Raw genomic sequence first — 224,789 nt, 5'->3', positions numbered from 1 at the left:
TGCGCAGGGCCTCCCGCGCCTCGTACGGGCGCGGCGTCAACACCACCGCCTTCTCCCACCCGGAGTCCGGCGCCAGCGTGAGCCCGCGCCCCGGCAGCGTGTCCGTGCGCCCGGAGCCCGCCACCCGGTCGGTGTCCACGTACAGGTCCACGTTGAATGTGTAGAAGCCGTGCCGCGCGCGCTCCGCGACCGTGGCGCCCTCCAGGTCCAACGCCTGCGCGCGCGACGGCCTCGCGATGGGGTGGGCGAACGTCACCTCGAAGCGCGTCGCCTCTCCATCCGCGAACGCCGCCACCGACACCATGTCCAGGTCGCCCCGCCCCAGGTCCGTCCGGCGCGGATACACCAGCTCCCCGTCGCCGTGGTCATCCCCCACCGGATCCGTCAGCCGGAACAGCAGCGCGTCCTCGCGCGTCTTGCCGCCGGAACACGCGGCCAGGGAGGAGGCGAGCAGGAGCGCGGACAGGCGGCGGCGCGGGAGCACGGGAGGACACCTCGAGCACGAAGAGAGGGAACGGCCCTGGAGGTGTATCGCGCGGGGCCCCAAACGCAAGGAGCCCGGAGTGCCTTCACAGGCGCCCCGGGCTCCCACTGCGTCAACCGCATGCCCCGCTGGATGCAGGGCGCGCGGAGACTAGAACTGCGCCTTCATGAACGCCTTGACGCGCACGTGCTCGAAGTGGCGCTCTTCCAGGCTGTTCCAGCCGCCGTTGCGGTTGGTGAAGCCGCGCGAACCCACCGCCACGCCATGGTCGGCCGAGATGGTGTCGTCCGCGTACTGCACCACGAAGCCGTCGCCGAAGTCGGGACGGAAGGTGCCGAACGCGTACTGGCCCTCCAGGCCGAACTCCACGCCGGACAGGATGTAGCGCGCCTTCACCAGCAGCTGGTTCTTGTTGTGCTTGCCGGACGCCATCTCCTGGTTGTTGTACGCCTGGAACGCCGTGTTGCCGTCCAGCAGGTCCGCGAAGAACTTGGAGTAGCTGGCGGACACGTACAGGTCATCCGTGAACTGGTAGCCCGCGCCCGCGGTGAACGTCGTGTAGTCCAGCAGGCGGTCGTCGTCCGCGATGTTGTCGAACGGCTTGAACTGGTAGCCCGTGTCACCCTCGCTGTTCGTGATGACCGCCGGGTTGCCGTACAGGCCGGAGGTGCTGTTGCCAGCGCTGTACTCGTTGACGAGCGAGTTGTCGCACGCCACCGCGCCGCCCGGGCACGCGCCCTGCTGGAACGGCAGGAAGCGCGGGTCGTTCATGCGCTTGTCCGACTCGTGGATGTACTTGAACTTGCCGAACACATCGATGCCCTTCAGCACGTCCACCACGTACTTGGCGCGCAGCGCGATCAGGTGCGTCTTCTTGTCCTGGAAGGGCTGGTAGGCGGTGCGGAAGTTGTGGCCCACGCCCGAATCCAGCTCCGTGCCGGGGTACGTGGTGTTGTTCAGCGACTGCTGGTCATTGCCGTACGCCTGCCAGTTGGTGTTGTAGGTGATGAAGGAATACTCACCGCCCACCTCCAGCGCGCCGTTGGTGTAGACCGGGTTCGCCGTCACGCCCTTCCAACCGATGGCCGTCTCCGCCATGGGCTCGTCGAAGTCCGTGAAGTCGTTGTCCACGTTGATGGTGGCGACCTGCTGGGCCTCGCTCGTCCAGCCGCCGTAACCGATGCGGGTGGGGTTGCCCTTGTAGACGCCGTAGGACGCGTTGGACGGACCGGGGAACGCGAAGCTGCCGTCGTGACCTTCGGTGAGCAGCACGTCCGCCTCGCGGCGGCTGGCCATCACCGCCACGTAGTCCGCGCCAATGCTGAACAGCTGGAAGTTCAGCGACAGGCCCACGTCCAGCGGGTCGTTGAGGGACGCGTTCAGCATGTACGTCTGGTCGGTGTGGCGGCCCGCCAGCACCGCGCTGTAGCCGCCAATGCCGCCGAAGTTCGCCGGCGACAGCACCGGGTCCGCGTTGGAGTACGACGTGTACGCGGCGCCGCGCACGTCCAGCCACGAGCCCATGTGCAGGCCCGCCTTCAGGCCGCCCACGCCGTTGCGGTAGCGCGGCGTGAGGTCGCGGCCGTTGTCGAAGTCGTTGTCCTCGGCGTTGATCTCCTGGTCGTTGGCGTACTGGAAGATGCCGCCCACGTCGAAGAGCTCGGAGGGGGTGTACTTCGCCTGGAAGCCGTAGGAGGCGTCACGCGCGTGGAAGACGCCCGTGTTGAAGCTCGGGCCCGCCCAGAGCCGGGGGAGCGCGATGCGCGCCGCGTCCCACGTGAGCTTCCGGTCGAAGTTGGAGCCCTGCAGCATGATGGCCGACGCGTTGTCGCGGTCGATATAGCGGACGCGGCCGATGACGAACGGGTCGAACTGGCCCAGGTCCGTCGAGCCGATGAGCGCCGAGTCGATGAGGTAGCCCGGACGCAGCGTCACCGCCATGCCGCGCAGCTTGATGTACTGGTTGGAGCGCGGGTCGAACTCGCCGCAGTCGCCCGCGACACAGGGCTTGGACGGGTCACCGCCGAAGCCACCGAAGTTCGTCCAGAAGTTCTGGTTGAAGCGGCTGTGGATGCGGCCGTTGACCTCCACCTGCGGGGAGATCTTCGCGTTCAGCAGGAGCTCCAGCTCCGTGCCGATACCGTTGTCGCCGTAGCCCTCACCGGGAACTGTCGTGAAGTTGTACATCGCGCCCTGGTCGCGCTGATTGCCCCAGAGGTATTTGGTATAGGTCGTGCCACCAATGGTGAGCTTGGGGCCGCTGTCCTGCGCCATGGCCGCCCCAGGAATCAGGCCGGCCGCCACGGTGAGCGCACACGCTCCCCGCACCACGTTCTTGCGATTCTTCATGATGTTCGGAAAACCCTTCTCGAAGACTTGATTCAGAGGGGGGTCATCCCCTCTCCCGGGGCCGCCGCGGGTTCACCGCGGCAGCCCTCCCCATGTTGCATCAAACCTTGAAACAGACTGTTTTGAACAGTCCGCCGACGACTACTTCGTCGGCGTGGCCGTGGTCGGCGCCGGAGCGTCCGTCGTTCCAGCCGGAGCGGGCGCCGGAGCCGGAGCCTCGGGGGCCGCCGGAGCGGGAGCAGGAGTCGCCGCGCCCGCCTGCGCCGCGGGGCGGTTCGGGCCCGCCACCATCTTCAGCGTGGCCTTCTTCGTTGCGGAACCGTCACTCGCGCACTCGTAGGCGAGCATGTCGTACTGCGCCTTGACCTCGGAGCTGTCGCCCTTGCCCTGGCCGGCCAGCACGTCAATCACATGCGGGTCGCAGTTGAAGTCAGAGCCGCCGCCAAAGCGGTGCTGGCCCTCGTATTCATTCACGCGGCGCGTGAGCAGGTCATTGTCCGCCGGGAAGCCCTCGTTGGACTGCATCACGACCTGGTAGCCCCACTTCGTCGGGTCGCCCTCGCCCAGGTCGGAGTTCAGCACCGTGGCGGTGATCTTGTTGCCGGAGGCGCGCACCTTGGTGGGCACCACGACGGCGCCCTTCATCGCGCCCGCCTTGTTGTTGGCCTCCGCGCGCACGCGCGAGGAGCCCTGCGGGGAGATGATGATGACCTTGTCCCAGGCGTCCTCCGGGGCGAAGGCGATGTTGAGGCCCGGGGGGCTGTCCGTGAAGCCGCTGCCCACCTTGTGGTCCGTGTCGATGAAGACGAAGACCTCCTGCACGGAGAAGCCGTCCGCCATCTTCCAGGGGTTCTCCAGCGACGCCTTCAGCTGGATGGTGATGTCGGTCTTGTTGCCGCCCTGGTCCAGCGTGAAGCCCGTCAGGTCGAACGAGCCCGGCTTGTACACGGGGTCCGTCGGGTAGGTGTACTTGCCCGGGCCCTTGTCATCACCGGTGGGGTCCTTGAACGACACCTTGTCGGCCAGGGCCGGCGCCGCGGACAGCGAGGCGGCCAACGTCAGGACTGCGATGCGGGGGTTGATCATGGGATGCGGCTCCTTGCAACGACAGACGGGGGGACTGCGAAGAACGGCGCGACTAACCCTTCACGCCACCGGCGGTGAGCCCGGAGACGAGGTACTTCTGGAGGAAGAGGAAGAGGAACACGACGGGCACGGACACGATGATGGAGCCCGCGGCGAAGTAGCCCCACTGCTGGCTGAAGCCACCCACGAAGAAGCGCAGGCCCACCGGCGCCGTGTACATGGCTTCCTGGTCCATGAACGTCGCCGCGAGGATGAACTCGTTCCACGCGGTCATGAAGCTGAAGAGCGCCGTCACCGCCACCGCGGGCTTCGCCAGGGGCAGGATGACGCTCCAGAAGATGCGCCCCACGGACGCGCCCTCAATCAGCGCCGCCTCCTCCAGGTCCTTGGGGATGGTGTCGAAGTAGCCCTTGAGCATCCACACGCTGAACGGGATGGACGTGGTGGCGTACACGATGATGAGGCCCAGCCGGCTGCTGCCCAGGCCCAGCCACTGCACCAGGATGATGTAGAGCGGGATGAGCATCAGCGTGCCCGGGAACATCTGGGACACGAGGAACGCCATCATGCCCGCGCGCTGGCCGGGGAACTTGAAGCGGCTGAAGGCATACGCCGCGGTGCACGCCAGGAACACGCCCAGCACCGTGGTGCCAATGGCCACGATGGCGCTGTTGAGCATCCACTTCGCGAACGGCTGGTCCGTCATCACCGACGCGAAGTTGGACGTGGAGAAGGTCTCCGGCCACGGCGTCACCGCGCGCAGCCGGTCCCAGAAGGTGGGGTTCTCCGGCAACGTGGAGATGGCCAGGCTCTGCTTGCCGGAGAAGGCCAGGCTCACCACCCAGAGGATGGGGTAGAGGGTGAAGAGGGTGAAGGCCACCAGCACCGCGTGCAGCGGCAGGTGGGAGAAGCCTTCGCGACGTTCCGAGAAGAGCGCCATGGGTTACGCGGCCTCCGTTGCGCGGCTCATGCGGTTCTGCACCAGGCTGTAGAGCAGCAGGATGCCGAAGATGACGGTGGAGTACGCCGCCGCGTAGCCGTGGCGGTAGCGCTCGAAGGCGAACTTGTACGCCTGGGTGACCAGGATTTCGGTGGAGCCGCCCGGGTCGCCGCCCGTCACCAGGAAGATGATGTTGAACATGTTGAAGGTCCACACCACCGACAGGATGACCGCCGGCACCAGCGCGGGCTTCAGCGCGGGCAGCGTGATGGCGGTGAACTGCTGCCACCGGTTGGCCCCGTCCACGCGCGCCGCTTCGTACAGCTCCCCGGGGATGGACTGGAGCGCGCCCAGCGACACCACCATCATGAAGGGGAAGGACAGCCAGCCGTTCGTCGCCAGCGCGGTGAGGAATGACGTGACGGGCGAGTCGAACCACGCCAGGCCCTCGCCGCCGAACATCCGGATGACGTGGTTCACCACGCCGAACTGCTGGTGGAACATGCCCTTCCAGATGAGCGCGGTGATGTAGTTGGGCATGGCCCACGGCAGGATAAGCAGCACGCGGTACACCGGCCGCATCCGCAGGTTGGGCACGTTGAGCGCCAGCGCCAGCAGCAGGCCCACCGTCACGCCGATGGTCACGTTCGTCACCGTCCAGAGGATGGTGAAGAGCAGCGTGTAGTAGAAGTTCAGGTAGTTGAAGACCAGCGAGCCGTCCGCCGCCGTCTTCGCGAAGCTGAAGTCGCCCAGGATGTCCGTGTAGTTACGCAGGCCAATCCACAGCTCCGACAGCGGCTGGCTGCTGTTGTAGAGGTTGGCGTCGGTGAACGACAGCGTGATGCCGTAGGCGAAGGGGAAGAAGACCAGCAGCACCATCCCCACCATCGCCGGCGCCACGTAGACATACGCCTGCCGGTGCTCCACCGCCGTCGCCACCATCCGGTGCAGCGCGCCCAGCCCGATGAAGAGCAGCACCGCCAGCCCCAGCGCGCCCAGCGCGCCCAGCGCCTTGCCCGCGTCACCGCGCACCTGGGCGCCGCGCGCCGCGAGCTTGTCCGCGTCCGGCGCGCCGGAGTCCGTCAGCCGGCCCAGCGGGCGGCGCATCGCGTCCGCGTCCCACGCGCCCGGCTTCAGCGCGGGGTCCTCCTTCAAGTGGTTCGCGGCCACCAGGGTCCGCGCCAGCTCGCCGCGCGTGCGCAGCTCCGCGCTCACGGCGTCTTCGGTCTCGCGCAGCTCCGCGTCCAGCGCGCGCAGCGAATAGACGGTGTAGCCGCCCAGGCCCGCCAGGAAGAGCGCCGCCGCCACCGCCACGCGCGCGCCCTGACGCGACAGCGCGTACACCGCGCCCGCGCACGCCGCCAGCGGCAGCAGCAGGGCCAGCAGCACCGGCGTCCACGACGGCGCCTCCGCCTCCGTCAGCACCGGCGTGAAGTACTCCACCGAGCCCACCACCTGCCCGTCCACCTCCACCGGCGCGGCCAGCAGCTGGCCCCCGGTGGGGAGCATCTCCGACTCCACCTCCGCCTTGCGCGCGCCCTCTTCCTCGCGGTTCGTCTCCACCGCGGCGCGCAGGCGCTGGCCGCGGTCGTACAGCGGCTTCTCCTCGCGCGACAGCCGGCGCGGCGCGGCCTTGTCCCCGGTGTCGTCCGGGAAGGTGGACGCCTCCAGGCGGATGCCGCTGAAGGCGATGACGCGCGCGGCGCTCCCCGGCGTCCCGGGCCAGGCGGAGACCACCGCCTTCACGGCGTCGCCGTGGCCCTCCGCGCGCTGGACCAGGTCCGCCAGGCCCAGCAGGGCCACGGCGGACTTGCGCTGCGCGCGCTCCTGGCCGCGCTCGGCCTGGGCGCGGACCAGGAGCCCGTGCGCCAGGAACAGGGACGCGCCCAGCGCCAGCGCGAGCCCCACCAGGACGCGCCCCCTCATGCCTCCCGCGCGGCCCGAGGGCCCCGAAGTGGCGGGGTCCGTCGCGGCGTTGTTCGGGGAGCCGCGGCCTGGCGCCTGGGAGGCACCGGCCGGGGAAGAGGACTCCTGGGGGGCGTTCTGGCTCACTTCGGCTCCTCGCTTACTTCTTGCGCAGACCGGCGACGTCCTTCGCCACGCTCTTCTGGGCCGCGTCCAGCGCCGCCTTGGGCGTGGCGGTGTTCTTGAACACGGTGTTCATGGCGCTGGTCGCGGGGGTCCAGACCATGGACATCTCCGGCAGGTTGGGCATGGGCACGGCCACGTCCACCTGGTCCTTCATCGCCTTGAGCAGCGGATCCGCGGCCACCTTCGCGTCCTGGTACACCGCCTGGTTCGCGGGGCTCTGGCGGCCCTCCAGGGCCAGCGTCCTGCCAGGGGCCGCGTCGGTGAGGAACTTCGCGAAGTCGTACGCCGCTTCCTTGTTCTTCGACGGGGCGGCCACGTACACGCCCTCCACCGTCATCCACGGCTTCATCGGCGTGCCCTTGTTCTCATCCAGCGTGGGCAGCCGCGCGAGGCCGTAGTCCACGTCCTTGGAGACCTCGCCCAGGAACCACGGGCCGGAGAACACCATCGCGGCCTTGCCCTCGTTGAAGAGGGACGTGATGAGCGCGCTGGAGGGCTCCGCGGGCAGGATGCCGTCCTTGTTCTTCCACTTGAGCACCTGCTCCACCGACTTCACGTTGGCGGGCGAGTTCATCGTGGGGGCGTTCTTCGCGTCGAACACGCCGCCGCCGAAGCCGTTCATCACCGCCGCGTGGTAGTAGAAGTCGTTGTACGCGTACGCGAGGCCGAAGCGGCCCGCCTTCGCGTCGGTGAGCTTCTTCGCCATCGTCACCAGCTCGCCGGACGTCTTGGGCGGCGTGGGGACCAGCTTCTTGTTGTAGATGAGCGTGATGACCTTGTAGTTCAGCGGCAGGCCGTACGCGGTCCCGCGGTAGGTCATCGCCTCCATCGTCGTGGGGATGAAGCGCTTCTTCGTCGCGTCATCCAGGAAGAAGTCGATGGGCTCCACCGTGTTGCCCGCTTCAATCCAGCCGCCCAGGCGGTCCTGCGCGAAGATGAAGAGGTCCGGGCCCTTGCCGCGCGGCACCGTGGCGGAGATCTTGTCCGCGTAGGCGTCGTAGGGCACCGCCAGCGTGGTGACCTTGACCTTGCCCTCGTTGGCCTTGTTGTACTCGGCGACCACCTTCTCCAGGGCGGCCTTCTCCTCCGCGCGGTAGGCGTGCCAGAGCACCAGCTCCGTGGCGGCGAAGGACGGGACGGGCAACAGGCCGACTGCGCACAGACAGAGGGCCGCGAGCAACGTTCGCAGGTGGGTCATGGGGGAAAGCCTCCGGGAAATCAAACGGACAGCCGCAGCTCGGAATCAGCGTCGAAGAGGTGCAAGGACTCCAGCTCCACCGTCACGGGCACGGAGGCGCCCGGCTCCGGGGTGGCCTGGGGTGGCAGGCGGAAGACCAGCGGGTTGTCTCCCAACCGGGCGTGCACGATGAGCTCGTTGCCCAGGGGCTCCACCAGCTCCACGCGCGCCTCCGTGGGCGCGGACTCGCCGCGCGCGGACGCGCCCTGGGGCAGGATGTTGTCCGGGCGCAGGCCCACCTTCAGCTTGCGTCCGCCCTTGCCCGCCGTCGCCGCGCGCAGCGTCTGGGGCACCGGCAGCGTGAAGCCGTCGCCGGACAGCGACGTGCCGTCCGCGTCCAGCGTGGCGCCGAGCATGTTGATGGGCGGCGTGCCGATGAACTGCGCCACGAACACGTTGACCGGCTTCTCGTAGACCTCCAGCGGCGTGCCCAGCTGCTGGAGCTTGCCGTCCTTCATCACCGCGATGCGGTGGCCCATGGTCATCGCTTCAATCTGGTCGTGCGTGACGTAGACGGACGTGACCTGGAGCCGGTTCTGGAGCTTCTTGATCTCCGAGCGCATCTGCACGCGCAGCTTCGCGTCCAGGTTGGAGAGCGGCTCGTCGAAGAGGAACACCGCGGGCTTGCGCACGATGGCGCGGCCCAGGGCCACGCGCTGGCGCTGACCGCCGGACAGCTGCTTGGGCTTGCGGTCCAGCAGGTGCGAGATGCCCAGGATCTCCGCCGCCTCGTCCACCAGCTTGTCCATCTCCGGCTTGGGCGTCTTGCGAATCTTGAGGCCGAACTCCAGGTTCTGCCGCACCGTCATGTGCGGATAGAGCGCGTAGTTCTGGAACACCATGGAGACGTCCCGGTCCTTCGGCGGCAGCGCGTTCACCGCGCGCGGACCGATGGAGATGGTGCCTCCGGAGATCTCTTCCAGGCCGGCGATCATCCGGAGCGCCGTGGACTTGCCGCAACCGGACGGCCCCACGAGGACCATGAACTCATGGTCGCGGATATCGAGGTTGAGCCCCTCGATGACCGACACGTCTCCGTACCGCTTCGCCACGTCCTTGAACGACACGCCGGCCATCAGGCCCTCCAGCAAGAGCCCCGCCCGCGCCGGTGACAACAGCACGTCCGGGTCAGGTTCTGCGCGTCCTCCGGGTGCCTCACTTCACGCGCCCGAGGATGCGCGCGGACTGCGGCGGAAGCGCCAGCTCCAGCGTGGCGCCAGCCTTCGTCCGCCCTCCGTTCAGCAGGTCCTCCACCTCCGCGACGCCCGTCCAACCGTCCGGCCACGGCACCGACGCCGCGCCCTTCGTCTTGCCGCGGTTCACCGCGACCACCACCGTGTCGCCCGACCCCGCGTCCTTGCGCTGGAAGACATACACATCGCCTTCCGTGGAGAGCGGTTCGTGCGTGCCGCGCGACAGCGCCGGGTGCTCACGGCGGATGGAGATGAGGCGCTTGTAGTACTCGCGCAGGGCCTCGTCGCGCTTCTTTCCGGCCCCGGGCCTCACCGCCTGCTTGCCCCACGGCATGTCACTTCGGTTCTGCGGCCAGTCCCCGCCCGCGCGGCCCACTTCCTCGCCGTAGTAGATGACCGGGATGCCGCTCGTCGTCAGTTGCAGCGTGGCGGCCAGACGGAAGAGCGTCACGTTGCCCTGCAGCTGGTGCAGCGCCCCGTCCACGTCGTGCGACGACAGGAAGTGCGCCAGGTGGTGCCCCGGCGTCACCTTTGCGCGCGACTGGAGGTAGCGGTCGAACGCCACCGTGCGGCCACGGCCCTGGAGGAAGCCCAGCGTGTTGCCCTGGAAGGCGAAGTCGAACCCGGCGTCCATCTCATCCGGGGTGAAGTAGGGCTCCAGCACCTGCACGTCGCCGCCCCACACCTCGCCCAGCAGGAAGAAGTCCGGGGACACCTCCGCGCGCGTGCGGCGGCGGTGCTCCTTCCAGAAGTCGTGGGACACGTGCTTCACGGTGTCCAGCCGGAAGCCGTCCACGCCGGAGCGCTTCGCCCAGTCCAGCTGCGCGTCCAGCAGGTACTTGGCCACCTCCGGCACTTCCGTCTTGAAGTCCGGCAGGCCCGCCACGCACGACGTCAGGTCGTCCTGGCCGCAGGTGCCCTGGTCCTCTGAGCGCAGCCAGTCCGGGTGGTCCTTCAGGTAGCGCGAGTTGTAGCCCGGGTGGTTGTAGACGACGTCCAGCAGCACGCGGATGCCGCGCGCGTGCGCCGCGTCCACCAGCGCCTTGAAGTCCGCCTCCGTGCCGAAGCGCGGATCCAACGCGTGGAAGTCATCCGCCCAGTAGCCGTGGTAGCCCCAGTCCGGAAAGCCAGAGCCGGTGACGAAGCCGGGGATCTGCTTCAAGAGCGGCGTCACCCACAGCGCCGTCACGCCCAGCGAGGACAGCTCCTCCAGCTTCGCGGTGAGCCCCTTCAGGTCGCCGCCGTGGAAGGTGCCCGGCGCCTTCAGGTCGCCCGGCTCGTTGTTCGTGGGGTCGCCGTCCGCGAAGCGATCCACCACCACGAAGTACAGCACCTCGTCGCCCCAAGGCCGCGCGGGTTCCTTGTTCTCCGGGACCTGGACGACCGGCGCCGTGGGCACCGGAGGGGCCGGAGCGGCCTCCGTCACGGGCGCGGCGGGCTGCGTCGCGACGGCCTCCGTCGCGGGTCGGGTCGGCGTCTCCGGCGCCGTGGCGCACCCCGCCAGACACAAAACGGCAAGTCCCTGGAACCACGGGTGCCACCGACCACGGTGGGGGACGGCGTTCGATTGTCGGCGGGGGGCACGGAAGGACATCTGGGCGGGGCACTGTATCCAACAGTCTGAGAATGGGTGAAGGGTCGTCGGAACAATCGGCTGATGTCGCAACGCGGCATGACCCGGATGTCTTCCTCTGCACACCCGCGTGACGCAGAGCGTGAGCGGCTTCGACGGAGCGCGTGGTTCCTGCCGCACCGCATCTCGCCCGCGGGCCCCTCCCCACCCGACGTGACAGGGGGGTTCCCCCAGGCCCAACCCGCGCCATCCAACAGGTCCAGCAATCCTGGAAAAACCTCCGAAGGCCACTTATGGCGGAGCTGGCTGCTACCCTGCCCGGAGATTTCCACACCTGGAGGCTTCTCCTGAGCGTTCCATTCCGAGTTCCCCGCGCGGCGCGCGCGCTCGCGTTCAGCGGGCTGTTCGCCGCGCTGATTCCCCTCTCGTCGCTGGCGGCGCCCACGTCCGTGACGGTCATTGGCGACCTGCAGTCCGAAGCGGGCTGCGCGGCGGACAACGACCCGACCTGCGCGCAGACGGCGCTGGCGTACGACGCGGCGGACGACAAGTGGCAGGGCTCGTTCAACGTGCCGGTGGGCACGTGGCACTTCAAGGTCGCGCTGGACGGCTCCCTGGCCCAGACGCACGGCGGCCCCGGCGGCGCGGACGTGGTGCTGAAGCAGACGACGGCGGGGGCGGTGAAGTTCTACTTCGACGCCACGACGCTGTACGTGACGAGCAACCGCTCCAGCACCATCGCGACGGTGGCGGGCACGCTCCAGGCGCAGCTGGGCTGTCCGGGTGACTGGTCGCCGGACTGCCTGCGCACGATGATGCAGGACCCGGACGGCGACGGCATCTACACCTTCACCACGAAGGCGCTGACGAAGGGCAACTACGAGTGCAAGGTCGCGCTCGACGAGAACTGGACCACGGCCTACCCGAGCAGCAACGCCACGTTCACCGTGGAGGAGGACGGCCAGGAGATGGTGTTCACCTTCGACTCCGGCGAATCCAAGAAGGTGACCATCCGGGCCGCGGGCGCTCCCGCGGGCAACCTGCTGCTGGCGCGGGCGCATTGGATCGCGCGCGACACGGTGGTGTGGAGCCCGGAGGTCGCGGTGCCCGAGGGCACGGAGTTCAAGCTGCACACGGCCCCCACGGGGGGCATGACGCTCGACAGCACCGGCGTGCAGGGTGGCAGCGCCGTGACGCTGACGCTGGACGCCGCGGGCCTCAGCGCGGCGCAGGCGGCGCGCTTCCCGAACCTCGTGGGCCGCAAGGTGCTCAAGCTCTCGCAGGCGGACGTGGCGAACGCGGCCACGTGGCTCAAGGGTCAGGTGGCCCTGTCCGCGACGAACGCGGCGGGCGTGTTGCTGGACGCCACCAGCGCGCAGCTGGCGGGAGCGCTGGACGACCTGGACACGTATGACGGCGCGCTGGGCGTGACGTTCGCGGCCGGCGTCCCCACGCTGCGCGTCTGGGCGCCCACCGCGAAGAGCGTGAACGTGCTCCTGTTCGACGGGGCCAACCCCGCGGGGACCTTCTCCCGCGTGGCCATGACGGCCGGGGCCAAGGGCGTGTGGAGCGCGGCGGGCGACGCGACGTGGAAGAACCGCTTCTACCTGTACGAGGTGGAGGTCTACGCCCGCAAGGAAGGCCGCGTGGTCACCAACCGCGTCACCGACCCGTACTCGGTGGCCCTGTCCATCAACAGCGAGCTCAGCCAGGTGGTGGACCTGGCGGACCCCACGCTCGCGCCGCAGGGCTGGAGCGCGCTGGCCAAGCCGAAGCTGGAGGCCCCGGAGGACATCGTCCTCTATGAGCTGCACGCGCGCGACTTCAGCATCAACGACCTGACGGTGCCGGAGAGCGAGCGCGGCACGTTCAAGGCGTTCACGCGGGACTCGGACGGCATGAAGCACCTGACGCGGCTGGCGAAGGCGGGCCTGACGCACGTGCACCTGCTGCCGGTGTTCGACATCGCGACCATCAACGAGGACCGCGCGCAGCAGCAGAAGCCCGCGGGCGACCTGGTGTCGCTGCCGCCGGACTCCGACCAGCAGCAGGCCGCGGTGAAGGCCGTGGCGGACCTGGACGGCTTCAACTGGGGCTACGACCCGTACCACTACACGGTGCCGGAGGGCAGCTACTCCACGAACGCGCAGGGCCCCACGCGCACGGTGGAGTTCCGGGAGATGGTCCAGTCGCTCAACCAGCACGGCCTGCGCGTGGTGATGGACGTGGTCTACAACCACACCAACTCCTCCGGGCAGGACGCCAAGAGCGTGCTGGACCGCATCGTGCCGGGCTACTACCACCGCCTCAGCGACGACGGGAACGTGGAGACGAGCACCTGCTGCCAGAACACCGCGTCCGAGAACGCGATGATGGAGAAGCTGCTCATCGACTCCGTGGTGACGTGGGCCACGGCCTACAAGGTGGACGGCTTCCGCTTCGACCTGATGGGTCACCACATGAAGTCCAACCTGGTGAAGCTGCGCGCCACGCTGGACGCGCTCACCGTGGAGAAGGACGGCGTGGACGGCAAGGCCATCTACGTCTACGGCGAGGGCTGGGACTTCGGTGAGATGCTCGGCAACGCGCGAGGCATCAACGCCACGCAGGCCAACATGGCGGGCACGGGCATTGGCACGTTCAACGACCGCCTGCGCGACGCGGCCCGCGGCGGCGGCCCCTTCAGCGGGCTCCAGGACCAGGGCTTCATCAGCGGCCTGCTCTCCGCCCCGAACAACACGAACCAGGGCGCGGAGGCGGCGCAGAAGGAGCGGCTGCTCGTCTACGGGGATTGGATCCGCGTGGGCCTGACGGGCAACCTGAAGGACTACCCGCTGGTGGACCGCACCGGCAAGACCGTGACGGGCGAAGGCGTGGACTACAACGGCGCCAAGGCCGGCTACACGCTGGACCCGCAGGAGGTCATCACCTACGTCTCCGCGCACGACAACGAGACGCTGTTCGACGCCATCCAGCTGAAGGCGCCGCGCGACCTGGCCATGGCCGAGCGCGTGCGGATGCAGAACCTGGGGCTGTCGCTGGTGGCGCTGAGCCAGGGCATCCCGTTCTTCCACGCGGGCGACGAGCTGCTGCGCTCCAAGTCGCTGGACCGCAACAGCTACAACTCCGGTGACTGGTTCAACAAGCTGGACTGGACGTACCAGTCCAACAACTGGGGCGTGGGCCTGCCGCCGGCGGCGGACAACGAGGGCAACTGGCAGCTCTTCAAGCCGATGCTGGCGGACGCGGCGCTGAAGCCGTCGCCCGCGGACATCCTCCGGGCGCGCGACCACTTCGAGGAGCTGCTGGCCATCCGCAAGAGCTCGCGGCTGTTCCGCCTGCGCACGGGCGCGGAGGTGACGCAGCTGGTGCACTTCGAGAACACCGGCCCGAACCAGATCCCCGGCCTCATCGTGATGGCGATGCAGGACCACGGCACGAGCGAGGAAGGCAAGCGCGCCATCGTGCTGTTCAACGGCACGAACGCGGCCCAGACGTTCAAGGCGGACGGCTACAAGTCGCTGAAGCTGAAGCTGCACCCGGTGCAGCAGGCGTCCACGGACCCGGTGGTGCGCACCTCCGCGTACGACGCGGCCACCGGAGGCTTCACGGTGCCCGCGCGCACCACCGCGGTGTTCGTCTCCGAGGACAAGGTGGTGGACCCGGACCCGCAGGACCCGCAGGACCCGCAGGACCCGGACAAGTCCGACGGCTGCGGCTGCCAGAGCACGGTGCCCGGCCCGCTGGGCGCCGTCAGCCTGCTGATGCTGTGCGGACTGGCGCTGAAGCTGCGCCGCCGCCGGGCGTAGTCACCGCCTGGAAATGAAGCGGGCCCCGGAGGCGGCAGGTGCGCGCGTCCAGGGCCCGAGCTGTTTCAGGGGCGAGGGGGCCTCACGGCAGGGTGAGGATCTCCGCGCCCGTGTCGGTGACGAGCAGGGTGTGCTCGAACTGGGCGCTGCGCATCCCGTCCGCGGTGACGACGGTCCAGTCGTCGTTCCAGGTGCGGTGGTCCCAGTGGCCCTGGTTGATCATCGGCTCGACGGTGAAGATCATCCCCGGCTGCATCACCGTGTCGGCCTCCGGCTCGTAGTAGTGCGGGACCTGGAGCGAGGTGTGGAAGGTCTCCCCGATGCCGTGGCCGCAGTAGGCGCGCACGACGCTGGTGCCGTTCTTGACGGCGTGGGCCTCCACCGCGCGGCCAATGTCGCTGATGGGGCGGCCGGGCTTCACGGCCGCGATGCCGATGTCCAGGCACTCCCTGGCGATCTGCACCAGCCGCTGGTGCTGCGGCTCCACGTTGCCGACCAGGTACGTGGCCGAGCAGTCGCCGTGGACGCCATCCAGGTAGATGGTGATGTCCAGGTTGACGATGTCCCCGTCCTCCAGGGCGCGGCTGTCCGGGATGCCGTGACAGATGACCTCGTTGACGGAGGTGCAGAGCGACTTGGGGAAGCGGTGGTAGTTGAGCGTGCTGGGGTAGCCGCCGCGCTTGAGGTAGGCCTCGTGGGCGATGGCGTCCAGCTCGTCGGTGGTGATGCCCACGCGCACGTGCTGGGCGGTCTCCACCAGCACCTGGGCGGCGGCCTGACAGGCGCGGCGCATGCGGGCGATGACGTCCGGAGACTTCACGTCCGGTTCGTTCCGCGAGCGCGAGGGCCGGCCGCTGACGGAGTCCGCGTAGTCCGGCCGGCCAATGGTCAGCGGCACGACGCGGCGCGGGCTGACGAGCCCGGGGCGGACGCCCTTGCGGGCGGCGGTGTCCGTGCCCTTCTTGCGGGCCTCCACGGTGTCGGCGCCGCGGTGGCACTTCTTGTACTTGGAGCCACTGCCGCACCAGCAGGCGTCATTGGGCCCGGGAAGGACGGCGGGGGCGGTTCGAGGGGTAGCGGTGGTCATCGGGAGCCTCCGGAGCGGATTTCGGTGGTGGCGGCCTGGCGGGCGCGGGCCCAGCGGAGCATCTGGGGTTTGAGCCAGAGGCGCGGACGCCCGGCGCCCAGGTCGAGCACCGGACGGGGCATGTCCGGGTAGCGGCGCAGGTACGTGCTGACGCTGTTGGGGTGGCGCAGGCGCAGCAGGCCCGCCACCTCCTGGGCATCAATCAGGTCCTTCGTATTCACCAGGGGGCACATGGGCGGTGTCTATACCCGTAGACACGCGCGGATGCACGGATTCCTTCCCCGGCGCGGGCGGGCGGCCAGGGGCCTGTCCGCTCCTGGAAACGACGAAGCCCCGGGAGCCTGTGGCACCCGGGGCTTCAGACCGCGGCGACGTCAGCCGGGGACTACTCCGCCCACCAGGTCTCGGCCAGCACGCTGAAGCCGGTCGTGGTGTCCACGAAGATGGAGACGTTGTGACGGCTCCACGGGTCATCCCCGTAGCTGAGGATGCAGCCCTTGAAGGAGCGGCCCGCGGTCAGCTCCGCCAGGTTGTCGCGGCCCGCCTTCAGCACCTGCGGGGAGATCGTGACGTCACCGTTGACGCCGGTGATGGAGCGCTCCACCGCGGCGATGACCTCGGCGGAGTCGGCCAGGTTCGGACGGACCTTGGCGTAGCGGGGGACGCTGCTCGGCTCCAGGCCGAAGCACACCTTCTCATTTTCATAGTAGTGAGAGGCGGTCGCGATCTTCCACCAGTCGAAGTGGCGCAGGGTGGTGACGCCAGCGGAGCCATTGCTGGGGATGGCATTCACCGCGGCGAAGAGCGCCTCCAGGGGGCGGCTCAGCGTGGCCGAGTTCCGGATGTTGCGGAAGCTCACGTCACCGATGCCGGTCGTGTCCGCGATCTGCTGCGCGGTGGTGAAGGGACGGTGGCCCAGCAGGTTCACGGCGCCGTTCCACGCGTTCGGCAGGACGTCGTGCAGCTCCGAGTCGTCGATGCTGTTCACCAGCGCCACGATGGCGGTCTGGTCGTCGCGGGAGATGGCGAGCCCATCCATGATGCCGACACAGTCCGCGTCGATGTAGTCCAGCGTGCGGGCGCCACCCTCGAGCTGCTTCAGCCGGGTCGGGCCCACCAGCGTCACGGAGGACAGGTCCGCCAGCGAGGTGAACTGCGCCGTCGCGCGGCGGTTCACGATGTTCGTGACCACGTTGCTGGGCAGGAAGCGATCCAGGATCTGGTACGACGCCTTGTTCGCGAACTCGAGGATGCCCGTGCACTCCTGGGCCACGTCGACGTTCGTCTGCGTGAGGATGGGCGCCTGCTGCTGCGCGGTGGACGGCGCGGACTCGGGGGCGGTTTCGGCTTCGATACCGCCACAACCGGCGAACACGCTCAAGGCGAGAAGAGTTGAACCAAGGCGACGCATCAGGAACTCCTGATTAGGGGGAGAAACAGCGATGTGACGCGGCTCAATACACCAAATCCGTCTGACACACCCCGCCCGTTCCACCGCCTGTGCGTGTCACGTTTCAGCAACCCCCGACTCGTTCCGCTGTGAGCGTCCCTCCTCCAGGACGCAGGGTGAGGATTCCTGACGTCGGAGCACATGGCCCCTGGGGCGGGGCTCCGGCGATGGGACCTTCCAGGTTGAATTGGGTTCGTGGGACTCTCAGGGTCCATGGCTCCTGAGACGTCACAAGTCTTTCCCGCGGCGCTCCAGCCGGGTGTGCTGGTGGGGCGCTGGCGGGTGCTGGGGGCGCTGGGGGTGGGCGGGTACGGAGCGGTCTACCGGGTGGAGCCGCTGGAGGAGCCAGGGAGGACGTTCGCGCTCAAGCTCTCGCTGCATCCGGAGCCCGCGCGGGCGTTGAGGGAGATGGCGCTGCTGCTGGACCGGGCATGGCATCCGAACGTCGTGCGGGTGCATGCGGTGGGGCGGTGGCCTGACCCGGTGGAGGGACTGCCCTACTTCGTCATGGACTGCGTGGAGGGGCTGGCGCTCCACGCCTGGGCGGAGGCGGAGAACCCCACCTTCCGGCAGCTGGCGCTGGTGGGGGGCTCGGTGGCGATGACGCTGGGCGTGTTGCACGCCCGGGGCGTGCTGCACCGCGACCTGAAGCCGGAGCACATCCTGGTGCGCGCGCGGGGCAACGTGCCGGTGTTGATCGACTTCGGCGCGGGGGACCAGGCGGGGGCCACCACGCTCACGACCACCACCCTGCCCCCGGGCACGCTGCTCCTGCGCAGCCCGGAGGCCATCCGCTTCCAGCAGCTCCACTGGCGGCAGCCAGGGCTGCGCTATCCGTCCTCCGCGGCGGATGACCTGTATGCCCTGGGCGTGTGCCTGTATCGCGCGGCCACGGGGCACTATCCGTTCTCACCGGAGCTGACGCCGGAGCTGCTCATGGTGGCCATCACGGAGCGGCTGCCGCCCTCTCCCCGGGACATCAACCCGCGGGTGCCGGAGCCGCTGGCCCGGGCCATCCTGCGGCTGTTGGAGAAGGAGCCCGAGGAGCGGCCCCGCACGGGGGAGGCCGCGCATTCGGAGCTCATGCGGGGGCTGCTCTCCAGCGGGGCGGAGGCGTTCGAGGCGCGCCTGTTCGATGAAGTCCCCGGCACGCCCAACCAGATCCAGCGTCCAGCCTGGCCCACGCGGCCCTACGTGAAGTCAGCGCCCCGGCCGCGGACAACTCCTGTGCCCCCCGCGCGGGGCCGGTGGCCGGCGTGGGGTTGGGTGGGATTGGCGGTGTGCCTGGGGCTGCTGGTCGCGGGGCCGAGGACCTGGGAGGTCCTGCTGCGCGGCTGGACTCGCCATCCAACCCCACAGGTCATTGAGAGTGAATCCTCCTCCATTGGTCATAAACTGGCCAGCGCGCCGGACCGCCCGCACAGTGTTCCTGTCGCCGCCCCGCAGCCTCCGGGGCCTCCACCGGCGACCGTCGCCTCCGTGGCGGCGCCTCCCGAGGAACACGCCACCGTGACCCCCAAGCCCCCTGCTCCGTCTTCCCCGAAGCCCAGCCGTCCCCTCAAGGCCGCCGCGCTCGCGTCGTGCATGGGCGTGGCGTGCGCCAGCGGCGCGCCCTACGTGGATCGCCCCACGCCCCCAGCCGAGGACTGCCCCGAGGTCGCCATCGCGACCATGCGGAAGCTGAACATCTATGACTTCCAGTGGGGTGGGCGGTTCATCTACAAATCCGACGACGAATTCGTGACGGTTCGCGAGGGACGGGCCAACGTCTATTCGACGAACAGCCAGGGGTTGGCGAGGCGGGCCTCCATGTTCAGCGGGAACATCTACGTCGGCGCCCAGCGGGTCTACGGCCGCTTCACCCAGCTCCGCATGAAGGATGACGATGAGATCTATCCGGTCTGCATCGAGCTCTGGACCCTGGAGGACCGTCAGCGCGGTGTGCCTCGGAGCAAGGGAGGAGACGAGAACACCGCCGTCGTCCCCAATGACGTCTCCATCCAGGCCGTGACTCGGTTTGAATGATTCAAGGGGAAGCGAGTGCTCCTTTTCCTTCTCCCGCTCCTCGCGCTCACGGGCGACGGGACTCCCGAGACCTCCACGGCGCGGCCACGCCTCACGTGTGACACTCCCGCGGAGCTGACCGCACTGCTGGCCAACGGGGTGTTGGATCAACGCGGGCTCGTGGGCCTGCGCCTCCATCTCCCAGGCCTTCCCGGGCACGCCGCGGAGTCCCTGGCGGCGTGGAGCTTCCGCGGCAAGAGCCGGGTCGCCCTGCTCATCCAACTTCCCGAGGCGGTGTTGCCCGCGAGCAGGATGGTCCGTGCCACCCTCCGCGCCTCGAGCCCGCGGTCCGAGCTGAAGGTCCTCGGCGTCCTTCAGCTGGCGCCGACGCCCACGGAGCCCGACACACGCGTCGTGGTGGAAGCGGAAGCGGAGTTCCGAGACGCCCATGGCGTCTACACCCTGGAGCTGCTGGACGCGGAGGGCCAACGCATCCTGGTGCTCACCCGGGTGCGGTTTCCGCCGCTTTGAGCCGCCGCGCGCGTACGGAGTGAAGCGTCACGGGAGGCCCCGGCCCCTACTTCGCGGCGGACTCCACGGACAGCGACTTCGCCCGCTTCTCCACCGCGCGCAGCGTCTCCACCACCGCGTCCTTCTGCCCCACGTTGGCCAGGAACCCCGGGATGGACCCCGCGGGATCCACCGTGAACCGGTAGACCGCCCAGGAGGCGCCCTCGCCCTTCGGCTCCACCTTCCAGCTGCCCTCGTTCAACCGCAGGCGCACCACGTCGCGCCGCGCCGGGAACGCGTCCGGCTCCGCCTGCCAGCGCTGCTGGTAGACGCCCGTGCCATCCGGCGCGACCTTCGACTCCGTGACCACGCGCGAGATGTAGTCGCGCGAGGACACCACCGGCAGGTCCAGGCGCGTGTAGGTGAGCCGCCCGCCGTCGTCCGTCGGCCGCACCACCCGCGACTCCTTCACGTAGGGCATCCACAGCCGGTAGGACTCCGCGTCCTCCAGCGCCGCCTGCACCTGCGCGGCGCTGGCCTTCAGCTCGCCTTCCGCCCACACGTCCTTCGCCTTGGTCCCCGGCCGGGGGCGCACCTTCACCACGAACGGCGTCGTGGCCACCGTCTCCCATTCCTCCGCCCCCGCCACGCCCGACACCCACAGCGCCGCCACCGCCATGGCCCAGCTCCACCGCCGCGTCATTCCCGACATGCGCCTGCCCCTCGGTCCCGCGCGCTTCCGGCGTTTCGCGTCGCGCGCGTCATCCATATCCCATCTTTCCGACACCCGGATGACCCGCGCCCGCCCATGAAACGACGCGGGTGCACGGGCCGCTCGACATTGTCCGCCGGCCTTGGCAAGCCTTGCTCCCATGAGTCCTCACCTCTTCGGTCCTCCGCCCGAGCGCGGCCTGTTCTGCAACCGCACCCTCAACATGCGCGCCATCAAGGCCGTGGGCTACGACATGGACTACACGCTCATCCACTACCGCGTGGAGGCGTGGGAACGCCGCGCCTACGAATACATTCGCGACCGCCTGGTGGAGCAGGGCTGGCCCGTGGCCGACCTGACGTTCGACCCGATGCTCGCCATCCGCGGCCTCATCATCGACACGGCCAAGGGCAACCTGCTCAAGGCCAATCGCTTCGGCTTCGTGAAGAAGGCGCTCCACGGCAGCAAGGCCATGGGCTTCGACGCGCAGCGCGACGCCTACAACCGCACCGTCATCGACCTGGCGGACCGCCGCTGGGTGTTCCTCAACACGCTCTTCTCCCTCTCCGAGGCCTGCATCTACGCGCAGCTCGTGGACCGCCTGGACGCGGGCCAGCTCCCGGGCCCCATGGGCTACGCGGACCTCTATGAGCACGTCCGCAAGAACCTGGACGCCACGCACATGCAGGGGCGCCTCAAGGCGGAGATCATCGCGGACCCCGAGCGCTACGTGCTGGACGACCCGGAGACGCCGCTCGCGCTGCTGGACCAGAAGAACGCCGGCAAGAAGCTGCTGCTCATCACCAACAGCGAGTGGGCCTACACCGAGCCCATGATGCACTTCGCCTTCGACCGGCACCTGCCCGACGGCATGACCTGGCGCCAGCTCTTCGACGTCGTCATCGTCAGCGCGCGCAAGCCGGAGTTCTTCACCACCCGCTCCACCCTCTTCGAGGTCGTGGAGGCCAATGGCGAGGCGCTGCTGCGTCCGCACTCCGGACCGCTCGACAAGAACACGCCCTACTTCGGCGGCAGCGCGCTGGAGCTGGAGCGCCACCTGGGCCTGTCCGGCGATGAAATCCTCTACGTGGGCGACCACATGTTCGGCGACGTGCACGTCTCCAAGAACGTGCTGCGCTGGCGCACCGCGCTCATCCTGCGCGAGCTGGAGGACGAGGTGCGCGCCATCGCCGCCTTCCGCGCCACCGAGGTGCGCATCGGCGAGCGCATGCTCCAGAAGGAGCAGCTGGAGGCGGAGAGCTGCCAGGTCCGCCTGGAGCTGCAGCGCCGCCGCCACCAGTACGGCCCGCGCACCGACGCCACGGAGGGCGAGCTGGTGACGCGCCTCACCGAGCTGCGCGCCGCGCAGGAGGCGCTGGACGCGGAGCTGGGCCCCATGGCGCGGGCCGCCAGCGAGCTGTCCAACCCGCACTGGGGCCTGCTCACCCGCGCCGGCAACGACAAGAGCCACCTGGCGCGGCAGGTGGAGCGCTACGCGGACATCTACACGTCGCGCGTGAGCAACTTCCTCTTCGCGACCCCGTTCGTCTACCTGCGCAGCCCGCGCGGCAGCCTCCCGCACGACCCCAGCCTCCCGGGCGGCACCCCGGTGTTCACCACCGGCGACGGCGCGGGCGCCGGCCCCCAGGAGTAGCGGGCCTCCCCTCTGGCGCCTACTGCGTGAGGCGCCAGAGGGCCTGCAGGTCCGCCGGGAGGTTGCTGGCCACCTTGTCGGCCTCGCCCTCGGAAATCTGGTCCTGGAACGCGCGCAGCACCGAGCGCACCACCAGCTCCGCCCGGTCCACCGGCATCTGGAGATCCTCCGCCACCGACTCCACCAGCGCCTCGCGGCCGAAGCGCCGGGGGCGCGGGGGGCGCTCCTCCGCAGGGGGCAGGAAGGCCACCAGCAGGCGCGGCAGCTGCGACTCCAGGTTGCGCGCCCCGTCCGGCATGAGGCGGCGCTCCAGCGCGCCCAGCACGGACACGGCGGCGCACTCCGCCAGGGCGGGGGGCAGCGCGCTCAGCTCGCACAGGTGGCGGATGAACGCCGCGTAGGTGGCGCGCACGTGGGCATCGTGCCGTCGCTCGTGCCGCTCCTGCTTCTCGGTTTCGTTCTCGTGGGCCTGGGCCATGGGAGGCACCTCTTGGGGGAAAGGGGGACGGGAGCAGCCTCAAGGTGCGCACCGGGCAGCCGGGCCGCGCCCGGCGGGCAGGCAGGCCCCGGCCCCCGGCGCCCCACCTCCGCCCGGGAACCCCGGGGAATCGCTCCTAAGCGCCCGGAGTTACTGAACATGTGTCCAGACCTGCGAAGGGAGGGCGACCTGGCGACCCGGCGCGTGAACCGGCCATGTCAGACCCCTCTCGTATGAATGATCGCGTGAGCCACTCGACCCCGCCATCGTCTCCGTCGCGAGTCCTGGAGCAGCGCAACCTGCTGGGAGGCCTGGACCTCCTGCCCGTGCTGGGCCGGGGCAACCGCAAGCGCGCACGCCAGTTCCATGTCGCCGCGGAGCGGAAGCTGGGGTTCGCCGCCGCGCTGGCGCTGGTGGTGGAGCACGGGCGCGAGAAGGCGAAGGAGACGGGCACCACGTCGATGACGCGCTGCCCGCGCTGCGGCCACGTGGGGCCCACGGCGCAGGACTTCGGCTTCCGCATCATGAGCCAGGGCCAGCGCCGCCCGCAGTCCTGGTGCCGCGGCTGCCGCGGGCAGCACGTGGAGCCGGTGAGCGCCGCCGCGCCCCGTCCCGAGGACGGCTGGCTGTTCCCGCTGGAGGCCATGAGCCAGCAGAAGGCCCGTCCGGCGGGCAAGTCCGGCAAGCCCAAGGCGAAGAAGCGCGCCCGCCGCGACAACGAAGACCTCACCTGAAGCGGCCGGGTCCTCCGGCGGGGAGGAGCGGCGTCCTCGCCACCGAGCGCTCGCGTCCCGCATGCACCCGGAGCGGCCCCTGTCCCGCCCGTCGCCAGGGATGGCACCGCCCCCCTGGGGTTCCTACCTCTTCCTCAAGGAGGACCTCCATGTCCGTGCGGACCCGAATGGCAGGGATCAAGAACAAGCGACGCGTGGATGCCCATGCGGCGCAGGCCAGTGTGCAGGCCAGCCATGGGCGCAAGACGCTGCCCCACGACGATGCAGCGGCGCTCTTGCGACAGAAGGAACTGAAGCGCGTGACGCTGGGCCCCGCCGCCAGCGACCACGGCCCCAAGCGCAACAACCGGGGCACGGGCCTGCGGGGGCGCAAGAAGGCTCCCAGCCAAATCCATATCAAGCGCGCGGGGGGCCCCCGCGACCGCTCCCGGCTGCACGGAGGCTGAAGGCGCCACGGCCGGCGGTCCGCGGCCCCAGGAAACGACGACGCCCCGCGTGGCGGACGGAAACCCCTTTCCTGCGAAGGGCCGTCCTCCACCGCGGGGCGCGGTACCACCGGGGGGGTGGTGCGAGAGCGCCGGTCAGTAACCGACGTAGCCGCTGCCGTTGTTCAGGCCCTGGATGCCGGGGACGTTGGACGTGGAGCCGTAGCGCTCGATGGAGTAGCGGACGCCCGCGATGATGTTGTCCACCGGGTTGCGGATGTTGTCGTGGCCGGGGAGCTTGTACGAGTCGAACGTCGGCTGGATGGTCTGCATCAGGCCGATGGAGGGCGTGCCCTGCTGCGCGTTGGAGTCCCAGAGGTTGATGGCGTTCGGGTTGCCGCTGGACTCGTGCTCGATGATCTTCGCGATGTCCTGCGCGTTCATCTTGTCCGTGGGGACGCCGTTGGCCTTGAGGATGTCCATGGCCTGCTTGATCCAATCACCGACCTGGCCCGGGGGCACGTCGCCCACGGACTGCGCGCCCTGGGCCTGGTCCGTGCCGCCCGTCAGGTTCGGGCCGTTGCGGACGCCCTGCGCCTGGAACTCATCCTTGCTGCCCGGGATGTTGAGGTTCGCATCCGCGTAGATGAGGTCCTTGTTGGTGATGTTGGGGTTCGCCTTCATCAGCGAATCCACATCCGTGTTGAAGCGCTTCGCGAGCCCGCTCAGCGTGTCACCCGACTTGATCCGGTAGTCACCCATCTGAAGAACCCTCGCGATTGCAGAAAACGTGGATGCCAGATTCTCGGAAGAAGGTTCACGGAGTTTCGCCTACATTTGCGGTTTTGTAGGCGCTTTCACCCGGAGTCATGAGCTGAACCGACGTCCTGGAATCCTCCGCTGGGGCTGTCTCAAGAGAAGCCCCAGCAGGGCGGCGAGTGTAGCGCCCAGGGCCCCCGGGCCACTGGCGCACCCACCTCTTCCGCCGGGGTTCGGGTCCCCAGGTGTTGACGGGTCCACTGTCGCCTCGCAGGGGGTGAAGCAGCGGCAGGCGTCATCACCCTCCGCCTCCAGCCGGGCGCACACGCCCTGGGCGCCGCACGCGGCGTCCTCCGCGCATGCCGCCCCGAAGGTCCCCGCCTGGAGCGAGGGCAGGAGGCACCGGGCGGGGTCGTCCCCGGCGGCGACGCAGAGCAGGCCCGAGGGGCAGTCCGCGTCGTTGACGCAGCCCTCCCGACAGAGGGCGTCCAGGGGCAGCGGCGAGGCGCGAGCGGGCGGCGTCTCTTCCAGGAAGGGGCCCAGGAAGTCCGCCAGGGCATCCACCCGGACCTGGACCGCCTCCGCGCGGCAGGCCACGTCCCCGCTCACGGTCAGGCCCCACAGCCGTTCGTTCCCCGCCGGCCCCCCCAGCACCGGGCCCCCGCTGTCGCCCACGCAGCTCATGGCCGGGGCGGGGCCCGCCTGGAAGGCGTTGCCGGTGACAGCCGTCACCCGGAGGTGCCCCTGCCGCCGCTGCCCCGAAGCGCGGTCGGCGTCCTTCGTGTCCCCGTAGCCCACCGCCCGCACGGTGTCGCCCGGGGCCACCGGGGCGTCGCCTCCGCCGGGCAACCGGAACGGCGCGACGTCCGTCACCGGCACCGCCAGCCGCAGGAGGGCCGCGTCCCAGGCGTGCGTGGCCGGGACATAGCCGGGGTGGGCCCGCGCGCGGGTGACGCGCACGAACCGCCCTCCGGGCCCTGGCTCCGGGAGCAGGGTGGGCCCCAGGAAGACCTCGTAGGGGCCCGCATCCCCGAAGGCGGCCAGGCAGTGCGCCGCCGTCAGCACCACGTCCGGGGCGATGAGGGCCCCGGAGCACAGGAGCACCGGGGCCTCCCCCCCGCAGCGCGCACGGCGGGCCACCAGCGCCACGGCCGCCGCGTCCCCGGGCGCGTCCGTCCCCTGGACGATGCCCCATGCCCGGGAGCCCCCCGGTGGGGCGGCGTCCGCCGGGCTGGCGGAGGGCAGGCAGGCAGGCAGGAGGAGGGCGGCGAGCGCAACCCCCCTCGGGGGGCGGCATCCTGTCGGGTCCCGGGCGGACGTGGTGGACCGTTTCGCCATGGGGCGCATCATAGGCAACAGGGGGTCATGGGAATGGGGGGTGCCCCGCGTTACCTTGCCCCCGGGGGACGTGAACCGGATAGAGTCCGTTGCACGTCTCCCTGCCCCGAGGGGCGGAAGGCCTGCCTGCCTGCCGTCTCCGCCGTAGGGGCCTGCCACATCGAACGGCGCACCACATCTTCACGGGTGGTGGGTCCGTAAACCCTTTTTGGAGGATGTTCACATCATTCGCGAACAGAGAAACAACAGCCGGGGTCCCAACAGGGACCAGAGAACCAACCGCCGCATCCGCGCGCGGGAAGTCCGTGTCGTGGGCTCCGATGGTTCGCAGCTCGGGGTCATGACCATCGAGGCCGCGCTGGAGCGGGCTCGCACCGAAGGGCTCGACCTGGTTGAAGTCAGCCCCATGGCCAAGCCGCCAGTCTGCAAGATCATGGACTACGGCAAGTTCAAGTACGAGGAGAAGAAGAAGGCCTCGGACGCGAAGCGCACGCAGGTGGTCATCCAGCTCAAGGAAGTGAAGCTCCGTCCCAAGACGGAGGAGCACGACTACGAGTTCAAGGTGCGCAACACCCGCCGGTTCATCGAAGAGGGCAACAAGGCCAAGGTCGTCATCCAGTTCCGCGGGCGTGAAATCACGCACAAGGAGTTGGGCAGCGCCATCCTCGATGACGTCATCAAGGACCTGAAGGACGTGGCCGTGGCGGAGCAGCTTCCGCGCATGGAAGGCCGTCAGATGTTCATGATCCTCGCCCCCACGGCGAAGGTCGCGCAGAAGGCGCGCGAGCAGGCGCGGCAGGCCGCCGCGGCCGCCCGCAAGTCCCCGCCCCCGGGCGCGGGCAAGAAGCCCCAGGCGGCCAGCGGTGCCCCGAACGCGGACGGTGCCAACACGGCCCCGGTCGAGTCCGATGGCGCCAGCGACGCGGACGACACCGACGGCGACGAGCAGGACGCCGCGCCCGCGACGACGTAGCCGTCTGGACGGCGCTCGCGTCTCCCCTCACCGGGAGACGCGCTCACGGGCGGTGCCCCTCGGGATGCGTCCCGGGGAGCCGCCCACGTCCACCGCGTGACGCAAGCCCTGGGGAACCCTGCCCCCGCGAGCCGGGCAGGACCCGGGTGCGCCGGCGGTGGCCCCACGCCCCCCTCGCGAACCACGGACGCGGCCTCAGCCGCGCGCCACGGTCCTGCCGCCAATGTGCGCGCCCGCGTCGGGCGGGAGCCGGCGGAAGAGGGGCCCGGCCAGCGACGACACGACGCCAATGGCGATGAAGGGCAGCAGGAAGCGGTCCGGCGTGAGGCGCACGTCCCCGCCGCCGCGCGCCACGTGCAGCATCAGGCCGCCGAAGCTGATGCCCACGCTCAGCGCCATCTGCTGCGTCACCACCGCCATCGTGGAGGCGTTGCTCACCGCCTCCCGGGGGATGTCCGCGTACGCCACCGTGTTGGTGGCGGTGAACTGCAACGAGCGCATGAAGCCGCTGCTCACGAGCATGCCGATGATGAGCGGGATGGGCGTGCCCGCGCGGAAGAAGGCGGGCACGGCCGTCAGCGCGGCGGTGAGCAGGTTGGACGCGATGAGCGTCTGGCGGAAGCCCACGCGCCGGATGAGCGCGGGCGCCACCGGCTTGCACGCGAAGGCCCCCAGCCCCGTCCCGATGGTGACGAGCCCCGCCTCCAGCGGTCCCCAGCCCAGGCCCACCTGGAAGAGCAGCGGCAGCAGGAAGGGCGTCGCGCCCAGGCCAATGCGCACCAGCGCGCCGCCCACCATGCTGGCGCGGAAGGTGGGCACCCGGAGCAGGCGCACGTCGAGCACGGGGCGCGGCGTGCGCAGCGCATGGCGCACGTAGGCGACGAGCGCCCCCGCCGCCACCAGCGCGATGCCGGCCTGCACGCCCCCCGGAACGAGCCCGATGCCCACCGTCTCCGCCGTGCCCATCAGCGCCGTGATGGCGACGACGGCCAGGGCGAAGCCCTTCGTGTCGAACGGGCCGGGGTCTGGCTGGTGCAGCGGGGGCACGAAGCGCGCCACGGCCCACATGCCCAGCACGCCCACCGGCACGTTGATGAAGAAGATCCACGGCCAGTCCGCGACGCCCAGGATGAAGCCCGCGAGCGGCGGCCCCAGCAGCGGGCCCACCAGCGCGGGCATGGTGAACCAGCTCATCGCGGCCACCAGCTTCTCGCGCGGCGCCGAGTTGACGACGATGAGCCGGCCCACCGGCGTCATCAGCGCGCCGCCCAGGCCCTGCAGGGTGCGGAACACCACGAGCTGCGCGAGCGACCGGGAGAGGCCACACAGCATGGAGCCCACGAGGAAGACGACCATCGCGGTCATGAAGACGCGGCGAGGGCCGAAGCGGTCGGCGATCCACCCGCTCGCGGGCGCCAGCACCGCCAGGGCCAGGATGTACGACGTCAGCGCGAGCTTGAGGTGGACGGGGTCCGTCCCGAACGCCACCGACAGCGTGGGCAGCGCGGTGGACAACGCCGTGGAGTCCAGGAACTCCATGAACAGCGCGCTGGCCACCGCGATGGATGCCAGCCGGGAGCCTCGGGAGGAGGTGGCTCCGGAGGTCCCGGCGGAGTCTGTCGCGGTGGAGGAAACGGACACGTCTTGTTCTATGCGCATGACGCGCCGTGCCTGTCACGCGGGCCTGACAGGTGGGTGGCGCGAAGCAGAAGCGAGCGTACTCAGAGCGCGAAGCGTCCGGGCTCCACGTGCCGCGAGCGACGGACCGCCGCCTGGGAGGCAGGCGGGCGGGCGGTGTCCTCCTCCCGACAAGGAGGCGGGCGCGCGAGGCGGCGCTTCACGGGCGCGGGCCCGCGGAGGCTCACGGCTCGGGCGGTTCGTTCCGGGCGGCCTCGGTCAGGACGCGGGCCTCCTCACGCAGCTCATCCAGCCGGACGCGGTGACGCCGCAGGAGCGCGTCCACCTGTTCGACGCGGGCCTTGTCGCCGCGCGTGCGCGCCTCCTGGCGCTCCCCTTCCAACCGCGTCACGTCCCGCCCCAGCAGCGTGGTGATGTGCTCCGTCTTCTCCAGCTTCCAGCGCGCCGTCTGGGGCAGCTCCTCCGCGATGGGGTCGTTCTGCTGAGGCGGCGCGTTGGCCACCTCCGGCTCCGGCGGCACGTCCCCGGGGCTCGGCGGCGCCACCGTCGCGGCGGGCTGCCCGGGTTCGGGCGTCCGCGCCGGCACCGCGCGCTTCGGCGCGACCGCCGCCGCGGGCACCGGAGCCGCGGCCGGCGCGACCGCTCCAGGGGCGGCGGGCCGGGCCCGCTCTTCCCGGGCCGGCCACGGCGCCACGGCGAGCAGCGCGGCCACCAGCACGCCCGCGCCGCCCAGCATCACCCGCTCACGGTTCCGCATCGTCCGCACCCCTCACAGCCGAAGGCGCCAGCCTTCGCCCTGGCGCTCCACCCGGAAGAGGAACGGCTCCGAGCGCTCCGCGCCTCCCTGCGACACGCGCGCCCGCACGAGCACCGCGTCCGCGTTCCGGCCGTCCACCTTCGCCTCGACGATGTCCACCAGGCGCAGGTCGTGCTCACGCAGGCTCCGCAGCGTGTCCTCGCACGAGGACGCGCCCGCCCCTTGCACCAGCAGCGGGCCCAGCACCGCGCAGTCCCCGGAGGGCAGGGCCTGGAAGAAGCGGCGCACCACCGCCTCCCCCGCCTCCGCCCGCGAGGAGGTCGTCGACGTGCAGCCGAGCGCGGCGAGCCAAAGCCCCGCCGCCCCCACCGCGCCCCGCACCACGCGCCCCAGCCGCATCAGTAGCAGTTGGGGGCGAACAGCTCGTCGTCCGTCGCGGACAGGAACTGGTCGTCGCAATAGGCGCTCGCCAGCACGTGGCCGTTGCGCACGCAGCCGTCGTGGTTCGTCGCGTCCACCGTGTACTGCGTGTCGCCGCCGCAGCCCCCGCCGCAGCGGCCGAAGCAGTTGCCCATCACCTTGGGGCGCGACCAGTGGTCCGGCTCGCCGCACACCCAAGTGCTGCCGTTCATGTAGTACTCGTCGCCGTTGCACGACGTGTGGTCTCCCAGCTGGGCGATCTGCTGGTTCTTCGGGTTGTCGAAGCCACCGTTGTTGCAGTCGTGCTTCGCGTACGAGTACCAGTTGTACGTGCCGCCGCAGCTGCCCGTGTTCTTGCCGCCGCACTTCGCGTAGCTGCACAGCATGGTGTAGCCGCGGCCCTGCTCGCCCATCACCGTGCGCTTCAGCGCCACGCTCGTGGGGTGCTGCGCCCACAGGCCCACCGCGCGCCGCAGGTACATGGCCTCCGGCGCCGCCGCGTCACCCGCGGGCAGCCCCTGGTTGAGCGCCCCGTAGAGCGCGCCCAGCACCTCGCGGTCCGCCTCCACCACCTGCGTGTCCTGCGCGTTCGCGTCCGCGAAGCCGTCCAGCGACGACACGCCCGACGCCGGGTCCATCAGGCCCGTGAGCGTCATGCCGTGCATCCGCACCTCCAGGCGGTACACCCCGGGCTCCACCTCCCGCGAGGCGAAGGACACCGTCTGCCCGTCCCGTCCCCAGGTGCCCTGGGTCACCCCCGCCTCCGAGCTCAGCGACAGTCCCTCCGGAGCAGCGGGCGGAGCCTCCGTCCCCGCGCCACCACAGCCCCACATCAGCAACGCCGCGACCGCACCACCCAGTGCCTTGCGCATCCGCTTGCATCCTCCGACCAGGACATCTTCCAAGAATTCGAGGCGAGTGCGGGATTACCGGGGGGTGGTTGGAGACACAAGTCGAGGTGCGTCACGGTGGGAGGACAAGCATCCGGACAGCGCGAGGAGGCCGCCTGGCTGTTCACGGTGGACAGGCGAAGAGGGGCGGGGATGTGGCATGACGGGCCCGCGATTCACGTCGTTTCCCCTGTGGAGGAAGTCCCCTTGAGAATCCCCGCGCTCACCGTCGTGGCGGCGCTCGCCGCGACGGGTTGCTCCAACGGCAGCATCACGCAGAACCGCGAGGCCATGGCCCGCGTCGCGGCCAACGCCGCGGCGAAGCCCGCGCTGGCCCCCGTCAAGGGCTCGGAGCCGCTGGCGGGAACGCCGGACGCCTACAAGGCCCTGTGCAAGGCGGACCTGGAGCGGGCGCAGGCGCAGGTGACGGCGCTGAAGAAGTTGGATCCGAAGACGAACGGCATGGGCGTCCTCAAGGCGTACGACGAGGCGCAGACGGCCATCATCAACGCGGCCAACCGCTCCAGCCTCACGCACGAGGTGCACCCGGACGCCGCCATGCGCGACGCGTCCCGCGAGTGCGAGCAGCAGGTGGACGCGGCCAGCGTGGCGCTGTCGCAGGACCGCGGCGTGTATGACGCGCTGTCGCTGGTGAACCTGGACAAGGCGGACGAGCCCACGCGTCACTGGGTGGACCGCACGCTGCTGGACTTCCGGCGCGCGGGCGTGGACCGGGACGAGGCCACGCGGGCGAAGGTGAAGACGCTCAACGAGGAGATCCTCAAGCTGGGCCAGCAGTTCGGGCAGAACATCGCGGAGGACACGCGCACCGTGGCCCTCACGGCCAAGGAGCTGGACGGGCTGCCGGAGGACTACAAGAAGGCGCACGCGCCGGGCGCGGACGGCAAGGTGGTCATCACCAGCAACTACCCGGACTACTTCCCGTTCATGACGTACGCGAAGAACGCCAAGGCGCGCGAGAAGCTGTGGCGCGCGTACCGGCAGCGCGCGTTCCCCAAGAACCAGGCGGTGCTCGCGCAGCTCATCGAGAAGCGCAACGAGCTGGCCACGCTGCTGGGCTACGACAACTACGCGGCCTTCACCACCGAGACGCGGATGACGCGCACGCAGCAGGCCGCCGCGGACTTCATCGACCAGCTGGCGCAGGCCACCGAGGGCCGCGCGAAGAAGGAGATGGCGGAGCTCCTGGCGCGCAAGAAGAAGGACGTGAAGGGCGCCACGTCGGTGGATCCGTGGGACCAGGACTACTACGAGGACCGGGTGCGCGCGGAGCGCTTCGGGTTCGACTCGCAGGCGGTGCGGCCCTACCTGGAGTACGCGCGGGTGAAGGACGGCGTGATGGGCATCACGTCCAGCCTGTGGGGCGTGGCCTTCCAGCCGGTGAAGGACGCGAAGACGTGGCACGCCGACGTGGAGGCGTACGACGTCGTGGACGGCGGCAAGCCGCTGGGCCGCATCTACCTGGACATGCACCCGCGCGACGACAAGTACAAGCACGCGGCGCAGTTCGACCTGGTGACGGGCGAGGAGGGCCGGCGGTTGCCGGAGGGCGTGCTGGTGTGCAACTTCCCGCGCCCCGGCGACCTGATGACGCACGACGAGGTGGAGACGTTCTTCCACGAGTTCGGCCACCTGATGCACGCCGTCTTCTCCGGCCACCAGAAGTGGACGCCCATCTCCGGCATCTCCACCGAGCGCGACTTCGTGGAGACGCCGTCCATGCTGCTCCAGCAGTGGGCGGAGCAGCCGGAGGTGCTCAAGAGCTTCGCCAAGCACCATGAGACCAACGAGCCCATCCCCGCGGAGATGGTGGAGAAGCTGCGCGCGTCGAAGGAGTTCGGCCTGGGCCTGTGGGCGCGCCGCCAGCTCTTCCTGTCCGCGGTCAGCCTCCAGTACTACTCGCGCGCGCCGGGCTTCGACACGTCCGCGGTGCTGTCCGAGCTGCAGAAGAAGCTGTCCCCCTTCCGCCACGAGTACCGCGACGGCACCCACTTCGAGCTCGCCTTCGGGCACCTGGATGGGTACTCGGCCGCGTACTACACGTACCTCTGGTCCTCCGTCATCGCGAAGGACCTGGAGTCCGAGTTCCAGCAGAAGGGCTACCTGGATCGCGACACGGCGATGAAGTACCGCAAGACGGTGCTGGAGCCCGGCGGCTCCAAGCCCGCTGGTGAGCTGGTGCAGGACTTCCTCGGCCGGCCGTACGCCTTCGAGGCCTACCGCGCGTACCTCGACGGCGCCTCGAAGACGACGGGCACCGCGAAGGACTCGAAGTAGCCCCGCTTCATCCCGGAGGCAGGCGCGCACCGCCTGCTTCCGGGAGTCCCGCGCCTGCCTGATCCGCCCTCCGGGGAAGGTGTCGGCACGCGGCGCCCCTCCCGGCCCACGGGCGTCGTCGGTCGCGGAACTTCTCTTCTCCTCTCCATCCCCCACGAGGGCTCATCCCTACCCCCGGGGCTGAGCGCGGCGTCGGCCCGTGTCCACGACCGGGCTGGAGTGAGACTTGCTTCGAGCGTCGCCGCCGAGGCCTCGTGGGGGGGCCCGGGGGAGGCGCTCGAGACGTGACAGCCTGCAGTCGGGGATGGCAGGGGATGGGCCTCGCGGTATTGCTGCTCCTGGGGTGCAACGACTCACCGCCCAGGGCCCGGGTGCTGCCGGGACCGGAGGCTCCCGAGGAGCCGAACACCTCCGTGGATCCGCAGGACACGCTGTGTCGCTCCGAGTCGCGCGACCCGGGCCGCGTGACCCTGCACCGCCTCAACCGCGCCGAGTATGACAACACCGTGCGCGACCTGCTGGGGGACACCAGCACGCCCGCGCGCGACTTCCCGCCGGACGACCACGGCTTCGGCTTCGACAACAACGCGGACGTGCTCAGCATGTCTCCGCTGCTGATGGAGAAGTACTCGCACGCGGCCCAGGTGCTGGTGGAGACCGCGTGGGCGAAGGGCCGGTTCTCCACCTGCGCGCTGAACCCCGCCCAGCCGGAGCCGTGCGCCCGCAAGCTGCTGCGGGACTTCGCGCGCAAGGCCTGGCGCCGCCCGGTGACGGAGCAGGAGGTGGAGGGGCTGGTCGCGTTCATCGCGCGGGCCGGACAGCAAGGGGACGGGCCGGAGGTGGGCGTGAAGCTGGCGCTGCGCTCGGTGCTGGTGTCCCCGCACTTCCTCTTCCGCGTGGAGCTGGACGCGGAGCCCACGTCCACCGCGCCGCACCCCATTGGCGACGTGGAGCTGGCGAGCCGCCTGTCGTACTTCCTCTGGAGCAGCATGCCGGACGAGGCGCTGCTCCAGGCCGCGGAGGGCGGACACCTGCATGAGCCCTCGGTCCTGGAGGCGCAGGTGCGGCGCATGCTGGCGGACCCCAAGGCTCGCGCGCTGGTGGACAACTTCGCGGGCCAGTGGCTCTACACGCGCGCGCTCGACTTCTCCCAGCCGGAGCCGCGCTACGGCTTCGACGAGCCGCTGCGGCAGGCCATGCGCCAGGAGACGCAGCTCGTCTTCCAGGAGTTCGTCAGCGGCAACCACCGGTTCAAGGACCTGCTGGACGCGCCCTTCACCTACGTGAACGACCGGCTGGCCGCGCACTACGGCCTGCCGCTGCCCGGCACCAACGCGATGACGCGCGTGGACCTGCAGGGCCACCCGGAGCGCGCGGGCCTCTTCGGGAAGGGCGCGCTGCTCACCGTCACCGCCAACCCGGATCGCACCTCGCCGGTGAAGCGCGGGGTGTGGGTGCTGGAGCAGCTGCTGTGCAAGGCGCCGCCGCCGCCGCCGCCCGACGCGGGCGGGCTGGCCCCGACGGTGGACCCCACGCTCAACATCAAGGCGCGCATGGCGCAGCACCGCGCGAACCCCACCTGCGCGGGCTGTCACACGCTGATGGATCCGCTGGGCTTCGGCATGGAGAACTTCGACCCGGTGGGCCGCTGGCGCACGAAGGAGGAAGGCGGCGCGGCGGTGGACTCCAGCGGCGAGCTGCCCGGGGGCAAGACGTTCACCGGCGTGGTGGAGCTGCGCGGGGTGGTGAAGCAGGACCCGGACCTGTCCGCCTGCATGACGCGCCACCTGCTCACCTACGCCCTGGGGCGCGGCGCGGAGGCCGCGGACCGCTGCACCGTGCGCGACATCTCCCAGCAAGCCGAGGCCCAGGGAGGCCGTTTCACTGACTACATTCTCGCCATCGTCCGCAGCGGCGCGTTCCTGCAACGGCATGGCGAGGCGGAGGTTTCCAAGCCATGAGCCGCATCCCTGTGTTGTCCCGCCGGACCGTGCTGCGGGGCATGGGCACGCTGCTGGCGCTGCCCCTGCTGGACGTCATGCGTCCCAGGGTGGCCCGCGCCGCCGCGCCCGCGCCCCGCCGCTTCGTGACCTTCTACACGCCCTGCGGCATCCACATGCCCAAGTGGACCCCGGAGGCGGAGGGCGCGGGCTGGGGCCTGACGCCCACGCTGGCGTCGCTGGCGCCGGTGAAGAACGACGTGCTGGTGCTGAGCGGGTTGAACAACCTGCCGGGGAAGCCGGACGGTGACGGACACCACGCCGCCGCGACGGCCGCGTTCCTCAGCTGCCGCAAGGCCTACAAGACCGAAGGCACCAACATCCGCACCGGCATCTCCATGGACCAGGTGCTGGCGAACTCCGTGGGCAAGGCCACGCGCTTCCCGTCGCTGGAGCTGGGCATCGACCAGGGCAAGGGCATTGGCAACTGCGACTCCGGCTACGCGTGCCCGTACGCGAACAACATCGCGTGGGCGGGGCCGGCCACGCCCGTGCCCAAGGAGACGAAGCCCCGCGCCGCCTTCGACCGGCTCTTCGCGGACTTCGATCCGGGCGCCACCCAGGCGGAGCTGGCGAAGCGCAAGGCGTATGGCCTGAGCATCATCGACACCGTGCGCTCCGACGCGAAGGCGCTCGAGGGGAAGCTGGGCACCACCGACCGGCGCAAGCTGGACGAGTACTTCACCGGCGTGCGCGAGCTGGAGCTGCGCGTCAACGCGATGGACGGCATCGGTCCGCAGTGCGGCGCGGTGGCGGCGCCCGCGGACACCGTGGACGTGCGCGAGAAGACGAAGGCGATGCTGGACCTCATCGTGCTCGCGTTCCAGTGCGACCTGACCCGCACGTGCACCTTCATGCTGGGCAACGCGCGCAGCGAGCGCGTGTATTCGTTCCTGGGGCTCTCCGGCGAGCACCACGCGTACTCGCACCACCAGCGGGCCCAGGCCAACTACGACGCGCTGGCGAAGATCGACAAGTGGGAGGTGGAGCAGTTCTCCTACCTCCTCCAGCGGATGAAGGGCGTGCTGGAGGAGGGCGGGACGCTGCTGGACCACAGCGTGGCGTACTTCTCCAGTGAGATCGCCGACGGCAACATGCACGAGCACAAGAACCTGCCCATCCTGCTCGCGGGCCGCGCGGGAGGCGCCATCTCCCCGGGCCGGCACGTGCGCTACCCGGGAGTGCCGCTCGCGAACCTCTACGCGTCCCTGCTCACCATGCTCGGCGTGCCCACGACCACCTTTGGCGACGACGGCACGGGCCCCCTGACCGGCCTGGACGGTTAGGGCCAGGCCGCCTGCCCCGCCCACCCCGGCTGCGCGGCGGCGTCCGGTGCGGCGATGATGTCGCGCATGGCTCTTCCTCTGTTCCGCCGCGGGCCCGCCGCGTTGCTGCTGGCCCTGCTCACCGGGTGTGGCTCCAGCGCGAGCGCGCAGCGCCCGGTGTCCGCCTCCACGAAGGCCTCCGCCACCGCCGCCGCGCGCAAGGCCTCCACGCCCGCGCCGGCGGAGGGCGCCCGCAAGCCGGTGCCGTCCGCCGCGGAGCTGAAGCGCGACATGGTGGCCGCGCACAACGCGGCGCGCGCCCAGGCCTCGCGCCCCACGCCGAAGCCCGCGCTGCCCGCGCTCACCTGGTCCGACGAGGCCGCGCGCAAGGCGGAGGCGTACGCGAAGGAGTGCCGCTTCGAGCACAACCCGAACCGGGGCGCCTTTGGAGAGAACCTGGCCGCCGCGACGCCGGACACCTGGACCACGGCGCAGGTGGTGAAGGGGTGGGCGGACGAGTCCGCCGACTACGACTTCGCGCGCGGCACCTGCAAGCCGGGGAAGATGTGCGGCCACTACACGCAGGTGGTGTGGCGCACCACGAAGGCGGTGGGCTGCGCGACGCGGCTGTGCACGAAGAACTCGCCCTTTGGCGCGAGCGTGGGCACGTGGCAGCTGTGGGTGTGCGACTACGCGCCGCCGGGCAACTGGGTGGGTGAGAAGCCCTACTGAGCCGCGAGCGTGATGACCTGGATGCCGTCCGCCGTGCCCACCGCGAAGCGGCGGTTCGCGGGGTCCATCGCGAACGGGGGCGGGGCCGGCAGGTGGTGGCGGATGCTGCCCAGCGCCAGCCCCGTGTCCAGGGCCTCCCAGCGCTGGACGACGCGGCCGGTGGCGCGCTCCAGGAGCTTGGGGTGGCGGTGGAAGTCCACGACGTGCTCCGGCCCCACGACCATCAGCGGGCCCGCGGCGTCCTCCAGCGCCACCTCCGACAGCACCTTGCGCTCCGCGAGCGAGTACGTCCCCAGATAGAACGTGTCACCGTCGCGGGACTCGTCCACGCGGACGAAGGCGAGCGTGTCGCGCGCGCCGAAGGCCGCGGACAGGTAGAAGATACCCCCGTCCTCCGCGTCCATCAGCGCGTCCTGGTCCAGCGACGCGGGCACCTCCAGCGCGCGGGCCACGTCGAACACCTTCACCGCGTCCACCGGGTGCCAGATCCACCCCGCGCTCGACAGGTAGCGCCCGTCCGGGCTGAACTGGAGCCGCGAGTGGAAGATGTCCACGGGGTCGTTGGCGCGCTTCGTGAGGCGCTCGCCCGTGGCGGCGTCCTCCAGCTCCAGCACGCAGTATGACTCCGGGCAGTGGGCCAGCAGCGTGCGGCCGCTGGGCAGGGTGTGCAGCGCGACGGGGTAGTCGTAGACGTGCGCCTGATAGAAGTCGCGCGTGAGCTGCCGCACCACGCGCGTGCCTTCCAGCAGGAGCCCCGTGGTCCCCAGCGATTCGTAGAGCACGCTGTAGCGCCCGTCCGGGGACATCACCGCGCGGTCGAAGCGGTAGGCGAAGCGGACGTGCGGGTCGAAGACCGTACCGTCCAGGTGGTAGCGCACGGCGCCCCCCACCGGGTCCACGAGCGCGTCGCCGCTCCAGCAGAGGGAGGACACGGCGCAGGGGGTCTTCAGGGTCTGTTGATGGAAATCCATGGCGCCGGGACGGCCTCCGCCCCGGCGCCCTGACACCCGCGCGCCGGGGGACTCAGGCGGGAAGCAGGGTGAGCAGCTGCTGCGCCTGGGCGCGCAGGGCCTTGTCGTCCCCCTGGAGGACCCGCTCCGCGTGGTGGCGTGCCTGGGCCGGGGCGCTCACGCGCAGCGCCAGCGCCAGGTTGAAGTGCGTGGTGGGGTCCGCGGGATGGGCCTCCAGCACCGGCGCCAGGACGCGCGCCGCGAGCGCCGGGCCTTCCGTGGGGACGTGGTCCAGGTAGTGCACCGCGAGGTCGTTGGCCGCGCCCGTCTCCGTGGGCGCCCGCGCGACGGCCTCCTCCAGCAGCGTGCGCACCCGGGTGCGCTGGCCCGCGATGTCCAGCGCCCGCGCGAGCTGCCGGCGCGCCTCCACCGACTCCGGCTCCCGCTGGAGGACCTCCTCGAAGAGGGGCACGGCCTCCGTCAGCTTGCCGGCGAGCAGCGCGGCCATGGCGTGCAAGCCGATGAAGTTGGGGTTCTCCGGCGCCAGCTGGCGCAGCCGCAGCGCGGCGGCCAGGGCGTTCTGCGGGAGCCCGCCGATGAGCGAGAGGTTGAAGATCTCCTCCCAGAGGACCGCGTCGTCCGGCGCCAGCGTCAGCGCGTCCCGCAGCTCCTGGAGCGCCAGGCCCAGGTCCCCCGTCTCCAGATACGCCCGCGAGCGATCCCACTGCGCGCGGTAGGACTCCTTCACCATCGTGCCCTCAACCCCGGAACATCTTGTGGAACAGCCGCATGAACATGCCCGACTTGGGTGCCGTCTCCGGGCGCCCGGACTGCTGATGCTGCGCCTCCGCCTGGAGGTCCAGCTTCATCTTCAGCTTCTTGATGTCCGGGTCGATTGAAAAGGTACTGAACTCGTCATTGCCCTCCAACGCCGTCTGGACCTTCCGCGCGCGGGATTCGTCATGGCTCATGTCGCGTCTCCTGACCGAACACCGCACCCTAGCACGGTGCGGCAACGCCTCCCCATCCACCCTGCCCCCGTGTCCGCTTGCCCGCACACCCATCCGCACGCGGATAATCCCGCCCATGCGCCGCCCTCCCGTCCTGCGTCCCGTGTCCGCCGCCCTCCTGCTCACGCCGTTCCTCCTGCTCGCCTGCATCCCTGACGGGGACACGGGCGAGCAGCCCCCGGACGCGGGCGCGCAGGACGACGCGGGCACCCAGGGCGACGGCGGAGCCGCTGACGACGCGGGGACGCTGACCCCGTTCGCCACCGACATGCTGGAGGCCCACAACGCGGCCCGCGCCGCCGCGCAGCCCACGCCGTCGCCCGCGCTCAGCCCGCTCACGTGGGACCCGGCCGTGGCGGACGTCGCGCGGAAGTGGGCGGACAACTGCAAGTTCGAGCACAACGCCGGCCGGGGCAACGCGGGGGAGAACATCGCCGCCGCCACGCCGGGCGTCTGGGACACGAAGGGCGCGGTGAAGATCTGGGTGGATGAGGCGGCGGACTACGACTACGCGAAGAACACCTGCGCGTCGGGACAGGTCTGCGGCCACTACACGCAGGTGGTGTGGCGCAACAGCAGCCGCCTGGGCTGCGCCACGAAGCGCTGCACCACGGGCTCGCCCTTCGGCGGGTCGGGCACCTGGGACTTCTGGGTGTGCAACTACGCGCCGCCGGGCAACTACGTGGGCCAGCGCCCCTACTGAGCTTCGGGACGCCGGCCTCGGGACCTCAGGGCCTCAGCGCTTGAGCGTTCGCGCGAGGAACGCGGACGTCTCCGCCCAGGCGGACGCGGCGGCGCGCTCGTCGTAGCGGGGACCGGACGGGTTGGCGAAGGCGTGGTCCGCGTCGTACTCCACGATGCGGCTGCGCACGCCCGCCTCCTCCAGCGCCTTCTCGAAGGCGCGCACCGTCTCCTGGGGGATGGACTTGTCCTTCGTGCCGAAGATGCCCAGCACCTGCGCCTTGATGGTGGAGAGCTTCTCGGGGTCCGTCACCGGGTGGCCGTAGTAGAGGACCGCCGCGCTCAGCTCCGGCACCAGCATGGCGGTCTCCAGCGACCAGCCGCCGCCGAAGCACCAGCCGATGCTGCCGGTGCGAGGGGCCTGGATGCGCGGGTCGCCCTTGAGGAACGCGTGCGCGGCGAGCACCGTCTTCGAGGCCTGGGCGTCATCCACCGCCTTCACGAGCGCGAGCGCCTCCGTGGAGTTGGTGGCCACCTTGCCGTGGTAGAGGTCCACCGCGAGCGCCGCGTAGCCCTCCGCCGCCAGCCGGTCCGTCCAGTGCTGCACGTGCTCGTTGAGGCCCCACCACTCGTGGATGACGATGATGCCGGGCAGGGGCCCCGTCGCGTTCTCCGGCAGGCTCAGGTAGGCCTTGGAGCCGTCGGACAGCGTGACCTCCTGGCCCTTGCGCGCGGGCGCGGCGTCCGTGCGCAGGGTGTGCATGGCCTTGAACTCCTCCTCGGAGACGGCGCCCGTGGCGGACGGCGCGCGCGCCACCTCCGCCGGCTTGCTCGTCGCGCAGGCGCCCAGCATCAGCGCCGCCGCCAACACCCACGTGAGCCGCTTCATGTCTGGCCTCATCGTCGTCCGTGTCCCTTCCGGGTCCGGGCATGGGGACCCGCCTGCGTGCCTTCGCGCGGGCGTAGCGCGGCGGGGGCGGGGGCGCCAGCGCGGCGAGCGGTCCCCTTGAACGCGAAGAGGGCCGGCGCGAGGAAGTGCTCCTCGCGTCCGGCCCTGGGTTCACCGCGCCCGGGGAGCGGGCGCGATGGAGGAAGTGTTGACTACTTGGTCGCCGGGGGCGGCTTCGCGGCCGGAGGCGGCTTGGCGGTCGGGGGCGCCTTGGAGCCGGGGGGCGGGGTCGCGCCCATGCCACCAGGCATGCCCGGAGGAGCCTCGGGGGGCTTCACGATCTCCAGCAGCTCCACGTCGAACACCAGGGCGGCGCCGCCGGGGATGTTCGGGGGCGCGCCGCGGTCGCCGTAGGCGATGTCGGAGGGGCAGGTGAGCTCCGCCTTGCCGCCGACCTTCATCTTCTGGAGGCCCTCGGTCCAGCACTTGATGACGCCCTGGAGCGGGAACTGCGTGGGCTCACCGCGCTTGTAGGAGGAGTCGAACTCCTTGCCGTCCGCGAGCGTGCCCTTGTAGTGCACCTTCACGATGTCGGTGGCCTGGGGCTGGGGACCGGTGCCCGCCTGGGTCTCCTTGTAGACGAGGCCGGACTCGGTCTTCTGGGCGCCGGGCTCCTTGGCCTTCTCCTCCAGGAACTTGGCGGACTTCTCCTTCTCTGCGGTGGCCTTGCGGAGCGAACGCTCGCGGGCGAGCTCCTGGAGCTTGGGACCGTAGGTGTCCAGGTCCACGTCGGACTTCTGGCCGGTCACCTGCGCGGTGAGGCCCGCCTTCACGAACTCCAGCTCCTGCGGGGTCATGTCGAAGACGCCGATGCTGCGGCCGATGGACAGGCCCAGCGCGTAGAACGTCTTCTGCTCCTCGGTCTGAGGAGCGCCGGCGGTGGCCGCCGTGGTGGAGCCCGTGGCGCTGGTCTCGCCCGGCTTGGCGCCCTGGCCCTGACACGCCGTCAGGCTCAACATTGCCGCAATCAGGATCGTCTTCTTCATGATGTCGTCGCCTTTCCTTTGGCTCAGCGGCAGCCGACCGCCCGCTGCATGCCCGGGGCGCGGTGTACTACAGAACGCGCCCGGCATCCTCTTGGGAACCGTGCTTTCCCCGGAAGGGGTCCCGGGCAGGTAGGACAACCGGCTGCCTGCCCCTCAACCCGTGGGACGGCCGGGGATTCCCGGCGGGGAAAGCCGGGAGGTGGGGCCCTACCGGGAGGAGCGTCCGCCGAAGGCGGCGTGGGAGACCAGGAGCAGGATGATGGCGCCCAGGATGGCGCCCAGGAACCCGGTGGGCTCGGGGTCCCGCCAGTTGGTGCCCCGCCAGAGGGACGTGAGGAAGCCGCCGACGAAGGCGCCCGCCACGCCCAGGAGCGTGGTGCCGATGCACCCCATGCGCTGGTTCCCCGGCAGCACGGCCCGGGCGATGAGGCCCGCGAAGAAGCCGAAGATGATCCACCCCAACAAGCCCATGACGACCTCCCCGTGCTTCGGGTGAGCCCGCAATCTGGCGCAGGGCGCGTTGGGGCGGAAGTCCGTCTGCGTGTCGCATACGCTGTCGCGCAAGCCATGAGCCTCCTGAGACGTGCCACCCGGGACGACAACGCCGCGCTGCTGGACCTGTTCGGCGACGTGCCCATGACCGGGGACCTGGTGCTCAGCACCCAGCGCTCGCCGGACTACTTCGGCCTCTTCGCCATGCAGCGCGGCGAGGCGGAGGTCTGGGCGCATGGGGAGGCCTCCCGGCTGGACGGCATGGGCGCCATCCACATCCGCGACGGGTGGCTGGAGGGCCGGCCCTGCCGGGTGGGATACCTGGGCGACCTGCGCACCCGCTTCTCCGCGCGACGCGCCCGGGGGCTCGCCCGGTTCTATGGCCCCATCCTGGAGGAGACCTCCCAGCGCCTGGGCGTGGACGTCTTCCTCACCGCCGTGATGGCCTCCAACGCCGCCGCGCTCCAGGCCCTGGTGCGCCGGGCCCCCTCCCGCGACGCGCAGCCGCACTACCACCTGATGCGCGCGTTCTCCGCCGTCTCCCTCCAGTTCGTCCTGCGCCGCCGGCCGCGCCCCAGCCCCTACTCCGTGCGCCGGGCCACCGCCGCGGACGTGCCCGCCATGGCCGCGCTGCTGGACGCGGACCACCGCTCGCGCCCCTTCGGCTACCGCTACGACGCCGGGGAGCTGCAGCACCGCTTCGCGCACTGGCCGGGCCTCCGCGTGGAGGACGCGTTCCTCGCGTTCGATGCGTCCGGGCGCCTGGTGGGATGCACCTCCGCGTGGGACCCCGCCGCCGTGAAGCGCTACCGCGTGCTCGCGTACCGGGGCGCCATGAAGTGGGTGCGCCGGGGCTTCAACGCGCTGGCCACCGTCACCGGGGCGCCGCGCCTGCCCGCGCCCGGCGGCGACTTCCGCTACTTCTACCTCTGCAACACCAGCGTCCCCACGGAGGACCCCGCCGTCTTCCGCGCGCTGCTCGACGCCGTCTACGCCGCGTTCCACGGCCAGGGCTTCCACTTCTTCACCGTGCAGCAGGACGCCAGCGACCCGCTGGCGCCCGCGCTCGAGGGCTTCCTCCAGCGGCGGCTGGACTTCCACCTCTACGCCGTCACGCCCGCGTCGCGCCCCCCCAGGACCTTTCCGGGGGGACGCACCGGCTTTGAGATCTGCCTGCCCTGAGCGCTACACCACGCGCGTCTTCCAACGGCCGCGCTTGAACAGCACGATGCCCAGCACGGACATCGCCGCGAAGGCCACCGGCACCGCGATGTACGCGCCCACCGCGCCCAGGCCCAGCGGCTCCGCCAGCACCCACGCCAGCGGCAGCTCCAGCGCCCAGAGGCAGCCCAGGTCGATGAGCGTGGGCGTCCGGGTGTCCCCCGCGCCGTTGAACGCGGACGTGATGACCATGCCGTACGCGCACGACAGGAAGCTCAGGCTGAAGATGCGCAGCGCCGTGGCCCCCGCCTCCACCACCGCCGGGTCCGTCGTGAAGGCCCCCAGCAGCGGCGTGGCGAAGAGGAAGAACCCCAGCCCGATGCTGCCCAGCACGATGAGGTTGTAGCGGCCCGCGAGCCACACCGCCCGCTCCCCCCGGTCCGGGTCCCCCGCCCCCATGCTCTGGCCCAGCAGCGTGGACGCCGCGTTGCCCAGGCCCCACGCGGGCATCAGCGCGAACAGCGTGATGCGGATGGCGATGGTGTAGCCCGCCAGCGCCGTGCTGCCGAACGACGACACGATGCGCACCAGCACCACCCAGCTGGACGTGCTCACCAGCGCCTGCACCATCCCCGCGCCCGACAGCCGGAGCATCGCGAGCATGGTCGCGGGCTCCAGCGCCACGTGCTCGCGCCGCACCTGGAGCCGTCCGTTCGCCCGCGCCAGCCGGAAGAGCTGGTACACCACGCCCGCGCTGCGCCCCAGCGTGGTGGCCCACGCCGCGCCCACCACCCCCATCTGCGGGAAGGGCCCCCATCCGAAGATGAGACACGGGGCGAGCACGATGTTGAGGCCGTTGGCCAGCATCAGCACGCGCATCGCGATGGCCGCGTCGCCGGCGCCCCGGAAGATGGCGTTGATGAGGAAGAGCAGCAGGATGCTCACCACCCCGCCCATCATCACGCGCGTGTAGCCCACGCCGTGCTCCAACACCCAGGGCGAGCCGCCCAGCGCCGCCAGCAGCGGCCGGGCGAAGACGATGCCCGCCACGGCCAGCACCGTGGAGAGGACCAGGCCCAGGCCAATGGCCTGCACCGCCGTGCGCCCCGCCCGCTCCGAGTCCTTCTCCCCGATGCGCCGGGCCACCATCGCCGTGGCGCCGATGCTCAGCCCCATGCCGGCCGCGTAGATGAGGGTGAGGATGGATTCGGTGAGGCCCACCGTGGCCACCGCCTCCGCGCCGAGCCGGCCGACGAAGGCGACGTCCACCACGGCGAACACCGACTCCATGCACATCTCCAGCACCATGGGCACGGCGAGCAGGAAGATGGCGCGCCGGAGGGGCAGCTGCGTCAGGTCCAGCTCCGTGCCGTGCAGGGCCTCCTTCACCAGCGCCCACGCCCCCTTCGACGGAGGCGCGGGGGTTTCGACGGTCCTGTCCACCAGGGGTGTCTCTTGCACGGGGTACAGCCTCCAGATGCGAGGGGACTTCCTACAGCAACGCCGAGGCGGATGCCGCCCACTGGCGCGGCTTCCTACGTCCTCTCCCCACGCCCCCTGACATCAGGAGGTGCCACACCCACCCCCGGTCGCCCGGCGAGCGAGCGTCGAATGCAGGACGGCGGCGTCGTGCCTGGGGACAACATGCCCTTGGGGGAGCGAGGAGTAGCTTGCTGCATCCCGATGAGTCCCTCGTCCGCGACCGCTCCGTCCCCGCCCACCGCGGTGGGTCCTCATTTCACGCTGGCCTCATCCGCGCGCCTGCTGGGCACCACGCAGGTGGGGCCCGGCGCCGTCATCTCCCGGGGGGCGGTCGTGCGCTCGGTGGGAGGCTCCGTGACGCTGGGAGCGTTCTCCACGCTGCGCGAGGACGCGGTGGTGGTGGGCACCCCTGAGCGGCCCGCCTTCATCGGAGAGAAGACCGTGCTGGCCCCCCGCGCGCTGGTGATGGGTGCGCGGGTGGGGGCGCTGTGCGACATCGGCGCCGGGGCCATCCTCATGCCCGGCGTGACGCTGGGCGACCGCTGCCTGGTGGGGGATGGCGCGGTGCTGCCCCCGGGCATGACGGTGCCGGATCAATCCGTGGTGCTGGGCCGGCCCGGCCAGGTGCTGCGGATGCTCTCCACCGAGGACCTGGCCCACCTCCAGCAGCGCCGGGGCGGAGACCTCAGCCTCTCCGCGCCTCCACTGACCTCCTTCTCCGCGCGGGACCGCGCCGAGGACGCCCCCATGGGACAGCTGTACGCCTTCCGCGACCGTCACCCCTTCGTCCACCCCACCGCCACCCTCTTCTCCTCCGCGGAGGTGTCCGGCGACGTCGTCATCGGCGCGGGGGCCATCATTGGCGCGGGGGTGAAGATCACCGGCGACATGAACGGCCCGGTCCGCATTGGCGCGCGGGTGCAGATCCTGGAGAACACGGTGCTGCACCTGCTGCCGGACACCATGCTGGTGTTGGAGGAGGGCGTGGTCGTGGGGCCGGGCTGCGTGCTGCACGCGTGCCAGCTGGGCGCGGGCACGGTGGTGGAGCCCGGCGCCATCCTCTGCGAGGGCAGCCACCTGGGGAAGGGGTGCCACGTGGGCGCCGGCAGCCTGGTGAAGGCGCGCGCGGTGTTCCCGGACTACGCGCTGGTGGAGGGCTTCCCGGCCACGCTGGTGGGCACGCGCACGTCGCCGCCGGAGCCGCCCCGCTGGGTGCTGCGTCCGGAGGACCTGCCGGGCCTGCGGCGGATGGGGTGAGGGGTGTTTGATTGGCCGGAGGCGCTGGGGCATCGTCACGCGCCATGAGCCCGGTTGATTCGGTGGTTGAGATCGCAGGGCCCCTGCTGTTGGGCCTCCTGTGTGGCGCTCTCTTCCGGAAGACCGTGTACCCCCAGGTGCTTCGATGGGCGGGGAGCATGGCAGCGTGGGTGAACAGCCCCGCGAACGCGTTCCTGATCGTCCTGCAAATCGGCGTGGCCCTGGCCGTGGCCGCGGCGTGCCATGACGTGAATGCACCGGTGACGCTGAAGTGGTTGCAGGAGCACATCAGCCTGCCGCGCATCCCGCTCACGCCGGGGCTGCTCCATGGCGCCTTCCTGGTGGCGACCTTCCTCTGCGGGTACTTGCTGGCGAACCTGCCTTCGTCCTCGTCGGAGGAGGATGGGCAGGTCGGCCCGGCCTAGACCCAGAAGACCACGTCGCGCTCCGCGTCCTCGGGACCGGGGCCCCGCGCGCCTTCGCGCAGCCAGCGGCGATACGCCTCGATGTCCGCGTGGTGCAGGTCCGCCTCCGTGCCGGAGTACACGCCGCCTCCGGGGCCATCCATGAGGCCCTGGCGCTGCGTCTCCATGATGGCGACGTCCTGCTGGATGACCTGCCGCGTGTACCAGCGCACCAGCGGCGTCAGCGCCCGGCCCACCCACGCGCCCGGCACGTCCACCGGCAGCCGGTAGCTGATCGCCGTGTACACGAGCGTGTCCGTGGGCCCGATGGGCGTGCACTGCGAGTTGATGGCGAAGCCGCTGTCGCCCCACCGGTAGTCCACGCGGGTGACGTTGGGGACGATGAACTCGTCCGTGTGCACCAGCGGCAGGCCGCGCGGGTTGAACAGGCGCCCCAGCCCCGTGAGCGCGTCCTCTTCCTGGTGATAGGTCATCCGCACGCGGCCCGCGTGGCGCTTCACCGTGGAGGGGACCCGCTTGCGCGTGGGGTTCCGGAACCAGCCCCGGTGCACGAAGGACGTGTGCGGCACGTCCATGAAGTTCTCCACCAGGTTCGTCACCCCGTTCGCGAAGCGCGTCACCATGAAGTAGACGGTCCAGCCGCGCTCGCCCCAGTACGGGACGCGGAAGGGCTCCGCGCGGGCCCGCTCGACCTCCTCGCCCAGGTAGACGTAGACGAGCCCATCCTGTTCTCGCGTGGGGAAGCGCGCGAGCCGCCCCAGGTCGCACGGCGCGGGCTTCAGGCCCTCGTGCGCGCAGGCGCCCGCGTCCAGCTTCTCTCCCCGCTGAGGAGGGCCCAGGGCGGGGACCTCCACCACCGCGCCGGACGCGTCGTATACCCAGCCGTGGTACGGGCAGCCGAGGCGCCCGCCGAACACGTCGCCCTTCGACAGCCGCGCGTTGCGATGGAGACAGCGGTCGCGCAGCGCGGTGGGCACACCCTCCGGCCCCCGGAAGAGGACCAGCCCCGTGCCGAACACGGTGCGCGCCAGGGGCCGGTTCGCGGGCAGCTCCGTGGACAGGCACGCCACGTACCAGAAGTCCTTCAGCGCCCCGCAGCGGGAGAGGTCCGCCTCGGACTCCAGGTCCACCGCGGGCACCGGGGCACGGTCGTGAGGCTGTCTCATCGGAGGGAGTCCCCGCGTGTCATGAGTGGGGCCGTGCGACGCGGCCCGGTGGAGTGGTTCACGGCGTCCCCCTGGCGAACCAGTCCGTCCAGCCCGGCTCGCGGTGCAGGTCCACGGGCTTGATGTTCCCCGCGCGCTGTCCCAGGTGGATGCACCGGGCCTCGTAGCGCCGGGCCCCGTGCGTCACGCGCACGGCGCGCACCGGGCCGAGCTGCCCCAGCTCGCGCGCATAGCGGTAATGGTGGCCTTCGCCCAGCGCGCGCTCCACGGCCACCGCCGTGGCCTCCAGCCGCGCGTCCGGCGCGTCCGTCTCCAGGAAGAGGCGGTAGGCCGGCGGGCTCCCCCACTCCGGTGCGAGCATGGCGAAGACCGGACGCGGGGTGCCCAGCGCGGCATCCAGCACCGTGCCCGCTCGCGCGGCGGAGAGCTTCTCGCCCACGAGGTCCGTCACCGCGTCCGCGCGCCCCATGAAGCGCAGGCAGGGCGTCGCGTGCACGAAGCCCTCCACGCGGACGAGGTCCCCCAGCCGGTAGCGCAGCAGCCCACCGGACGTGGAGAGGAGTACCGCATGGGTGCGGCCCACCGTCAGCTCGTGCGCCAGGAGCGGGCGCGCGGCCGGACGCTCCGGATCCGCGAACTCGAGGAAGTGGCTCCGCACCGCGAGCACCGGCGCGGGTGCCTCGAAGAGCGGCAGGGTGATGACGCCCTCCGTGGCGAGCAGCCCCTTGCCCTGCACCTCCACGCCCTCGAAGCGCTGGCATGCGGCGGCCACGGCGTGCGCCGCCTGGGCATCCGTCCACATGCTCAAGAGCGCGAGCCCCGGCCAGAGCGGGCGCGCGGAGGACAATCCCTCTCGCAGGACGGCGCGCAGCACCCGGGCCCGGGGAACGTCCCGTGTGCCCTGGAGCCCTCGCACGAGCGCGTCCCAGGCGGATGGGCCCAGCCCTTCCACATGGCCAGGGGGACGCAAGGTGCCCTGCTCCAGGTCCTCCACCAGCCGATCCCCGTGCCGCTCCAGCGCATCCAGCAGCAACGTGAGGAAGCTGGGATTCCACACGCTGATCAACGACAGGTTCGCGCACCGCACGAGGAACCACAGCGTCACGTAGCGGCACGTCTCCACATGCGGGGCCTGCCCCACCGCGCCCGGCACCGCGAAGACGCGCGAGAGCAGCGGCTGCAATGGACGCGGGAACCACGCGCTGTCCTCCGCCGAGCCCACCGGGATGCCTCCGGACGTCCGGTGTTGTTCGCGGCCCAGGGGGGAGATGGACCAGTAGCTGGGGCCCTCGCGCACGGCGGGGCGGCGCAGGAGCACTTCGTGCAACATGGGTGCGAGCGCGCTCTGGAATTCGCCCAGCAGCCCCCGGGTGATGGGCACCGGCTTGGATGCGCCGGAGGAGCCGCCCGAAAGCTCGAAGCGCAGCACGGGTTCGCGCGTGAGCACCCGCGCTTCGCCCCTCGCGATGCGCTCCACATCCGCCGCCAGGGCATCCGGCGTGGAGACCGGCACCGCGTCCTGGAACTCCCGTGCGGTCCGGATGCGTCCGAAGCCCGCCACCCGGTCCGCCTGCGCCGTGCCGCCCACCGCGCCGAGGACGCGCGTCAGGCACTCCGCCTGGGCCGCCTCCGGCTTCCGCAGCGCGTGACGGAAGCGCAGCGCGGACGGGGACAGCGCGGCCATCGTCGCCGTGAGCATTCCTCGCGAGGTCAGCACCGCGCAGCCTCCGAGGAAGCCCCTGGCTTCACGGCCGGAGCGCGCACGTCACGCATCCCCATGGCCCCTCGCCCCTTCGCGGTGGGCAGCGCGTGCGAGCCTTCGCATGTCACGTCCCCACGCGGATCCGCGACGCGTCGCGCTCGCGGCGGGCCCAGCGCCGAAGCTGCCCCCACACGCTGCGCCCCAGCGCCCTCGCCAGGTCCCAGCCGCGGATCTCCACCAGACACACCAGCTCCTCGCCCTCGCCGTGGCCCGGGTTGCGCTCCGCGAAGTAGGCGATGTGCGGGTGCGCCGCCGCGTCGCGGTCGATGGGCGAGACACCATCGCGCACCCGGTAGTGCGCCCCGTCGAAGCGCAGCGTGCCTCGCGATGCGTCGTACTGTGCGCCGAACCACCGCGCCGCCAGCGCGTGCAGGAACGCGACCCGCCCCTCCGGTGGCGTCCAGTCCCTCCGGGGATGCGTGCGCGGGAAGTAGTTCACCGCCAGCAGGTACGTCTTGTAACCGCCGGACAGCAGCAACCAGTACAGCGGCTTCCATGGCCGCCGCAGCTTGCGCGCGAGCAGCAGCCGGCCGAACACCACCTGCAACGTCTTGTGGCCCCACCAGTCCGGGTGGATGACCGTGTCCCCCGAATACAGCACCTCCACGCCCTCCTCCTCCGCCACCCGCACCGTGCTGAACCCCACCAGCTCCCCGGTGCGCCGCGCGTGCAGCAGGAACACCCACTGCTTCGCGTCCAGGTCCGCCTGGAAGCGCTCCGCGCTCACGCCCACGTAGCAGCACTGCATCAGCGCCAGCATCCGCGCCCGCGTGCCGGCGTCCAGGGCCTCGCGCCGCACCGTGGTGCCCTTCATCGCGGAGAACATCGGCTCAGGGCCCTCCCCGCGACGCCGTGGGCGCGGGCGGCTGCCGCACCTCCTGGTAGCGATCCACCTCCAACGTCACCTCCTGCGGCGGTGCGCCGTACCAGTGGATGGTGGCCTTCACCGGCCCCGCGTGGCGGCCCAACCCGAAGTGCAGCCGGGGGTCGGCGGACGCGGAGAAGCCGCCCATCAACCCCACCTCGCGCACCTGCTCCACGCGCTTGCCGTCCTCGTCGTAGGAGAGGACCACGCGCGTGCCCACCGCGCTCCGGTGCGTGCGCTGGCCATCGCCCACCAGCGACAGGCCCACGAAGTGCGCGTCCGGCTTCGAGTCCGTGGCGCTGGCGCGCAGCGTGTTGCGGTACAGCGACACCGGCGCGTGCTGGTTGGTGATGAGCACGTCCAGGTCCCCGTCGTCGTCCAGGTCCGCCATCAGCACGCCGCGCGAGTTGTCCGGCGCCTCGATGCCGGCCTCCTTCGCCACGTCCACGAAGTGTCCCGGACGCGCGTCCCCCAGGTTGAGGTACACGCGGCGGGCCTCGTTCGGATAGAGCACCCGGCCCCGGATGTCGCCCCACTTGTCCGCGTACGTGTGCACCTCCGGACCGGACTGCATCAGCTTGTGGTTCACGTACCAGTAGTCGTTGCGCTGACCCTCCGGGATGCGCCACTTCGGCGCGTCCAGGCGCGCGTCCACCATGCCGTTGGCCTGCACCAGGTCCGGCCACCCGTCGTCATCCAGGTCCCCCGCCGCCGCGCCCCATCCGAAGCGCCGCTCGTTCAACGCGCCCCGGAAGGTGGCCTCGTCCTTGAAGCTGGGGACGAACGCGTCCTCGCCCGGGCCCACCATCCACAGCAGGCTGCCCTCCGCCTGGAGCGCGTGGTGCACGTTGGACACGTACACGTCCAGCCAGCCGTTGCGGTCGAAGTCCGCCACGCTCGCGTTCATCCCCTTGTACGTGTCGCGGCCAATCTCCCCGAAGCGCTGGCCCACGAGGTGGCGGAAGTGGCGCCCGCCCTCGTTGAGGTAGATGTCGTCCGGCCCGAAGTCGTTGGCCACGTAGAGGTCCGTCCACCCGTCGTGGTTCAGGTCCACCGTGCTCACCGCGAGCGACCAGTGCGTCTCACCCAGGCCCAGCGCCTCCACATCCTGCTTCTCGAACGTGCCGTCGCCGCGCCCCCGATAGAGCGCGTTGCGCCCGCCGTTGTTCGCGTTGTGCCAGCCGTCATGCATGAAGCGCAGCATCCGCCGGTCGCCCTCGTACTCCGGCGCGGGGAGCTGGAAGAGGTTGAGCGGCGTGGGCGCCGGGTAGTCCGGCAGGTGTGTCGTCATCGCGTTGAGCACCAGCAGGTCCAGGTGCCCGTCCCGGTCGTAGTCCAGGAAGGTGAGCCCCAGGCTCACCGCGTGGTCCGTCACGCCCGCCGCCTCCGTCACGTCCTCGAAGCTCGCGGTGCCCGTCTCGCGCAGCATGTTGCGCAAGAGGCGCACCGGCCCGAAGGCCACCGCCACCGCGAGGTCCAGGTCGCCGTCCCCGTCCCAGTCCACGAACGTCCCACCACCGGCCAGCCCCTCTTCCTTGTAGCGGGTGGCGAAGCGCTCCAGCGCGGGCACGTCGACGCGCTCGAAGCGCAGGTCACCCAGGTTGCGGTACAGGCCCGCGTGGTGCTCCGGCGTGCCCAGCGGGTGGGTGAGGAACAGGTCCAGCCGGCCGTCCCCGTCGAAGTCCCCGGTGGCCACCGCGTCCCCCACCGCGACCAGCCACTTGGCGACGTGGGCCACGCGCGGATCCAGCTCCTCCAGCGTGTGCCCCATCGTGGAGGACAGCCCCGCCCGCGTGACGTCCTGCGCGTCCAGGTGGAACGCGAGCGGCGCCGAGCGCTGCCCCTGCGCCGCCAGCACCCCGTGGCCCAGGGCCAACACCGCGCCGAGCCCGCCCACCACGCCCACGCGCCGGAGCCGGTCCGGGGACAGGAGCTGGCGCGCGGACGCGCCTCGGGTGCGCCACAGCTCGCGCGCGTGCATGAACACGAAGCGGCAGGTGGCCACGGTGAGCGCCGCGTAGAAGAACGTGTAGACGCTCTCCTTCAGGTGCAGCACCAGGTCCACGCAGGTGATGGCCAGCGCGAGCAGCACCTGCCCCTTGCGCGTCCCCGGGGACGTGGCCGGGTCGGTGAGCATGTAGAAGACGAAGATGAAGAACGAGGGCGCGCCCAGCGTGCCCAGGAACAGCACCTCCGGCGGCAGGTGGTGGCGGAGGATGAACGCGCGCAGCGCCGTCTGGAGCGCGTAGAAGCCCAGGAAGCTGACCACCAGCCAGCCCCGGCCCACGCGGAAGAAGAACAGCACCAGCGCCGCCATCACGATGAAGGCCGACAGCGCCACCTCGCCGTTGGCCCACTGGTAGGCGGGCGCCGCGGTGATGAGCTCGCGCGTGACGAGCAGCGACACCGCCACCGCGAACATCGACGGGTTGAAGACGTGCCGCCCCTGGAAGGTCAGCACGTACTTGGAGCCGATGGCCAGCCACACCGGCAGCCACAAGAGCGTGCTCGCGTGCGAGTAGTTCAGCAGCAGCGCCAGCGAGCAGCAGGAGATGTACGCGGAGAGCGGCACCACCTTCTGGCGCTTGAGCACCCAGCCCAGGGCCGCGTCCAGCAGCGTGCCGGAGACGACCAGGAAGGCCATCTGCCCGGGGCTCCGGTTGAAGCCGAAGAAGGTGAAGCCCAGCACGCCGTAGAGGGTGAGCAGCGCCGCGAAGGGGAGCCTCGGGTCGTTCCAGCGGGGGAACGTCCAGCCGCCCCACTCCACGCGCGTGCCCGCGAGGGCCGGCGTCGTCGGCGCATCCACACTCATGATTGACCGTCCCGGTGCACGCGCGGAGCGTGCCGCGCCCGTCTCCGGGTGTCCAATCTCCACGAGGGTTGCATCCAGCGCCCATGCGTGGAGTCCTGGTCCCTCGTGAGCGCCCACCCGTCCCCTTCCCTGCCACGCCGCGCGGCGGTGCCGCGTGCGCTGCTCGTCGCGTCCACGCCCGCCGGGCTGCTTCGCCTGGCGGCGCAGGAGTGGACGGGGATGGCCCTGGGGTGGGGAGTCATGGCGTGGGCTCCGGTGCTCGCGCCGCTGGCGGTGCTCGTCGTCGCGGGACGGCTGCACGCGCTGGGCGTGCTGCTTCATGACGCGGTCCACCTGCCCGTGCGAACCCGCGAGTGGCGACTGTGTCTGCTGGAGGCCGTGGCGGGATACCCGATCGCCTCCACGCTGGCGGCGATGCGCTACCACCACCTGCGCCACCACCGCGACGCGGGCCTGCCCACGGACCCCTACCGCAAGCCTCCGGATGGCGGCCGGCTGCGCACGGCGTGGCGGTGGCTGCTGCTCCTGGGCGTGATTCCGGGCTGGGTGCTGCGCGGGCCGGTGGGGCTCTGCGCGTGGGCCGTGCCCGCGCTGCGCACGCGGTATGCGCGCGTGTTCCTCCAGGACCGCTCCGGGCGGGACCTCACGCGGGACGCGGAGGTGCTCGCGTGCGCTCGCGCGGAGGTGGGGCAGGTGCTGTTCCACCTGGGCGTGGTGGCGCTGGCGGTGCGGTGGCCCTCCCAGGTGCTGTGGGGGTATGGGCTGCCGTTGCTGGTGGCGTCGGGGTTCAACGCGTACCGGCTGCTCGCCGAGCACACCGCCGTGCCCGCGCACGGCCGCTCGCTGGAGGACGTGTTCGCGTGCACGCGGGACCACGGGCTCGGCTGGCTGGGGCGGCTGGGCCTGGCGCCGCGGCACGTGGGGCTGCACGTGGTGCATCACCTGCATCCGCATGTCTCGCTCACGCACCTGCCGCGGCTTCGCGCGTGGTACGTCGAGCGGTTTCCCGACCACTATCCCCGGACCCGCGCCTCCTGATGCTCTCTGCCTCGACCCGTGTGTGTCTGGTGTTGGCGTTGCTCGCGTGCGCGGGCGCGGCGGTGGGGTTCCGGCGCAGGCAGAACGCGGGGGGCGGGCGGGGAGGACGCATCTCCGGGCCCAAGCTGGCGTGGCTGCTGTACGCGGTCTTCCTCTGGTTCCTGGTGTGCCCGCTGGTGGCGCTGGATCCGGCGGTGCCGGCGGAGGCGCGCATCGTGCTGGGGGCCTTCGCGGTGTCCATGTGGCTGCGCGGGGGCGCGGAGCTCTACATGCTCTATGTGTCGCGCAACTGGCGGCCTCCGTACGGCGTGGGCCATGACCTGGGGTGTATCGGGTTGGTGGGGGTGGGGCTGATGCTCACGGGCGAGAAGTGGGCGGGGGCGCTCACGGGCCGGGATGCGTGGGCGCTGGGGCTCGTGGGGCTGGTGTTGGTGAGCCTGGGGGTGGAGGTGGCCTACGCGGCGCTGTTCCACCGGGCCGTGGAGGGACGCACCACGGGCGAGGATGGCGTGTGGTTCGCGGACGCGGAGCAGGCGCGCTTCCGCCGCATCAACCGGCTCACGCTGGCGCTCAACGTGCCGCTGTACGCGGCGCTCGCCGTGCTGCTGGTGCTGGGGATGCGGTGACGGCGACGTCCGCGGCGCCGCTCAGCTCGGGAGCGCCGCGCTCATGCCCACGTCCCCGTAGAGCAGCCAGCTGCGCGCCGCGCCCTCCTGCCAGAAGCGCCGGAGGATCTTGTCCGTCCCGCTTCCCGACGCCACCCGGTTCAGCTGCAGCGCGACGATCTGGTTCTCCACCAGCTCCGCCACCCGCGTCACCCCGGAGCGCAGGCCGTACTCCTGCACCCGGCGGATGAGGTCCGCGGCCTCCGGTGACGCGGGACGGAACGTGCGCAGGTCCGCTTCGATCTTGATGGCATGCCCCGCCACCGCATCCGTCGCCGCCCGCAGGTCCACCACGAACCGCTCCATCTCCTCCAACCGGATGTAGCCCTCCAACGCGAAGCTCACGATGGACGCTGCTCGGTCCACGTCGATTCGATACATCGGGCCCCCCCTTGGTGAGGCTGCGGCAATCCGTTTTCGCGCATCCGGCTCGCACGTGCCAACGGCCCACGGAACGAGCCCCCTGTTCAGGACTCCACGCCCAGCCGCGCCAGAAGGACCGCCAGGCCCCGCGCCGCCGCGGCCTGACGCACCTGCCGCCGGTCTCCCTTGAACTGGTGGCGCTCCACCACCGGCGCCCTCCCCCGCCGCTGTACCGCGATGAACACCAGCCCCACCGGCTTGGCCTCCGTGCCGCCTCCGGGCCCCGCGATGCCCGTCTCCGCCACCGCCCAGTCCGCCCACGAGCGCTCCAGCGCCCCCGCCGCCATCGCCCCCGCCACCTCCGCGCTCACCGACCCGTGCGCCTGGAGCAGCGCCAGCGGCACCCCCAGCTGCTCGCCCTTCGACTCGTTCGAGTACGGCACGAACGCGCGCTCCACCACCGCCGACGCCCCCGGCACCTCCGTCAGCGCCGCCGTCATCAGCCCGCCCGTGCACGCCTCCGCGAACACCAGCCGCACCTCCCGCTCCCGGCAGCGCGTGATGACCCGCGGCGCCAGCTCCTCCAGTTCGCTCATGGCCACTCCCGGGGCACCGCCCCCAGCACCGCCACCAGCACGTCGCCCTGGAAGGTGATGCCCACCGTGCCCGCCTCCGCGCGCAGCCCCACCGCCGGGTGGATGCCTTCGGGACGCACCGCCCCCATCCCGCCTCGCGGCATGAAGCCCGCGCGCAAGAGCCGCTCCCACCAGGCCGTGGAGAGCTCGTGGCGCTCGCAGCGCTCCGACTCGTTCACCGTGCCCACGATGTCATCCACCTCCCGGCCGAAGAACCGCTTGATGGCGCGCCGCTCCGCGCTCGGCACCTCCAGCGTATCCAGCAACCGGAACACGCGGGAGAAGTGATGCCACGCGTTGACCAGCCGCTCACGCGCCGGGGCGCGGTGATGGTCCACGTGCGGCTCGCACAACACCACCCCCACGGGCGCCAGTGACGCCAGCGACGCCAGCACCGCGTCGCGCGCCTCGCCCGCCCAGGGCTCCCGCTCCGCCACGTGGTGCAGCGCGAACGCCGCGTTCACCACCAGCGGCCGGCGCACCCCGCGCAGCGCCGCCCACATCGCCGGGTCCAGGTCCTCCACCAGCGACTCCACCGCCACGAACTCCAGCGACAACCCCACCTCCTCCGCCACCGCCAGCACCGCGCCGCGCGCCTCCCTCAGGCTGCTCCCGCTGGGCTCCACGCCCACCACCGTCAGGTGTCTCGGCAGCGCCCCCGCCTTCGCCAGCGCGCGCAGCAGGCCGCACTCCTGGCGCCCCTGGCCGATGCCCACATCCAGCAGCGTCGCCTCCGCGTGACCCCGGAGGAAGTCCGCCAGCAGCGTGTTCGCCACCGCGTCCGCCGCGGACGCCAGCGGCAGGTGCTTCATCAACCGCCGGAACAACTCAATCTGCGGCGCGCCTCCATCCACCTCCGAGGCCCGGTACGGATGCAGCGCGCCCGTCGCGCCCTCCAACCTGCGCGACAGCGCCGTGGCGAAGACCGCGTAGCTTTCGTCCTCGCGCACCCGCTCCACATCCAGCAACCGGTAGAGCGTCGCCAGCGTCTCCACCGCCTCCACCGTCCGCGCTGACAACGCATGATCCATCGCCTGGAGCAGCAGTTCATCCTTCGGCGTGCGCATGCGCCCTCCCCCGTGAAGCCTGGCCATGGCTTCCATTCGACATGAAAAAGTGTAACGACCGCTCCGTTCGCGGCTCCAGGGGGAGGCACCTCGGTCCCTCCTCCGCGTGAGCGTGTGCACAGCGCTGCCGCACTCGCGGACGGACTGGTGAAACATGCGAGGAATGCTGAAGACGGCCAGGCGCTGGCGTCAGCGGGCCCCTGGTCCCAGGCACCTCGTTCGAAAAAACACTGCGTGAAGCGCCCTCACGGGCCGTATGGAGTCGTCGGACCGTCTTCGACCCTGGGCCGGGGGACCTTTCCGAGACGGCACGAGCCGAAGCCATGAATCCGCACAGCGGCGCCATCTCCCCGGGAGCCCCCGGTGACAGCTTCGTGGGGGGCAGGTGTTGAAGCAGACACCCATGTCATTCTCCCGTGCCGGTCTCGTGCTGCCGGCCCTCGTGTTGCTGCTCGGGACCTCCGCGCTCGCACAGGGCGTGCCCTCCGCCACCAGCGAACCCCGCCAGTGGGAGGCGGACGTCCACGTCACCGACGCGGGGACGACCCTCTCCGCCGAGGACGCCGCCCGCCTGGGCCTCTCCCCGGACGCGGGCGACGCGACGCTCGTGCCCCCCACCCTCACCGCCGACGCACCCGCCGCGTGGCCGGAGGGGCTGGAGGGCACGCCGGGCGAGGTGGCGCTGGAGCTGCTGGTGGACGTGGAGGGCCGCGTGGCGGAGCTCCAGGTGGTGCGCGCCGCCGCCGAGCCGCGCCTCACGGATGCGGCGCTCGCCGCCGCCCCGGGCCTTCGCTTCACCCCGGCCACGCTGGGCGGTGTCCCGGTGGCGGTGCGCCTGCCCTTCGTCTACCGCTTCACGCCGCCGGTGCAGGTCCCCGCCTCCACGACGCGCCTCTCCGGCGAGGTGCGCGCCCGCGGCACGCGCAGGCCCCTGCCCGACGCGGCCCTCTTCCTGGACGGCGCGCAGGAGCCCGCGGCCACCACGGATGCGCGAGGCCTCTTCGCGGTGGACGTGACGCCGGGCGCGCACGCGCTGGAGGTCCGCGCGCCGGGCCACGCGACGACGGTGTTCCAAGAGACGCTGGCGCGAGGCCAGACCCTCCAGGTCGTCTACCGGCTCCAGCCGCGCGAGGTGAACCCCTACGAGACGGTGGTGCGCGACGAGCGCCCGCGCACCGAGGTCACCCGCATCAGCCTGCACGAGCAGGAGATCCGCGAGGTGCCCGGCACGCTGGGCGACCCCTTCCGCGTGGTGATGTTGATGCCGGGCGTGGGCAGCCTCGCGTCGGGCATCAGCTACCCGGTGGTGCGCGGCAGCCAGCCCGCCGCCACCGGCTTCTTCCTGGACGGCGTGCGCATCCCGATGCTGTACCACCTGCTGCTCGGGCCCGCGGTGGTGCACCCGGACTTCATCGACACCGTGGACTTCTACCCGGGCGCGCCGCCGGTGCAGTACGGCCGCGTGCTGGGCGGCGCGGTGGAGGGCCGCCTCAGCCGTCCGCGCGAGGACCGGCTGCACTTCACCGCGTACGCGGACCTGCTCAACGCGGGCGGCTTCATCGAGCAGCCCTTCGCCTCCACCGGCACCAGCGTCAGCCTGGCCGGCCGCTTCAGCTACTCCGCGCTGCTCATCGCGCTGGCGGCGAACGCGCTCCAGCGCCCGGACGCGGAGCGGCTGCGCGCGGGCTTCTGGGACTACCAGGCGCGCATCGAACAGAAGGTGGGCCAGGGCCGGCTGCGCCTGTTCGCGCTGGGCAGCTCCGACGACGTGGGCATCTCTCCCCCCGAGACGTTGGGCGCGGATGGCGGCGGCGTCACCTCGCGCTTCCACCGCGTCGACCTGCGCGGCACGCACCCGGTGGCCCAGGGCGAGGGCGAGGTCGGGGTGACGCTGGGCTGGGACGGGCTGGGCCTCACCGGCGAGCAGACCCAGCGCGTGGGCAACGCCCTGGTCCGCCGGGAGGTGGGCGAATACGGCCTGACCCAGGTGAGCGTCGCGGCGCGGACCGGGTGGCGCCGCGCGCTGGATGCCACGCTGGAGGTGGCCGTGGGCGCGGACGTGGAGCACCGCCGCTCCGCCACCACCCTCACCGGCACCGCGCGGCCGCCGGGCTGGCGTCCCGGAGATGACGACGCGGATCCGCTCAAGAAGCCCAGCGCGCTCGCCACCTTCTCCGGCGCGTACGCGTCCGTCACCTGGAAGCCCTCCGACCGGTGGGTGGTGACGCCGGGCCTGCGCGTGGACGCGTACCACCTGGTGCCGGGCATGACGTTCACCGCGGTGGAGCCGCGCCTCGCCGTGCGCCACACGCTGACGGACACGCTCACGCTCAAGGGTGGCGCGGGCCTGTACCACCAGCCGCCCACCGTGCTGGTGCACGTGCCCGCCGTGGACACCGCGAGCCTGCGGTACGGCCTCCAGTCCGGCGCGCAGCTCGACGTGGGCGCGGAGTGGAGGGCCTTCGAGGGCCTGGAGCTGAGCGCGGACGCGTACTTCAACCCGCTGTCCCGCGCGGTGGAGTTCGACCTGGCGGACGTGGCGGAGAACCGCCGGCGCCGGGGCAGCCTGGGCTCGGATCCCGCCACCACCGGCTACGCCTACGGCTTCGACCTGATGGCCCGCCACCCGCTGGGGCGCCACTGGTTCGGCTGGGTGTCCTACAGCTTCCTGCAGAGCAAGCGGAAGGCGCGCTTCGCCCGCGTCGGTGACGACAACCAGGTGCAGGGCATGGTGGACGGCACGCTGCCCTTCGCCTTCGAACAGGCCCACACGTTCAACGCCGCGCTCAGCTACAAGTTCGGCAACAACTGGACCGTGGGCACGGTGGTGCACTTCAACACCGGCCGGCCGGAGACGGGGCAGATCACCTCGCAGACGCAGCGCTGGGTGACGAACGACGACGGCTCGCACGAATGGGTGCGGCAGGACTTGGACCGCACGGGCCGGCTGGCGCCGTTCTTCCGCGTGGACGCGCGCATCGCGAAGTCATGGGCCTACCAGGACTTCACGCTGGACGCGTCGCTCGACGTGCTCAACCTGTCCGCGCAGCAGGAGGTCATCGCCTACGACTACCTGACGAAGGGCGGCGGGTCCGACGATGGCCTGGGTGAAACACCGGTGAAGGACCCCATCCGCATCCCCGTCATCCTCCCGCTGCTCGGGCTCAAGGCGACCTACTGACATGCGCCGCTCACTCGTCACCTCCCTGGGGCTCCTGGCCTTCGTCACCGCCGGCTGCGAGCGCTATCCCGAAGACCCCGTCTTCGCCTATGGCCGCGCGCTCCAGCGGGACGGCGCGCCGCGCGCCGGAGCGACGCTGACGCTCGAACGCCAGGGCGGAGACGGCTTCGCCCCCCTGAGCACCACCACCACCGAGTCCACCGGCGACTACGCGCTCGAGATGCTCTACGGCGACGCCGTGGGCACGGCGCGCGACTCCTGGCAATACAGCCGGCTGCGGCTGGCGCTGCCGCTGGAGCCGGATGGAAGCGGCGCCTCGCTCGCGTTCTTCATGGACGACGACGTGGAGCTGCCCACGCTTCAGCCCTGGGACGCCCACCCGCGCGTGGAGGACGGCGCCCAGGGCCCCGCCGTGGCCTTCCCTCCCGCGCCCCCCGCGCTCCCGCTGCCAGAGACGGCGACGGTCTTGAAGGTGGGCGTCGGCGACAACCTCGAAGACGAGGAGCCCCTCCTGCCCACCGTCCCGGAGCCCCTGCTGTGGCTCACGTCCGGCGGCGCGCTGCTGTGGCGCGAGGCGGGCATGACATCACCGTGGTCGCCGGGCCCCTACGTGCTGGAGGACTTCACCGCGCCCCAGGTCCAGCTGCGCGCCGCCAGCGTGGGCTCCTGGCTGTTCTCCCCCCTGGGCGGAGAGAACAGCTCCGTGCAGTTCCAGTTGGAGTGGCGCACCGGCGCCGCCCCCCTGCCCGAGGGAAGCCTGCGCCCCATCAGCCGCGACGCCACGTGCGAGCCGTCCTTCCCGGACGTCTGCCCCTGGACCGATGGCCGGCTCACCCCGGTGGACTTCTTCGAGAAGGAGACCGACCCCCGGGCGTTCAGCCTCGTCATCACCCTCCCCCGCCCCGCACGGCCCCGCCACGCGGTGGTGCGGGGGCTCAAGTACCTGCAAGGCTTTGAAGGCAAGGATTGGCTCGTCCTGGAGGGGAGCCCGGACGGCGAGCACTGGCAGCGGCTGGCGCGCGTCGTCCTGCGGGACCTGGATTCGCGGGAGAAGCTCCTGCGCTCCGCGCAGTACAGCGCCTACGTCGAATCCACCGGTGGGGATTCCCCCTATGGCGACGGCCCGCTGGGCCTGGGTCCCAAGGCGCCTGTCTTCAAGGACGTGACGCTCGACGATGCGGGCCCCACGCGCTTCGTCCGGCTCTCCGTGGAAACCCTTACCTACGATGGCAGCACCCAACCCGCTGAGTTCTATACACTCTCCGAGGTGTCCATTTTTGAATAGTCTTTGCAGGGTCCCAGCCAAACCCTGGAGATTGCTTGGGTTGAGCGGAGCCCGGGCCACCCTCCCAATCAAATAAATCAAGAAATAAAGGCTACACCGTTCTTCTCGTGCAGCACCGCACCACGTGTGCCCGAGGAGGGCCCATGATTGCGCTGACCTGGACGTATGGGCAGCTCCTCAAGGGACTGACGGAGCGGGTGCGCCGGGTGCTGCTGGTGCAGGTGCTCATCCTGGCGCCGAGCCTGGGGGTGTTGGAACACAACCCCCTGGGGTCTACGCACCAGGGGTTCTCGCTCGTCCGCCTGGGACTGTGGGGCTGCGGGGTGGGCGTGTTGTGGGCGCTGCACCGGTATGCCTTCGGGCCCTCGCGGGTGGCCTCTTGGCAACGGGTGGCGTGGGTCACTGCGCTGTGCTGGCTGGGACAGTGGCTGGGGAGCTTCGTCACGGCGGAGGTCTTGCCCTCCGCGCTCCAGCAGTGGCCGGGGATGCGCTGGGTGCACGTGGGCTTCACCGTGCTGTTCTTCTGGTCGGCCACGGCGCTGCTCTACCGGCTGGCCGCGCCCGTCCCGGAGCTGGAGGGTGCTTGCACGGGGGCGGAGGCGTCCGAGCCCGCGGACGCGAAGAAGGACTTCACGCGCGAGGAGCGTCCAGCGGGAGCCTGAGGCGTGCGCGGCAGCCCCTGCCGTCGGTGCGGTTCTCCAGTCGCAGGCTGCCTCCGTGGGCTTCGGCGATCTGCCGGCTGAGCGCGAGGCCGATGCCATTGCCTTGAGGCTTGGTGGTGAAGAAGGGCACGAAGAGGTTCGCGGTGTCCGCGAGGCCCGGGCCTTCATCCTCCACCCAGACCTCCACGGCGCCGGGGACGTGCACCGCCCAGGAGACCCAGACACCGCCCGTGCCTCCGTCATTCGACAGGACGGCATCCACCGCGTTGCGGACCAGGTTGATGAGCAGTTGCTCCAGCTGGTCTCCGTCGCCGGACAGGGTGAGGCCGGGGCCGGGACGCACGGCGACGGAGCGGCGCGGCTCCAGCGCCACCACGCGCCGGACCCAGGGCTCCACCTCCACCGGGCCGAGCATGGGCGGAGGCAGGCGGGCCAGCCTCGCGTGCGCGGACATGAAGCGCGCCAGGGCCTCGGCGCGGCGGGCGATGATGCCCAGCCCGTGCCGGGTGTCCTCCTCCCAGTCCGAGGGACGCGGCACCTGCGCCACGGTGTCGCGGAGGGCATCCGCGATGGACTGGATGGGGGTGAGGGAGTTGTTGATTTCGTGGCTGAGGACGCGCACGAGCCGGCGCCAGGCTTCGCGCTCCTCCTCGCGCAAGGCCAGACGCAGGTCGGTGAGCACGACCAGCTGGTGGGGTTGTCCGCCCTCGCGGAAGGTTCCGCGCCACAGCTCATAGGGGCCGCCGTCCTGCTGCGCGAAGACGCGCGTGAGGCGGCGGGGCGCGGGCCCTTCGAGCAGGTCGCTCCACCCGAGCGCTCGCGCGGGCTGGCCCAGGAGCTGCGCGCGAGGGAGGCCGACGAGGCGGGCGCCGGCGCGGTTCACCAGCTTCAGGGTGCCGGAGGCGTCGAAGGCCAGCACGGCGACGTCGATGGCTTCCATCACCTGGCCCAGCAGGGCGCCTGCCTCCAGCGCGCCCAGGCGTTGTTCGCGCAGGGTGTCGCCCAGGGCGTTGACCTCCAGGAGGACCTCGCCCAGCGCGTCGCCCGCGCGCTCGCCCTTGCCGCGCACGGAGTAGTCACCTTCGCGCAGCGCGGCCAGCAGGCCCGCGACGGTGTGCAGCGGTCGCACCACGCGCTCGCGAATCGCCAGACAGGCGCCCGCGTGCACGCCCAGCACGAGCACGGACAGGGTCCAGCGCACCTTCGCGGTGAAGTCCCCCGTCCACAGCACCGAGAGCGCGACGATGACCGCGGGCAGTCCCGCGAGGATCGCGAGACCCGTGACCCGTAGGTCATGAGGGACGTGGAGCCTCCACGTCATTGGGCGGTCCGTGCCATCGGGGGCGGGCGGTGTTCCGGCTCCGCGCGCCCCCGCGGACTCCTTGACGCCTGGGCCTTGCAGCGCTGATGGCCGGGGATCCACCGCAACCTCCGTGAGGCCTGGAGCTTGCGGCGCGGGCGGGTGGGGATCCACATCGGGCGCTGTGATGCCTGGGGCTTGCGGCGCTGATGGCCGGGGATCCACCTCGGTCTCCGTGACGCCAGGGCCTTGCGGCGCTGATGGCCGGGAATCCACCTCGGTCTCCGTGACGCCAGGGCCTTGCGGCGCTGATGGCCGGGGATCCACCTCGGTCTCCGTGACGCCTGGGCCCTGCGGCGTTGGTGACCCGCGCTTCACCGCGCGCCCTTGATTCCGTAGTACTGGAGGCGCCGGTAGAGCGCGCTGCGCGACAACCCCAGCGCCTTCGCCGCCTCGCTCACGTTGCCGTCATGCCGGCCCAGCGACCGCTCGATGAGGTAGCGCTCCACCTCCTCCAGCGTCATCTCCTCCAGACGCACGGCCCCCACCCCCGCGGGCCCCGAGCGCTTGAGCAGCAGGTCCTCCACCTCCACCCGGTCCCCCGCCGCCATCAGCAGCGCGCGCTCCACCGCGTGCTCCAGCTCGCGCACGTTGCCCGGCCACGCATACGCGAGCAGCGCCTCCAGCGCGTCCGGCGCCAGCTGGATGCCGGAGCGGCCATAGCGCTGCCCCTGCGCCGCCAGGAAGTGCGCGGCCAGCAGCGGGATGTCCTCGCGCCGCGCCCTCAGCGGCGGCAGCTGCACCTCCACCGTGTTGAGCCGGTAGAGCAGGTCCTCGCGGAACCGCCCCTCCATCACCGCCCGGCCCAGGTCCACGTTGGTGGCGCTCACCACGCGCACGTCCACGCGCCGCGTGCGCGACGACCCCACCGGGTGCAGCTCCCCCGTCTGGAGGACCCGCAGCAGCTTCGCCTGCTGCGTGAGCGGCATGTTGCCAATCTCATCCAGGAAGAGCGTGCCTCCGTCCGCCAGCTCGAAGCAGCCGATGCGGTCCGCCTTCGCGTCCGTGAAGGCCCCCTTCACATGGCCGAAGAGCTCGCTCTCGAAGACCCCCTCGGACAGGCCCCCGGAGTTCACCGCGACGAAGGCCCGGTCCGCGCGGGGACTCGCCGCGTGGAGCATCCGCGCCACCACCTCCTTGCCCGTACCGTGCTCCCCGGTGACGAGCACCGGCGCGGCCGACGGCGCCACCCGTTCGATGAGCCTGCGCACCGGCTGCATCGCCCGCGACTCGCCCACCAGCGGAGAGCGCACGCCCTGCTCGCGTCGCAGGTGTTGGTTCTCCTCCTCCAACCGCCGGGTGCGCCGCAACGAACGGGACAGCTCCAGTTGCGTGCGCAGCGTCGCCAGCAGGCGCGTGTTGTCCCACGGCTTCTGCACGTAGTCGCGCGCCCCGGCGCGCATCGCCTCCACCGCGCCCTCCACGCTGCCCCACGCCGTCATCACCACCACGGGCAACAGCGCGTCCCGCGTCCGCAGCTCCCCCAGCAGGTCCAGGCCCTCGCGCCCGGACGTGGTGTCGCGCGCGTAGTTGAGGTCCATCAACACCAGCTCCACGTCCTCGGCGTCCAGCGTGGCCTTCACGCCCGCGGGGGACTGGGCGCTCACCACGGTGTAGCCGTCGCGCTTGAGGAGCAGCCGCAGCGCCTCAAGCACGTCCGGCTGGTCGTCGGCCACGAGGATGCGGGCGGGGCGGGGCGGGGCGGTAACGGGATCGAACACGGGGGACACCACGGTGGAGGAATGTGCCAGAAAGCGAGTCAGTCGGCCCGGAGCGCGATGATGGGGTCCACGCGCGTCGCCCGGCGGGCAGGCAGCCAGGACGCCCCCAGCGCCACCCCCGTCAGGAGCAGCGCCACGCCGCCGAAGGTCCACGGGTCGTCCGCCGACACGCCGTACAACAGCGACCCCAGCAGCCGCGACAGGCCGAGCGACAGGACGAGCCCCACCGCCACGCCCGTGAGCGACAGCCGCAACCCCTGCCCCAACACCAGCCGGAGCACGTCCCCTCGCGCCGCGCCCAGCGCCATGCGGATGCCCAGCTCCCGCGTGCGCTGCGCCACCGAGAAGGCGATGACGCCCGACAACCCCAGCGCCGCGAGCAGCAGCGCGCCGGCCGCGAACAACCCCATCAACAGCGCCGACAGCCGCCGGGGCCCCGTGGCTTCATCCATCCGATGCGTGAGGGGCCGCACGTCGAACAGCGGCAGGTCCCCGTCCACCGCGCGCACCTCCGCCTCCACCTGCGCGCGCAGCGACTCCGGGTCCCCCGACTTCGCGCGCACCGCCAGCCCCAGGTACCCGGAGGGAAGCTGCGACAGGGCGTAGTACGCGGCCGGGCGCACCGGGGCGTCCAGACCCCACTCGCGCAGGTCCTCCACCACGCCCACCACCGTGGCCCACTGCATGTCCTGGCCGTGCAGCTTCATCCGGTGTCCCACCGCGTCGCCGTTCGGCCAGAAGATGTTCGCGCAGGTCCGGTTGATGACCACCGCCCAGGGCGCGTCCGGTCCGTCCGCGTCCTCCAGCAGCCGGCCCTGCCTCAGCGGGACGCGCAACGCCCGCAGGTAGCCCTGCGTGACGGCGCGGAACTCCACCGCCTTCCACAGCTCGCCGGGCTGCCGCGCGCGGCCCTCGATGTCGAAGCTGTTGTCCATGGCGCCCCCCAGCGGGAGCACGTTCGTGAGCCCCGCGGACTCCACGCCGGGCAGCCCCTGGAGCCTCGACAGCAGGGCTCGCAGGAAGGCGGACTGCCGCGCCCGGTCCGGGTACGTCACCGTGGGCAGCGCGAGCTGTCCGGTGAGCACCCCCTCGGAGCGGAAACCGGCCTCCACGCCCTGGAGCGCGAGGAAGCTCTTCACGAACAGGCCCGCGCCCACCAACAGCACCAGCGCGAGCGACACCTGGGCCACCACCAGCGCCGCGCGCAGCCGGCCCGTGCGGTGTCCTCCCGTGGACCGGGACCCTTCGCGCATCGCCACGTGCAGGTCCGCGCGGCTCGCCTGGAGCGCGGGCACCAGCCCGAAGAGCACGCCCGTGAAGAGCGACACCGCCAGCGTGAAGAGCACGGAGGGAACATCCAGCCGCACCCCGTGGGCGCGCGGCAGGCCCTCGCCCACCATCGCGACCAGGGCGTCCGTGCCCCACAGCGCCAGGAGCAACCCCAGCGCCCCCGCCACCAGCGACAACACCACGCTCTCCGTGAGGAACTGCGCCACCAGCCGCCCCCGCCCCGCGCCCAGCGCCGCGCGGATGGACACCTCGCGGCTCCGGGCCACCGCCCGCGCCAGCAGCAGGTTGGCCACGCTGGAGCACGCCACCAGCAGCACGAAGCCCACCGCGCCCCAGAGCAGCCACAGCGTCTCCCGCACCCCGCCCACCACCTGCTCCTCCAGCGTCTTCACGCTGATGGACCAGCCCGCCTCCCGATACTGGGACACCACGTCGGGTTCGCGCTCGTTGCCCAGGCGCACCAGGTCCGCCCGCGCCGCGTCCACCGTCACCCCGGGCTTGAGCCGCGCCAGCACGGACAGGAAGCGGTTGCCGCGCCGGGACGCCTCCTGCTGCGCTGGCGTGGGCGCGAAGGGCAGCACCAGCTCCGTGCCCTCCGGATACGCCACGCCCGGAGGCAGCACGCCCACCACCGTGCGCGACTCCCCGTCGAGCCGCAGCGTTCGCCCCAGCACCTCCGGATCCTTCGCGAAGTGCGTGCGCCAGGCGGCGTCCGTGAGGAGGACCACCTTGTCCCGCCCCGGCGTCTCCTCCTCCGCGGTGAAGTCGCGGCCGAGCACTGGCGCGACGCCCAGCGTGGTCAGGAACGAGGCCGTGGCGATGACGACGCGAAAGCGCCGGGGCGACTCCGTGCCGGTGAGCGTCACGTCGTCGGGCCGGAAGGCCGCCAGCGACGCGAAGGCCCGCGCGTGCGTGACGTATTCCCGGTACTCCTGCAACGAGGTGGACACCTCCTTGAGGCCAAAGGCGTCGAAGTTGTTCGACAGGTGCACCAGCTGCTCTGGCCGCGCGAAGGGCGGCGGCGTCAGGAGCACGCCCTTCACCACGCTGAACACCGCGCTGTTCGCGCCAATGCCCAACGCCAGCGTCAGCACCGCCACCCCCACGAAGCCGGGGGCGTTGCGCAGGGAGCGCCACGCGTAGCGCAGGTCGTTGAGCAGGCGTTCCATGGCGCTCCCGGGCCCTAGCGAAGCTGCTCGTCCTGCACGACGCGGCCGTCGAAGAGGCTCACCGTGCGCGTGGCGATGCGCGCGTGCGCCGGGTCGTGCGTCACCATGCACAGCGTGGAGCCCGCCTTGTGCAGGTCCGACAAGAGCTGCATCACCGCCTCGCCGTTCTTCGAGTCCAGGTTGCCCGTGGGCTCGTCCGCCAGGAGGATGAGCGGATCCCCCGCCACGGCGCGCGCCACCGCGACGCGCTGCTGCTGACCGCCGGAGAGCTGCCCCGGCAGGTGCCGCGCCCGGTGCGCCATGCCCACGCGCTCCAGGGCCCGCTCCACGCGCTGCTTGCGGTCCGCCGCGGGCAGGCCGCGGTAGGTGAGCGGCAGCTCCACGTTCTCGAAGACGGTGAGGTCGCCGATGAGGTTGAAGCTCTGGAAGATGAAGCCGATGTGCTGGTTGCGCACCTTCGCCCGGTCCGTGGGCGACAGCTCCAGCACGCTGCGTCCGTCCAGCAGGTAGCTGCCGCGCGTGGCCGTGTCCAGGAGCCCCAGCACCGCGAGCAGCGTGGACTTGCCGGAGCCGGACGGGCCCACGATGGCCACCCATTCGTTCTGGCGGATGGTGAGGTGGATGTTGGACAGCGCGTGCGTCTCCACCTCCTCCGTCTCGAACACCTTCGTGAGCCCGTCGAGCTGGAGCAGGGCCTTCCCCGGCACCGCTCCGGGCGCCACCACCTTCGCCTCGAGGTCGTTCGTCATCGTCGTCATCATCGCAGCCTCACGCGTTCCACCGCGTCCCACGCGGTCATGTCCGACAGCACCACCTGATCACCCTCCACCAACCCCTGCACCACCTCCACCGCGTTCACCGAGCCCCGGCCCAGCTTCACCGGGATGCGCACCGCCTCGTCGCCTCCAGGCACGAGCCGGAAGAGCGCCAGCGAGCTGTCCGCCTGGGCCCCCGCCGGGCGGCCCACCGACAGCACGTCATCCAGCCGCTCCAGCTCCACCGTGCCCTCCACGGTGAGGTCCGGCCGGGCCCCCTTGGGCAGCGTGGCCGGCAGCGACACCTCCACGCGCACCGTGCCCTGGCTGGCCGCGGGCGCCACGCGGGCCACGGTGCCTTCGACGACGCCGTTGCGCGTGTCCACCTGCACCTTCAGGCCCGGCAGGATGTCGCGCGCCTGCGTCTCCGCGATGCGCAGCTCCGCCTTCAACCGTTCGGGCTTCACGACCTTGGCCAGCAGCACGCCGGGCGTGACCCACTGGCCCAGCTCCAGGGGCAGCTCCTGGAGCACGCCGTCCTCGCCCGCCAGCACCTTCATGGACTCCACCTGCTGGCGGCGGAAGCGCGCCACGGCCTTCAGGCGCTCCACCTGCTCCTGCTGGGAGGCCAGGCGCTGGCGCAGGCTCTGGGTCATGACGTCCAGGCGCTGGCGCTCCAATTCCAGACGCTGGTCGGACGCCTCCGCCTTCTCCCGCGCCTGCCGCGTCTCCAGGTCGCCGACGAAGGCCTTCTCGAACAGGGCCACGTTGGCCTGGGAGCGGCGCGTGGCGTCGGCGGCCTCGGCGGCGAGGGCGGCCACGGTGGCCTGCTGGGACAGGCGCTGCGTCTGGAGCAGCTCGCGCAGCTCCAGGAAGTCGCCTTCCGCGCTCGCCAGCTGGCGCTCGGCCTCCAGGGCCTGGAGCTGCACGTCGGGGTTGGACAGCTCCAGGAGCAGCGTGCCCGCGGTCACGGTGGCGCCGGGGCGCACGTGGATGCGCTCCACGCGGCCGGCGGTGTCGGCGGTGAGCCAGCGGATGGACTCGGGCACCAGCGAACCGGTCCCCTTCACCTGACGCACCAGCGGGCCGCGCTTCACCGTGTCCAGCCACACCGAGGCTCGCTCCACCGTGGGGGCGGCGGGGCGCAGCCGGCCGAGGCCCACCGTCACGGCCACGAGCAGGCCCAGGCCCAGGGCGGCCAGGAGATAGGGTTTGCGGCGAGGTGCACGAGCCTTGGGGATGTCCACGGGTCGCCTCCATAGCGAGCCGCGTGCCAGGGACTGGAGCGGAGACAACCGCCTGGAAACAGGGGGAACGGTTCGAGGGACGGAGCGGCGTTGACCGCTTGCGCGAAAGGCGCGTCCCAGGAACGGACACCGCGGAAAGGTGCGCTGGGGGTGAATAGGAACAGCGTCGGTCCGTCTGCCTGCTCGCTTCACTTCCCGCACAACTTCTAGGAATCCCATGCGCCCCACCACTTCGCGGGTGCGCGCCAGCATGCTGCTGGCCGCCACCCTTCTGCCCTTCTCCGCCCTGGCCGACACCGTGCACCTCCACCTCACGGAGGTCGGGAGTGAAGTGGAGGCCACCGGACTCGCGGCGGCCAAGGTGGCGGAGGGGACGCGCTATGGCCTCGAGCCCCTGAGCGACAGGGGTTCGGTGGCGATGGCTCACGCGCTGCTCCAGGAGGCGTCGAACCCGGAGGTGGCCACGGCGGCGGGCGGGGGGGCGGTGGAGGACGCGCAGGAGGCGGAGGGCCTGGGCCAGGACTCGGTGGGGCGCGACCGGGAGGACTCGCGGCCGCGCCGCCGGGGAGGCCGGACGAACCTGGACCTGGGCGTGGCGCTGGGGTTCAACAGCCCCTCGGGCATCTTCGGCGGCGAGCTGGAGTACCGGGCGGCGCCGTGGCTGGGGCTCAACCTGAGCGCCGGCGCTGGCGCGTGGGGCTGGCGCGTGGGGCCACTGGCGCGGCTGTATCCGCTGGGCGAGGTGCGCACGAGCCCCTTCCTGGAGGGAGGCGTGAGCTTCAACCTGGGCGGTGAGACGACCACGGAGATCGACGGAGGCGATGTCCGGTTCACGGACCGGCTGCTCACGCCGGTGGCGACGGTGGCCATGGGTCTGCGTCAGGCGATGGGCCCCATGTACCTGGGCCTGCGCGTGGGTTGGGGCTTCCGGCTGCGTGAGGACAACTGGACGGTGCGCGACGGCGGACCGCAGGACATCCTCACGAGGACCGCGCTGAACCTGACCCAGCACGGCGGCTTCCTGACCAGCATCACGCTGGGCATGTCGCTGTTCTAACGGCGCGCCGGGGCAGGCGCGGGGCCAGGCGGGCCCGCGTCCTGCCAGGCCTGGGGGAGGAACGGCGAGGGCCCTTCACCCAGTCCCTCTGGGGATGCAGTCCCGGGGTCACCCGGAATGGAAGGCGTGCCCGCATCCGCAGGAGCCGAGACATCGGCCTGACCATCGATGAGCCGCCGCAAGATCCTGCCGTCCCGGTGGATGGCGTAGCTGGCGCCAGAGTCCAGGGCGGGATGCGTTCGGCCACAGGCGCCGGGGTCCTCCTCGATGCGAATGAAGATGACTTCGCCCTGGCGGACGACCCGGTACCGCTGGGACTCCCAGCGGCTTCCACAGGACACGGGCTTGTCCTGGGGTGGAAGCAGGTCCCGGGTCGCGATGGAGAGCGCGCGCAGGGTGTCGCCATCCAGTTCGTACACCGTGCCTTCCGTTCCCACCGAGACAGCGGGCTGCGCGAAGAACGGGGGGAAGACAATGGATGAATCCTCGTCGACCTTCACGGGAGCGGGCGCGGCGGCTCTCACGCAGCTCACGACCCAGAACGCCGACACCAGGATGAAAGGGTTCCTCTTCACGCCTCACTCCTGGCAGGACTCAAGGGGCCGGGCACGCTATTTCGCATCGATGCGGTAGTGCTCTTCATCCTGCCAGGTGACAGTGCCCAGCAGCTCCTGGCGCCAGCTCCCCGGGTCCCTCTCCGTCCACTTCTTCAGTTCACCTGTCACCGGGATGTACTGGAAGAAGCCGTCGCACGAGGGATGCTCCAGGTCACCTGAGTTGGAAAAGAACGCGACAATCGACAGGGGAACCTTCATCCCGCCTGCTTCGACGACCCACCCGTGGACCCGGCCCATGGAGACAATCATCCGGAGGTCCCCATCCGAGAGATGCCCCTCGTAGGGATGGTTGTGCAGGGCGAAGACGTACTTGAGGCTCCCTGCGGGAAACCGTGCGTCGTCGACGGTCTCTGGCAGCAGGCAGCTCCTCCGGCGGTCCAGGTCGTCTTGCGCCGACTGGTCCGTCAGCATGCTCATCTCATACCTGCCAGCCGGCGTGTAATACAGCCAGGCGCAGTACTCCTTCGAGACGCGCCAGCGGACATCGAAATCCTGGAGGCCCTGACGGCCCGCGGTCGCGTGGGGCTTGGACAGAATCACGGGGCACGCGGCGATCAACGCGTCGGAGAAGCTGTCGAACGGGCCAAAGCCAGGCATCGGACCTGGGAGGCGGGTGAGTCTCTCGCCGGGCCTGCCCCGGACCACCCCTGGAGTGGGCTGGGGTGCGGAACAGGACATGCTCACGACCACCCCTGACACCCGCAGGACCCGCAGACACACGGACATGCGCCGAGCGTAGCCCGTCCCAGCTAGGCTCGCGCGCCATGCCGGCCTCCCTGCTCGAAGTGTTCCTGGACCACGCCCGTCACGCACCCGCGCGCCCGCTGCTCTCCTTCGAGGGCGCTTCCTACACGCGCGGGCAGCTGGCGGAGCGAGTCACCGCGTTCGCTCGCGGGCTCAAGGCCCGGGGGCTCGCGCCCGGTGAGCGCGTGGCCCTCTTCCTGGAGAACAGCGATGCGTTCGTCGTCACGTGGCTGGGCGTCCAGGCCGCGGGCTGCGTCGCCGTGCTCGTCAACACCGCGTACCGCCAGGTGGAGCTGGCCCACATCCTCTCCGACGCGGAGGTGCAGGTCTGCGTCACCGGCACCTCCGGCGCGGCCGAGCTCGCGCCCCTTCGCGACTCGCTCCCCGCCCTGCGGTGGCTCATCACCGTGGAGCCGCCGCCCCCGGACCTCCCCGCGTCCCTCCCCACCGTGGCCTTCGACACCCTGCTCGAACAGGGCGCCGCCTCCACCGTGGCCCTGCCCCTCCCTCGCGCGGAGGACCTCGCCGTCCTGGGCTACACGTCCGGCACCACCGGCCGCTCCAAGGGCGCCATGCTCCAGCACCGCCAGCTGCTCGCCAACGTGCGCGCCGTCACCGAGGCGTGGCGCTGGACCGACGCGGATCGCCTCCTCCTCACCCTGCCCCTCTTCCACACCCACGGCCTCATGGTGGGCCTGCACGGCACGCTCTTCACCGGCGCCAGCGTGGACCTGCGCCGCCGCTTCGTCGCCTCAGAAGCGCTCACCGCCCTCCACGACGACCCCTCCCTCACCCTCTTCTTCGGCGTGCCCACCATGTACGGCCGCCTGCTGGAGGAGTCCCGCCGCGCCGGCCTCACCCCGCGCGCGCTGCGCCTGTGGGTCTCCGGATCCGCTCCGCTGAGCCCCCAGCTGTGCCTGGACATCGAGGCGCGCTTCGGCGCCCGCATCCTGGAGCGCTACGGGATGACCGAGACGCTGATGAACACCACCCAGCCCTACGACGGCGAGCGCCGCCCCGGCACCGTGGGAATGCCCTTCCCCGGCCAGGAGGCCCGCGTCGTGGACGTGCGCTCCCGCCAGCCCCTGCCCCGCGGCGAGACGGGCGAAATCGAGGTGCGCGGGCCCCATGTCTTCACCGGCTACTGGCGCCGCCCCGACGCCACCACCGAAGCCTTCGACCCCGAAGGCTGGTTCCGCACCGGCGACCTGGGCGAGTACGACGCCGACGGCTTCCTGCGCATCACCGGCCGCGCCCGCGAGCTCATCATCAGCGGCGGCTTCAACATCTACCCCCGGGAAGTCGAAGAGGTCCTCACCGCCCACCCCGCCGTCGCCGAAGCGGCCGTGCTGGGCCTGCCCGACGCGGACTTCGGTGAACAGGTCGTCGCCGTCGTGGTCCCCGCGCCCGGCGCCCCCACCGACGCCCAGGCCCTGGTGGACTGGTGCCGCGAACGCCTGGCCGCCTTCAAGAAGCCCCGCCGCGTCGTCTTCACCGACGCCCTGCCCCGCAATGCCCTGGGCAAGGTCCAGAAGCATGTCCTCAAGGAGCGCTTGTCCGCTTCGTAGAACACACGCGCCGCCACCCGCTCAACAAAACCCACATCGTCCCCTGGCCGAAGTGGCGCGCGGACCTACCTTCTGGCGGCAAGAGACTTGGGAGCCCCGTGTGAAGTGTCACCCCGTCCGCATCCTGAACGACGCGCCCCCTGCCTCCTGGCAGGACGGGAAGGCGTGCGTCGTGCGCACCGCGGAGGTGGGGACGGAATGAAGCGGCTGCTCATCGTCGACGACGAGCTCGCCATCGTGGAGGCGCTCCAGGACATCCTGTCGCTGGAGGGCTACGACATCATCACCGCGTACAACGGGGACGAGGGCCTCCAGCGGCTCCTGGCCTCGAAGCCGGACCTCGTGCTGTTGGACTTGATGATGCCGGTGATGGATGGCGGCGAGCTGCTGCGCCGCATCCGCGCCCACCCGGACCTGCGCGACCTGCCCGTGGTGGTGATGAGCGCGGGCCGCCTCACCGAGGAAGAGCGCCGCGCCAGCTCGCACTTCCTCGCCAAGCCCTTCGAGCTGGACGACCTGCTCGGCACCCTCGCGAAGCAGCTGCCCCCTGACGGGCCCCGCGCCTGAGGCCCGCCCTCAGCCCGGCGTCGCGCGGAAGAGGATGTCCCGGTAGTACTGCAGCTCGCTGATGCTGGAGCGCAGGTCCGCGAGCGCGGTGTGGCCGCTGGGCGGCTTGCGCGGCTCCACCAGCGCCGGATACCAGGCGCGCACCAGGACCTTGAGGCTCGTCACATCCACCATGCGGTAATGCAGGTAGCGGTCCAGCAGGGGCATGTGGCTGATGAGGAAGCGCCGGTCCGTGTGGATGGAGTTGCCCGCGAGGATGCCCTCGCCCAGCTCGCAGTGGTCCGCGATGAAGGACGTCACGTCGCGCTCCGCCACGCGCAGGGACACGTTGGACGCGCGCACCTTCTCCAGCAGGCCGTTCTTCGTGTGCATGTCGCGCACGACGGGCTCCATGCGCTGGAGCATCGCCTCCGGCTGCCAGATGACGCGCTCGAACTCCGCGATGGGGCGCAGGTCCGGGCCGGTGATGATGACGCCCACCTCGATGATGCCGCAGGACTCGGGGTCCAGGCCGGTCATCTCCAGGTCGAGCCACACAAGGCGGGTGTCACGGGAATGCATGTCCGAAGAATCCTGGTCGCGAAGAGAGGAGAGGCCCCTATAGCAGCCCCGGGCCCCGGAGCACTCACTCCGTGGACGAATCGTCCCGCCGCGTCCGCACGTCCACCTTGGATTCGAGCGTGCGGTGCACCGGGCACAGCTCCGCGATGTGCAGCAGCCGCGCGCGCTGCTCCTCCGTCAGGGGCCCCTCCAGCCGGACGAGCCGCTCCAGCCGCTCCACCCGCCCCACCCGCGACTCGCACTCCGCGCCATCCTTCGCGTGCACCTGGTCGTGGGACAGCCGCACCCGCACCCGCGTGAGGGGCCAACCCTGACGGTCCGCGTACATCCGCACCGTCATGGACGTGCACGCCCCCAGCGCCGCCTCCAGCAGTCCGTACGGCGTGGGCCCCGAGTCCTGCCCGCCCAGCGCCAGCGGCTCGTCCGCGCGCAGCCAGTGCGGCCCCACGCGGATGTCCTGGGCCAGCCCGCCCTCGGACGCCTCGCGCACCTCCACCTGTCCCTCCGGCAGCGGCTCCTCGCGCTCGCGCACCCGCGCCACGTGCCGCGCGGCCCACGGGCCCAGCACGTCCGCCGCGAAGGCCGCGTCCTCCTTGCGCGCGAGGAAGTGGTCCGCCCCGTCCAGCATCACCAGGCTCGCGGGCCGGCGGGCGCACGTCACCAGCCGGCGCGCGTTGTCCAACCCCACGTAGCGGTCCTCCGGCGCGTGCATCACCAGCAGCGCGCCCGGGAACGCGCCCAGCGCCTTCGCCACCGCCGCCCCGTCGATGGCGGCGACGAAGCCGCGCTGGAGCCTGAGCCGGCCGGGCTCCAGGCGCAGCGAGCCCTCCCCCGCGGCGCGCTCGCGCGGGGACAGCAGGGCGAGCACGTCCTTCGCGCCCGCGGGGGAGGGCTCGCTGCGCCACGGCCGCCACGTCCGGCAGCCGGGGCAGCGCCGCCGCCACCGCCGTGCCTCCCAGGCTGTGGCCCACCAGCAGCCGGGGCGCCGGCGCGTGCGCGCCGAGCCAGGCGCACGCGGCCACCACCGTGTCCACGCTGGGCGTCGTGTCCGGGTGCCCCCGCGCGCGGGCGCTCTCGGGCACCTCCGTGAAGTCCAGCCGCAGCACCGCGAAGCCTCGCGACACCAGCGCGCGCGCCAGGCGCTCCGGCCCGGGCGAGTGGCCCAGGCACGCGAAGCACGACACCAGCACGGCGCTGGCCGCGGGAGCGCCGGGGGGCAGCTCCAGCCGCCCCTCGCCCCCGGGGAGCGCGACCTCGCGGGCCGGCATCCTAGAAGTCCACCAGCGCCTCGGCGGTCCACACCCCGTCCGGCCCCTGACGCACGGACACCTGGGTGAGCGCCGCGCCCGTCACCGCCACGTTGGCGCCGTGGCGCGCGGCCCCGGCGCGCTCCCCGAAGCCGTGGCCGAAGAGGTTCAGCCCGTCCAGGCGCACCCCGAAGCTCTGGAAGCGCAGGCGCCGTCCGGCCATCGCGCCCACCACGGCGCGCAGCCAGTCCGCCAGCAGCGTGTCGTGGTCCACCGACTGGCAGGACACCTCCAGCTCCTCGTGGATCTCCACCGAGGCGGGGTCCGTCACCAGCGCGGAGAGCGCCAGCGCCGCCATCTCGAAGGCCTGCTCCATGGAGCGGCCCACGCCCCGCACCCCGAGCAGCTCCTCGCGCGTGAAGTGCTCCCAGTGCGCCCGGGGCCTGCGGTCTTCCGCATGCACTGACTCAACGTCCATGGGTCCTCTCCTGTGTCCTGCCGTTCGTGCGCCCCGCTGCCCCGGGGGCGCGCTAGAACCACCACCCGCCGCCCACGTCGGGCGCCACGCCCAGGGCCCGCGCGGGCACGCCCTCCCGGGCGCGCGTGAGCCAGCGCCGCAGCTCGTCCTGGGTCAGCGCGGGGAAGATCTCGTAGGCCTCGGAGACCTCCCGCAGCGAGGGCGACAGCGTGAGCGCGTGCACCGCGTCCGCCCGGCTCCGGCTCAGCTCCAGCGCCCGCGGCGTCGCCACGCCCACCGCCACGATGCGCTGGCGGGCGTCCTGCGTCTTGAGCGCCAGGAGCGCCGCGGCCGCCGTGGCGCCCGTCACCATCCCGTCGTCCACCAGCAGCACCACGCGCCCGCGCACCTGGGGCGTGGGGCCGCCGCGGAGCTGCCGGGCCTGCTGCTCCACGTCCTCCGCCTCCGCGTCCACGAAGCGCTGGAGCGCGTCCGACGACAGCTGGGCCTGGCGCGCGGCCTGGGGGTCCACGTAGCGCCCGCCCCCTTCCGCCACCGCGCCCAGCGTGGCCCGCTGCCCGGGGACGCGCACCCGGCGCGCCAGCCACAGGTCCAGCGGGGCCTCCAGCGCCCGAGCCACCTCCAGCGCCACGCGCAGCCCCCCGCGCGCCAGCCCCAGCACGCACACGTCCCCGGAGCGGTAGGGCGCCAACACCCCCGCGAGCTTCTGCCCGGCCTCCGCCCTGTCCCGGAAACGCATCGCCAGCCTCCCTCCCCCGGAAGGTGGTCGTCCCCTCGGGATGTGGCGGCGAAGACGCGGACAGCGGCTCCCCTGGCGGGATGCCCGGGAGGCCAGGGCACCGTGAGCGCGTCCCGGGCTAGGGTGGGGCCCCATGACGGAACCCGCCCTCGTCGTCGGCAGTGCCAGTCCCCACCTCGGCCGCGCGCTCGCCCAGGCGTTCGGCACCGCCCCGGTGGAGGTGAAGCTGGAGCGCTTCCCGGATGGAGAACTGCACATCGAAGTGCCCCCGGAGGCCATCCGGGGCCGCCGCGTCGTCGTCCTCCAGACCTCCACGCCGCCCGTGGGGGAGCACCTGCTGGAGCTGCTGCTGCTCGCGGACGCGTGCTGGCGGGCGGGCGCGGCGTCGCTGGAGGCGGTGATTCCCTACGTGGGCTACGCGCGGCAGGACCGGCGGGCCCGCGCGGGCGAACCCCTGGGCGGCCGGCTGGTGGCCGACCTGCTGTCCCATGGCCGCTTCGAGCGCGTGTTCACCGTGGACCTGCACAACCCGGCGCTGGAGGGCTGCTTCGGCGCCCCGCTGGAGCACCTGTCCGCGCTGCCGCTGCTGGCGGAGGCCCTGCGCCCCTACGTCTCCGACACCTCCGTGGTGGTGGCGCCGGACCTGGGCGCGGTGAAGCGCGCGGAGGCGCTGGCGAAGCTGCTCGGCCGCCCGTGGGCCGTGGTGCACAAGGCGCGGCTGAGCGGCAACGACGTGGAGACGCTGGGCCTGCTGGGCCAGGTGCGCGGCATGCGCCCCATCCTGGTGGACGACATGGTGTCCACCGGCGGCACGCTGGCGGCGGCGGCGAAGGAGCTCAAGGGCGAGGGCTGCGCGGACGACTTCATCCTCGCCACCACGCACGCCCTGCTGGTGGGCCCCGCGCTGGAGCGCCTGCGCGGCGTGCCCGTCCAGCGGCTGGTCAGCACGGACAGCGTGGAGCCCCGACAGGGCCTGCCCTTTCCCCACCAGGTGGTGACGCTGGCCCCGCTGCTCTTGCGCGCACTCCGGCCCGACGCGCGTTAGGCTGTCCGGCCATGTCCGACACGCTTCTGACGCAGCTCGACGCGGGGGTCTTCTCCGTCACCTTCAACCGGCCGGAGAAGAAGAACGCCTTCACCCACGCCATGTACGAGGCCGCCACCGCGGCCCTCCTGGAGGCGGACCGCCGCGACGACATCCGGGTGGTGCTCCTGTCCGGCGCGGGCGGGGCGTTCACGGCGGGCAACGACATTGGCGACTTCCTGGAGCACCCGCCCGCGGGCGAGGACAGCGCGGTGTTCCAGTACCTGCGCACCCTGTCCGGCATGGCCAAGCCCGTGCTCGCCGCGGTGGAGGGCGCGGCGGTGGGCATCGGCACCACGATGCTGCTGCACTGTGACTACGTGGTGGCCGGGGAGAAGGCGCGCTTCAGCATGCCCTTCGTCAACCTGGGCCTGTGCGCGGAGGGCGCCAGCAGCCTGCTGTTGCCGCGCATGGCGGGCTTCGCGCTGGCGTCGGAGCTGCTGCTGTTCGGAGACCCGTTCGACGCCGCCACCGCGCTGCGCGCCGGCATCATCAACAAGGCCGTCCCGGAGGCGCAGCTGAAGGAGTTCGCCACCGAGCGCGCCCGCGCCCTGGCGCAGCGTCCGGCCGAAGCGCTGAAGGTGACCAAGCGCCTCATCCGCGGCCCCCTGCGGGAGCAGGTGGAGGCCACCCTCAAGCACGAAGGCGCCGAGTTCATCCAGCGCCTGCACTCGGACGAGGCGAAGGAAGCCTTCATGTCCTTCATGTCGCGCGGCCGGAAGTAGCCCTCCGCCCCCGTCGCCGAAGTCCCTCCACAGGGCCCGCGGGATGTCTCGCGGGCCCGGTGCCGTTTTCAGCGCCCTAGCGGGGCGCGGGCAGCGCCTGGGGGGCCTTCGCGCCGCCGCCCGTGAGGAACGCCCCGATGCTCGCGCCCTGGGCCTGCTTCAGCGCGATGCACTGGTCCACGACCTCCAGCACCTGCCGGAGCACGCGCTCGGAGCCGGGCACCTTGCTGGCGCGCGGCTCGAAGAAGGCGGCCACCTCCTGGCGCTTGGCCGCGTCGCAGTAGCCGGCGCCCATGAACGCCAGCCGGGCCCCCATGCCCTCCGGCATCAGGCCCGACTTGCCGTCGGGGCCCACCAGCGTGTCGTAGTGCGCCTTCACGAAGTCGACGGCGGTGTCGCGGGTGGCCGGGTTGCGCGACGCCCCGAAGAGCAGCCACAGGTTCTCACGCGCGTCCTGACCCGGGTCCAGCAGCAGGTCCAGGTTCGCCGTCACGAGCTTCGGGTCGGTGACGTGGGACAGGCCGCCCAGCAGCTGCTGGCGATGGTAGCGGTCCTTCTCCGCGCGCAGCGCCCCCAGCAGCTTCGCCTGGAAGGCCGCGTCCCCGTGCTCCATGGCGATGGAGAGCACCACGGTCACCACGTCCGGGGACACCGCCTTGCGGTCCTTCAGCCACTGGTCCGCCAGGGTGCGCGCCTCGGCGACGAGCTTCGGGTCGTCGCCCTCGTTGCCGGCCAGCTCCAGCAGGCGCGGCCGCAGCAGGCGCAGATCCTCGCTCTCCCCGGCCTTCGGCTTGAAGCCCAGCTTGCGCGCGCGCGGGCCGAAGGTGTCCCGGATGTAGCGGGAGCGCGCCGGGTCCTGGGCCTCCGTGAGCAGCCGCCGCGACACGAGGTCCAGCAGGTCCAGGCCGGCCTCCAGCACCTGCCGGTCCGGGTCCTCCGCCACGCCCGTGAGCAGCGGCAGGGCCTCCGTCGCGGGCAGCAGGCCCGCCTGCGCCAGGGCCAGTGAGTCCCCCAGCAGCACCACGCGCTCCGCGCGCGACAGCTTCGACAGGCCCGCCTTCATCAGCTTCTTGCGCGTCTCATCCGACAGCCGCACGCGGTAGTAGCCCGCGCCCTCCGCGTTGGGGAACACCCACGCCGGGCACCCCTTCGCCCCGCTCAGCGCGACCTCCGCCTTCTCCTCCGTCATCAGCGTGCACGCGGTGGCGTTCTTGCCGGCCGCGTCCGGGTACTTCACGCACACCGGCACCTTCCACAGCTGCGCGCCAGGGGACTGGGAGCCCAGGCGCAGGTAGCGCTGCTGGGTGAGGGCCACGCGCGGCGCGCCGCCGTCGCACGTCAGGGCGGCGGTGATGAAGGGCGCGCCCGTCTGGTCCAGGAAGCTGTTCATCACCTGGGCCACGTCCTTGCCGGACTCGGCGGACAGCGCGTCCAGGAAGTCCTTCGCGGTGGCGTTCTTGCCCGCGTGCGCGCGCAGGTAGCGCTGGATGCCCTTCTGGAAGACGTCCTGGCCCAGCCAAGTCTCCGTCATCGCCAGCACGGCGCTGCCCTTGCCGTAGGTGATGCCGTCGAAGGCGTTCTGGATGTCACCGGAGTCGTGGATGGGCTGGCGGATGAAGCGCGCGGACACCAGGCTGTCCGAGTCCAGCGCGCCGTTGCGCTCCTGCACGCGCTCCACCGGCGCGTCCCACGTGGGCTGCCACGACTCCACGATGCGCGGGGTCATCCACGAGGCGAAGGACTCGTTGAGCCACAGGTCGTCCCACCACGCCATGGTGACCAGGTCGCCGAACCACTGGTGCGCCAGCTCGTGCACCTGCACGTCGGCGAACGCGCGCTGCCGGAGCACGGTGTCCTCTTCCGGCTTCGACAGGATGAGGCGCGAGTTGAACGTCACCAGGCCCGGGTTCTCCATGGCCCCGCCCAGCAGCGGCACCGCGAGCACGTCCAGCTTCTCGAACGCGTACGGGATGCCGAAGTAGTGCTCCAGGCGCTCCAGGATTTCCGGCGTCACCTTCGCGGCCCAGGCGCCCTCGCTGGCGCGGCCCCGCGGCGTGATGATGCGCGTCTTCACGTGCTTCTGCCCCGCGTCGCGCGCGGGCAGGAAGTCGAAGGGGCCCACGCCGAAGGCCACCAGGTAGCTGGGCAGCGGCTGCGTGGGGGCGAAGCGGTGGATGTGCCAGCCGTCCGCGCCCTTCTCCTCCGCCAGCTGCGGCGTGTTGGTGACGGCCACGTTGCCATCCGGCACGTGGAAGGTGAGCTGGAAGGGAACCTTGAAGCCGGGCTCGTCGAAGGACGGGAAGGCGCGGCGGGCGCCCAGCGCCTCGAACTGGGTGTAGACGTACCAGTCGCCGTCCTCGTTGACGCGGAAGGCGCCGGACACCTCGCGCTCGGAGGCGGTGCCCGTGTACGCGATGCGCAGCTTCGCGCCGCCCACGGCCAGGGGCTTGTCCAGCGACAGGCCCAGGAAGTCCTCGCCCGCGGAGGACGGCCTCACCGCCCGCGTGACGCCGGCCTGTTCGACGGTGGCCTCCTTCACGATGAGGTCCTTGCCGTGCAGCCAGATGACGCTCGTCACCTTCGCCACGTCCAGCGTGATGTCGACGGTGCCTTCGAAGGCCGCGACCTTCGGATCCATCTTCAACACGAGGGAGTAGTTCGTGGGACGCACGTCGCCGGGCAGCCGCAGCTCCGGCGGCGTGGGCGCGGCGGGCGCGGCGGCGACAGGGGGCGTTTCCGCAGCACCGGGAGCGGGGGCGTTGCCCTGACGGGCACCACATGCCGCGAGGAAGGTAACGGTGGCCAGCGCCACCGGACGGAGCAGGTTGGGCATGGCCGCGCAGTGTGGACCAGAGCAGCCGGGCAAGGTAGCGACCCGCATGCGATGCGTGGCCTTGCTGTCAGGTCGTGTTCGCGATGGAGTGCGCCGCCGTGTCCGCCCCCCTCTCCTCGCATCCGTCCCCACCGCAAACCAACACCCCTCCCGAGGGAAGGAAGCCGCCAGAGCACCTGCGCCGCATCATCGGTTCGCCGCCAGGTCCCCTCGTGTCATTCCTGACGCGCGGCGTCTGGGCGCTGCTCACGGCGATGTCGCCCCGCGCGCGGGACGCGCTGGCGCGCTTCGTGGGCAACCTGGCGTACACGCTGGGCATCCGCCGCCGGGTGGCGCTGGACAACCTGGCGCACGCGCTGCCGGAGAAGAGCGAGCAGGAGCGCCGCGACATCGCGCGCGGCGCGTACATCACCATGGCGCGCGTGGTGGTGGAGTCCCTTCCGTCCGGAGACCGGATGACGGCGGACTGGGACCAGCAGGGCATCGAAGGCGAGGAGGCGTGGGCCGCGCTCAAGGCGCACGTGGCCACGGGCAAGGGCGCGCTGCTGGTGACGGCGCACTTCGGCAACTGGGAGCTGGTGGGCCAGATGCTGATCCGCTGGGGCGTGCCGCTCAACGCGCTGGTGCGTCCGCTGAAGGGCGCGCTGAACACGCGCATCGCGGTGAACCGGCTGGGCGCGGGCGCGGGGCTCATCTACCCGAAGGGCGCCATCCAGGAGATCACCGACGCGGTGAACCGGGGCGAGTCCGCGTACATGCTGCTGGACCAGGCGCTGCCGGCGAAGTCCGCGGTGTTCGTGCCCTTCTTCGGCAGGCCCGCCTCCACGACGCCCGCGATGGCGGTGGCCGCCGAGCGCACGGGCGTGCCGGTGTTCGTGGTGATGGGCGTGCGTCCGCCCGGCCCGGGCGCCCGCTTCAAGCTGGAGATGGAGGGCCCCATCCTCCCCCCCGCGCCCGGCGAGTGCGCGGACCCCATCACCGAGCACACCGCGCGCGTGACGGCGGCGCTCGAGCGCGCCATCCGCCGGCACCCGGAGCAGTGGCTGTGGCTGCACCGCCGCTGGAAGGTGCAGCCTCCGGCGCCCGGCCTCACCGAGGGTCCGGCGCCGAAGGAGCGCGCTACTCCACCACCACGCGGCGCAGGTGCGCGCCCAGGCGGGTGAGCAGCTCGTAGTGGAGGGTCTGGGCCCAGCCGGCCAGGGACTCGGCGGACACGGACTCCTCGCCGTCGCGGCCCAGGAGCGTCGCCGTCACCGGGCGCTCGTCGGACGCGGCGCGCGTCACGTCCACCATCAGGTGGTTCATCATCACGCGGCCCAGCACCGCGCACCGCCGCCCGTTCACCAGCACGTGCGCCTTGCCGGACGCGAGGCGCGGATAGCCGTCGTAGTAGCCCACCGGCAGCACCGCGAGGCGCGTAGGCTCCGGGCAGCGGTACGTGCAGCCGTAGCCCACGTAGCTGCCCGCGGGCAGCCACTTCACCACCTGGCTCCGGCACCGCCACGACAACACCGGCTTGAGCACCGGCAGCTCGCCCAGCACCAGCCGCGCGGACAGCCGCGTCTCCGGAGAGGGCCACAGGCCATACAGCGAGATGCCCACCCGCGCCGCCTCGTAGCGCGCCCGGGGCAGCACCAGCGCCGCGGCGCTCGCGGAGATGTGGCGCTGCAGCGGCTTCGCGGGCTTCAGCTGCGCGTCCAGGTGCTTGAGCGCCGTCTCGAACGCGTCCAGCTGCGCGAGCGCGTACCCCTGCTCCGTCACGTCCTCCGTGTTGGCGAAGTGGCTGAGCACGCCCACCGGCTCGAACACGTCCGGCGCGTCCGCGAGGAACGCCGTCTCCCTGGGCAGTTGATCCAACGTGAAGCCCTCGCGGCCCAGGCCCGTGTCCACGTGCACGTGCACGCGCAGGGGGCGCGGGAGCCTCGCGGCGCGAAGGCCCGGCACCGCGTCCGCCCAGGAGCGGTCCGCCACCACCACGTCGATGCCCTCGCGCGCCAGCACGACGGCCTCCTCCGGCGACACGGCGCCCAGCACCAGCACCTGCCGCGCCGGCAGCCCATGGGCCGCCTCGTGCGCGCGCACCTGGAGCGCGTCCTGGGGCGCGATGAAGTAGAGGACGTCCACGCCCGCGTGCACCAGGGGCAGCACCTGCGCGAGCCCGTGGCCATAGGCGTTGCCCTTGAGCACCACGCCCAGCGCCCGGGGCACCGGGCCGGATGACTCCAGCGCGCGGAACGCCGCCACGTTGTGCTGGAGGTGGGACGCGCTCACCTCCAACCACGAGGAGTGCACCGCGTCCCCAGGCCCGCCACCGACTTGCTCCACGTTCACACCTCCGCGCCTTCCTGCGTCCATCCGCCTCTACCAGCAAAGCGTGGGCCATGGGCGGCCGTGGCTGGAGAGCCACAGTGGGCCGTTCGCCGCTCGGGCGGACGAGGTGGAGGCCGGGCGCCCCGCACGGCCAGGGGGGCGTGCGCGGGTGGACACGCGCGGGCCGGAGCGTATCCCGGGGGACACCTGACAGGTGGGAGCACGGCCGCGACGTGAAGGGTGACACGGCGGCGCGACAGGGGCCGGTGCTAGTGTCCTTCCTCGTGGCCGCCCCGGATCTGCCCCTAGCCCAGGCCTTCATGACCGCCCGAGGAGGAGCGGAGCCGGCAGGCGCCCTCTCCATCCTCCAGGAGCGGCTGGCCACGGCCCTGGAGACAGCGCGTCAATCGTGGCCCGGCGTGGCGCTGGAGGGCCCGCGCTTCGCGGCGCACCTGGCGCGGCTGGTGCCCGCGGACGGCAACGAGGAGACGTGGGGGCGGCTGCACATGACGGACGTCTACCTGGCGCGCGCGGCGGCGGACGGGCTGCCCGCGGCGCTGGCGACGTTCGAGCAGCGGCTGATGCCGGAGGTGGACGCGGCGGTGGCGCGCCTGAAGCTGCCGCCGGCCGGGCTGGACGAGGTCCGTCAGGCGCTGCGGCAGCGGATGCTGGTGGGCAGCGCGGAGGCCCCGGCGCGGCTGGCGGCGTACCCGGGCACGGGTCCGCTGGCGGGCTGGGTGCGCGCGGCGGCGCTGTGGCTGGCGTTGGACTGGCAGCGGCAGCGCTCGGGGCAGGCCCAGTCGGAGGACGGCGACCTGTCCATGCTGGTGGCGCCGGGGGACGACCCGGAGCTGGCGTACCTCAAGCAGACGTACCGCGCGGAGTTCACCGCGTCCTTCCAGGCGGCGCTGGCGGCCCTGTCCGCGCGGCAGCGCAACTTCCTGCGGCTGAAGTACCTGGACGGGCTGGGCATCGACCAGCTGGGCGCGCTCTATGGCGTGCACCGCTCCACGGCGGCGCGGTGGGTGGTGGGCGCGCAGGAGGAGCTGCTGGAGGGCACGCGGCAGCGGCTGACGGAGCGGCTGCGGCTGACGCGCTCACAGCTGGACAGCGTGCTGCGGCTCATCTCCAGTCAGTTGGACGTGAGCCTGAGCCGGCTTTTGCGCACGCATTCCGAGTAACGCGGCGCGCGAGGCCCCGTCCGCCCGCGAGGAGCCCGAGAATCCCGGCAGGGCATTCGCGGACAGTGCGTTAAAGAGTGGGGAGATGCGAACGCTCTTCATCGGGGATGTGCACGGCTGTTCCAGCGAGCTGGATGCGCTCCTGAAGGCGTGTGGCTGGACGCCCGCGGACCGGGTGGTGCTGGTGGGCGACCTGGTGGCGAAGGGGCCGGACTCGGCGGGCGTGGTGCGCCGCGCGCGCGAACACGGCTTCCTGGCGGTGAAGGGCAACCACGACGCGCACGTGCTGCGCTGGCACGCGGGCCGGGCCGCCAAGGGCAAGAAGCTCAAGCCGGAGCACCGGCAGGTGATGGACACGCTGACGGCGGAGGACTGGGCCTATCTGGAGACGCTGCCCGCCTACGCGCACTTCCCGGACCTGAAGGTGCTCGCGGTGCACGCGGGGCTGGTGCCAGGGGTGCCGCTGGCGGAGCAGCGGGAGGAGTTCCTGCTCAACCTGCGCAGCATCTCCGCGGATGGGACGCCGTCGAAGCGGCTGGAGGCAGGCGCGCCCTGGGGCAGCCTGTGGAAGGGCCCCGAGCTGGTCATCTTCGGCCACGACGCCATGCGCGGCCTGCAAAGGCATCCCTTCGCGGTGGGCCTGGACTCCGGCTGCGTCTACGGCGGCAAGCTCACCGCGTACGTGCTGCCGGAAGGAAAGTTCTACTCCGTCCCGGCAGCCCGCGCGTACATGGCGCTGTGAGCGGCGCCTCGCGCCCCGCTCAGTACGGCAGCGACTGGCCGCGCTCCTGGATGGACGTGACCAGGCCCTGGCGCGCGGAGCCGTAGAGGCCCGCGTCCAGCACGCCCGCGCCAGTGTCCAGCAGCCACAGCTCCAGCGCGCCCGAGCCACCGGACGCAGCCGGGGTCGCCACCGCCACGCCTGCGGCGCCCAGGCTCACGGGCACCACGGACGCGACGGCGGTCAAACCCATCGCCTTGAGGAAGTTCCGGCGGTTCGAGTCTCCCGACATGACACGCTCCTTCGCTTGAAGAGTCCCGCCCTCGCGGGCTTCAGGGTTGCGCTGCCTGCACCTGTGACGCCACCACCGTGAACAGCTCCGGGTCCAGGTGGGCCCTGGACCCCAACAACAACCGCTCCTCCACCGCCCGCGACGCGTCCTCACGCAGCTGCGTGCGGCCCCCCACCGCGAGCTCCACGACGTCGCGGTACACCGTCGCCTTCGCGCCGTCCGCCCACGTCACCGTGAAGCCCCGGTAGCCCAGGCCCACGTCGGGCAGGGGCCGCGTCCCCGTGGGCAGGGCGTCCACCGCCTCCCGCAGGGCGCGCGACTCGTCCGCGGACAGCGCCCAGTTGGGCGGTTCGCGGCCGCTGAAGACATCCACGCTCGCCCGTGCCGCTGAAGCCATGGACCGCTCCTCCGCTGCCGGCGGGTCGGACGGAGCGCCGCCCGTCGCGCACGCCCAGGCTCCCAGGAGTCCCAGGCCCGCCGCCAGCCACGCGCCTCGCGATGCCCGCTTCACGACACCGTCACGTTGTAGCCGCGGTAGTAACCGCAGAACACCGTGTAGCCGCCCCGGTTGCACGTCTCCGGGTTGAGGATGAGCTGGTTGGAGTTGTCGTAGTTGCGCGCCGCCGTCTGGCCCGGCTTGTGGCACCAGTGGCTGTTCGCGCAGTAGCGATACCAGTGGTAGTCATAGTTCGGCCAGATGACCAGACAGACATTGTAATTGGCATCCGCCCGGCACGTCGTCAGCCACCCGTCGCGCACCGCCCCGCCGCCCACCGCCGCGCAGTCGATGCTGGTGTACATGGACCCGGACGCGCGGCCCGGCTGCGCGAAGGTGTTGGTGCGCAGGTTGCTCGCGAAGTTGTAGCAGTTGTTGTAGGCGAGGTTCGCCGCGCCGTTCCAGAAGCTGAAGTCCGTGTCGCTGGTCAGCGCCGCCGGGCTGCAGAGGGTCATCACGCCCTGCACGTCCAGGGACTGGAGGATGACGGACTCGGCCTCCGCCAGCACCGGGCCCGGGTCGCGCAGGTCCAGCCGCGCGCTCTCCGCGGAGTGCAGGAGGAAGCGCGAGCTCTCCGCGGCCTCCGGCTGGAACGCGCCACCCAGGCGCACCACCGGCGGCAATCCCAGACGCTTCCAGTCGTCCGCCATGCCGGTGTCCTCGGCACGCACGATGAAGCCCCTGTAACCCAGACCCCCCGTGTCAGCACCCAATGGCAACAACAGCCCGGGGTCCGCGCGGATGCGTTCGGTCAACTGCCGTGCCTCCCGCTCCGTCAACGCCCACCGCGGATTGGGACGCCCCGAGAAGATATCCAGCTCGACAGTCACCATGCGACACCTCTGGAGACGCTGGCGAAGACACGCCAAGCGCCAGGGAAGGCGGGAGGGTTGTCTGTTCTGGATACGGCCAAAGGCACTCATACGTCAAGTGAAGTTCTCGCTTTTCACGAAATTGACGTTTAACGCATTAAGGCAATTTAAATAGGGATTGAAGATTCCTCTCATGGCCGCCGGATGCGTTTGGGGACGCAGGGGTGCGGGGCGCTCGGCGCTGTCGCTATGCTGCCTTCCATGAGGTCTCTCCCTGCATCCCTTCAGCCCTCGCCGCGCGTGTTGGCGGGGCGGCGTGCGTTCCTTGGGTGGATGGGAGCGCTCGCGGTCTCGGGCTGCTCCCGAGAGGGGAGCATGGCTCGGACGAGGTCCTCCGAACCCCTCACGGGCAGCTGGCGCGGGTTGCTGTACCTCCGGCAGGAGCGCCCCGGTTCGCGGCGTGACCTGTGGCTCCAATCCCTCGACGGGCAGCGGCACGTCGCGCTCACGGACAGCGGCAGGGTGGCGGCATGGAACCGCCCCCAGGTGGAAGGCCCCATCAACGGAGCCAGCATCTCGCCGGATGGCACCCGCGTGGCCTACGCGGAGCGGCAGGGAGACCTCGCGTCCGCGCAGCCGTGGAACGTCCTGTTCGTGGTCAACGCCGACGGCACGGGTCGGCGCAAGCTCGTGGACCTGCGCGACCTCCCACCGCCGCCAGCCGGACTCCGGGCGGGGACGTTCATCTGGTCCCCGGATGGGACACGTCTGGCCTATGTCCTGGAGACTCCCGGCCCTGGCTGCGCGGCCCTGAGTCTCCACCTCGTGGACGTCGCGTCCGCCCAGGCCCAGGTCGCGGACTTCCCGTTGAGCCCCCAGGTGGGAGAGGCCCAATTGCTGGCATGGTCCTCGTCGCGGAACGAAATCGCGTTCGCCAGCCGGTGCGGCGCCTCGGGGGAGCAACGCCTGTGCGTCCTGGAGGTGTCCACGGGCAAGGTGCGAGCCCGACCGTCCGAGGGGCCCTCGGTCTCACCCGACGGCGTCCGCGCCTTCGTCGCCGCCACCTCCCCCGCGGGAAGGAGGGCGGCCCTGCTGAAGCTGGATGAAGCCTTCACCATCGAGCACACCCTGGAGTCCTCCGGACGGTTCACCTGGTACCACCAGCGTCCCGGGGGGCTCTTCACGGAGGTGACACCCGAACGCGCGACGACGGAGTGCGCGGGCGTGACGCCTCCACCCCAGCGGCTCTCCCGCTGGGAGCCTGGGACGCGCGCGCGTCAACCCGTGCGTCAGGACGCCACCGCGTTCACGGTGCTGGCCTTCTCGCCGGACGACACCCAGGCCCTCGTGAGCATCCTCGCCGGACGGGACGACACACAGGCGGGCTTCTGCGGCGAGGGGTGGCTCCAGCGCCTCCACCTGGTGCGGCGGGAGGACCTGGAGAGCGAACTCCCGCGGGAGCAACTCCTCGCGCGAAGCGTCGCGCTGGCGAAAGCGCAGCCCTGGCCGGGACCTGGGAACGCGCGCTACCTGGGTTGGCTGCGCTGAACGCCGCCCAATCCCATCCCAATGACAATCACTTCCATGTCCGGGTCCGCCTCCGTCGGCCAACCCCAGGCATCCCCTCTCCCCCGGGCCTCCAAAGGACGCGCCCCCTCCGCACGACGCGAGAACCCCGTCACCCTGTGGGCTCACGGTGTCTTCCGCACGCACCCGAGGCTCTGTCATATTCCGTGGAGGTCATCTTTTTCCGGGAGGGTCACAACATGGTCCGCACCTCATGCCTCGTCAGCGCGGTGCTCCTCGCGAGTGCCTGCCAGAAGCCCCCGGAGGCTTCCCCGGCCGCGCCTTCCGCCGCGCCCGCCGTGGCCCTGGTGAAGGTGGCTCCGTTCTCGCTGTCCGTGTTGCAGGACGCGGCGCCGTCGGGCTGTACGTGGTCGCGCCTGGAGTCGGACGGAAGACGCAGGGCGCTGGTGATGGTGGATGCGCCATGTGACGGGCTCCAGCTGGCGTGGAGCGCGGATGGCCTGCACGCGGCCGTGCGCGACCCGGGCGGCAGCGCGCGGGGGCCCGGGCGGGTGTGGATGGTGGACCTGACGGCGGGACAGGCGTCGGCGCAGCTGTTGCCCGAGGAGGGCCTGACGGGCGCGGTGGGCTTCGACTCGGCGGGGCGGCTGGTGGCGCTGACCGCGCACACCGGCGAGCTGGTGCGGAGGGACGACGGCGCGAAGGACTACTTCCTCTTCGAGGGTCGGCGCATCCCCATCCCGGAGACGGAGGAGGGCGCGGGGCTCGCGCATGCGTACCGCCTGGAGAGCGGGGCGTGGAAGCGCATCGAGACGGTGGCCACGCGCGGTGACGCGGACGCCGTGTTCGCGCTCACCACGACGGGGATGCTGGTGTCCTCCACCGTGGCCGGGGACCCGGACGCGCTGAGCGTCCAGGCGCTGGACGAGGGGAGCCAGGAGGCCGCTCGGCTGGACGCGGTGGTGCCCCACCGGGGCCATGACGTGTTCGGCGGCTGGGCCCGCGTGGAGTCCCGGGGCGAGCCGATCTACGCGTGGCAGACCGCGGGCGAACAGACCTCCCTGATGATGCCGGTGCGCTGGGAGGTGGAGGACGGCCACCTCGCCGAACCGGAGGGGCTGGCCCTCCCCGCCCGAAGCCCCGTGTCCGTGACGGCGCGCGGAGACCTGCTGCTGCTCGCGGGGACGACGCAGGCGCGCGTCTACGACCTGGGCTCCCGGCACCTGGCCGCGTCGTTCGACGGCTTCCGGGACGCGCGCTTCTGGCCCCAGCCCGGCTCGCGGGTGCCACGCAGCGCCACCGCCACCTCCGGGCAGCCGTAGGCCGCGCCCCAGGCTCCCGCGCTGGAAGCCCCGCCGCGCGCGGGCCCCGGCCCCGGGGTGACGCTCAGAACTGTCCCGCGCTCTTGAGCGTCGCGAACATGATGACCGCGTAGCCGCCGCCACAGACGCAGCAGGAGAGCACCGGCGCCAGGAACGCGCCCGCGATCGCCGTGCCCCAGGAGGTCTTGTGCAGCGCGCGGTACGTCACCGCGCGCAGACCCGCCGCCCAGAAGGGCGCGGCGTACAGCGCGACGAAGGGAATCACGCCGACGATGTACGGCGACTGGGAGAGCGCGTGCGCGCGCATCGTCACCGAGAAGCCTCGCTCCACGCCGCCCATGCGGAGGATGAGGTGGTCCAGGCCCGCGTTCACCAGCGTCATGCCCGTGCTGAAAAAGGGCATCAGCACCGTCCAGAGCGCCATGCCCGCCGTCAACCACGGCTTCATCGACTCCAGATCCTCCGCGCTCGCATCCTTCGCGGGGACCAGCCCCAGGATGAGGCCGATGAACACCGTGTAGACGAGGCCCGTGGACAGGAAGCCGGCGATCGCCGACAGCAGCACGAAGCCCAGGGAGCTGCTCACCGGCGCATCCGGGTTGAGGCCCCGGAGCGTCTCCGTGGGCCGCAGCAACATGCCGAAGCACGTCTTCCAGAACGCCTTGAGCGTCCCCAGCTCCTCGCGCTGGTCCCACGGCACCTGCCCCAGGGGCTCACGCTCGTGGCAGCTGGCGCAGATCGCGCCCTCCCGGCCCGCGCGCAGGCAGTGGGCGCACGCGAACACACCACACCGGGGGCACGTCGCCACGCTCCGCCACTGAGGGTGCACGGCGCAGACGGGCTCGGCGCCACCCGCGTCCGCGGTCAACAGCAACGGCGCACCACACGCGCGGCACGTCTCCGCGCCAGGAGCGAAGGGGGCACGACAGGAGGGACAGGTAGGCTTCATCGCCGCGCATCCTCGCACGGCCCTGGCCCCGTCACGCACGAAGCCTTCGCGGGCCCCACGGCGGGCGCGAGGCGGCGCTCCAGGCTTACGGCTCCTGCGAGGACTCCGGGTCCACCACCGGCACGGTCGGGAACGGGGCTCCGCTGGGGGCCTTGTCCTGCGCGGACGCGCCGCCAGGCGGACGCGGCGCCCGAGCCTCCTGCGCCGCCCTCGCCTGCCGGGCCCGCTTCGCCTGCGCCAGCGCCGCCTTCGCCGCGCCCGCGTCCCCCAAGGCCCGCTCGCGCTTCGCCAGCGCCTCCCACAGCTCCGGCGCGTCCGGGTGCACCGTCACGGCGGCTCGCAAGAGGCCCCTCGCCACCTTGGGCGAGCGCATGTCCACGAGCCGCTTCAGGAAGCCCGCGGGCGACAGCACCAGCGACCCCTCTGGCGTCTCGAAGGCCTCGCGCACGTGCGGGATGGCCTCCGCCTCCCGGTCCTCCTCCAGCAGCCCCACCGCCTGCGCCAGGTGCGCGTCCATGGACTCCGGCTGGAGCTCCGTCGCGCGCTCCAGCCAGCGCATCCGGTCCACCGGCTTGCGCTTCGCCCGGTCCGCCAGCGTCACCAGCTCATCCGTGTAGTCCGGCCGCACCGCGGGCGCGCGCACGGCCGCCTCCTTCAGCGCGGGCCACAGCCGCTCGGGATCCTTCGTGGCCTCCAGCCGGGAGCGCCGCAGCGCCGGCACCTCCGCGCGCTTCCACCCCGCGACGAAGCGGGCCACGTCGCCGCGCACGGACGCGCTGAAGCGCTCCGCGTCCGGGCACTTCAGGGACTCGCACGCGGCCAGGTAGTCCGCGAAGAAGGCCGCCGCGCCCTGCGTCCGGTACGCGCGCAGCCGCTCCGCGCCCAGCGCCCGCTCCACCGTGGCCGCCATGTGCGCGCCCACCCGGATGAAGAGCGATTCGCCCCGGGGCTCGTGCGCGCCGCGGATCCGCTCCATCGCGCCGCGCGGGTCCCTGACGATGATGGCGCGGTCGAAGAGCGAGGACACCTTCGCGAACGCACCCGCCAGGTCCGGCTCCGGCGGCAGCGTCCCCGGGCCGCGCGTGGCCCAGTCGTGGTACGCGAGCCCGTAGCTCGCGAGCCGCCCCATGCCCTCGTACTCCACCGCGTCCACGGGGTCGGTGAGGTGGGCGCCTCGGCCCGGCGCGCCCTCGTCCAGGACGATCTCCATCAACCGGATGGACAGCCGGCGCAGCCGCTTCCCCTCGTCCTCCACGTTGGTGGCCAGCGCGATGGCGGTGTCCTCCGCGGGCAGCAGCACCAGCAGCGTCGTCGTCTCGGGCTGTCCGCCCGCGTGCGCGACGATGTAGTGGCCCCGGAGCGGATAGGTGGCGAAGCCCATGCCGTAGTCGGTGATGCGGCCGTCGCGCGTCACCATCGTCGCCTGCATGCGGCCCATCGTCTCGCGCGTCACCAGCGTGTGGTCCAGCACGGCGCGCGCGAAGCCCAGCAGGTCCTCCACCGTCGCGCGCGTGCCGCCGCCGCCAAAGCGGCTGGTCACGTCCAGGAAGCGCGACGGCTTCAGCGCGCTGCCGGCCACGCGGTAGCCCACCGCCTGCTGCGCGTCGCGCGTGCTCAGCTCGTCCAGGTCCGCGTGGCTCATGTTCGCGGGCCCGAAGACGTGGTCGCGCAGGTACTCGCGATAGGACTGGCCGGACGCCGTCTCCACCGCCGCGCCCAGCAGGTTGAAGCCCCACGTCGTATACAAGTAGCGCGTGCCCGGCTCGGACATGAGCGGGCGGTCCGCGAACAGGCCGATGGCCTCCTTCGTCGTCACCGGCTTCGTGTTCTTGCCAGCGCTCGGGCTGTCGTAGGTGGGCACCCCGCCCAGGTGGCCCAGCAGCTGCCGCACCGTCACCGGCCACTGCTTCACCGGGTACTCGGGCACCAGCGTGTGGATGTCCGCGTCCAGGTCCAGCTTGCCCTCCTGCGCCAGCTGCAACACCGCCACCGCCGTGAAGGACTTGGTGATGGAGGCCATGCGGTACGTGGTGCGCACCGTGGCCGGCAGCTTCTTCGCCAGGTCGCGGTAGCCATAGCCGTTCATCCACCGCTGGCCGCCACGCATCACGCCCACGGACAGGCCCGCCGTGGGGCCCTGCTTCAGGTCCGCGCGCACCAGCGCATCCAACGCGCGCTGCACCTCCGGCGGGAACTCCGCGCCGGGCTTCGCGTCGGACTCGGGTGCGACGGCCTTCGCGCTGGGCTCCCGCGCGGGCGGCGCTGCCTTCGAGCCGGGCGCCGGAGTAGACCCAGCGGGCACCGGCGTGGACCCAGCGGGCACCGGCGTGGACGCAGTGGGCACCGGCGTGGACGCGGCAGGCGCGGGTGCCGGCGTGGACGCGGCAAGCGCGGGTGCCGGCGGGACGGCGAGAGCGGGCCCCGCGACCACGAACAGCCACAGCGCGACCAGGCTCCGCTTCATGGCACGACCTCCGCGCTCCGACCGTTTCCGTGACCCGCGGGACGCGCCGGGGGCGCCGCTCGCGAGGACGTGAGCGCTGACGCGGGCGTCGCGCCCTCGTTCGCCCACGCCGCCATCAGCGCGTCCGCGACCAATTGGCCCAGCAGGTCCAGGCCCTGGCCACGCGGATGCACCAGGTCCTCGTGCATGAACCCCGCTTGATCAAAGCGCGCGAGCGAACCCGCGCCGCCCATCGCTGCGTACAGGTTGAAGAAGCCGCAGCCCTCGGCGAGCGCCACCTCGCGCTCGGCGGTGATGGCCGCCTCCAGGAACGGCCGCTGCGACAGGGGCTTTCCCTTCTCGTGCGAGTCCTGCACCGCGTCCATGGGGCCCACCACCAGGCACGCGCTCCCGGGCGCGGCGGCATGGGTGCGGCGCAACAGCGTGGTCAGGTCCTTGCGCACGGTGGGCAGGTCCGTGCGCTTCCACTCCAGGCGCTTGGACTCATTGCCGCCCAGGAAGAAGAGCAGCAGCTTCGGGTCCCGCTGCTGGAGCTGCGCCTTCAGCGCGTCCTCCTCCAGCCGCGCGTACAGCGTGGCGTCCGAGGACGGCACGCCGAGCATGTCCAGCACGACGCCGGGCGCGTCCTTCTGGAGCACCACGCCCTGGACGATGGCGCCCTCGCCCTCCGCCGTGACGTCCAGCCACTTCGCGCCCGGGGGCAGGTCGAAGGACGTGGTGCGGCTGGCGCCGTCCCCCTGGGGCTCCGTGCGCGTGAGCACCGTGCCGTCCACCGACACGGCGAGGCGGCCCGCGCCCGCAATGTCCTTCCACCACAGGGTTCCGCGCGGCTCTCCGTCCAGCTTGAAGCGGCCCCGCGCGCGCCTCTCGGTGGCCACGTGGTACACGCCGGTGATGCCGAACGGGTGCGGCGGCGCGTGCAGCTCGCCCAGGGTGCGCGGCTCCCAGCCATCGCTCACGGCGGCCGTGCGCGTCCTTCCGCCGTAGGGCGCCATGCGGTCCACCAACAGCACGCCCCGGCCCGCGCCACCAAAGGCGGCCACCAGCTCATCACGCACGATGTCCACGATGCGGTCGCCCGCGATGAGCGAGTTGCCGAACGCGGCGATGACCGTGGGGGTCTGCGTCGTGCCTTCCCGCAGCCCGTCCAGCGACATGAAGAACGGCGTCAGCGCGACGCGAGCGCAGCCAGTGTCCGAGGACTCCAGGCATGGCGCCTCCACCGCCGCGCCGGTCGCACCGAGGCGCGTGGCCAACGCGCGCAGGCGCTGCGCACGCGCGGTGGTGGGCGGAAGGGCACGGAACGCGGAGCGCCGGGGCTTCGGGTTCGCGCCGCCGGGCCCGGAGGCCCCGGCCTGTGGAGCAGCCCCCGTCACCCCGCGTGCGCCCGCCACGGCCTCCCCCGTCGTCGCGCGTGCACCCGGTCCCGCATCCGCCTCGCCACGAGAGGCTTCGGACGTCGCGGCCTCCTCGACCGGGGACAGCGCGGAGGCCTGATCCTCCACGGGGCCGGTCCTCCCGGAGGCCTGCTCGTCCACGGAGCCGGGCCGCACGGCGTCTGGCTTCTCCGCGGAGCCGGACCGCGCGGAGTCCTGTTTCTCCGCGGAGCCGAGCCGCGCGGAAGCTTGCTCCTCCACGGAGCCGGACCGCGCGGAGTCCTGTTTCTCCGCGGAGCCGAGCCGCGCGGAAGCTTGCTCCTCCACGGAGCCAGACTGCGCGGAGTCCTGCCCACCCACGGTGCTGGGCCTCGTGGAGTCCTGCTCGTCCACGGAGCCGGGCCGCGCGGAAGCTTGCTCCTCCACGGAGCCGGGCCGCACGGACGATTCCTTGCGAGCGGCGTCCGGCGAGGCGGACTGCTCCGAGGTCGGCGTGAGGGGGAACCGGTGAGGGGGTGTGCGGGGCTCGCACCCGGGGAGCAGGGCACCCGCCAGGACAGCGAGCAACCACGCGCGCCGGAGCCCCCGCGAGACATCGGGAACCGTCATGTGGCCGCCGAGCGTAGACGAAACCCCGGGCCCGCGCATGTTCCCCACCACATGCTCGGCCGCCCCGCGGGCCGCCCCGGTGCTCCCTCCCGAACAGCCCATCCGTCCAGCACCGCACGCTCCAGCCCTGGAGCCGTGCCGGGAAGAACCGCTTTCCTCCGCCCAGCGCAAATGCAGGGTCCGGCCGCGAACATGCTCCCTTCACATGGCGCGGGGCGCCCCCAAATTATCCGCCGCCATCTATGGGGAAGAACAGGCTCACAACGTGGACGAAGCTCCACCGGCGATTCGGCGACCACGTCCGCGGCATGCGCAACAGCCGTGAACTGACGCAAGAGGCCCTCGCTGAACGCAGTGACCTGTCGGTGGATGCCATCCGCCGCATCGAACGAGGCGCCTTCTCGCCGTCGCTCGACACGCTCGGCAAGCTGTCCGTGGGACTGGACGTGTCGCTCAAGACGCTCTTCCACTCCTTCGACATGGAGCGCAGCGACGGCGTGGCGGAGATCTGCGACTACCTCGCGTGCCGCAGCGGCTCGGAGGTGAAGCTCGCGTGGCGCGTGCTCCAGGCCATGTTCGACGAGCCCTGAGCCGCGCGCCCTGCCGGTCGTACCCGGCAGATGTTCCCTGTCCCCCCGCGCACGTCTGACCTATGCGTCGGCCCTCATGAGCCGCGCGCCGCCCCCCCTTCTCATCGTCGAGGACGACAGCGACCTGCGCGACGCGCTCGTGGAGATCCTCCTCGCCGAGGGGTTCACCGTCGCCGCCACCGCATCCGGTGACGAGGCGTTCGCGTGGCTGGAAGCCCATCCGGCCCCGGCGCTGGTGCTCCTGGACATGTGGGCGCCGCGCAGGGACAACTGGAGGTTGCTGGACGCCCTGCACCACCTGCCCCGGTTCGCGGACGTGCCCGTCGTGGCCATCAGCTCCCGCGATGAGAAACACCCCGCCATCCGCGGGGTGCTCTCCAAGCCCTTCGACCGCGAGGCGCTCGTCGCCAGCGTGCGCCGGTACGCGCGCGCCGTGCACTGACCGGGCTCAGGTGCCCGGCGGAGTCCGCGCGCCCAGCCGCCCCGCCACGCCCGGGTCCAGGCGGAACGAATCGAAGAAGCGATCCGCGTCCTTCGGCGGACGCCCCTCCGGGTGCAGCAACAGCTGCTGATACAGGCACGGCCCCACCATGAAGAAGCGGCCTCGCAGGCGGCGCGGGCCGGACACGCCGCCCACCTCCTGGCCCGGGAAGCCTCCCTCCATCTCCAGCGGCTTCGCGGTGACGCCCGTCGCGCCCAGGGCCTCCAGCGCGCCCTGGCTGGCGCGGTCCACCACGTCGCGCGGGCTCACCTGGGCCACGGCCGCGGGCGGGAAGTCCGTGTAGGAGACGTAGTAGGCGGTGTCCTCCTGCGTCCGCGCGGAGATGAACGTGTGCAGCGTCACCTCGCCCACGTCGGTGGGCTGCACGCGCCGCTCCTCGGTGACGGGGCCGGGGAACGCCACGCTGAAGCCCCCTTCCGTGGACTGGATGACAGCGGGCGGCGCCGCCTGCACGGGCTCCTCGGCGGACACGGGGGGCGCGGACTGCGTGCGCCCCACGCACCCTCCCAACACCAACAGGGCGGCGAGCGGCATGGCCCGGCACGAACGCTTCATCATCCAGACGGTTCCTGACATGGGTGCCGGAAGCTACGCCCTGCTCCGCCCGGGCGCATCCCTTCCCGTCACCCGGCCGCGCTCAAGGCAACGGTTGGCTCCGCCCTCAGTGCACGGCGCCAGGGTCCCCGTTGGCGGGGTCGTCCTCCGCGTCGGTCGCGGAGGGCTGCTCCGGCCCGCTGGAAATCACCCGGGCCAGGTGGACGCGGAACACGGAGCCCCGGCCGGGCCAGCTCTCCACGTCGATGTAGCCGCCGTGCGCTTCGATGATTCGCCGCGACACCGACAGCCCCAGCCCCACCCCGGGGGCGCGCTGCCGGGCGTTGCCCGCGCGCTGGAACGGGACGAAGAGCCCCTTGAGCTCCTCCGCCGACATGCCGATGCCCTGGTCCGCCACGGTCAGCACCGCGGACCGCGCATCGCCCTTCACGGACACCTCCACCCGGCTGCCCGCGGGCGAGTACTTGAGCGCGTTGCTCACCAGGTTGGTCAGCACCTGCTCCAGCCGGGCGGGATCCGCCCGCACCAGCACCGCGGTGTCCGGCACCACCAGGTCCAGCGTGTGCCCGGAGTCGCTGGACTGGTACAGCTCCACCACGGAGCGCGCCAGCTCCCGCGTGTCGCGCACCTCCGGCTGAAGCTCCAGCTTGCCCGCCTCGATGCGCGTGGCGTCCAGCAGGTCCCCCACCATCCGGTCCAGGCGGGCCACCTGCCGGCGCACCAGCTCCAACGTGCGCTGCATCCGCTCCGGCGTCACCTCCGCGCGGCCCGTCAACGCCGTGGACAGCTTCAGCGCGGACAGGGGGTTGCGCAGGTCGTGCGCCACCCCGGCCAGGAACGCCAGCTGCTGCTCCTGCTGGTGCGCCAGGCTCTCCGCCATCTCGTTGAAGGTGTGGGCCATGTCGCGGATCTCCGACGGGCCCTCCTCCGGCGCCCGCGAGTCCTTGTTGCGGCCCGTGCCGAAGGCGCGCATCGCGTGCTGGAGCTCCGCCACCGGGCGCAGCGCGAAGCGCCGCAGCCAGAAGACCACCATCCCCAGCGTCGCCACCAGCAGCAGGCCCAGCACCACCCCCAGCAGGTTGGCCGTCTCGTTCCAGTGCGCCGCGTGCTGCCGGGCCTCCTGCGCCTGATCCACGTTGATCTGGATGAGCTGCTCCAGCGAACGCAGCGCCTGGTTCAGCGCCCCCAGCACCCGCGCCTGCTGCTCCGGCTGGACCTGGTCCGGGTCGTCCGCCACCTTCCGCTGCGCGCTCAAGTAGGCGTTCACCTGCTCCTGCACCTCATCGAGCACCTGGTTCTCCTCGCCCGGGCTGGCGGTGGCGCGCAGGTCCTCCATCTGGCGGTGCAGGTCATCCTCGATTTGGGGCGGCGTGCGGTCACGGGACGGGTCCGCCAGCATGGGGCTGCCCGGCGACATCAGCAGGCGCGAGTGGACGAGCAGGTCCACCTCCAGCTCCTCCGCCTGCCGCACCCCGTCCACCGATTCACTCAGCGTGGCGGCCATGCGCTCCAGCACGGTCGTCAGCACCACGAGCAGGGTGGCGGACACCACGGTGAGCAGGACCAGCCCCCCCACCACCGTGGAGAAGAAGGCGCGCAGGCTCATGGCACTTCTCGGGCGGGGCCGCGGGCGGCGTCCGTCGTCATGTTCGTGCATCCTCCCTCCAGGCGGCGCCAACTGCCGCGAACGCCGCCCTGTTCCTGAGGAAAGCAACAAGCGTCCGATATCGTGGATTCGCCTCCCCATGGCCGTCAGACCCTGCCTTGAAAAGGAGCCGGCCCCCCAGGGCCCGGCCATGCTAGGCAGCACGCACACGCGGCCCGATGCGCTTCCTGGCACCCGGGCGTCCGCCCTGCTTGAAGAGGTCACCCGATGGATCTGCTCTCACCACCGGCCCGCACCCTGAACTTCGACGCCTTCTGGCGCTGGCTCCAGGAGCACACCAACTGCATCCTGCGGTGCGGCTCCGCCGACATGACGCTGTTCGACCACGACGACTTCCACTGGATGCTGATGGAGGAGGAGCGCCAGCACGTCCTCCAGCTCATCAAGGGCAAGTCGCTGGTGGGAGAGATGGTGATGGTGGGCCGCGAGGTCACGGAGGTCACGGTCTCGCCGGATCCCGACGCGGATCCGCAGCAGGGCCACTTCCTGGTGGAGCTGATGGGCGGACCGAAGGAGGACCCCCAGGTGCTCTACCACTTCGTCATGGCCCACGGCATCGAGCCGGCCGCCGGCCACCAGGGCTTCAAGCACTAGGCCCTACCCTCTCGCGGTGCGCTCGATGGCCTCCACCGCCCGGTGGACGCCGTTGACCCAGGCGCCAGGACGCACGCCGGGCCCTTCACGCAAGAGGGCCACCACCCGCGCCTCCAGGTCCGCCGCGTCCGCCACGCGCTCCGAATCCCTCAGCCGCACCGCCTGCCGGTCGTAGAGCCGGGGATGCGCCCACGCCACCAGCGGGGTCCCGGTGGCCCGGGCCTCCTGGACGGTGTTGTAGCCGCCCGCCCCCACCAGCACGTCCACGCCCCGGAGGACCGCGAGCGCCGGCCAGACGGCCTGCCCCGCGCCCCCGCCCGAGGGCACGAGCCACCGCACCTCCGCCCCACCCTCCAGGGTCACACGCAGCCGGGCGGCGGTGTCCCCGGCCTCGGCCACCTCCTCCGGACGGCCGCACCCCATCACCGCCACCAGCGGCCGGGGGTCCGTGTCCTCCAGCCCCAGCCGCCTCCGGGCCTGTTCGCGGGGCAGCAGCGCGTCCGCGTCCAGCAGGAGCCACGGCGCCGTCCGCACCGCGCGCGGGTGGTGCATGAAGGGGGCGTCCTCGCCGGGCACGACGAGCAGGTCGAACGCCTCCACCGCGCGGGCCACGTCGAAGCGCTCCACGTAGACGGGGTTCAGGTCGCGGTGCACCAGCACGCGCGGCGCGCGCACCGCGGGGAGCAACGCCACCAACTCTCCCAACAGGCCCCGGGGGAAGGTGTCCACCACCAGCACGTCGGGCGGGGCGCCCTGGAGCCACGCCGTCACCGCCGCCACCGTGGCGGCCTTGTCCAGGCGCGCGTCCAGCCGGTGCACGGTGGCGCCCGGCCCCAGCAGCGCCTCCAGGGGCAGGCCGGCGGCGAACGGGCTGTTGGTGAGCACCTCCACGGAGTGGCCCCGGGCCACGGCGGCGCGGGCCAGCCCCGCGGCGCGCGTCAGGTGCCCCAGGCCTCCTCCCAGCGCGTACAAGCGCCAGTGCTGGCGTCGCGCGGCCACTTCAGCTGCCGCCCAGCTCCTCCTCGAAGGAGGCGTCGTCCTCGCGGCGGACGCTCGCGCCGTCCGCCTCCGTGAAGTCGTCGCGGTCGCGGGACGCCCCGGAGGTGGACCACGCGTCGCGGCCGTAATAGCCGTAGTCCTTGTAGTAGTAGCTCGGGTCGCTTTCCGCTTCGTCCGGGGACGTGTCGGACGGGTCGCGGTTCTCGTCGCCGTTGTCCGCCGCCCGGGCGCACGTCACGCACACGTTCTCCGCGCCGTCGAGCATGCGCCCGTGGAGCATGCACACCGGCTTCTGGCAGCGCGCGCACTGCGTGGACGCCTTGCGCTTGCACGGGTGGGAGAAGAGGAAGCCGGTGGTCTCCAGGCACTGCTCGGCGGAAGAGAAGATTGGGAGCATGGCGGAGGGCTCAGGGCGACGCGGCGCCCGCGGGGGACTTGAGGCGGAAGAGCAGGGCCATGCGCAGGGGCAGGTCCAGCGAGGCGAAGCCCAGACACGCGGCGGCCTCTGGCGATACGGGCGTCTTGGTGGCGAGCACCGTCTTCCCGGCGGGGTCGCGCAGCGACAGCTTGCCGTCGCGCACCTTCACGCGAAGCTCCTCCGCGCCGGACGCGCCCTTCACGGACGCGCCCTCGCCGCCGGTCGCCACGGTGTAGAGCACCGCGCCCCGGGCGTCCGTGAGCTTCCAGCCGCCGCCGTCGCGCGCGAGCGTGTAGCGCACGGCCTGCCGCCCGGCGTCCTTCACCTGGAACACGTCCGGGCCCCCCGTGACGTACGCCAGCACCGCGTCGTCCGGGCCGGACACCTTGAGGTCGCCGTCCTTCCACTTGTAGCGGGCGACCTCCTTGTCCTCGCCGTCGACCAGCTTGGCGCCGTCGTCCTTGAGCTTGAGCGAGAAGCGCTCGCGGTCGTCGCCGTCCTTGAACTTGAGCTTGGCGCCCGCCTCGTGCGCCTCGGTGGCGGCGGCGGAAGCGGCCAAGGTGGACGGCGCGCTGGATGCGGGTGCGCCCCCCTGCGAGCACGCGGGGGCCGCGAGCACGCCCAGGACCAGCATGAACAGGACACGCGGTTTCACGGGGAGGCCCTCACACTCCCGAACTTGCGCAGGGAGCTGGAGAAGTTGAGCACCTGATAGAGGCTCAGCAGCATCATCGTCGCGGCGCGCGACGCGTCCTGGGGACCGGGAGGCGGGGCGCGGTGGCCCTTCTTGCCGGCGGGGGCGGCCGGGGGCTTCGGCGCCCACTCGACCCAGTCCTGGGGCAGCAGGGCCCGCATCGCCACGCGGTCCTCGGACACCTCCAGCCGCGACAACCGGATGCCTGGGGGCAGCCGGGCCGCGCGCTGCGCGCTCGAGCCCAGCTCCGCGAGGCCGGGGTGACGCTCCGGCTTCACGCGCAGCGCCACCTGCAGCAGCGACTTGCCCTTGGTCTTTCTCTTGATCTTCGTCCTGCCGCTGGCGCTCCGGCGGGTGCGCTTGCGCTTCTGCAGGTGATCCACCATGGACAGGTGCAGGTGCGTGCCGTCCGCGAACCGGCCCTGGAGGGACAGCCACGCATCGGTGAAGTCCTCGCAGTCCCACCGGCCGCGGCTGGGCCGTCCCACGCACTTGTGCGACTCGTCGATGGGCGCCAGGTCCAGCTTCAGGTCCACGGGCGCGTTCGGCTCCAGGTCCACCATGAAGCGCTGGAGCAGCCGGGCCACCAGCCCATAGCGGCGGTTCTCCAGGTCCGCCTTCCGGGACCGGGCGCGCACGATGAAGAGCACCACCGACGCCAGCAAGGGGACCCAGAACACGAGCGCGGGCAGGAAGGAGAACCGGGCGCGCAGCTCCGGCGACTGATTCTCCATCCAGAGGACCCCCACCAGGCAGTACAGGGCGATGCTGGAGAGGAGCGCGCCCCAGGCGCCCACCCACAGCAGGCCGCGCTTCTCCTCCGCCTCCACGTCCATCCCTTCCAGGGTCTTCAGGTCGGCCAGCACCTCCTCCACCGGGGCCCGGATCGCGTAGAGGTGCGTCTGTTGGAAGGCGATGGGATCGAGCGCCACGAGAGGGGACCTTGTTCAGCGGCACCAGCCATGGGCCGACCGCGAGGCAGCCTAGGAGGGGCCTACGGACAGGTCAAACCGACTGGCGCCGTCCCCGCGAGGCGCGCCGCTTGCCGTCCTTTCGTGCATGGCCCAGCACCTGGTACAGGCTCAGCAGCATCATCGTCGCGGTGCGTGACGCGTCGTCCTTCGCCAGGGCCTGCTTCCAGAAGGCGGGCGTCTCCGGATCATCCGGGGCGCGCTCCGCCCGGGCCACCCAGTCATCAGCCAACCGGACCCGCAGGGACAGCCGGTCCGCTCCGACGCGCACCCGCTCCAGCGCCACGCGCCGGGGCAGGCGCGTGGCGGCAGTGGCCCGGGCCTTCAGCGTCTCCAGCCCGGGGTAGCGCTCCGGCTTCACGCGCACGGACACCTGCAACCGGGCGAAGCCCTTCTGCTTCGTCTTCACCTTCGACCTGCCGCTGGCGCTCGTCTTGCCGCGTTCACGCCGCTGGTGGTGCTCCACCATGTGGATCCGCAGGAAGGTGCCATCCGCCAGCCGGGCCTCCAGCGTGAACCATGGGTCCACGTAGAAGCGCGTGAACCACCCGCCCGGCAGGTCGTCTTCCTTCACGCGCTTCTCGCGCACGTCGGGCGGACGCAGGTCCAGCCGCAGGCGCACCTCCGCGTCCGGGGCCAGGTCGACCTGGAAGCGGTTGAGCAGCACCCGGGCCAGCCCATAGCGCCGGTTGTCCAGGTCGCGCGGCTTCAGCGTGGACCGGCGCAGCAGCAGGAAGACCCCCGCGACGATGAGGGTCGCGGCGACCAGGGCCCCCGCCTGGAGCAGCCGCACCCCCTCCTCGGCCAGCTCCACGTTCGCCTTCACGGTGCCATGCCACACGCCATAGGTCAGCAGGGCCAGCATCCCGCCAGGAAGCAGCGTGAACCCCGTGAGCAGGTTCATCGCGCCCAGCTGCTTCTCCGCGCTGGCATCCAGCCGTCCCAGCACCTCCAGGTCCCGGAGCAGCTCCGGGACGGGGGCGCGGGACTGGTAGCGGAAGGCGGTGTGGAAGCGGGTGATGTTGAGCGCCACGGCGATGGACTCCCTGCGGCGCCTCGTGGGCGGACCGCGTTCGAGCGTAGGGGCCCGTGCGAAGGACCGTCAAACGGGACGGGCGACCCGCGGCGGCCCGGGTGCCTCGCGCGCGGCAGGGCGTCCAGGGCCTGGGACACGGGAGCGCGCATCGGGAGCGCGGCGGGGGACAGCCCCATCGCCAGGGCCCTGGAGACCTGGCTCCTCGGGCCTGGAGCACCCTCCGTGCGAGCAGGGCCCCGCTCCCCGAGGGTCCCCGGCGCCGGGGCGGGCGCGGTGGACGGCGGGCCGTTAGGTAGAATGGAACGGCCCCAACGGCATCGGGCGCGAGGTGGACCGTGGATGAAGTCAGCCGCAGGGCGGCGCTGAAGCTGATCGCGGCGGCGGGAGTCACCACCGCCGCGGGATGCTCACGCGGCGCGGGAAAGACAGAGGAGCAGAAGATGAATCCGCAGCAGCAACCAGAAGCCATCCTCCGGGTGGATCCACTCGGGCCGTCCCCATCGCCTTGGCGGACGCCGGATCCGTTCCTCTTCTGCGTGCATCACAACGACCGGTATCCGCGGGGCAACGCCTCGCTGGGGCCGGAGGCCTCGCTCGCGGGCCGCGACCTGGGCCAGGACTTCGGCGGGCGGGACGGCTGGAACATGTACCACGGCACCGTCGTGCCGGGCTTCCCCCAGCACCCGCACCGGGGCTTCGAGACGGTCACCATCGTCCGCAATGGCCTGCTGGACCACTCCGACTCGCTGGGCGCGGCGGCGCGCTTTGGCGGAGGCGACGTGCAGTGGCTCACCGCGGGCAGTGGCATCAACCACTCGGAGATGTTCCCGCTGCTCAAGCAGGAGCAGTCCAACCCGGTGGAGCTGTTTCAAATCTGGCTCAACCTGCCGCGCGTGGACAAGATGGTCACGCCGCACTTCTCGATGATCTGGGACCACGTGATTCCCCGGCACGTGGTGAAGGACGCGGCGGGACGCGCCACGGAGGTCACCGTGGTGGCCGGCAACCTGGGTGACGTGAAGGCTCCGCCTCCACCGCCGAAGTCCTGGGCCGCGCGCGCGGAGGCGGACGTGGCCATCTGGACCCTGAAGCTGGAGCCGGGTGCGCGCTGGACGCTGCCGGCGGCGGCGCGCGGCACGAACCGGATGCTGTACTTCTTCCTGGGCTCCCAGCTGACGGTGGGCGGCCGGGCCCTCCCGGCGTCGCGCGCCATCGAGCTGCGCGCGGACCTGGACGTGACGCTGGAGAACGGCGCGGAGACCGCGGAGCTGCTGCTGCTCCAGGGGCGTCCCATTGGCGAGCCGGTCGTGCAGTACGGCCCGTTCGTGATGAACTCGCGGCAGGAGATCCAGCAGGCCTTCGCGGACTACCAGCGCACGGGCTTCGGAGGCTGGCCCTGGCCGGACCACGCCCCCGTGCACGGCCGTGAGGAAGGCCGCTTCGCGCGGCACGCGGACGGCCGGGTCGAGCGGCCGGCCTGATCAGGGCTTCTGGGCCTCGGGGGGCTTCCACTCGAAGTTCACGGAGGGCGCGTGCACGGCCTTCGCGTCCTTCATGAGGAAGCCCTCGGCTCGGCTGGCGGCGCGGTCGAAGGCGGGGCGCAGGGACGCGGGGATGGGCAGGAGCACGCCCACGACGAACTTGCTCCCGCGGCACGACTCGTTGTCGTAGCCGAACGCGATGCGCACGGCGACGGAGTCGCCCTCGAGGTGGTGGAACGCGACCGAGCGCTTCACGTTGTCGAGGCCGTACTGGAAGCCCACGCAGTCCTCGCCGGGCTCCAGGCTCTCGAGCATCGCCTCCACCGTCTTGGCGTTCTTGAAGGCGGCCTCGTCGCGGACGTGCTTCTTCACGAAGCCGTCGGCCTTGAGGGCCTTGAGCACGTCCTGCTCCGCGAACCCGGAGAGCAGGGAGAAGCCGCCCTTGCCCTGGGTGACGTCATCGGTGACGTAGGACGTGTGCGAGTACGGGTGAGCGCCGCCGGTGTAGCCATCGCTCGACTGTTCGGTGCTGACCCACGGGCCGACCACGGACAGGACGGTGAAGGACTGGGAGGCCTCCCACTCGGACCGGTCCCGGGTGTCGTCCGGGTCGGGCGCGAGGCTGGAGAGGAAGGCCTTCTTGCGTGACTGGAGGCCGAACACCTCCTTGCCGCCGCGCAGGGCGCGCAGGTCCTTGGCGGACATCTCGAACGTCACGTCCGAGCCGGTCACCTTCCACGTGAGCGGCTGGGACTTGGGAGCAGCCGGGGCCGCGAGCAGCGCCACCATCACCACGGAACTCATGAGCATGCGCGCATCCTGCCCGACGTCCATCGGGTAGAAGAAGCGAGGACATGGTCATGCCCCTCCGCACCTGCCTCGCGCTGCTGCTCGTCCTCTCCGCCTGCGCGACGACGGAGCCCTCCGTCCCCCGGAGTCCCAGGATCGCCAACCTCCAGCGGGCGGCGAAGCTGCCCTGGACGGACGGAGGCCGGTGCGTCGTGAAGGAGGCCTCCCGCCCCTGGTCCCAGGTGGTGGAGCAGTGCTTCCACGCGCTCGACACCCGGAGGATCCACTTCCGCGATACCGGGCACCGCTGCCCCGTGGCCACGGCCGACGCGGCCAGCCTGGAGATGCTGGTCGGCGTCTGCCTGCTGACCCAGCCGGAGCTCGCGGTGGGCGCCGTGGTCATCATCGGCGCGGTGGTGGTGGCGGTCGCCATCCGGGAGGAGCTGGAGGCGTATGAGCTGCGGCATCAGTATCCAGAGCCCCGAGAGGAGACCCAGCCCGTCGCGGGACAACGGGTGACTCAATCGGAACCCACGGCGCAGGCAGGCGCGGCGGGGCAGGACTGGTTTCCTCCGCCCCCCGGGCCACCCGATTCCATGGAGCCGCGTGAGCGCGGCCCGGAGTGCATCCCCAAGCGCGTCCCACCCAAGGGCGGCAACAGCGTGCACGACACCTGCGCGGACAACCTCCCGCTCAACGCCTTCCGGGGCGCCAACGCCCTGGTCAACGGCAAGGCCTTCGACGCGCTACAACCGGCGACGCGGACCCTCTGGGAGATCAAGACCGACAACTTCGATGCGTTCACGTCCGCCCTTCAGGAGATCGTGGTCAGGAAGCAAGCGGCGGAGCTGACACGCGAGCGAGCTCTGGCGCTGGCCTGTGGATTCAAGTTCGCGGTCGGAGTACGCAGCGCCGCGCACAGGGCGGCCCTGCTCAAGCAGGCGCCCTCCCTCACCATCGTTGTCATGGATTGGTGCTGAAATGGCAACCCAACCTCTTCTCCTCATCGTCTACGCGCCCGCGCTCGTGCGGGATGACAGCCGCCGTGACACCCTTGTTCATGCCATGGAGCACACGCTCCCCGGCTTGCATCTATCGTGGACGATCTCGGATGAGGGCCAGTTCGTCCCAGCCCCTCGGCGCGACCTGCCAGACGGCGAGCTGCCTCTCCTTTGCAACGCAGATGAAGACCATCTCGTGACGCTGACCGGGTGGGAAAGCCCCGCGGGCGTTTCTCCTGGCGGTCATGCGCAATTGGAAGTTCACGCGAAATGGCCCATGGACGCGGCTGGGATCTCCAACGCGATGGAGGTGTTGTCAGCGGTGGCGGAGGAGGCTCGCGCCTTCTGGGGACATTCGACGCCGGATGGTGCGGCCTTGGACATCGCACTCCAGACAAGCCCCTCGTTGGATGGGCCCCCTCGCCCGCCCCGAGGACTTCCAGCGCTCAAGCTCCCAGAGGACCTGGGCTCCCCCGGGACTCCACATCGCCTCGGGTGGCTCAACTACTGGTCCGCCGCCACCGCGCGGGCCCTCGGGTTCCCGGACCCCGCGCGCGACGCGGAGCTGCTGACACGCTCCCGGCGCACCGCGACCGGTGGCTGGGTCGTCCAGCTCACGGACGCCCCCCTCGACCTGGATGACCCGCGCCACCTCGACGCGCTCCTCCGCGCCTACGAACGCTTCCCCTCCATCGGCGGACGCTCCATCCCGTGACACGCCCGGCCCGTTTGCCGCCGGGCCCCCGTCGCGGTAGCACCGGGCCGTGGCCTCTTCCGGCATCGTCTACGCGTCCTTCGACCGCTTCCCCGCCCCCAAGGGCGCGGCCGTGCACATCCGCGCCTTCGTGGACGCGCTGGGCGCCGCGTTCGGACCCGTGGACCTCGTGGCCATCGGCGACGCGCCTGACGCTCCCGCTCCCGCCCTCGGCCCGAACGTCACCTACCACCCGCTGGGTGCCCGCGGAAAAGACCTGGTCGCCCAGGCGCTGACGTTCCGCTCGCATCTGGGCGCGTGGTGGCAGGGCCGGCCTCGCGCGAAGGTCGTCCACGTGCGCTCCATCTTCGAGGGCTACCCCATCGCCCGGCGCAAGGCCTCCCTCACCGATGCCCTCGTCTACGAGGTCAACGGCCTGCCCTCCATCGAGCTCAAGTACCACCACCCCGACGTCGCGGACGACGCGGAGCTGCTGCGCAAGCTCCTCGCGCAGGAAGCCGCCTGCCTCCAGGCCGCCGACCTCCTCGTCACCCCCAGCGCCGTCACCGCGGAATACCTCCTCTCCCGAGGCGCGGATCCACGGCGCCTGCGCGTCATCCCCAACGGCGTGGACCTGGACGTGTTCCGCCACGCCCCGCCGCGCGCCCCGGAGCCCGGCCGCCCGTTGCGCATGCTCTACAGCGGCACCATGACCGCGTGGCAGGGCGTGCACCACGCCCTGGACGCCTGCCGCCTCCTGCGCCGCGACCTGCCCGTGGTCCTCACCCTCGTGGGCCCCCTGCGCAAGCACGCGCGCCGCGCCCTCCTGGACCGCTGCGGCGATCTGCTGCTCCAGGGCGCGGTCGAGCTCCTCGAACCCCTGCCCCAGGACGCGCTCGCCCGGCTGCACCACGCCTGTGACGTCGTGCTCGTCCCGCTGCCCGTCAACGACCGCAACTGCGTGCAGGGCTGCTGCCCCCTCAAGCTCCTGGAGGCCATGGCCACCGGCACCCCCGTCGTCGTCAGCGACCTTCCCGTGGTGCGCGCGCTGGCGGAGGCCACGGAGGCCTACCGCGTCCGCCCCGGCTCGCCCAAGGCCATCGCGGAGGCCGTGAAGGACCTGGCCGCCCACCCCGCCCTCGGCGCCGCGCTGAGCGCCAACGCCCGCGCCCGCGTGGAGCGGGACTTCCCCTGGGGCCGCGCCCAGCAAGCCCTCGTGAGCGCCTACGCGGACGACCTGGGGATCGCGCGCGCCAGCACCCGCGACAGCACCTCCGCCTCCGCGCCGGACTGAAACCCCGCCTCGATGCGCGCCCGCGCCGCCGCCCCCAACGCCGCGCGCTCCGCGTCCGACAGGCCCAGCACGTCCAGGCACGCCTGCCCCAGGTGATTCAAGAGCGCCTTTTGCACGATGAACCCATTCACCCCGGACTCCACCGCCTCCGGGATGCCCCCCGCGTCACTGGCGATGACCGGCCGCGCGCAGGCCATCGCCTCCAGCAGCGCGTTGGGCATGCCCTCCCACAGCGACGGCTGGAGATAGACGTCACACAGCCGCAGGTGCTCCGCGATGAGCGCCGGGGACTCCAGCGCGCCGGAGACGAGGATGCGGGAGGCGTCCTCGGGGTGCTCCGTCCGGTAGGCCACCAGGTGCTCCGCGTCCCGCGCGCGCACCTCGCCAATCACCAGCAGGCACGCGGGCCGCACGCGCCGCACCTCGGTGAGCGCCGACAGGAGGAACGGCAGCCCCTTCTTGTGGCGCAGCTCGCCGGAGAACCCCAGCACCGCCTCGTCCGGCGCGATGCCCAGCCGCTCGCGCAGCGCCCCGTCCGCCGGCCCCGGTGAGAACAGCGCCGTGTCCACCGCGTTGGGGATGACCTCCACGCCCGGGTCGCGGCCCAACAGCATCGCCATCTTCCGGCCCAGGTCCCGCGACGCGGCGGTGAGCACGTCCGCCCGCTGGAGCGTCCACAGCAGGCGGGCGAAGTCCCCCGGCGGAAACATCAGCTGATCCACGTCGTTGCCGCGCGCGCTGAGCACGGACGCCAGCCCCGCGCTCTGGGCGAACACCACCGCGAGGAAGCCCGGCGGGTACAGGTAGTGCCCCCACACCAGGTCGTACTTCCGCCGCGCGTGCAGGTAGCCGAGCACATCGAGCGTGTGCTGCATGGACAGGTCCACGCCGCCGAACAACCCCAGCCGGTGCAGCGTCACGCCCTTCGCGAACGGCGACACCTCCCCCGCGTCCGCCACCGTCTCCAGCGCCCCGGGCGCCGCCGTGCGCGTCCAGGCCATCACGTCCACGCGCGCGCCCAGCCGCACGAGCGAGCCCGCGGTGCGCGCGCCGCTGCGGGCCAGCCCTCCGATGTCGGGGGGAAAGCGCTCGGCGAGGAGGAGGACTCGGGGACCGGAAGCCATGTCGCGGAATCTACCCGGGCCCCAGCGCCGGCAGGCAGGGAACCACGAGGGATGAAAGCCCCCAGGCGTCCCGTTGCAACGCCCAATCCATGACGCAACCCCCTCCCGCCCCGCGCTCCTCGGACGCCTCCCCTGCCGCCTCGGGACTCAAGGGCCTCTTCGCCTCCCTGTGGCTGGCCGTGCGCGGCTCCACCGAGGACCTGGCCACCGGGCCCGTGGACCGCGCCTTCCTGCTGCTGTCCGTCCCCATGGTGCTGGAGATGGTGATGGAGTCCATCTTCGCCCTGGTGGACGTGCTCTTCGTGTCGCGCCTGGGCGCGGACGCCATCGCCACCGTGGGCCTCACCGAGTCCGTGCTCACGCTCTTCCAGACCGTGCCGCTGGGGCTCTCCATCGGCGCCACCGCGCTCATCGCCCGCCGCATCGGCCAGAAGGATCCGGAGCGCGCCGCGAGCACCGCCGTGCAGGCCCTGGGGCTGGGGCTGGCCCTGGCCGTGCCGCTGGCGCTCGCGGGCTGCCTCTTCGCGCGCCCGCTCCTCATCGCGCTGGGCGCCGCGCCCGGCGTGGTGGCGCAAGGCACTTCCTACACGCGGCTGATGCTGGGCGGCTTCCCCATCATCATGCTGCTGTTCCTCATCAGCGCCATCCTGCGCGGCGCGGGGGACGCGGCCACCTCCATGCGCGCGCTGTGGCTGGCCAACTCCGTGAACATCGTGCTCGCGCCGCTGTTCATCTTCGGCCTGGGCCCCGTGCCCGCCATGGGCGTCACCGGCGCGGCGCTGGCCACCACCGTGGGCCGCTCCACCGGCGTGCTGTATCAGCTGTACCGGCTGCTCAAGGGCAGCGGACGTCTGGAGTTGCGCCGCGGGCACCTGCGCGTGGAGCCGTCCACGCTGCGCTCCCTGCTCAGGCTGTCCGGCGGGGCCATCCTCCAGTCGCTCCTGGGCATGTCCAGCTGGCTCGTGCTGATGCGCATCGTGGCCACCTTCGGCAGCACGGCGCTCGCGGGCTACACGCTGGCCATGCGCATCCTGCTCTTCGCGCAGCAGCCATCGTGGGGCCTGTCCCACGCGGCGGGCACGCTGGTGGGCCAGAGCCTGGGCGCGGGCGACACCGACCGGGCCGAGCGCGCCGCGTGGCGCGCCAGCTTCTACACGCTCGGCTTCCTGGGCGCGGTGGCGGTGGGCTTCCTCGTCTTCGCCGAGCCCCTCATCCACCGCTTCACCTCCGAACCGGAGGTGGCCCTGCACGCCGCGCGCTGCCTGCGCATCGTCAGCTGCAGCCTGGCCCTCTACGCCTTCGTCACCGTGCTGCCTCACGCCTTCAACGGCGCGGGGGACACCACCACGCCCACCGTGGTGAACGGCCTCTTCTCCTGGGGCCTCCAGCTGCCCCTGGCGTGGCTCCTCTCCCATCCGCTGGGCTGGGGCCCCACGGGCGCGTTCGTCGCCATCGCCGTCACCTACGGCGCGCTGGGGCTGGCCAGCGCCGCCCTCTTCCGGCGCGGAGGCTGGAAGCTGCGGCACGTTTGATGCCGGCACCCGCCAGCGGACAATCCACACGGCCCAGGGGCTGAGTTGAAAGCGCTCGCCCACATGCCGACTTTCCCTGGACTCTCGCAGCGTGTGCGTGCCGGGCGCGACCCGGACACCGGGGGCTCCCGCAACCCCGGAGCGCCCCCGGACGCACCGCCGCGAGCTCCGGGGTGCCGCGGTCGCGGGGGGGCTTCACACATGGCGGGCAACGAGCGGTTGGGCGTGGCGATTGTGGGTCTGGGTGGAGCGGTGGCCACCACGGCGGTGGCGGGCATGGAGCTGCTGCGCCAGGGGCGGGTGGACACCCGGGGCCTGCCGCTCGCGGGCGTGAAGGGGCTGGGGCTGGTGGAGTACGGCGCCCTGACGTTCGGAGGTTGGGACCTGTTCGAGGAGGACCTGGTCCAGGCGGCGCGCCACCACGCGGTGCTCACCGAGGCCCAGTTGGAGGCGGTGGCCCCCACGCTGGGCCGCATGCGCCCGTGGCCCGCGGCCTCCAACACGAAGTTCTGCAAGAACGTCGTCGGCACGGCCGTGAAGCAGGCGCGCTCCCTGCGCGAGCAGGTGCAGGTCCTCCGCGACGACCTCACCCGCTTCAAGAAGGACGAGCGGCTGGACCGCGTGGTGGTGGTGAACCTGGCCTCCACGGAGAAGAGCGTGGACGCCACCCGTCCGGAGTTCGCCACGCCGGAGTCCTTCGAGAAGGCCCTGGACGCGAACGCCCCGGACATCGGCCCGGCGATGCTCTACGCGTACGCGGCCATCGTGGACGGCATCCCCTTCGCCAACTTCACGCCCAGCGTCGCCTCGGACATCCCCGCGCTGCTCGCGCTCGCGAAGCGCACCGGCGCACCGCTCGCGGGCAAGGACGGCAAGACGGGCCAGACGCTGCTCAAGACGGTGCTCGCCCCCGCGCTGCGCGACCGCGCGCTGCACGTGGACGGCTGGTACTCCACCAACATCCTGGGCAACCGCGACGGCGAGGCGCTCGACGACCCGGCGTCGAAGCAGAACAAGCTCGACACCAAGGGCGCCGCCCTGGACAGCATCCTTGGCTACAAGGTCCAGGACCACATCGTTCAAATCCAGTACTACCGCCCGCGCGGGGACAACAAGGAGGCCTGGGACAACATCGACGTCACGGGCTTCCTGGGGCAGCCCATGCAGCTCAAGCTCAACTTCCTCTGCAAGGACTCCATCCTCGCCGCGCCGCTCGTCGTGGAGCTGGCGCGCACGCTGGACCTGGCCAGGCGCCGTGGCGAGGGCGGCGTCATCGACGCGCTGGGGTGCTTCTTCAAGGCCCCCATGTCGCCGGATGGCCAGCCCGTCGAGCACGCCATGGCCGAACAGCAGCGCCACCTGATGGCGTGGCTGGCCCAGGGCCGCGCGCACCAGGTGGAGCGCGCCCCGGAACGCATCAGGGGCTGACACCACCATGAACGCACCCGCGCGTGACACGGCGGCGGCCCCGGGCCGCCTGGCGGAGCTCCGTCCGCTGCTCTCGGAGCTGATGGACCTCAAGCGCCTGCGCACCCCGGACCATCCGGATGGACTGGCCGCGCACGGCTTCCGGCGCGCATGGGCGGCCCTCGCCTCCGGCGTGGACCCGGGAGCCGTGGCGCTCCAGGAGACGGCGCGCGCGGTGGCCGCGGTGAAGCTGGGCGGCCTGGACGCGGACGTCCTCGTGCGGGCGGGGCTGTCCCCCGGGGACGTCGCGCGGGTCCTGCACCGGGGCCTGGACGCGGTGGCGGGACCGCTGGAGCCCGACCTGCGGGAGCGGCTGTCCCTGGCGCTCACGCAGACACCTGATGCGCCCCACGCGCCGCCGCCCGCGTTCGTGGAGCGGCTGGTGCATCAACCCCGCGCCGGGGCCACGTTCCCCGGGCGGGCGCGCCTCCTCGTCCCGCCGCAGGAAGGGCACGCGGACCACTGCTACGCGGTGGCGGTGGGCGCGGTGCTCGTCTCCTCGCGGTTCGGCGCGGCCCCCTCCCTGCCCTTCCTGGCGGGCCTGTCGCATCACCTCTTCAACGCGGTGCTGCCGGACGCGGGCTACGGCGGCGAGGCGCTCTTGGGGGACCTGCTGGAGCCCCTGATGAAGCGCCACACGGAGGCGGCCCTGGCCTCGCTTCCGGTCCGGCTCTCCAAGGTCGTGCGCCAGGCGCTGATGCTCACCGGCAACGTGGACTCCCCGGAGGCGCGCGCCTTCAACGCCGCGGACGCGCTGGACCGCGCGCTGGAGCTGGAGGCCCATGCCCGCGCGGCGGGGTTCACCCTGCGTCAGGCGATGGAGGACCTGGAGCTCATCCACCCCGGCCCCCTGCGGGCGTTCGGCGACGACGTCCTCCGCGAAGCGACGGTGTGGCCATGAGCCGGCGGTCCACGGCCAGCGGCGGGGCGCGAGCGCTGCGCTCCACCCGCGTCCGACGGCGGTGGCGGCTGAACCTTCCGGAGAGGTGGTGACCATGTTGGAGGCGAAGCCAGAAGCCCGGAAGCTGGGCTGGGCGGTGGTGGGCTGCGGTTGGGTGGCGCGGGACTACGTCATCCCGGCGCTCCAGGAGGCCCGCAACGCGCGGCTGGTGGCGCTGTGCGACTCGGACGCGGAGGCGCTGATCCGCATCCAGGCGGACGGCGCCGTCCGGCACACCGCGCTGGGGTCGGTGCTGGCGGACCGGAACGTGGAGGCCGTCTACATCGCCACGCCCAACCACCTGCACGCGGCGATGACGGAGGCGTGCGCGGCGGCGGGCAAGCACGTGCTGTGCGAGAAGCCCATGGCCGTCACGCCGCAGGAGGCCCTGCGCATGGTGGTGGCCTGTCAGCGCGGGCGCGTGCACTACGCCACCGCGTTCGACCAGCGCCACCACGCGGCGCACCGCAGGCTGCGCACGCTGGTGAAGGAGGGCGTGCTGGGCACCGTCACCCAGGCGCGCATCCACTACGCGTGCTGGCTGCCCGCGGACTGGACCCCGAGCAACTGGCGCATCGACCCGGAGCAGGCCGGAGGGGGCGCGATGATCGACCTGGCGCCGCACGGGCTGGACCTGCTGGAGATGGTGCTGGGGGATGAGTGGCAGTCGCTCACCGCGATGACGCAGCGGCGCGTGCACGGCTACCCGGTGGACGACGGCGCGGTGCTGATGGGCCAGTTCAAGAGCGGCACGCTGGGGCTCCTGCAGGTGGCCTACAACTGCCCGGACGCGTACCCCCGGCGCACGCTGGAGCTCATCGGCACCCGGGCGCGCGCGCTGGCGTACAAGACGATGGGGCAGACGCCCGGCGGTTCGCTGTCGCTCACCGACGCGAGGTCGGGCGAGGAGACGTGGATCCACCTGTCCCCGGACGAGGACCGGAGCCCCTTCCTCCACCAGCTGGAGTCCTTCTCGGCCTGCGTGCTGGACGGCCGTCCGCAGCCCTTCTCCCCCGAGCGCGACGTGCGCCTCGTGGGGCTCCTGTCCCGGGCGAACCACTCTGGGAGGGCGTTTCCGCCATGCCATTGATCCGCTATGCCTGCACCCACTGCGGCACCTGGCAGCCGGGGTTCCCGCGCGAGCGGCCCACGGCCTGCCCCACCTGCCTGGACGTGCGCAACGCGCTGCCGCGCGACGGCTGGGACTTCCAGACGGCGGGGCAGGTGTCGGAGCGGCTGAGCACGCGCTGGGAGGAGGCGCTGCCCGGCATCTGGGCCTTCTCCTGCACGCCGCACTTCGGCCTGGGGTCCACGGGGTGGCTCCTGCGCAGGCCGGAAGGCAACGTCGTCTTCGAGGGCGCGCCCTGGTATTCGCGGCCCGCGCTGGAGTTCCTGGAGGTGATGGGCGGCATCCAGGTGCTGTCCGCGTCGCACCCGCACGGCTTCGGGGCGCTGTGGCAGCTCCAGGAGCACTTCGATCCGCTGCTCGTCCTGCACCGGGACGCGGTTCAATACAGCAAGGCCTTCCAGGTGCGCTGGCCGGTGGATGACGAACACGAGCTGGCGCCAGGGCTGACGCTGCACTGCGTGGCGGGCCACTACGAAGGGCAGACGGTGCTGTACGACGCGCGCACCCGCTCGCTGTTCTGCGGCGACGCGCTGAAGGTGGACATGGACGCGCGCGGCCGCCCCACGGGGCTGTCGTGTCACAAGGGCTTCCACTACGCGATCCCGCTGAGCCACGCGGAGCTGCGCCGCTACCGCGCGGTGTTCAAGCAGCTGCCGTTCGAGAACGTCTTCACTCCGTTCGAGTTCGCACGGGGCGTCACCCGCGACCACGCGCTGGCGCTGTTCGACCGGCTGCTCTCCGGCATGCCGCACACCCGTCCCCTGCCGTTGGAGGAGCTGTCATGAGCGTCGCCCGAGCCCTGGATGCCTATCACCGCGCCGTGTCGACCGGCGCGCTTCAAGTCTTCCGCATCGACCCCATCGACCGGATGGGAGTCCCGGTGGTCTCCGCCAGCCTGCGCATCGGGACCGGCCCTGGCGCCGCGCTGCACGGCAACGGCTACGGCCGCACCGAAGACGAGGCCCGCGTCGGCGCGATGGGCGAGCTGGTGGAGGAGACCTTCTGCGAGTACGCGATGCTCCGGATGCCGCGCATTCACGGCAGCTACGCCGCGCTGGTGCGCGCGCGAGGGCCCACGGCGGTGGCGGACCCGCTCACGCTGGGGCTGCCCGCGGGCAGTCCGTACCGGCCGGACCTGCCGCTCGTCTGGGTGGAGGTGCAGCGGCTGTCCACCGGAGAGCGCGTGCTGGTGCCGGAGGAGTACGTCGCCATCCACCCGGGGCAGTTGCAGGGCCGCTCGCCGCTCATCACGCCCATCACCAACGGCCAGGGCGCGGGGCTGACGCGGCCCCAGGCGCTGTCGCACGGCCTGCTGGAGCTGCTCCAGCGCGACGGCAACGGGCTTCAGTACCGCGCCATGGACCAGGGCGTGGTGCTGGACCTGGGAGGCGCGCAGCTGGCGCCGGACGTGCGCGAGCTGCTGGAGCGCTACCGGCGCGCGGGGGTGGAGGTGATGGCGAAGCTGGCGGGCACGGACTTCGGCATGGTCAACCTGTACGTGGTGGGCCGAGACATGTCCGTGGGGGACCCGCCGCTGATGATGACGGCGTGTGGCGAGGCGGCGGATCCGGACCGGGACCGGGCGCTGCGCAAGGCGCTGCTGGAGTACGCCTGTTCGCGGGCGCGCAAGGCGTTCATGCACGGACCGCTGAGCGCGGTGGCCCGGGTCGCGACGCAGGAATACATGGACCGCTTCGTGCCGCTGGTGGACCTGGGCGCGGAGGAGCCGCGCGCGCTGAACGCGATGGTGGAGTGGGCGCGGATGCCGGCCGCGGCGCTGCGCGAGCTGACGGCGTGCACGCTGATGACGCGGAAGACGGTGCGCTTCGAGGACCTGCCCCGGGCGCCCATGGCGGAGGACCCGTCGCTGCGGTGCGACCACGTGGTGCGGCAGCTCCACGCGGCGGGCTTCGACATCCTGATCGCGGACCTGTCGCCGCCAGGCCGTCAGGTGCACGTGGTGAAGGTGCTGGTGCCGGGGCTGGAGGTGGAGACGATGACGTACAACCGCATCGGTGAGCGCAACGCCGCGCGGCTGCTGGAGCGGCGGGATCCGCTGGTGGGGATGGGGGCGCCACCGCCGGGAGCGCAGCCGGTGCGGCTGACGCCGGAGGCCGAGGAGCGGCTGGGTGGCCCCGTCTGGTTCAACGCGCGGCTGGCGGAGGCGCGCGTGGGGCGCCTGTACGCGCTCTACCGGGAGCCGGACCGCCACGCGGTGCCGGCGGTGCTCGCGAGCCGCCGCTTCGGGGGGCAGTGAGCCATGGCGCTGCGCTTCGCGTACAACACCAACGGCGTGGCCCACCACCGCTTCGAGGACGCGCTGCGCCTCATCGCGGACAGCGGGTACGACGGCGTGGCGCTGACGTTGGACCACCACCACTTCGACCCGTTCGCGCCGGACTTCGAGCAGCGGGCCGGGCAGCTCGCGGCGCTGCTGGAGCGGCTGGGCCTGGGGCTGGTGGTGGAGACGGGGGCGCGCTTCCTGCTGGACCCGCGCAGGAAGCACGAGCCCACGCTCATCACGCCGGAGGAGGCGGGCCGGGCGCGGCGGCTGGAGTTCCTGAAGCGCGCGGTGGACGTCTGCGCGACGTGCCGGGGAGAGGCCGTGTCCTTCTGGGCGGGCGTGCCCCGGCCCGGGGTGACGGAAGAGGCCGCCTGGCCATGGCTGGTGGACGGGGTGGCCCGGCTGTCGGAGTACGCGGCGTCGCGCGGCGTGGTGCTGGCGGTGGAGCCGGAGCCGGGGATGCTGGTGGAGACCGTGGACGGCTGGGGACGGCTGCACGCCCGGGTGGAGGCGGCGGGGGCGCCCCCGGTGCGGCTGGCGCTGGACGTGGGGCACCTGCTGGTGACGCAGGAGCGGGCGCCCGCGGAGGCGGTGCGCGAGTTCGCGCCGGTGCTGGGCACGGTGGCGCTGGAGGACATGAAGCGCGGCGTGCATGAGCACCTGCCGTTTGGCGAGGGGGACGTGGACGTGCCGTCGGTGCTGCGGGAGCTGATGCGCGCGGGCTACGACCGGCTGGTGTGCGTGGAGCTGTCCCGGGATGCGCACCGGGCGCACGAGCTGGTGCCCGGGGCGCTGGAATGGTTGAGGGCGCGCCTGCCGACAGGCGCGGAGGTGGCGGCGTGAACAACGTGAACCGGCTGCGGATCTGCTTCATCTCCCGGCGCTTCTTCCCGGCGATCTCGGGGATGAGCGTCTATGCGCTGAACCTGGTGCGGGAGCTGGTCGCGTGCGGGCATGACGTGACGATGGTGAGCCAGTACCGCAACGACCCCGCGGGCATGGCGGTGTACGGGGGCGGGCCGCCGCCGGGGATTCCGGGCGCGCACGTGCTGGGGTGTGAGTCCCGGGGGGAGCAGCGCATCAACCAGGGCCACCCCGCGAGCTTCGAGCAGGACGTGGAGGACCTGGTGGGCACGGTGATTCGCGAGCACCGGCGCCGGCCGTTCGACCTCGTCCACGCGCAGTACGGCTACCCGTGCGGACTGGCGGCGCTGGAGGCGGCGCGGCGTCTGGGATTGCCCAACATCGTCTCCATCCAGGGAGGCGACGGACACTGGGTGGGGACGTGCTGTGGGACGCACAAGCAGGCGATGCTCGCGGTGCTGGGCCACGCGGGGGCGCTCCTGATTGGCAGCAGGTCCTTCGCGGAGGAGGTGCGAGCGCACCACGGCACGCCGCTGGAGCGGTTCACCATCGTCCCGGGGGCCACGGATCCGCGGCGCTTCCATCCGAGGAGTGAGTCGAGGCTCGGGGAGCTGCGGGAGGTGCCGGTGTGGCTGTACCACGGCCGGGTGGACGCGCGGAAAGGCGTGCTGGAGCTGCTGGACGCGGTGAAGCGGCTGGTGGCGGAGGGGCGGCGCCTGAAGCTGCGGGTGTCCGGGATGGGCCCGGACGTGGAGGCGGTGCGCGCGCGGGTGGAGGCGGAGGGGCTCCGGGGCACGGTGGAGCTCACGGGCGCGTCCACCTACTCGGAGGCACCGGACCTGTACCGGAGCGGGGACCTGTTCGTGTCGCCCACGCATTCGGAGGGGTTCTCCAACACGTTGCTGGAGGCGATGGCGTCGGGGTTGCCCATCGTGTCGACGAAGGCGGTGGGGGTGGTGGACTGCCTGGAGGACGGGCGGGACGGGCTGTTGGTCCCGCCGAAGGACAGCGTCGCGCTGGCGGAGGCGATGGGGCGGCTGATGGACGACGCGCCGCTGCGCAGGCGGCTGGCGGTGACGGCGCTGCGAGAGGTGCGGGAGCTGTACTCGTGGCGGTCGGTGGGGCGGAGGATTCAAGGGGTCTACACGGAGCTGACGGGCACTCGGCCGGACACGCGGTGGACGCACCTGTACGACCCCACGACGACGGAGGCGAGCGCGGATCCCTCGTGCCGGTTCCGGGCGGCGCCGCACTTGTTATGAGCACGGCCCTGTTCGTGTCACCGCACCTGGACGACGTGGCCTTCTCCTGCGGGGGCACGCTTTCGGCGTTGAAGGCGAAGGGGTGGACGGTGGCGCTCGTCACCGTCTTCACGCGGTCGGTGCGGGAGCCGCGGGGCTTCGCGCTGGAATGCCAGACAGCGAAGGGGTTGGGGCCGGAGGTGGACTACATGGCCCTGAGGCGCGAGGAGGACTGGGTCTTCGCGCAGCGGCTGGGCGTGGACCTCACGGTGTGGGGGGAGTTGGAGGAAGCGCCGCACCGGGGTTACGCGAGCGCGGAGGCGCTGTTCCAGCCGCCGCGACTGGACGACGCCATCGAAGCGGCCGTGGCGCGGTGCCTGCGGCCGGTGTTGTGGGAGCTGAAGCCGGACCGGGTCTTCGTGCCGCAGGCGCTGGGAAGCCACGTGGACCACGTGCAGGTGGTGCGGGCGGTGCAGGGGTTGGGCATCCCGTCGAACCGCGTCTTGTATTACCGGGACATGCCCTACGCCGTGCGCCAGCCGGACGCGAAGCCAGACGCGGCCGTGCCACCGGGGCTCGGCGCCCTGATGGTGGACATCACGGAGCACCTGGAGCGGAAGGTGGAGGGCTGTGCCTGCTACGGCACGCAGCTGGCGTTCCAGTTCGGAGGGGAGGAAGGGGTCGCGCCCCTGCTCAAGGCCTTCCACGAACGGGAAGCGGAGGCCCACGGAAGGACCGGCGCCGCGGAGGTCTTCCTGACGGAGGCGGTCAGCTGAGGGGCCGGAGGGGATGCAACAGGCCCGCGTCGAGGAGCACCTGTTGCACCTCCGCGGCCAGCCGGACGTGCTCCGGGTTCGTCACCGTGAACCGCTCCGGCGTGAGGATGACCAGCGTGCCCAGGTCTCCCACGGGCTCGACGCGCACGGGAGCCGGGAGCGGAGGCACGGGTCCGCGTTGGCGGGAGAAGTAGGTCATCCAGCCAGGATGCGTCCCCATCTTGGGACGTGAGGACAGGCTCGACAGGTGGTCGCTGGATGTCGCGAGACCAAAGTCCGGCTCCCATACGAGGGCCATCTGACGAACCACTTGAGACAGCACGGTGGCCGTCAGGAGCTGCGCTGAAGCCGTTCCCCGCAGCGGGGGCGTGAGAACACACGACGACGGCTGCCACGGATCCGCCGAACCACAAGCCCCGGTGATGCTGACCGTCTCGTTCGGATGGGCCCCTGCCCAGAGCCAGTAGTTGTATCCATCCCCGAGTCGGCGGTCCTGTCTCTCGAAGTGCTGTCGCAGCGCATCCTCATCCGTGGCGACCTGCCGTCGAGCAGCCTCCTCGAAGGAGTCCCCCGTTTCGCACCAGCGATTCCAAGTCGGTTCAACGTGAGCCAGGAACTGGAAGAGCGTCGCGGCACGCCGGGCGCACTCCTCCGCGGATTCGGCGCGTCCCAGCCAATACACACCTGCGAAATAGGTTTCCATCATGGAGAGATGACCTGCACCGGTCGCAGGATGACTTCGATGTCGACGTTCTCCTGGAGAAACATCTTCCTGAGCATCACCGAGAATCGCTCTTCCGCGACGAACCACCGCACTGGAGTGTCACGGGCCAACCGCAACTGACGGCGTGCCTGTTCGAGCAGGCTCTGGTCTCCTCTGAAGTACCTCTTGAACTCCGCCCCCTCATCAAGGAACTTTTCATAACCGGGCCCCTTGGCCTCCAGCAGCACGTTCTCCGCCGGGTCGAAACCATCGAAGTCGACCTCCTCGCCCCCGCGTTCGACCCGGTACGCGGATCCGCGCGGGGCGCCCGTCACCTGTGCCTGATACGCGCGAGCGCGCTCGGACATCGACTCGTTCACCTGCACCCACTTGCCCGGACCTCCTGCTGACGGCAGCCCTCCACCCCCACTCTGGGCCGCCATCGCCACCGCCGTGGACGCGAGCGTCACCTCCACCCCGCCGCCCACCACCGCCACCGCGCTCACCTCCCGCACGGCCGCCAACCGGAAGCCCGCCTGCGACGCCCCCAGCAGCGCTGCGTCCGAGAAGCCCGGCAGCAACGTGAGCGCGGAGCTCATCCCCACCGTCACCCCATGACTCACCAGCACCGTCACCGCGAGCACGAAGAGCCGCGCCACCTCCGGCCCCAGCGTCCGGGCGAATGCCTCCCCCGCCTCCTCCAGTTCCTGGAACGTCGTGGCCCGGTCCGTCGCGGCCTTCAGCGCGGCACAGGCCCGCACCACCGTGAGGAACGACTCAATCCCCACGTACGCCAGGAACACCGCGGCCACCACCGCCGCGCCCTTGGTGAACACAGGCTCCGGCGCCGCCGCCAACACCACCCATGAAGCGATGGCCCCCGCCACCACGGAGACGAAGAACGTCGGATTCAACGTGTCCCGCAGCGCCTCGCCAATGCTCGCGCGCAGTGGCTCCAGCGACATCCCCACCGCGAACGTCAGCCGGACCATCGCGCTGAAGCCTGCCCCGGCCTCCAGCAACGACAGACAGTCCCCTGGCGCCTCATGCGCCCGGCACCATCGCCCGTACTTGTCCCTCAGCGTGAACGCGAGCCCCTGGTCCAGCAGCGCGCCCTCCCCCGCCACCGCGCGCACCACCCGCCCCAGCCGCGAAGGCCGCACTGTCAAAGGCACCTCCAACACCCGCCGCGACAGCGCCTCCTCGAAGTCACGGGCGCTGACCCGCACGCGCCCATCCCACGTCCGAGGCGCGTACTCCAGCGTCCGCCCCTCCGTGCGCAGCCGCACCGTGGGCCCGCTGGCGCAGCCCACCCAGAGCACCCAGAGCAGCATCCAACACAGGGACCGTCCCCATACCGTGAGCCCGCGCGCGGTCATTCCTTCATTACGATTCCGTCGCCACCTGCCTGCCAAGCCCTTTCACTCCGGCTTCAAGTGGGCCCGACAGATCGTGCTCCCCATCCCTGGATGAATGCCTCGGATTCACAGGCATCCGCTGGCGGAGTGGCGACGGACCCATCCCTTGACATGGCGAACCTCTTCGACATCCGAACCAAGCCACAGGCATCTTCGATCTGGGACATACTTCGAGCGTCTGGCCCATGGAGGGGAGTGCCAATGGACGTCTTCCGGCTTCTGCAGCTGATTGATGCTGATGGACTGCGCAGTCTTTCCACTGCGCGAAGGCTACCCGGCCGACGGACTGGCGCCGACCTCTGTCAAGCACTTGACGCCATCTACAATGGCTCCATCCCTCAGCTGCTTCTGGACCTCCGGCGGGATGACCTTCATCGGCTTCTCAGGCGACCATTTCGTTGGGGCAACCGGCGCTACCACTCGCCAGACCTCACGACCTTCAGTCAAGAGCAGCTGCTAAAGTTCGCCCATATCCTCTTCGTGCGAGGTGAGGTTCCGCCTGAGTTCGGCAAGGAATCGGAGCTTCCCGAGTTCGTCGTCGTCCCTGCCACACCACTCCCCCAGCCCAAGCCGCCCAAAGCCAAGGTCCTGAAGGCAGCAGCGCCAGCACAACTCCAGGATGACGACAGCGACGGCCGGACGGTCGTCGCACCGGGCGTACGTTTCCTCATCACGTTGTCTCATGACTGGAGTAGGCCTCGTAAACTGGGCAATGTGCTCACGGACCTAGAGGTCGAAGTCCCTGAGCGATTGAGAACCCCTCGTTTCCAGGAAGTCATGCGGAGACTCACCGCGCTGGGCGTCGAGATATCGGATGCAGAGTCGGGGGCCTTGCTGACTCCAAGGGATTCGTCACCAGGTGTCGATGCCAAGGTTCGCCTGCGAAAAGCGCGCGCCTGACGCCCTCTGCACAGCGAAGCCAGGATACCCGTAAGAGTTCGCCCTCGACCGGCAACGCACGGAAACCCAAGCGCCGGACTTCCCGCTCGGCCTGACGCCTCCGTGCCCCTCGCGGCATGCACACCGTGAAGCGTGAAACCGTTCTCACGCGGAGGCGCCGATGACACGCCAGCAACCGAACTCCCCTTCAAACCCAACCAAGACTTCGAGCGCTGCGCCTCCCTTCTTCCCAGCGGGCTTCCGCGAAGGCGACGAGGACGTCAACGGCACCCGCATCCACTTCGTCATCGGGGGCAAGGGAAGCCCCGTCCTGCTCCTGCACGGCTACGCGCAGACGCACCTCATGTGGTGGCGAGTGGCGCCGGAGCTCGCGAAGCACCACACCGTCATCATCCCCGACCTGCGCGGCGCCGGTGACTCCTCCGCCCCCGCGCAGGGCTACGACAAGGAGACCATGGCCCGCGACATGCGCGCGCTGGTGAAGAAGCTCGGGTTCGACAAGGTCTCCGTCGTGGGCCACGACATCGGGCTGATGGTCGCGTACGCCTATGCCGCCCAGTTCCCCGACGAGGTCGAACGCCTCGCCGTCCTGGACGCCTTCCTGCCCGGCATCGAGCCCTGGTCCGACCAGGTCATGCGCCGCACGGACGTGTGGCACTTCTCCTTCAACGGCCCCACCGCGGAGAAGCTGGTGCAGGGACGCGAGCGCATCTACCTCGACCACTTCTGGACCGACATGGCCGCCAATGCCCAGGCCATCGGCGAGGCCGAGCGACAGGCCTACACGCGGGCCTACGCGGCCCCGGGCCGACTCCACTCGACGTGGGGCTACTTCCAGGCGTTCGACCAGGACAAGAAGGACTTCCGCGAGCTGGCCCGAAACAAGCTCCCCATGCCCGTCCTCGTCATCGGGGGAGACAAGTCCATGGGCGAACCCCTCACCGCGCAGATGCGCGCGGTCGCGACCCAGGTCGAACCCCACATCCTCAAGGACACCGGCCACTGGGTCTCCGAAGAGCGCCCGGACGAAGTCCGCAAGCTCCTCGGTGACTTCCTCCAGGCCTGACGAGAGCGCCAGGGGCCGTGAAGGAGCGCCCCTTCACGCCCCCCACGCCTGCGTGCCCCCTCAGGCGCCAAAGCCTCCCAGCGCCGTGCGGCTGAAGCTCGCGGCCCCCTGGCTCACGCGCACGGCGGACTGGCTGAACACCTGGAACGCCGCGCGGATCTCCTGGGCGCTCTGCCCGGGCGTGAGGATCCACCGGTCCGCGATGCCCATCTCCTGGAACACCCGCCGGAAGTCCGTCACCCCATCGTCGATGCCCATCGCCGCCACGATGTGGTTCTCCACCCGGTGCAGGTCCTTCACCAGCGCCGCCACGTCCTTCGCGCGCGCCTTCTGTGAGCCCTGGTCCGAGCCGTCGGTGATCAGCAGCGTCACCGTGCGCACCGGCACCCCGTTGGCGCTGAACTCCTGCGCCTTCGCCAGCACCGTCCCCAGCAGCACCACCGCCTGGTCATACAGCGGCGTCCCCAAATCCGCCGAGTAGTTCCCCGAGTGCATCCGCACCACGTCCTCCAGCGGCCGGAAAGGATTGAGCACATGCCCGTTCAGGTAGCGCGTGTGGAACAGCACGCCATCCTTCTGCTGGCTCGCGAGCAGCGCCTCCAGCACCAGGTTGTGCCCGTCGCACACCGTCTTCGTGTGCCCCGAGTGCGAGATGCTCCCGGAGTCATCCGGCATCACCGTCACCAGCACCACCTCGCTCGCCTGCACGTCGTCCACGTGGATGCCCAGGCCCGCCTGGATCTGCGCCCCCAGGTCCACCACCGTCAGCGCCTGCAACGCCGCGGGGCTCAGCACGCCCTCCGCGTGCGCATCCTCGAAGAGCTTCTGGACCCCGCCACCATTCGCCTTGCTCATGTCCGTGTCTCCTTTCGTGTCCAACCCAAAGCCAGACGTCACGCCAGATGCAGGTCGGGCCAGCTCGCCAGCGGGTCCGTGGACTTCACCAGGTGCATGCCCGCGTCCGCGAAGCGCTTGAGCGCCGCGTCCGCCTGCGGCGTGAAGTCCGCCGCGAAGCCGCCCTTGCCGTCCGGCACCGTCACGGACGACATGCAGTCCGTCAGCAGGTACACCTTGCGCGCCAGCGCCGCGTCCTGCGCGACGATCTCCCCCAGCAGGTCGTCGATGGAGCTCTTCACGCAGTGGCTGGCGGCCTGCCCGCCAATCACCACCGCGTCCGACGTGAGCAGCGTCTTCAGGAACTGCGTATTGCGCTGCGCGAGCGGCTGGCCGTCATGCCGCATCAGCACCTCCGGCCGCAGCACCGAGTAGTTCTCCGTCAGCGGGTTGCCGCCCTTCACCTCCGCCCACGACTGCACGCCGCGCGCGAACGAGTGGAACAGCCGCGCCTCCTGCACCACGCCCGCCAGCGCGTGCCCGTCACTGCCCAGCAAGCAGTGCGGCGGCCACAGGTAAAGCGTGTACTTCCCCGCCCGCTCCAGCTCCTCGCAGTAGTACTTCACCTGCTTGAGCAGCCACGGGTAGTTGCCGCCGCACAGCCACTTCGCCACCGCCGGGTTCGGCCGCGCCTGCCCGCGCTCGAGCTGCTCGCGCGTCACCTCGCGGTACGGCTGGAGCGGCTGGTCGTCCTGGTCCACCCAGAAGGACGGGAAGAAGATCTGGTAGGCGAAGTGGGTGTCCAGCGTCGCGGTGACGTTCGTCAGCGTCCCCAGGTTCCGGTAGATGAACTCCGCGATGCGGCGGTTGTCGTCGATGGCGCCCCGGCCGCTGCGCCCCGCCACGTACAGCGAGCCATCCGGGAAGCAGAAGTCCTTCTGCACGTCGATGAGCAGCAGGTGCAGGTTGAAGCGGTCCGTGGCCGCCGCCTTCACGCCCTGCGCCGCCTTCCACGCCCCGGCCTCGCGCTGGAGCTTCCCGGCGTTCGGCCCGTAGCCGTACTCGGCGGCGTGGTGGGAATCGTAGAACCCGGGCAGCGGCAATTGCTTCGCGGTCGTCTTCGTCATGTCCAGCCCCCTTGTGTGTCTCAGTTCATCCGCAACACGGTGAGGTCCTGCGCCCCCACCACCATCAATCCCTCTCGCGACAGCAGCAGCTGGCAGCCCGCGTCCACGAACGGCTCCGCGTCCGGGAACTCGCGCACCGCCTCCAGCCGCCCCTGCCGGTGCTCCACGCGCGTCAGCCCCGCGTCCGTGGCGCAGAAGAGCGCGCCCCCCACGGCGCACTTCCCTCGCAGCGTCCCCAGCCAGGAGCCATCCCCCGCGTCGGCCCGAGCGCTCGCGCGCACGGCCCCATCCAGCCCCAGCAGCACCGCGTGGTGCACCGTGCGCCCGCCGGACTCCTCCGCGAGCAGCAGCCACACCGTGTCACCGTCGAACACGGCCTCCGCGTCCAGCAGCTGCCCCGCCGGCCACGGCAGCGCGAGCCCGTCCCTCAAGCCCTTGCGCTCCACGTCGAACACGAAGGCCCCCCGCAGCCCCGCGGCGCGGTGGAAGCCCAGTCCGAACCGGGGCCCCACGAACAGCCGCGTCTGCCCTTGCAGCACGTCCCCCCACCGCTCGGGCCCATACGTCCCGTCCCGCCACAGGCCGCCGCCCACCGCCCAGAACCGGTGTCCGGAGTGGGCCGCGAACACCGGCCGGTTTTCACAGACATCCACGCCCAGGAACTCCGGCCCCTGGCCCCGCGCGAACACCGCCACCCGCCCACCCTGCCCCAGCAGCGTCACGTCCCCCTGCACCGCCCAGCGCAGCGTCGGGTCCAGCACGCCGCGCATCACCGTGCGCCCGTCCTCGCGCCGGTAGGCGCCATCCGCGTGGTAGACGAAGCGCACCGTCCCCGCCTCCGCGCTCACGTGCACCATCGCGCCCCGGGTCGTGAACCTCCGCGTCGCCACCACCTGCCCGCGCACCGCCGTCACCGGCGTGGCCGCCACCGTGGCGTGCGGCTGGCAGGTGGGGCACGCGGCCCGCGCGTGCTCCACGCCACACGACGCGCACACCGTGAAGCGCAAGGCCTCCAGCACCGGCAGCGGGAACGCGCCGCGCAGGTCCTCGACGAACACCTGGTGGAACAGGTGCAACACCTCATCCGGCAGCGTGGCCCGAGGCAGCGCGGGCTTGGGGTACTGCACGTCCGGATGGAACACCGTGACGCGCTGGAGCAGCCGCCCCACCGCGTTCAGCCGCGCGCCCTGCGCCTTCGGCTTGTGGATGCCGCCCTGCGGCCCCACGCACAGCAGCGACTGCATCACGGTGACAGCGAAGGCATACCAATCACTCTCCACCGTCGCCGGCCGAGCCGGCGACAGGGCCTGCGCGCCCGCGTCCAGCCGCAGGGGGTCCAGGAACTTCTCCGTGAACACCGGGCAGAGGTACGGACCGAACTGGAAGCTGTCCGCGTCGATGAGGTACGCGTCCGTGCCCACCGTCAGCACGTTGAGGTCGTTGAAGTCCCCCACCACCACGCCGCTCGCGTGCACGGCCCCCAGCACGCGGTGCAGCCCCGCCAGCACCGTCACCGCGTCCGCGGCCCTGCCTCCCGCGCGCCGGAACGCCGGCTCCCCGAAGCGCCGCAGCGGCTCCACGCCATCCAGCCTGCGCATCGCATAGCCCAGCACCTCCACGCCCTCGCGGTCCGTGGCCAGCGCCTGCGGCGACACCACGCGCGCGGGCAGGCCCGTGGGGAACGCGCGCAGCTTGCGCTGGTGCTCCGCGAGCCGGGCCTTCGCCGCGGCCTGCTCGTGCGGAAGGCCCAGGTAGTCCGGGTGCTCCGGCCGCTTGAAGACCTTGAGGGCCCGCCCATCCCCCAGGTCATACACATCCGCCTCGCCCCCCTTGCCCAGCGCCCCCCGCGGATCCAACCGGACCTTCTTGCCTTCAACCCAGACGTCCATGGCCTCACGCCCTCCCCATCCGCCGGCGCAGCACCACCAGGGTGGTGTCGTCCGTCAGCAGCCCCGGCGTGCGCGACAGCCGCCGCTCCGCGAAGTCCGCGCGCACCGACTCGCGGTTGAGCTGCGCCAGCCGCCGTCGCACCGCGTCCGGGTTCGTGAAGTAGCGGTCCTCCGTCCAGAAGCGCGACAGCGGGCCCACCGCTTCGTCCCGCTCGGGCAGCCGCGCCCGAGCGAGCCCCAGCAGGTCCCCCACCCCGTCCGTGCCCAGCATCAACGCCTGCACGTCACCAGTGGGCACCAGCGCCCGGGACACCAGCGGCACGTCCTCCCCGCGCAGCAGCGCATACGCGAGGTACGGCGGCGCGTTGCCCGGGAAGGGCCCCAGCGCGTGCACCTCGCCATTGAGCATCCACACCCCGTCCCCCGACGAGAAGATGCGCGTGTGCGCGGGCGTCACCACCGCCCCCACGACGGTGAACAACAGGTCCCCCAACACCTCCCGGCCCAGCGCGGAGGCCAGGCCGTCCATCAGCCCCAGCAGGTCCTCCCGCAGCCCCGGAAGGAAGCCGTCCCCCTCCACCGCCTCCCCTCGCGCGAGCCGCGCCTGCGCCGCCTGCGCCAACCGCCGCACGCCCAGCTGCGCCCCCAACTCGCTGCACGGCTGGCTGCCACACCCATCCGCCACCACCAGCACCAGCCCGTGCTCGCTCGCCCGGACGCAGGCGGCGTCCTGGTTGTTCCGCCCCGAGCGCGCATGCTCCCGGCCCTGCACCGAACCCACCGCGACATCGAAGGGCAGCGTGGACATGGCTCTCCCGTGGCCCTCGAAGGGCCCGCACGACAGGGACTCGCGGACAAGTGGGCGACCTGGCGCCGCCCCGACTTCGTGTATCTATGACACCAACATAGTGTCTCAACAACACCAAGTCAAGGCGACGTGGCCTCCATGGGAGGGGGACGGGAGGCGCGAGGGTGGTTAGAGCTCGAAGTTGAAGCCGGCCTTCTCGAGCTGTTTGTACTTCTTGTGGTCGAACCGGTAGAGGCGGGCGGCGCGGTGGGAGACGTCCTGCTCCACCTCGTCCAGCTCCTCCAGCAGGTCCATGGCGAGGATCTTCTTGCGGAAGTTGCGCTTGTCGAGCTCGCGCTCCAGCACCGTCTCGTACAGCCGCTGGAGCTGCGACAGGGTGAACTTGGGCGGCAGCAGCTCGAACCCGATGGGCTGGTAGCGCACCTTGCCCTTGAGCCGTTGCAGCGCGGTGGCCAGCACCTCCGCGTGGTCGAACGCGAGCTTGGGCGTGTCCCAGACGGAGAACCACGCCGCCTCGCGCGCGTCGGTGGAGGCCTGGAGGTGATGGGCGGACAGCTTCACCAGCGCGAAGTACGCCACGGTGATGACGCGGCCCCGGGGGTCGCGCTCCGGCGCGCCGAACGTGTAGAGCTGCTCCAGGTGGCTGGTGCGCAGGCCCGCCTCCTCCTCCAGCTCGCGGCGGGCGGCGTCCTCCAGTGACTCCTCCATGCGCACGAAGCCGCCGGGCAGCGCCCACCGGCCTTGATAGGGCTCCACCCCGCGCTGGATGAGCAGCACCTTGAGGTCCTCCTCATCCAACCCGAAGACGACGCAGTCCACCGTCACCGCCGGGCGCGGATACTCATAGGTGTGGCTCATGGGGAAACCCTCCGGCCGGCATCGTGTCCAGCGGACACGGTGCCGGCAAGCGCCATCACGCGGGACGGAGGGGGACGGCGCTCAGACGGCGACGAGCCGGCCCAGGCGGCGCCAGTCGACCAGCTGGACGTTCTCCTCCGCCAGGTCGAACTCCAGCGAGCGGCGCATGCCCAGCACGTCGCCGCCCATCTGGAAGGGCACGTCGCGGTCGAAGTCCATGCGCACGCGCTCCACGAAGAAGTCGTGCATGCGGGGCATGGGGTGCTCGCCGCGCCACAGGCGGAACATGTTGCGCGTGGCCTCCATCACGCCGGCGCCGTACACGCGCACCGACAGCCGGTGCGGCACCGCCTGCGCGAAGGGGAAGGCCTTGAAGCCGAACCCCCACTCCGGCGTGGTGGCCGCGCCCGCCACGCCCGCGGGGCCCTGATACAGGAGCGACCCTTGCGCCCCGTTGGGCATTGGCCTCACCGCGCCCGTCGCGTCCAGGGTCAGCGCGGAGGCCCCCGTGTTGTAGACGGACACGTTCGGGTTGCCCTCGCCGAACAGGTGGCGCGGCACCGTGCGCGTGAACATGGCGCCCAGGTAGCCGCGCAGGCCCGACTGCGCCTTCTTCAGCGGCCCGGCGGCGGCCAGCTGGTTCTTGAAGTCCTGGATCATCTCCGCGTCCCAGCCCGTGCCCGCGAAGGGCGCCACCCGGCCCTCCACCCGCACCAGCGAGAAGGGACGCAGGGGAGGCAGGCGCTCGCCATACGCGGCGATCTGCTTCAGCGCCACGTGCGGCCGGGGCGCGCCGGTGACGCGGGCCCAGGCGTTGCCCGTGCCCAGCGGCAGCACCCCGATGGCCGGCAGCGCCACGCCCTGGGAGCGCAGCTCGTTGAGCAGGCCCGTGATGGTGCCGTCCCCCCCGCCCGCGAGCAGCAGGCTGGGCGGGTCGTGCCGCAGCTGGTCCACCCACTCCCGGGCTTCCTCCAGGGAACGGGTGAGGGCCACCCGGGCCCGGGGGAGCAGGTCTCGGACGAGCCCCCCCATCCCCTCGGTCCCTTTACGTGCGCGCAGATTGACGAGGACGGCGATGTTCATGGCGGGCGCGACTCTTCCCCATTTCATGTCATGGCCCCGTCACGAAAGAGGCCCCCGGCATGGGAACCCCTCCGGGAACATGGCCATCACCCCCCCAAGGCGTGGGTCAGCCGGGCTCCCAGGCGGCGGTCGGCCGCACGGCGGCGCAGCGACAGCGCCGCGGCGGCCACGCCGCCCGCCAGCAACAGACGGCGCAGCCATTGTTTTCCCGTGCCGTGGTAACCGCCCGACACCGAGCCCCCCTCCGCCATGGGCTGGAAGACGTTGCCGGGGGTGGGGCCCTGCCTCGCGTCGCGGAAGTGCCGCGTGTCCGTGCCGGCTCGCATGAGGTGCTCGGAGGAGCGGGGGAACAAGCCGTGCATCGCCGCGAAGCTCTTCCCCGCGGGGCCGACCATCGTCTCGTGTTCGGGGTGGCGAAGGACGCGCAGGAGGGTGCGGGCCACGCGCTCCGGCGTATGGACGGGCTCCACCGGGCGGATGCGCCAGCCGGTGTAGTTGGCGGTGTGGCGCCACAGGGGCGTGTCGATGGCGGCCGGCATCACCGTGCACACGTCGATGCCGCTGCCCAGCAGCTCCTGGCGCAGCGACGCGGAGAAGCCACGCACGGCGAACTTGGAGGCCACGTAGGCGCTGAGGTACGGCGCGGGCACGGTGCCGAAGGTGGAGGACACATTGACCAGCGTCCCGTACCCCTGCCGGCGGAACTGCCCCAGCGCCGCGCGCGAGCCGCTCACCGTGCCAAAGAAGTTGATCTCCATCAGCTGCCGGAAGGCCTCGTCGGGCGTCTCCTCCAGGCCGCCCAGCATGTAGACCCCCGCGTTGTTCACCCAGCCGTCGAAGTGGCCGAAGGCGTGCACCGCGGCCCCCGCCAGCCTCCGCACGGACGCGGCGTCCGCCACGTCGGTGGGCACGCCCAGCGCATGGACGCCGTGGGCCTCGCACTCGGCCGCCAGCTCTTCCAGGGGGTCCTCCCCGCGCGCGGCGAGCACCACGTGGGCCCCCTTCTTCGCCAGCAGCAGCGCCGTGGCCCGGCCGATGCCGCTCGATGCACCCGTGATGACGATGACCTTCTTCTTCCAGAAGCGATCCATGGAGTGGGGTCCTCGGGCAGGCTCGGCGCCCCCGAGGGCCCGAGCGTTCGAAAGGGTCGCGGGGCACCGGCTCATGACGCCCCACGTCGGAAGGTGGGGACGCGGCGGGGACCCCACCCGGGCCACCGGCGACTCACCTGGAGGGCAGGCGGCGAGGCAGGGGGCCTGGAATCCGGACGGACGTCCCGGGCGTGGGACCGGAGCGGGAGTCCCCGGGGTCGCTGGCTTGGAGGGTGGCGCGTCCGGTAGAGGACGGAACGCGGCCTGCAACGCCGGTCCGGCGTCTCCTTTCCCACCCACGTGCCCATGCCCTTCCGTCCGAAGCCCTCCGCGTTCGCGCTGCTGCTGTGCCTGCTGTGCGCCACCGCCGCCCGGGCCGCCCCCCATCGCATGGTGGTCTCCAGCGGGGACTGCCGGGACGCGGAGCTGAATGGCCAGTCCAAGGCCTTCTATGACGCCCTGCGCGCCCGCCCCGAGCAGCGCGTGCTGGGCGTCCCCGAGTTCGCCGAGCGGCTCTTCCCCGCGCCCTCGCGCTCCTTCGAGGACCTCCAGCGCCAGCTCGACGCCGCGCAGGACCAGTTCTACGAGGGCCGCAACGCCCGCGCGACGCAGCAGCTGGACGACGCCCTGCGCGACATCCGGCGCCTGCCGCCCGGCGAGCCGCGCTGGAAGCTCTTCGCCCACGCGCAGCTGCTGCACGGGCTCAACCACCGGGCGACGGGGAAGACGAAGGACAGCGACGCGGCCTTCCTCCAAGTGCTCCGGCTCCAGCCGAAGTACCAGCTGGACCCGGACCAGTACGCCCCCTCCATCCGGCAGGCCTTCGAGAAGCTGCGCCGCGAGCTGGCCCGGGCCCCCAAGGTGAAGCTGTCGCTCAAGTCCACGCTGCCCGCGTCGGACGTGTACCTGGAGGGCCTGGGCGTCGGGCAGACGCCGCTCGCGCTGGAGCTGCCCGCCGGGGCCTATGAGCTGTCCATGGTGAAGGGGGACGCGGTGAGCTTCCCCCGGCAGGTGCAGGCGCAGGGGGCGGACACGCCGCTCCTGGTGGACCTGGCCTACGAGGGTTCGGTGACGGCCGCGCCCTTCCCGTGCCTCAGCGCCACGGACGGCAACGAGGAGCGCACGTGGAGCCACGCGGTGCGCCTGGGCGGCACGCTGGGGGTGGAGGAGGTCATCGTCGTGCGGCTGGAGCGCCCCAGCAGCGGCCCCAAGTGGTTCGCCGCCACGGTGCTCAACGTCGAGGGTGGGCAGAAGCTGCGCGAGGGCGGCTTCAAGACGCAGGGCCTGGACGCGCCGGGGGAGGCGCTCTCCGCGCTGGTGGACTTCGTCACCACGGGGCGCTCGCCCTCCAACCTCGTGGTGATGAACAACGCCAACGGCAAGGCCCCGTGGGACGCGGGAGGCGCCCGGAGCACGGCGGCCTCCGGAGGCCCGGACCTCACCGCGCCCCACCTCCTGTCGGAAGGAGAGGTGTCCGCCGCCCAGGCCCCGCCCAGGACGGGCCTGCGCACGGCGTCGTACGTCGCGCTGGGCGCGGGCGTGGCGGCCCTGGGCGGCGCGGGCGTCGTCCGGCTCCTGGCCCAGAAGGACCTGGACGGCCTGGAGGCCCGCCGCGCGGCCAATGGCGGCCAGCTGTTGCGCTCTGACGCGCAGGCCGTCGCGCTGCGCGGCGCGCTCGTGAACAAGAGCCACCTGATGACGGGCCTGCTCGCGGGCGGGGGCGCGGCGGTCGTCACCGGGGCGGTGCTCTTCCTGGTGTCGTCGCCCGCGAAGGCGCCGCCGGCCGTCACGCTGGGAGTCGCGGCGGACGGGACAGGCGCCCAGGCGAACATCTCCGGGTCGTTCTGACCGCGCGTCGCTTGGCGGGGAGCACCGGGCGCATAGAGTGCCCCCCATGCGCGCTTCCCTCCTCTTGCTGCTGCTCACGGCGAGCACCGCCCTCGCCGCGCCCCGGACGTTCCGCGTCGACTACTTCCACACCGGCAACGCCACCGAGGAGCGCTTCAGCCTGGAGCGGCTCGTGGTGGAGCCCCTGCCCTGGCCGGGCCACCCTGCCCGGGCGCTCGACGAGACGAACCTGGGCAAGTACTTCTTCGAGGTGCGGGACCGGAAGACGAACCGGCTCCTGTACTCGCGCGGCTTCGCCTCCATCTTCGGCGAGTGGGAGCTCACCGACGAAGCGAAGCAGGGCCACCGCACCTTCAGTGAATCGCTGCGCTTCCCCACGCCGGACCGCCCCGTCCAGGTCATCCTGAAGAAGCGCGACGCCCAGAACGCCTTCCGCGAAATCTGGTCGCTGGTGGTGGATCCGAGGGATCCGTTCGTCGACCCGTCCTCGCCGCCCGCGCCGGGCCCGCTGCTCAAGCTCGTGGACAGCGGCCCCTCGCAGGACAAGGTGGACTTCCTCATCCTGGGAGACGGCTACACGGAGGCGGAGCGCCCCAAGTTCGAGAAGGACGCGCGGCGCATGGTGGAGATCCTCTTCAGCTACTCCCCCTTCAAGGAGCGCAAGGGGGACTTCAACGTCTGGGGGCTGATGCCGAAGGCCTCCGAGTCCGGCATCTCGCGGCCCTCCACCGGCATCCACCGCCGCCCGCCCCTGGGCTCCACCTACGACGCCTTCGGCGCCGAGCGCTACATCCTCACCTTCGACAATGCCGCGCTGCGCGACACCGCCGCCCACGCGCCCTATGAGTTCGTCGAAATCCTGGCCAACGGCAACACCTACGGCGGCGGCGGCATCCACAACCTCTTCGGCACCGTGGCCGCCGACAGCCTCTGGGCCCCCTACGTCTTCGTCCACGAGTTCGGCCACCACTTCGCGGGCCTGGCGGACGAGTACTACACCTCCGCGTCCGTCTACGGCTCCGCGCCCGAGGAGCGGGTGGAGCCGTGGGAGAAGAACGTCACCGCGCTCCACGACCCCGCCCAGCTCAAGTGGAAGGACCTCGTCACCCCGGGCACCCCCATCCCCACGCCGTGGAACCAGGCCGCCTATGACGCGCACGCACTCGAGGTGCAGCAGCGCCGGCAGAAGATTCGCGCGGAGCGCAAACCCGAGGCGGAGATGGACGCGCTGTTCACCTCGCAGCGGGACTGGGAGGAGAAGTTCCTGGGCACGCAGAAGGTCTCCGGGAAGGTGGGCGCCTTCGAAGGCGCGCACTACGAATCACGCGGCTACTTCCGTCCCCAGACGGACTGCGTGATGTTCACCCGCGACCGCGTTCCCTTCTGTGCCGTGTGCCAGCACGCCATCAGTGAAATCATCGACCTCTACGCGGGTCCTTCCACCCCCCAGTCGCGAAAGACTCCCTGACTTCCTTCGAATCCCAGGTCCTGTCGGGTGACAGGGATGTGGCAGGTGGTTGGCCAAATGGACGCCCCTCTATTTTCGGGTGTAAGGGGGACCCCATCTGCAAACGAGACACCCCATTGGAGGCATTCTCATGCTGAAGCGGAGCTGGCTGCCGGCGCTCGTGACCACCGTCTTCGTCACGGTCGGTACGGGTTGTGGAGATGAGTGCGTCGATCAGTTCGACTGTCGTGACAAGCCCACGCCGCCCGCGGGCCAGGTCTATGCCTGCGTGGAGAACAAGTGCGAAGTGCGCGCGGTGACGCCGCCGGATGAGGAAGTGGACGCGGGCACCGATGCCGGCACGACGGACGCGGGCACCGACGCCGGGACCGACGCGGGCACTGACGCCGGGACCGACGCGGGCACCGACGCCGGGACCGACGCGGGCACCGACGCCGGGACCGACGCGGGCACCGATGGTGGCACGGGCGCGCAGTGCACGCCGGCCTGCACCCTGACCCAGGTCTGCAACCCGACGACGCTGACGTGCGAGAACTCCGGCCCCGCGGTGACGGACACCAGCGCGCAGATCGCCGCGTTCAAGGCCGCCGCGGGCACCTCTTACGATCCCGCGCTGCCCATCAACGGCGCGTTCGTCACGTACATCAAGCCCCTGGTGGGCACCGACGTCGCGGGTTTCTTCCTCCAGGCGGAGGCCACCGGTCCGGCGATGTTCGTCGCCGTCGACCCGGGCACGCTGCAGGTGGGTGACCGCGTCAACCTCAGCGTCTCCGGCGCGACGGTGCTGAGCGGCCAGAACAAGGCGGCCACCACCATCTCGGGCCTGACGGTCGTCAGCCAGTTCCACCCGGTCCGCAACCTCAACACCGCGACGCCCGCGGGGCTCGTGGTGGACCAGTCCAGCGCGCCGACGACGGAGCTGCTCGACAAGGCGGACACCTACTTCGCGACCATCGCCCGGATGAGCGGCACGCTCAATGGCGCATCCGCGACCAGCGGCACGGGCCACGTGGCGTTCACGTTCCGGACCGCGGGCATCAACAACGCGAACCTCAAGCTGCGCGTGACGGAGGACATCGCGGCGGACCTGGGTCTCGTCGACACGTGCGCCGTGACGCTCGCCGCGGGCCCCCTCTGGAAGTTCACGTCCACGGCCACGCCGCCGGTGACCACCCTGCAGCCGTCCGCGTACTTCACCACGGACCTGACGGGCATCACCTGCCCGGCCCCGACGCTGACGGGCGCCATCGCGACGTCGCTGACGGAGGTGAAGGTCTCCTTCAGCCGTCCCGTGGACGCCGCCAGCCTCACCAACGTCCCGGCGCAGTTCACGTTCACCAACGGCATCCAGGCGCAGAGCGCGACGGTCAGCGGCAAGGACGTCTACGTGAAGACGACCGAGCAGGTCGCGGGCACGGATTACGCGGTGTCGGCCACCACGTCCGTGAAGGACACGGTCGGCGGCGCGGTGGTCATCCCCAACACGGCGAGCTTCAAGGGCTTCCGTGTCGGGGCGGTCCTGCGCATCACCGAGGTGCAGCCGAGCGCGTCGAACAACCTGGACCTCGTGGAGCTGCAGGTCCTCACCGGCGGCACGACGGCTGGCATCCAGCTGCTGCAGGACGTGAACTCCCCCGTGACGCTGGCCACCATGCCGGACGTGGCCGTGGCCGCGGGCGACATCATCGTGGTCCACATCGCCTCCACGACGGACAGCGAGACGACCTCGAAGAACCAGTTCCCCACCAGCAGCACCCCGGCCAACTACGACACCGCCTGGGACTTCAAGGGCGGGGCCACGGGCATCACCTTCTCCAGCCGCGTCATCCTGGTGCGTAACGCGCAGGATCAGATCCAGGACGCGGTGCCCTTCACGCGCAACTCCGGCACGCCTCCCGCGGCCTTCCCGGGCAACCTCCAGGCCATCCAGGCCGCCGGGCAGTGGCTGCCCGCGGACTGCGGCGGCGCGCTGTGCTCCACGACCACCACGCCCACGGCGGCGGCGGTCTCCGCGGACTGGACCACCCTGCCCACGTCCAATGCGACGCCGGCCAGCCCCTCCATCCGCCGCGTCAGCACCACGGACACGAACACCAAGGACGACTGGGCCGTGGGCGCCTCGTCCTGGGGTGTCGCGAACCCGTAGTCGCCTTCGCTGAACGTCTGAAGTGACAAGGGCCGCGCTCTCCACCTGGGGAGCGCGGCCCTTCTTCTTGGCGGCGGGGTGATGTGTCACGCTCCCGCCCGTCGGGACGCGCCGCCCGTCATCGCGGTGGGCCATATCTCCGAGCCCGCGGCTCCTTCCTGGCGCCCGGCCCGGATCGTTCTTCATGCCCCTGTCTCGCATCGTCGCCGCGCTGCTCGCCCTCGCCCTCGTCGCCTGTCCCAGCGCCTCTCCGCCAGTGCCGCCTCCAGTTGGCGGCCCGTCTGGCGATGGCGGCGTCACCGATGGTGGCCCGTCTGACGATGGCGGCGTCAGGGATGGCGGCCCGTCTGGCGATGGCGGCGTCACCGATGGCGGCATCACGGACGGCGGCCCGTCTGGCGACGGCGGCAGCAACATCACCGAGTTGGGAATCGCGCCCCAGGGCCTGACTCCGGCCGAGGTGGGCCTGCCCTACCGCGCCGTGCTGATGGCTTCCGGTGGAGAGGCGCCCTATACGTGGCGGGTGACGCTGGGCGCGCCCGTGGAAGGGCTCACGCTCACCTCCGATGGCGCGCTGAGCGGCACGCCCCGCTTCGCCGGCTCCGGCGGCTTCACCGTCGAGGTGCTGGACGCCCGGGGCGCCCGCGCCGAGGGAGCGGTGTCCCTCCAGGTGACAGGCACCGTGTTCGCCGCGCTGCCGGACGCCTACGTCTCCGAACCCTATGGCTGGACCTTCCGCATCCCGAACGGAACGCCCTCCCAACGCTGGAGCCTGGGCCCCCAGCCCGCGCCCTCGGGTCTGCGACTCGACGCCAGCGGGAGCCTGTCCGGGACGCCCACGTCGCCGGGGCTGTATGACTTCACGGTGGGCGTCCAGGACTCGGGCCGCACGGCCTCGTGGACGCATGGCCTGTCTGTCTTCACGCCGCCCGCCATCGCCCTGCTCTCCCTGCCGGAGGCCACCGAAGCCCGGCCCTACAGCGTCACGCTGTCCGCCACCGGGGGCCGGGCCCCGTTCGCGTGGTCCGTGACCTCGGGCTCGCTGCCCTCGGGCCTCAGCCTGTCGACTGCGGGCGTCCTGTCGGGCACTCCCAAGAGCGAGGGCGCGGCCTTCACCCTCACCGCCACCGACGTGAACGGCCGCACGGCCTCGCGCGAGCTCGTCCTGTCCGTCATCTCCAGCACCCTCGAGGTGAAGACCGTGGGGCTCGTGGACGGACGCGTGGGAGAGCCCTACGCCGCGACGCTCGCCGCGTCCGGGGCGCGCCCGCCGCTCACCTGGAGCTTCACCGGCACGCTGGCCGCGGGACTGACGCTCGCGGCGGATGGCGCCCTCTCCGGCACGCCCACCGCAGCGGGAAGCGTGAGCCTCACCGTCACCGTGCGCGACGCGGACGGCAGGACGGCGTCACGCCAGCTGCCCCTGACCGTGCTGCCACCCCCGAGCCTGTTCACCGTGGGCCACTGGAACCTGGAGTGGTTCGGAGCACCCAACCAGGGCCCGGCGCACTCCACCTCCGACGGCGGCGTGCCCGACGACCTCCAGGTCGCGGGGGCCCGGGACGTCATCGGCGCCGCGAGCGCCCAGGTGTGGGGCCTGGTGGAGATGGTGGACACCGTGGACTTCAACACGCTCAAGGCGGGGCTGCCCGGCTACAGCGGCTTCCTCGCCAACAACTCCACCTACGTCCTCAGCGGCACGTCGATGTACTCCGCCGGCGAGCAGAAGCCGGGCATCCTCTACGACAGCACGCTCACGTACCGGAGCGCGCAGATCATCCTCACCGCGCAGGCCGCGGACTTCGGAGGACGCCCGCCCCTGCGCGTGGACTTCACCACCCGCATCCACGGCGAGGACGCGCCGCTGGTGGTCATCGTCGTGCACATGAAGGCCTTCGAGGACCTGACGTCCTACGGGCAGCGCCAGCGGTCCGCGGTGGCGCTCAAGGGCTACCTGGACCAGTGGCTGCCCGAGGCACGCGTGCTCGTCATCGGCGACTGGAATGACGACCTGGACCACTCCATCTCCGTGCAGAACGGCGTCGCGCTGGCCACCCCGTACGCGAACTTCCTCGACGACCCCACGCACTACACGTTCCTCACCCGGGTGCTGACGGACGCCAACATCCGCACCACCACGGAGTACAACGACGTCATCGACCACACGCTCGTCACCGACGAGGTGGCCGTGGAGGCCGTGCCCGGCACCGTCCAGGTGCTCCGCCCCGACGCGACGATCCCCGACTACGCGCACACCGTCAGCGACCACTACCCCGTGCTCACCCGCTACGACTTCAGCGGCCCCCCGGGTCCGCGCGTGCGGCTCACCTCGCCCCTGAGCGGCACCTTCCTCGCGGGTGAGACGCTCACGTTCGCGTGGCACGCTATGGGCATGGACACCGTGCGCCTGGAGGCCTCGTATGACGGCGGTGAACAGTGGAGCGTCGTGGTCCCCTCGATGCGCGCGGACGCGGGCAGGTACGTGTGGACCGTGCCCGACAGGGAGAGCGCCACGGTGCGCGTGCGCGTGGTGGACACGGCGAGCGCGTCGCGCTTCGACATGAGCCCTGGCGCCATCTGGTTCACGCGCGCCCAGCCCCGGGTGATCATCAACGAGGTGCTGGCCAACGAGCCCGCGCTCCCGGGCGGCACCGCGCACGAGTTCGTGGAGGTCTACAACGCGGGCCCCGCGCCCGTGGACCTGTCTGGCTGGAGCCTCTGGGACGCCATGGCCTCCCGGCACGTCTTCGCCGCGGGCACCGTGGTTCCGCCAGGCCGGGCGATGGTGGTCTTCGGTGGGACCGCGGGCTTCACGCCCGGCACGCCCAACACCGTCGCGGCCTCCAGTGGCACGCTGAGCCTCAACAACACCTCGGACAGCGTGCAGCTCAAGCGCGTCGACGGCGGCATCGTGGACTTCCTCTCGTACTCCAGCACCGTGGACGCCGTGTCCATCAACCGCTCGCCGGACCTGACGCCGGACGCGGGCTTCGTGCTGCACACCACGTTGCCTCCGGGGCTCCCATCCTCGCCGGGCCGGCGCGCGGATGGCGGCGCCTTCTGAGTCGCGGCGCGGCAGGCCGGCTCAGCGCAGCGGCGGGGACTCGGGATTGGGGGGAGGAGGCCTGGGCACGGACACGACGTCCACGTCCCGGGCAATCCATCCCTCGCGGGTGTCATCGTACGTGACGCGGAGCTCATCGCCCTCCATCAGGTCGCGCAGCTGGGCGTTGTCGTCGTTCCTGCGCAGCCGGGTGTTTTGATCCACGCGGACCTCGCGCTCCTGCCCCTGGCCGTCCACGAAGAGCACCTCGTCGTCCCCCACCCAGGACACCTTGCCCGCGGCCCACTCCTGGGTCTCTGGCCGGCCGGAGCCGCCAGTTCCCGGGGGCTCCGGCTGCGTGGGGGCCCCAGCGTTCTTCGCCTGCGCGCCCGCCGCCTTCAGCGCGGCCGGGTCCACGTTCTGCTTCGAGGCCATCAGCCCGCGCAGCACCTCCGAGCGCCCCTCGCGGTGACTCGCGGAGGGCCCCTCCGGCTTCGAGTCTCCGCCGTGACACGCCGACAGGACTCCACCTCCCGCAAGGCCCATCAGCAGCAGGCCCGCCGCTCCGCGCAGTCTCCGCATCGGTCACGTCTCCCGCGTCGTGCAACGGGGCCCGCATCCACCGAGGCATCCCTTTTCCCCCGACAGCGCGAGCCCGGCATCCCCACCGGAAACATGCGAACGACGGGCGCCTCCGGGAACCTTGGACGCGGCGGCACGGGCCCGGCTCGCGGGGAATCCGTCCTTCCTGGCAGGGGGACAGGCAGGCGGGCGCTGCAAGCCTTTGGGTCAGTAGGTGCCCCAGCGCGAAGGCAGGGGACCACTCCACTGCTTCGCGGTTCCGGGGACCGCGAGCGGAGTGGCGCCGCCAATGCGCATGACGCTGAGGTCCGCGCCCAGACCGGACCAATCCGCCGCGATGTTGCGGCAGTAGAGGTCCTTGGCGAAGCCCGTCTGTGGATTGTGGACGCAGGGGGTTGGATCCCAGACCCGATCCGCTTGCAGCCGCTGGACCGCGGCGACCGTTTCATCGGGCATCGCGCCGGAGGCCTTGACGAAGGGAACACCGTCGACGGGCGAGCCATCCGCCGCCAGGAGTTCAAAGACCTTGCCCGAATAGCTCAGCGCGCCCGGCATGCTGAAGTCCCAGGCCTGGGCGCTGAACGGCGCGGTCTGGCCACAAGAGGCCGGAGCACCGGGCGCGTCGGTGCAGGAGCCTCCAAGGTGGAGCACCAGCACGGCCCCATCCGCCACCGAATAACCCTGGGGGAAGGTGAAGCTGAAGCCGGAGTTGGTCAGCTCCCGGAGGGAGATGTTGGTCAGCGCCCCGCCGGTGATGGCCACCAGTTCGATGAGGTCCTGCTGGCCGGAGGGGTTGATCTCCGTGATGCGCAGCGAAGCCTCCCGCGAGGGAGCCCCTCCATCCGTGCCCGCGTCGCTCACCCCTGCATCGTTGACGCCCGCGTCGCTCACCCCTGCGTCATCGACGCCCGCGTCACCGGTCCCCGCATCGTCCTCACCGGCGTCCCCCTGCTCCCCCGCATCGCGCACACCGCTGTCCGCGCGCCCCGCGTCCGGCATGGAGGACTGAACACAGAGCGAATCGACGCAGACGCTGTCCGGCCCACGGGATGCACAATCGCGATCCTCCGTGCACTCGGACTCCGAACATCCGGCGAAGAAGGAGAACAACACGAGGGTCGACAGCATCGGGACGCCAACAGGACGGAACATGCTGGGACCTTGGCATGGAGGACTGACATCTCCCAACCCAATCCCTCACACCCACCGGTCCCTCCGCCTCCACCGCGACGCGCCGTGTGCAGGCCCGCCGCGACTCCACGGGCCGAACGAAGTCTCCACCGGGATTCTTGCAATGACGGGTCTCGACGACGGTCGAAGCCGTGCGCCTTCATCCACGGGTTCAGCGGCCGGATGCCCTCCGAGCGCGGGGATGAGACGCATTGCTGTGACACGTCACTGGCTCTACAATGGCAGACATCCTCGATGGAGCGACCAACCGGCCGAGCATGACGACACCCCACGAGAACCTGCTTGGAATCTTCCTGAAGGATCGCCGCGCGAAGTTGGATCCGGTGGCCTTCGGCTTCGGCTCGACGCGAAGACGGACGCGAGGCCTGCGGCGGGAAGAAGTCGCCCAGCGCGCCAATGTGAGCGCCACCTGGTACACGTGGCTCGAACAGGGCCGGGGCGGAGCCCCCTCGGCGGACGTCCTCGAGCGGGTCGCCCGCGCGCTGATGCTGACCCCCGCCGAGCGCGAACACCTCTTCCTCCTGGCCCAGCGCCGTCAGCCGGAAGTGCGCTACCAGGAGCCCGGGAGCGTCACGCCGCGGCTCCAGCGGGTGCTGGACTCACTGGAGTTCAGCCCGGCCTACGTCAAGACCTCCGCATGGGACGTCGTCGCCTGGAACCGCGCCGCGGTGGCGGTGCTGACCGACTACGCGGCGCTCCCGCCCGGGCAGCGGAACATCCTGCGCCTGCTCTTCCGCGATCCTCACGTTCGGGCCAGACCCGTGCATTGGGAGAGTCACGCGCGCCTGGCGGTGGCGGCGTTCCGGCTGGAGACGGCCCGGGCTGGGGCCCATGAGAACGCTCGGGCGCTGGTGGACGAGCTGTGCCGTTCGAGCGCCGACTTCGCGGCGATGTGGTTCGACAATGACGTCAGCGCCCATGGCGAAGGGACGAAGTACGTCGAGCACCCGCGGGTCGGCACGCTCGCGCTCGACTATTCGTCCTTCGCGGTCGACAACCAGCCCGACCTTGGGCTGGTCATCTACACGCCCGTGACCCCTGACGACATGGAGCGGGTCCGGTCGCTCGTCCTGGGCTGAGGCCCATCCGCCGGGACCGCACGGGCGGCCCCGGGCGCATCCAGGTGGTCGGTATACCCGTATAAGCCCACGGCTTTTTCCGGCGCCGTTCCAAATGTACCCAGGGATCTCCAACGTCTGACTCAAGGAGGTCGTCATGCGGGTGTTCTTGACGGGAGCGACGGGCTTCATCGGCTCGGCGATCGTGCGCGAGCTGCTGGCGAACGGGCATCAGGTGCTCGGGCTGGCGCGCAGCGACGAGGCGGCCAGCAAGCTGGCGAAGGAGGGAGCCGAGCCGCTGCGCGGCGAGCTGTCGGATACCTCGGGGCTGGCCGCCGCGGCCCGGGCGTGTGATGGGGTGATTCACACGGCCTTCATCCACGACTTCTCCGCCTATGTGGCCGCCGCGGAGACGGACCGGCGGGCGGTCGAGGCCCTGGCCAGCGCGCTGGAGGGTTCGGGCAAGCCCTTTGTCTCCACGTCCGGCACCGCGCTGCTCGGGCCCGGCCAGCTCCGCACGGAGGCAGACGCGCCGCTGCCTGAGAGCCCTCGCGCCGCGGCGGAGAAGCTCGTCCTGGCGTCGGCCGGTCGCGGCGTGCGGGCCAGCGTCGTGCGGCTTCCGCCCTCCGTGCATGGCGCGGGCGACCACGGCTTCGTGCCCGCGCTGATCGCCACGGCCCGTCGCAAGGGCTTCGCCGCGTTCGTGGGTGAAGGCGCGAACCGCTGGCCATCGGTCCACCGGCTGGACGCGGCGAGGCTGTTCCGGCTGGCGCTCGAGAAGGCCGCTCCCGGCACGCCCCTGCACGCCACGGCGGAGGAGGGCATCCCGATGCGCGACATCGCCGGGACCCTCGGTGAGGGGCTGGGCATTCCTGTCCGTGGCATCACCGCGGACGAAGCGCCCGCGCACTTCGACTGGATGGCGGCCTTCGTCGCCATCGACAACCCCACCTCCAGCGCCCGCACCCGCGACGCCATGGGCTGGCAACCGAGGGAGTCGGGGCTCCTGAAAGACATGCGAGACAGCGGATACTTCACCCCGTGAGGCGAAGGGGCACCGGCGCCTCCCTGGGACGCGTCGGTGCCCACCTGTCGCCCTGGTTTCGCACGGGACGCCATCCCGTTCCGTTCCGTGGAGAGTCCTACGGTTGTGGCTTCGCCTTCGCTGCCTCGGCCAGTTGCCGCGACTTCGCGTACAGCTCGGCGGCGGTTGCCGCATCCCCCAGCGCGGCGTGGCACTCGGCCAGGCTGTCCCAGGCGTTGGCCGATTGCGGATGGAGCTGGGTGTTGAGGGTGAACACCTTCAACGCCGGGCGATTGCCGAGGTTCTCGCGGATGGCATAGCCGGCGCCGTTGAGCTCTCGCTCCAGGTCGTCTGCGGTGATGCCGCTGCCGTCACGCAGCCAGGTCTTCAGCGCCGCATCGTCGCTGCCATCGTCGGAGAGGGCGTGGGTGAACATGCGTTCGGACAGCGTCTCGCGCGGAAACAGTCGCGGCGCTACCTGCGCCATGGTGCTGTCCACCAGCGTGCGCGACCAGACATTGCGCGCGCTGCCGTTGGTGAAATAGACGAAGGTCCAGGTGTCCCCGGCCAACGTGTCCTTGAACAACAGGCGCGCGCGGACGCGGGTGCCGCCGTCGTGGCCCATCTGCCGGTAGGCGCCGCTTCTTCCCGTCTCCCAACCACTGACAAACCCACTGTCGCGGCCAGTGCTGAGCTGTTGCGGCTGCAGCAGTGTCTGCAGCGTCGCCCTGCGCACCAGCTTGCCGGCGGCCAGCGCTTGCAGGAAGCGATCGAGATCGCCGACGGTGGTGTGCAGTCCGGCGTGGCCCTGCGCATAGGTCGGCCAGGCGATATCGTCTTCCCGTTGCAGGGCGCCGTCCTTGCCGATGTAAGCGGTGGCCAGACGTGCGGCCGGCACACCGGATGGCCCCAGCCAGGTATTGCGCAGACGCAGTGGCTGCAGGATGCGCTGGCGCACGATGGCCGCGTAGGGCTGGCGGTAATGCGCTTGCAGCAGCGCGGTCAGAACCAGGAAGTTGGTCTGCGTGTAACGGTTGCCGCCGCCGGTGGCGAACTGCATCGGCGTGTCGGACAGGCTCGCGAACACGGCGTCCAGCGTGGGCGGGAAGCCGGCGTTGCCCTTCGACGCCACGATGCCGTCGTGAATCTCGAAGTACTCCGGAACGCCGGAGCTGTGGTTGAGGAAGTGGCGCACGTGGATCGTCTGCCACGCCACGGGCAGGTTCGGCAGGTACTGGCTGACCGGTGCATCCAGGTCCAGGTGCCCCTGCTCCACCAGCTGCATCACCAAGGTGCTGGTGAGCAGCTTGGCCAACGAATAGGCATCGAACACGGTATCGGCGGAGACAGGCGCGTGGCTCTGGATGTCCTTCTCGCCGCGGGCTGCCTGATAAACGAGTTCGCCGTTGTGGCGGATCAGCACGGCCTGTCCGGCGATACCGTAGCGAGCGCGGTTGCGCTCCAGTTGGGTGTCGAGCCGGCGGGTCTGCTCGGTGTTGGCGGCCGGTGCGGCGAACGGAGCGGTGAGGAGCGCGCAGAAGAGCGCGGCAACGAACGGGTGATGCATCCCGATGATCCTTCGAGGGGTGAGCCCGCACCTTAGGGAGGCATCTGTCGCAGGGTCAATCCGCGGTGTGGGCCTGCTCCGGTTCAGTGGACAGGTTGACGACGCTGCCAGCCTCTCTCTCGCCCACCACCCTGCGGCTGAAGAGGTTCAGCAGCACCGCCAGGTACAACCATCCCTCATCGGTCCAGACATAGGTGATGTCACCCACCCTCGCGCGGTGGTGCTGGCTGGGGTGGCAGTTCCTTTCCAGGGTGTTGGGTGCCACCGGGTGGCGATGGGTGGGGTCGGTGGTCAGCACGAAGCGACGCCATGCGCGTCCTCGCAGGCCCGTCTGGCGCGTCAGACGAGCCACTCGCTTCCGGGCCGCCCGCTGGCCCTCGCTTTGAGTTCCGCATGAACCCGAGGAGCGCCGTACGTGCCCCGACTCTGCTGGTGAATGGCTGCCACTTCGAGTTGGAGCGCCCGGTCGCACTTCTTCCTCTCGGACTCGGGTCGTTTCGCCCAGGCGTAGTAACCGCTCCGGAAGACGTTCAGGTGCCGGCAGGGGGCAGCTACAGGGAAGCGGGCCTTCTCCGCACTACTCCCACCATGACGCGCGGCCGGCCTAAAGCCGAGCTGAACGTCAGACGTGTGTCCTTTGCTCCCCTCGCTGGGGCATTGCTGGGAGGCGTGTATGCGAATGACGAGACGTTGGGCGGTATGGCTGTGGCTGCTGCTTCCGGTGGACACACGGGCAGAGGATGTCCCGGAAGTGAAGCCCACGGAGGAGGAGCGGCGCACGCGGGCCACTGCGTGGCGCTCCCTGCTGCGGCTGGACGCGACGACGTTGGCCCTGTTGCCGCGCGCGGGTATCGGCTCGAACGAGGGCTTCCTCCAGGTGGAGCCGACGCTCATTCTCGACGGAGGCGCGGAGTTCGGCCTCAACCTGGGCGCTCCGGTGCGGCTGCGGCTGTGGGGTGGAGGGGAAGACACGGGCCTCGTGCGGAGGGAGGACTGGGACAGCCTCTCGGACTTCGGGCAGGTGGTGCGCGGCCTCAAGCTGGGCTCGGACGACGCGCCCGTGGGCGTCTGGTTCGGCGAGCTGGAGTCCTACAGCCTGCTGTCGGGGCACCTCGTGCGGCGCTACTCCAATCGAAGCAATCCCGACTACCACCCAGCGGGAGGCTTTCTCACCGGGACGTTGGGCCCTCTCTACACGCAAGCCTTCGCCTCGGACGTGCTGGGCGCGCGCCTCGTGGGGGCGGAAGTCGCGCTGGATGTGCAGCACGTCCTCTTCGGCCAGCCCCGCGAGCCGGGCCGCTACACGCTGTCGCTCTCCGCCGTGCATGACTGGGGACGGGCCGGAGGACGCGCGCCCTCGGTGACACTGGCGCACCTGGACGGCACCGCCGTGGTGGTGGTGCGGCCGGGCTTCGAGGCCCACCTGATTGCCGGTTGGGGCGGACAGCCAGGTGAGGGCGGCGCATGGGGAGCCGTGGTGGGCGCGGGCGCGGATGCGTTGACGCCCACGCTCGACATGCGGCTGCGCTTGGAGGTGCGCCGGCAGCACGGCGGCTTCCGACAGGGATTCTTCGGCCCGGACTACGAACTGGCGCGCTTCCAGGCCGCAGGGCCGGAGAGAGTGCCGCTGGCGGAGGCGCCCTTCCCGGACGGGTACTCGGCTTATGGCGAGGCGGAGGTGGGCTGGGACGCGGTCCGCTACGGCGGTCTCTCCAAGCACCTGAAGCTGTCGCTGGGAGTGGAGGCCTTCTCGTGGGGCCGTTTCGACGTGGATGGGCGCGTGGCGGTGCAGCTCTTCGCGCGCAGCCTTGAAGTGGCGGTGAAGGGGCTCGGAGTGGGCATGGGACAGCCCGGCGCGCGCTACCTGGGGGCCGCCGAGGTCCGTTGGCGATTCCTCGGGGGGAAGCTCTACGCGCTGGGGACGGGCGGCACGCTGCTGTTCCCCACGCCGGACGGGACACTGCGGCCCGGGGCTTTCGCCTCGGCGGGCCTGGGGGTGGACAATGCGCGCTGACGCCCTGTTGCTGGCCGTGGCGCTGCTGGCCACGGGATGCGCCTCCGCGCCGCACGCTCCGAAGAGTGGCCGGAGCTTGGGCTACGCGCCTCGTGCGGCTCCTGCGCCCGCGTGGGTGGAGGCTCCGAGCGATGCGTCCCCACGCGCGTGGGGCTCTCCGCCGTCCTCCGTCTCGGGACCCGAGATGTTCCAACGGATGTTGCGTCGCCAGGGGCCACGGGACGAAGTGACCGCCGTGGGAGACAGCGCGGTCGGAGGTGGAGCCCTGAGCGCTGCATCGACGCGGCGGGCGATGCTCGATGCCACGGACGAGGTGAAGGGCTCCCTGCGCGGCGTCGAGGCCGCATTCACCCAACTGGCGGCCCGTCCTCCGGACCTTTGGGGCTTCAGCCTCACCGGCGTCTTCACGCGCTACCTCGACCAAGGCTCCAAGCAGGTGAGTTGGCTGCATGGTGCGCTCGGGAGTGCCACCGCGTTGACGGATGCGGCCTCGGAAGTCGGCGACACGGACATGGAGCTGGGCCTCCTTCGCATGGCGGGGCCCAGGCTCCAGGCGGCCCAGTTCGGGACCCTCCTCCTGGCCACCTGGGTGGACTTCCTCCACCTCGCTGACGCCATTCTCCGAAACTGCCCGATGTGTAGCGTCGAGAAGCTGTTCGCCGACCTTCATCGCGTGCAGGGAATGATGGAGCCCACGCTGGCGGACCTCGCTTCCCTGGACCCGGAGCGAGTCGAAGCGGCGACCCTCGCGATGCCCGAGTTGATGGGGAAGCTGACCCGTGAGTTCGGCACGCTCCAGCGAGAGACCCGCTCGACCATGAAACTCGGCGGGCAGGTCATCGCGGCGATGAAGGCGTTGGAAATGGTCGCCATGATCTCCACGCTGAAGATGTCGCTGCCACGGGTGCCGCCCTCGGCCCCAGCGACGCTCGGCGTGGGCCTCGTGACGAGTTCGGGTGGAGTCATGGTGGGCTCACGGATTGTCGTCTCCGCCGAGTGGGTCGAGATGATGCGAAGGCTCGTGCAGGCGGGCGTCATCTCCGCGCCCGCCGTCGGCGCGGCCGTCCTCATTCAGGGCGGACAGGCCCTGATGGCCCAGGCGCATCAGGACCTACCCAAGGGTGTGCGCGACGCGCTGGGAGACAGCCCCGAAGTGCGCGGCATGCACGAGACCGGCAGAGCGGGGGCGGGCATGTCCGACGCACCCAAGCACCACGTGTTGCCGCAAGAGCACCGCGAGTGGTTCGAGCAGCGCGGCTTCAAGGGCGACATGGACATCGACCAGTTCTGCGTCCGGTTGGAGCAGGCTCACCACGAGGCGATCCACGGCGGGGGGAACTGGCGACTGGGGCGCACATGGCCCGGCGAGTGGAATCGGCGGATCATGGAGGCTCTGCACGAAGCTGAGATCACGGCGGGCCGGAGGTTGACGCGGAATCAGGTCCTGGACATCGTCGTCGAGCGCATGAAGGTCTACAGAATCCCAATCTCGTTCACGACAGGGAGGAGCCGATGACCGACGAACGTTCATGGCGGGGGAACTGGAAGGCCCGCTTGTATGAGCGCGTCCGTGAGCTTGGCTACGACTCACTCACGGCGTTTGCCGAGGCCCGACCCACCGCATCGTTGGTGGCGCTGGCCGATGAGCTGGGTCCGGACGACGTTGCCGGAATTCAGGTGTACGATGGATTGGTGGCTGAAGCAGTGCGAAGTAAGCAAGTGACCCGCTTGGTGCGTGGACAACTTGTGCGCGAGCTGTGGGGGAACATCCCTGATGGTTGGCCGGCCGTGTTGGACGACGACAACCGCTTCAAGGTTGCTAAGGCGGTTGGCCCCTGGATTGCGCATACCCCGGACACGCATAAGGAGCGGGCACGCCAATGCAGGACGTCGCTCCTCACCAATCCGCCCCCTGCTGGCTGGCGTCCGCTCGGGCCTGACGACGAGTTGCTCCGCACGCTCTTGCCGGACGAAGAAGCCTGACCGGAAGCGGCGACCCTGCCAGCCGGTGCGGGAGCCGCCATGTGCCCCCAGTGTGCCCCTCCAGCATGGAATGAGGGTGCACACCAGGGGACGGCGTGGGACGGGACGGGATAGCGAGCCCGAGTGAAATCAGGGCGATAGGGGATAACGGCGCGTCCTGCCTGGGGGTTCCTATCGTCCTGACTACCGCACGGGCCCGCGACTACTGGATCGCGAAGATGAGCGTCACCTTCGCCTGCACCGTCTGCTCCTCCGGCTGGATGGACGTGGCGGGTGCGGCGCGCGCCCCGGCCATGTCCATGGCGAAGGTGGCCGGGTACAGGCGCGGAGCCTCCGTCACCGTGCTCGCGTCCAGCACCGCGCCCAGCTTCACGTTGAGCGCCGAGGCCAGCACCTCCGCCGACTTGCGCGCGCGCGTCACCGCCTGCCGCAGGGCCTCTGCCTGCACGGCGTCCTGACGGCTCAGCCCGAAGCGCACCGAGTCCACCCGGTTCGCCCCCGCCGCGAGCGCCTTGTCCAACAGTCCGCCCACCTTGGACAGGTCCGTCACATGGACGCTGACCAGGTTGCTCACGCGGTACCCCTTGAGCTTCGGCTCTCCCCCCTGGGGCGGTGGCGGCATGTACTCCGGATAGACGTTGTAGTTGCGCGTCTGCAGGTCGCGCTTCGCGATGCCCGCGGACGTCAGCGCCGCCAGCACCTTCTCCATCTGCTTCGCGTTCTCCTCCCCCGCGGCCTTCGCGTTCGCGGCGGACGTCTCCACCGCCACGTCGATGAAGGCCTCATCTGGCTGCGCCTTCACCTCCCCCGTGCCCTCCACCCGCAGCGTGCGCACCTGCGGATCCACGGGAGGCCGCGCCTGCGGCGAACCGGGCGGCGGGACCTGCGCTTGCGCGGCGGCGGTGAAGCCCGCGAGTACCACCAGCATCGACAACATCCTGCGAACAGCGGACATGGCGCCTCCTTCCCAAGGCGAAACCGGGACCGTCCCGCGTCTAGCGCGAAAGCCCCCTGTCTCCAAGACGCCCCGGCCCGGCGGACATTCACCGGCCCCGGGGCGTCTGGCGCCCGTCGGGATCGACTAGTGGGGAAGCGACTCGCCCGTCCGGCCCAGCGACGCGACCGATTCCAGCGGCTTCTTCAGCGGACGCCGCGCGGCCTTGCGCACCTGCGTCTCCGCCTTGCGGCGCGCGGTGCGCAGCGCGTCCCGGCCCATGTCCATCACCGCCGCCACCGCGCCCGTCAGCAGGTTGCCCGGCGGGCTGTCCGGCAAGGCCGGGTGCGGATGCGTGGGCGCCGCCTTCTTCGCCTGCGCCAGCGCCTCCCCCATCTGCCGCAGCTCCTGCGGCTTGAAGACCTTCTTCACCTCCGGGAAGAGGTACTGCTCCTCCTCCGTGACGTGGGCGCGCACGCTCTCCATCAGCACGTGCACCTTCGCGTCGAAGCGCTCCGACTCGGGCGGCAGCACGTCCAGCTCCGACAGCACCCACTTCATCACGTGGTGCTCCTCCAACGCGCGCAGCACGTCCTGCGACAGCGCCTCCGCCCGCGCGCGCACCGCCGGATAGAAGACCTGCTCCTCGATGGCCGCGTGCACGGACAGCTCCCGCACCATCTGATCCACCAGCCTGCGCTTGTGCGCCAGCGCGTGGTCCCCCGCCTTCTCGAACTTGCGGAACAGCTGCTCCACCGTCTTGTGGTCCGCCTTCAACAGCATGATGGCATCCATGGGCCGTCTCCCTTCCTGCATCGGGGGGCCGCGCCACCCCCTGATGAGCGCGCCCGGGCCCCCTGAACCCTGGCACAGCGCGGCACGGAGTGAAGGGTGGGGATGGATTCCCGGCCGCGCCCACCCGTGCCTCCCTGCCCCCCGCGTCCGGATGGAGGGCAGGCGGACAGGAGCCCCCGGAGTGTCCAGAAGGCGTCGCGAATACCGCCCTGCCCCCCACTCCCCAGGACGCGGCGGCATGCACACCGTGCGCGCTCAGATTCGGTCTCGCGCGGGCGGCGGGCAAGGGAGCGGGGGCATACCGTGACGACGAAGACGCTGCGCGTGCAGGTGGCACGCATCCTCCGCGAGGCGGAGGGCATCCAGTCCTACGAGCTGGTCGCCGAGGACGGCGGCGCGCTGCCCGAGTTCGAGGCCGGCGCCCACCTGGACGTGCGGGTGCCGGGCCTGGACGGCATGCGCCAGTACTCCCTCTGCAACGACCCGGGCGAGACGCACCGCTACGTCATCGCCGTGCAGCGCGACGCCCAGGGGCGCGGCGGCTCCAAGGCCATGCATGACCGCGTCCGCGAGGGCGACGTGCTCACCGTGAGCGCGCCCCTCAACGACTTCCCGCTGCTGTACGGCCGCAGCTACGTGCTCATCGCGGGAGGCATCGGCATCACGCCGCTGCTGGCCATGGCCCGCGTGCTGGAGCGCACCGGCGCGGAGTGGGTGCTGCACTACTGCACGCGCAGCCAGGACCGGACCGCCTTCACGGAGCTGTTGTCCTCACCGTCGTTCGCGGGCCGCGTGCACGTGCACCACGACGGAGGGGACCCGGCGAAGGGGCTGGACGTGCGGGCGCTGCTCGCCACCCGGGGCCCGGGCACGCGGCTGTACTGCTGCGGCCCCGCGGGCCTGATGAAGGCCGTGCGCGAGGCGGCGACGCTGCACAAGTGGCCCTGGGAGAAGGTGCACTTCGAGGCCTTCACCGCCGAGGGCACCGCCGCCACCCACGCGAAGCCGGAGGAGGACTTCGAGGTGGCGCTGAAGAGCACCGGCCAGGTGCTGCGCGTCCCGGCCGGCAAGAGCGTGCTCAACGTGCTGCGCACCCACGGAGTGAAGGTGGAGAGCGACTGCGAGGCCGGCTCCTGCGGCACCTGCGTCACCCGCGTGTGCGAGGGCACCCCCGACCACCGCGACACCTTCTTCCAACAGGAGCCCGCGGGCGACGCGCGGATGCTCGTCTGCGTCTCGCGAGCCCGGTCCAAGCGGCTGGTGCTGGACCTGTAGCCGCCCCTCGACACGCGGCGATGCATTGAAGCGCGCCTCCACGCGGCGGGCCGCCTATGCTCGCACCCCGCTCGCACACAAGAGAGGCTGATGAGCCACGGGATGTTGTTCACCATGGACACCCCTCCCACGGAGGCCCGCTACCAGGGCCGGCTGTGGGTGGCGGATCTGCTGGACCTCACGGGCGCCGCGCTCGTGGGCTGGGGCGCGTTGCGCGCGGCGGAGCAGGTCTCCACGGCCGGCAAGCTCGCGCTGGCGGGCGTCGCCGCGTGGCTGGTGCTGTCCGGCGTGGGCGGGCTCACGGGCCGCACCCCGGGTCGTCACGCGCTGGGCCTGAGGCTGGAGCGCGCCGATGGCGCCGCGCCGGGCCTGGGCACGGGGCTCGTGCGCGCGCTCACCGCCCCCGTGGAGCTGCTGCTCCAGGTCGTGCTGCAACGCCGGCCCCTGGACGAGCGGCTGGGGGTGCACGCGGGCGCGATTCCAGGGGGCTTGCGCGGCTGGCTGCGCGGCCTGCCGCTGCCGCTCGTGGGGACCGCGCTGCTCGCGGGCGCGGTGTGGAGCATCGTCACGCCCACCCACCAGGAGATGCTCCAGTACCTGGACCGCACGCTGACCGGCTGGCACTGCTGCCACGGCACGCGCGAGGTCACCTGGCAGTGCCGCACGTCCTTGTCCCGCGCGGTCCGCGACGCGAAGGGCGGCGACACGGAGGTGGCCGGCTTCCTGCGCACCGAGTGCCCCGTGGCCGCCGCGCGGTTGGCGCCTTGAGGCGCGGGCCTCCCTGAGCCCGCGCGGCTACTGCTTGCGCAGCGGGAAGTCCGCCTGGCCTTCCTTGCAGATGACGCGGACCACCTGTTCGGCCACCATGGGGGCGCTGGCCTGCACGGAGAAGTAGGGCGCCCCCGTCTTCACCTTGTGCTCCCGGTAGGGCTCCAGCCCCGCCATCAGCGCCTGCTGCCGCCGGGCCAGGATGATGCGGCACTGCGACCAGGAGATGGTGTCGTCGTTGATGAGCGTCAGGGTGCGGTTGAAGTTGCTCCCCAGCAGGCCATCCACCAGCGCCTTGCCCAACAGTTCGCGCGGCGCCGCGGGCTTCTCCTCGCGCACGGGCGCCGCGACCGGCGTGGGCTCCGCTGGAGCCGGAGCCGCCACCGGGACCGAGGCCGCGCGCGTGGCCAACACCACGAAGCGCGGCTCCTTCGCGGCGTCCGCCTCCGCGTCCAGCCGCAGGGTCATCCGCTTGCGGTCCGGCTTGATGTTCAACACGGTGGCCGTCCCCAGCAGCGGGTGCTTGCGGGCCCCGCGCGCCCGGGGCCCCACCACCTGGAACACCGCGCCCGCGTTGATGCCGGACGGCACGGACGTGTTCGCCACGCGCTGGCCGCCGCCCGTCTCCTTGATCTCCACCAGCGGCGCGTCCACGGACACCAGGAGGGCCTGACGCACGGGCCGCTTCGTCCCCGGAGCCGGCTTCACCCCCGGGTGCGTGTCGCCTCCGCGCACCGCCTCCACCCCCATGCCCGCGTCCGGCGCCGCGCTGTCGGCGATCACCGGCGGCTCCTCGGACGGAGCCACCACCGGCGGCGGGGGCGGTTCGACCTTCGGGGGCGTAGCCACCACCGGCTCGGCCGGAGGCGGAGACCGCACGGCGGGCGGAGGCCGCGCGGGCGTGCTCGATGACCGGAGGACGTACGTGGTGAGCCCCACGGAGGCGCCCACCAGCAGCAGCGCGGCCATGGCGATCCGCGCCACCGGCCGGCCGCGCTCGGGCCGCGCCAGCGCCTGCTCGGGCGCCGCGGGCGTCCCCACCGCGGCGGCGGCCTGCCCCGTCGTGGCGGGCAGGTGCACCGCGGTGGCGCCCAGCGCGGCCGCGTCCACGGCGTCGTTGTTCCGGGCCACGCCGCCAGAGCCGGAGGAATGGGACACGAACGTGCCGCTGGGCCCCCGCGCGGAGCCCTCCGTTTCGATGCGCCCCGTGTCCCGCCGCCCACCGTCCGGCGGCCCCACCGTGCGCAGCGCCGTGGCGTCGAAGGCGGCCCCGTCCGCCGCGTTGCCAGCGCCATACAGGCCGGTGCCCGACGAGCCGCTCCTCGCGGCCGGTGACGGCGTGCGCCGCTCCCCGTGCACGCCGGACGTCAGCTTGCGCTGCTCGGCGAAGGCCTCCGGGCAGACGGCGCGGACGAACTCGCCCACCTCCTCCGCGCCCACCGGCGCGCCCGTGCGCAGCAGCTCCGCGTTGAGCGAGCGGCCGAAGTCATCCGCCCGCGCGTACCGGTCCGCTGGCAGCGGCGCCAGCGCGCGGCGCACCGCGGCCTCCAGCGGCGGCTCCACGTCCGGCCGGAAGTCCGTCAGCGACGGCACCACCGGGTTCGACATGGCCGCCATCATCTCGCCCACGGTGCCGTGGGGAACCAGCCCACGGCCCGCGAGCATCTCCCACACCACCACGGCGCAGGAGTAGATGTCGCTGCGGTGGTCCAACGGCTCGGCGCGCACCTGCTCCGGGGACATGTAGCCCAGCTTCCCCATCACCGTGGACGGCAGCGTGTACTTGCTGCGCGCGGTGGACTTCGCGAGGCCGAAGTCGATGACCTTCACCTCGCCCTCGTACGACACCATCACGTTGTGCGGGGACACATCCCGGTGGACGATGCCCAGCGGCTCGCCGTCCGTGCCCGTCTTGCGGTGCGCGTACCCCAGCCCCTCCGCGATGCGCTGGCCGATGTAGAGCGCCACCGGCGCCGGCACCGCCCGCCCCTGGGAGCGCGCCTGCTCCAGCAGGTACCCCAGGTCCACGCCCGCCACGTACTCCAGGGCCATGTAGTACGTGCCGTCCGCCTCACCCATGTCGTACACCTGGGCGATGGAGGAGTGCACCAGGTGCACCAGCACCTTGGCCTCGTGGTGGAACCGGTCCAGGAACTGCCGGTCCTTCACCAGCCCCGGCAGGATGGTCTTCACGATGCAGGGCTTCTCGAAGCCCGCGGCCCCGGACAGCTTCGCCAGGTACACCTCCCCCATGCCACCTTGGCCCAGGAGGTGGACGAGCTCGTAGCGCCCGAAAAAACGGGGGGACTCTGTGGGTGCGGTGCTCATGGACTCGGCTCCGGAGCGCAGCACGGACTCCCCCATGGAATCAAGCCGCGCACCACGCGCCTCCCCTTCTTCTCAGAACCCAGACACCTCGCGCGTGGAAAAGAGAAAGTCCCGGGGCCGACGGAATTCCCGAGGCCCTGTTCCGGCTGACAACAGGTGAGGTGTGCACCCGAGCACGTCCCACCGCCCGCGCCCCCCGGGACGTTGCGACTCCGACCCCAGATGCGTTCCCTCGGAAGAGCGCATCGCTTCCTTCCCCTGGGAGGGAGGCGTGCAGCTCCCGGCCCCCTGGCGCTTGGGGGTGCCGCCCTGCGGAAGGCCGTCCTGCCGGAAGGAGTCGCGTCATGAAGCAATGGGGAATCATCGGGTTGCTGGCGCTGGTCGCGTGTGGGCCCGAGTCGTCCACGGGGACCTCGGTCCAGGGACAGACATGCCCCGGGGTCGTCGCCGGAGGAATGACCGCGCGCCAGCAACTGGATGACGTCATGCCCTCCAAGGCAGGCACCGACGGGCGCGTGCCGGTCATCATCCGCTTCCGCTCCCGAGGCCGCACGCAGGCCACGCAAGTCACGGCGAGTGGCGCCCAGCTGGCGGCCAGCACCGGCGCGAAGGTGAGCGTCGTATACCGCAACATCCCCGCGGTGGCCGCGCGCGTGACGCCCCTGGAGCGTCAGGCGCTGGAGGAGAACGAATGGGTGGAGAGCGTGGAGGTGGACCAGGTCTGGACCGCCCAGGCCCTGACGCCCGGGCTGCTCTCGCCGCTGCCGCGTCAGGTGATGGCGGCCACCCCCGGACCGCTCGACGAGTACACCGAAGGGCTGCGCCTGGTGCAGGCCCCGGAGGTGTGGGACGCGGACGGGGACGGCGTGCTGGACGCGGGCGCGCCCACCGGCGAGGGCGTGCGGGTGTGCGTCATCGACAGCGGGCTGGACATGGGCCACCCGGAGTTCCAGGGCGCGGTGGTGGGCAGCCGCGACTTCCTGGACGATGACGGCGACGCGAGCGACCGAAGCCCCCAGGGCGAATGGGGCCAGGGCCACGGCACCCACGTGGCGGGCATCATCGCGGCCCGCATGGGCCAGGGCGGCGTCACCGGCCCTCGGGGCTACCCCGGCGGCATGGTGGGCGTGGCGCCCCGGGCGTCGCTGCTCATCGCGCGCGTGCTGGACCTGCAGGGGCAGACGGAGATGAGCGTGGTGCTCTCCGCCATGGAGTGGTGCGAATCCCAGGGCGCGCGCATCGTGTCGCTGTCGCTGGGCGGCGGCACCCCCACGCGCAGCACGGTGGATGCGTTCCGGGCCATGCTGGACCACGGCCTGCTGGTGGTGGCCGCCGCCGGCAACGAGGGCGGACCGGTGATGTACCCCGCGTCCGACCCGTCCGTCCTCGCGGTGGGCGCGGTCGACGCATCCGAGCGGCGGGCGGGCTTCTCCTCCGTGGGCGTGGAGTTGGGGCTGATGGCGCCGGGCGTGGACGTGCTGTCCACCTTCCCCCGCGGGCTGGGCGCCTCCGCGGAGATGTCCGTGAACGACGCGTCCCCCACGTCCCGCTCGCTGCTGTACTCCCCCACGGGTGACACCGCGGGGAAGCTGCTGGACTGTGGCCTGGGGGATTCGCTCGCGTCGTGTCCGGGCGCCACCTGCGACGGCTTCATCGCCTACGTACGGCCAGGCGCGCTGCCCGTGAACCAGGCCATGGCCAACGTGATGATGCAGGGCGCGCGCGCGGTCATTTTCGGCGCGAACGGCGGTCCCGCGGGCGCCACCGTGGACATCTTCTCGCTGCCCCGGAGCGGCCACTGGGCCCCCGCGGTCAGCGTCAGCCAGGCCGCCAGCACGGTGCTCCAGGAGCGCCTGGGCGCCAACGCGCGGCTGAGCCTCTTCCCGGTGGACTACACCCACGTGTCCGGCACCTCCATGGCCGCGCCCTACGTGAGCGGCGTGGCCGCCCTCCTCTGGAGCGCGCGGCCGGAGCTGACGCCGCGCCAGGTGCGCGAGGCGATGGAGTCCTCCGCGCGCGACCTGGGCACGCCGGGCAAGGACCCCGTGTTCGGCCACGGCCTGGTCCACGCGCGTGACGCCTTGTTGCGACTGCAATGAACGCGGTTTCTCAGCGCCTGGGAGGCCGAGCAACACGGAGCGCATGGATGTTGAGCAACACGGAGCGCGAGGAGTCGGGCGTGCGGGAAAAAAGCGCCACGTAACGAAATCGAGAACGCACTTCTTCGTGGAATGAATGCGCGCCTGGGTTGTACGTGGCGCGCGCCCAATGGCCGCCGGGAAGGCAGCCAACCGGCGCGAAAAACCCTTTCATTCTTGAATTGAGGACATCCATGTTGCGAATTGCTGTTGCCGCCCTGGTCGTTGCCGCTACGGGTTGCGCCGGGTCGAGTGGCGCGACGGTCGCGGGTCGCGGGGGCAACGCCACCGTCACGGGCAGCATCACGTATCCGGCGAGCGGGCTGCAGGGCGACCCGTGCACGTCGGTGCGCGTGAAGGTGACAGAAGGGGAGGCGGCGGCGCCGGGGGCGGCCGAGGTGAAGCAGAGCCGCAACAACCGCTGCAGCTTCATCGTGGCCGGGCTGCCGGACGGCAAGGACCTGAACGTGGAGCTGGTGGCGGACGCGAGCCTCAAGTGCGCCAGCGGCGCGGCGCCCGTCATCACCCCGGGCCCGACGACGATGAAGATCGCCAAGTACGCGGCGCCGGTGGTCAGCTTCAAGCTGGCCTGCGAGTAGGGCCCCACACAGCGGAAGCAGGTCGGGGCGCGCCTGGGTGCGCGCGGCCCCGGCCTTCGTGCGGGTGAAGCTAGACGTCAGGACAGGGACCATTGCTTGCCGCACTCAAGGGCGCGAAGCTGCCGCGGCCCATGATTGCCTTCCGTCCGCGTACCGCGCTGCTCGCCCTGGCCCTGCTGGGCGCGGGTTGCGACTCCGAAGTGCCGTTCCCCACCGAGGATGAGCTCGACCAGCTGAGCGGCCTGCATACGCAGAGCGCGAAGCCGGAGGTGGACCCGACCAACAAGTGGGGTGACAACCCGGACGCGGCGGCGCTGGGCCACCGGTTGTTCGAGGACCCCGGGCTGTCGCGTTGCGGGACGGTGTCCTGCAAGAGCTGCCACACGGGCGAGTCCTACACGGTGGAGACGGCCACGGCGGAAGGCTGTGGGGGCAACCAGACGGTGCGCAACCCGCCCAGCCTGCTGAACGCGGGCTACAACCGCTGGTTCATGTGGGACGGGCGCGCGGACCGGCTGTGGTCCCAGGCGGTGCTGCCGCTGATGAACCCGCTGGAGATGAACTCGGACGCGCAGGTGGTGCGCGCGCGGCTGGTGGCGGACCCCACGTACACGGCGGCGTACACGCAGCTGTTCGGCAAGGCGCCCGCGGACGAGTCGGACTCGGACCGGCTGCTGGCCAACGTGGGCAAGGTGCTGGCGGCGTACCAGCGCACGCTCAACCGCACGGACGCGCCGTTCGACGCGGACGTGCGGCGCTTCCTCCAGGCGGTGGAGGCGGGCACGCAGGAGAAGGACCCGGCGTACCTGGGGCTGAAGACGTTCATGCGCAAGGGCCAGTGCGTGGTGTGCCACAAGGGCCGCTCGCTGTCGGACGACAAGTTCCACAACCTGGGGCTGAAGGACTCGGGCGGTGGGCGGCGGGGGCAGGCGGACGCGGTGGACGCGCTCCTGTCCTGGAAGTTCAACGCCGGGGGCGCCTACAGCGACGCGCCGACGGGCATGGACGCGGCGCGGCTGTCCACGCTGAAGGCGCAGGCGCAGAGCAAGCCCACGGAGGTGGAGGGCGCCTTCCGCACGCCGTCGCTGCGCAACGTGGCGCTGACCGCGCCGTACATGCACACCGGCGCGGAGAAGACGCTGGAGGACGTGGTCGACTTCTACGACAAGGGCGGCGACGCCGTGGGCACCTTCGCGGGCGTGCGCACGGAGACCATCGTCAAGCTGGACCTGAGCAGCGAGGAGAAGCAGGCGCTGGTGACGCTGCTCAAGTCCATGACGGGCGCGGCGCGCTAACGCACCAGGTGGAAGGCCGTCTGGCGTTGGAAGGCCCAGTGCACGGCGCCTTCCGCGTCCAGCACCACGTCCTCCTCCTGGGCGGAGCGCACGGGCTGGCCGTTCCACTCGGGGACGGGGCTCGTCGCCTGCAGCTCGATGGAGAACCAGGAGCTGGGCATCACCTTGTGCTCGCCGTTGCCGGGCACGCCCTCCTGGCGGTCCCACATGCCAATCATCGGGCCGGCGCCGTGGCCGTGCAGGCCAATGGGGTGTGAGTACACGGTGCCGTCGATGCGTTCGGCCTTCATGCGCGCGAGCGAGGCGCGCAGCACCTCGTTGCCGGTGCGGCCCGGCTTGATTTCGCCGGTGACGATGTCCTGGAGCCGGTTGGACGCCTTCAGCGCGGCCTTGAGCCCTTCGGGGACGTCCGTCTCGCCTTCGCGCAGCACGTAGCCCATGTGCTGGGTGTCGGTGTTGAGGCGGAGGGCGGTGATGCCGTAGTCGCAGTGGAGCACGTCGCCGCGCTGGATGACGGGGGCTTCGCCCAGCTGTTCGTCGGTGAAGCCCTGGCGCTGCACGTCCACGTCGGGCTGGAACCAGGTGTCCAGGCCCTCATCGGCCAGGCGCTGGCGCATCCACCACTCCACGTCCTTCGTGGTGGTGGTGCCGGGGGTGATGACGGCGTTGGAGAAGGCGGTCTGGATGATGTCCCAGGCGTGCTTCGTGAGGTCCTCGTAGAAGCGGACCTCGTCGGCGCTCCGCCAGCCGAGCACGTCCAGGGGCAGGCCCCCGGCGGGCTTGAAGCGCTTCACCCAGGTGGGGCCCAGGGCCTGGGCCATGCCTTCGTATTCGCCGTGGGTGAGGCCGTCGGCGAAGGCGATGGCGGGCGACACGTTGATGGCGATGGAGTCGGGCTTGCGCTCCTCCACCACCTGCTTGAGCAGCTGCCACTGTTCGGGGCCCAGGAGCTCCGCGGCGCGGCGGGCCCCGCCGCGGTCCACCAGCTGCGGGGCGCGGCGGGCTTCATAGAGGCCCCCCTGCGTGCTGCCGCCCAGGGCCAGCCGCTCCACGCCCTGGCCCTCGCCGCGGTCGAAGAAGACGTAGATGGTGCGGCGGCGCGCGGCGAAGGTCGTGGGGGACACGAGCGCCTTGAAGACGGGGTCCTCGTTGTACTCGCGCATGGGGACGATCCACATGCGCACGCCATGCTTGCGCATGAGCTGGGGCAGCGCGGTCTCCAGGCGCTCGCGGAGCCACGCCTGCTGGCGGTCGGCCTGCTCGCGCAGCGTGCCGAAGGGGCGCACCGGCGCGGCGGGAGCGGGAGCCGCGGACACGGGAGCCACGGGCGCGATGACGGCGGCCGGGGCCTCGGGCTTCGAGGGCGCGACGGGCGCGGTGGCGCAGGCGGAGGAGCAGACGAGCGGGACGACGAGCAGGTGTTTCCAGGAGCGCATGGGCGCGCAGTCTGTCACGCGCCCTGACACGCCGCCGCACCGATGCGCGGCGGCGGGCTCCGCGTTGCCGGTCAGCCGTGGAAAAGCCAGACATGCTGTCCTGGCTTCACTTTGAATCCATGGAGTGTCTGTCCAAGAAATTCCGGATCATGGCTCTTGCGGGGCCTGGGCCACGACGGGCGTGGCCGGGACGTACTCCTCGCTCGTGTCCAGGGGGCCCAGCTCATTCACCCCGCCCACCACCAGCACGGTGCCCCGGTGCAGCCACACCACGCCGGCTTCGCCTCGCGGCTCATGCAGCGTGGGCGCCTGCGCCCAGATGCCCCGCACCGGATCGAAGCGCTCCGCGGACGCCAGCGTGCCTCGCGAGGAGTGCTCGCCGCCCACCATCAGCACCATGCCGTCCCCCGTCAGCAGCGCCGCATGGTGCTCTCGCGGAACGGCCGGGTCCTCCACCCGCTCCCACGCGTTCCGCTCCGGCACGTACACCTCCGCCGTCTCCGCCGCCCGCGACGTGATGCCCCCCACCACCAGCACGCGCCCGTCCGGCAACAGCGTCACGGTGTGCCCCAGCCGATGCGTGCCCGCCGCGCCGCCCACCGCCCCCGCCTTCTCCCAGTGCCCCGTCGCCGGGTCGTACAGCTCCGCCTGCAAGCCGCTCGCGAAGAGCACCTTGCCCGTGCGCAACACCACCGCCGTCCCTGAACCTCCTCGCACGAAGCCCGGCGCCTCCGCGGGCCGCCACGTCCCCGTCGCCGGGTCGTACAGCTCCGCAGAGCGCACCGGCCGCAGGTCCACGTCCGTCCCTCCCGCCACCAACACCCGCCCGTCCGGCAACACCACCGCCGCTGGATCGTTCCGCGCCTCTCCCATGGGCGCCGCCGCCGTCCACGTCCCCGCGTCTGGCGCGTACAGCTCCGCGCTCGCCAGCGCGCCCACCGTCACGCCGTTGGAGCCCCCCACCACCAACACCCGCCCATCCGCGAGCCGCACCGCCGCGTGGTTGCGCCGCGACGTGCGCAGCGCCCCCGTAGGCCTCCACCGCCCCGTGTCCGGCTCGAAGACCTCGCAGCTGCCCAGCGTGCGGCTCCCGTCATGCCCCCCCGCCGCCAACACCCGCCCGTCCTCCAACAGCACGTAGGGCAACAGCCGCCGCGGCGTCGACAACACGCCCGGCACTGGCGCCTCCACCCCGCCCGCATCCGCTCTCGGACCGGGCCCGCACGCCAACACCACTCCCAACCACAGCATCGTGACGCAAGATGTCGAAAACCGTCGCATGACCCCACCGGGACGTCTGGCCGAGGGGTCCGTTTACCGGGCCGGTCTGACATGCAAGCCGCGCAAGGCCTTGTGATTCCAAGGCCTTGTCCTGCCCTCCAGGTCGGATTCCCCGGACGCCCGAAGGGCGGAGGCGCCGTTCCGGCGTCAGTGCCGCATGGGACCCAGGGGGTCGCTCGAGGGCTCCGCGTCCAGGCCCTCGCTGCTTCGCGGCGGCAGGGCCCCGCCGTCGTCATCCACCTCCAGCGTGAGCTGGGAATGGTCAGCGGGCTTGAGTTGGATTTCATCCCCGCGCACGGAGTCCACGTCGCTGAACTCGACGAGGTAGTCGCGCCGGGGAATGGGCACCAGCCCCTGCTCCAGCTCGAAGTGCGTGGCGCCCACGCCCGCCACCCGGCCCAGCGACTGTCCGTCGGCGGTGCGCACCGCCATGCCCTCGCGCACGTCTCCCGCGTGAATCATCGTGTCGCTCCTCGCGCTCGAAGGGCCCGGGAGGCGGGACGCCGCGTCCGGGCCCGGGGGTCCTCACCAAGAGTGGGGCCGCTCCCGCCGCCGTGCGCGCCCCGCCAGGCGGCCCAAGGAGCCCCCGCGCCGCTCCCCTCCACGGCGGGAGGACAGCCCCTCGCGCGACACCGGTGCGCGGTGCCTAACGTTCCCGCAGGAGGCCTCCCGCCATGCTGCTGGAACTGTCGAACGACGAATCGCGCGTGCTGAAGGACGCCATCGATTCCTCCCTGCACGCCCTGCTGGAAGAGCTCGCCCACGCGGAGCAACGCGAGTTCAAGGAAGCCCTGCGCCAGCGCTACGACCGGCTGGAGGCGCTCCAGCGGCGCCTGAACCCCGCCGTGGAGAGCGAACAGGTCTACGCCTGATCCGCGCGCCCCGTGCCCGCGTCGAACCGGCGCAGGTACCGGGCGTCGTGGCGCAGCCAGACGGCGTCCCCGCTCGCGGCGCGGAAGTCCCCGGGCGCCCGCGCCACCATGCGCTCCCCTCCTGTCTCCACCGTCACCCAGACCTCCGCCCCCATCGGCTCCACCAGGTACACGCGGCCCTCGCGCGCATCCGGAGGCACCGGGCCCTGCCCCACCTGGAGGTGCTCCGGCCGCAGGCCCCACACCGCGTCACCCGCCGGCAACCCCAGCGTCTGGGGCTTCACCAGGTTGATGCGCGGCGAGCCGAAGAAGCCCGCCACGAACAGGTTCGCCGGCGCGTCGTACAGCTCGCGCGGCGGCGCCACCTGCTGCACCTCGCCCTGGCTCATCACCACCACGCGGTCCGACAGCGTCATCGCCTCCGCCTGGTCGTGCGTCACGTAGATGAACGTGGCCTTCAGCTGCTCGTGCAGCTTCTTGATCTCCCCGCGCATCTGCGTGCGCAGCGCCGCGTCCAGGTTGGACAGGGGTTCGTCGAAGAGGAACACCTTCGGCCGGCGCACCAACGCGCGCCCCAGCGCCACCCGCTGCCGCTGCCCGCCCGACAGCTCCTTCGGCCGGCGCGCCAGCAGCGCCTCCAACCCCAACACCTGGGACACCTCGCGCACGCGCGCGTCCACGTCCTTCGCCCCCATCCCCGCCACCTTCAGCGGGAACGCCAGGTTCCCCGCCACATCCAGGTGCGGGTAGAGCGCGTAGCTCTGGAACACCATCGCGATGTCGCGCTCGCGCGGCGACAGGTCGTTCACCACCTGCCCGTCGATGCGCAGCTCCCCACCCGACAGCTCCTCCAACCCCGCGATGAGGTTCAACGTCGTGGACTTGCCGCACCCGGACGGGCCCACCAACGACACGAACTCGCCGTCCGCGATGTCCAGCGTCACGCCCTTCACCGCCGCCACCCCGCCCCGGTACACCTTGCGCACGTCCTGCAGGGACACCGTCGCCACCGCGCCACACCTCCACCGCACCCCGCGGGACCACCCCACGCCCGGGTCCGGAAAAGCCCCCAGCATCGCCGCTCCCTCCCTCCCGTGAAGCCCGCCGCGCGCCGCGCCGTCACACCCAGGACATCCCCTACCTGTCTGGTTTTGCAATTGGAGCGGTTTGTTACAGGGTCAACACTTCCCTAGACTCCCGAGGGAACGCGCCGCCGCTGGAGCCCCGCCCATGCCCTTCACCTTCCGCCACCAGCACCTGGACGCCCTGCTGGGTGACCCGCTCACGGCGGCGAACAGCCTCTACGGCATCATGACCGCGGCGGAGCCGGAGCTGATGGAGGGGCTGCGGCTGCACTGGAAGAAGCACATCCGGGAGACGCCCGGGGTGGGGGGCACGCAGTGGCGTCCCGCGCTGAAGGCCTTCAGCGCCATCGAGGGCTTCTGGGGCAACACGTACAGCGACCACCGGCTGGCGAAGGTGCTCTACGAGCCCGCCTCCTCCGCGGCGACCACGGCGGTGACGGGCGTGCCCTCCTCGGCGCAGTTCCTGCGCGACTTCGAGGCCGCTCGCGACGAGGCCTTCTACATCTTCTTCCAGGCCACCTCCGTGAACGAGCTGGCGGGCGTGTCCTTCAAGGCCACGTACTACCACAAGGACGTGTCCTCGCTGTTCGAGCAGCGCCCCCACAGCGTCATGCGCGACATCGTGTCCCGCCGGGTCATCGAGACGGCGCAAATCCTGCTGCGCATCCTCTACGGCAACATGAGCATGGGCTGGGGCAGCCTCTACAGCACGCGCACGCTGGCGACGACGCTGCTGCTGGCGCAGATGCACAACTCCGCGCTCGGCCACTACCGGTCGCACTACACGGGGCGGCGCTCCTACAACCAGAGCGGGGTCGCGTTCACGCTGCTGACGTTCGCGTACATCGTGGCGCAGGCGTGGCGGGACAAAGGCTACGAGTTCAACGAGCAGCGCTGGTACTTCTTCTGGAAGCTCGTGGGCTCGCTGCTCGGCGTGGACACGCGCCTCATCCCGGACGACCACGCGGAGGCCGCCACCCTGTGGGACCTCTTCTTCGCCCGCGGCGAGTGCTTCGGCGGCCTGCCCGCGCCCTACCCCACGAACCTGGACGCCCACCGCATCGACCCGGGCCTGCTCGGCGGCTACGCGGTGAAGGCGGAGGCCAACCTGCTCCAGTGGATCCCCGCCTTCGTCGTCACCCAGCTGCGCAACGCGGGGCGCTGGGCGACGTACTTCCGGGGCGGGTGAGTCAGCGCTCCACCGTCACGCCCTTCCAGAAGGCCACGTACCCCTGGATGTTGGACGCGGCCGACTTGGGCGCCGGGTAGTACCAGGCGGCGTCCGGGTTCGTCTTCCCGTCCACCTCCAGCGTGTAGTAGCTCGCCTCGCCCTTCCAGGGGCAGTGGGTCCGCGTCACGCTGGCCTTGAAGAGCTCCCGCTTCAGGCTGTCGGGCGGAAAGTAGACGTTGCCCTCCACCACCTCGAAGCGGTCGCTCTGGGCGAGCACGACGCCGTTCCATTTCGCGACGGGCATGGCAATGACCTCCTGGGGATGAAGGGGGGTAACGGCGCCTCAACCGGTGTGCGCGGCGCCGGTGGAGGCATGCCGGGTGAGGAAGGGGGCGAGCTCCGCGTTGACGAGCGCCGGCTCCTCCACGCACGAGGAGTGGCCGCCGCGCGACAGGCGCACCAACTGAGAGCCGGGGATGAGCGAGTGGATCCGCTCCGCCTTCGCGGGCACCGTGGCGCGATCCTCCTCGCCCACGACGACCAGCGTGGGGGTCTGGATGCGCGGCAGCTCCTCCGCGACGCCCTTGCGCTTGAGGACGCCGTTGACGGCCCGCCAGATGTCGCGGCGGTTCTCGCTCAGGCGCGCGCGCCACAGCGCCCGCTCCGCCTGGCGGCCCGGGTCGGTGAGGAACGACGTGCCGAACATGATGCGCATCACCGGCGTGCTCACGGGCCCAAGCCCCAGGTAGCGCGCGACCAGGTTGAGCACGGTGTAGCGGGGCACGTTGGCGGGCGGCTCGGGGTCCGCGGAGGTCTCCAGCAACACCAGCGAGCGCACCAGGTCCGGACGCCGCGCCGCGAGCCGCATGCCCACGAAGCCGCCCATGGACAGGCCCACGAAGTGGACCGGCGCCACGCCCAGGGACTCGATGAGCGCCACCGCGTCCGCGTACACCGTCTCCATGTCGATGGCCGGTTCGGGCGGCACGTCGCTCTGGCCCTGCCCCCGGTGGTCGTACGCGATGCAGCGGAAGCGGCCGCGCAGGGCCTCGACCTGCGGGTCGAACAAGCGCGTGCTCCACAGCAAGCCGTGGCTGAAGAGCACCACGTCCCCAGCACCGCCGGTGTCCTCGTAGTACAGCCGGGTTCCATTCACGGACCGCATGGGCATACACGGACCTCCCTTCGCCAGCCGGGACCCTAGTCCATGGTTCGCCGGGAACGCAGTCCTACCCGGGAGGGCAGTGTCCACTGGAGGAGACGGGAACACGCGGGGCACCGCTTGTGCCGTCCGGCGCTTGGGAGGAGCATGGGTGGCACCTCCGGATGCGCACCTCTCGCCCTGTCCTCGTCACCGTCGCGGTGGTCGTCCTCGCCGTGGGCCTGTTCCTCGCACTGCGCTCGTCAGCGCCCTCCGCGCCACCAGCGCCAGCGCCAGTGGTTGCCCAGGCTCCCGCGCCGCCGTTGGACGCGGGGAGCACGGTGGCGCCGGCGCCGGTGAAGACGGTGGAGGCGCCGCCCGCGAAGCCGAATCACTTCGTGGGCTCGCAGGTGTGCGCGGACTGCCACGAAACGCAGCACGCCGGCTGGAAGCACGACTGGCACGCGCGCGCGCTTTCGCCCGCGGCGAAGCCATACGTGGTGGGCACGTTCGCGGCGGGCACGCATTTCCAGGGCGAGTCCAGCGAGGCGTGGATGCGCCGCGACGGGAAGAACTACCTGATGCGCACCAAGGGCGCGGACGGGAACCTGGGCGAGTGGCCGGTGCAGTGGGTGGTGGGCGGCAAGCGGATGCAGGACCCCATCACGCTGCTCCCGGACGGGCGCTGGCAGGTGCTGCCGGTGTACTTCCACGTGACGGGCAAGGGCGAGTGGGTGGACTACTCGGAGAAGAAGCAGGGGGCGCTGGCGCCGGACCACCCGTTCTTCTGGGCGAACTTCCGCCGCAGCGCGCAGCATGCGTGCCTGGACTGCCACGTGACGGGGCTGGACACGCGCTATGACCGGGCGAGCCACCAGTGGGAGACGAAGTTCGCGGACGCGGGCGTCGCGTGCGAGTCCTGTCACGGGCCCGGGGGGCGGCACGCGGAGTCGCAGGCGCCGGCGGACATCATCCAGCCGCGGAAGCTGCCCAAGGAGGAGGGCTTCGCGGTGTGCGCGCAGTGCCACGGGCCGCGCCGCACGCTGTTCCCCATGCTGGACGCCGAGCACCGCTTCCAGCCTGGCCAGCGCTATGACGCGAGCTACCAGCCCATGGTGCTGCTGGTGGGCAACGAGCGCTCCGGTGACTTCTTCACCGACGGGCGTCCCAGCACCTCCAGCTTCGAGTACCAGGCGCTCATCCAGTCCCAGTGCCACCTGAAGGGAGGGGCCACGTGCCTGACGTGCCACGCGGCGCCGCACGACCCGAGCGCCCCCAACGAGGTGAAGAAGCCGAAGACGGCCGTGGCGCGCACGGCGGTGAACGCGGCGACGTGCCAGGGCTGTCACGCGGAGGTGATGGCGCAGGGAGAGAAGCACACGCACCACAAGGCGGCCGCGGCGCAGGACTGCCTCGCGTGTCACATGCCGCCGGTGGTGTCGGGCGTGCTGGACCACTTCGCGGACCACGCGCTGGACGTGCCGGTGCCGCGGAACACGGCGCGCCATGACGTGCCCAACGCGTGCAACACCTGCCACACGAAGGAGACGCCGGACGCGATGGAGCAGGCGTTGACGAAGTGGTGGCCCCAGGCGGAGGTGCGTCAGCAGCGGCGGATCCGGCTGGCGGACGCGTTCGACGAGAAGACGGCGGCGGCAAGCCGGGGTTCGCTGGAGGCGGTGCTGGCGGACACGGCGGAGGCGGCGACGCTGCGGGGCGTGGCGGCGCAGCTCCTGGCGCGCCGGTTCAAGCACGACGCGGTGCCGGCGCTGCGGGCGGCGCTGAAGGGCACGACGGACAGCACGCTGCGCTCGGACATCATCGACGGGCTGGGCAGCGCGAACGCGCGTGAGGCGACGGAGGACCTGGTGGCGCTGTTGCAGGATGGCTCGCTGTGGGTGCGGCAGGGCGCGGCGCTGACGCTGGCCGCGTTCGGAGACAGGCGGGGCGTCCCCGCGCTGGAGATGCTGGCCCAGGCGCCGGAGACGCGGGGGCTGGTGCAGCCGCACGTGATGCTGGGGCAGCTGGCGATGCGCCGCCGGGACGTGGCCACCGCGACGCGTGAGTTCGAGCAGGCGCTGGACCTGCAGCCCTACAACGCGGATGTGCTGGTGCGGCTGGCCGACCTGTACATGGTGCAGGGCGACGTGGCGAAGGGCCGCGAGCGGCTGGAGGAAGCGCTCCGCTTCGACCCGCAGAGCCGCCCCGCGAAGCAGCGGCTGGGCATGATGCCGGCGCCGTGAGCGCTCAGTGCCGGACGGCGAGGATGCGCCGCCCCGGCACGTCCACGGCGTAGGTCGCGCCCATGTCCATGAGGGGCCCCTGCTTCTCGCAGAGCTGGGGCTTGAGCGCGCGCGGATGGAGCGCAGGCACACAGCCAGGGGCAGCCCGCGCATCCAGCGCCCCCCGTGTCGAGGATATCCAGACGTGGATTCCTTCCTCCCAAGCACTTGAGAGGAATTGAACCTTCACCCAACCCCACCGGGAAGCCGCACCGTCTCTCGGCGGAGATGGCGCTCAACCTCGTCACGGTGCGGGCGGAGGAGGAACAGACCAGGGCGGAGCTCCGCGACGTCATGCCCGCCCGGCGCACGGACCTGAACTCGCTCCCTCCCTCCAGGACAGAAGCCCTTCCGACGCACGCGACGCACCTTGGGCCAACCCCTGTTGCAACCCACGCGTCAGGACGTGCCATGAACTCGCGAATCAGGAAGCACCCCCGCTCCTCTCCGCAGACCCTCCTGTGCCTGGGATTGCTGGGCCTCTCCGCTCCCGCCTGGGCGGCGGCCCCCCTCGGCTTCGCGCCCCCCGTGAACAGCGTCACCTCCCCGGGCCCCGAGGCCGTCACCGTGGGTGACTTCAACGCCGATGGACGGCTCGACGCCATCACCGCCAACCCCTCCGACAACAGCCTCTCCGTCCTCCTGGGCAACGGCGCCGGCGGCTTCGCCCCGGCCCCGAAGCGCGTGCCCTTCAACCCAGACACCTTCCCCAACGCCGTCATCACCGGCGGCTTCGGCGGGGCCAACACGCTCGACGTCGCGTACGTGGGCACCCGCGTCCTCGAGACGCTGAACGGCGACGGCGTGGACGGCTTCACGTCCTCCAGCCAGACCCTCATCCTCCCCCAAGGGGAATCCCTGCGCGGCATCACCTCCGCGAACTTCAACGGAGACACGCGCATCGACGTGGCGACCCTGTCCGCCCAGCCGCGCGTCGTCATCCTGCTCAACCAGGGGACGGGGGCGCCGCCGCAGACCCTCTTCCTGCCGCTGTCCGCGCCCGCCGTGGACCTCGCGGCGGCGGACATCACCGGTGACGGCCATCCAGACCTCGTCACCGTGGACGCCTCCGGCCTCGTCACCCTCCTGGGCGGCAGGGGCGACGGCGCCTTCTATCCAAACAAGACCTATCCCAGCGCCGGGGGCGCGACCCGCGTGCTCCTGGCGGACGCCACCGGGGATGGCCGCAAGGACATCCTCGTCGCGGGCAACGGCTTCGTGTCCGTCCTGCCCGGCAACGGCAACGGCGAGTTCGGCGAGGCCCGCACCCTCTCCACCCAGGTCAACGCCACCGCCTTCGCGGCCGCGGACCTGAACCTCGACGGGTTCGTGGACGTGGCCCTCGCCTCCAGCGCCGCGTCCGGCATCACCGTGCTCCTCAACCCGGGCGACGGGGTCTTCGGTCAACCCACGACCCTGCCCACGAACCACCCGGTCTCCGCGCTGACGACGGGCGACTTCAACTCCGACGGGAAGCCGGACCTCATCGCGGCCCAGCGCGCGGGCAACACCGTCTCCGTGTTCCTCAACACCTCCACGGCGCTGAAGGCGGACGCCCGGGTGCAGCTCTTCGCCGGGCCCAACCTGGGCCTGCTCACGCCCTACATCCGCTACGAAGTGCGCGTCACCAACAACGGCCCCGCGGTGATGAACGCCGCCACCGTGCGCTCCGCCCTGCCCGCCGGGCTGTCCGCCAGCTCCAGCGAATGCACGGCGTCCTCCGGCACCGTCACCTGCGGCTTCGGGCCCCTGGCGGTCGGCGCCACCCAGTCGCGCTTCTTCACCGTCCCCCTGGGCCTGCTCAACATCGGGCTGCCGTACACCGTGACGGCCACCCGCGTGGCGGGGGAGCCCGAGGATCCGAACGCCGCCAACAACCAGGACTCGCGCCGCTGCACCGCGATCAGCATCCTGCTCGTCTCCTGCGATTGAGGGCCACGGCCCTGGCATGTCCTGGGTCCCGCGGTGCCATCCGGGACCCCGGGCATGTCTGTCCATTCACTGATGAGCAGTCACCCGCGTGTCTGTGTTGTCCATTGGAGCAGTGGGGGCGCGAACCCGTGGCGGGGGGGTGGCTTCGCCCCTACCTGGGGAGCACCCCTTATGAACGCACTTCTGTTCGCAGCCCTGCTGGCCCAGACCGGAACCCCCGGCGCGGTTCCCGCTCAGCCCGGCTCCGGACACCCCGTGGCCCTGGCGCAGAACACCGCGCCCATGCAGCGCGCCCCCCAGGCTCCCGCGCCGGCCACGCCCACCGCGCCCGCGACGAACGCGCCCCCGCCCACCGCGCCGGCCCCCAACGCAGCCTCGCCAAACACGCGGGCGCCTGTCCCCCGCGCGCCGAACGCTCCCGCACGGGAAGCCCCTCGCGCCGGCACGCCCGCGGCCCAGGACCCGGACTCCGTCCCGGAGGTGCCACCCCCCTTCCACGCGGACGTGTCGGATCCGCTGCTGGCGCCGGTGCCTCCCGCCCCCCTTCAGCTCCAGTCCTGGAACGAAGCGCTCACGCTGCTGCGCCAGCGCTCCACCGACCTCCAGGCGGCGCTGGGCCAGGTGGAGGCGGCCGCGGGCGCGTGGCGCATCGCGCTCTCCAACCTGCTGCCCAACGTCAGCGGCAACCTGTCCGCCCAGTACAACCTGCTCAACCCGAGCTTCATCTTCTTCGACGGGGGGACGGTGCCGACGAGCGGGGCCGGCAGCACCCCCACGGACCTGCTGGGCGTGGGCGTCCTCAACGCGACCGTGCCGGTGGTGGACCTGGCCAGCCTCTATGCCCTGGGCAGCGCGAAGCAGACGCGGCGCACCGCCGCCCTGTCCCTGGCGGAGACGCGCCGGCAGCTCACCCGGGGGCTCGCGCAGGCCCTGGTGTCGGTGTCCTCCATGGAGCGGCTGGCGGAGGTCAACCGCGTCAACCTGCGCACCGCGCTGGAGCGGCTGTCGCTCGCGCAGCGCCGCTTCGACCTGGGCGCCGGCACCCGGCTGGACGTCGTGCGCGTGGAGCAGGACGCGCAGACCGCCCGCCGCAACCTCGTCACCGGTGACGAGAACCTGCGCAAGGCCCGCGAGTCCCTGGGGCTCGCCCTGGGCACCCCGGGCGCGGTGGGGCTCAGACAGGGCCTGGAGCTGACCACGCTCCTCCAGGGCACGAGCCAGTCCTGTCACACGCTGGAGTCGCTGTCGAACCGGGCGGACATCGCCGCCTCGCGCTCCCGGCTGCTGGTGGCGGAGCGCGCCATCGGCGAGGTGAAGCGGCAGTACGCCCCCACCCTGGACCTCACCAGCGGCACCTATGCCTTCACCGTCAACCCGGGCTTCGCCAAGGTCCCCATCTGGAACGTCGGCGCCAGCCTGGTGCTGCCCTTCTGGGATGGCGGCGCGCGCGAGGGCCGGCTGCGCCAGGCGCGCGGCCAGCTGGAGCAGGCCCACGCGGACATCACCGCGCGCGAGCGCAACATCGCCGTGGAGGTGACGCAGGCGAAGCGCGCCGTGCAGGTGACGCTGGCGACGCGCGAGCTGGCGGACCGCGAGCGCCAGCTGGCGGAAGAGAATGACCGGCTCACCCGCCGCAGCTTCGAGGTGGGCACCGGAACGAGCCTGGAGCTGGTGGAGTCGGCCGGGGCCCTGCGGCAGGCGGAGCTGGATCTGGTCATCACCGACTTCCAGTTCCACCAGGCCCAGGTGGATGCATTCCTGTCGGAGGCAGCATGCGATTGGTGAGGGGCGGTTGGGGTACGTGGGGGCTCGTCCTCGCGCTGGCGGGAGCATGCAGCGGCAAGGACCCCGGCCAGTCCACGCCCGGCGGGGGGCCGCAGGCGGGCAAGCAGAGCCAGGGCGGCGGCAAGCCCGTGTCCGTGCAGGTGCTCCAGGTGAAGCCCGGCACGGTGCGCGACATCGGCGAGTACGTGGGCACGCTCATCTCCCGGCGCAGCATCACCATCTACCCGCAGGTGGCCGGCTACGTGAAATCCATCCCCATCCGCCCTGGCGTCCCGGTGAAGACCGGGCAGGTGCTGCTGGTGGTGGATCCGCGCCAGGAGCAGGCCAACCTGCGCGCGACCCAGGCCCAGAAGTCCTCCGCCGTCGCCAGCCGCGAATACGCGCGCCGGACGCGCGAGCGCAGCGCGCAGCTGCTCAAGGAAGGGCTCGTCAGCCGCCAGGACTACGAACAGGCCGTGGCCCAGGCGGAGCAGGCCGACGCCCAGGCCCAGGCGGTGGAGGCGCAGATCCAGAACCAGCAGGTGCAGCTGGGGTTCTTCAACGTGAGCGCCCCCTTCGACGGCGTCGTCGGCGACATCCCGGTGAAGCTGGGCGACTACGTCACGCCCCAGACGGGCCTCACCATCGTGGACCAGGCCGAGCTGCTGGAGCTGTCCGTGCAGGTGCCGGTGGACCAGGCCGCGCGCGTGAAGCTGGGCCAGACGCCGCTGGAGGTGGTGGACGTGGACGGGAAGGCGCTCGTGCGCGCGCCCGCGTTCTTCATCGCCAGCACGCCCAACCCCACCACCCAGCTGGTGGAGGTGAAGGCCGCCTTCCGGAACACCGGAGGGCTGAGGGCCGGCCAGCTGGTGCGCGCGCAGCTGGTCTACGACGTGCGCGAGGCCTTGACCATGCCCACCACCGCGGTGACACGGCAGGGCAGCCAGTCCTTCGCCATGGTGGTGGGCCAGGGCGACGCCGGCACCGTGGCGAAGCGCCAGCCGGTGACGCTGGGGCTCGTCGAGGGCAACGACTACGAGGTCCTGAAGGGCCTGGACGCGGGCACGCAGGTGGTCATCAGCGGCGTGCAGCAGCTGCGCGACGGCATGCCCATCCAGCCCAGGCCCGCAGAACCGAAGCAGGGCCAGAGCGAAGCCATGCCCCTGCCGCCGCCACAGGGCACGGGCGGCGGCGCGGACGCGGGTCGGTAGGGGGCCGCCATGCACTTCTCCGACTTCTTCATCCGGCGCCCCGTCTTCGCGAGCGTGGTGTCCATCCTCATCACGCTCGTGGGCGCCATCTCCATCCCCGGCCTCCCCATCGAGCAGTACCCGGAGCTGGCGCTGCCGCAGGTGCAGATCACCGCCACGTACACCGGCGCGTCCGCGGAGACGGTGGAGAGCTCCGTCACCACGGTGCTGGAGCGCCAGCTCAACGGCATGGAGGGCATGCGCTACCTGGCCTCCACCAGCACCGACGACGGCCAGTGCTCCATCATCGCCACCTTCGACCCGTCGCGAGACCCGGACCTGGCGGCGGTGGACGCGCAGAACCGCGTGGCCACCGCCACGCCGCAGCTCCCCGCGCAGGTCAACGCCCTGGGCATCACCGTGCGCAAGGCGCAGACGCAGCTGCTCGTGGCCTTTGGCATCTTCGACAAGGAGAAGCGCTACGACCCGGAGTTCCTCAGCAACTACGCGGACGTCTTCATCCGCGACGCGCTCCTGCGCGTGAAGGGCGTGGGCGACGTGCGCATCTTCGGCGAGCGCCGCTTCGCCATGCGCCTGTGGCTGGACCCCACGGAGCTGGCCCGGCGCAAGCTCACCGCCCAGGACGTGGTCCTCGCGCTGCAGGAGCAGAACGTCCAGGTGGGCGCTGGCAAGGTGGGCCAGGCGCCCACCGCCAGCGACCAGGCGTACCAGCTGTCCCTCCAGGTGAACGGGCAGCTGTCGTCCGCCAAGGAGTTCGAGAACATCGTCGTGCAGCGCGGGGCGGACGGCGCCCTGGTGCGCATCCGCGACGTGGGCCGCGCGCAGCTGGGCGCGGAGAGCTACACGCAGCTCCTGCGCTTCGACGGGCAGGACGCGGTGGGGCTGGGCATCACCCAGCTGCCGCGCTCCAACGCGCTGCAGGTGCGCGAGGGCGTGGAGGCGGAGCTCAAGCGGCTGTCGGTCAACTTCCCCCCCGGCCTCACCTACAAGGTGGCGTTCGACACGACGCTCGCGGTGAGCGCGTCCATCCGGGAGGTGCTCCAGTCGCTGGGCGAGGCCATCCTGCTGGTCATCATCGTCATCTTCATCTTCCTGCACGGCTGGCGCAGCGTGCTGGTCGCGGTGACGACGCTGCCGGTGTCGCTGGTGGGCACGTTCATGTTCGTGAACGCGTTCGGCTTCTCCCTCAACACGCTGACGCTGTTCGGCCTGACGCTGGCCACGGGCCTGGTGGTGGATGACGCCATCGTCGTCATCGAGAACGTCGAGCGCGTGATGGAGCACGACAAGCTGGACGCGCACACGGCCACCTCCCGAGGCATGCAGCAGGTGTCCGGCGTCGTGGTGGCCACCGCGCTGGTGCTCTCCGCGGTGTTCATCCCGGTGTCGTTCTTCCCCGGCACGACGGGCGCCATCTACCGCCAGTTCGCCCTCACCATCGCCTTCTCCATCAGCCTCTCCGCGCTGGTCGCCCTCACCCTGTCCCCCGCGCTGTGCGCGCGCCTGCTGCGCGCCAACGAGGGCAAGAAGTTCCTGCTGGCGCGCAAGTTCGACGACGGGCTGGATTCGCTCCGGCGCGGCTATGGGAAGCTGCTGGGCTTCATGCTGGGCAAGGCGCGCTGGCTCGTCGTCGCCGCGTTCGTCGTGTTCCTCGCCGCCACCGGGCTGCTCTACCGCTCCGTGCCCAGCGGCTTCATCCCGGACGAGGACCAGGCCTACCTCATCGTCGCGGTGCAGGGCCCGGAGGGCACGTCGCTGGAGTACACGCGGCAGGTGCTCCTCCAGGTGGAGGCCATCCTCCACAAGCAGCCGGAGGTCATCGACATCTTCACCGTGGGCGGCTTCTCCCTGCTGGGCACGGGCGCCAACTACGGCTCGCTCTTCATCAACCTGAAGCCCTGGGAGGAGCGCAAGAAGAAGGAGGAGAGCGTCGCGTCCATGGTGGAGCGGCTGCGCGGCCCGCTGTCGCAGGTGGGCGGCGCGCGGGTGCTGCCGCTGCAACCGCCCGCCATCCGGGGCGTGGGCAGCGTGGGCGGCTTCGAGTTCGTGCTGGAGGACCAGGAGGGCGCCCACTCGCTGGAGGAGCTGGCGCAGGCGACCCAGGCGCTGGTGGGCAAGGCGAACCAGGAGCCCCGGCTGCGCGGCGTGTTCTCCGCGTACTCCGCGGGCTCACCCCAGCTCAACATCGAGGTGGACCGCGAGAAGGCCAAGGCGCAGGGCGTGCCCCTGAGCGCGGTGTTCTCCACGCTCCAGGTGTACATGGGCAGCCAGTACGTGAACGACTTCACCTTCGCCAACCGCGTCTACCGCGTGTTCGTGCAGGCGGCCATCCCCTTCCGCGACAACCCGAAGGACATCGGCAGCTTCTACGTGCGCTCGGACTCCGGAGGCATGGTGCCGCTGGAGGCGCTGGTGAAGCTCACCCCCGTCGCCACCGCGCAGACCATCAGCCACTACAACCTCTTCCGCGCCGCGAACATCAACGGCCAGGGCCGGCCCGGCGTCAGCACGGGCCAGTCACTGCAGATCATGGAGAACCTGGCCCAGCAGACGCTGCCCCCCGGCTTCACCTACGAGTGGACCGGCCTGTCCCTGGAGCAGAAGAGCGCGGGCAACACGGTGCTCGTCATCTTCGCGCTGGGCATCATCTTCGTCTTCCTGGTGCTGTCTGCCCAGTACGAGAGCTTCGCCCTGCCCTTCGTCGTCATGCTCGCGGTGCCCGTGGCGATGCTGGGCGCGCTGCTCCTGCAGACCCTGCGCGGGCTGGTGAACGACGTGTTCTGTCAGGTGGGCCTGGTGATGCTGGTGGGGCTCGCGTCGAAGAACGCCATCCTCATCGTGGAGTTCGGTGAACAGCTGCGCGCCCAGGGTCAGGGCGTGGTGGAGTCCGCCATCAACGCGGCGGAGACGCGGCTGCGCCCCATCCTGATGACGTCCTTCGCGTTCCTCTTCGGCGTGGTGCCGCTGATGCTGGCCAGCGGCGCGGGCTCCGCCGCGCGCAAGTCGCTGGGCACCACCGTCTTCGGCGGGATGCTCTTCTCCACCTTCGTCAACCTCATCTTCATCCCGGTGCTCTACGCCATCGTCGAAGGCGCTCGGACGAAGATCCTGAAACATCGAAAGCACGGCAACTCCACGGGCGGTCCACCGTCCCCGCCGTCGCCGCCACTCCCTCCCGAGGAGGAGCCGCCGCGACCCCAGCCCGCGTAGAAACCAGTCGGGAAGGACCCGCACTGGGAGCAAGCACTCTGGTGCGCTATCCGGCGCCGGAGCGCCTTGGTTATCCTTGGCCGACGCATGGCTTCTCCCCTGACTGTCGATGAGCGGCGTCGGTGGCTGTACACGTTGAAGCAGGCGCCCGCGCTGCGCCACACCCGCGCGTCCGTCCTCCTTCGCCTGCTGGGAAGGGCCCGGCTGGTGGAGCCCGCCGCGGGTGACGGCGTCTGCCGGGAAGGCGAGGAGGTGGACGGCATCTACCTCCTGCGCTCGGGCGAGTGGGAGGTGACGGCGGGAGGGTCCGTGCTCTTGCACCTGCGCTCGGGCATGTCGCTGGGCGTGGAGGCGCTCGCGCGGGGCACGTGGCCCGTCACGGTGACGGCGCGGTCCGCGTCGCACGCGCTGTTCATTCCCCGCGCGGAGCTGGACGCCGTGGCGGCCGCGCCCCGTCACGGCGGGGCGGGAGCGGGGAGCGGGCCGCGCGCGGAGGTGGTGACGTTCCGGACGCAGGGCCTGGAGCTGCCGCCCGCGGTGCTGTCCACGCTGGTGGAGCTGGTGGCGAAGGTGATGGTCCACGACTTCGGGGACCGGGTGCTGCTGGTGCGCGCCGGGACGAAGCGGACGGAGGGCGCGGTGCGCGGCGCGGATGGCGTGTACCGCCGCGCGGTGGGGCCGCGCGCGCGGGAGGCCGGGGGCGCGCCGTTCGTGGCCCCGGACGAGGACTTCGACTGCGTGCTGGTGGACGGGCTCGCGGTGCCGGAGGGCCTGGCCACGCGCGAGGTGCGGCTGGTGCCGCCCGAGGGGGAAGCGGACGCCGGGGAGCTCTCGCGAGCGCCGGTGCTGTCCACGGTGCTGCTGTCGCCGTGGCGCTCGCAGGGCAGCCCGACGCTGCGGGGCCGCTCGCTGCCGGACGAGGACGGCTGGGACGAGGCCGCGCCGCCGCCCGGGTGCCGGCTGCGGCTGGACTGGGAGCGGCTGGTGGCGCGCAGGGGGGATTCGCGGCCCCTGGCCGCGCTGGGGCTGGACGCGGGGACGCGGGATGCGCTGTCGCGGTGGGCGCGCGCCATCACCGGCCGGCGCGTGGGGCTGGCGCTCAGCGGCGGCGGCGTGTGGGGCTTCTACCACGTGCACCTGCTGCGGCGGCTGGCGGCGCTGGACGTGCCGGTGGACTTCCTCAGCAGCTCCAGCATGGGCTCCCTGGTGGGCGCGTACTTCTGCGGCACCGCGCGCGACGGGCGCGAGGGCCTGGATGGCCTGCGCCGGCTCCAGCACCGCGCGAAGGTCGGGCACCTGTCCGCGGCGGCGCTGTCCTCCGTGGTCACCACGCAGGCCATGGAGTGGCTGGTGCGAGGCGACCTGGGGGACCTGGCGCTGGAGGAGCTGCCCACGACCTTCCTGCCGGTGACGACGGACCTGTCCACGGGCCGGTGCGTGGTGCTGGAGAAGGGGCCGCTGGCGCTGGCGGTGCGGGCCAGCGGTTCGGCGCCGGGCGTGTGGGCGCCCACGCTCCAGCCGCCCGCGCGCTACGTGGACGGGGCCTTCACCAGCATGGTGCCGGTGGACGTGCTGCTCGACGCGGGCGCGGACCTGGTCTTCTCCAGCAACATCTTCCCCATGGGCCACCACCACGCCGCGCGGCCGCTGCTGCCCGGGGCGGTGGGGCTGTTCCTCTCCGCGCTCAACCCGGTGGCGCGGGCCAAGGACCTGCTGGCCAGCGGCGTGCTGCTGCTGCACCGCAGCGGCGACCTGGAGTCGGCGCGCGGGGACCTGCGCTATGACGTGGGCCCGCGCGACCATCCGCTGCTCGGGTCCATGCGCTTCTCGCACGTGGACGACGTGCTGGACGAGGCCGCGCGCGACATGGACCTGGAGCAGAAGCTGCTGGAGCTCAAGCAGGCCTGGGAGTCGCTGCGCGTGCGCCGCAACACGGGCGGCGGAAGGAGGGCCGCGTGATTCCCGTCCGCATCCTGGGCACCGCGAGCGTGCTCCCCGGCCCGCCGGTGACGACCGCCGCGCTGTGCGAGCGCGTGGGGCGCGACGCGGCGGAGGTGGAGAAGAAGACGGGCATCCGCACGCGGCACTTCGCCCCGGCGGGCACGCGGGCGGCGGATCTGGGGGCCCAGGCCCTGCGGGGCGCGCTGGAGGCGGCGGGCCTGGAGGCGTCCGCGCTCAAGCGCATCCTCTTCGTGTCGTCCATGGGCGGGGACGTCACCACGCCGGCCAACGGCAGCCGGGTGGCGGCGGCGCTGGGGCTGTCGGGCACCTGCGACGCCATGGACGTGGGCAACGCGTGCATGGGGTTCCTGAGCGCCTTCGACCTGGCGGCGCGCTCGGTGGCGACGGGGCTGGGGCCGGTGGGCGTGGTGTCCGTGGAGCTGCTGTCGCGCACGACGCGGCCGGAGGACCCCCGGCCCTACCTGGTGCTGGGCGACGCGGCGGCGGCGGTGGTGCTGGGCGACGCGCGGCCGGGCGAGGGCGTGCTGGGCGCCGCCTTCGGCAACGACGGCACGCTCCCGCCGGACGTCGTGCTGGAGAACCCGCGCATGACGGGCCGGCCGGAGGGCATGCGCTTCCTCACGCCATCCCGGGACATGACGCGCGTGGCGCTGGGAGCGCTGAAGCGCGCGGCGTCGGAGGTGCTTCAGCGGGCGGGGCTGACGGTGGCGGACGTGGCGTGGGTGCTGACGCACCAGCCCAACGGCAGCATGCTCGCGGCCATCCTCCAGGCGCTGGAGGTGCCGCCCGAGAAGAGCGTGACGGTGGTGGACACGGTGGGCAGCGTGGGTTCCGCGTCCCTCGGGACGGGGTTGGACCGGCTGTGGCGCACGCGGCCGGTGAAGCCCGGGGACCGGGTGCTGCTGGTGGGCGTGGGCGCGGGCGTGGCGCACGGCGCGGTGCTGTACCGGGTGGGCGGATGACGGCGGTGGCCGTGGCGGCGAGGGCCGCGTGGCTGGGGACGTTCCGCCTGCTCCAGCGCTACCACCGCTACGAGGTGGTGAACCTGGAGCCGCTCCTGAGGCCGGGCGCGAAGCTGCTGGTGGGCTACCACGGGCGGCCCCTGGCCACGGACCTGTGCATGCTGACGGTGACGCTGCACGACCGCCTGGGCTACCTGCCGCACGGCATCGCGCACGGCGCCTTCGACAGCATCCCCGGCATGCGGCAGGTGGCGGACGGGCTGGGCTTCGTCACGGGCGACGGGCCGCTGCTGGAGGAGGCGGTGGCGCGGGGCGAGCATGTCCTGGTGCAGCCGGGCGGCACGCGCGAGGGCTGCCGCGACTTCCGGCACCGCTACCGCGTGGACTGGGGGGACCGGCTGGGCTACCTGCGGCTGGCCGTGCGCCACCGGCTGCCCATCATCCCCATCGCGGGCCACGGCATGGACGACGCGTACGTGGGGCTGAATGACGGCTATGCCTGGGGCAAGCGCGTGGGGATGCCAGGACGTCTGCCGTTGTGGCTGGGCGTGGGCGCCACGGGGTTGTGGCCCCTGTCCCTGCCGTTCCCGGTGAAGATGACCCAGTGGGTAGGAGAGCCGCTGGCGTCCCATCTGGTCCCGGGCTTCGACGCGGGGGACCGGGAGTCCCTGCGGGCGGTGCACCGGGAGGTGACGGGCGCCGTGCAGGGGCTGCTGGACGCGGCGCGCGGCGGCTACCAGCGGACGCGGTAGGTGGCGGCGCGGCCCTCGCGCAGCTCCACCACCGTGGTCAGGCCCTTCACGCCGGTGGTCAGCGTTCCGAAGTGACAGATGGCGCCGATGAACTGCGGGTACGTCCCGCCCTCGTTCACCTTGATGCGGTAGTCCCGGTCCGCCAGCCGGTCCACCTCCACGTGGAGGAAGTTGCTGCCGGAGGCCAGGTTGCGCGACGTGCGCTCCAGGGCCCGCGCGGGGCCCAGCAGCTTCAGCACGCCGTGCAGCGCGCGGCCCATGTTCGTCTCGAAGTAGCCCGTGACGAACCGCTCGCCCAGCAGCCACTGCGCCTCGCCCATGGGGACGCCCGGGAACAGCTCCTCCGCGCCAATCTGGAGCAGCCGCTGCCAGATGGCGTTGGGATACGCGGGCTCCAGCTTCCGGTCCAGGTCCAGCCCCGCGGCCTTCAGCTTCGCGCGCAAGGGGCCTTCCAGCCGGCCCTTCAGGGCCAACAGCAGACCTTCGACCGTATGGCCGAAGACGATCTCGGACGGGTTCGACACAAGGGGCTCCTGTGACACGTCTCGGGGGATGACGTGGCTCGGTGCCCACTGGTTAGACCGTCGCGGACTTGTGAACAACCCCTACATCCCCAGGGTGATGACGATTTCGACCGGGAGACACCCTGACAGGTCCCGTGCCGCGTAAAGCCCCCGCCCCTGCTTCGTGGATTCATCAACAGACACCCCTCCCTGACGTCACACGTCGTTTCGCGGCCCGTTGCGGCAATGATTGCCCGTCTGTCCAAGGGACAGGATGACACTACGACTGGGGGGACATCATGAGCTGGAGCATCAACATTCCCGTGGTGAGTACTCTCAAGCTCGCCCTGGGCAATGCCGCGCACGACCAGGCGCTGGGCAACGCGGACCTGGGCGGGAGCAAGCCCATCCCCATTCCGGGCGGACAGGTGTCCCTGGGGGCGGCGCTGAAGGCCTCCGTGGAGCTCTTCAACGACCCGGATGACAAGGACGCGCACGGCATCATCGGCGTCGCCCCGAAGGAGTCGGACGGCTCCACGGTGGAGCCGCTCTACTCACCGGATGGGACCGCGTGCTGGCTGAAGTACGCGGCCCAGCTGGACGCGGAGGCCACGGGCGTGGGCCCCTTTCCCTTCGTCGAGCTGAGCGGCGGGGGCACCGTCCAGGTGCTGGTGACGGACTACCGGCAACACACCGCGACCCAGACGCTGGAGGCCGCGCTGGGCGCGGACGCGAAGTCCCTGCGGCTGCCCTTCCTGGTGGGGGACGTGCAGGCGCTGCGGCCCGGGGACGCGCTGTCCTTCCAGTCCGCCCTGGAGCTGAAGGCCGGGGTGAAGGTGTCCTGGTCCATCCTCAGCGGCTCCCTGGCGTCCGCGCTCGCGAAGCGCCTGGCCGGGAACCTGGTGTTCGACTTCAAGGTGGAGGCGGGCGCGTCCATTGGAGGCACGGTGTCGCTCAAGGACGAGTTCCGGCTCGTCTTCTCCCGCCCGACGGTCGACGGGCCGTTCCGCGTGTCGGTTCGCAAGGCCACCTCGGACTCCGCCGGGACCCAGGTGGGGGTGGGCGTCACGCTGCAGTACTCCTCGCCGCTGCTCGCCGCGATCCTCGGCGCCGTGGACTCGCGGGTGCAGGACGCGTTGAAGCTCGTGGAGGGGCTGGAGAACAACGCCCTCACGCCCGTGCTCCTCCAGGTCGCGGGCGCCGCGCTGAAACAGCTGGGCTTCCTGAAGTCGTCGGACCTCACGCTGGCGTCCATCCGGGCCGCCTACGACGAGCTGAAGGCCTTCGTCGATTCGGTCGTGAGCGGGGCGCTCAAGGCCGCCTTCACCTACGAGTACGTCCGGAGCACCGAGGACTCGACGCTGATGGAGCTGGAGGTCCCCGCGGATCAGCTGGCGGCCGCGCACGGCGACTTCATCTCCGGGGACCTCGCCTCCATCCAGAGCCGCGTGAAGAACGCGTGGCTGAAGCGCTACTTCCACATGAAGACCGTCGAGTCCGAGCGCTCCTGGGGCCTGGGCCTGAGCTGGCGCGACGTCAACTTCGCCACGCAAGAGGACCGGCGGAAGCTCAAGGCCGTCGTCCAGCACGCGTCGCGCGACCACCGCAACGGCCCGCGCCGCTACGCCTTCCTGGGCGCCCGGAGCTATTCCAGCTCCGGCCTCCTGTACGGGGGGAGGACCTCCAGCTGGGGCACCGACTTCAGCGCGCAGATGCCGCGCTACTCGCTCACGCCCAGCGCGGATGAGTTCGAGTTCGCCTTCTTCGCCCAGCGCAAGGTGGAGGACGCGCTGTCGAAGGAGCTGATCCAGGGCGAGCTGGACGCCGCCACCGTCTGGGGCGTCCTGCGCCCCGAGGACCTGGTGGAGCTGGTGGAGCGCTTCTTCCGCGTGGCCCCCGGCGGCACGCAGGCGTCCTCGCGGCTGGAGCTGCGGGTGGACACCGACAGCTTCCGGAAGCTGCTGGCGAAGCTCGGCACGGAGCCCGTCCTGGAGCGACAGGCCTTCGCGCGGGCCCTGGCGCGCGCGCTGCCCCGGGCCAACCAGCCCGTGCGCAGGAACATCGACCGGAGGGAAGAGCTCTACACGCCGCTCTGGGACGCCTACCTGAAGGACGGCGGGAGGGATTGGACGCGGGACCGCGCCAGGGCGAACGTGGGGTATCACCTGAAGACCCACGCCGGGGCGGACGGCGCCTCCGCCGCGCAGTGGGAGTTGAGCGGGCTCACCGGCACGTTCTCGGACGTGCTCGAGCAGTCGTCGCGCTACGGGGGCGACATCGGAGGCAGGCCGTACGGGAAGGTGCATGCCTTCTGGAAGGACCTGCTCGACAAGCTCAGCGCGCTGAACAAGGCCATCCAGAGCGAGACCGTCATCCCGGAGAGCGACGCGACCTCCGTCGTGCAGCAGGCCTTCGTGGCCCTGGACGACCTGGTCTGCGACGACTTCCGCGTCGCCGCGTTCATGGGCTGGCTCGACATGCTCGGCAAGCGGTGGGGCCTGGAGGCGGGCATGCAACGGAGCCTGACCATTGAAGTGGGTGAAAAGCGGTTCGTCACGTCGCACGGCTGAAGTCCCTTCCGGAAAGACCGAACCCCCATGGCGACCTTCTCGGATACGACCACGCGCCGGATTCAACTGGGTGCGCTGGCGCTGTTGCTGACGGAAGTGCTCCTCTGCGCCCTCCAGGTCGGAGGCCTGTCCCCACAGAGCGTCGGGCTGGCGGTGTTCTGGCCGCTGGCCTGGCTGGGCCTGGGCGGGCTCCTGGGCTTCCTCTTCGGAATTCCCAAGGTGCTCCAGCAGGAGGCGGCGGACCCCACGCCGGGCTCCTCCCGCTACGTGCTCGGGGTGAACACGAACCTGGAGCAGATCTCCGACTGGCTCACGAAGCTGCTGATCGGCGTCGGGCTGGTGGAGCTGTCGCGCCTGCCCACCGCCATCGCGACGGTCGCGCTGGAGATGACGGGCAACACGCCGGGCCTGACCAAGTCCCTGGCGGAGGCCATCATCGTGCTCTTCTCCGTCGAGGGCTTCATCGGCGGCTACCTCTGCACGCGGCTCTATCTCCCGCGGGAGCTCCGCCGGGCGGATCAGGCGACGTACGACGAGGAGACCCGGGAGGCGCTCGCGCAGGCCCCGGTGCCCGTCCCCGAGGAGCGGCCGGAGGTCTCCGAAGCGCAGCAGAAGGCCGCCGAGCTTGTCACCGAGCGGCCCCTGCGGGACGTCCGTGGGCAGGACGTCCCCCTGTGGGCGCGCGCGCAGGCCATCCGGAACAACCCGGGCGAGGCCATCACCGCCTTTCGCTCGGCCATCGAGCTCGACCCCAAGAACCCCAAGCTCCGGGTGGAGCTCACCCGGCTGCTGAATCTCACCGGGAACCGGGAGGAAGCCTGGAGGCAGGTGCAAGAGGCCCATGCGCTCTTGAAGCCCCCCGGAAGCATCCGGCTCGCGGAGAGCGTCTACGACTGGCTGACGTACCTGCCGCTCTGGGAGGGCGCGGAGGGTGTCGCGAAGACGGTCCATTACGTCGACGAGTTCCGCGAGCGCTACCCCGGTGTCGCCGTGCCTGGCAGCATCCTCGTCAACCTGACCGCGGCCCATGGGCAACAAGCCCGCGCCCTGCTGGAGAAGGGCGTCCCCCGCGAGGCGCCCGAGTTCCGGGAGGTCCGTGCGAAGACCCTGAAGGCGCTCAACGAGACCCTGACCACGGGAGGGAGCAGGTGGGCACCCCGGCTGCGGCAGCTGCTCGACCCTCGCGCTCGTGGCAAGGCGCCCGACGACAACGACCTGGAGGTCTTCGAGTCGGACGACGAGTTCCGCGTCGCGCTGGGGCTCGCGCCCGTCCAGCAGGCCGCCTGACCCGGCGGACCTCGGGCCCCTGACGGACCTCGCGAAGGCCCGTCTCCCGGAGTTTCACGGAGGGCGCGGGCGGATCCGTCCCGCCCTCCCCTCCGTCGAGGCCCCCACCGTCGCGCGCTGCTTCCTATGATTGATGGCACCATGCATGTGCCACGAGAAGCAGACGGGTCCCCTCCAGCCGCCACGGAGGACGCGTCAGACCCGGCGTGGGCGCTCATCCTCGGCGCCTCCTCCGGCACGGGCGCGGCCATCGCGAAGGCCGTCGCGCGCAGGCCAGGGCTCAACGTCTTCGGCGTGCACCGGGGCCGCTACCCGGACACCGCGCTCGAGCTGGAGGCCCGCGTGCGGGAGGCGGGCCGGGACGTGCACCTGCGGCAGGCGGACGCCTCCACCCCCGAGGCCGCCGAGTCCGGCGCGGACGCCCTGCTCGCGCGCGCGGGCCCCCGGAGCGTGAAGCTGTTCGTCCACGCCATCGCCGGCGCGTCCGTGGGGCACTTCCTCTCCGAGGGCCCGGACCGGCTGCACCCGCGCCGCGTGCAGCGCACGTTCGACTGCATGGCGCACTCGTTCGTGTACTGGGTGCAGGCGCTGGTGCGGCGCGACCTGCTGGCCCCGGACGCGCGCCTGCTGGGCCTGCAGAACCCGCTGGACGAAACGCACCTGGGCAACACCGGCCTCATCAGCGCCGCCAAGGCCGCGCTGGAGATGTACGTGCGCCATCTGGCGATGGAGCTGGGCCCGAAGGGCCACCGCGTCAACCTGCTCAAGTTCGGCACGGTGATGACGCCCGCCCTGCGCCACGTCTATTCGCCGGAGGCGCTGGCCCGGTTGGAGTCACGCCACGCGGCCATGCACCCCGCGGGGCGCATGGGCACGGTGGAGGAGGTGGCGCGCTTCGTCACCGTGCTCGTGGGCGATGACGCGGCCTGGTTCAACGGCGCCACCATCGACTTCTCCGGGGGCATGACGCTGCGGCTGCTGGACCTGCTGCTCAACCCGTGACGGCCGGCCCCGGAACGCGGAACGTGAGGCAATAGTAGAAGGGTGACACCTGCTCCTCGATGACGCCCTCCGCGTCCGGGGGCAGCAGCGCGCGCGGGCTCCTCGCCTCGCGCGTGTAGAACGTGAGGGCGCGGAAGGCGGCGCGCTGGAACAGCGACGGCCGGAAGTCCGCGTCCATCTGCTCATCCACCACCACCAGCGGCGTGCCGGGACGCGCCACGCGCGCCATCTCCCGCAGCGCCACCGCGGGCTGGTGGTAGCCGCCGATGCCGCCCACGTGGAAGACGCGGTCGAACGTGGCGTCCCGGAACGGCAGCGCGTGCGCGTCCGCCACCAGCAGCCGCGTGTCCTTCACGCCCCGGCCCCGGCGCAGCCGCTTCTCGCACTGGGCCAGCATGCCGGTGCTCAAGTCCATCCCCCACACCTCCACGGGAAGGCCCGGCGGCAGGGCCCCTCGGATGCGCGGCAGGTTCGCGCCCGCGCCCACGCCCACCTCCAGCACGCGCACCGGCTGCCCGTCCTCATGCCGCTTCAGCGAGCCCAGCTCCAGCCGGCGCATGTACCCGTCGCGCATCCGCGACTCGGAGACGGACTGGAACAGCGGCGTCAGCACCGCCGTCAGCGGGTCATGCAGCGAGGGCAGCCCGTCGTAGATGTGGCGCATCAGCCGGTCCGTGCCCCGCACGCGGTCCTCGCGGTAGAGCCGGGCGAGCCCGTCCTCCACCTCCCACGTCTCGCCGCAGCCGCCGCAGCGCAGGCGCCCCTCGTCCAGCCGGTCGTCCTCGCTCTGCCCGTGCCACACCAGCCGGCCCCGACAGTCCGGACACGCCAGCAGCCCCACGTCCTGCACACGCATCATCGCCTGCTCACCCCGCGGTGCCCTGTTCGGCCAGCGCCTGCGCCAGGTCCTCGCGCGCCTCCAGCCGGGTGAAGTCCTCCACCGCCCGCCGCAGCAGCTCCGCGCGCTCCGGGTCGCCATCGGGCAGGTGGCGGGCCCACTCCAGCCGCGCGCGCCCGGCCTCGTAGGGCGTCCGCCGCTTCTCGGACTCCACGATACAGCGCCTCCACGCGCGGAAGGCCTTGCGCTGCTTGCCCGCGAGCCACGCCTCGCAGCCGCGCCACAGCCACGCGGCGGGCTCGCCGAAGGGGAACACGCCGGCGAAGACCTCCAGGGCCTGGAGCGCGGCCCGAGCGCTGTGCGCGAGCGACTGCAAGCCCGGCCCCGGCATCTCGCGCGCCCACAGCGTGAGCAGCACCTCCGCCACCGCCGTCGCGCCGAAGTAGACGAAGTGCGCCACCGGCTTGCCCGCAGACAGCCGCACCAGCGCCTTCTCCGCCGCGGCGCGCGCGCCCACGCTGTCGCCTTCGCGCAGGCACAGCAGCGCCAGCGTGCCGTCCACGATGATGCGGTCGGTGACGCCGCCGTGCGCCTCCGTCCACGCGAGCGCCGGCTCCAGGGCCACGCGGGCCCGCGCGTGCTCGCCCAGCCGCAGCAGGATGTGCGCGCGGTAGTGCATGGCCCAGTGCTGCGTCTGCACCGCGCCCCGGCGCACCGCGGACGCCTCCAGCCAGTCCATCAGCGGCAGGCCCCGCGCGAACTGGCCCCGGTAGAGCACCGACACGGTGAGCAGCGCGCGGCACTCCTCCGCCAGCCGCAGGTCCCCCACCGAGTCCACGATGGCCGTCGCCCGCGCGAGCCAGGCCTCCACGTCGTCCCAGTGCCCCTGGTACACCGCGCACACCGCGTTGCGGTTGAGCACATAGGCCAGGTCCGCCGGGCGGCCCACCCGCTCCGCCACCTCCTGCGCCCGCTTCACCCACGCGTCCGCCACGCGGTGCAGCGGCACCGTCCCCGCCACCACCGCCATCACCGTGTAGCCGCGCGCCAGCTCCGGCGTGGGGCCCGCGGGCTCGCACAGGTTGAGCATGCGCAGGCCGCTCCAGAGCACCGGCAGCGCCTCCTGCGCGTAGATGAACGCGTCGGTGAGCCGCATCAGCAGCCGGCCCGCCACCCGCCGCGCCTCGCGGCGCCGCGCGGAGTCATCCACGTACGCGTCCGGCCGCGCGCTCTGCGCGACCCGGGACAGCACCTGCCCCAGCGTGCCCAGCACCCACGCCGCGCGCGTCGTCGGCACGCGCCAGCCGAAGTGCGCGAGCGCGGCCTCCGCGTGCACGCGGAAGGCCGCCAGGTCGCCCAGCTGGAAGCGCGCCTCCGCCAGCAGCGCCTCCAGGCCGCCCAGCTCCAGCGGCGTCGCGTCCGGGACGGCCGCCAGCGCCCGCGCGAGCAGCGGCAGCGCTTCCCGGCACGCGCCCACCGCCAGCGCCTCCTCGCCCGCGCGCCGCGCGTGCAGCGCCTCGCGGGCCACGTCCTGGGCCTGTCCCCAGTGGTACGACAGCGCCGCGGCGTGGCCCGTGGGGTGGGCCGCCTCCAGCGCCTCCGCCGCGCGCCGGTGGAGCGCGGGCCGGGACGCGGGCGGCAGGTCCTCCAGCAGCCGCTCGCGCAGCTTGTCGTGCGCGAAGCGCCAGCGCTCATCCGCCACGTCCAGCACCGCCGCCGCCGCGCAGTCGGTGAGCCACGCCTCCACGTCCACGTCCGGCGCGGCGCGCTGGAGCACCCCCAGGTCCAGCTCCCGGCCCAGGAGCGCCGCCAGGTCCAGCAGCCCCCGCGCCTCCCGGGGCACCTTCTCCAGCCGGCGCTGCACCAGGGCGCGCATGCCGCCCGCCCACACGCGCTGGGGCAGCGCGCGGGCCCCCAGCCGGTCCAGGCCGCCCGCGTCCTCCGCCAGCGCGCGCACCACCTCCACCAGCAGGAAGGGGTTGCCCTCCGATTCGCGGAGCAGCAGCTCCACCACGTCCGGCCTGCGGCCGACGGTGCCCAGCATGGACTCGCCCAGCAGCGCGATCTCCTCCGCGTCCAGGCGGGGCAGCCGCAGCACGCGGGCGCCAGGGAGCTGCCCCGGCAGCTGCGGGGACTCGTCGTCGCGGAAGCTCGCGAGCAGCAGCAGCCGCAGCCCCGGGGCCCGCGCCGCCAGCTGTCCCAGCAGCTGGAGGGACTCGGCGTGCGCCTGGTGCAGGTCCTCCAGGATGATCACCGTGGGCTGTGGCAGCCGGGAGAAGAGGTCCTCCACCGTCTGGTGCAGGCGCAGCTGCACCATCTCCGCGTCCACCTCCGGGGCGGCCGGCACCGCGTGGCCCAGCAGCGACTCCAGGTCCGGCACCAGGGGCCGGAGCACCCGCGCCTCGCGGTCGGACAGCTCCGTGAGCATGGGCAGCCAGCGCAGCACCGCGCGCCACTCCTGGTACGGCCCGCCGCCGGTGTCCACCGCCTGGCCGCGCAGCACCACCGCGCCGCGCACCAGCGCCAGCGCGCGCAGCTCGTCCAGCAGGCGCGACTTGCCCACGCCGCTCTCACCGCCGATGAGCCACGCGCCGCCCTGGCCGGAGAGCGCCTTGTCGAGCACGTCCGTCAGATGCTCGCGCTCCTTCACGCGGCCCACGAAGCGCGCGGACTGGAGGAAGCTCTCGCGCGTGGCGGCGGACTCGGCGGGCGGGGACTGGCCGGAGGCGTCGCACAGCGCGGCGATGACGGCCTCCGCGTCGCGCGGCCGGCGGTGGGCGTCGGGCGCCACCAGCCGCTCCAGCACGCCCTTGAGCGCGGGCGGGAAGCCCGGCGTCGCGAACACCTGACCGGCGTGAGGCAGGCGCCCGAAGAACATCTGGCACGCCATGGCGCCGAAGCCGAAGAGGTCGGTCTGCTCGGAAGGGGGTTGGTCCTCGAAGAGCTCCGGGGCCAGGTAGCCCGGCGTGCCCGCGGGGTGCGCGCGCCGACCCTGCTGGTCGCGTCCCACCGCGAGGCCGAAATCCAGCACCTTCACCTGCCCGCGCACCACCAGCACGTTCCCGGGCTTCAAGTCGCGGTGGATGATGCCGCGCCGGTGCAGGTACGCGAGCGCCTGGAGCGTCTGGATCAACAGCCCCACCTGGACCACCAGGGGCGCGTCCGCGCCGGCCTCCACCAACGTGCGCGCGTCCTCCAGCAGGTCCATGGCCAGGTAGGGCCGGCCCTCCACGTCGAAGCCGTAGTCCAGCACGCGGATGACGTGCGGGTGGCGCAGCGACACCAGCGTCTGGAACTCGTGGGCCAGCGACAGCGCCATGCCCTGGGTCGCGAAGGCGGAAGGGGTGCCCCGCCCGGGGCGCCGCGCCAGGTCCGCCACCGTCTTGTGCAGCCGCTTGAGGGCCACCGGGCCGGACAGGCCGTCCTGCGCGCGCCACACCGTGCCCGCGCCGCCTCGGCCCAGCAGGTCGAGGATGCGGTAGCGGCGCCCCACCACCTCCGGACTCATGCCCGGGGACGTGTCGGAGTCCTCCGGCAAATCCGCGCGGGGGGAAGTCTGGCAGGAAGGAGGGTGAGACATGAGGGGGGGCCGCCCTGCCCGTGAGGATATCTCCCCTTCCCGTGCGGGAGGGGATTGAATGTGACGAGGGCAGGCGAAGCAGTTGGCGCTTCGGACCCCGGGGGGGCGGCCCGGCGGGCAGGGCCCGGCAGGCCCCTCTCCCGTGGGGTGATGAAACACCCTGTTTCAACACACGGAGGAGGACATCGATGGCGGGCTACGACTTCGATTTGTTCACGCTGGGAGCGGGGTCTGGCGGCGTGGCGGCCAGCCGGCGCGCGGGGGCCTCCGGGGCGCGGGTGGCCATCTGCGAGGAGGGGCGCGTGGGTGGCACCTGTGTGCTGCGGGGGTGCGTGCCCAAGAAGCTGCTCGTGTACGCATCACACTTTCGCTACGAGCTGGAGGACGCGGCGGGCTACGGCTGGACGGTGAACGGGCCCGCGCTGGACTGGAAGCGGCTCCAGGCGGCGAAGGCGAAGGAGCTGGACCGGCTGACGGGCATCTACGGGCGGCTGCTGCGCGACGCGGGCGTGACGCTGGTGGAGGGCCGGGGCCGGGTGGTGGACGCGCACACGGTGGAGGTCGCGGGGAGGCGCTACACGGCGGAGCGCATCCTGGTGGCGACGGGCGGACGGCCCTACGTGCCGGAGGTGCCGGGCATCGAGCACGCCATCACGTCGGAGGAAGCCCTGGAGCTGCCGTCGCTGCCGCGCCGGGTGGCGGTGGTGGGGGGCGGCTACATCGGCGTGGAGTTCGCGGGCATCTTCGCGGCGCTGGGCGTGAAGGTGACGATGCTCATCCGCGGCGACACGGTGCTGCGCGGCTTCGACAATGACATCCGCGCGGCGCTGACGCAGGAGATGCGCAAGAAGGGCGTGGACATCCGGACGGAGACGTTCATCTCGGACATCGAGAAGCGCGGCGACGGCACGCTCAGCCTGATGACGCGCATGGGGGACACGCTGGAGGTGGACGCGGTGCTGTACTCCACCGGGCGGATCCCCAACACGCGGGGACTGGGCCTGGAAGAGGCGGGCGTGAAGCTGGACGCGCGGGGCGCGGTGGTGGTGGACGGGCAGTCGCGCTCATCGGTGGAGAGCATCTACGCGGTGGGGGACGTCACGGACCGGCTCAACCTCACGCCGGTGGCCATCGCGGAAGGCCGGGCGATGGTGGAGACGCTGTACCGGAACAACCCGGTGACGATGGACCACGAGAACGTGCCGTCCGCGGTGTTCAGCCAGCCCCCGGTGGGCACGGTGGGGCTCACGGAGCGCGAGGCCATGGAGCGCTACGGCAAGGTGGACGTCTACGTCTCCAGCTTCCGGCCGATGAAGCACACGCTCACCGGCCGCGATGAACGGTCGATGATGAAGGTGGTGGTGGAGCGCGGCACGGAGCGCGTGCTGGGCTTCCACATGGTGGGCGCGGACGCGCCGGAGATCATCCAGGGGCTCGCCGTCGCGCTGAAGTGCGGCGTGACGAAGAAGCAGCTCGACGCCACGGTGGGCATCCACCCCACGGCCGCGGAGGAGTTCGTCACCCTGCGCGACAAGCGCCCGGACCCGGCGGAGAGCGCCACGATGCTGGAGCTGGGGCGCGAGGTGGTGGCCACGCCTCCGGGGGATACACGGGAGTGAAGCGACTCCCGGGTGTGTCCCCTCGTTCCACGGTGGAGGGGCACACTGGGGGCACATGGCGACTCGCTGGGCGGGTCAGGCTTCCTCGTCAGGAAGGAGCGTCCGGAGCAGTTCGTCATCGGGACCGAGCGGTCGCCAGCCAGGTGGTGGTGGATGGGCGAGGAGTGCATCTCCGGCCCGCCTTACACGCTCTTCGTGCGTTTCTGGCGTGTAGGACGACCAACGACCGAGAGCCATGGCGACCTCGAAACGGTTTGCGTCGTCCATCACGACCGGCCAACCATCGGGGAGTCCCTCGGCCAGTTCACGCACGAGCACATCGCGGACGAAGCGTGTGACCTGCTTGCGCTGTTCCGCCTCTGCAAGCAATCCGCTCAACACCTGCACCGCCGCAACGTCATCTTTGCCAAGCGCGTCGGCTAACACGTACAGCGGAACGGCAGGGTGCGCCTCGGCAAAGGAGGTGAGTGAGTTGTAGCCACGCTCCCGGACCCTTTCGTAGAGACGTGCCCTGACGTTGCCCTGCCAAGCTTCTCCGCCGCTCATCGGCCTCGCCCGGGAGTGAAGTTCATTGGAACTCTATAATCCCGCATGTTTTTCGCGACGAGCCTCAGGATTTCGTTCCGCGTCAACATCCGACCAGTCCTAGCCTCCGCGTCGCGCAGGGCCTTCATGATCATCTGGTTCCACTCGCCGGGCCATGTGCGCCCCAGCTTCCAGTTTCCCCCGCCGTGGATCGCCTCGTGGTGAGCCTGCTCCAGCCGGACGCAGAACTGGTCGATGTCCATGTCGCCCTTGAAGCCGCGCTGCTCGAACCACTCGCGGTGCTCTTGCGGCAACACGTGGTGCTTGGGTGCGTCGGACATGCCCGCTCCTGCCCTGCCGGTCTCGTGCATGCCGCGCACTTCGGGGCTGTCTCCCAACGCGTCGCGCACGCCCTTGGGTAGGTCCTGATGCGCCTGGGCCATCATGACCTGTCCACCGTGAATGCGGACGGCCGCGCTGACGGCAGGAACGGAGATGACGCCCGCCTGCACGAGCCTTCGCATCATCTCCACCCACTCGGCGGAGACAACAATCCGCGAGCCCACCATGACTCCACCGGAAGTCATCACAAGGCCCACGCCGAGCGTCGCCGGAGCCGCAGGCGGCCCCCGTGGCAGTGACATCTTCAGCGTGGAGATCATGGCGACCATCTCCAACGCCTGCATCGCCGCGATGACCTGCCCGCCCAGCTTCATGGTCGAGCGAGTCTCTCGATGGAGCATGTCGAACTCACGGGTCAGCGACCCCATCAACTCGGGCATCGCGAGGGTCGCCGCTTCGACCCGCTCCGGGTCCAGCGAAGAGAGGTCCGCCAGCGTGGGCTCCATCATTCCCTGCACGCGATGAAGGTCGGCGAACAACTTCTCGACGCTGCACATCGGGCAGTTTCTGAAAATGGCGTCAGCGAGGTGGAGGAAATCGACCCAGGTGGCAAGCAGGAGGGTCCCGAACTGGGCCGCCTGGAGCTTCGGCCCTGTCATGCGCAGCAAGCCCAACTCCAGGTCCGTGTCACCGGCTTCCGAGGCCGCATCCGTCAACGCGGTGGCGCTCCCGAGCGCGTCACGAAGCCACGTCAACTGATTTGAGCCCTGGTCGAGGTATCGCGTGAAGACGCCGGTGAAGCCCCATCCCACGAGGGCTGGAGGACGGGACGCCAGTTTGGAGAGCGCGGCTTCGCTGCTGTCCATGGAGCCCCGCACCTCTCCGATGGCCGCGAGGACGGCTTGGCGTGTCAGGACGGCGCCCTGCCCCCCGCCCCCAACGGCTCCAACCCTGCTGCCGTCCCCAGCGCCTGTCGCGTCGTCGCGTGGCCCCTGGCGGCGCAGCAGCCGTTGGTACATCCCAGGTCCCGAAATGGAGGACGGTGGGGAGCGCAATGCGCGTGGAGGCTCATCCCCCGGAGCCTCCACCCACGCGGGCGCAGGAGCCCCACGCGGCGCATGGCTCAAGCTCCGGCCATGCCCGGGAGCCTGCGGCACGGAGGCGCATCCCGTGGCCAGCATCGCCACGGCCAGCAACAGGGCCTCAGCGCGCATTGTCCACCCCCAGGCCCACCGAGGCGAAAGCACCAGGCCGCAGCGTCCCTTCCAACAAGGGGAACAGCAGCCACAGCCATACCGCCCAACTTCGCGTCATTCGCATACGCGTCTCCTGTGAATGCCCCGACGAAGGGAGCAAAGGACACACGTCTGACGTTCACCTTGGCCCTGACCGGCTGCGTTGCTGCTCGTGGGTGAGAGAAAATGGAGGCCGGCCGTGTCGGGCCGACGGGTGCGGGGGTTCATGTCTCGGACAGACGATGCATTACGCCCACCCCGCACCTCCCCGCGCGACAAGCGCCCGGACCCGGCGGAGAGCGCCACGATGCTGGAGCTGGGGCGCGAGGTGGTGGCCACGCCTCCGGGGGATACACGGGAGTGAAGCGACTCCCGGGTGTGTCCCCTCGTTGAAGGACCTCCTCGCCGCGGGCATGAGGCCCTGCGAGAGCCTCATGCCCGCGGTGGTCCCTCAGAGCCGCTCGACGCTCGTCTTGAAGCCCATGGCCAGATAGGTGATCTGGTAGGACACGGACTCCTTCAGCGCCGCCTTGGCGGCGTCATCGAGCTTGGCTTTCCTGGCGGCCAGCGCCACCTGCTGGAGCACCTCGACCGCGTCATCGACGGACTTCTGAAGCTTCTTCAGGTGCGCCTGGAGCTCCGGAGCGGTCAGCCTGTCGATCTTGGCATCGGCCGCATCGCGGATGTGCTGGAACTCGGTGAAGGAGACGCGATTGTCCGAGTTGATTCGGTCAAGCTCCTTCTTCAGTTCGGCATGCTGGGTCGTGATGTTGAGGCTCATGGGGGTTCTCCTTGGGATCGGGCGATTCCGGGTGGATGCGGCGACACGGCCTGTTGCTGCGAACTCAAGACACGCTGTGTTGTCGAGGAGCACGGGCCGCGCTGGAGACCTAGCACTCGCCTCATGAGCGGGTGTTCGTGCGCTCGCGGGAAGTGCAGGCGGGCCAACGCTTCAGCGGGGAAGCGTTCACGGAGCGACCTTGAACCACCCTCGTGTCGCTACGACGCCGGCCCTGTCTCATGGCCTCGATGGGACCACGAGCAACACAATCCCTGGGCGCAAAGCCAATTGCTCGCAAATCACCCCACCCTGAACATGTGAACCCGGGCGCATCCAGCGCTCAATGGCGCCCATGCGGTGCCTTTCCAGAGACCGACAGACATGACCACGAAAGAGATTCTCATCAGCCTTCTCCTGACGATTCCGCTCGCGGCCCATGGCGCAGGGGACGAAACAACGAGCACCGTGAACACACCCAGCCCCACGGCCGAGGACCCACGGCTCATCGTCGAACACGAGGACGCCGTCCCAACCGACGGGACTCCAGAGGGCGGAGACTCGAGGCTCGGCGGGTCCGAAGACAGCCCGGCTTCCTTTGCCTCAATCTTCACGCTCCGCAGCTCCATGAACAACAAGTGCCTGGAGATCTACGCCTTCAACAACAACAACGGCGCCCGCTCCGGCATGTGGGACTGCTGGGGCGGCGCGAACCAGAAGTGGTACTGGAACGGCGAAGAGATCCGCAACACCATGAACAACAAGTGCCTTGAGGTGCTTTCATTCAACAACAACAACGGCGCCACGGTTGGCATGTGGGACTGCTGGGGCGGCGCGAACCAGAAGTGGTACCGGGACGGAAACCAGATTCGGAGCAGGTTCAACAACAAGTGCCTGGAGATCTACGCACTCAGCAATGACAACGGTGCCCGCGGCGCGGTCTGGGACTGCTGGGGTGGCGCCAACCAGCAATGGTACTTCGGCCCCTGACAGCCCCATCCGTGAGCACCCAGCCCGGAGATGGGCAACGCGGCTGAACACCGTCTCCGCCGCTCCGGATGTCCCGCCGGGATGAGGCTCACGCGCAGGCGCGTGCCCGGGCGAGCAGGTACTCCCGCTGCGGCGGCGTCCGGGCCAGCGCGGCGGCCTGCCGGAAACAGTCCGCCGCCCGGCTCCGCTCCCCCACCTGCTCCAACAGCGTGCCCTCCACGGCGAAGCGGTACGGATACCGCCGCAGCACCGCGTCCGTGCGCAGCGGCCCCAGCGCCTCCAGCGCCGCCGCCGGTCCCCGCACCCGCCCCAGCGCCACCACGCGCCCCAACGCGATGATGGGCGACGGCTTGAGCGCGAGCAGCGCGTCGTACAACCCGAGCAACCGCGCGCGGTCCTCCGGGCCCGGCACCGGCGCCTCCGCGTGCACCAGGGCGATCTCCGCCTCCAGGTGCAGCGGCGTCAGCGCCGGCCCCATGGACGCATGCAGGTGCCGCAGCCCCCGCGCAAGCAACAGGGGCGAAGCCTCCGTGCCCTCACGCGCCTCCTGCGGCACGAACGCGCCGTTCGCGTCCACGCGCCCCGGAAGCCGCGCGACGCGGAAGCAGAACAGCGCGGCCAGGGCATGGCCCTCCGGGGTCGCGGTCCCCGGGTGCGCGAGCAGCACCTCCACCAACCGCAGCGCCTCCACGCACAGCTCCGCGCGAGACAGGTCGTGGCCCTCGGAGGCCTCGTAGCCTTCGTTGAAGAGCAGGTAGAGCGCGGAGTGCACCGCGCCCAGCCGCTCCGGCAGCGCCTCCGGGGACGGCACCTCCAGCGTGGCGTGACAGGCCCGCAGCGTCCGCTTGGCACGCACCCACCGCTGCGCCACGGTGGGCTCGTCCGCGAGCAGCGCGGCGGCGGTCTCCCGCACGGAGAACCCACACGCCACCTTCAACGTGAGCGTCACCTGCATCTCGCGCGAGAGCGCCGGGTGACAGCACGCGAAGAGCAACCGCAGCGCGTCGTCCGGAAGCTCGGCCGCGTAGCGCGTGGCCTCCGGCTCGGGCCCCGCCGCATCCGGGGACGCGGCCTCCTCCGGGACTTCGGGCGCGCGCTGCCGCATCAGGTCCGTCAGCCGGTTCAGCGACACCCGGAGCAGCCACGCGCGCGGTTGCGCTGGAACGCCATGGAAGCTCCAGGTCCTCGCGGCCTGGAGCATGGCGAACTGGACCGCGTCCTCCGCCACGTCCAGCCGGCCCAGGCCCACGCGCCGGGCCAGGGCCGCGACGAGGCCCGCGGACCACTGGCGGAAGGCCAGCTCCAATGCATCCCGGGCCTGCGTCGTGGACGGCACGTCAGACCTCGTCGATGGCGCGCAGCTCGACTTCCCCGTGGCGCAGGTGGGGGCAGGTCCGGGCCAGGGCCACCGCGGCGTCGTACGACTCCGCCGACAGGATGAAGAAGCCGCCCACCACGTCCTTCACCTCCGCGTACGGTCCGTCCGACACCAGGAGCTGTCCGTCCTGCTGCTTCAGGCGCCGGCCGCCCTCGTCGCGCAGCTTCTCGCCCTGGAGCAGGCGGCCCTCCTGCTGGAGCCGCTGACTCCACTGGATGTACTCCTCCAGGATGGCCTGCAGCTCGGCGGGGGACATGGGGGCGAAGTGGGCGGGCGTCTCGTGCAACAGCATCAGGTAGCGAGCCATGGGGATGAACCTTTCGGGAAACATCAGGGGTTTCATCCAGAAAGACGGCCCACGTCGCGGAAGATCGACATGGCCTTGAAACACGGCGCCCGCCTCCTCACCGCTCGCTGCGCACATCCACGCCCTCCAGCTACGGGCAGGCGGGTTCACTCGGAGCGGAGCTCGCGACGGCGCTCCACCCCACGACGGGCGGCGGATGGGACCGCGCGACCGCGGCCGGGGGGCGAACCACGCGAGGGAGGAGGAAGACGCCCGGGCCCGCGCCTCCAACCCACCGGGATACTCGCTGACGGCCGGGCCGGGCGCTGACGTCCGCTGTCCGCTTTCTCGCGGGGTGGTGGGAAGCGCTGGGCAAGCGGCGGTGCGGTGTGCTCAAGAGGCGTGCGGGGGCTTCGCGGGTCGAAGCCCGGGAGGCATCGCCATGAGCAGTGCAGCTCCTCGTCATCTCTTCGTCGCGGGCGCCACGGGCGCCACCGGCCGCACGCTGATGCGACAGGCCCTGGCACAGGGCGTATCCGTGACCCCGCACGTGCGCCCCAAGAGCGCGAACACGGAGCCCGCGAGCAGTTGGCCGAAGAAGGCCGTGCTGGAACTGGCGGACGCCCCCGCGCTGGCGGAGGCGATGCGCGGCAGCACGACGGTGCTCCAGCTCATCGGCACGATGCGCAAGCGCTTCGCGGCCGGGGACACGTACGAGACGAGCGACATCGGCACCACGCGCCAGCTGGTGGACGCGGCGAAGGCCGCGGGCGTGGACCACTTCGTGCTGCTCACGTCGGTGGGCGCGGGCAGTCCGGTGGGCGCGTACCTCAAGGCCAAGGCGGAGGCGGAGCGCATCGTCCGCGAGAGCGGCCTCGCCTACACGATGGTGCGCCCGCCCGCGCTGGAGGGCGAATACCACGCGCCTCCCGGCGTCCTGCACGCGCTGGGCAAGCTGCCCCTGCTGCTCAACCTCAAGCCCATGCACCTGGATCAACTGGCCGCCGTGCTGCTGCGCGTCTCCGAGCGGCGCGAGCCGCTCAACGCGGTGCTGGAAGGCAAGAACCTGTGGGCGGAGGTGGCGGCGGCGGGCCGGTAGTCAGCCCACCCGGGAGCGCATCACTCCTTCACCGCCCCGGCCGTGAGCCCGGACACGATGCGCCGCTGGAACAGCACCGTGAGCACCACCAGCGGCAGCGTCGCCACCACCGACGCCGCGGCGATCTCCCCCCACGGCTCCTTGTACTCGCTGGCGAAGAGGCTGATGGCCACCGGCACCGTGCGCTTCTCCGGCGTGGACAGGAACGTCAGCGCGTAGAGGAACTCGTTCCACGCGAAGATGAAGACCAGGATGGCCGTCGTCGCCAGCCCGGGCGCCGCCAGCGGCAACAGCACCCGGCGGAACGCGCCCACCGGCGTGCACCCATCCACCCGCGCCGCGCGATACAGCTCGTCCGGCAGCTGGCGGAAGAACGACGTCAGCACCCACAGCGTCAACGGCAGCGCGAACGTCGTGTACGGCAGCGCCAGCCCCACCAGGCTGTCCCGCAGCCCCACCGCGCTGAGGATGAGGTACAGCGGGCTCACCGTCGCGATGGGCGGAAACATCGACACGCCCAGCGCCGCGGACAGCAGTAGCCCGCGCCCCCGGAACTCCAGCTTCGCCAGCGCGAACGCCGCGGACGCGCCCACCGTGAGGCAGAACACCGTCGTCAACGTCGCCACCACCAGCGAGTTCAACACCGCCCACAGGAACGGCCGCCCGAACAACACGCTCTGGTAGTTCGCACCCGTCAGGTGCGAAGGCCACGGCCGCGTCAGCTCTCCATCCGGCCACAGGCTCGTCAGCACCTGCCACAGGAACGGGCCCAGGAAGAACGTGAGGAACGCCACCACGGCCAGCGCCGTGCCCAACCCCGGCCGCTTCATTCCCGCGCCTCCTCGCGCCCCAGCCACTTCAGCCACACCGCCGCCAGCAGCACCACGCCCAGGAACGTCGCCACCGCCAGCGTGCTGCCGTACCCGAAGTCGCCTGAGCGCATCAGCGTCTTGTACGCGTAGATGCTCAGCGTCTCCGTCGTGTTCGCCGGCCCGCCCTCCGTCAGCACGTAGATGGCGTCGAACACGCGGAACGCATCCAGCGACCGGAACAGCACCGCCAGCAGCAGCGCGGGCTTGAGCAGCGGCAGCGTGATGGAGCGGAACTGGCGCCACGGCGACGCCCCGTCCACGCGCGCCGCCTTGTAGAGGTCCTCCGGAATGCCTTGCAGCCCGGCCAGCACCAGCAGCGCCACGAAGGGCGTCGTCTTCCACACGTCCACCAGGATGGCCGCGTGCAGCGCATACCCCGGCGCCCCCAGCCAGTTGATCTCCGCGCCCCCCAACAGCCGGTTGATGAGCCCGGAGTCCGGGTTGAACATCCACGCCCACAGCCGCGCGCTCACCACCGTGGGGATCGCCCACGGCACCAGCACCGACGCGCGCAAGAGCCCCCGCCCCGGGAACGCGCGGTTGAGCAGCACCGCCAGCGGCACCGCGAGCAACAGCTCCACCGCCACCGCCACCGCCGTGAAGTACACCGTGTTTCCCAGCGCGGACCCGAAGCGCGCGTCTCCCAGCAGGTAGGCGTAGTTCGCCAGCCCCGTGAAGCGCCGCTCGCCAAACACCAGGATGAAGCGGTGCAGGCTGAGCCACACCGCCGCCAGCACCGGGTACAGCGCCACCACCGCCAGCACCACCACCGACGGCATCACCAGCAGGTACGCCTGCCGCCGCTCTCTCGCCTGCGAACCCGAGCCCCTCACCGCGCCTCCTCGGGCTGCTCTCCGGTCAGGTGATCCACCTGCTTCTGCGCGCGCGCCAGCGACTCCTCCGGCGTGCGCAGGCCCGCGACGGCGGCGGAGAACTCGCTCTGGAGCACGTCCGCGATGAGCAGGTAATACGGCGTCACCGGCCGGGGCCGCGCCCGCACCAGCGCGTCCTTCAGGCTGGCGATGAACGGCTCCTCCGCGCGCAGCACCGGGTCGTCATACAGCGCCAGCCGTGGCGGGTTGCGCGCGTAGTGCAGCGCCAGCACGCGGTTCGCCTCCGGCGACGTCAGGTGCGCGATGAGGCGAGCGGCGGCCTTGCGGCGCAAGGGCGACACGTGCGCGTTCACCGCCAGCTGCCACCCGCCCAGCGTCCCCCACCCCGGCTGTCCATCCTTCGTCGGCAGCGGCGCGATGCCCACCTTGCCCCGGATGAGCGAGCCCTCCGCCTGCGCCTCGCGCCACGCATAGGGCCAGTTGCGCATGAACACCGCCCGGCCCTCCTGGAACACGCGCCGCGCCTCCTCCTCGCCGAACCCCGTCACCGTCGGCGGTGACAGCCCGTCCGCGATGAGGCCATGCAGGTACGCCAGCGCCTCGCGCGCCGGCTCCGTCTCCAGGAGCACGCGCCCATCCGGCCCCAGCGACTGCCCGCCGTGTCCCCACAGCGCCTCGTACACGTTGCACGTCAGGCCCTCGTACTGCCGGCCCTGCCACACATAGCCCTGGAGGCCGGGGGTCTTCGCCATCGCGTCGCGAGTGAAGCGCCGCAGCTCCTCGTAGGTGCGCGGCGCGCGCGGCACCAGGTCCGTGCGGTAGTAGAGGACGCCCACGTCCACGAACCAGGGCACCGCGTACGTGCGGCCGTCCATCACCACCGCGTCCACGGGGCCGGGCAGGAACTCCTCCCGCAGGCGCGCGGGGGGAAAGTCCTCCGTCAGGTCCGCCACCCAGCCCGCGCGAGCGAACTCCGGAACCCAGACGACATCCGCCACCAGCACGTCGAAGTCCGTGGCCCCGCCCTGCAACGACGTGAGGAAGAACTGGTGCGCCAGGTCCGACGCGTTGGGCAGCGCCTCCGTCACCAGCTCCACGTCCGGGTTGGCCTGCTCGTACCGCGCCAGCAGCTCACGGAACGGCTTCGGGTCGCCCCACAGCGGCTGGAACTTGAAGACGATGCGCGTGCGGCCCCCGGTGCCCGGCGCCTCGGACGAACGCCGGCACCCTCCCGCGGCGAGGCCCAGCGCGACGAGGACGACGAGGAGGCGACCCATGCGCCGGGATGACTCCAGCGCGCGGGGCGACCGTCAACGGCAAGCCCCGCGCCCGGTCATCCAGGCGACATGCCCGGCACGGACAGCGCCGTCGCCGGTGCGAACAGCCGCCGCGCCGTGGCGCCCACCGCGAGGCACGCGAGCGCATCCACCGCGCCCCCCACCAGCCCGCCGGCCAGCGGCACTCCCTTCGACAGGTTCACGATGCCCTTGCGCGAAGCCTTGCTCACCAGCCGGAAGCCCACCGCGCGGTTGATGCTGCCCAGCGCATGCGCCGGCACCGCCTCCAGCGCGCGCAGGCCCAGTTGATGGCCCACCTCGACGCCGGCCTTCTTCACCACTTCCTTGCCGAGGTCGCCCACGATGGCCAGCAGCGTGAGCGTCCGCACGCGGTCCTCCTCCACGTCGTGTCCATGGATGCGCGCGATGGCGCCCACCAGCCGCGCCTGCACCGCCCACGACACGCCCAGTCCCGCGGGCAGCGCCACCGGCAGCGTCAGCATGCCGCCCAGCCCGGACAGGAAGCCCGTGGTGAACAGCTTCCCCGTCTCCCAGTGGATGAGCGAATCGATGCGCGCCTCATGGTTCGCGTAGCGCGGATCCCGCAGGTACTCGTCCGCCAGCTCCGTCGCGCCGCACAGCGGCCCCAGGCCCTCGAAGCCCGCGCTCAAGACGGCGTTGATGACCTCCAGCGGCTTCGACATGCGGCATCCCTTCACGATGAGGCCCGTCCCGCATCCTACCCGGTGCCCCGCTCACACCGGAGGCACCCCAGGCGCCTGCCCACCCTCCAGACAGGCGCACGCAATCCCTCGCGAGCCTGCGTCAGCCCGCCCGCCAGGGCCATCCCTCCCCAGAGGGATGGTCAGAGCCGCGCGCGGACAGGAAGCATGGACTCCTTGCCTCACCTCCGCCGCCAATCCCAGACACCTTGAAAGGAGCACGGGATGTACGAGTACCACGTGGATGCCTTTGTCCCGCCCGCCGCCGGCTGCAACGCCACGGACTCCGGCTGGAACCCCAAGCGCTGCGGTGACTTCGCGAAGTTCCTCAACGGCTACGCCGGCCAGGGGTGGAAGCTCCACTCCAGCGAGTACCGCACCGTGACGGCGAGCAAGGGCTGCGGAACCACGACCGGCTCCTGGCTGGTCTGCGTCTTCGAGCGGATGAAGCAGGGATGAGCCCGCCGCCCGAGGAGGGCCATCCCTACTCCGCCCTGGCGCTGTTTCCCGCGGAGGCCCGCGAAGCCCAGCCCGCTCCAGCCCCCCAGCCCGCGCGCCTTCCCTGGTGGCTCAATCCGCCGTGCCTCCTCGTGGTAGCGCTCATCCTGCTGTACCGCCACGCGGTGCCCCATCGCTGGAAGCGCGAGTGCATCTACGCGCCCACGTGTTCGATGTACGGGCTCCAGTCCCTCCAACGGTACGGCCTGCTACGAGGAGGACTTCGCGCCTGGGCCCGCATCCGACGCTGCGACGACGTGCGGTTCCTCGGGGGGACGGACCTGCCCTGAAGCACGCCAGGCCGCCGTCTCCCGCGAGGGCACGCGGGGCAGGCGCACGGTGAACACCGTCCCCTCCTCCGCCGACGACCGCGCGTCCACCGTCCCGCCGTGGGCCAGCACCAGCTGCCGCACGATGTAGAGCCCCAGCCCGATGCTGCGCTCGGAGCGGCCCACCCGCGTCCCGCGCTGGAGCGGCTCGAAGATGCGCGGCAGCAGCTCCGGCGCGATGGGCTCTCCTCCGTTCACCACGCGCACGACGAGGGCATCCGTCTCTCCGCGGCTCTCCACGCGCACGGGCGTGTCCTCCGGGCTGTACTTCAGCGCGTTGCCCAGGATGTTGGAGAGCACCTGCGCCATCCGGTCCGAATCCCACGCGCCCTGGCCGTCCCCGGTCTGCTCCACCAGCACGGTGCGCTCCGGGTGCGTCGTCCGCGCCTCCTCCGCCACCTGCGACGTGAGCGCGTGGAAGTCACACGGCTCCGCCTCCACCGGGATGCCGCCGCCCATGCGCGCCTGGGTGAAGTCCAGCAGGTCGCGGATCATCCGCGTCGCCCGCTCCGCCGCGGACAGGATGCGCGCCGCCGCCTTCGCGTGCCACGGCTGGATGTCCTCCCGCCGCAGCATCAGCGAAGCTCCCGTGAGGATGGCGGCCAGCGGGTTGCGCAGGTCGTGGCTCACGATGCCAATGAGCTGCTGTTCGAACTCCACCCGCGCCTGCGCCTCGTGCACCAGCCGCTGCCGCTCCTCTTCCGCCTGCCGCCGCTCGGTGATGTCGCGCATCGCGCCCACGATGCGCCGCGCCCCTCCGCTCGCCCCGCGCACGATGCAGCCCTGCGCCGCCACGTACGCGTACGACGCGTCCTTGCGCAGCACCCGGTACTCGTCCTGCCACCGGTCGTCGTCGGAGTCGAACGCGCGCTGGAGCCCCGCCAGCACCCGCTCGCGGTCCTCCACGTGGATGTGCCGGCGCCACCACGCGGCGTCCGCGGCCACCTCTTCCAGGGGGAAGCCGAAGACCTCCTCCGTCGCGTCGCCAATCCAGTGCATCGCGTCCGTCTGGAGGTCCCAATCCCAGATGGCGTCGAAGCTGGCGTGCGCCACCAACTGGTAGCGCTCCTCGGAGCGGCGCAGCGCCTCCTCCGTGCGCTTGCGCAGCCGCACCCCTTCCGCCTCGCGCAGCGCCCGCCGCACGCTGGGCCCCAGCCGCTCCAGCCGGTCCTTGAGCACGTAGTCGGTGGCGCCGCGCTTGAGCAGCTCGATGGCGCGGTCCTCCCCCAGCGCCCCGGACACGAAGAGGAACGGCGTGTCCGGACACACCGCCTGCGCCGCTTCCAGCGCGCTCATCCCGTCGAAGCCCGGCACGTTGTAGTCCGACAGGATGAGGTCGAACTTCCCCTTCGCCAGCGCGGCGGTGAAGGCCGCGCGGCCCGGCACGCACTCCAGCGTCGAGGGCAGCCCGCCCTCCTCCAACTGCGCGGCCACCAACTGCGCGTCCAGCGCGCTGTCCTCCAGGAGCAGGATGGACAACGGCCGGCCGGCAGCGGGGGCCGGGGTCAGGTCCAGCGCGGCACCGCCGCGTGCGCTCACTTGGGCCCCCCGACACCGGGCGCGCCCGGCGGCGGCTGGTTCACCACCGCCCAGAAGAGCCCCAGCTCGCGCAGCGCGGACACGAAGTCCGGGAAGGCCACCGGCTTCACCACGTAGGCGTTCACGCCCAGGCCGTAGCTGCGCGCCAGGTCCCGCTCCTCGCGCGACGAGGTGAGCATCACCACGGGTACGGCCTTCAGCTCCGGAGCACCCTTCACCTTCTCCAGCACCTCCAGCCCATCCACCTTCGGCAGCTTCAAGTCCAGCAGCACCACCGCCGGGTGGCCGTCCTTCCGGCCCGCGAACTCGCCCTTGCGGAAGAGGTAGTCCAGCGCCTGCTGACCGTCGCGGACCACCACCACCTCGTTGGCCAGATTCACCTCCTCCAACGCCGCCAGCGTGAGCGCCACGTCGTTGGCGCTGTCTTCCACCAGGAGGATTCTCTTGAGCTCGATCACGCGCGGTCTTCCTGCTTCTCCAGCGGAGAAGTCCGGGGCAGGGTGAAGGTGAAGGTCGCGCCCTGCCCCACGGCGCCCTCCGCCCAGGTCCGTCCACCGTGGCGCGACACGATGCGCCGCACGTTCGCGAGCCCGATGCCGGTGCCCTCGAACTCCTCGGCCATGTGCAGCCGCTGGAAGACGCCAAACAACTTGTCCACGTACTGCATCTCGAAGCCCACGCCGTTGTCGCGCACCCACACCGCGACCTCGGTCTCCGTCTCTCGCCCGCCCACTTCGATGAGGGCCTCCGGCTTCGGCCGCGTGTACTTCAACGCGTTGGACAGCAGGTTGTGGATGACCTGCCGCAAGAGGGCCGGGTCGCCCTCCACCGAGGGAAGGGGGGCCACCCGCCACTCCACCTGCCGGCCCGTGGACTCCGGCAGCAGGTCCTTGCGCACTTCGTCCACCAGCGGCCCCAGGTCCACCCGCGTCTGGCGCAGCTCCGCCCGGCCCATGCGGCTGAACGCGAGCAGGTCGTCCACCAGCGTGCCGCCCTGCTTCGCCGCGCCCGCGATGGTGGACAGGTAGCCCCGCGACACGTCATCCAGCTTCGCCGCCGCCCGGCGGTCCAGCAGCTGCGCGAAGCCCGTGATGTGTCGCAGCGGCGCGCGCAGGTCGTGCGACACGGAGTAGCTGAAGGACTCCAGCTCCTTGTTCGCCTCCTGGAGCTGGGCGGTGCGCTCGCGCACGCGCTTCTCCAGCCCCGTGTTGAGGCGGCGGATCTCCTCCTCCGCCTGCTTGAGGCTCTCCAGCGTCCGGCGCTCGTCGTCGATGTCCGTGTTGGTGCCGAACCAGCGCACGATGCGGCCCTCCGCGTCGCGCACCGGCATCGCGCGGGACAGGAACCAGCGGAAGGTGCCGTCCGCGCGGCGCATGCGGAACTGGTCCTCCCACAGCCGGCCCTCGCTCAAGGCCGCCTTGAAGTGGGCCACCACCCGGTCCACGTCCTCCGGGTCATGCACCGACGTCCAGCCCCAGCCCTGCATCTGCTCCAGCGAGGAGCCCGTGTAGTCGTACCAGCGTTGGTTGAACCAGAAGATGCTGCCGTCCGGCTCCGTCATCCAGGCCAGCTGCGGGATGGAGTCCGCCAGCGTGCGGAACTGCTGCTCGCGCTCCCGCAGCTCCGCGGCCAGCGCCTCGATGCGCCGCCGCGCCAGCACCTGCTCCGTCACCTCCCACGACACGGACACGATGCCCTCCACCTGCCCCTCCGCGTTGAGCAGCGGCTGGAAGGTGAGGTTGAAGTAGCCCTCGGGCGCGTCCTGCCCCACCTCGCGGCTCAGGCGCATGGGCACCTCGTGGCCCCGGTAGGTCTCTCCGGTGCGGAACACCCGCTCCAGCTGCTCGACCTGCCCCTGGTCCTTCAACTCCGGCAGGGCCTGGCGCACGGTCAGCCCCACCAGCGGCCTGGAGCCGGTGAGCTTCTGGCGCAGGTCGTTGACCATCTCGAAGATCAGCTCCGGGCCTCGCAGCACGGTGATGGCGGCGGGCAGCTGCTTGAGCACCGCGAACAGGTTGCGCCGCTCCGCTTGAAGCGTCTCGTACAGGCGCGCGTTCTCCAGCGCCACGCTGGCCATCTGCGCCAGCTGCACGGCGACCGTCTCATCCTCCGCGTCGAAGTCGCCCTCCACCTTGTCGGACACCTGCACGAGCCCCAGGTTGCGGCCGTCGTGCCCGACCAACGGCACCGCGAGGAAGCCCTTCAGCGGCAGCGCGGGTGAGGGCGCGGGGATCGCCTGCGCGTACGACGCGTGCTGCCGCAGCTCGTCGCGCGTCAGCCGCAGCGGCCGGTTCTCCTGGCACACGCGGGCGAACAGGCCCCGCTCGTCCACCTCCGTCGCCGCGCCCGGCTCCACCGAGGACAGCGCGGTGAGCGGCGGGCCCGCCTCGCGTCCCTCCACCAGCCGCACCGAGGACTGGTTCGCGCCAATCAGCTTGCGCGCCTTGAGCGTGACCAGGTCCAGGATGGCTTGCACGCCACCGGCCGCGTTGAGCGCCAGACTCGCGCGCGACAGGCCGCGCAGCTGCTCGGTGCGGCGCAGCTCGCCCGCCATCAACCGGGCCCGCTCCGCGTCGGCGCGCTTGCGCGCGGTGATGTCCTGCACGGTGCCCACGAAGCGCACCGGCCGGCCCTCCTCGAAGAGCGTCCGGCCCGTGGCGCGCACCCAGCGCTCCACGCCGTCCTTCAGCCCCACGGTGCGGTACGCGACGTCGTAGTCGCCCCGGCCGGTGGGGTCCCAGCTCAGCGCCACGGCGCGCTGCACGGCGTCGCGGTCCTCCGGGTGCAGGCCCGCGAGGAAGAGCTCATAGGACGCCTCCGCCTCCGGGGGCAGACCGAACAACGCCTTGCAGCGCGCGTCCCACCGGAGCGTGCCATTCACGGTGTCCATGTCGAAGGTGCCCAGCGAGGTGGCCGTCAGCGCCAGGCGCAAGCGCTGCTCGCTGTCCGCCAGCGCGGCCTGCTGCCGGCGCAGGTCCTGGGTCAGCGCCTCCGTGCGGCGTCGCGCGCGCACGAACTCCGTCACGTCGGTGGCCAGGGTGATGATGCCGGCCGCGGTGCCATCCAACTCCACCAGCGGGTGGTAGATGACGTTGAAGAAGACGGAGTCCGGATGGCCGTCGCGCTCCAGCTGGACCTCGAACTCCGGCCGAGAGAAGGGCTGCCGCGTGCGCACCACCTCGCGCAGCACCTCCATGATCTCCGGCTGCGAGTCCATCTCCGGAAACACCTCCCTCAGCGCCTGCCCCGGCCGCACCTTCCGGCCCACCAGCAGCTCGTAGTGGGGGTTGGCCAGCTCGAAGACGAAGTCCGGCCCGCGCACGATGGAGATGCCCACCGGGGCCTGCATGAAGAACGCATGCAGCCGCTCGCGGTGCATGGCCTCCATCGCGTCCCGCTCGCGCTCGCGCAGGGCCTCCTCGCGCTGCTGCACGGCCTCGCGCGCCAGGTGCAGCTCCACGAACATCGACACCTTGGCCAGGAGGATCTCGGGCCGCAGCGGCTTGCGCAGGTAGTCCACCGCGCCGTGCGCGTACGCGGCCAGCCACTCCTTCTCGTCCCCGTCACCCGCGGTCATCAGGAGTACCGGCGTGCGCCGGTTGCGCTCACGCTCGCGCAGCAGGCCCAGCACCTCCACGCCCGTCATGTCGCCCAGGTTCATGTCCATCAGGACAGCGGCGAAGTCCTCGTCCAGCACCCGCCGCAACGCTTCCCGGCCGGACGCGGCCCGCACCAGCCGCTGCCCCAGCTGCGCGAGAATGCCCTCCAGCGCCAACAGGTGCCCGGGGGTGTCGTCGACGATGAGGATGCTGGCCCGAGGTGAGGACCTGAGGAGGGACGCGGCGGAGGACATGGTGGAGGCTCGGGGAGCGGGACGCCTTTCCTTTAGGCTGCTTGCAGGCACGTGGGGGGAGGACGGGCCCGGCTTCGGTGCGTCCCCGTTGACGGCAGGACACCCCTTCAGGCCGCAACCTGCCTTCCCCCTCTCACCAATGCCAGCGGAACCCCGCGATACGCCCCCGTCACCGCCTCCCCGTCTGCCCGGGGACGCGCCAGGGAGGCGCCCGCCAGGAGACGAGGATGTTTCATGTTTCAGGCCGCCGGTCTCATGGCGACGGCAGGCGGCGCAGGGACGCCCTGGGGAAGGGCACCCAGAAGGGCGTCGTCACGGAGTCCCCGCCCAGCGGGAACCAGGGGCCGTCCTTCCCCGAAAGGACGTGGAAGTCCTGCGCGGGCGTGAACCCCTGGCCCATCAACGCCACCCGCTCCCCCTTCGCGTTGGTGGCCACGTCCAACACGAGCACCGTGTGGCCGGGACTGCCGCCCAGGACGAAGAAGTCCCCGGGGCGCGGCTCCCCCGTGACGCGCGCGCCCTCCGCCTGGAGGGACAGGGTGCCCGCGTAGGTGAAGAGCAGGTCCAGGTAGTTCCGGAAGGCCGCGCGCGACGCATCGGCCGCGGCGCTGCCCGGCACCCACGTCACCTTCGCGCCAGAGACGCGCGCCCGCTCACCCGCCGAGTAGCGGGGCCACGCCGCCAGATGGCCGCTGGTGAAGTGGTAGGCGATGCGCTCCGGGTGACCGGAGGCCCAGCGCCATTCGGCATGGAGGCGCAGGATGGAGTCCGCGCACTGCTGGAGGTTGACGCCGCCCACGTCCAGCTCCGCGACCGCCGCGAGCCGAGCGTCGGAGGCGGCCAGCACCGTGCCGCCCTGGTAGTCGCGCACGGGGGTGCCCTCGGGCCGCAGGGGCAGGCCGCGCAGCCATGCGCCGAAGGAGCCGGCCTCCACGGGCACGCGCGCGTAGCCCTCCGGAGGCGCGAAGGTCTCCTCCAGCGCACGCACCCGCGCGGTGGCGGGGAGCCACGGATAGCGCGTCCGCTCCTCGGCCGTGGGGGCGTGGGGCTGGACCGTCGCCCGGCCGGCCGCTTCGCAGCTCGCGAGGGGCAGCGCGACAGAAGCCACGGTGGCCAGCACGAGGAACGCGCGCAGGTGTCGCGGGGGGCGGTGGGTTCCCAACGCATTCACGGGGACGAACTCCTGGGACGGTGGGGGCCGGGAGGAGTCCCGGGCCTCCCGCGTGGGACACCGCACGGCCGCCGGCGGGTTCCGGGCGGATGCGGATTCAGGGGGGCGCCCGTGGGAGTTCTTCGCTGGACGCTCGCCATCGCGGACAGGTGCGCCCCAGGTAGCGAGCACTACCTTTTGAAGGCCATGCACCGTCGGGCAAGCCTCGTGCTGCTCAATCTGCTGTCGCTGTCGCGCCTGCCGCTCGCCGCGGCATTCATCGTGGTGTCGGATTCGCGCACGCGAGCCTTCCTGGTGGTGGTGGCGGCGGCGACGGACTTCCTGGATGGATGGATCGCCCGGAACCGGGGGCTGGCCACGCGGCTGGGGGCGCTCATCGACCCGGTGGCGGATCGCGCGTTCATGGTGACGGCCTTCATCGTGTGCCTGCTGGATGGGCTCATCGATCCGGTGGAGCTGACGCTGCTGCTCCTGCGCGACATCGGCACGGCCATCGGCTTCATCGTCGCGAGGCTGCGGCCGGACATGCGGGCCGTCGAGCTCAAGGCGCGGATGCTGGGCAAGCTGGTGACGGCGCTGCAGCTCGCGGTGTTGCTGTGCGTGCTGCTCTACCCACCGCTGGTGCGTCCGCTCGTGGCGCTCGTCGCGCTGTTGTCGCTGGCGTCGGTGGTGGATTACTCGCGGGCGGTGTGGCGCCAGCGTCGGGGGAGGCAATTGCCGCCGTCGCGACCGTCGCCGCGCATTCCCCAAGGGCCCACGGGTGCGCCCCTGGAGTCCGCGCGGAAGTGACGCGGGCGGCTTACGCGGGCGCGGAGTGCGTGTCGGGAAGCAGGGCCAGCCGGGAGCGTTCGCGCTCCATCGCGGCGCGCTCGCCGGGGGACATGGCGTCCCAGACCTCGTCCATCGCGTCGAGAAGCGCATCCGCTTCCGGCGAGTCACCGCCGGGCGCGCGAGCGCGGATGAGGGACAGCTTGTGCAACAGGGTTCGGTATCGGTCGTAGACCGTCATGGTGGAAACCTCCCTCCCGGAGACGCGAAGGGTCGCGCGCGACTGACGGACTGCGGGCCCCATCACCGGAGGGGGACACCCGCGGCACGGCGGGCCTCGTCACCGGACAGCACGGAGATCTCCCGAGTGTGGCTCCGGCCCACCAGGTTCACGACCGCGCGCACCTTCTCCCCTTCCTTGAGCTCGGTCACGCGGATGGCCTCGCCGTTGCGGAGGATGCGCGTCTGGGTGCCAATCTCCAGCGGCACGCGCGCGCCCGCATCCACGATGACGACCTCCTTCGAGGACACCGAGCGCACCACGCCGCGATAGATGGCATCCACCACGGCGATGCCACCCGAAGCGGCGGGGGCAGGCGCCTGGGCGGGAGGCGCCGTACCCGAGGAGCCCGTGCCGCCCGTGCCCGTGTTCGCGTTCGCGTTGGTGCCCGGGTTGGGCGCCGCCGTGTTCCCCGCCTGCGGGCTCACGGCCGTGCCCGGGTTCGCCACCGCGCCGGTGTTCGGATACGCAGCCGGGCCAGGGTTCGTCACCGCACCGGTGTTCGGATTCGCCGCAGGGTTCGCATTCGCGGTGCCCGCTGCGTTCGGATACGCGGCCGGGCCAGGGTTCGTCACCGCACCGGCGTTCGGATACGCAGCCGGGCCAGGGTTCGTCACCGCACCGGCATTCGGATACGCGGCCGGGCCAGGGTTCGCCACCGCGCCGGTGTTCGGATTCGCCCCCGTGCCCGCGTTGCTCGAACCACCGACATCCTGGCTGGGATTCGCGGCGGGATACCCCACGGCGTTCGGGTTCGCGGAGGCCCCCGAGCTCCCATTGGGAGCGCCGACATCAGGGGCCGTCCCAGCGGGGGCCCGCGGCTGCTCCGTCGTCCCGGATCCGCCCGTGCCCTGGGCCGTCGCTGCCGGGGCCTGTGTCTCTGGCGGCTGCGCGGTCGTGGGCGGAGCGTCCTCGTCCGGAGGTGGACGGTCGGTCATCCCAGACTGCCCCAGCAGGACATCCGTCCCCTCCGTCGCCGGAGGGCTCCCGCTCCCCGGCGTCCCCGCGCACATCAGCAGGCAGGCCACGCCCGCGATTCCCAAGCCCAACCAGGTCTCTCGCCTCATGCGCGGCACACCTCCCCTGGAGAAGGTGCGCGCTCCAGGGAGGGGAACCACCGTCTCGGGCGTCAGGGGGTCGCCCCTCCGCCCGCCCTCCGACGAGGACAGGAGCCCACGGCGTCGCGCCTGCCCCGGAAATGAAACGCCCCCGGCTCCCGTGAAGGAACCGAGGGCGCGAGCCGTCGAAGCGAGCCGCCGCTACGGCAGCGGAAGCGGACCGCCGCCCGCGGGCAGCGAGCGCGCCAGCTCCACGGCCTTGGTCGCCTGCACGAGGCCGTGCCCGTACTTCTCGTCGAAGCCCGGCGTCACCTTGTCGTCCAGCGCCGACTTCTCCAGCACCGCGCGCACATGCGCGGCGGAGAGATCCGGCCGGGCGCTGAACACCAGCGCCGCGACACCCGACACGTGCGGGGTGGCCATGGAGGTCCCGGACTCGCGCTGGTAGTCCAGGCCCGTGATGGCCACCGTCACCTCCTGGCCCACGAGCGCCTTGAGGGACGTACCGGACGCCTGCGACACCGACACCGTGGGCACCCAGTGCGAGTTCGCGGAGCCCAGCGTGAAGGTGCCATCGCCATCGTCCGCCACGTTGTTGCCGATGATGACCGCGCGCGCGCCGGCCTCGATGACGTGGCGGGCCTTCTCCTCGAAGAACAGGTCGCCGCGGTCCACGTACGCGACGAAGCCGTCGCAGGTGGCCTCATCACCACAAGAGGCGCGGTCCTCGCCCAGGCCGCAGTTCACCAGCCGGCCCGTGTAGGTGCCCTGCGCGGTGTACGAGAGCGGCGAGGAGCTAAAGGGCGTCGAACCCGCGTTCACCGCGGACAGCGACGCCGCGCCCATCACCGTGGCGCTCAGCACGTTCACGCCCGGCCCCACCACGGACAGCTCCTGGCCGAACTGCGAGAAGCTCGCGTACTCGCCCTGCAGGTCCACCGCGCCCACCGCCATCACCGAGGGCATGTACGCCGCCGGATAGGAGATGCCGCGCTTGCCGTCGTTGCCGCTGGCCGCGATGGACAACATGCCGTTGCCGTTGGCCCACACCTTCTCGAACATGAGCTGCTCGGCATCGGAGTGATCCGGAGCGCCCAGCGACAGCGAGGCGATCCGCGCGCCCTCTGAACGGCACCAGTCCGCGGCCGCGATGACGTCGTCGGTGCTACCGCCGCCCTTCACGTCCAGCACTCGCGCGACCAGCAGCGAAGCGCCGGGCGCCACGCCCACCACGCCGTTCGGATCCTGCCCGGGCCCCACGCGTCCGCCCGTGCCCGGGCCGAACTGCGCCAGGATGGTCGCGGCCACGTGCGTTCCGTGGCCGCCGCCCACCGTCACCACGCCCTGCGAGACGGTCTGGTCGGACGGGTCGTCGTCGTCCTCCACGAAGTCATGGCCCTTGAGGAACGCCGCCTTCAGCTCCGGGTGCTTGCTGTCCCAGCCGCTGTCGATGACGCACACCTTCACGCCCTCGCCCGTGGGCGCGCCCGCGTCGATGATGCCGTCGTTGTTGGCGTCCCACACCTTCGGGGCCTGGATCAGCTTGAGCCCTTCGGTGTACTCGCCCACCGACCCCTGCCTGCTGAACGCCCCCTGCCACGACGCCACCGGCGGCAGCGTGGGCAGGCCCATCGCGTATACGCGGCGGTTGGGCGACACGGAGAGCACGTCCGGGTTCAGCTTCAGCGCCGCGATGGCCGAGGGCGACAGCCGGGCGGACAGCATGTTCAGGTTCGGAACGCGGCGCTTCACCTTGCCGCCCTGCCGCTCCACGGTCGCCACGATGTCCGCCGCGACGGCCAGCCCGCTGGCGGCCACCTTCGGCTTGTAGGTGATGATCACGCCGTCCGGCTCCTCCGGCGCGCTCAGCGCGGAGGCCGCCTGCCCCGGCAGCGCCTGGTCGGTGGTGCCAGGACAGGCCTGCGGCTCGGGGCCGCCCGTAGGCTCCTTGTCACCGCCGCACGCCACCAGACCGGACAGCCCGAGCCCAAGCAAAAGCCAACGCTTCATGGGATGCATCTCCTTCGTGCCCGGCCTACATGGATACCGCGCCGTGACCGGCCGCCCCCAACAGGTGGCCGGGAAGAACGGGGCAGCACTGCTTCCCGTTCCCGAAGCGATTTAAGCATGGACACAGGACGACTGCTCGGGCGGCTGTCATGCGCCCGACGGGCATCCGGTGCCGACCAAAGTGCGGCGTCCAACGCTCGCGCGGCGCACGCACGCCCGAAGCCGGGCTCCACCGTCCACGGCGTACCGCGTCGGACACGGCCCGGCGCCTCGAGGGAGACTCAGGCGTCCGAGGGATCGACGCCGAAGATGCGCTGGGCGTCCACGGCATAGGCCGCCAGCTGTCGCTCCTGCTCGGCGGCATCCCAGCCCAGCAGCGGCGCCATCACCTCCGCGGCGCGGACGGCCGCGGCGCGCCCCTGGTCGCGCGTCTCGAACGCGACCTTGAGGCGGCGGATGAGCAGGTCGGCCAGCGTCTGGACCATCTCATGGGACACGCCCCACGCGGCCTCTGCGCGGCGGTAGGGCAGCCCGTCCACGAGCGGCTCGGCCAGCACCGGCGTCTCGCGAGTGAGCGCCCACACGGCGCGCCAGCGGCTGCCATACGCGCGCACCAGATGGTCACCCGTGGCCGCGTCTCCCACCTCCTCGCGCGCCGCCGCGAGCTCCGCGTCCAGCTTCGCGATGTCGCCTCCCGGCAGGGGGCGCTCGGCGGTGGGGGTCTTGCGGTGGGGCACGGACAGGCGGCGCTCCACGGCGTTGACCACGTCCCGGGCCATGACCCGGAAGGTGGTGAGCTTCCCGCCGCTGATGGCCAGCACGCCGGAGGGACTCACGTCGATGGCGTGCTCGCGGCTGGCGCTGCCCGCGTCGCTGTTGCCGTGGTAGCCGCTGGCGGCCAGGGGGCGGATGCCGGCCCAGGCGCTGACCATGTCCTCGCGCGTGAGGTGTGCCTCCGGGAAGAAGGCATTGGCGGACGCCAGCAGGTAGGCCACGTCCGACTCGCTCGCGCGCACCTCGGCCGGATGGGCGCGCGTCGCCGTCTCCGTGGTGCCGATGAGCGTGAACGCATCCGCGGGCAGGATGAACATCACCCGGCCATCCACGGGGGACAGCAGCGTGAGCGCGTCCTGGATGCCCAGGCGCGAACGGGGCACGGCGATGTGGACGCCCTTGCTGCCGCGCACCGAGGGACCGGAGCGCTCGGAGCCCGAATCCAGCTGGCGGATCTCATCGCTCCAAGGCCCGGTGGCGTTGACGACGGCCCGGGCGCGCACGGTGTGCTCCAGGCCCGTCAGGTGATCCACCACCACCGCGCCCTGCGCCTTGCCATCCTCCAGCACCAGCTGCTTCACCGACGCGTGGTTGAGCACCACCGCGCCCGCCTCGCTCGCGCCCAGCGCGTTGGCGAGCGTGAGGCGTGCGTCGTCCGTGGCCGCGTCGTAGTAGCGCGCGCCGCCCTTGAGCCCCTCCGCGCGGATGCCCGGCTCGGCCTCCACCACCTGCTTGAGCGACAGCCGCTGGTACGCCTTCACGTTGCGGAACAGCGACAGGGCGTCGTACAGCATGAGGCCCGCGTTGAGCTTCCAGCGGGGCACCCGGGCGCCCTCGTAGACGGGCCAGATGAAGGCCAGCGGCCGCACCAGGTGGGGCGCCAGGTTGAGCAGGCGCCGCCGCTCGATGCTCGACTCGAAGACGAGCCCCAGGTGGCCATGCTCCAGGTAGCGCAGCCCACCATGGATGAGGCGGGACGAGCGGCTGGACGTCCCGCTGGCGAAGTCCTCGCGCTCCACCAGCGCCACCTTCAACCCGCGCAGCGCCGCGTCCCGGGCCGCGCCCGCCCCTGTCACGCCGCCGCCAATGACCAGCAGGTCGAAGGGCTCGGCCCCCAGCAAGCGCAAGCGCTCGGCGCGAGAAGGCGGCGGGGCGGGAGTCGCGCCCGTGGAGGCTGGCAGCGAATGGAGCACGGCGGATTCAGAACGCACGCCCTGATTCTATGACGGGAAGTCTTCGGCCGCAGCGGATTTAGATGCAATGCGTCAAGAGATCCACGGGCGCGTGGGACTGAACGGCGGGAGACTGTCCGGCAGCGGGCGGCGGCGGCGGTCTTGCGTGTCCGTGGGAGGACGGATAGGCAGACGGGCGCCTCACCTCACCCGTCCTGGACGCGTCCGCGCGCCACCAACCAACCCCGTGTGGGACTCCCGAGACCGACGCGATCTGGCGCTCCTGGGGCTGTGGGTCCTCGTCTACGGACTCGCGGTCGCGCCGGTGCTGCACGCGGTGGTGGGGCACGGGGGCGGCCTGGGTGGGCATGCCCACGTCCATGGTCCTGGGGGCCACGTCCACCGCGCGGGCGGAACGGCGTGTGGGCCCGCGGGCACGGCGAAGGCATGTCAGGCGGAGGCCGGGCGGAGCACGCCGGACCGCGATGACAGCGAGCACGACGACGCCGGCGAGAAGCAGGGCCATGGCCACCGGCACCTGACGGGTTCGGTGGAGCACCTGCTGGCGGTGGCGGCGAGCTGGACGGTGTTCGTCCCACCGGTGCTGCGGTGGGTGTCGTGGCGGGTGGAGCCCGCGCGGGGCCCGGAGTGGTCGCCGGGTCAGCGGTTGCGCTCCTCCGCGATGCCGCAAGGGCCATAGCCACATCCACGCCCTTCGCGCGTCCGTAAAGACATCTCGCGACCACGGGGTCCGTCTGGCTTGAGCCGGACAGGGGCCCGCGTGAGCGCGTGTCCTCCGCGGGCTGTCTGTCCATCATTCATCACGTCCTGGAACGCGCCGGAAAGCGCGCCAGGGACGTGCTGTCATTTCCTCGCGCTGCCCCTCCCGTGACCATGTTGCGAATTGCCTTCGCCACGCTGTCGACGTGTCTCCTTCACGCAGCGCCGGGCTCCGTCCCCGGAGCACCGCGCGTGGCTGCCGCTGGACATGCGGTCACTGAAGTCATGCCGGAACAGATGCAATCCGGTCATGGACAACCCATTGGAGCGGAAAGCCAGTCAACTCCGCGCGCCTCCGATGACGGCACGGGCGAGGCTCCGCCAGCACCGCCCGCGAACACCGCCGGGACGCCACCGGACACCACCCCCGCCACGAACTCCGCCGCCGGGGAGGAGCCCCCACCCGTCCCGGAGAACGCACGGGCCTCCACGCCCGAGCCCTCCCCGGAGCCTCCCGCCTTTCCACCGGAGGCCGCTCCCCCGGAGGCCCCCGCGAAGCAGCGGTCCACCGTGGTGCGCGGCACGCGGCCGGCCCGGAGCGCGGCGGAGGTCACCATTGGCCGGGACATCCTCGACACGGCGCCGCGACTGAACGCGGTGGACGTGCTCCGGGTCGTCCCGGGCCTCGTGGCCTCGCAGCACAGCGGCGAGGGCAAGGCCCAGCAGCTCTTCCTCCGGGGCTTCGACGCCATCCACGGCCAGGACGTGGAGCTGAACGTCGGCGGCCTGCCCGTGAACGAGGTGAGCCACATCCACGCGCTCGGCTACGCGGACACCAACTTCATCATCCCGGAGCTCGTCCAATCGCTGGAGGTGACGGAGGGCTCCTACCGCGCGTTCCAGGGAGACTTCGCGGTCGCGGGCACGGTGCGCATGGACCTGGGCGCGAGGGAGCAGGGCGTGGAGTTCGCGGGCACGCTGGGCCAGTACGGCCAGCGTCGGCTCGTCGTGACGGTGCGTCCCGGCGAGGACCCCGGCACCTTCGCCGCGCTGGAGCTCGGGGAGTCAGACGGCTTCGGCCCGCAGCGCGGCCATGGCCGGGCGGCCCTGCTCGCGCAAGCCCACGTGGACCTGGGCCACGGCTTGAGCGCGAGGGTGCTGGGCGGCAGCTACGTCACGCGCTTCGACTCGCCAGGAGTCGTGCGCGAGGACGACCTGGAGTCAGGCCGTCGGAGCTTCTACTCCGGCTCCTTCGCCCGGCAGGGCGGCACGGTGTCCCGCCACCAGCTCCTCATCGGCGTGGACCTGCCGCGCGAAGGCACGGCGCGCACGCGACTGGAGGCCTTCGGAATCCTCTCGGACCTGCGGCTGCGCAACAACTTCACCGGCTACCGCGTGGACGACCGGGGCGACGGCCTGGAGCAGACGAACGGAGGCTCCACGCTGGGCCTGCGCGCCGAGCACCGCCGGCAGGTCCTCGTGTACGGCCAGCCCGTCGCACTGGAGCTGGGACTGGGCGGGCGCCGCGACGGCATCCAGCAGACGCAACGCCGTTACCGCGAGACGGACGGCACCTTCTTCGCGGACGAGGTGGACGCGGACATCACCCAGACGGATGTCTGGGGTTACGCCGAGGCCCGGCTCCCCGTGGGCCGCTGGGCCTTCCGACTGGGAGGCCGGGCGGACGCGCTGGGGGTGGAGGTGTTCGACGCGCTGGCCTTCCGCGACCCGCGCTTCTACGACGGGCAGGGTTACTCGCGCAGCGCCTTCGGGGTGCATTGGGGCGCGAAGGCCGGCGTCGAGTACTCCCTCACGGATACCTGGGCGCTCTTCGCCAGCTACGGCGACGGCTTCCGCTCCCCGCAGGCGAGGAGCCTCTCCGAAGGAGAGCGCGCCCCCTTCGTCGACGTGCATGGCGCGGAGCTGGGCACCCGGAGCGACGGCGAACGGCTGTCGTTCCAGGCGAGCGTCTTCGGCTCGCAGGTGGCGGACGACTTCTTCTTCGACCACACCGTGGGCACCACGGTCTTCACCGGCCAGACGCTGCGCACGGGCATCTCCGCGGCCCTCCAGTCGCGCCCCCTCCCGGGGCTCACGGCCGCGTTGAGCGGCACGCTGGCGAACGCGACGGTGACGAAGACGGACGCGAAGCTCCCCTACTTCGCGCCCCTGGTCGCCCGAGCGGACGTGGGCTGGGAGAAGCCCTTGTCCGCCATTGGCTCCCTCCTGTCGCTGGGCACGGGCCTCACGCTCATCGGCCCGCGTCCGCTGCCCTACGACGAGTTCAGCCACACGGTGTTCCTCGTGGATGCGGAGGCGGCGCTGCGGCGGGGCGCGCTCGCGTTGCGGCTGGACGTGAAGAACCTGCTGAACACGCGCTGGCGCGATGGCGAGTTCGTCTACAGCTCGCGCTTCGACCCCGCCGCCCAGCCGAGCCTCGTGCCGGCAAGACATTTCACCGCGGGGGCACCACGCGTGGCCTCGCTCACCCTGGAGGTCCACCTGTGATGCATCGAACCCCTGCCCTGCCGCGCACGCTGGCGGTGGCCGCGACCCTGCTGAGCCTGGGCTGCGGCGATGGAACCAAGACGGAAGCGGAGCGACGCACCTTCGGCGTGACGATGACGTCCACCGCGCCCACCGCCCCCAACGAGTACGGCTGGACGGTGACGCCGGAAGCCGCCCAGCTTTCCGTGGGCTCGGTGCGCTTCTACGAAGGCCGGGTGCTGCTGTCGCGGCGAGCCCCGCGCTTCGACTGGTACTCGCTCATCGGAGGCACCGCGAACGCGCACCCCGGCCACTACGTCCCCGGCGACGCGCTGGGCGAGGTGCTCAACGTCCAGACGGTGGACCTGCTCACGGCCGGGGGCGCCTCGCTGGGCGACGCCAACGCGGTCACCGGTTCGTACGGCTCCCTGGAGCTGACGCTCGCGACGCCCACGGCGGCGACGGACGCGCAGAACGTCCTGGGCGGCCACCAGGTGCACGTGCGCGGAAGCGCGACGCACGCCTCCGGAGCCACGGTGCGCTTCGACGCGACGGTGGACCTGCCCAAGGCGATCGAGGGCGTGCGCTTCGAGCGGGAGCTGAAGCAGGAGTCCGGCTTCGTGCGCATCGCGGTGGACTTCGGGAAATGGATGGACCGCATCGACTTCGCCACCGCGTCGCCTCCGGACGCGTCTGGCGTTTCCACCTTCCCCGCTGACAGCCAGGCCCAGAACGGGCTGGTGCGCGGCGTGGAAGACACCAGCGCCTACGTCGTGACGTGGGTGGAAGGAGCCGTGAAATGATGAAGCATTGGCTGATGGGAGTGTCGTGCCTGGGGCTCGTGGCCTGTTCGTCCGGCCAGGGCAACGTGACGTTCACCGCGTACGGAGAGGACTTCATCGAGAAGCAGATCCCCTCGAGCGCCTTCGCGGACGGCTGGAGCGTGAAGTACGACAAGTTCCTCGTGAAGCTGGGCGAGCTGAAGGTCGCCAACCACGGAGGTGACACCGCCGCCGAGCAGACCGCCGCGAAGGTGTACGACGTGCACCGTCCCGGCCCCGTGGAAGTCGCGACGTTCAACGACCTGGCCTCCGAGGAATGGGATGAAGTGAGCTACGCCATCGCTCCTGTCACGGATGCCACCGCGGGCAACGCGGCCCCAGAGGACGTGACGCGGATGAACGCCGAAGGCTGGTCCGTCTACGTCGAGGGCACGGCCACCAAGGGCGCGACGTCGAAGCGCTTCCGCTGGGGCTTCCCCACCAACACCCTCTACGAGCACTGCGAGAACGAGGACATCGGCAACGGCGTGACGGTGCCCAAGGGCGGCACGGAGACGGTGCAGCTCACCATCCACGGCGACCACCTGTTCTTCGACGACCTCCAGTCGGCGGACGCGAAGATGCGCTTCGACGCCATCGCCGCGGCGGACAGCACCGGCGTGGTGGGCCCGGATGGGGAGATCACCCTGGAGGAGCTGGCCGCCGTGGACCTGACGTCGCTGCCATCGAACCAGTACGGAACGGGCGGCGCGGGCAGCGTGCGCACCCTGCGTGACTTCGTGACGGCGCTCGTGCGCACCGTGGGCCACTACCGCGGCGAAGGCGAGTGCTCGCCGCGCATCCGCTGAGAGCAGGCCCACGGGACATGGGAGGGCCGGCCCGAACCACGCGGCCGGCCTCACCCTTCCGTCACGGCACTGACGGCCCCGCGAACGGCGCCTGGCTCAGCCGCGCTTCGACGGGTCATTCCCACCCGGCATCCCGCCACCGCCGTGCTGGGGCGGGGAGGACGGCGGGCCATTCGGAGGACGGTTCGGGTTCATCTGGTTGGCGCGATTGTCCTGGGAGGCCTTGTGCTCCGGGCGCTCGGGGTTCTTGGTGTTGGAGCGCTGGTCATTGGGGCTGGGATTCTTGTTCTTGCTCATCGGTCGGCACCCTCCGTGTGTCCGGACAAGGCGCCCGGACGGAAGGCACGGTAGGGAGGGGGCCGCTGGAAGCGCAGGGGCCCGGGGGCGCCCCGCACTGTCGGGCACTGGTCGCTGGGGCTCGCATTCCCGGGGAGGAAGCCCCCGTCACCGGCCCGTCCGGATGCGAAGGAGGAGGCGAATGCCTACTCCTGGCCAGAGGGAGGTTCGCGTGAAGACGGTGACTTACGAGCGCAATGGCCGGACGAACACCGGCGCCCAGGCACTGCGGGTGGAGGGCATGAAGCACCTGCGCGTCCTGGAGCAGGGCGAGCCGGTGGTGGAGCGGGACCTGTCGCCCGAGGAGATCCACCGGCTGGCCCCTCTCCTGGAGTCCCTGCGGCGCGAGCCCGAGCCCGCGCTCCTGGCGCCCCAGGCAGCGGGCCCGGACGGACTGACGGTGACGCTGGCTTTCGAGGACGAGGAGGCACCCCGCCTGCGGCTCGCCACCCAGCGGCTGCCCGCGAAGGGCGCCGGGGGCGGGTATGATCGCCTGCTCGCGGAGCTGGATGCCTTGCTGACAACGGAGCTCCACGCCCGCGCCCCCCGGCACGCGCACGCAGTGCTACCGCACCAGCTCCGCCACGATGAGTGACGGACGCCCACAGGGCTCCAGGAGGACAGGCGCGATGCCCCTGGAGGAGCACGTCGACGGGAGCACAGCGGGAGGGCAGCCGGGTCCGGTTGCCCCGGCGCCCCGGTTCTGACAGACAAGCAGCATGAAGCGCGTGCAGTTCTCCGTGCACCGCACGGTCGGAGAGGCGCGGATGCTGGCGGGCGCCCTGGAGTCGGCGGGGCTGTCGGTCGACATCCGCGGAGAGTCCCTGGTCCCGTTGAGTGGAGAGATCCCCAGCACGGAGGCCTGGGTGGAGCTGTGGCTGTGGCCCCAGGAGTTGGAGGCAGGCAGACAGGTCCTCGCCGAGCTCCAGGCCAACCAGGAAGCCGCCAACCGTTCGGTAACGTGCCCCCGGTGCAGCGAGGAGAATCCGGCCAACTTCGAGCTGTGCTGGAGTTGCGGGCTGGAGCTGCCCTCGGGCCTGCGTCCCCACCTGCGCGCCGTCTAGGAAGCGGGCATGAGCGAGCTGACGAACGAACCCGGAGTGCGGAACGGCCCGCGGTGGAGCCAGGGGTTGCGAGGCGTCCTGTGGGTGTCGGCGGGAGCGCTCGCCATCCACCTCATCCCGCTCTTCCTGCCCCGGAACATGCCCGAGCAGGAGCTCGCCATCGCCCGGGCCACGGACGACACCGAGAGCCGCCTGCGCTTCCTGGTGCCGCTCAAGCACAATGACAAGGCGACGGCGGCGGACCTGCGTACGGCGGCGGACCTCCTGAAAGAAGGAGCGCCCGCGGAGGCCCACGACCTGGCCCTGGAAGCGGAGCGGAGGGACCCGAACGCGGTGGAGACGCAGCTCCTGCTCGCGAGCATCTGCGACCGGGAGCGGATGACCCGCTGTGTGGAGCAGTCGCTGGCCAAGGCCCAGAAGCTCGCGCCGACGGACGCCAGGGCGGAGCTGCTCCGAGCGGACCTGAGCGAGGAGAAGGGCGACGTTGAAGGCGCCATGGAGGCCTTGTCCCGGGCGTACACCCAGACTTCTGGAGATCCACTCGTAGGCGTGCGCTACGGCCGGATGCTCAGCCGGCTGGGACGACCGGAGGAGGCGCTGAAGGTCTTCACGTCACTGGAGGGAAAGGTGCCCCCGGCCCGGCTCCTGGTGGAGCAAGGTCTGGTGCTCACCAAGGACGGTCGGAGCCGCGAAGCCGTGAGCCTGTTGCAGCAAGCCGTGCAGAAGGATCCAAAGCTGGTGGAAGGCCACTTCCAGCTCGGGGTCGCGTGGTTCCAGTTGGGGAACGAGGACGCCGGCGAGGAAGCCCTGCGGCAGGCGGACCGTCTGGATGTCTCGGACACGCGCGCACTGGCCACGCTCTGCATGCTCCAGGTCAGGGCTGGAAGGCTCGAGGGTGCCCGGCGGACGCGAACGGACCTGGAGCGGCGGTTTCCGCAGCGGATGGACGCCATCCGGGAGCAGTGCCGGTTGCCCTGAACGTCCGTCAGCGGGGCTCCTGGCCCCGAATCTGGCGCAGCATCCGCGCGGAGGCGATGACCGGAGCGTCCACGGAGCCGTCGGCCCGTTCAGTCCGGACCACAGCCTGGAGGAAGGGGATTGCCTCTTCATCGCGGCCCTGCTGGAAGAGCAGCTCCCCCAGCGCGAAGCGCGCCTGGGTGAGGAGGACCAGGTCCTCCGCCGCCACGGCCGCATCGATGGCGTCACTCAGCGCGGACTCAGCCAGCTCAGGCTGTCCGCGACCAAGCAACTCACGGGCACGCTGCAGGTGTTCGAGGGTATTCATGGGGGCTGGTTCCCCTCGCGGAGAAGACGGCAATGGAAGACAAGCGCCTGGTCGAGCTGGAGATCCGCTACACGCAGCAGCAGGAGCTGCTGCAGGAGCTGAGCGACGTGCTCTACCAGCAGGGGCGCGTCATCGACGCGCTCCGGGCGGAGTTGGACCGGCTCAAGGGCAAGCTCGAAGCCGAGCCGGGGTTGGTGGACGCCCGTCAGCATGAGCGTCCGCCACACTACTGAGGCCGCTCCTCAGAACTTGTAGCCCAGCCGCAGGCCGATGATGGGATTCGGCTCGAGGTAGCCCACCTCGATGCCAATGCTCGCGGCCTTTCCCTGGAGCCCAAAGCCAAACGCGGCGTGAGCCTTGAAGGTGTCACCCTTGAAGAAGATCCACGGCCCCGCGAGCCCCTCGATGTAGACGGTCCGCCCCACCCGCGCGCGGATCGAGATGTCCAGGGGGACACCGATGATGTTGCCATCCGTCACCAGCACGGCGCCGAACCGGGCCCCCACGAAGATGGGACCCGCGACGTGCCCCTCGACGCCCAGGGTGAAGTTGAAGGCGGCGCTGGAGTCCACCCAGTAGTCCGCCCCCACACCCAGACGAACGCCCGCCTCCGCGTTGGATTGGGCCGGCACCAGCAGGAGCCCCAGCGCGAACAGACCAGCGGCGTAGATTCGTAGCAGTTGCATGCGAGGGAGCTCCTGTCCAGAAGAGGGGGGAGCACCACTCAAGCAAACCCGGGCAGGGTCAGGCCAGCCACAAAGCCAGGCACCCGTACGTTCGCATCCCGTCGGATCAATCCACGAGGGAGAACGCGGCGGAGCCTGTCCCAGTCCGAAGCCCGCAAAGACAAAGCCCCCGGTGCCATGAGGCACCAGGGGCTTTCAAAAAGAATCCGGCAGCGACCTACTCTCCCACGCGGTTTCCCGCGGAGTACCATCGGCTC

198 protein-coding genes (1 of these 198 running past the window's edge) are annotated in these 224,789 nt (G+C 71.5%); 90 read left to right on the top strand and 108 right to left on the bottom strand.

Annotated elements, in window-relative coordinates; genetic code table 11:
- The 8 genes from FOF48_RS18860 to FOF48_RS18825 all read right to left on the bottom strand — a co-directional run.
- Positions 1-484 carry the beginning of a glucodextranase DOMON-like domain-containing protein gene (locus FOF48_RS18860; RefSeq protein WP_143903602.1) on the bottom strand. The gene continues 632 nt to the left of window position 1, outside the view, so 484 of the gene's 1,116 nt are visible here — the first part of the coding sequence; its start codon is at positions 482-484; the stop codon falls past the left edge of the window.
- Positions 485-634: 150 nt separating this feature from the next.
- The gene (locus FOF48_RS18855) at positions 635-2,833 is read right to left on the bottom strand and encodes a hypothetical protein (protein WP_143903600.1); all 2,199 of its coding nucleotides are present in this window, start codon (positions 2,831-2,833) and stop codon (positions 635-637) included.
- A 141-nt stretch (positions 2,834-2,974) separates the two neighbouring features.
- On the bottom strand, positions 2,975-3,919 hold the full coding sequence (locus FOF48_RS18850) for a glucodextranase DOMON-like domain-containing protein (RefSeq protein ID WP_143903598.1): 945 nt from the start codon (positions 3,917-3,919) through the stop codon (positions 2,975-2,977).
- 52 nt (positions 3,920-3,971) lie between these two features.
- Positions 3,972-4,859, bottom strand: a complete 888-nt coding sequence (locus tag FOF48_RS18845; protein ID WP_143903596.1) for a sugar ABC transporter permease — start codon at positions 4,857-4,859, stop codon at positions 3,972-3,974.
- 3 nt (positions 4,860-4,862) lie between these two features.
- Positions 4,863-6,785 (bottom strand): carbohydrate ABC transporter permease, encoded by a 1,923-nt coding sequence (locus FOF48_RS18840; RefSeq protein ID WP_255442372.1) that lies wholly within the window; start codon positions 6,783-6,785, stop codon positions 4,863-4,865.
- A 139-nt stretch (positions 6,786-6,924) separates the two neighbouring features.
- Positions 6,925-8,148 (bottom strand): extracellular solute-binding protein, encoded by a 1,224-nt coding sequence (locus FOF48_RS18835; RefSeq protein WP_143903592.1) that lies wholly within the window; start codon positions 8,146-8,148, stop codon positions 6,925-6,927.
- 20 nt (positions 8,149-8,168) lie between these two features.
- Entirely contained in the window at positions 8,169-9,263 is a 1,095-nt protein-coding gene (locus tag FOF48_RS18830) for an ABC transporter ATP-binding protein (protein ID WP_143904241.1), read from the bottom strand.
- A gap of 79 nt (positions 9,264-9,342) precedes the next feature.
- Positions 9,343-10,890, bottom strand: a complete 1,548-nt coding sequence (locus tag FOF48_RS18825; protein WP_255442369.1) for an alpha-amylase family glycosyl hydrolase — start codon at positions 10,888-10,890, stop codon at positions 9,343-9,345.
- Between the two features lie 356 nt (positions 10,891-11,246).
- Here FOF48_RS18825 and pulA point away from each other — a divergent pair, with 356 nt between their 5' ends.
- Positions 11,247-14,762, top strand: a complete 3,516-nt coding sequence (gene pulA / locus FOF48_RS18820; protein WP_143903588.1) for a pullulanase-type alpha-1,6-glucosidase — start codon at positions 11,247-11,249, stop codon at positions 14,760-14,762.
- An 82-nt stretch (positions 14,763-14,844) separates the two neighbouring features.
- Here pulA and map read toward each other — a convergent pair whose 3' ends face one another.
- The 3 genes from map to FOF48_RS18805 all read right to left on the bottom strand — a co-directional run bounded on the left by map (position 14,845) and on the right by FOF48_RS18805 (position 17,224).
- Complete coding sequence (map, locus tag FOF48_RS18815; protein ID WP_143903586.1) at positions 14,845-15,849, bottom strand: type I methionyl aminopeptidase; 1,005 nt, start codon at positions 15,847-15,849, stop codon at positions 14,845-14,847.
- Complete coding sequence (locus FOF48_RS18810) at positions 15,846-16,082, bottom strand: hypothetical protein (protein WP_143903584.1); 237 nt, start codon at positions 16,080-16,082, stop codon at positions 15,846-15,848. The genes map and FOF48_RS18810 overlap by 4 nt, the downstream gene beginning before the upstream one ends.
- A gap of 152 nt (positions 16,083-16,234) precedes the next feature.
- A complete protein-coding gene (locus FOF48_RS18805) occupies positions 16,235-17,224 on the bottom strand; it encodes a hypothetical protein (RefSeq protein ID WP_255442447.1) in 990 nt (329 codons plus the stop codon).
- Between the two features lie 288 nt (positions 17,225-17,512).
- Here FOF48_RS18805 and FOF48_RS18800 point away from each other — a divergent pair, with 288 nt between their 5' ends.
- Positions 17,513-19,324 carry a serine/threonine-protein kinase gene (locus FOF48_RS18800; protein ID WP_143903580.1) on the top strand — a complete coding sequence of 604 codons (1,812 nt, stop codon included), beginning with the start codon at positions 17,513-17,515 and terminating at the stop codon, positions 19,322-19,324.
- Between the two features lie 15 nt (positions 19,325-19,339).
- Positions 19,340-19,834: a DUF2381 family protein gene (locus FOF48_RS18795; RefSeq protein WP_143903578.1), complete on the top strand. Its 495-nt coding sequence runs from the start codon at positions 19,340-19,342 to the stop codon at positions 19,832-19,834.
- Between the two features lie 46 nt (positions 19,835-19,880).
- Here the strand turns inward: FOF48_RS18795 and FOF48_RS18790 are convergent, their stop codons facing one another.
- On the bottom strand, positions 19,881-20,525 hold the full coding sequence (locus FOF48_RS18790; protein ID WP_143903576.1) for an SRPBCC family protein: 645 nt from the start codon (positions 20,523-20,525) through the stop codon (positions 19,881-19,883).
- Positions 20,526-20,685: 160 nt separating this feature from the next.
- Here FOF48_RS18790 and FOF48_RS18785 point away from each other — a divergent pair, with 160 nt between their 5' ends.
- Entirely contained in the window at positions 20,686-22,179 is a 1,494-nt protein-coding gene (locus tag FOF48_RS18785; RefSeq protein ID WP_143903574.1) for an HAD-IG family 5'-nucleotidase, read from the top strand.
- Positions 22,180-22,198: 19 nt separating this feature from the next.
- On the opposite strand, the gene FOF48_RS18780 is transcribed toward FOF48_RS18785, so the two are convergent.
- The gene (locus FOF48_RS18780) at positions 22,199-22,657 is read right to left on the bottom strand and encodes a DUF2267 domain-containing protein (protein WP_143903572.1); all 459 of its coding nucleotides are present in this window, start codon (positions 22,655-22,657) and stop codon (positions 22,199-22,201) included.
- A 215-nt stretch (positions 22,658-22,872) separates the two neighbouring features.
- On the opposite strand from FOF48_RS18780, the gene FOF48_RS18775 reads away from it, so the two are divergent.
- Both FOF48_RS18775 and FOF48_RS18770 read left to right on the top strand, forming a co-directional pair.
- Positions 22,873-23,391: a hypothetical protein gene (locus tag FOF48_RS18775; RefSeq protein ID WP_143903570.1), complete on the top strand. Its 519-nt coding sequence runs from the start codon at positions 22,873-22,875 to the stop codon at positions 23,389-23,391.
- A 149-nt stretch (positions 23,392-23,540) separates the two neighbouring features.
- The gene (locus tag FOF48_RS18770; RefSeq protein WP_143903568.1) at positions 23,541-23,837 is read left to right on the top strand and encodes a hypothetical protein; all 297 of its coding nucleotides are present in this window, start codon (positions 23,541-23,543) and stop codon (positions 23,835-23,837) included.
- A 135-nt stretch (positions 23,838-23,972) separates the two neighbouring features.
- On the opposite strand, the gene FOF48_RS37150 is transcribed toward FOF48_RS18770, so the two are convergent.
- The gene (locus tag FOF48_RS37150) at positions 23,973-24,578 is read right to left on the bottom strand and encodes a LysM peptidoglycan-binding domain-containing protein (RefSeq protein ID WP_143903566.1); all 606 of its coding nucleotides are present in this window, start codon (positions 24,576-24,578) and stop codon (positions 23,973-23,975) included.
- A gap of 105 nt (positions 24,579-24,683) precedes the next feature.
- Complete coding sequence (locus tag FOF48_RS18760) at positions 24,684-25,913, bottom strand: trypsin-like serine protease (protein WP_186001967.1); 1,230 nt, start codon at positions 25,911-25,913, stop codon at positions 24,684-24,686.
- 223 nt (positions 25,914-26,136) lie between these two features.
- Here FOF48_RS18760 and infC point away from each other — a divergent pair, with 223 nt between their 5' ends.
- Entirely contained in the window at positions 26,137-26,886 is a 750-nt protein-coding gene (gene infC / locus FOF48_RS18755; RefSeq protein ID WP_143904237.1) for a translation initiation factor IF-3, read from the top strand.
- Positions 26,887-27,081: 195 nt separating this feature from the next.
- Here the strand turns inward: infC and FOF48_RS18750 are convergent, their stop codons facing one another.
- The 4 genes from FOF48_RS18750 to FOF48_RS18735 form a co-directional block, all read right to left on the bottom strand.
- On the bottom strand, positions 27,082-28,425 hold the full coding sequence (locus FOF48_RS18750; RefSeq protein ID WP_255442446.1) for a DHA2 family efflux MFS transporter permease subunit: 1,344 nt from the start codon (positions 28,423-28,425) through the stop codon (positions 27,082-27,084).
- A 322-nt stretch (positions 28,426-28,747) separates the two neighbouring features.
- The gene (locus FOF48_RS18745) at positions 28,748-29,281 is read right to left on the bottom strand and encodes a hypothetical protein (RefSeq protein ID WP_143903562.1); all 534 of its coding nucleotides are present in this window, start codon (positions 29,279-29,281) and stop codon (positions 28,748-28,750) included.
- Between the two features lie 12 nt (positions 29,282-29,293).
- Complete coding sequence (locus FOF48_RS18740) at positions 29,294-29,680, bottom strand: hypothetical protein (RefSeq protein WP_143903560.1); 387 nt, start codon at positions 29,678-29,680, stop codon at positions 29,294-29,296.
- Entirely contained in the window at positions 29,680-30,573 is an 894-nt protein-coding gene (locus FOF48_RS18735) for a hypothetical protein (protein WP_143903558.1), read from the bottom strand. The genes FOF48_RS18740 and FOF48_RS18735 overlap by 1 nt, the downstream gene beginning before the upstream one ends.
- A gap of 171 nt (positions 30,574-30,744) precedes the next feature.
- On the opposite strand from FOF48_RS18735, the gene FOF48_RS18730 reads away from it, so the two are divergent.
- From FOF48_RS18730 to FOF48_RS18715, 4 genes are all read left to right on the top strand, one after another.
- Complete coding sequence (locus tag FOF48_RS18730; protein WP_221938239.1) at positions 30,745-32,889, top strand: M3 family metallopeptidase; 2,145 nt, start codon at positions 30,745-30,747, stop codon at positions 32,887-32,889.
- A 314-nt stretch (positions 32,890-33,203) separates the two neighbouring features.
- On the top strand, positions 33,204-34,850 hold the full coding sequence (locus FOF48_RS18725) for a DUF1592 domain-containing protein (protein ID WP_143903556.1): 1,647 nt from the start codon (positions 33,204-33,206) through the stop codon (positions 34,848-34,850).
- Positions 34,847-36,175: a DUF1552 domain-containing protein gene (locus FOF48_RS18720; protein WP_143903554.1), complete on the top strand. Its 1,329-nt coding sequence runs from the start codon at positions 34,847-34,849 to the stop codon at positions 36,173-36,175. Before FOF48_RS18725 ends, FOF48_RS18720 begins: the two co-directional genes overlap by 4 nt.
- Before the next feature lie 66 nt (positions 36,176-36,241).
- Positions 36,242-36,886 carry a CAP domain-containing protein gene (locus FOF48_RS18715; protein WP_235685624.1) on the top strand — a complete coding sequence of 215 codons (645 nt, stop codon included), beginning with the start codon at positions 36,242-36,244 and terminating at the stop codon, positions 36,884-36,886.
- Here FOF48_RS18715 and FOF48_RS18710 read toward each other — a convergent pair.
- The 3 genes from FOF48_RS18710 to FOF48_RS18700 all read right to left on the bottom strand — a co-directional run bounded on the left by FOF48_RS18710 (position 36,880) and on the right by FOF48_RS18700 (position 38,807).
- Positions 36,880-37,818, bottom strand: coding sequence for a hypothetical protein (locus FOF48_RS18710; RefSeq protein WP_255442365.1), 939 nt, complete (start codon positions 37,816-37,818; stop codon positions 36,880-36,882). The two genes, FOF48_RS18715 and FOF48_RS18710, sit on opposite strands and share 7 nt — an antisense overlap.
- Before the next feature lie 91 nt (positions 37,819-37,909).
- On the bottom strand, positions 37,910-38,587 hold the full coding sequence (locus tag FOF48_RS18705; RefSeq protein ID WP_143903548.1) for a tetratricopeptide repeat protein: 678 nt from the start codon (positions 38,585-38,587) through the stop codon (positions 37,910-37,912).
- Positions 38,588-38,594: 7 nt separating this feature from the next.
- Complete coding sequence (locus tag FOF48_RS18700; protein ID WP_143903545.1) at positions 38,595-38,807, bottom strand: hypothetical protein; 213 nt, start codon at positions 38,805-38,807, stop codon at positions 38,595-38,597.
- Positions 38,808-38,922: 115 nt separating this feature from the next.
- Here FOF48_RS18700 and FOF48_RS18695 point away from each other — a divergent pair, with 115 nt between their 5' ends.
- A complete protein-coding gene (locus FOF48_RS18695) occupies positions 38,923-39,549 on the top strand; it encodes a CAP domain-containing protein (protein ID WP_143903543.1) in 627 nt (208 codons plus the stop codon).
- Positions 39,550-39,582: 33 nt separating this feature from the next.
- Here FOF48_RS18695 and FOF48_RS18690 read toward each other — a convergent pair whose 3' ends face one another.
- The 3 genes from FOF48_RS18690 to FOF48_RS18680 all read right to left on the bottom strand — a co-directional run bounded on the left by FOF48_RS18690 (position 39,583) and on the right by FOF48_RS18680 (position 42,026).
- A complete protein-coding gene (locus tag FOF48_RS18690) occupies positions 39,583-40,416 on the bottom strand; it encodes a dienelactone hydrolase family protein (RefSeq protein ID WP_143903541.1) in 834 nt (277 codons plus the stop codon).
- 212 nt (positions 40,417-40,628) lie between these two features.
- A complete protein-coding gene (locus FOF48_RS18685; protein ID WP_143903539.1) occupies positions 40,629-41,462 on the bottom strand; it encodes an FKBP-type peptidyl-prolyl cis-trans isomerase in 834 nt (277 codons plus the stop codon).
- Between the two features lie 207 nt (positions 41,463-41,669).
- Positions 41,670-42,026 (bottom strand): GlsB/YeaQ/YmgE family stress response membrane protein, encoded by a 357-nt coding sequence (locus tag FOF48_RS18680; RefSeq protein ID WP_255442359.1) that lies wholly within the window; start codon positions 42,024-42,026, stop codon positions 41,670-41,672.
- A 3-nt stretch (positions 42,027-42,029) separates the two neighbouring features.
- On the opposite strand from FOF48_RS18680, the gene FOF48_RS18675 reads away from it, so the two are divergent.
- Positions 42,030-43,136: a hypothetical protein gene (locus tag FOF48_RS18675; protein ID WP_143903537.1), complete on the top strand. Its 1,107-nt coding sequence runs from the start codon at positions 42,030-42,032 to the stop codon at positions 43,134-43,136.
- Positions 43,137-43,139: 3 nt separating this feature from the next.
- Here FOF48_RS18675 and FOF48_RS18670 read toward each other — a convergent pair whose 3' ends face one another.
- A complete protein-coding gene (locus tag FOF48_RS18670; protein ID WP_255442358.1) occupies positions 43,140-44,576 on the bottom strand; it encodes an MATE family efflux transporter in 1,437 nt (478 codons plus the stop codon).
- A gap of 222 nt (positions 44,577-44,798) precedes the next feature.
- On the opposite strand from FOF48_RS18670, the gene FOF48_RS18665 reads away from it, so the two are divergent.
- Together FOF48_RS18665 and FOF48_RS18660 are read left to right on the top strand one after the other, a co-directional pair.
- Positions 44,799-45,854, top strand: coding sequence for a DapH/DapD/GlmU-related protein (locus FOF48_RS18665; protein WP_143903534.1), 1,056 nt, complete (start codon positions 44,799-44,801; stop codon positions 45,852-45,854).
- Between the two features lie 158 nt (positions 45,855-46,012).
- Positions 46,013-46,279: a hypothetical protein gene (locus FOF48_RS18660; RefSeq protein ID WP_143903532.1), complete on the top strand. Its 267-nt coding sequence runs from the start codon at positions 46,013-46,015 to the stop codon at positions 46,277-46,279.
- On the opposite strand, the gene FOF48_RS18655 is transcribed toward FOF48_RS18660, so the two are convergent.
- The 4 genes from FOF48_RS18655 to FOF48_RS18640 all read right to left on the bottom strand — a co-directional run bounded on the left by FOF48_RS18655 (position 46,276) and on the right by FOF48_RS18640 (position 52,884).
- Positions 46,276-47,445 carry an aromatic ring-hydroxylating dioxygenase subunit alpha gene (locus tag FOF48_RS18655; protein WP_143903530.1) on the bottom strand — a complete coding sequence of 390 codons (1,170 nt, stop codon included), beginning with the start codon at positions 47,443-47,445 and terminating at the stop codon, positions 46,276-46,278. The two genes, FOF48_RS18660 and FOF48_RS18655, sit on opposite strands and share 4 nt — an antisense overlap.
- Positions 47,446-47,503: 58 nt before the next feature.
- On the bottom strand, positions 47,504-49,144 hold the full coding sequence (locus tag FOF48_RS18650) for a GH3 auxin-responsive promoter family protein (protein ID WP_143904229.1): 1,641 nt from the start codon (positions 49,142-49,144) through the stop codon (positions 47,504-47,506).
- Positions 49,145-49,271: 127 nt separating this feature from the next.
- Positions 49,272-50,033, bottom strand: coding sequence for a hypothetical protein (locus FOF48_RS18645; protein ID WP_143903528.1), 762 nt, complete (start codon positions 50,031-50,033; stop codon positions 49,272-49,274).
- 4 nt (positions 50,034-50,037) lie between these two features.
- Positions 50,038-52,884, bottom strand: a complete 2,847-nt coding sequence (locus FOF48_RS18640; RefSeq protein ID WP_143903526.1) for an FG-GAP-like repeat-containing protein — start codon at positions 52,882-52,884, stop codon at positions 50,038-50,040.
- A gap of 105 nt (positions 52,885-52,989) precedes the next feature.
- On the opposite strand from FOF48_RS18640, the gene FOF48_RS18635 reads away from it, so the two are divergent.
- Entirely contained in the window at positions 52,990-53,922 is a 933-nt protein-coding gene (locus FOF48_RS18635) for a fatty acid desaturase (RefSeq protein WP_143903524.1), read from the top strand.
- Complete coding sequence (locus FOF48_RS18630; protein ID WP_143903522.1) at positions 53,922-54,548, top strand: hypothetical protein; 627 nt, start codon at positions 53,922-53,924, stop codon at positions 54,546-54,548. Before FOF48_RS18635 ends, FOF48_RS18630 begins: the two co-directional genes overlap by 1 nt.
- Before the next feature lie 21 nt (positions 54,549-54,569).
- Here the strand turns inward: FOF48_RS18630 and FOF48_RS18625 are convergent, their stop codons facing one another.
- The 3 genes from FOF48_RS18625 to FOF48_RS18615 all read right to left on the bottom strand — a co-directional run bounded on the left by FOF48_RS18625 (position 54,570) and on the right by FOF48_RS18615 (position 56,652).
- Positions 54,570-54,968 (bottom strand): STAS/SEC14 domain-containing protein, encoded by a 399-nt coding sequence (locus FOF48_RS18625; RefSeq protein ID WP_143903520.1) that lies wholly within the window; start codon positions 54,966-54,968, stop codon positions 54,570-54,572.
- A gap of 86 nt (positions 54,969-55,054) precedes the next feature.
- Positions 55,055-55,546, bottom strand: a complete 492-nt coding sequence (locus tag FOF48_RS18620) for a CinA family protein (RefSeq protein ID WP_143903518.1) — start codon at positions 55,544-55,546, stop codon at positions 55,055-55,057.
- Positions 55,543-56,652, bottom strand: a complete 1,110-nt coding sequence (locus tag FOF48_RS18615; RefSeq protein ID WP_143903516.1) for a GRAS family protein — start codon at positions 56,650-56,652, stop codon at positions 55,543-55,545. Before FOF48_RS18615 ends, FOF48_RS18620 begins: the two co-directional genes overlap by 4 nt.
- Before the next feature lie 403 nt (positions 56,653-57,055).
- On the opposite strand from FOF48_RS18615, the gene FOF48_RS18610 reads away from it, so the two are divergent.
- The 3 genes from FOF48_RS18610 to FOF48_RS18600 all read left to right on the top strand — a co-directional run bounded on the left by FOF48_RS18610 (position 57,056) and on the right by FOF48_RS18600 (position 61,780).
- A complete protein-coding gene (locus tag FOF48_RS18610) occupies positions 57,056-59,833 on the top strand; it encodes a TonB-dependent receptor domain-containing protein (RefSeq protein WP_143903514.1) in 2,778 nt (925 codons plus the stop codon).
- Between the two features lies 1 nt (position 59,834).
- Complete coding sequence (locus FOF48_RS18605) at positions 59,835-61,118, top strand: hypothetical protein (RefSeq protein ID WP_143903512.1); 1,284 nt, start codon at positions 59,835-59,837, stop codon at positions 61,116-61,118.
- Positions 61,119-61,261: 143 nt separating this feature from the next.
- The gene (locus tag FOF48_RS18600) at positions 61,262-61,780 is read left to right on the top strand and encodes a hypothetical protein (protein WP_143903510.1); all 519 of its coding nucleotides are present in this window, start codon (positions 61,262-61,264) and stop codon (positions 61,778-61,780) included.
- On the opposite strand, the gene FOF48_RS18595 is transcribed toward FOF48_RS18600, so the two are convergent.
- The 5 genes from FOF48_RS18595 to FOF48_RS18575 all read right to left on the bottom strand — a co-directional run bounded on the left by FOF48_RS18595 (position 61,749) and on the right by FOF48_RS18575 (position 69,322).
- A complete protein-coding gene (locus FOF48_RS18595) occupies positions 61,749-63,101 on the bottom strand; it encodes a PAS domain-containing sensor histidine kinase (RefSeq protein WP_143903508.1) in 1,353 nt (450 codons plus the stop codon). The genes FOF48_RS18600 and FOF48_RS18595 overlap by 32 nt on opposite strands.
- Before the next feature lie 353 nt (positions 63,102-63,454).
- Positions 63,455-64,873 (bottom strand): sigma-54 dependent transcriptional regulator, encoded by a 1,419-nt coding sequence (locus FOF48_RS18590; RefSeq protein ID WP_143903506.1) that lies wholly within the window; start codon positions 64,871-64,873, stop codon positions 63,455-63,457.
- Positions 64,874-64,899: 26 nt separating this feature from the next.
- Positions 64,900-67,320 carry an ABC transporter permease gene (locus tag FOF48_RS18585; RefSeq protein ID WP_143903504.1) on the bottom strand — a complete coding sequence of 807 codons (2,421 nt, stop codon included), beginning with the start codon at positions 67,318-67,320 and terminating at the stop codon, positions 64,900-64,902.
- A gap of 14 nt (positions 67,321-67,334) precedes the next feature.
- Complete coding sequence (locus FOF48_RS18580; RefSeq protein ID WP_186001992.1) at positions 67,335-68,078, bottom strand: ABC transporter ATP-binding protein; 744 nt, start codon at positions 68,076-68,078, stop codon at positions 67,335-67,337.
- Entirely contained in the window at positions 68,078-69,322 is a 1,245-nt protein-coding gene (locus FOF48_RS18575; RefSeq protein WP_143903500.1) for an efflux RND transporter periplasmic adaptor subunit, read from the bottom strand. The genes FOF48_RS18580 and FOF48_RS18575 overlap by 1 nt, the downstream gene beginning before the upstream one ends.
- Before the next feature lie 217 nt (positions 69,323-69,539).
- Between FOF48_RS18575 and FOF48_RS18570 the strand changes: the two genes are divergently transcribed.
- Complete coding sequence (locus FOF48_RS18570; protein WP_143903498.1) at positions 69,540-70,379, top strand: hypothetical protein; 840 nt, start codon at positions 69,540-69,542, stop codon at positions 70,377-70,379.
- Here the strand turns inward: FOF48_RS18570 and FOF48_RS18565 are convergent.
- Together FOF48_RS18565 and FOF48_RS18560 are read right to left on the bottom strand one after the other, a co-directional pair.
- Positions 70,376-70,954 (bottom strand): hypothetical protein, encoded by a 579-nt coding sequence (locus FOF48_RS18565; RefSeq protein ID WP_143903496.1) that lies wholly within the window; start codon positions 70,952-70,954, stop codon positions 70,376-70,378. The genes FOF48_RS18570 and FOF48_RS18565 overlap by 4 nt on opposite strands.
- 36 nt (positions 70,955-70,990) lie before the next feature.
- The gene (locus tag FOF48_RS18560; RefSeq protein WP_143903494.1) at positions 70,991-71,593 is read right to left on the bottom strand and encodes a hypothetical protein; all 603 of its coding nucleotides are present in this window, start codon (positions 71,591-71,593) and stop codon (positions 70,991-70,993) included.
- Between the two features lie 167 nt (positions 71,594-71,760).
- Here FOF48_RS18560 and FOF48_RS18555 point away from each other — a divergent pair, with 167 nt between their 5' ends.
- Both FOF48_RS18555 and FOF48_RS18550 read left to right on the top strand, forming a co-directional pair.
- Positions 71,761-73,308: a class I adenylate-forming enzyme family protein gene (locus tag FOF48_RS18555; RefSeq protein ID WP_143903492.1), complete on the top strand. Its 1,548-nt coding sequence runs from the start codon at positions 71,761-71,763 to the stop codon at positions 73,306-73,308.
- A gap of 198 nt (positions 73,309-73,506) precedes the next feature.
- Complete coding sequence (locus FOF48_RS18550; protein ID WP_143903490.1) at positions 73,507-73,875, top strand: response regulator; 369 nt, start codon at positions 73,507-73,509, stop codon at positions 73,873-73,875.
- Positions 73,876-73,884: 9 nt separating this feature from the next.
- Here the strand turns inward: FOF48_RS18550 and orn are convergent, their stop codons facing one another.
- The 4 genes from orn to FOF48_RS18530 form a co-directional block, all read right to left on the bottom strand.
- Positions 73,885-74,436, bottom strand: coding sequence for an oligoribonuclease (orn, locus tag FOF48_RS18545; RefSeq protein WP_143903488.1), 552 nt, complete (start codon positions 74,434-74,436; stop codon positions 73,885-73,887).
- Positions 74,437-74,500: 64 nt separating this feature from the next.
- The gene (locus tag FOF48_RS18540) at positions 74,501-75,304 is read right to left on the bottom strand and encodes an OsmC family protein (protein WP_255442350.1); all 804 of its coding nucleotides are present in this window, start codon (positions 75,302-75,304) and stop codon (positions 74,501-74,503) included.
- Positions 75,305-75,705: 401 nt separating this feature from the next.
- A complete protein-coding gene (locus tag FOF48_RS18535; protein WP_143903486.1) occupies positions 75,706-76,161 on the bottom strand; it encodes an archease in 456 nt (151 codons plus the stop codon).
- A 52-nt stretch (positions 76,162-76,213) separates the two neighbouring features.
- Positions 76,214-76,900, bottom strand: coding sequence for a phosphoribosyltransferase (locus FOF48_RS18530; RefSeq protein ID WP_143903484.1), 687 nt, complete (start codon positions 76,898-76,900; stop codon positions 76,214-76,216).
- A gap of 133 nt (positions 76,901-77,033) precedes the next feature.
- Here FOF48_RS18530 and FOF48_RS18525 point away from each other — a divergent pair, with 133 nt between their 5' ends.
- Both FOF48_RS18525 and FOF48_RS18520 read left to right on the top strand, forming a co-directional pair.
- A complete protein-coding gene (locus tag FOF48_RS18525) occupies positions 77,034-77,945 on the top strand; it encodes a ribose-phosphate pyrophosphokinase (RefSeq protein ID WP_143903482.1) in 912 nt (303 codons plus the stop codon).
- An 11-nt stretch (positions 77,946-77,956) separates the two neighbouring features.
- Positions 77,957-78,709 (top strand): enoyl-CoA hydratase, encoded by a 753-nt coding sequence (locus FOF48_RS18520; protein WP_143903480.1) that lies wholly within the window; start codon positions 77,957-77,959, stop codon positions 78,707-78,709.
- 76 nt (positions 78,710-78,785) lie between these two features.
- Here FOF48_RS18520 and FOF48_RS18515 read toward each other — a convergent pair whose 3' ends face one another.
- Positions 78,786-81,542, bottom strand: coding sequence for a M1 family metallopeptidase (locus tag FOF48_RS18515; protein ID WP_143903478.1), 2,757 nt, complete (start codon positions 81,540-81,542; stop codon positions 78,786-78,788).
- Positions 81,543-81,640: 98 nt separating this feature from the next.
- On the opposite strand from FOF48_RS18515, the gene FOF48_RS18510 reads away from it, so the two are divergent.
- Positions 81,641-82,705, top strand: a complete 1,065-nt coding sequence (locus FOF48_RS18510) for a lysophospholipid acyltransferase family protein (RefSeq protein WP_370456597.1) — start codon at positions 81,641-81,643, stop codon at positions 82,703-82,705.
- Here the strand turns inward: FOF48_RS18510 and alr are convergent.
- On the bottom strand, positions 82,662-83,897 hold the full coding sequence (gene alr / locus FOF48_RS18505; protein WP_143903476.1) for an alanine racemase: 1,236 nt from the start codon (positions 83,895-83,897) through the stop codon (positions 82,662-82,664). The two genes, FOF48_RS18510 and alr, sit on opposite strands and share 44 nt — an antisense overlap.
- Before the next feature lie 188 nt (positions 83,898-84,085).
- Here alr and FOF48_RS18500 point away from each other — a divergent pair, with 188 nt between their 5' ends.
- Entirely contained in the window at positions 84,086-85,033 is a 948-nt protein-coding gene (locus tag FOF48_RS18500) for a sigma-70 family RNA polymerase sigma factor (protein ID WP_255442349.1), read from the top strand.
- Positions 85,034-85,118: 85 nt separating this feature from the next.
- Positions 85,119-85,775, top strand: coding sequence for a metallophosphoesterase (locus tag FOF48_RS18495; protein ID WP_143903474.1), 657 nt, complete (start codon positions 85,119-85,121; stop codon positions 85,773-85,775).
- A 19-nt stretch (positions 85,776-85,794) separates the two neighbouring features.
- Here FOF48_RS18495 and FOF48_RS18490 read toward each other — a convergent pair whose 3' ends face one another.
- The 3 genes from FOF48_RS18490 to FOF48_RS18480 form a co-directional block, all read right to left on the bottom strand.
- Positions 85,795-86,046 (bottom strand): hypothetical protein, encoded by a 252-nt coding sequence (locus tag FOF48_RS18490; protein ID WP_143903472.1) that lies wholly within the window; start codon positions 86,044-86,046, stop codon positions 85,795-85,797.
- Positions 86,047-86,086: 40 nt separating this feature from the next.
- Entirely contained in the window at positions 86,087-86,443 is a 357-nt protein-coding gene (locus tag FOF48_RS18485; RefSeq protein ID WP_143903470.1) for a hypothetical protein, read from the bottom strand.
- A gap of 110 nt (positions 86,444-86,553) precedes the next feature.
- A complete protein-coding gene (locus FOF48_RS18480) occupies positions 86,554-87,375 on the bottom strand; it encodes a hypothetical protein (RefSeq protein WP_143903468.1) in 822 nt (273 codons plus the stop codon).
- Between the two features lie 354 nt (positions 87,376-87,729).
- Between FOF48_RS18480 and FOF48_RS18475 the strand changes: the two genes are divergently transcribed.
- The gene (locus FOF48_RS18475) at positions 87,730-88,902 is read left to right on the top strand and encodes a PD40 domain-containing protein (protein WP_186001966.1); all 1,173 of its coding nucleotides are present in this window, start codon (positions 87,730-87,732) and stop codon (positions 88,900-88,902) included.
- A 218-nt stretch (positions 88,903-89,120) separates the two neighbouring features.
- Complete coding sequence (locus FOF48_RS18470; protein ID WP_143903464.1) at positions 89,121-90,203, top strand: hypothetical protein; 1,083 nt, start codon at positions 89,121-89,123, stop codon at positions 90,201-90,203.
- 64 nt (positions 90,204-90,267) lie between these two features.
- Here FOF48_RS18470 and FOF48_RS18465 read toward each other — a convergent pair whose 3' ends face one another.
- From FOF48_RS18465 to FOF48_RS18455, 3 genes are all read right to left on the bottom strand, one after another.
- Entirely contained in the window at positions 90,268-91,152 is an 885-nt protein-coding gene (locus FOF48_RS18465) for a zinc ribbon domain-containing protein (RefSeq protein WP_143903462.1), read from the bottom strand.
- An 85-nt stretch (positions 91,153-91,237) separates the two neighbouring features.
- The gene (locus tag FOF48_RS18460) at positions 91,238-93,616 is read right to left on the bottom strand and encodes a serine hydrolase (protein WP_255442348.1); all 2,379 of its coding nucleotides are present in this window, start codon (positions 93,614-93,616) and stop codon (positions 91,238-91,240) included.
- Complete coding sequence (locus FOF48_RS18455) at positions 93,613-95,433, bottom strand: GDSL-type esterase/lipase family protein (protein ID WP_255442347.1); 1,821 nt, start codon at positions 95,431-95,433, stop codon at positions 93,613-93,615. Before FOF48_RS18455 ends, FOF48_RS18460 begins: the two co-directional genes overlap by 4 nt.
- A 476-nt stretch (positions 95,434-95,909) precedes the next feature.
- Between FOF48_RS18455 and FOF48_RS18450 the strand changes: the two genes are divergently transcribed.
- Both FOF48_RS18450 and FOF48_RS18445 read left to right on the top strand, forming a co-directional pair.
- Positions 95,910-96,191 (top strand): helix-turn-helix domain-containing protein, encoded by a 282-nt coding sequence (locus tag FOF48_RS18450; RefSeq protein WP_235685621.1) that lies wholly within the window; start codon positions 95,910-95,912, stop codon positions 96,189-96,191.
- 76 nt (positions 96,192-96,267) lie between these two features.
- Positions 96,268-96,633, top strand: coding sequence for a response regulator transcription factor (locus FOF48_RS18445; protein ID WP_143903459.1), 366 nt, complete (start codon positions 96,268-96,270; stop codon positions 96,631-96,633).
- Positions 96,634-96,639: 6 nt separating this feature from the next.
- On the opposite strand, the gene FOF48_RS18440 is transcribed toward FOF48_RS18445, so the two are convergent.
- Entirely contained in the window at positions 96,640-97,251 is a 612-nt protein-coding gene (locus FOF48_RS18440) for a hypothetical protein (protein WP_255442345.1), read from the bottom strand.
- 103 nt (positions 97,252-97,354) lie between these two features.
- Positions 97,355-98,854 (bottom strand): HAMP domain-containing sensor histidine kinase, encoded by a 1,500-nt coding sequence (locus FOF48_RS18435; protein ID WP_143903457.1) that lies wholly within the window; start codon positions 98,852-98,854, stop codon positions 97,355-97,357.
- A 267-nt stretch (positions 98,855-99,121) separates the two neighbouring features.
- On the opposite strand from FOF48_RS18435, the gene FOF48_RS18430 reads away from it, so the two are divergent.
- Positions 99,122-99,508: a serine/threonine protein kinase gene (locus FOF48_RS18430; protein WP_143903455.1), complete on the top strand. Its 387-nt coding sequence runs from the start codon at positions 99,122-99,124 to the stop codon at positions 99,506-99,508.
- Between the two features lie 3 nt (positions 99,509-99,511).
- On the opposite strand, the gene FOF48_RS37560 is transcribed toward FOF48_RS18430, so the two are convergent.
- The 5 genes from FOF48_RS37560 to FOF48_RS18405 form a co-directional block, all read right to left on the bottom strand.
- Positions 99,512-100,507: a hypothetical protein gene (locus tag FOF48_RS37560; protein WP_143903453.1), complete on the bottom strand. Its 996-nt coding sequence runs from the start codon at positions 100,505-100,507 to the stop codon at positions 99,512-99,514.
- Between the two features lies 1 nt (position 100,508).
- Complete coding sequence (locus FOF48_RS18420) at positions 100,509-100,904, bottom strand: hypothetical protein (protein WP_143903451.1); 396 nt, start codon at positions 100,902-100,904, stop codon at positions 100,509-100,511.
- Positions 100,905-100,914: 10 nt separating this feature from the next.
- Positions 100,915-101,580, bottom strand: coding sequence for a hypothetical protein (locus FOF48_RS18415; RefSeq protein ID WP_143903449.1), 666 nt, complete (start codon positions 101,578-101,580; stop codon positions 100,915-100,917).
- The gene (locus FOF48_RS18410; RefSeq protein WP_143903447.1) at positions 101,577-102,551 is read right to left on the bottom strand and encodes a hypothetical protein; all 975 of its coding nucleotides are present in this window, start codon (positions 102,549-102,551) and stop codon (positions 101,577-101,579) included. The genes FOF48_RS18415 and FOF48_RS18410 overlap by 4 nt, the downstream gene beginning before the upstream one ends.
- Positions 102,552-102,624: 73 nt before the next feature.
- Positions 102,625-103,623, bottom strand: coding sequence for a hypothetical protein (locus FOF48_RS18405; protein ID WP_143903445.1), 999 nt, complete (start codon positions 103,621-103,623; stop codon positions 102,625-102,627).
- Positions 103,624-104,066: 443 nt separating this feature from the next.
- Here FOF48_RS18405 and FOF48_RS18400 point away from each other — a divergent pair, with 443 nt between their 5' ends.
- Positions 104,067-105,107, top strand: a complete 1,041-nt coding sequence (locus FOF48_RS18400; protein WP_143904217.1) for a pirin family protein — start codon at positions 104,067-104,069, stop codon at positions 105,105-105,107.
- On the opposite strand, the gene FOF48_RS18395 is transcribed toward FOF48_RS18400, so the two are convergent.
- Entirely contained in the window at positions 105,108-105,917 is an 810-nt protein-coding gene (locus FOF48_RS18395; protein WP_186001965.1) for a hypothetical protein, read from the bottom strand.
- A gap of 44 nt (positions 105,918-105,961) precedes the next feature.
- Here FOF48_RS18395 and FOF48_RS18390 point away from each other — a divergent pair, with 44 nt between their 5' ends.
- The 3 genes from FOF48_RS18390 to FOF48_RS18380 are packed head-to-tail and all read left to right on the top strand — an operon-like array spanning position 105,962 to position 108,885.
- Positions 105,962-106,876 carry a DUF6310 domain-containing protein gene (locus tag FOF48_RS18390; RefSeq protein ID WP_255442344.1) on the top strand — a complete coding sequence of 305 codons (915 nt, stop codon included), beginning with the start codon at positions 105,962-105,964 and terminating at the stop codon, positions 106,874-106,876.
- 1 nt (position 106,877) lies between these two features.
- A complete protein-coding gene (locus FOF48_RS18385) occupies positions 106,878-107,612 on the top strand; it encodes a DUF5953 family protein (protein WP_143903441.1) in 735 nt (244 codons plus the stop codon).
- 49 nt (positions 107,613-107,661) lie between these two features.
- Complete coding sequence (locus tag FOF48_RS18380) at positions 107,662-108,885, top strand: glycosyltransferase family 4 protein (RefSeq protein WP_143903439.1); 1,224 nt, start codon at positions 107,662-107,664, stop codon at positions 108,883-108,885.
- Here the strand turns inward: FOF48_RS18380 and FOF48_RS18375 are convergent.
- Complete coding sequence (locus tag FOF48_RS18375) at positions 108,816-110,009, bottom strand: glycosyltransferase (protein WP_143903437.1); 1,194 nt, start codon at positions 110,007-110,009, stop codon at positions 108,816-108,818. The genes FOF48_RS18380 and FOF48_RS18375 overlap by 70 nt on opposite strands.
- Before the next feature lie 89 nt (positions 110,010-110,098).
- On the opposite strand from FOF48_RS18375, the gene FOF48_RS18370 reads away from it, so the two are divergent.
- From FOF48_RS18370 to FOF48_RS18330, 9 genes are all read left to right on the top strand, one after another.
- Positions 110,099-111,541 carry an MATE family efflux transporter gene (locus tag FOF48_RS18370; RefSeq protein ID WP_143903435.1) on the top strand — a complete coding sequence of 481 codons (1,443 nt, stop codon included), beginning with the start codon at positions 110,099-110,101 and terminating at the stop codon, positions 111,539-111,541.
- 225 nt (positions 111,542-111,766) lie between these two features.
- On the top strand, positions 111,767-112,969 hold the full coding sequence (locus FOF48_RS18365; RefSeq protein ID WP_255442342.1) for an inositol-3-phosphate synthase: 1,203 nt from the start codon (positions 111,767-111,769) through the stop codon (positions 112,967-112,969).
- Positions 112,970-112,976: 7 nt separating this feature from the next.
- Entirely contained in the window at positions 112,977-113,909 is a 933-nt protein-coding gene (locus FOF48_RS18360) for a hypothetical protein (RefSeq protein ID WP_143903431.1), read from the top strand.
- Between the two features lie 94 nt (positions 113,910-114,003).
- Entirely contained in the window at positions 114,004-115,038 is a 1,035-nt protein-coding gene (locus FOF48_RS18355; RefSeq protein WP_143903429.1) for a Gfo/Idh/MocA family protein, read from the top strand.
- A complete protein-coding gene (locus FOF48_RS18350; RefSeq protein WP_143903427.1) occupies positions 115,029-115,862 on the top strand; it encodes a hypothetical protein in 834 nt (277 codons plus the stop codon). The genes FOF48_RS18355 and FOF48_RS18350 overlap by 10 nt, the downstream gene beginning before the upstream one ends.
- Positions 115,859-117,334, top strand: a complete 1,476-nt coding sequence (locus tag FOF48_RS18345; protein ID WP_143903425.1) for a YcaO-like family protein — start codon at positions 115,859-115,861, stop codon at positions 117,332-117,334. Before FOF48_RS18350 ends, FOF48_RS18345 begins: the two co-directional genes overlap by 4 nt.
- A gap of 3 nt (positions 117,335-117,337) precedes the next feature.
- Positions 117,338-118,204, top strand: a complete 867-nt coding sequence (locus FOF48_RS18340; protein WP_143903423.1) for a sugar phosphate isomerase/epimerase — start codon at positions 117,338-117,340, stop codon at positions 118,202-118,204.
- Positions 118,201-119,487, top strand: coding sequence for a glycosyltransferase family 4 protein (locus FOF48_RS18335; protein WP_255442341.1), 1,287 nt, complete (start codon positions 118,201-118,203; stop codon positions 119,485-119,487). The genes FOF48_RS18340 and FOF48_RS18335 overlap by 4 nt, the downstream gene beginning before the upstream one ends.
- On the top strand, positions 119,484-120,242 hold the full coding sequence (locus tag FOF48_RS18330) for a PIG-L deacetylase family protein (protein ID WP_143903419.1): 759 nt from the start codon (positions 119,484-119,486) through the stop codon (positions 120,240-120,242). Before FOF48_RS18335 ends, FOF48_RS18330 begins: the two co-directional genes overlap by 4 nt.
- Here the strand turns inward: FOF48_RS18330 and FOF48_RS18325 are convergent.
- On the bottom strand, positions 120,235-120,948 hold the full coding sequence (locus FOF48_RS18325) for an immunity 52 family protein (protein ID WP_143903417.1): 714 nt from the start codon (positions 120,946-120,948) through the stop codon (positions 120,235-120,237). The genes FOF48_RS18330 and FOF48_RS18325 overlap by 8 nt on opposite strands.
- On the bottom strand, positions 120,945-122,279 hold the full coding sequence (locus FOF48_RS18320) for a restriction endonuclease fold toxin 5 domain-containing protein (protein WP_255442340.1): 1,335 nt from the start codon (positions 122,277-122,279) through the stop codon (positions 120,945-120,947). The genes FOF48_RS18325 and FOF48_RS18320 overlap by 4 nt, the downstream gene beginning before the upstream one ends.
- Before the next feature lie 285 nt (positions 122,280-122,564).
- Between FOF48_RS18320 and FOF48_RS18315 the strand changes: the two genes are divergently transcribed.
- Complete coding sequence (locus tag FOF48_RS18315) at positions 122,565-123,263, top strand: hypothetical protein (protein ID WP_143903413.1); 699 nt, start codon at positions 122,565-122,567, stop codon at positions 123,261-123,263.
- 160 nt (positions 123,264-123,423) lie between these two features.
- The gene (locus FOF48_RS18310) at positions 123,424-124,329 is read left to right on the top strand and encodes an alpha/beta fold hydrolase (protein WP_143903411.1); all 906 of its coding nucleotides are present in this window, start codon (positions 123,424-123,426) and stop codon (positions 124,327-124,329) included.
- A 60-nt stretch (positions 124,330-124,389) separates the two neighbouring features.
- Here FOF48_RS18310 and FOF48_RS18305 read toward each other — a convergent pair whose 3' ends face one another.
- The 7 genes from FOF48_RS18305 to FOF48_RS18275 form a co-directional block, all read right to left on the bottom strand.
- Complete coding sequence (locus FOF48_RS18305) at positions 124,390-125,184, bottom strand: hypothetical protein (RefSeq protein ID WP_143903409.1); 795 nt, start codon at positions 125,182-125,184, stop codon at positions 124,390-124,392.
- A 38-nt stretch (positions 125,185-125,222) separates the two neighbouring features.
- Positions 125,223-126,290, bottom strand: a complete 1,068-nt coding sequence (locus FOF48_RS18300) for a nicotinamidase (protein WP_143903407.1) — start codon at positions 126,288-126,290, stop codon at positions 125,223-125,225.
- A 20-nt stretch (positions 126,291-126,310) separates the two neighbouring features.
- Positions 126,311-128,179: a hypothetical protein gene (locus FOF48_RS18295; RefSeq protein WP_143903405.1), complete on the bottom strand. Its 1,869-nt coding sequence runs from the start codon at positions 128,177-128,179 to the stop codon at positions 126,311-126,313.
- A gap of 4 nt (positions 128,180-128,183) precedes the next feature.
- Complete coding sequence (locus FOF48_RS18290) at positions 128,184-128,987, bottom strand: protein phosphatase 2C domain-containing protein (protein ID WP_143903403.1); 804 nt, start codon at positions 128,985-128,987, stop codon at positions 128,184-128,186.
- Positions 128,988-129,155: 168 nt separating this feature from the next.
- Positions 129,156-129,845, bottom strand: a complete 690-nt coding sequence (locus tag FOF48_RS18285; RefSeq protein WP_143903401.1) for an NUDIX domain-containing protein — start codon at positions 129,843-129,845, stop codon at positions 129,156-129,158.
- Between the two features lie 81 nt (positions 129,846-129,926).
- Complete coding sequence (locus FOF48_RS18280) at positions 129,927-130,928, bottom strand: diacylglycerol kinase family protein (protein WP_143903399.1); 1,002 nt, start codon at positions 130,926-130,928, stop codon at positions 129,927-129,929.
- 86 nt (positions 130,929-131,014) lie between these two features.
- A complete protein-coding gene (locus FOF48_RS18275; protein WP_143903398.1) occupies positions 131,015-132,019 on the bottom strand; it encodes an SDR family oxidoreductase in 1,005 nt (334 codons plus the stop codon).
- A 306-nt stretch (positions 132,020-132,325) separates the two neighbouring features.
- Here FOF48_RS18275 and FOF48_RS18270 point away from each other — a divergent pair, with 306 nt between their 5' ends.
- The 4 genes from FOF48_RS18270 (at position 132,326) to FOF48_RS18250 (ending at position 140,545) form a co-directional block, all read left to right on the top strand.
- Positions 132,326-133,867: a PEGA domain-containing protein gene (locus tag FOF48_RS18270; RefSeq protein ID WP_143903397.1), complete on the top strand. Its 1,542-nt coding sequence runs from the start codon at positions 132,326-132,328 to the stop codon at positions 133,865-133,867.
- A 46-nt stretch (positions 133,868-133,913) separates the two neighbouring features.
- Positions 133,914-135,335 (top strand): IgA Peptidase M64, encoded by a 1,422-nt coding sequence (locus tag FOF48_RS18265; RefSeq protein WP_143903396.1) that lies wholly within the window; start codon positions 133,914-133,916, stop codon positions 135,333-135,335.
- 130 nt (positions 135,336-135,465) lie between these two features.
- Positions 135,466-137,481 carry a hypothetical protein gene (locus FOF48_RS18255; RefSeq protein WP_186001964.1) on the top strand — a complete coding sequence of 672 codons (2,016 nt, stop codon included), beginning with the start codon at positions 135,466-135,468 and terminating at the stop codon, positions 137,479-137,481.
- A gap of 184 nt (positions 137,482-137,665) precedes the next feature.
- Entirely contained in the window at positions 137,666-140,545 is a 2,880-nt protein-coding gene (locus tag FOF48_RS18250) for a putative Ig domain-containing protein (RefSeq protein ID WP_143903393.1), read from the top strand.
- A gap of 21 nt (positions 140,546-140,566) precedes the next feature.
- Here FOF48_RS18250 and FOF48_RS18245 read toward each other — a convergent pair whose 3' ends face one another.
- Together FOF48_RS18245 and FOF48_RS18240 are read right to left on the bottom strand one after the other, a co-directional pair.
- Positions 140,567-141,106 carry a hypothetical protein gene (locus tag FOF48_RS18245; protein WP_143903392.1) on the bottom strand — a complete coding sequence of 180 codons (540 nt, stop codon included), beginning with the start codon at positions 141,104-141,106 and terminating at the stop codon, positions 140,567-140,569.
- Between the two features lie 207 nt (positions 141,107-141,313).
- A complete protein-coding gene (locus FOF48_RS18240; RefSeq protein ID WP_255442336.1) occupies positions 141,314-142,234 on the bottom strand; it encodes a hypothetical protein in 921 nt (306 codons plus the stop codon).
- Positions 142,235-142,554: 320 nt separating this feature from the next.
- Here FOF48_RS18240 and FOF48_RS18235 point away from each other — a divergent pair, with 320 nt between their 5' ends.
- On the top strand, positions 142,555-143,376 hold the full coding sequence (locus tag FOF48_RS18235) for a helix-turn-helix transcriptional regulator (RefSeq protein ID WP_143903390.1): 822 nt from the start codon (positions 142,555-142,557) through the stop codon (positions 143,374-143,376).
- Positions 143,377-143,512: 136 nt separating this feature from the next.
- Positions 143,513-144,400: an SDR family oxidoreductase gene (locus FOF48_RS18230; protein ID WP_143903389.1), complete on the top strand. Its 888-nt coding sequence runs from the start codon at positions 143,513-143,515 to the stop codon at positions 144,398-144,400.
- A gap of 97 nt (positions 144,401-144,497) precedes the next feature.
- On the opposite strand, the gene FOF48_RS18225 is transcribed toward FOF48_RS18230, so the two are convergent.
- Genes FOF48_RS18225 through FOF48_RS37745 form a run of 3 tightly spaced genes read right to left on the bottom strand, consistent with a single transcriptional unit; the run spans position 144,498 to position 146,675 of the window.
- Positions 144,498-145,946 (bottom strand): serine hydrolase, encoded by a 1,449-nt coding sequence (locus tag FOF48_RS18225; RefSeq protein ID WP_143903388.1) that lies wholly within the window; start codon positions 145,944-145,946, stop codon positions 144,498-144,500.
- A gap of 55 nt (positions 145,947-146,001) precedes the next feature.
- On the bottom strand, positions 146,002-146,298 hold the full coding sequence (locus FOF48_RS18220; protein WP_143903387.1) for a hypothetical protein: 297 nt from the start codon (positions 146,296-146,298) through the stop codon (positions 146,002-146,004).
- Positions 146,286-146,675, bottom strand: coding sequence for an IS3 family transposase (locus tag FOF48_RS37745; protein WP_370456596.1), 390 nt, complete (start codon positions 146,673-146,675; stop codon positions 146,286-146,288). Before FOF48_RS37745 ends, FOF48_RS18220 begins: the two co-directional genes overlap by 13 nt.
- Between FOF48_RS37745 and FOF48_RS18215 the strand changes: the two genes are divergently transcribed.
- The 3 genes from FOF48_RS18215 (at position 146,626) to FOF48_RS18205 (ending at position 149,943) form a co-directional block, all read left to right on the top strand.
- A complete protein-coding gene (locus tag FOF48_RS18215; protein WP_370456595.1) occupies positions 146,626-147,960 on the top strand; it encodes a hypothetical protein in 1,335 nt (444 codons plus the stop codon). The genes FOF48_RS37745 and FOF48_RS18215 overlap by 50 nt on opposite strands.
- A gap of 292 nt (positions 147,961-148,252) precedes the next feature.
- A complete protein-coding gene (locus FOF48_RS18210) occupies positions 148,253-149,476 on the top strand; it encodes a DUF2380 domain-containing protein (protein WP_370456594.1) in 1,224 nt (407 codons plus the stop codon).
- Complete coding sequence (locus FOF48_RS18205; RefSeq protein WP_143903384.1) at positions 149,473-149,943, top strand: NUDIX hydrolase; 471 nt, start codon at positions 149,473-149,475, stop codon at positions 149,941-149,943. Before FOF48_RS18210 ends, FOF48_RS18205 begins: the two co-directional genes overlap by 4 nt.
- 202 nt (positions 149,944-150,145) lie before the next feature.
- On the opposite strand, the gene FOF48_RS18200 is transcribed toward FOF48_RS18205, so the two are convergent.
- Entirely contained in the window at positions 150,146-150,898 is a 753-nt protein-coding gene (locus FOF48_RS18200; protein ID WP_143903382.1) for an SIMPL domain-containing protein, read from the bottom strand.
- 126 nt (positions 150,899-151,024) lie between these two features.
- Positions 151,025-151,672 carry a hemerythrin domain-containing protein gene (locus tag FOF48_RS18195; RefSeq protein ID WP_143903380.1) on the bottom strand — a complete coding sequence of 216 codons (648 nt, stop codon included), beginning with the start codon at positions 151,670-151,672 and terminating at the stop codon, positions 151,025-151,027.
- Between the two features lie 303 nt (positions 151,673-151,975).
- Here FOF48_RS18195 and FOF48_RS18190 point away from each other — a divergent pair, with 303 nt between their 5' ends.
- Positions 151,976-152,947 (top strand): PDR/VanB family oxidoreductase, encoded by a 972-nt coding sequence (locus FOF48_RS18190; protein ID WP_143903378.1) that lies wholly within the window; start codon positions 151,976-151,978, stop codon positions 152,945-152,947.
- A gap of 114 nt (positions 152,948-153,061) precedes the next feature.
- Complete coding sequence (locus FOF48_RS18185) at positions 153,062-153,715, top strand: RDD family protein (RefSeq protein ID WP_235686122.1); 654 nt, start codon at positions 153,062-153,064, stop codon at positions 153,713-153,715.
- Positions 153,716-153,742: 27 nt separating this feature from the next.
- On the opposite strand, the gene FOF48_RS18180 is transcribed toward FOF48_RS18185, so the two are convergent.
- Complete coding sequence (locus FOF48_RS18180) at positions 153,743-156,043, bottom strand: serine/threonine-protein kinase (protein WP_143903374.1); 2,301 nt, start codon at positions 156,041-156,043, stop codon at positions 153,743-153,745.
- Between the two features lie 344 nt (positions 156,044-156,387).
- Here FOF48_RS18180 and FOF48_RS18175 point away from each other — a divergent pair, with 344 nt between their 5' ends.
- The 3 genes from FOF48_RS18175 (at position 156,388) to FOF48_RS18165 (ending at position 160,075) form a co-directional block, all read left to right on the top strand.
- Entirely contained in the window at positions 156,388-158,142 is a 1,755-nt protein-coding gene (locus FOF48_RS18175) for a S8 family serine peptidase (RefSeq protein WP_143903373.1), read from the top strand.
- A gap of 233 nt (positions 158,143-158,375) precedes the next feature.
- Positions 158,376-158,780 carry a hypothetical protein gene (locus FOF48_RS18170; RefSeq protein WP_143903371.1) on the top strand — a complete coding sequence of 135 codons (405 nt, stop codon included), beginning with the start codon at positions 158,376-158,378 and terminating at the stop codon, positions 158,778-158,780.
- 131 nt (positions 158,781-158,911) lie between these two features.
- Positions 158,912-160,075 (top strand): cytochrome-c peroxidase, encoded by a 1,164-nt coding sequence (locus tag FOF48_RS18165; RefSeq protein ID WP_143904213.1) that lies wholly within the window; start codon positions 158,912-158,914, stop codon positions 160,073-160,075.
- On the opposite strand, the gene FOF48_RS18160 is transcribed toward FOF48_RS18165, so the two are convergent.
- From FOF48_RS18160 to FOF48_RS18150, 3 genes are all read right to left on the bottom strand, one after another.
- Entirely contained in the window at positions 160,072-161,511 is a 1,440-nt protein-coding gene (locus FOF48_RS18160; protein WP_143903369.1) for a M24 family metallopeptidase, read from the bottom strand. The two genes, FOF48_RS18165 and FOF48_RS18160, sit on opposite strands and share 4 nt — an antisense overlap.
- Before the next feature lie 147 nt (positions 161,512-161,658).
- A complete protein-coding gene (locus FOF48_RS37555) occupies positions 161,659-162,681 on the bottom strand; it encodes a kelch repeat-containing protein (protein ID WP_304503226.1) in 1,023 nt (340 codons plus the stop codon).
- A 258-nt stretch (positions 162,682-162,939) separates the two neighbouring features.
- Entirely contained in the window at positions 162,940-163,254 is a 315-nt protein-coding gene (locus FOF48_RS18150) for a DUF2171 domain-containing protein (RefSeq protein ID WP_143903366.1), read from the bottom strand.
- 212 nt (positions 163,255-163,466) lie between these two features.
- Between FOF48_RS18150 and FOF48_RS18145 the strand changes: the two genes are divergently transcribed.
- Entirely contained in the window at positions 163,467-163,664 is a 198-nt protein-coding gene (locus tag FOF48_RS18145; RefSeq protein WP_143903364.1) for a hypothetical protein, read from the top strand.
- On the opposite strand, the gene FOF48_RS18140 is transcribed toward FOF48_RS18145, so the two are convergent.
- On the bottom strand, positions 163,655-164,674 hold the full coding sequence (locus FOF48_RS18140; RefSeq protein WP_143903362.1) for an ABC transporter ATP-binding protein: 1,020 nt from the start codon (positions 164,672-164,674) through the stop codon (positions 163,655-163,657). The two genes, FOF48_RS18145 and FOF48_RS18140, sit on opposite strands and share 10 nt — an antisense overlap.
- Positions 164,675-164,894: 220 nt before the next feature.
- On the opposite strand from FOF48_RS18140, the gene FOF48_RS18135 reads away from it, so the two are divergent.
- The gene (locus tag FOF48_RS18135) at positions 164,895-165,938 is read left to right on the top strand and encodes an oxygenase MpaB family protein (protein WP_143903360.1); all 1,044 of its coding nucleotides are present in this window, start codon (positions 164,895-164,897) and stop codon (positions 165,936-165,938) included.
- Between the two features lies 1 nt (position 165,939).
- On the opposite strand, the gene FOF48_RS18130 is transcribed toward FOF48_RS18135, so the two are convergent.
- The gene (locus FOF48_RS18130; protein ID WP_143903357.1) at positions 165,940-166,224 is read right to left on the bottom strand and encodes a DUF427 domain-containing protein; all 285 of its coding nucleotides are present in this window, start codon (positions 166,222-166,224) and stop codon (positions 165,940-165,942) included.
- Positions 166,225-166,263: 39 nt separating this feature from the next.
- Positions 166,264-167,091, bottom strand: coding sequence for an alpha/beta fold hydrolase (locus FOF48_RS18125; protein ID WP_143903355.1), 828 nt, complete (start codon positions 167,089-167,091; stop codon positions 166,264-166,266).
- Positions 167,092-167,246: 155 nt separating this feature from the next.
- On the opposite strand from FOF48_RS18125, the gene FOF48_RS18120 reads away from it, so the two are divergent.
- The gene (locus FOF48_RS18120; RefSeq protein ID WP_143903353.1) at positions 167,247-169,304 is read left to right on the top strand and encodes a HEAT repeat domain-containing protein; all 2,058 of its coding nucleotides are present in this window, start codon (positions 167,247-167,249) and stop codon (positions 169,302-169,304) included.
- A gap of 4 nt (positions 169,305-169,308) precedes the next feature.
- Here the strand turns inward: FOF48_RS18120 and FOF48_RS37130 are convergent, their stop codons facing one another.
- Positions 169,309-169,434, bottom strand: a complete 126-nt coding sequence (locus FOF48_RS37130; protein WP_255442334.1) for a hypothetical protein — start codon at positions 169,432-169,434, stop codon at positions 169,309-169,311.
- A 320-nt stretch (positions 169,435-169,754) separates the two neighbouring features.
- Between FOF48_RS37130 and FOF48_RS18115 the strand changes: the two genes are divergently transcribed.
- The 7 genes from FOF48_RS18115 (at position 169,755) to FOF48_RS18085 (ending at position 181,136) form a co-directional block, all read left to right on the top strand.
- Complete coding sequence (locus tag FOF48_RS18115; protein WP_161667106.1) at positions 169,755-171,275, top strand: FG-GAP-like repeat-containing protein; 1,521 nt, start codon at positions 169,755-169,757, stop codon at positions 171,273-171,275.
- Positions 171,276-171,446: 171 nt separating this feature from the next.
- Positions 171,447-173,060 carry a TolC family protein gene (locus FOF48_RS18110; protein WP_143903349.1) on the top strand — a complete coding sequence of 538 codons (1,614 nt, stop codon included), beginning with the start codon at positions 171,447-171,449 and terminating at the stop codon, positions 173,058-173,060.
- Positions 173,048-174,250 (top strand): efflux RND transporter periplasmic adaptor subunit, encoded by a 1,203-nt coding sequence (locus tag FOF48_RS18105; protein ID WP_143903347.1) that lies wholly within the window; start codon positions 173,048-173,050, stop codon positions 174,248-174,250. The genes FOF48_RS18110 and FOF48_RS18105 overlap by 13 nt, the downstream gene beginning before the upstream one ends.
- Positions 174,251-174,259: 9 nt before the next feature.
- Positions 174,260-177,460, top strand: coding sequence for an efflux RND transporter permease subunit (locus FOF48_RS18100; protein WP_143903345.1), 3,201 nt, complete (start codon positions 174,260-174,262; stop codon positions 177,458-177,460).
- Positions 177,461-177,547: 87 nt separating this feature from the next.
- On the top strand, positions 177,548-179,419 hold the full coding sequence (locus tag FOF48_RS18095) for a cyclic nucleotide-binding and patatin-like phospholipase domain-containing protein (RefSeq protein WP_143903343.1): 1,872 nt from the start codon (positions 177,548-177,550) through the stop codon (positions 179,417-179,419).
- Positions 179,416-180,384, top strand: a complete 969-nt coding sequence (locus tag FOF48_RS18090) for a 3-oxoacyl-ACP synthase III family protein (RefSeq protein WP_143903341.1) — start codon at positions 179,416-179,418, stop codon at positions 180,382-180,384. The genes FOF48_RS18095 and FOF48_RS18090 overlap by 4 nt, the downstream gene beginning before the upstream one ends.
- Positions 180,381-181,136, top strand: a complete 756-nt coding sequence (locus FOF48_RS18085; RefSeq protein WP_143903339.1) for a lysophospholipid acyltransferase family protein — start codon at positions 180,381-180,383, stop codon at positions 181,134-181,136. The genes FOF48_RS18090 and FOF48_RS18085 overlap by 4 nt, the downstream gene beginning before the upstream one ends.
- Here FOF48_RS18085 and FOF48_RS18080 read toward each other — a convergent pair.
- On the bottom strand, positions 181,118-181,660 hold the full coding sequence (locus FOF48_RS18080) for a DUF2378 family protein (RefSeq protein ID WP_143903337.1): 543 nt from the start codon (positions 181,658-181,660) through the stop codon (positions 181,118-181,120). The genes FOF48_RS18085 and FOF48_RS18080 overlap by 19 nt on opposite strands.
- A gap of 278 nt (positions 181,661-181,938) precedes the next feature.
- On the opposite strand from FOF48_RS18080, the gene FOF48_RS18075 reads away from it, so the two are divergent.
- From FOF48_RS18075 to FOF48_RS18065, 3 genes are all read left to right on the top strand, one after another.
- Entirely contained in the window at positions 181,939-184,209 is a 2,271-nt protein-coding gene (locus FOF48_RS18075) for a hypothetical protein (RefSeq protein ID WP_143903335.1), read from the top strand.
- A gap of 27 nt (positions 184,210-184,236) precedes the next feature.
- A complete protein-coding gene (locus FOF48_RS18070; protein ID WP_143903333.1) occupies positions 184,237-185,496 on the top strand; it encodes a hypothetical protein in 1,260 nt (419 codons plus the stop codon).
- 141 nt (positions 185,497-185,637) lie between these two features.
- On the top strand, positions 185,638-186,498 hold the full coding sequence (locus FOF48_RS18065; protein WP_143903331.1) for an SDR family NAD(P)-dependent oxidoreductase: 861 nt from the start codon (positions 185,638-185,640) through the stop codon (positions 186,496-186,498).
- Here the strand turns inward: FOF48_RS18065 and FOF48_RS18060 are convergent.
- The gene (locus FOF48_RS18060) at positions 186,488-187,357 is read right to left on the bottom strand and encodes a methyltransferase domain-containing protein (RefSeq protein WP_186001963.1); all 870 of its coding nucleotides are present in this window, start codon (positions 187,355-187,357) and stop codon (positions 186,488-186,490) included. The two genes, FOF48_RS18065 and FOF48_RS18060, sit on opposite strands and share 11 nt — an antisense overlap.
- 7 nt (positions 187,358-187,364) lie before the next feature.
- A complete protein-coding gene (locus FOF48_RS18055; RefSeq protein WP_255442327.1) occupies positions 187,365-190,844 on the bottom strand; it encodes a serine/threonine-protein kinase in 3,480 nt (1,159 codons plus the stop codon).
- Positions 190,845-191,104: 260 nt separating this feature from the next.
- On the opposite strand from FOF48_RS18055, the gene gor reads away from it, so the two are divergent.
- The gene (gene gor, locus FOF48_RS18050; RefSeq protein WP_143903327.1) at positions 191,105-192,535 is read left to right on the top strand and encodes a glutathione-disulfide reductase; all 1,431 of its coding nucleotides are present in this window, start codon (positions 191,105-191,107) and stop codon (positions 192,533-192,535) included.
- A gap of 75 nt (positions 192,536-192,610) precedes the next feature.
- On the opposite strand, the gene FOF48_RS18045 is transcribed toward gor, so the two are convergent.
- Positions 192,611-193,081 carry an NUDIX hydrolase gene (locus FOF48_RS18045; RefSeq protein ID WP_143903325.1) on the bottom strand — a complete coding sequence of 157 codons (471 nt, stop codon included), beginning with the start codon at positions 193,079-193,081 and terminating at the stop codon, positions 192,611-192,613.
- Positions 193,078-194,268 carry a DUF2380 domain-containing protein gene (locus FOF48_RS18040; protein ID WP_370456593.1) on the bottom strand — a complete coding sequence of 397 codons (1,191 nt, stop codon included), beginning with the start codon at positions 194,266-194,268 and terminating at the stop codon, positions 193,078-193,080. Before FOF48_RS18040 ends, FOF48_RS18045 begins: the two co-directional genes overlap by 4 nt.
- A 595-nt stretch (positions 194,269-194,863) precedes the next feature.
- Between FOF48_RS18040 and FOF48_RS36490 the strand changes: the two genes are divergently transcribed.
- Positions 194,864-195,001 (top strand): hypothetical protein, encoded by a 138-nt coding sequence (locus FOF48_RS36490; RefSeq protein WP_161667115.1) that lies wholly within the window; start codon positions 194,864-194,866, stop codon positions 194,999-195,001.
- 87 nt (positions 195,002-195,088) lie between these two features.
- Here FOF48_RS36490 and FOF48_RS18035 read toward each other — a convergent pair whose 3' ends face one another.
- Complete coding sequence (locus FOF48_RS18035) at positions 195,089-195,418, bottom strand: hypothetical protein (RefSeq protein WP_143903321.1); 330 nt, start codon at positions 195,416-195,418, stop codon at positions 195,089-195,091.
- Positions 195,419-195,799: 381 nt separating this feature from the next.
- Here FOF48_RS18035 and FOF48_RS18030 point away from each other — a divergent pair, with 381 nt between their 5' ends.
- Positions 195,800-196,405: an RICIN domain-containing protein gene (locus tag FOF48_RS18030; RefSeq protein WP_143903319.1), complete on the top strand. Its 606-nt coding sequence runs from the start codon at positions 195,800-195,802 to the stop codon at positions 196,403-196,405.
- 88 nt (positions 196,406-196,493) lie between these two features.
- On the opposite strand, the gene FOF48_RS37550 is transcribed toward FOF48_RS18030, so the two are convergent.
- Positions 196,494-197,741, bottom strand: a complete 1,248-nt coding sequence (locus tag FOF48_RS37550; protein WP_143903317.1) for an RNA polymerase sigma factor — start codon at positions 197,739-197,741, stop codon at positions 196,494-196,496.
- A gap of 1 nt (position 197,742) precedes the next feature.
- Positions 197,743-198,114, bottom strand: coding sequence for a YciI family protein (locus tag FOF48_RS18020; protein WP_235686126.1), 372 nt, complete (start codon positions 198,112-198,114; stop codon positions 197,743-197,745).
- 397 nt (positions 198,115-198,511) lie between these two features.
- Between FOF48_RS18020 and FOF48_RS18015 the strand changes: the two genes are divergently transcribed.
- The gene (locus FOF48_RS18015; RefSeq protein ID WP_143903315.1) at positions 198,512-199,168 is read left to right on the top strand and encodes an NAD(P)-binding oxidoreductase; all 657 of its coding nucleotides are present in this window, start codon (positions 198,512-198,514) and stop codon (positions 199,166-199,168) included.
- A 20-nt stretch (positions 199,169-199,188) separates the two neighbouring features.
- Here FOF48_RS18015 and FOF48_RS18010 read toward each other — a convergent pair whose 3' ends face one another.
- The 4 genes from FOF48_RS18010 to FOF48_RS17995 are packed head-to-tail and all read right to left on the bottom strand — an operon-like array spanning position 199,189 to position 202,854.
- Positions 199,189-199,998 carry a carbohydrate ABC transporter permease gene (locus FOF48_RS18010; protein WP_143903313.1) on the bottom strand — a complete coding sequence of 270 codons (810 nt, stop codon included), beginning with the start codon at positions 199,996-199,998 and terminating at the stop codon, positions 199,189-199,191.
- A complete protein-coding gene (locus FOF48_RS18005; protein ID WP_201756730.1) occupies positions 199,995-200,819 on the bottom strand; it encodes a carbohydrate ABC transporter permease in 825 nt (274 codons plus the stop codon). Before FOF48_RS18005 ends, FOF48_RS18010 begins: the two co-directional genes overlap by 4 nt.
- A gap of 50 nt (positions 200,820-200,869) precedes the next feature.
- The gene (locus FOF48_RS18000) at positions 200,870-202,150 is read right to left on the bottom strand and encodes an ABC transporter substrate-binding protein (RefSeq protein ID WP_143903309.1); all 1,281 of its coding nucleotides are present in this window, start codon (positions 202,148-202,150) and stop codon (positions 200,870-200,872) included.
- 56 nt (positions 202,151-202,206) lie between these two features.
- Positions 202,207-202,854 carry an EcsC family protein gene (locus tag FOF48_RS17995; RefSeq protein ID WP_143903307.1) on the bottom strand — a complete coding sequence of 216 codons (648 nt, stop codon included), beginning with the start codon at positions 202,852-202,854 and terminating at the stop codon, positions 202,207-202,209.
- 243 nt (positions 202,855-203,097) lie between these two features.
- On the opposite strand from FOF48_RS17995, the gene FOF48_RS17990 reads away from it, so the two are divergent.
- Both FOF48_RS17990 and yidD read left to right on the top strand, forming a co-directional pair.
- Positions 203,098-203,331 carry a DUF4177 domain-containing protein gene (locus FOF48_RS17990; RefSeq protein WP_143903305.1) on the top strand — a complete coding sequence of 78 codons (234 nt, stop codon included), beginning with the start codon at positions 203,098-203,100 and terminating at the stop codon, positions 203,329-203,331.
- Entirely contained in the window at positions 203,328-203,660 is a 333-nt protein-coding gene (gene yidD / locus FOF48_RS17985) for a membrane protein insertion efficiency factor YidD (RefSeq protein WP_143903303.1), read from the top strand. Before FOF48_RS17990 ends, yidD begins: the two co-directional genes overlap by 4 nt.
- Here yidD and FOF48_RS17980 read toward each other — a convergent pair.
- The 4 genes from FOF48_RS17980 to FOF48_RS17965 form a co-directional block, all read right to left on the bottom strand.
- On the bottom strand, positions 203,580-205,238 hold the full coding sequence (locus FOF48_RS17980; RefSeq protein WP_255442326.1) for an ATP-binding protein: 1,659 nt from the start codon (positions 205,236-205,238) through the stop codon (positions 203,580-203,582). The two genes, yidD and FOF48_RS17980, sit on opposite strands and share 81 nt — an antisense overlap.
- Complete coding sequence (locus tag FOF48_RS17975; RefSeq protein WP_143903301.1) at positions 205,235-205,696, bottom strand: response regulator; 462 nt, start codon at positions 205,694-205,696, stop codon at positions 205,235-205,237. Before FOF48_RS17975 ends, FOF48_RS17980 begins: the two co-directional genes overlap by 4 nt.
- Positions 205,693-209,091: a PAS domain-containing protein gene (locus FOF48_RS17970; RefSeq protein ID WP_143903299.1), complete on the bottom strand. Its 3,399-nt coding sequence runs from the start codon at positions 209,089-209,091 to the stop codon at positions 205,693-205,695. The genes FOF48_RS17975 and FOF48_RS17970 overlap by 4 nt, the downstream gene beginning before the upstream one ends.
- Before the next feature lie 253 nt (positions 209,092-209,344).
- On the bottom strand, positions 209,345-210,262 hold the full coding sequence (locus FOF48_RS17965) for a DUF4846 domain-containing protein (protein WP_370456592.1): 918 nt from the start codon (positions 210,260-210,262) through the stop codon (positions 209,345-209,347).
- 186 nt (positions 210,263-210,448) lie between these two features.
- Here FOF48_RS17965 and FOF48_RS17960 point away from each other — a divergent pair, with 186 nt between their 5' ends.
- On the top strand, positions 210,449-211,051 hold the full coding sequence (locus FOF48_RS17960) for a CDP-alcohol phosphatidyltransferase family protein (RefSeq protein WP_143903297.1): 603 nt from the start codon (positions 210,449-210,451) through the stop codon (positions 211,049-211,051).
- A gap of 10 nt (positions 211,052-211,061) precedes the next feature.
- Here FOF48_RS17960 and FOF48_RS17955 read toward each other — a convergent pair whose 3' ends face one another.
- The 4 genes from FOF48_RS17955 to glpD form a co-directional block, all read right to left on the bottom strand.
- Positions 211,062-211,271 (bottom strand): hypothetical protein, encoded by a 210-nt coding sequence (locus FOF48_RS17955; protein WP_143903295.1) that lies wholly within the window; start codon positions 211,269-211,271, stop codon positions 211,062-211,064.
- A gap of 62 nt (positions 211,272-211,333) precedes the next feature.
- Positions 211,334-211,801, bottom strand: a complete 468-nt coding sequence (locus FOF48_RS17950; protein WP_143903293.1) for a hypothetical protein — start codon at positions 211,799-211,801, stop codon at positions 211,334-211,336.
- A 768-nt stretch (positions 211,802-212,569) separates the two neighbouring features.
- Positions 212,570-214,378 (bottom strand): S8 family serine peptidase, encoded by a 1,809-nt coding sequence (locus FOF48_RS17945; RefSeq protein ID WP_143903291.1) that lies wholly within the window; start codon positions 214,376-214,378, stop codon positions 212,570-212,572.
- A 281-nt stretch (positions 214,379-214,659) separates the two neighbouring features.
- On the bottom strand, positions 214,660-216,363 hold the full coding sequence (gene glpD, locus FOF48_RS17940; protein WP_186001962.1) for a glycerol-3-phosphate dehydrogenase: 1,704 nt from the start codon (positions 216,361-216,363) through the stop codon (positions 214,660-214,662).
- Positions 216,364-216,571: 208 nt separating this feature from the next.
- On the opposite strand from glpD, the gene FOF48_RS17935 reads away from it, so the two are divergent.
- From FOF48_RS17935 to FOF48_RS17920, 4 genes are all read left to right on the top strand, one after another.
- Positions 216,572-217,024, top strand: a complete 453-nt coding sequence (locus tag FOF48_RS17935) for a hypothetical protein (protein WP_143903289.1) — start codon at positions 216,572-216,574, stop codon at positions 217,022-217,024.
- A gap of 317 nt (positions 217,025-217,341) precedes the next feature.
- Positions 217,342-219,552 carry a TonB-dependent receptor gene (locus FOF48_RS17930; RefSeq protein ID WP_255442324.1) on the top strand — a complete coding sequence of 737 codons (2,211 nt, stop codon included), beginning with the start codon at positions 217,342-217,344 and terminating at the stop codon, positions 219,550-219,552.
- Positions 219,552-220,334: a hypothetical protein gene (locus FOF48_RS17925; protein ID WP_143903285.1), complete on the top strand. Its 783-nt coding sequence runs from the start codon at positions 219,552-219,554 to the stop codon at positions 220,332-220,334. The genes FOF48_RS17930 and FOF48_RS17925 overlap by 1 nt, the downstream gene beginning before the upstream one ends.
- The gene (locus FOF48_RS17920; RefSeq protein ID WP_143904203.1) at positions 220,334-221,161 is read left to right on the top strand and encodes a hypothetical protein; all 828 of its coding nucleotides are present in this window, start codon (positions 220,334-220,336) and stop codon (positions 221,159-221,161) included. Before FOF48_RS17925 ends, FOF48_RS17920 begins: the two co-directional genes overlap by 1 nt.
- A gap of 96 nt (positions 221,162-221,257) precedes the next feature.
- Here the strand turns inward: FOF48_RS17920 and FOF48_RS17915 are convergent, their stop codons facing one another.
- On the bottom strand, positions 221,258-221,458 hold the full coding sequence (locus FOF48_RS17915) for a hypothetical protein (protein WP_143903284.1): 201 nt from the start codon (positions 221,456-221,458) through the stop codon (positions 221,258-221,260).
- 211 nt (positions 221,459-221,669) lie between these two features.
- On the opposite strand from FOF48_RS17915, the gene FOF48_RS17910 reads away from it, so the two are divergent.
- From FOF48_RS17910 to FOF48_RS17900, 3 genes are all read left to right on the top strand, one after another.
- A complete protein-coding gene (locus FOF48_RS17910; protein WP_143903282.1) occupies positions 221,670-222,092 on the top strand; it encodes a hypothetical protein in 423 nt (140 codons plus the stop codon).
- Between the two features lie 124 nt (positions 222,093-222,216).
- The gene (locus FOF48_RS17905; RefSeq protein WP_143903280.1) at positions 222,217-222,561 is read left to right on the top strand and encodes a hypothetical protein; all 345 of its coding nucleotides are present in this window, start codon (positions 222,217-222,219) and stop codon (positions 222,559-222,561) included.
- A gap of 9 nt (positions 222,562-222,570) precedes the next feature.
- Positions 222,571-223,539 (top strand): lipopolysaccharide assembly protein LapB, encoded by a 969-nt coding sequence (locus tag FOF48_RS17900; RefSeq protein ID WP_143903278.1) that lies wholly within the window; start codon positions 222,571-222,573, stop codon positions 223,537-223,539.
- A gap of 7 nt (positions 223,540-223,546) precedes the next feature.
- Here FOF48_RS17900 and FOF48_RS17895 read toward each other — a convergent pair whose 3' ends face one another.
- The gene (locus FOF48_RS17895; RefSeq protein WP_014392969.1) at positions 223,547-223,846 is read right to left on the bottom strand and encodes a hypothetical protein; all 300 of its coding nucleotides are present in this window, start codon (positions 223,844-223,846) and stop codon (positions 223,547-223,549) included.
- Positions 223,847-223,878: 32 nt separating this feature from the next.
- On the opposite strand from FOF48_RS17895, the gene FOF48_RS17890 reads away from it, so the two are divergent.
- Positions 223,879-224,079 (top strand): SlyX family protein, encoded by a 201-nt coding sequence (locus tag FOF48_RS17890; RefSeq protein WP_143903276.1) that lies wholly within the window; start codon positions 223,879-223,881, stop codon positions 224,077-224,079.
- Between the two features lie 9 nt (positions 224,080-224,088).
- Here FOF48_RS17890 and FOF48_RS17885 read toward each other — a convergent pair whose 3' ends face one another.
- Positions 224,089-224,532 (bottom strand): hypothetical protein, encoded by a 444-nt coding sequence (locus FOF48_RS17885; protein WP_143903274.1) that lies wholly within the window; start codon positions 224,530-224,532, stop codon positions 224,089-224,091.
- Positions 224,533-224,789 lie beyond the last annotated feature (257 nt).

The sequence above is a fragment of the Corallococcus sp. Z5C101001 genome, from assembly GCF_007352635.1.
GTDB lineage: Bacteria > Myxococcota > Myxococcia > Myxococcales > Myxococcaceae > Corallococcus > Corallococcus silvisoli.
The sequence above is the reverse complement of the archived record's forward strand: the minus strand, read 5'-3'. Positions and strand labels throughout refer to the sequence as shown.

What these genes read in the sequence shown, in the direction of transcription:
- FOF48_RS17930 (WP_255442324.1), top strand. Translation starts at nt 217,342, where the DNA reads ATGCAATCCGGTCATGGACAACCCATTGGAGCGGAAAGCCAGTCAACT.
- FOF48_RS18485 (WP_143903470.1), bottom strand. Translation starts at nt 86,443, where the DNA reads ATGGCTTCAGCGGCACGGGCGAGCGTGGATGTCTTCAGCGGCCGCGAA.
- FOF48_RS18115 (WP_161667106.1), top strand. Translation starts at nt 169,755, where the DNA reads ATGAACTCGCGAATCAGGAAGCACCCCCGCTCCTCTCCGCAGACCCTC.
- FOF48_RS18845 (WP_143903596.1), bottom strand. Translation starts at nt 4,859, where the DNA reads ATGGCGCTCTTCTCGGAACGTCGCGAAGGCTTCTCCCACCTGCCGCTG.
- FOF48_RS18520 (WP_143903480.1), top strand. Translation starts at nt 77,957, where the DNA reads ATGTCCGACACGCTTCTGACGCAGCTCGACGCGGGGGTCTTCTCCGTC.
- FOF48_RS18345 (WP_143903425.1), top strand. Translation starts at nt 115,859, where the DNA reads ATGAGCGTCGCCCGAGCCCTGGATGCCTATCACCGCGCCGTGTCGACC.
- FOF48_RS18790 (WP_143903576.1), bottom strand. Translation starts at nt 20,525, where the DNA reads ATGTCGGGAATGACGCGGCGGTGGAGCTGGGCCATGGCGGTGGCGGCG.
- FOF48_RS18095 (WP_143903343.1), top strand. Translation starts at nt 177,548, where the DNA reads ATGGCTTCTCCCCTGACTGTCGATGAGCGGCGTCGGTGGCTGTACACG.
- FOF48_RS18250 (WP_143903393.1), top strand. Translation starts at nt 137,666, where the DNA reads ATGCCCCTGTCTCGCATCGTCGCCGCGCTGCTCGCCCTCGCCCTCGTC.
- FOF48_RS18390 (WP_255442344.1), top strand. Translation starts at nt 105,962, where the DNA reads ATGGTCATGCCCCTCCGCACCTGCCTCGCGCTGCTGCTCGTCCTCTCC.
- FOF48_RS17895 (WP_014392969.1), bottom strand. Translation starts at nt 223,846, where the DNA reads ATGAATACCCTCGAACACCTGCAGCGTGCCCGTGAGTTGCTTGGTCGC.
- FOF48_RS18775 (WP_143903570.1), top strand. Translation starts at nt 22,873, where the DNA reads ATGTCAGACCCCTCTCGTATGAATGATCGCGTGAGCCACTCGACCCCG.
- FOF48_RS18595 (WP_143903508.1), bottom strand. Translation starts at nt 63,101, where the DNA reads ATGACGTGGAGGCTCCACGTCCCTCATGACCTACGGGTCACGGGTCTC.
- FOF48_RS18165 (WP_143904213.1), top strand. Translation starts at nt 158,912, where the DNA reads ATGATTGCCTTCCGTCCGCGTACCGCGCTGCTCGCCCTGGCCCTGCTG.
- FOF48_RS18490 (WP_143903472.1), bottom strand. Translation starts at nt 86,046, where the DNA reads ATGTCGGGAGACTCGAACCGCCGGAACTTCCTCAAGGCGATGGGTTTG.
- FOF48_RS18205 (WP_143903384.1), top strand. Translation starts at nt 149,473, where the DNA reads ATGACCGACGAACGTTCATGGCGGGGGAACTGGAAGGCCCGCTTGTAT.
- FOF48_RS18780 (WP_143903572.1), bottom strand. Translation starts at nt 22,657, where the DNA reads ATGGCCCAGGCCCACGAGAACGAAACCGAGAAGCAGGAGCGGCACGAG.
- FOF48_RS18105 (WP_143903347.1), top strand. Translation starts at nt 173,048, where the DNA reads ATGCGATTGGTGAGGGGCGGTTGGGGTACGTGGGGGCTCGTCCTCGCG.
- FOF48_RS18185 (WP_235686122.1), top strand. Translation starts at nt 153,062, where the DNA reads ATGGACACCCCTCCCACGGAGGCCCGCTACCAGGGCCGGCTGTGGGTG.
- FOF48_RS17995 (WP_143903307.1), bottom strand. Translation starts at nt 202,854, where the DNA reads ATGTCGAAGCCGCTGGAGGTCATCAACGCCGTCTTGAGCGCGGGCTTC.
- FOF48_RS18160 (WP_143903369.1), bottom strand. Translation starts at nt 161,511, where the DNA reads ATGCGCTCCTGGAAACACCTGCTCGTCGTCCCGCTCGTCTGCTCCTCC.
- FOF48_RS18700 (WP_143903545.1), bottom strand. Translation starts at nt 38,807, where the DNA reads ATGAGCCATGACGAATCCCGCGCGCGGAAGGTCCAGACGGCGTTGGAG.
- FOF48_RS18310 (WP_143903411.1), top strand. Translation starts at nt 123,424, where the DNA reads ATGACACGCCAGCAACCGAACTCCCCTTCAAACCCAACCAAGACTTCG.
- FOF48_RS18850 (WP_143903598.1), bottom strand. Translation starts at nt 3,919, where the DNA reads ATGATCAACCCCCGCATCGCAGTCCTGACGTTGGCCGCCTCGCTGTCC.
- FOF48_RS18835 (WP_143903592.1), bottom strand. Translation starts at nt 8,148, where the DNA reads ATGACCCACCTGCGAACGTTGCTCGCGGCCCTCTGTCTGTGCGCAGTC.
- FOF48_RS18470 (WP_143903464.1), top strand. Translation starts at nt 89,121, where the DNA reads ATGGTCCGCACCTCATGCCTCGTCAGCGCGGTGCTCCTCGCGAGTGCC.
- FOF48_RS18855 (WP_143903600.1), bottom strand. Translation starts at nt 2,833, where the DNA reads ATGAAGAATCGCAAGAACGTGGTGCGGGGAGCGTGTGCGCTCACCGTG.
- FOF48_RS18240 (WP_255442336.1), bottom strand. Translation starts at nt 142,234, where the DNA reads ATGCTGTCGACCCTCGTGTTGTTCTCCTTCTTCGCCGGATGTTCGGAG.
- FOF48_RS18430 (WP_143903455.1), top strand. Translation starts at nt 99,122, where the DNA reads ATGGATCTGCTCTCACCACCGGCCCGCACCCTGAACTTCGACGCCTTC.
- FOF48_RS18055 (WP_255442327.1), bottom strand. Translation starts at nt 190,844, where the DNA reads ATGAGTCCGGAGGTGGTGGGGCGCCGCTACCGCATCCTCGACCTGCTG.
- yidD (WP_143903303.1), top strand. Translation starts at nt 203,328, where the DNA reads ATGAGCCCGCCGCCCGAGGAGGGCCATCCCTACTCCGCCCTGGCGCTG.
- FOF48_RS18550 (WP_143903490.1), top strand. Translation starts at nt 73,507, where the DNA reads ATGAAGCGGCTGCTCATCGTCGACGACGAGCTCGCCATCGTGGAGGCG.
- FOF48_RS18750 (WP_255442446.1), bottom strand. Translation starts at nt 28,425, where the DNA reads ATGGAGTTCCTGGACTCCACGGCGTTGTCCACCGCGCTGCCCACGCTG.
- FOF48_RS18035 (WP_143903321.1), bottom strand. Translation starts at nt 195,418, where the DNA reads ATGAGCCTCAACATCACGACCCAGCATGCCGAACTGAAGAAGGAGCTT.
- FOF48_RS18000 (WP_143903309.1), bottom strand. Translation starts at nt 202,150, where the DNA reads ATGGGTCGCCTCCTCGTCGTCCTCGTCGCGCTGGGCCTCGCCGCGGGA.
- FOF48_RS18330 (WP_143903419.1), top strand. Translation starts at nt 119,484, where the DNA reads ATGAGCACGGCCCTGTTCGTGTCACCGCACCTGGACGACGTGGCCTTC.
- FOF48_RS18015 (WP_143903315.1), top strand. Translation starts at nt 198,512, where the DNA reads ATGAGCAGTGCAGCTCCTCGTCATCTCTTCGTCGCGGGCGCCACGGGC.
- FOF48_RS18270 (WP_143903397.1), top strand. Translation starts at nt 132,326, where the DNA reads ATGCCCTTCCGTCCGAAGCCCTCCGCGTTCGCGCTGCTGCTGTGCCTG.
- FOF48_RS18100 (WP_143903345.1), top strand. Translation starts at nt 174,260, where the DNA reads ATGCACTTCTCCGACTTCTTCATCCGGCGCCCCGTCTTCGCGAGCGTG.
- FOF48_RS18600 (WP_143903510.1), top strand. Translation starts at nt 61,262, where the DNA reads ATGATTGCGCTGACCTGGACGTATGGGCAGCTCCTCAAGGGACTGACG.
- FOF48_RS36490 (WP_161667115.1), top strand. Translation starts at nt 194,864, where the DNA reads ATGTCTCGGACAGACGATGCATTACGCCCACCCCGCACCTCCCCGCGC.
- FOF48_RS18285 (WP_143903401.1), bottom strand. Translation starts at nt 129,845, where the DNA reads ATGAGCCACACCTATGAGTATCCGCGCCCGGCGGTGACGGTGGACTGC.
- FOF48_RS18810 (WP_143903584.1), bottom strand. Translation starts at nt 16,082, where the DNA reads ATGTGCCCCCTGGTGAATACGAAGGACCTGATTGATGCCCAGGAGGTG.
- FOF48_RS18350 (WP_143903427.1), top strand. Translation starts at nt 115,029, where the DNA reads ATGCCATTGATCCGCTATGCCTGCACCCACTGCGGCACCTGGCAGCCG.
- FOF48_RS18385 (WP_143903441.1), top strand. Translation starts at nt 106,878, where the DNA reads ATGGCAACCCAACCTCTTCTCCTCATCGTCTACGCGCCCGCGCTCGTG.
- FOF48_RS18460 (WP_255442348.1), bottom strand. Translation starts at nt 93,616, where the DNA reads ATGAAGCGGAGCCTGGTCGCGCTGTGGCTGTTCGTGGTCGCGGGGCCC.
- FOF48_RS18560 (WP_143903494.1), bottom strand. Translation starts at nt 71,593, where the DNA reads ATGCCTGGCTTTGGCCCGTTCGACAGCTTCTCCGACGCGTTGATCGCC.
- FOF48_RS18150 (WP_143903366.1), bottom strand. Translation starts at nt 163,254, where the DNA reads ATGATTCACGCGGGAGACGTGCGCGAGGGCATGGCGGTGCGCACCGCC.
- FOF48_RS18235 (WP_143903390.1), top strand. Translation starts at nt 142,555, where the DNA reads ATGACGACACCCCACGAGAACCTGCTTGGAATCTTCCTGAAGGATCGC.
- FOF48_RS18020 (WP_235686126.1), bottom strand. Translation starts at nt 198,114, where the DNA reads ATGTTTCCCGAAAGGTTCATCCCCATGGCTCGCTACCTGATGCTGTTG.
- FOF48_RS18645 (WP_143903528.1), bottom strand. Translation starts at nt 50,033, where the DNA reads ATGTTCTCCGCGATGAAGGGCACCACGGTGCGGCGCGAGGCCCTGGAC.
- FOF48_RS18375 (WP_143903437.1), bottom strand. Translation starts at nt 110,009, where the DNA reads ATGGCTTCCGGTCCCCGAGTCCTCCTCCTCGCCGAGCGCTTTCCCCCC.
- FOF48_RS17890 (WP_143903276.1), top strand. Translation starts at nt 223,879, where the DNA reads ATGGAAGACAAGCGCCTGGTCGAGCTGGAGATCCGCTACACGCAGCAG.
- FOF48_RS18705 (WP_143903548.1), bottom strand. Translation starts at nt 38,587, where the DNA reads ATGGTGAAGGAGTCCTACCGCGCGCAGTGGGATCGCTCGCGGGCGTAT.
- FOF48_RS18355 (WP_143903429.1), top strand. Translation starts at nt 114,004, where the DNA reads ATGTTGGAGGCGAAGCCAGAAGCCCGGAAGCTGGGCTGGGCGGTGGTG.
- FOF48_RS18075 (WP_143903335.1), top strand. Translation starts at nt 181,939, where the DNA reads ATGAGCTGGAGCATCAACATTCCCGTGGTGAGTACTCTCAAGCTCGCC.
- FOF48_RS18830 (WP_143904241.1), bottom strand. Translation starts at nt 9,263, where the DNA reads ATGGCCGGCGTGTCGTTCAAGGACGTGGCGAAGCGGTACGGAGACGTG.
- FOF48_RS18130 (WP_143903357.1), bottom strand. Translation starts at nt 166,224, where the DNA reads ATGCCCGTCGCGAAATGGAACGGCGTCGTGCTCGCCCAGAGCGACCGC.
- FOF48_RS18695 (WP_143903543.1), top strand. Translation starts at nt 38,923, where the DNA reads ATGCGCCGCCCTCCCGTCCTGCGTCCCGTGTCCGCCGCCCTCCTGCTC.
- FOF48_RS17925 (WP_143903285.1), top strand. Translation starts at nt 219,552, where the DNA reads ATGCATCGAACCCCTGCCCTGCCGCGCACGCTGGCGGTGGCCGCGACC.
- FOF48_RS17970 (WP_143903299.1), bottom strand. Translation starts at nt 209,091, where the DNA reads ATGTCCTCCGCCGCGTCCCTCCTCAGGTCCTCACCTCGGGCCAGCATC.
- FOF48_RS17990 (WP_143903305.1), top strand. Translation starts at nt 203,098, where the DNA reads ATGTACGAGTACCACGTGGATGCCTTTGTCCCGCCCGCCGCCGGCTGC.
- FOF48_RS18615 (WP_143903516.1), bottom strand. Translation starts at nt 56,652, where the DNA reads ATGCGCACGCCGAAGGATGAACTGCTGCTCCAGGCGATGGATCATGCG.
- FOF48_RS18400 (WP_143904217.1), top strand. Translation starts at nt 104,067, where the DNA reads ATGAATCCGCAGCAGCAACCAGAAGCCATCCTCCGGGTGGATCCACTC.
- FOF48_RS18305 (WP_143903409.1), bottom strand. Translation starts at nt 125,184, where the DNA reads ATGAGCAAGGCGAATGGTGGCGGGGTCCAGAAGCTCTTCGAGGATGCG.
- FOF48_RS18045 (WP_143903325.1), bottom strand. Translation starts at nt 193,081, where the DNA reads ATGAGCGGCGGAGAAGCTTGGCAGGGCAACGTCAGGGCACGTCTCTAC.
- FOF48_RS18120 (WP_143903353.1), top strand. Translation starts at nt 167,247, where the DNA reads ATGCGCACCTCTCGCCCTGTCCTCGTCACCGTCGCGGTGGTCGTCCTC.
- FOF48_RS18295 (WP_143903405.1), bottom strand. Translation starts at nt 128,179, where the DNA reads ATGGACGTCTGGGTTGAAGGCAAGAAGGTCCGGTTGGATCCGCGGGGG.
- FOF48_RS18515 (WP_143903478.1), bottom strand. Translation starts at nt 81,542, where the DNA reads ATGCCCAACCTGCTCCGTCCGGTGGCGCTGGCCACCGTTACCTTCCTC.
- FOF48_RS18230 (WP_143903389.1), top strand. Translation starts at nt 143,513, where the DNA reads ATGCGGGTGTTCTTGACGGGAGCGACGGGCTTCATCGGCTCGGCGATC.
- FOF48_RS18065 (WP_143903331.1), top strand. Translation starts at nt 185,638, where the DNA reads ATGCATGTGCCACGAGAAGCAGACGGGTCCCCTCCAGCCGCCACGGAG.
- gor (WP_143903327.1), top strand. Translation starts at nt 191,105, where the DNA reads ATGGCGGGCTACGACTTCGATTTGTTCACGCTGGGAGCGGGGTCTGGC.
- pulA (WP_143903588.1), top strand. Translation starts at nt 11,247, where the DNA reads ATGGCGGAGCTGGCTGCTACCCTGCCCGGAGATTTCCACACCTGGAGG.
- FOF48_RS18725 (WP_143903556.1), top strand. Translation starts at nt 33,204, where the DNA reads ATGGGCCTCGCGGTATTGCTGCTCCTGGGGTGCAACGACTCACCGCCC.
- FOF48_RS18265 (WP_143903396.1), top strand. Translation starts at nt 133,914, where the DNA reads ATGCGCGCTTCCCTCCTCTTGCTGCTGCTCACGGCGAGCACCGCCCTC.
- FOF48_RS18570 (WP_143903498.1), top strand. Translation starts at nt 69,540, where the DNA reads ATGCGCCCCACCACTTCGCGGGTGCGCGCCAGCATGCTGCTGGCCGCC.
- FOF48_RS18210 (WP_370456594.1), top strand. Translation starts at nt 148,253, where the DNA reads ATGCTCGATGCCACGGACGAGGTGAAGGGCTCCCTGCGCGGCGTCGAG.
- FOF48_RS18685 (WP_143903539.1), bottom strand. Translation starts at nt 41,462, where the DNA reads ATGAAGAAGACGATCCTGATTGCGGCAATGTTGAGCCTGACGGCGTGT.
- FOF48_RS18720 (WP_143903554.1), top strand. Translation starts at nt 34,847, where the DNA reads ATGAGCCGCATCCCTGTGTTGTCCCGCCGGACCGTGCTGCGGGGCATG.
- FOF48_RS18690 (WP_143903541.1), bottom strand. Translation starts at nt 40,416, where the DNA reads ATGAAGCGGCTCACGTGGGTGTTGGCGGCGGCGCTGATGCTGGGCGCC.
- FOF48_RS18360 (WP_143903431.1), top strand. Translation starts at nt 112,977, where the DNA reads ATGAACGCACCCGCGCGTGACACGGCGGCGGCCCCGGGCCGCCTGGCG.
- FOF48_RS18275 (WP_143903398.1), bottom strand. Translation starts at nt 132,019, where the DNA reads ATGGATCGCTTCTGGAAGAAGAAGGTCATCGTCATCACGGGTGCATCG.
- FOF48_RS18445 (WP_143903459.1), top strand. Translation starts at nt 96,268, where the DNA reads ATGAGCCGCGCGCCGCCCCCCCTTCTCATCGTCGAGGACGACAGCGAC.
- FOF48_RS18450 (WP_235685621.1), top strand. Translation starts at nt 95,910, where the DNA reads ATGCGCAACAGCCGTGAACTGACGCAAGAGGCCCTCGCTGAACGCAGT.
- FOF48_RS18605 (WP_143903512.1), top strand. Translation starts at nt 59,835, where the DNA reads ATGCGCCGCTCACTCGTCACCTCCCTGGGGCTCCTGGCCTTCGTCACC.
- FOF48_RS17885 (WP_143903274.1), bottom strand. Translation starts at nt 224,532, where the DNA reads ATGCAACTGCTACGAATCTACGCCGCTGGTCTGTTCGCGCTGGGGCTC.
- FOF48_RS18665 (WP_143903534.1), top strand. Translation starts at nt 44,799, where the DNA reads ATGAGTCCCTCGTCCGCGACCGCTCCGTCCCCGCCCACCGCGGTGGGT.
- FOF48_RS18740 (WP_143903560.1), bottom strand. Translation starts at nt 29,680, where the DNA reads ATGCGGCTGGGGCGCGTGGTGCGGGGCGCGGTGGGGGCGGCGGGGCTT.
- FOF48_RS18770 (WP_143903568.1), top strand. Translation starts at nt 23,541, where the DNA reads ATGTCCGTGCGGACCCGAATGGCAGGGATCAAGAACAAGCGACGCGTG.
- FOF48_RS18170 (WP_143903371.1), top strand. Translation starts at nt 158,376, where the DNA reads ATGTTGCGAATTGCTGTTGCCGCCCTGGTCGTTGCCGCTACGGGTTGC.
- FOF48_RS18005 (WP_201756730.1), bottom strand. Translation starts at nt 200,819, where the DNA reads ATGCCGTCGGTGGTGGTGCTGGCGGTGGTGGCGCTGTACCCGGTGCTG.
- FOF48_RS18580 (WP_186001992.1), bottom strand. Translation starts at nt 68,078, where the DNA reads ATGACGACGATGACGAACGACCTCGAGGCGAAGGTGGTGGCGCCCGGA.
- FOF48_RS17905 (WP_143903280.1), top strand. Translation starts at nt 222,217, where the DNA reads ATGAAGCGCGTGCAGTTCTCCGTGCACCGCACGGTCGGAGAGGCGCGG.
- FOF48_RS18010 (WP_143903313.1), bottom strand. Translation starts at nt 199,998, where the DNA reads ATGAAGCGGCCGGGGTTGGGCACGGCGCTGGCCGTGGTGGCGTTCCTC.
- FOF48_RS18620 (WP_143903518.1), bottom strand. Translation starts at nt 55,546, where the DNA reads ATGAGCGAACTGGAGGAGCTGGCGCCGCGGGTCATCACGCGCTGCCGG.
- FOF48_RS18195 (WP_143903380.1), bottom strand. Translation starts at nt 151,672, where the DNA reads ATGGATGCCATCATGCTGTTGAAGGCGGACCACAAGACGGTGGAGCAG.
- FOF48_RS18175 (WP_143903373.1), top strand. Translation starts at nt 156,388, where the DNA reads ATGAAGCAATGGGGAATCATCGGGTTGCTGGCGCTGGTCGCGTGTGGG.
- FOF48_RS17945 (WP_143903291.1), bottom strand. Translation starts at nt 214,378, where the DNA reads ATGAAGCGTTGGCTTTTGCTTGGGCTCGGGCTGTCCGGTCTGGTGGCG.
- FOF48_RS18340 (WP_143903423.1), top strand. Translation starts at nt 117,338, where the DNA reads ATGGCGCTGCGCTTCGCGTACAACACCAACGGCGTGGCCCACCACCGC.
- FOF48_RS18030 (WP_143903319.1), top strand. Translation starts at nt 195,800, where the DNA reads ATGACCACGAAAGAGATTCTCATCAGCCTTCTCCTGACGATTCCGCTC.
- FOF48_RS18215 (WP_370456595.1), top strand. Translation starts at nt 146,626, where the DNA reads ATGACGAGACGTTGGGCGGTATGGCTGTGGCTGCTGCTTCCGGTGGAC.
- FOF48_RS18435 (WP_143903457.1), bottom strand. Translation starts at nt 98,854, where the DNA reads ATGAGCCTGCGCGCCTTCTTCTCCACGGTGGTGGGGGGGCTGGTCCTG.
- FOF48_RS18225 (WP_143903388.1), bottom strand. Translation starts at nt 145,946, where the DNA reads ATGCATCACCCGTTCGTTGCCGCGCTCTTCTGCGCGCTCCTCACCGCT.
- alr (WP_143903476.1), bottom strand. Translation starts at nt 83,897, where the DNA reads ATGGACGCAGGAAGGCGCGGAGGTGTGAACGTGGAGCAAGTCGGTGGC.
- FOF48_RS18480 (WP_143903468.1), bottom strand. Translation starts at nt 87,375, where the DNA reads ATGGTGACTGTCGAGCTGGATATCTTCTCGGGGCGTCCCAATCCGCGG.
- FOF48_RS18625 (WP_143903520.1), bottom strand. Translation starts at nt 54,968, where the DNA reads ATGTATCGAATCGACGTGGACCGAGCAGCGTCCATCGTGAGCTTCGCG.
- FOF48_RS18320 (WP_255442340.1), bottom strand. Translation starts at nt 122,279, where the DNA reads ATGCTGCTCTGGGTGCTCTGGGTGGGCTGCGCCAGCGGGCCCACGGTG.
- FOF48_RS18040 (WP_370456593.1), bottom strand. Translation starts at nt 194,268, where the DNA reads ATGGACAGCAGCGAAGCCGCGCTCTCCAAACTGGCGTCCCGTCCTCCA.
- FOF48_RS17960 (WP_143903297.1), top strand. Translation starts at nt 210,449, where the DNA reads ATGCACCGTCGGGCAAGCCTCGTGCTGCTCAATCTGCTGTCGCTGTCG.
- FOF48_RS17920 (WP_143904203.1), top strand. Translation starts at nt 220,334, where the DNA reads ATGAAGCATTGGCTGATGGGAGTGTCGTGCCTGGGGCTCGTGGCCTGT.
- FOF48_RS18785 (WP_143903574.1), top strand. Translation starts at nt 20,686, where the DNA reads ATGAGTCCTCACCTCTTCGGTCCTCCGCCCGAGCGCGGCCTGTTCTGC.
- FOF48_RS18525 (WP_143903482.1), top strand. Translation starts at nt 77,034, where the DNA reads ATGACGGAACCCGCCCTCGTCGTCGGCAGTGCCAGTCCCCACCTCGGC.
- FOF48_RS18495 (WP_143903474.1), top strand. Translation starts at nt 85,119, where the DNA reads ATGCGAACGCTCTTCATCGGGGATGTGCACGGCTGTTCCAGCGAGCTG.
- FOF48_RS18640 (WP_143903526.1), bottom strand. Translation starts at nt 52,884, where the DNA reads ATGAGTGTGGATGCGCCGACGACGCCGGCCCTCGCGGGCACGCGCGTG.
- FOF48_RS18290 (WP_143903403.1), bottom strand. Translation starts at nt 128,987, where the DNA reads ATGTCCACGCTGCCCTTCGATGTCGCGGTGGGTTCGGTGCAGGGCCGG.
- FOF48_RS18245 (WP_143903392.1), bottom strand. Translation starts at nt 141,106, where the DNA reads ATGCGGAGACTGCGCGGAGCGGCGGGCCTGCTGCTGATGGGCCTTGCG.
- FOF48_RS18440 (WP_255442345.1), bottom strand. Translation starts at nt 97,251, where the DNA reads ATGATGAAGCGTTCGTGCCGGGCCATGCCGCTCGCCGCCCTGTTGGTG.
- map (WP_143903586.1), bottom strand. Translation starts at nt 15,849, where the DNA reads ATGACCACCGCTACCCCTCGAACCGCCCCCGCCGTCCTTCCCGGGCCC.
- FOF48_RS18630 (WP_143903522.1), top strand. Translation starts at nt 53,922, where the DNA reads ATGCTCTCTGCCTCGACCCGTGTGTGTCTGGTGTTGGCGTTGCTCGCG.
- orn (WP_143903488.1), bottom strand. Translation starts at nt 74,436, where the DNA reads ATGCATTCCCGTGACACCCGCCTTGTGTGGCTCGACCTGGAGATGACC.
- FOF48_RS18730 (WP_221938239.1), top strand. Translation starts at nt 30,745, where the DNA reads ATGTGGCATGACGGGCCCGCGATTCACGTCGTTTCCCCTGTGGAGGAA.
- FOF48_RS18530 (WP_143903484.1), bottom strand. Translation starts at nt 76,900, where the DNA reads ATGCGTTTCCGGGACAGGGCGGAGGCCGGGCAGAAGCTCGCGGGGGTG.
- FOF48_RS18650 (WP_143904229.1), bottom strand. Translation starts at nt 49,144, where the DNA reads ATGCTCACGGCGACGATGGCCGCGCTGTCCCCGTCCGCGCTGCGCTTC.
- FOF48_RS18300 (WP_143903407.1), bottom strand. Translation starts at nt 126,290, where the DNA reads ATGACGAAGACGACCGCGAAGCAATTGCCGCTGCCCGGGTTCTACGAT.
- FOF48_RS18760 (WP_186001967.1), bottom strand. Translation starts at nt 25,913, where the DNA reads ATGGCGAAACGGTCCACCACGTCCGCCCGGGACCCGACAGGATGCCGC.
- FOF48_RS18060 (WP_186001963.1), bottom strand. Translation starts at nt 187,357, where the DNA reads ATGATGCGTGTGCAGGACGTGGGGCTGCTGGCGTGTCCGGACTGTCGG.
- FOF48_RS17915 (WP_143903284.1), bottom strand. Translation starts at nt 221,458, where the DNA reads ATGAGCAAGAACAAGAATCCCAGCCCCAATGACCAGCGCTCCAACACC.
- FOF48_RS18475 (WP_186001966.1), top strand. Translation starts at nt 87,730, where the DNA reads ATGGCTCGGACGAGGTCCTCCGAACCCCTCACGGGCAGCTGGCGCGGG.
- FOF48_RS18840 (WP_255442372.1), bottom strand. Translation starts at nt 6,785, where the DNA reads ATGAGGGGGCGCGTCCTGGTGGGGCTCGCGCTGGCGCTGGGCGCGTCC.
- FOF48_RS18280 (WP_143903399.1), bottom strand. Translation starts at nt 130,928, where the DNA reads ATGAACATCGCCGTCCTCGTCAATCTGCGCGCACGTAAAGGGACCGAG.
- FOF48_RS18125 (WP_143903355.1), bottom strand. Translation starts at nt 167,091, where the DNA reads ATGCCCATGCGGTCCGTGAATGGAACCCGGCTGTACTACGAGGACACC.
- FOF48_RS18370 (WP_143903435.1), top strand. Translation starts at nt 110,099, where the DNA reads ATGACGCAACCCCCTCCCGCCCCGCGCTCCTCGGACGCCTCCCCTGCC.
- FOF48_RS18180 (WP_143903374.1), bottom strand. Translation starts at nt 156,043, where the DNA reads ATGAGCACCGCACCCACAGAGTCCCCCCGTTTTTTCGGGCGCTACGAG.
- FOF48_RS18200 (WP_143903382.1), bottom strand. Translation starts at nt 150,898, where the DNA reads ATGTCCGCTGTTCGCAGGATGTTGTCGATGCTGGTGGTACTCGCGGGC.
- FOF48_RS18110 (WP_143903349.1), top strand. Translation starts at nt 171,447, where the DNA reads ATGAACGCACTTCTGTTCGCAGCCCTGCTGGCCCAGACCGGAACCCCC.
- FOF48_RS18395 (WP_186001965.1), bottom strand. Translation starts at nt 105,917, where the DNA reads ATGCTCATGAGTTCCGTGGTGATGGTGGCGCTGCTCGCGGCCCCGGCT.
- FOF48_RS18715 (WP_235685624.1), top strand. Translation starts at nt 36,242, where the DNA reads ATGGCTCTTCCTCTGTTCCGCCGCGGGCCCGCCGCGTTGCTGCTGGCC.
- FOF48_RS18070 (WP_143903333.1), top strand. Translation starts at nt 184,237, where the DNA reads ATGGCGACCTTCTCGGATACGACCACGCGCCGGATTCAACTGGGTGCG.
- FOF48_RS18610 (WP_143903514.1), top strand. Translation starts at nt 57,056, where the DNA reads ATGTCATTCTCCCGTGCCGGTCTCGTGCTGCCGGCCCTCGTGTTGCTG.
- FOF48_RS18325 (WP_143903417.1), bottom strand. Translation starts at nt 120,948, where the DNA reads ATGATGGAAACCTATTTCGCAGGTGTGTATTGGCTGGGACGCGCCGAA.
- FOF48_RS18800 (WP_143903580.1), top strand. Translation starts at nt 17,513, where the DNA reads ATGGCTCCTGAGACGTCACAAGTCTTTCCCGCGGCGCTCCAGCCGGGT.
- FOF48_RS18555 (WP_143903492.1), top strand. Translation starts at nt 71,761, where the DNA reads ATGCCGGCCTCCCTGCTCGAAGTGTTCCTGGACCACGCCCGTCACGCA.
- FOF48_RS18535 (WP_143903486.1), bottom strand. Translation starts at nt 76,161, where the DNA reads ATGGACGTTGAGTCAGTGCATGCGGAAGACCGCAGGCCCCGGGCGCAC.
- FOF48_RS17900 (WP_143903278.1), top strand. Translation starts at nt 222,571, where the DNA reads ATGAGCGAGCTGACGAACGAACCCGGAGTGCGGAACGGCCCGCGGTGG.
- FOF48_RS18585 (WP_143903504.1), bottom strand. Translation starts at nt 67,320, where the DNA reads ATGGAACGCCTGCTCAACGACCTGCGCTACGCGTGGCGCTCCCTGCGC.
- FOF48_RS18735 (WP_143903558.1), bottom strand. Translation starts at nt 30,573, where the DNA reads ATGCGCAAGGCACTGGGTGGTGCGGTCGCGGCGTTGCTGATGTGGGGC.
- FOF48_RS18420 (WP_143903451.1), bottom strand. Translation starts at nt 100,904, where the DNA reads ATGCTCCCAATCTTCTCTTCCGCCGAGCAGTGCCTGGAGACCACCGGC.
- FOF48_RS18660 (WP_143903532.1), top strand. Translation starts at nt 46,013, where the DNA reads ATGGCAGCGTGGGTGAACAGCCCCGCGAACGCGTTCCTGATCGTCCTG.
- FOF48_RS18745 (WP_143903562.1), bottom strand. Translation starts at nt 29,281, where the DNA reads ATGCGGAACCGTGAGCGGGTGATGCTGGGCGGCGCGGGCGTGCTGGTG.
- FOF48_RS18255 (WP_186001964.1), top strand. Translation starts at nt 135,466, where the DNA reads ATGCTGAAGCGGAGCTGGCTGCCGGCGCTCGTGACCACCGTCTTCGTC.
- FOF48_RS18315 (WP_143903413.1), top strand. Translation starts at nt 122,565, where the DNA reads ATGGACGTCTTCCGGCTTCTGCAGCTGATTGATGCTGATGGACTGCGC.
- FOF48_RS18085 (WP_143903339.1), top strand. Translation starts at nt 180,381, where the DNA reads ATGACGGCGGTGGCCGTGGCGGCGAGGGCCGCGTGGCTGGGGACGTTC.
- FOF48_RS37150 (WP_143903566.1), bottom strand. Translation starts at nt 24,578, where the DNA reads ATGGGTGACTACCGGATCAAGTCGGGTGACACGCTGAGCGGGCTCGCG.
- FOF48_RS18655 (WP_143903530.1), bottom strand. Translation starts at nt 47,445, where the DNA reads ATGAGACAGCCTCACGACCGTGCCCCGGTGCCCGCGGTGGACCTGGAG.
- FOF48_RS18675 (WP_143903537.1), top strand. Translation starts at nt 42,030, where the DNA reads ATGAGCCTCCTGAGACGTGCCACCCGGGACGACAACGCCGCGCTGCTG.
- FOF48_RS17955 (WP_143903295.1), bottom strand. Translation starts at nt 211,271, where the DNA reads ATGACGGTCTACGACCGATACCGAACCCTGTTGCACAAGCTGTCCCTC.
- FOF48_RS18145 (WP_143903364.1), top strand. Translation starts at nt 163,467, where the DNA reads ATGCTGCTGGAACTGTCGAACGACGAATCGCGCGTGCTGAAGGACGCC.
- FOF48_RS18135 (WP_143903360.1), top strand. Translation starts at nt 164,895, where the DNA reads ATGCCCTTCACCTTCCGCCACCAGCACCTGGACGCCCTGCTGGGTGAC.
- FOF48_RS18465 (WP_143903462.1), bottom strand. Translation starts at nt 91,152, where the DNA reads ATGAAGCCTACCTGTCCCTCCTGTCGTGCCCCCTTCGCTCCTGGCGCG.